Raw genomic sequence first — 230,686 nt, 5'->3', positions numbered from 1 at the left:
CAATACGAGCAGACTTCCCTGTCTTCACGCATCATCCTTCCCTCATCTATCTCGATTCAGCAGCAACATCACTAAAGCCGCGCATTGTCATAGAAAAAGAACGTGAGTATCTCGAGAAATATCCGGCAAATATATCACGCGGTTTGTACGAACTCTCCGAACGCGCAACGAGAGAATACGAAAAAACCCGCGATGCGGTTGCAGAGTGGATTGGCGCAGAAAGGAACGAAATTGTCTTCACAAAGGGAACAACCGAGGCTATCAATCTCCTCTCATACACTCTCGAAAATACCCTCTCAAAGAAAGACTCTGTCGTCGTCACCAGCATGGATCATCATGCGAATTTCCTTCCCTGGCAGGCTCTGGCATTTCGAACCGGCACACAATTCAAAGTCATGCCTGTTTCGGAATCGGGAGATATCAACCAAGAGATACTCAAATCCTTCGTCGATAAAGACACGAAAATATTCGCCTTTCCACTCATTTCAAATGTGCTCGGTTCTCTCGCTCCGGTCCGAGCCATCGCCAACACTGTCCGCGCACTCGCACCAGAGGCGCGCATCATCCTCGACGCCGCTCAAGCCGCTTCGCATATGACGCTCGATGTAGAAGCGCTTGGCGTTGATTTCCTCGCGCTCTCTGCACACAAATGTTTTGGCCCAACCGGTGTCGGTATTCTTTGGGGAAAATACGCGCTTCTCGATTCGCTTCCGCCCTTCCAATATGGCGGCGATATGGTAGAAAACGCTCGTATCGAAGGGTCGATATTCAAAAAACCGCCCTATCGATTTGAAGCCGGCACGCCAAACATTTCCGGCATCATCGCCTTCCGCGCCGCTATTGAGTATATACAGTCGATTGGCATGGAAGCAATCCAAGAACACGAACACGCTCTCGCACGATACGCGCTCGAAACACTCCACCAACATTTCCCAGATATCCACATACTTGGTCCGCATGATAAAGAAATGCAAAGGAGTCTCATCTCATTCTCACTGCCGAGTATTCATCCGCACGACCTCGCAGAAGCACTCGCGCGAGAAAATATCTGTATTCGCGCCGGAGCTCACTGCGCACATCCGCTCCACAGCGCTCTCAATATCCCCGCCTCCGCGCGAATGAGTTTTTCGATATACAATTCGAAAGAAGACATCAATCGTGCTATAGAAGTTATGAAAGAGACTTTTCTCATTTTCTCAAAAAAGAAATAGTATGGACTCTCAAGACATTATCCTCGATCACTATCACCATCCGCGACACGTGGGGCGACTGCAAGAAGTGACACACTCAAGCAAAACAGAGAATCTCTCCTGTGGCGATTCTCTCACCATGGACATCGTCATCAAGAACGGTATAATAGAGAACATCGGTTGGGTCGGGAGCGGGTGCGCCCTCTCGCAAGCCTCTGCTTCACTCCTCTCGGAGAAAGTCGCGGGAATTTCCCCTGAAGATGCACTAAAGATTTCTGGAAGTGACATCACCGAATTGCTTGGCATAGAAACACTCTCCCCTGCACGTGCCAAATGCGCATTTCTCTCGATTGAAACACTCCACCAAGCTCTGAATAATACTAATTCGTAAGAAATAATGTTATGACGAATGTAAAAGACGCCGCAAAACCACATGGACCAATTACTCTGAAAAATGGTTGGACAGTCGAAGTGGATGCCAATACCTGTATCGGTGCCGGGCCATGCGTCGGCGTCGCTCCAAATACCTTTGTCCTCGATGACGCCGCCAAGGCAACCATACTCGAAACCTGCGACCAAGACGATGCTGACACCATCATAAATGCTGCCCAGTCCTGCCCTGTCTCCGCCATCACCGTAAAGAACGAGAAGGGCGAAGTCGTTTTTCCAAATTAGAGAGCATCTTTTACTCCTCATGAAATAGAGAACAAAGAGACGGGTGTGCCGTCTTTTTGTTTGAAAACTACCATGACACCAAAGAAACCAAGCAAAGCTGCCATTACCAAAGCACTCAAGACGATTCTTGATCCAGAATTATTTGTTTCCATTGTCGACCTTGGTCTTGTTTACGATGTCAGTGAAAAAGAGGGTGCCATAAAAATCACCATGACGCTCACTACCATCGGATGCCCGCTCTTTCAGACCATTGAAAATGAAGTGAAAGAAAAGGTGTTGGCAATTCCCAATGTGAAGTCTGTCGAGGTCGAGCTCACTTTCGATCCTCCTTGGGATCCATCTCGTCTTTCCGAAAATGCCAAAGCCGAACTCGGGATGGAGTAATATCAAATTACATGAGATCCTGTTAAAAAAGTATCAAAAAGGCGTACTTCTCACACTGTTTTTCTGAAAAACAGACTTTCTTAACAGACTCTTACAGTCTTCTCTCGTCTACGTCGAGACTCCGAAAAGAAACTCTTCAAATATGAGTTCAGCATTCGCAAAGTATGTGAGAAAAATAATCTTTCGCAATCAGAGTAACCTCCAAAATAGGAGCTACGGGAGTAAATTTGGTATACTGTTCGTATAGAAACAAAAAATATATGGATCAAGACATTCGCGAAAAATTCGAGGAGCAGAACAAGAAGCTTGATACTATCTGGCACTCGGTCGAGAAAATACGAAAACAGCTTTTCTGGAGGTCTGTCGCAAATACCATCCTCTTTCTCCTTCCACTTATCGGCATCGCCATCAGCATCCCCTGGCTCATAGATTTCTTCAATCCACTGAGTCGCATCCAGTAGGACTTCTATTCAAAAAGAGCCTCTCGGCTCTTTTTTCTTTCATACTTTGCTTCGCACGAGTTCCTGAAACGTATCACTGTTCACCTGATGCCGATACAATGGTGCTCCATGATTCGCCAGTTGTTCCTCGAATATTTTTCGATCGGGATTCTCGTAAAAAATTCCCAGTGGAAGCAGATCTGTTTCAGTCGCGCGACGAAATGCTTCGACGCGATCATGCGTATCATGCGTATCCTCAAGTGCATACGTTTTCTCCTTGAACCACTGATAGGTATTCATCTTGTTGAACACCGTGCAGGGCTGGAAAATATCCACGAGCGAAAATCCTTTATGGAGGATAGCTTTTTTGATAATCTCTTTCGCTTGCGGCACATTGCCCACAAATGCGCGCGCCACAAATGAACAGTTGAGTGCAATCGCAGAAGCTATCGGATTGAATGGCTCGAGAATAACCCCTGCCACCTGTACCGGCGTCTTCATACCCACTTCCGACGTCGGCGACGCCTGCCCCTTCGTTAGTCCATAGACCATATTGTTGTGAATAAGCGCTGTGATATTTGGATTCCTCCGAATCGTATGCGTGAAGTGATTGCCTCCTTCTCCATACGCATCGCCATCGCCCGTTTCGACAATGACGGTGAGCTCTGGATTTGCTACCTTAATCGCTGTCGCCGGAGAGAATGCGCGTCCATGAAGCCCGTTGAAGACATTGCCCTTGAAATAGTGTGGTGCCTTGGCAGCCTGTCCGATACCGGAGACGGTGACGAGCTTTTCCGGTGCAATATCAAGCTCCGCAAGCGCCATCTTCATAATAGTGAGAAGCGGGAAATTCCCACACCCCGGGCACCAGGCAATATCCGTCTCCGCCGGCATGTCGAACGATTTTTGGGAAATTTTTGTTTCCATAGGGTTCTATTGTCCACTGCCAATGCTTGAAATTTTCTCTGTCAATTCTTCCACCCCAAATGGTTCGCCATCATATTTCACTACTCGCTCCGATACGGAGATGCCATGCTTTTCGAGGAGGCTTGCAAATTGCCCTGAGTAGTTATTCTCGATAACAAGGATGTTCTTCGAATTTTTGAAAAGTTCTTTCGCATTCACAGGAAGTGGGTAGATTTGTCTGAAGTGAAGATAGGCAATATCTGTTCGACCGGATTTCTCGAGTGCCTCGGCAATCGCGCCGTGCGTCGACCCCCAGCCAACAAGTATCGTCTCTGCACCTTCGGCACCGAGACGAACTGGCAGGAGGACATCAGCCGCGAGTCCAGCAAGCTTCTTCATACGTTTGTCCATCATAAGGACGCGCATATCGAGACGTTCGGTAAGGTGCCCATCCTCAGTATGTTCGTCGCTGTCGACTACTACCAATCCCTCACCCCAACCTGGAATTCCCCGTGGCGAAACTCCATTCTCCGTAAGCGTATATCGCTCATAGTCTTTGGATGTTTCGATAATGTCTCGCGTTTCTGAAGTCGCCACGAACACATCCTGAGGCACGGTCGATACGGTGTCGAGGAAATACTGGTCAGAGAGGAGGAAAACCGGCGACTGCCATTTCTCCGCCATGCGAAACGCCTGTTGCATCGTCTCAAAGGCCTCTTCATGCGTCCCGGGCGAAAATATCGCGCGCGGAAACTCGCCGTGTCCCGCGTAGAGCGTGAGCTCGAGATCGCCCTGCTCGGTCCGCGTCGGGAGCCCCGTTGCCGGTCCCGGGCGCTGTGCGATATGAATCACGATTGGCAATTCCATCATCCCCGCAAGGCTCACACTCTCACACATAAGCGCAAAGCCGCCGCCAGAGGTCGTCACCATGGCGCGCGCACCAGCATAGCTCGCACCAAGCCCCATATTAATCGCCGCAATCTCGTCTTCCGCCTGCTCAACGGCAATGCCGAAAGTCTCCGCCGATTTGGCAAGAAATTGCAGCACACCGGTTGACGGCGACATGGGATAGGACGCAATGAAACTGCACCCTCCTGCAATTGCTCCCATTGCAATTGCTTCCGTCCCATCTACCATCACCTCGTTTGATATACGAGCATCTTGTCTAATGCTCAAATCAAGATTCTCTGTATAGGCAAGGTGCTGCCCAATCTTGTAGCCCTGCTTTCCCGCTTCAATATTTCCCTCGACAACCTTGTCCCCCTTCGATGCAAAACGAGTCTGGAGATAGGCATCAAGCCCAGAAATATCCGCGCCGAGAATACCAAGAATCACGCCCGCCGCTACCGTGTTTTCGAACAATGGATTTCCCAGTTCTGTCGCAAGGGATGAAATCGGCACATGCACAATCGAATGATCCATCCCGCTTGCCACCAGTCGTTCATCTGCCAGAATAAGTGTCTCCGGCGTCATTCTCCGGCGCAAATGCTCAAATGCCGCCCTGTCAAAAGGAAAGCAAATATCCATCGATTGCCTATACGCACGCGGTTTATCTGCTCCAATGCGAATCTCGGTTGAGTTCGACCCGCCCCGCACCCGCGACATATATTCCTTGGACGCAAAAACCGGATATCCCTCACTCTTCAAAACCGAGAGGAGTATCCCTTCAACCGTCTGCACCCCCTTCCCCGCCGCACCAGCGAGGACGATGGAAATATCATTGTGCATATTCCTCATGCCATAGAAATCTTACTCCCTCCCGTTTCCACTATTATACAACGAGGAAACATCCGATGCAGAAAGAATTCCATTGTAAATACGAACATCATCTATCTGACCGTCGAATACAGCATAGCTTGAACCAAAATCCCCCCCTACCCTCACAGGCTCATCATTGTCTGCAGCATCATCTCCAGCGGAAAAAGTTCCTGAACTACCACAATGATGAGCAGCTGAACCAGGAGTCTGCAAAACCCCATTAACATATATCTTCATCGAACCATTATCTCGATCAATTACACCAACATAATGGTACCATGTATTCAGATTGATTACGCTATCAGCGGTATCTGTACACGCTTCTGTTCCAGAGCTATTCGACGATGTAAGATGTACGAAACCAAAACCATTGAGCCACACGGAATACGCGCGAGAAGACACTGTCCCCGACGAATCCATCTTCGAAACCAAAGAAGCCATAGAGCCAGCAGGAGGAAGAGTATCAGCTTTAAGCCATAAAGAAATGCTGATAGTTCGGCGCAAATCAAAATTTGACTCATTGTTAATTGTTACAACACCTGATCCGCTATTAATATACAAAGCGCGATTGGCAAAGGAAGGCGCATCAACAAAAGTTGGCAATGGAGAGCCTGAGAGAGAACCATCATTTGCGCCACTTGTCTCGTCGTCCGCATTGTTATTAAATTTCCACCAACCAATCGGCTTAATCGATTGAACGACCACCTGCACCGCTCGCGCCGTATCGCCATAGGTACCGACAGATTTTACAGAGGCAACATCAGATACATCTGCACCACAACCAAGCTGAACAGCTGGATCAGAAGCGTCAAAAAAAGTCACTCGGTACCTTCCCTCAAGAAACAGGTCTTTGTCGATACTCTTCGTACTATTATTACAAGAACCGCCATCGATATCACTCAATTTATCTCCATCCGCCGCAGCTTTCAATTCTTTAATAACTGCCTGCGATCCAGAGTCAGCTATCTGGAAGGCATTGATAGATTTATCGCTCAAAGAGACTGTTTTGAGATTCGTTACTGATGCTGACATCATGCCGATTGAGGCAGTCAGCACAATACCAAGCAAGATGAGTGAATAAGCAAGAATCGATCCACGAGAGAAGTTTTTCAATGCGCGCTTCATGTGTTTTTGTATTATTCGCATCAACAGACAAAAAAACAAAACTGCGTTTAGTATAGCATGATTTTCAAAAAGAGACGACCCTATCCCCCCTCAAGTTCAACATTCTCACGCAAAGCAAGCATCAATTTCATCCACAAATTTATATTCCTCACGGCGCGAGAAATGCTTGAATTCTATTTACTACATCACGATAGGTCGCCGTCCCTACGGAGTAAGCAAAAAGATGTCCGCCACTTGCATACCATTTTGCTTGCACCGTTGATGGATTCGAAGCAAGGAGAGCACTGTAAAACGGCTCTGCCTGCCCACCAAAAGAAACAAGTTCATCATCCTGTGTCTGCAAAAGAAGGAAGCGAGAGGAATTTCGATTACCCGCATACGTAATCGGACTCGCCTCAACTGCTGAAGCGCCATTCAGAAAATTATTCGCCATTGTGCGGACATCACCCGTGATTGTTGCGAGATTGGTTGGACCAGCAAGTGCCACAATGTTCTTGAGAGATGGTGAGGAAGCACTCCATGGACACGACGTGTCTTGATATGCGGATGGTCGAAGACCATAGAGCAACGCTATATGTGCACCGGAAGAATATCCACCAAGAGAAATCCTATTCACGTCGAAACCATACGCCGAGGCATTGGCAACAATCCATCGACGCGCGCAATCCGTATCCAGAAGCGGTGTCGGATAATACCCTGAAGGCACAAGCGTGTAGTTTGGAGCAATCACTGTTATGCCAAGCGCCGAAAGACTCGCTCCCAAACGAGCCGCATCATCCGTTTTGTCGCCCTTGTACCATCCGCCACTATGGAGAAAGAGAAGTACTGGCGCATTGGTATTTCCATTTGCAGCAGGATAGACGTCTAGCAAGAGTCCACCTTTGTATGAAACATCTCGCAATGATGGTGGAGTGGGAGTAGGCGTGGGAGTTGGAACAGGAGTGGGCGTTGGGGTAGGAATTGGATTCGGTGTAGGGGTCGGCATTGGAGACTGGACACTTCCATCATCTGCTCGTACCTGCCGTTGGACTACCATAGACATACCACGATAGAAACTTATGCTCCGCACCACTACCACCGAGGCAAGTTTGCTACCACATCCAAGTTTTTGGTCTCCACTCCCATAGAATGTCACTTCGTATTTCCCGATAGTAAAATAGTCTCCGCTAAATATACCGCCTGAGCACGTTCCAAGAGTTCCGAGAGAAGCACCCTGAGAAGCGCCTTGGTATTTCTCCAAATAGAGACGAAGACCAGCATCTGCCACCTCGAAAGAAATTGCTGAATCCGTGGAGAAAGCCGTGCTTTTCTTCACAGCAAATATCGCCGTGAGACTCAGAAAAAATACCAGAAACGCAGCAAAAAGAAACCTTCTTCGCACAGAAAGATGCCTTCCAAAAAATTCTCGGTTAAGCGACACCATATTTCTACGACAACACACTCTTCAATTCTCCTTCTACATCCACAAAAATCCCTCGAAGACACGCGGGGGGACATGCCATTTCAATACCTGAATTGCAAAAGAAATAGTTCTAGCAAATTTCCCTACCGTGTTCTGCTTGAAAATATACCATATCTCGCCACCAAAAACTATGAATTCCAAAAAATTCTCAGTCCATTTTTTTCTTTACTTCGTCGAATCGATTCTCTATCTCGCCGAGACGCTTCCGACTCGCCTCAAGAAGCACCGCTGCTTCTTCAATTCTTTTCAACCCCTCCTCAAGATTTGGTTCGCTTTGTGTTTCAAACCATACTGCTATCTGCTCAAGTTTCTTCAGTGTTTCATCTATAGACACTGCGTCTGTTTTTTTCATAGAGATACCTTTGAGTTGATTAAATACCCATCATCACTTCATTTTCCAAGCGTTATTTCTTGTTGCGTCGAATGTCTGTCACATTTGCCTCGATGCTTCCGTCAACAAGAAGCGCCTCGAACACCTCTCCAACAGCGACATCTGAGACATTTCTGACAACACGACCATTCTTCCGAAGCACGCTATATCCGCGCTCCAAGAAATGCTTCGGATTCCCCATTTCAATCCGCGAAGCGACAGCATCTAGTCGTTTCTGCATCGCCGACACAGTAGCGAACCGAAGAAGCGCACGTGAAATATGCAATTGCTCTGTGCGCGCCCTTTCACACCACGAGGAAAATGTCGACGAGAGACGAATACCAACACGATCAATCTCTCTGATTGGCGCCACCACGCGTTCACTCGCCCGACGCAGAGTATTCGAGTACTCTCGAATCCGCTCCGCAACATCAAATATTCCACCTTGAAAATTCTCAAGTATACTTCGCGCAAAGAGAGCAAGTTTCTCCCTCGCTTCTTCCTCAGACACACTCAGCGCTTTGGCAGTTGCTGTCGGCGTCGAAACCATGACATCCGCCGCAAGTGCTGCAAGCGATACGTCTTTTTCATGCCCGATACCGGCAAGCGTCGGAATAACTGACTCTGCAATAGCACGAACTACACGTTCACTATTGAAAGCCTCGAGGCTCTCGAGGCTCCCGCCGCCGCGAATAATAACGAGCACATCCCAGTCTTCCGGATGTTGATTGAAAAAAGCTATGCCTTCGAGTATATCGCCAACAGATCGCTTTCCCTCGACATGTGCATCAAACAAGGTAATCGAAAACCCATACCGCCCAAGATTGGCAGCGAAATCACCAATAGCCGCCCCTTCACGAGAAGTGATGAGCGCCACTCTTCGCGGGAACGGCGGAATCGCACGCTTCTTCTCGGGCAAAAATATGCCTTCACGCTCAAGTTTCAGCCGAAGTTCGTCATACGCTCGTTTGAGCGCGCCCATGCCGGCAAGTCGCATCACAGACACACGAAAAGACAGTCGCCCTCTCGGCTTCCAAATATTTGGCACGCCCTCAACGATTATTTCCTGCCCTTCTTCGAGAGTGACGCCATGAAGCAAGAAATCATTTCGAAATATGAGGCACGACAACATAGCTTCTCCATCAGCGTCCTTGAGAGAAAAGTAGATGACATTCCGTCGATCTTCAACACCAGACACCTCGCCTCGAAGAGAGAGGCGCATGCCGACAAAACTTTCGTTCAAGACATCGAGAAAAGCTCCGACAGCGAGTGGCTCATCTCTTCCTTCCTCATCAGTCACATCAAACGGCAGCATAAACACAGTAAGACTCTGCTAAAGAAGTGTCGACAAGGAAAACCTCCGCACTGTTTTTCAGAAAAATAGCCTTTCTCAATAGACGCCAAGAGACATTGATTTACCAGGCTCTACGCACCCAATGCGGTATCAATTGCCTTTTTGAATTCTGCGTACGGCATCGCGCCGGAGATAAGCTCGCCTTCGACCGAGCCATTACTGCCAATTTTCCCTATAACAAAGCCTGGTGTGCCAGATATACCCGAAGTTGTCCCTTCTTGCAAATCAGCATCAATCACGCTCTTAAATTTCCGGCTGTCCATACACGACGCAAGCGACTTCCCACCTGCTTTTGTCGCAAGATTCGCCAATGTTTCATCTGGCATACCCTTGCCATTCGTCCCTGTCGTCGTATAGACATCATTCACAAAGGAAAAGTATGCTTTGTCTCCAGCAGCTTCGCGTACGCAGAGTGCTGCATTCGCTTCTTTAATCGATGCATCGCCATGGAAATCCAAAGGATAATTCCGGACAACGAAAAGTATTTTTCCCGTATCCACATAGTCCTTCACAATAGAATCAAATGTTTGCTCATGGAACTGCTTGCAAAACGGGCATTCGAGGTCAGTCCATTCAACGATTGCCACTTTCGCCGTTTTCGGATTCCCGAGTACTGGAGATGTCCCCATTGAAGCAGTTGCTACCGTCTTCGCAGCTGGTGTTGGCGCTGGTGCTGGCGCATTTGCTGCCGGTTGAGATCCTTGATTTCCCGCAGTCGGCGCCGTCACCGTACCACTCTGCGCCGCATCAAGCGAGGTAAAAAGACTCGACTTGAGAATGGCAAATGTTATCGCGGTCGAACCCGCAACAATCGCAATCGAAACCAGTATCCCTGCGCCCCACATACTCGAGGCAACGAGTGACCCCTCTGACCGTCGACGCCGAATCGGCGTTTCCTGCTGTTCTTTTTCCATAAGAAAAATTTTAAGTATTTATTATTTTCTTTTCTTCCTGCCAAAATGGGAGCTTCGTTTTCAAATCCACACCGTGCAAGAAAGTATCACGATATTCATGCAGTATCTCACATATGCGATTTCTTTCCAACCTTAGCCAAGCCGACTGATGATGTCCGGACGAAACATAAGCAAATACCCGAGTACAAGCATCAGTACACCACCAATGAACGCCGACCACTGTGAATATTTCTCTGTCAGATGCATCTTCTCAAATCCCCAAATCGCCAGTCCAAACACCAACAAATCATCAATCATGTAAAAGAAGATATATATCGCCATGAGCGACTGTGTCTGCCAAAATCCCAAGTGATTGAGCTCGATGATTTTGGTAAACGCCTGGGGAATACCGATTGAGCAGGCGAATTCGATGATATTCACTGTGAAGGCAAGTCCGATGATACCAAGTGCTGCAAGAACGGTAAAGTCTCCCGTAATAAATGCCTTGATTTTCTGAACAATCTTTGAGCGATTCTCAGCATCAACAATCTGACACGCCATCTTCGTACCAAGCGATTTGTACCATTCATAGAGAAAAAATACGCCGCCACCCGTGGCGACAATACCCACAATCGGCGTCACGATACGATCGAGCCCGATGAAATTCCACGTCGTAAACCACACATTCAAAATGAGATAGTACATGACCGTCTCCGCCACAATGAAGAGTCCGGCAACCTGCAAGAGTTTCTTCCGCGATCCTGTCTGTGCAAGCAAGATGAGAAATGTCACAAGGACCCACATAGCGCACGGGTTGAATCCATCGACGAATCCGAGTACCACCGAGAGCGTGGGGAGAGAAAATTGCGAAATATCCACCGTCTTTCCGACAAATGGAATGGAAACGAGATACGACTCAGTATTGGGCAATGCGCAGGTCGTCCCATCCGCGCATGAACCTCCCACCACCTGCTCCGCTTTCGAAGCGCGATGATCTCTGTCTGCCACGAGGTATTGCTCAAAAGTGATTTGCTCTTTCCCCTTACTTGCATCAAGAAGCGCTTCGATACGACGCCCCGTTGTCTCAGCTGTGTCGAATCCCTGCAAGATTGTCCCACCGACAATAGTGACTGGCGTTGCCTTTGGAAGTCTCTCTAGAGCGGTAATTCGATTGAAGAGATCTTTCCCCTCGCCATCTATATCAAAGAGTTTCACCGAGAAATCATCTCGGTGCGCAGCGAGATTGGAGAGAAAATTCTTTTCTTCTTGACAATGCGCACAATCAGAGCGCTCAAGGACTTCGATAACTAAGGGGTCATCGGCATGTGCGATACTGACCGCCGAAAACATCCCAACGAGAGGCCATGCAATAAGGGAAACCGCGATAGCAAAGTGCCGAAATTTTATTCTCCATCTCATACATTTCAAAAATACAGCTCAACAGAACAACTCTCTCATCAAGTTCATCAGTATACCTGAAAAAAGAAAAAGGGCATACACCCTTTGCAAAATACCCCGCCAAATCTACCTGCTGCGCACAAAAAGCGCAATAAGAAGCGCTGAAAATATAGCAATAGCCGAAATGAGAAACAATTTCATACCATATTTCTCCGTAACACCCTCGAAACGAGACCGATCCCAAAATATCGGGTCAGCCCCCCAGGAATGATGCACGCTTCGATTCTTTGTAAGTGCCATAATCAAATCAATCACATTCTTCGGCGCCGAGAAACCGCGCACAAAAAATCCATCAACATTAAATTCAACCGCCTTGGCACGATCAATCTGGCGATCATTGTGACTATTTACGATGAAAAATGGCTGCGAGAGATCGCTCGCGCGAATATTTGTGATAAGCGAAAAACCATCCGATTCCGGAAGATCAATGCCAGTAAAGACTACCTGTGGAAGATGCTTCTTGAATTTCGCAAGCGCATCTTTCCCATTAGGAGATTCGATAATGGAAAACCCTGCGAGTTTCAAGAGGTCGCGATACACTTCTCGTGTCGATTGATCATCATCAACAATCAGGACACTGACATCTTTTCTTTTTATTCTCATACTCTCATCTCATTGCACAAAGAGCGCACGCAACAAAAACCCTCCAGCGACACTCTGCACACCTCTTTGAAAAATATTGTTTTCAGTATACCACGCGTGTGAAAAATCAAAGAATGGTATAATACACAAAGAGATGCCGTATTTGCAATTCGCGCCCTTTCTATGTCGGAACCAATCATTGCTATCAATCGCCTTCGCGTGATTTACAATCAGGGAAAATCAAACGAAGTCCGCGCACTCGAAGAAACCAACCTGGAAATTTATCCAGAGGAATACATCATTATCTACGGACCTTCCGGATGCGGAAAGTCAACGCTTTTGTATTCCATATCTGGACTGCAGAAGCCAACGTATGGCGACGTCATCGTCAAGCAAAAACCTCTTTCGAAAATGACCGTGCGCGAAGAACTCGAATTCCACCAAATGTGGATTGGGATGGTTTTTCAGGCATTCTACCTCATCCCCTCGCTCAATATTGTTGAAAATGTCTGTCTCCCAAAAACATTTCGCGGCGAAAATGTCGCAAGTCGTCGCAAAGACGGCATCAAACTTCTTCGGCGTTTCGGCATCGCCGAACAGATGGACAAGTTCCCAAGCCAACTTTCTGGTGGACAAAAACAACGCGTCGCCATTGCGAGATCTCTCGTCAATAATCCAGAGATTATCCTCGCGGACGAACCTGTCGGCAACCTCGATAGCGAGTCTGCACAAAATGTGCTCGAAATTCTCAAAGAACTCAATGATATCGACAAGAAAACCATCATCATGGTGACGCACAATGCCGAGCATCTCCCTTATGCCGACCGTGTCATCTACATGAAGGATGGACGCATTGAAAAGGAAGTCATACAAAAAGACAAACGAAAAATCGAAGTGAAAAAACCCGAACAAGAAGTGGTTGAGGATAATCTTCCACCAGAACTTAAGATGCTCATGGGATCATTCCGAAGCCTCTCTTCTCAGCAAATGAACGTGCTCCTCATCCCCTTCAAGGCAAAACAACTCCTCGCTCATGTTCTCTCCAACCTCACCGAAGAACAACTTGCATCAGCAGAAAGCTTCCTCAAAGAATACCTATTCAACAATATCGACCGGGAGCAATTTTCCAATAAGCTCGACCTGGATCCAGAGAAGGGTGGCGGTGGCTGGAACAAAAAACAAGCACGAAACTTCTCCGATCGAATTGAGACACTCGTCATGCAGTCGAAGTCCGTATCCGACAATCCCGACAGAGCACATACCGCGCTTGCTGAATATCTGAGCGAGCAATTCAAAATCAAGCTCTCTGGCGTCGCCCTCGACCGATTCCGCGCCGCACTCAAACTCCGCATCGACAATCGCATCAATCGTGCCGAGCTCGAAAAACGCCTCGACGCGCCGAAAACGCTCGGCGGCGTCGGACTCTACAGCAATACTGCCGATCGCGTTGTTCGAGAAGTCGAGATTATTATGCTCCTCAAATATTCCTAAGAGCTCGTTAAAGAAGTATCAAACAGGTATATTACCTGCGCTGTTTTTCAGAAAAAACAAACTTCACTAACAAGTTCTCAGAGCGCATTTATCACGAGATTCCGAAATTTGAAATTCTCTTTTCCTCCATATGCACTTCTCTGACATCCTCAAACTCTCACTCCGAATGTTCCGCGCACGCACGATGCGGACACTCCTTACTATTCTCGGTATGTCGATTGGTATTGCCGCGATTCTCTTCCTAGTGTCGCTCGGTTATGGTCTCCAAGAAACACTCCTCCAACGCATCACGACATCCGATGCCCTTGCAACACTCGACATCGCCGAGGACCAAGCAAAAGGCGCAATAATCAATCAAGAGTCCATAGATACTCTTCGCAATCTCCCTGGCGTCGCCGCAACCATTCCAGCTGTCCGAGTTCGTGGTCAGGGGAAGTTTGGCGATATCACCCTCGACCTCGATACCCTCGGCTCCTCAGCAACTTTTCTCCGTTTGGAAAATATCAAAACTCTTTCTGGAAGCCTCATTTCGACTGAACCAAAAGCTATCGTCATCACCTCCGGTATCGCCAAAACATTTGGGAAATCGCCAGAAGAAATGATTGGAAAGGATTTCACATTAACACTGTTCCTGCCACTTGAAGGAGAGGTTGGAAAAACGACCACAGCCGGTCCTGAAACATTCCACATTGTCGGTGTCGTCGAAAGCGAAGAAAATGTCGCCTATTTTTCTCTCGACGATTTTCCTGCCGCCAATACCGGACGATTCCAAGCGCTCAAAGTAAAGGCTGAGACTGCAGAGCAAACTACATCTATCCGAGACAAAATACTCGCACTCGGCTTTTCTGTTTCATCTATATCCGACACTATCAGTCAAGCGAACAAAGTATTTGGAGCCATTCAGATTATTTTGATGGCGTTTGGATTGGTCGCACTCTTCGTCTCGGCAATCGGCATGTTCAATACCATGACCATCGCACTCCTTGAGCGAACCGAGGAAATCGGTATCATGCGATCAATCGGCGCCTCAAAATCGAGTATCTCGCTCATGTTCATCGTTGAAGCGACCCTCATGGGTTTTCTCGGAAGTTTGGTCGGCGTTCTCCTTGGGTGGCTTGGCGGCAAAATCTGCAATTCTCTCCTCAATTTCGTCGCCACTCGTTTCGGTGGCACGAGTGTCAGTCTTTTCTCGACACCTCTGTGGTTTATCCTCGTCGTCATCGCTTTCGGCTCTGTCGTCGGACTCTTCACGGGAGTCTTTCCTGCCAGACAAGCAAGTCGCATCGATCCATTGGATGCTCTCCGATACAAATAAAGAGAGGTGCAAAGCACGCACTCTTGTTTCAATTTCAGCTTTAGTCCAACAAAAACTGTTCACTCTACATTATTACTCATTTCTCGCAGGATTTCTCCAATCACCCGCTTGTCATTCCAGGGAATGCGACGACTACCAATCGCCATTGTTTCTTCGGCACCTTTTCCAGTTACCGCAATGACATCACCAGGCATCGCGAGCTCAATCGCTTTCGCGATGGCTTTTTGTCTCTCCATTATGATAAAGAGATTTTCTTCAAGTGTCTTATTTGCAATGCCTGCTTGTATTTCATTAATAATCCGCTTGGGATCTTCCGTATAGGGATCTTCGTTGGTAAGGATAACAATATCAGCATATGATGAAACAATTTCACCCATAATAGGACGCTTCCCTCGATCACGATCACCACAAGCACCAAAAACCGCAATAATCCTTGTCGCCGATGACGATCTCATATTCGAAATGAGTCGATAGAGATTTTCCAGTGCATTTGGTGTCACAGCATAGTCGATGAGGAGCGTAATCCCACGCTCGTTGTCCACACGCTCCATGCGACCCGGCACACCCCGCACTCCAGACAATGCGCGAGCCGCAACATGATAAGGGATACCACAAGATACCGTTGCAGCAAGAGCTGCAAGTGCATTTTCGACATTAAACAAGCCTGGAAGCATGAGGTGAAAATCCATCTCACCAACACGAAATGTTGACCCCTCAAGTGTCGAGACTATATTCTCCGCCAGCACATCCGCAGAAGCATCCACACGACTATACGTCACGTGCTTCAGGGGCGGCGTTTCGAGAAATTCCGCCGAGTCGTCCATGTCCAGATTCACGACACCGATTTTTGCACGATTAAAAAGTCGCCGTTTTGCCCGGCGATATTCCTTCATCGTTCCATGATAATCAAGATGTTCCCGCGTTATATTGGTAATAACCGCCACTTCAAATGGGACACCACACACTCGTCCCTGATCAAGAGCGTGAGACGATACTTCGAGGACAGCATATTCGCATCCGGCAGATACCGCTTCACGCAAAAATTTCTGCACCTTCCAACCAGAAAGTGTGGTAAACTTAGACGAATTTACCCACTCACGCTCCCCGATACGGAAATTGATTGTCGACGCAAGTGCTACCTGTTTGCCAGACTCCCGCAAAATAGCTGCGATACATTGCACGGTTGTCGTCTTCCCATCCGTCCCCGTCACACCAATAATACGAAGCTTCCGCCCCGGAAACCCAAAAACAGCGCCCGCCAAGGTGGCAACAGAAAGATGATAGATATTCTTGACTGATTGCGGAACAATCCGCGTAAAAGATGCCAATACCATGGCTTGAGTATAGCACGAAGAAAATACTCGCCAAAAAAACAGCAATATGTCCAAAAAAATCCACAAAACCAACAAAGCTGTCCAGTTCTTGACAAAATATAAGAATGTGCTACCTTGGAAATGTAGGTACGGGTGTCTGCACACTGGTTCCCAACGAAGAATCGGAGCAGACATGTTCTTTAACCCTCCGAAGTCTCGTGCGCACGAGGCGAAAGGAGACTCTCCCATGAAGGAGAAAGGTCATGCCAGTTTAAACACCACCATGGGTTGCAGGCTCACACTTGCAACCCATCAACTTTTTCCACTTTTTCCAAGCGAAAAGACCGCCTCATATATTGTGACGGTCTTTTAAAATCTTTTCACGAGTCATGAGACCAGAATATTTTCCTCTATTCAACCTCAGGACTTTTCTCTATTAACCCATTTCCACGCCAGTTCAAATATGACACGAAAAGATTGAGCAATTTCCTTATCCTCTATCACCACTCCCATAAGCCTATCTTTAAAAGAAGCAATCCGAACCTTGTCTTCATAAAAAGCAATGTCACAACTCACGGGAAAATCTTTTGCCGGTAGCCTTACCATATTCGCATTCTCAACACCAGTAAGATCACCTTTCTCCCGAGAATAAATTGCTCTTGCGGAAATTTTATTTCCAAGCCGTTCCTTTCGAAAACGAGTTAATTCATCAGGAGTCATTACCTGTTCAATAATATCGCGAGAAAAAACCGTATAAAACACCTGATTTTTACTCAGTTTCATGTGATCCAATGTCATTGAAATCACCCCTTCCTTCCCCTCATAGTATTTCACCACTGGTTTGTCTTTGTTGCGATTATTGATTGATTGGAGTTCGGGAAGCAAACGCTTAAATTGCTCTTCGCGAAGTTCCAAATCTTTTCGTTCCTTGGCAATAAGATCGAGAATGCGTTCAGGCATTTCCGCCATGAACAACTGCTTCTTTCCTTGGTAATAGCTCGACATGAGTCCGCGTTCCATCAAGTTTTCAATGATAAAATACGTCGTCGGGCGTTTGATGCTCGCCTTCATAGAAATCTTCTGCACCGTCGCTTGTCCGAGTTCGAGTGAAGCGAGATATACCTTCGCTTCCTTCTCATTGAGACCGAGAGATTGAATATCTTTTTCAATCATAGACATAAAGTTAAAGCTGTCTGCCTCCATTCAGACGCGTAATTATCGCAAGAAATTATTATTTTGTCAAGTGTCTTTTCGCTTTTATGACAGCTGCCTTTGACATGCTTATACTCTTGTAGAGTACATATCGGCTTGGTATAAGCACTATATCATAACTCCCTGGATACTGAATAGCATTGACATTTTTTGCAAATCCCTGCTTGAATCGCGTGATGCCTGAGAGACTCGGCACTTCCCCAGTCGTATCAATTCCACCAAAATCATATCGAACACCATTGCGACGTCGCGCTGTTTCTATCGCATGTGACTGCAGGAGATAGGGTGCCATGAGACCGCGGTCATCGTCACTCGAGGCGCCATGCAAATAGGTCGCCGTATCGCCGAAGAATGCGACGAGTATCGCCGCAAGCGTCTGCCCGTCATATCGCGCCGTGAAAAGTTCGAGCGTCTCGTGTGGAAATGATTCGAGGAGATGTTGGTAATGCCGGTCGGGATGTGTTGAGATGTGATTCCGAACGGCTGTCTCTCGATTCATACGAAGAAATTCATTAAGCGTCCGCTCATTCCGATCGGAAGAGATTTCAACCCCGCGTTTCTCAGCGAGACGAATATTATACCGCGTCTTTGGTTTCATGTTTGCAAAAAATTTCTCCTCGCTTTCAGAAATATCTACAGCAAGAATTTCTCTCGGCTGCATATCATGTGGCGCCTTTTTGACAGCATACGCCCTCGACCATTCCTGAAGCATTGCGAGTTCCGCATTATTCCTTGGCTCTACCCGTATCCATGCCACTCCGCGCTCTTTTGCCTCCGCAAGAATATGTGCCCATTCTGGGCTCTGCGTCGCAGACGAAGTGCCTGCCAAAACCGGTCCACGTGGCATATACCAATATTTCCCCGCAAATGGAAGCGTGTGTTCTATTGCATTCCCCCACAGCCCACCGCCTTCAAAATGCTCCGTCGAGAAACCTTCTCGATTTTTGAATGCGCGCCACATTTCCGACTGAAGGAATCCTCCATCGGGACAATGCCTATTGAGCCACGAGATACACTCGAATTCATGCATACAACAATCTCAATATCAACTTCTTACTTCACGCAATAAATAATCATCACTTCTTTCCAAGAACCTTAAGAAGCGCTCCTATCTTTTCCTCGACACGAGTTGTTTCCGGAGCAATCATCTTCATCGCTTCACGCACCTCTCCCGGCGCATATCCCATAGAGCTCAATGCCTCAATCAACTCACTCTCCTCCGTCGCTCCCTTGAGACCCTCTTCGGTCAATGCACCTACCTTGTTCTCAAGGTCAAGCAGTATTCGTTCTGCAGTACGCTTCCCTACGCCGGAAATCCTCGTTAAGATAGAAATGTCTTTCCCGACAACCGCTGCCCGAATCGACGCCGGTTCTGCAACCGAGAGAATGCCAAGCGCCATCTTTGGTCCGACTCCGTTTACTGATATGAGCAACTCAAACATCACCAATTCCCCTTCATCCAAGAAACCATAGAGTGTAATTGCATCCTCCCGGACATTGGTAAATATATGAAAACGCGCAGACGATGACCCTGCAATTTTCCCTAGCGTATAGGGCGTAAGATGCACTTTATATCCCACGCCACCTGCCAACACAATGGCAGAATCATGACGTATAGCGGCAATTGGACCCTCAAGTAATGCAATCATAGTCATTCAAAAAGTGCCCTCACTCTACCACAAAATCCCGCCTCTTGCCAAAAAACAATCCGCATGGTACAAGAGAGAGACATCTCATGCGACATGAGAGGCTAATTTATTTTTGAAAGTGTATGCCGATCAAAGACTCCGCCAAGAAATACATGCGCGTCACTGCCAAGAAGACCGATCGAAACAAGATCGTAAAAGGTGTCTTCAAAAGCGCCATCAAGAAAACTCGTGAAGCAGTGATAGCAAAGGATGTAAAGACCGCACAGGCGGAACTTAAACTCGCTATCAAGAGCCTCGACAAAGCGGCTGAGAAAAATATTATCAAAAAAAACACCGCCGCCCGTAAGAAGTCGCGCCTCAACGCCCTCGTGAAGAAAGCGGTATTGGAGAAATAGTTCGAAGCACATTTCAAAAAAAGTCTCTCAGAAACCATCCTAAGGAGGACTTCCCATGACAGTTCATACTTGCCCATTTTGTAGCACAAATGCTACTCCTTGCATTTCCCGCAAGCAGTTCCCAACAGAAACAGGAAAGTTGCTTGAATTTCTCCGAGCAACTTGCAGAAAATGTTCTCGGTGGCTTGGAGACATCCCACTTACTCTGGATGGGAAACTCCTACAAAACGCGAGATAGTCCCCTCTAAAAAAATAATAGGGGTTGAATCTCACTCAGAACCCGCCGATGATTATCATTAGCGGGTTTATATATTGTTCCAAGACCCTGTTTACAATTCCTTCAACAACAGTCGTACAAAAAAATTCACGCGACCATGATTTGGTTGGACTAATTTCTTATTCTGCGAACTGATACTCACTCTCGCCAAAAAGCATCCGGTGGTACTGCAGCTAAAAATGTGAACAACAAGAAAAATCCCCAGCCAACTGGTCGGGGATTTTTATTTGAAGAGAAAAATAATATCCTATGTGCTAACGAGATATTTTCTCATGGTTACCACTGCAACCAGAACAATCGCCATCGCCACAATCGGGACATAAAAGAACTTCTCAATATCGGAGGCAACCAGAATCGCGATGCCAAAAACAATCATCCGCCCAAATACCGTCGGGATTTCCCGCAGGATAATAAACTCCGCATCCTGATCCCCTTTCACTTTACGATAAATCATCGCGAAATAAGACACCAAGAAAAGTGTCATGGTAAATGACGATACAACCGTAATAAGGTATGCGGGGAGCGGTGTAGCTATAAAGAACCGCGCGCACCATACAATTGCAAGGAGGGTAATACTCACAAAAAGGATAGAAAGTGTACTCTTCTGCTTGTTCACGTATCTTCCTACAAGAATCGTAAAGACAGCGCCCCCTAAAGATTCAAGAGAACCAACAATGCCGGGTGTCGCGAGCGAGCCGATGAGAAGAAAGACAATAATGCCCCATAACCATTCCGATTCTTCCACGATATTGTCGAACCCTTCGAGAAAGAAAAGGAGCTTTCGTCGCCGAAACATCGAGAATACTTCAGAAAAGCGAAGGTCTATTCGTTCGTCACTTTCAAGCGATTGAAGAGGGAGAGATGAAATAAGAAGCCCAAGGAATGCAACTGCAAATGTTGCCCCAAACCCTACTGAAACAACAAGGATTGCTCCCAAAATCGGTCCTACGAGACCAAAAATCGTCGGGAGTGCAAAAAACATTGAGAAATCTTTGGCTATCGTTTCTCGATCCGTGTGCTGCATGAAGAGCACATTAAGTGGTACATAGTACATCATATTGGCAATGCCACCAATTGCAGCTGCCGCCCATATGGAGAAATCTCTACCATTTCCCAAAAGCAAAATCCCAAGAAACAACATCTGAAGCGGGTAGTACCATCGAATAGTCGTCACCATTCCCCACTTTCGAAGCATTGGCACCACAAGCGCAAACACAGCAACAAGTCCGACACCATGAAACACAATGAAGAACAGAATCGTCCCGCGCAATGAATACCCGTGCGTCAACAGAAATGCCGGCACATACACGCTCACGAACGAAAGTGCTACTGATCGCAATACGTGCGCCGTCTGCACGCGGTATATCATTCGGCTATTCAAAACGGAAAAGAACTTTTGAATGGTTTCTTTCATCATAGTTATCTTTTTACAAGGGTAATGGAAAATTGTGAAAAATAAGGAGGAATATCATTGATATTTCGACGAGTTTTAAATGGTTTTCCGTCAAAATTTACAAAAAGTAAGGCAAAGATTATTTTTGAGATAGGCTCTACTGAAAATCTTACCAAAGAGCTGTCATGCCACACCGGGATTCGTAACGGTGAAAAAAAGGCTTATCACCCTCGTCCGACCACAAACCCTAGGAGTGCTCCCTCTGGATCGCGTTCGCCGGACTTTGCTTCGCGGTCGAGGCGAGTGAGGAGAGAGAAAGATTGCTCGAGTGAGTCAAAAGAAGATCGTGAAGCGATCTCGAAGCACTTTCCAGCGGCAAAGGGATGCATACCGAGAAGCTTTGCCGCTTCCATCGAACTTCGAATCTGTCCATCCATAAGCGCACCCTTCACGCGAATAATGTTTCTAAGTTGCCACGCACACATACCAAGAAGTCCGAGTGCCTCGCCTCCGTTCGCGAGATGCGCAAAGAGCAACGCCGCTTCTTTTCGTCTGCCAGAAAAGAGATTATCAAGCGCCTGGAAAACATTCTCCTCACTCGCAGGAATAGAAGAGAGCTGTCGAATATCTTCTTCGCGAATCGTCTCGCCGACACGATACGCGGCGAGTTTCTTCAGTTCTGCCTCAAGACGGAACATATCAACCTGTCTCTTTTCGCCTGCCCGCTTTGCTTCGCTCAGGCAGATTTCCGAAAGAAGTTTCTTCGCCGGAAGTTCCATATCGGTCGAACCAAACTTCTTCACCGATTCGTCTATCCACTTGAAAAGTGCCGCCCCACTGAGAGAAGTAAACTCCTGAGATTTTACCTCTTTTACAGAAACCGCCTTCCAGAGCTTCTCGTTTTTCTTCGGCTGTCCATTGTGAAAGAGAAGTAAAATTCTGTTTTCATCGGCAGAAAGTTCCTTTACGTTCTCTTCGAGGAATTCAGCGAGCGAGCGCCGCGTATCTATAGGCGCGTCAAAAACATTGCCAGCAATTACAAATTTTTTCACCGCAAAAAGCCCTGCCTGCGAAAGACATGCTGCAAGCGCCGCCGTATCCGTCCCGTCCGAAAAATCGAATTCGAAAAAACCCGTCGAACCCGGGTTTTTTTCAAAAAATGTCTGTTTCAGAGCAAGGCGTTTCTCCCTCAACCGAAACGCATCCTCACCAAAGAAGAAGAGAATCATACAGTACATCATTCCTGCGAAAACAGGAACTCGTTATCACAGAACCAAAAACCATCACGCTATAAACTCAATTTGTTGCATGTTTATCGGAAGCTCGTGAAGACCGGATTCCCGCCTTCCACGCCTACTGACAGACAGTCACGGGAATGACGAAACCAACCAAGTTCCTCTTCTACACTCCCGGTTCCCATTTAATTCCCTGTCCAGGTTCCATCACATCCACCCATATCTGCCCAGGAACAAAGAGTATCTCTTTGCCAGATTCATCGAGGAAAGTAAGTTTGCTCTCCAAACTTTTCTTGTCTTTTTTCCACGTACCTTTGTACTCTTTACCGTTGAAATAGTAGAACGCATCACCACTATCTTTCGTATCAAACCACGGATCACCCATGTTGATATTGTTGTATCGACCAACGCCGCCATAGTCCAATCCCGCTTGTTCATCTTTCGGAACCAAATCCCACGGATTCTGAACGCCGCGTGCGCTATAATCGGTCGCGAGTTTGATTTGCTCGGACTCAGCAATCAAGACCGCGATGTTTTTGGGAGCGATACGCGTGCCATTATTCTTGTCCGTATCTGGTGATTTATCCCACGTGCGAAGGTATGTGTTTGTCGAACGATCATAGTCGTAGGAAACGTCGTATGGATTGGGAAAGGCGAGGCGCAGATGCCCGCCTGTCGGACGACTGTCAAGAGGAGCATCTTCTTGATGCAGATAGCCTGAAAATGTTCCTGTCGTTCGATAGCCATATTTTTCAATTGCCTGCTCAATAGCGCTTCTGGTGATATGCCCCGTGTCTTCATATTTCATAATACCCGTCTGTGGCCAGCGCGGACAAAATGATGTCGTAAGACAATTAATATTGTCTATCACCTTCTGGGAAAGAAGCGTCTCTGCAAACTTGGAATATCCCCAGTGAACAAAAATTGCATCAAGGCTTTTCGCAAGGGGCAAATAGTCATGCCGAGCACTTCGCATAGAGCCGATATCATCCGGAATATCGCAAAGGTACACCCCCATAAGCCGTGTATTTGCTCCTGTGAAAACAGGCATTTCAAACACCATGTCTGCCGCAGAAAATCCTGCCGCAGGGCGTGCCGATACATCTGCTGGCTGCATCACCGCAACTGGTCGACGATCCCAGTGTTCGCAAGCAACACCGGTAATCGGACTCACCGGTCCGGTATTTTTCATCGGCTCCGGCGCCATAGACTTCCCCGTTTCATTATCAATCTCAATCGCCTGCCGAGGCTCTCGCGCAGTAAACGGCCAAAATTTAAAGAGATACGCAACACCAAGCACAATCACAACAACTGAAAGAAATATGCCGACTTTTTTTCCTGTAGACATAGGAAGTTATTCAAAAGAAATTACCTTTTCCCACTTTATCACAAAACAGGAGGAGAAAAAACTGAGAGTGCACGGGGAAGTGCATAGGGTAAATTTTCATCCATAGAGACGTAAAATTTATGTCTCTATGAAATTTCAAAAACCTTTCTCTTTGAAGAACTCCCTGAGCAAAGAATAATTCTCGACGGCGCAACATCAAAAGACTCCGCAAGCATTTTTATGATTCTCTCATTCGCCTTTCCCTTCTCCGGCACTACTTTCACACCGACACGAAAATGTGTATCCTCGAATTGCTCGATGTATTCTTTTTTCACATTCGTCTTTGCTTCCACAAAAATCTTCATACAAGAAACACTTCGTTCTCAATTTTTCCTAACACTATATCTCTCCCCAGTTTTTTCCCACCGACACGTCAGCAATAAGCGGAACGCTCAGTGCGTAGACAGACTCCATCACTTCTTTCACTTCGTGTGCAAACACCGGTGCAACAGATTCTTCGACTTCGAAAATGAGTTCGTCGTGAATCTGGAGAAGAAGTGTCGACTTCCCCCTGAATCGCTCTTGAATAAATTTATCAACCGCAATCATGGCAAGCTTCACAATGTCTGCCTCGAGTCCTTGCACAGGCATGTTAATCGCCATGCGCTCCGCCGAAGCAACAATCTGCCTATTATCACTCGCCATTTCTGGCAAGAATCGCCGTCGCCCGAGCTCGGTCTCAACATATCCTTTCTTCATCGCAAATTTCTTCATCGATTCCATAAAAGCACGAATGCCAGAAAAGTGTTCGAGATATTCCTCGATAAATTTTCCCGCTTCTTCCCGTGTCATCCCTGCCGACTGCGAAAGCCCATATGCTCCCATGCCATAGATAATGCCGAAATTGAAAGCCTTTGCCTTGCGTCGCATATCGTCCGTCACACTTTCGGGCGACACCCCATAGACCAGTGACGCTGTGCGCCGATGAATATCTTCGCCACGCCGAAATGCCGCGCACATTTCCGCATCATTTGAGAGGTGCGCTGCAACGCGAAGCTCAATCTGCGAATAGTCCGCGCCGACAAGCAGCCTTCCTGAAGAAGCGACAAAGGCACTCCGAATCCGCTGCCCCCATTCACTCCGAATCGGAATATTCTGAAGATTTGGTTCCGTCGATGAAAGCCGACCTGTTGCTGCAGTCGCTTGTCCGAATGTTGTATGCAAACGACTTTCGGAATCAACAAGTCGTGGCAAGACATCGAGATAAGTATTCTTCAATTTGGTCCGCTCGCGATATTGTTCAACAAGCGCCACAATCGGATACTCGTCTTTGAGTTTCTCAAGTTCGGACGAAGCCGTCGAAATATTCGTCTTGGTTCGCTTGAGATTTGTTGTCGGGATTTTGAGCTCAACGAAAAGCATCTCCGAGAGTTGCTTGGGTGATCCTACATTGAATTCCCGTCCAGCAAGCGTGAAGATCTCTTTCTGAATATTCCCAACTTCCTTTTCCATCTCTTTCGAGAGTGTCGTGAGAATAGAACCGTTCAATTGAATTCCGGCGCGTTCCATCTTGCGGAGAATCACAATAAGTGGCATTTCGACCTGCGAAAAAATATCGAGAATTGTTTTCCCCTTCTTTTGCTCTCTCGCTATTTCTTGGAGTTTTTCCAGGAGCTTCTCTCGGAGAGTCTGAACAAGCGCAGACGAGCCTTCATTCTCCGTTGATCCAGCATCTCCGGCATACTCAATCGCAAGTGCCGAGAGAGACACTGTTCCGCCGGCGTTCAAGAGATATCCTGCAAGGAGACAGTCGAAATCAACATTCCGAAGTTCGATGCCGACCGTCTCCAAAATTTTCATCGCCGCTTTCGCATCATACGTCGTCTTTGGAATGACGCTTTCAAAAAATCCTTTGAAAAATTTCCGGCTCTCCGCGTCGAAGACGACGCGCGCGCTTCCTCGCTCGCCTTTCTTTGCAAAAGTAATATCACACGCAAAGGCAGATGTCTGAAAAAGAGTCCCTTTCTCAGGAAGAATCAGGAACGTAATTCGGTCTGCCGAAGCGCATTGCTCAAAGAAGAGCTCACGTTCTTTTTGTTTTGTGAGAATTTTTCCAAAAGCGTTTTTTGTATCAACATCCTCTTCCGAAGAACCCGTTCCGTTTCCAGGAATTTTTTTGACAAGACTGAAAAATCCCAATTCCCGGAAAAATGTTTCGACCACCTTTCGATCAAAATCCCGCACCCGACACGCCTCGAGATCAAGTGTGACCGGCGCATTCGTATCAATGGTTCCCAACTCACGAGAGAGAAATGCTGACTCGCGACCTGATTCAAGCTTGGCTCGCACGGAAGGCGAGATCTCGTCGAGGTGTTCATAAATCACATCAAGTGTTCCATACTTTTTCAAAAGCTCCGTCGCGCCTTTTTCTCCGATACCTCGCACACCGGGAATATTGTCCGATGTGTCTCCACGAAGCCCTTTGAACTCGATGAGTGTCCTTGGTGAGAAGCCGTACTTCGCAACAACGCCCGCCTCATCATAGAGCACGGTATCCTTCACGCCCTTGCGAAGGGCAAAAACATTCACGCAATCGGAAACCAATTGCAATGCATCATTATCACCCGTCACAATGATAGTCCGAAGCGCAACATCTTGCTGTGTTGCCTGTTGCGCAAGTGTCCCTACGCAATCGTCTGCTTCGAAGCCTTCTTTTTCATATATCGGAATATTGAACGCACGCATTAACTCCTTCACGCGAGGAATTTGCGCATAGAGTTCATCCGGCGCTTTGACGCGCGTCGCTTTGTAGTCAGCGAATTTCTCATGCCGAAATGTCGGCCCAGCAAGATCGAATGACGCCGCAATATATTCCGGATGAAACTTCTCCAAAACGGAGAGTAATGTCAGTGCAACACCATAAACAGAATTTACCAATTCCCCCGACTTCGACGTGAGCGGCGGGAGTGCATGGTATGCGCGATGTATAAGCGCATTTCCATCGAGAATAACCAGTGTTGGTGTTGTCTCTTTCATACCGAAAGCATATCGCATAACCCCTTCATTGGGAAGCTCAGAAGACCAGAATAAAGCGTTTGGAGAAATCCACGTTTACAACCCTTGACAAAGTGCCTGAGAGGGGTATACTGTTCGCTTCAGAGGATACCTCGAGGAATTCCTCTGAGCAGCTTAATAATTAAGAGACACCTATGGTGCGAGTTTCTTTGCTTGCCGGACCCTATTCCGGACAGGTAGTGGAGGCGCCGTTTGGGCTCGTGACCCCGCAGGATATCCTGTGTGGAGTCGCTGGCTATCGCTACCCGTGGACGACGGATTATTCCGACGCAACGGATGACGAACGAAACCTCTGGGAGAGCCAAGAGCTTTCCATGAAACTTGTGCGGGCACTCGTGTCTGGCGCAACGGTAGCATTCCTCGGAAAGGAATACCGAAGCGACGGTATCGAAGGTGCCTTTGAGATAGCCTCTCGGATCGAGGAAGATATACTCGATGCCGGAAAGGTTGCATATCTCGAATCCGAGACCGATGACCGCGTCATCCTCGGCGCACGCTAGAGAAATAGCAGGACACCGCACACGCAACGTCGTCGCGCGACCCAGCTACTTTTTCTAGAAAAGGCTACCCCTCAAAGGTAGCCTTTTTTCAATGCTAAGTTTTTCCAAGAAAAACGCCCAAACACTTTTCAGTTTGGGCAATTGCAATGGCATTGAGAATTTTCTCTAATCTCCGTGATGAAAAACATCTCTCATTTCTTATTTAAGGACATCTTTTACCAAAAATTGTAAAAAACTGGCTGTCGGTTTAATGCTCGATAGAGTCCCACAGAAACATTCGGGTCGCCCTCACGGAGAATACTATCCACCGTTCTTGCATCTTTCTTTGTTTCACCATCTACAATCTCTCGTTTCTTTTGAGAACCTTTCGAGAGAATGTCACGTGCTACTGCACACGCATTTCGTCGCCTTTTTGCCATTCAATTCTCCTTCCTTCTTTCTCAACGGTAAATGAAATCCAAATTGCCTTTTCTGGCACAAGACCGGGCGCGCGTTCCGGCCATTCGAGAAGCACGACGCCCAGAGGATTATGTGCCCATTCGGCAAATCCTTGCGCACAAAGTTCTTCTTCACTGATTCGATAGGCATCCACATGATAGACACGCTCGATGCCACGCTTGGGCGTCGAAAGATCGTACTGCTTCATGATGACAAATGTCGGGCTTGTAAAAGGCTTCGTTGCTCCCATGCCCGCAAGGAACCCCTGCGCAAATGTCGTCTTCCCTGCACCAAGCTCTCCCGACAGCGCCACAATGCCCGGATGAACCTCTTGAGCAAACCTCGCCCCCAATTCCCGAAGTTCCTCTGCGGATTGTGAGTGAAATACCTGCATAGAGAAAAAAGCAACCCTCTCAAGTATGCGAGCTTGGGAGGGTTTTTGCAATATTATTATACTACCAAGGATCCGCCGGAAGATGCGGCCACCGTCTTACTTTAGACAGCTGCTGCATACCAGCTCGCCCCCTTGAATCCTTTGACGCGGCGTGTGAATAGCACTTGTCTGTAGGATTCCAACCTCCAAGGAGATTGTTGCATTCGCAACACCTGCGCCCTGGACTATACTTTCTTTTCATTTCTTTTGTTGCCACCTCATTCTCCCTCTCTGAGGGGTAGTAGAGAGCCCTCGTTATTCTCTTTGGCAAGTCCACCAAGACCTATGCCTTCGCAAGAAACAATACGAAGACCCTGAGCCAGACACATTGACGCTGTTGGCCAATCTGGAGACATAAAGCAGCCCAAAGGAACATCTCCTTCCCTATACCCCCATTCTTCAGGAAGAAACTCTTCACCCAGATTGTTCATCTTCTTCTCCTCATTTCCCCGAAAGATGCGGTTCAGGGATTGCCGCTGTTGAAACGACCATTTCCCTCTTTTGGACAAAAGCTCATGCGTATCGCCCTCAAAAAGAGAGAAATATCGTCCCAACATCACCGACTCGGCGAGGGTAGAAACTGTAACATCTTTCTATTTTTCTGTCGCTTTTCAAAGAACATTTGCACTGTATCATTCCAAATTCCGTTTGTCAAGAGTGACAGACATCGAATACCCTCGTGATATTTGACCGCTTTCGGCTTCTCTGCTAGGTTTGAGTATCTTAGAGTCTGTTAAAGAAATATCGAAAGGACGTACTTCTCGCACTGTTTTTCAGAAAAAAATGTTTTTTGCGGCTTTCGGAGCAAGCGGAGACAAGTAAAAAAACATTTTTTTTCTGAAAAACAGACTTTCTTAACAGGCTCTTAGAAGTTCGCGAGAGTGCAATAAAACACACATCTTACAATCTTCTCTGTACACACCCTATACTCTCCCTTTCATCTCCGAATATTCTGTCTATGTCCCTCCCTCCCGAACTCCAAGTCAAAGAACTCATCGAGAAGTCCACAAACATCCTCATCCTCGTCCCCGAACACGCAAGTGGCGATGCCTTCGGCGCAGCGTCTGGCATCGGCGCCTTTCTCGAAAACATTGGCAAAGAGGTCACCATCGCCGGCAGTGGCATAACTGCTATCGCAGAACCTTTCGGCTTTCTCAAGCCGCCCGAACACATACTTCCTTCCATTTCAGGCGTGCGCGAGTTCATCCTCTCCTTCAACACCGAACACAACGACATCGTCTCTGTCCGAACCGAGCGCGGCGAAAGCGAATACAACATCTTCATCACGCCAGAAAAAGGCTCGATTGATCCGCGAGACTTTTCATTCGTTCCAGCCAAGTTCTCCTTTGACCTCGCCATCACTGTCGGGGCACCAGACAAAGAATCACTCGGAAAGATATTCGAAACCAATCCAGACATCTTCTACGAAGTTCCCATAATCACCATCGATCATCATGCCGAAAACGATCGCTTCGGACAGGTCAACATCATCGATATCACCACATCATCAACAAGTGAAACAGCGACAACGCTCCTCGAAAAAATAGACGGGAAGCACCTCGATGCTCGCGTCGCAGGGCTCTTGCTTGCCGGTATCGTCCTCGGCACAGAGAGCTTTCAGAAGAAGAATCTCTCCCCAAGTGCGCTCGGTGCTGCATCACGCCTCATGGACAAGGGTGCTGATCAGCACGATATCATTTTCCGTCTCGTCAACACGCAACCGCTCTCCCTCCTCAAGCTCTGGGGACGCGTCATGGCAGGACTCAAATGGAATGAAGAGCGCCGGCTCATGTGGGCGCGCGTCACGCCAGACGACATCGTCCAGTCCCGGTCGCGTCTCGAAGATCTTCCCCTTATTCTCGAAAAAATTCGTCACCATTCTTCTGTTGGTTCACTTTTCATGATTCTGTCTGCCGAGTCGCCCACACAGACACGGGCCCTGCTCAAGTGTCACACCAACAATCTCCTCTCAGAGATAGCCGAGCATTTTCCAGAATCAAAACTTCGAAACGATACGCTCGATATTTCTCTTCCCACTGCGTCCCTCGAAGAAGCAGAGACGCTCATGCTTGAAAAATTGCAACCAGCACGATAGCAAGGAAAAATCCGTGGTATACTTGAGACATATTTCTCTTCTGTCTCACGTCTATGGTCAAAGTTCTTCCTCGCAATGCCTCACCCGCAGATTTCCGTGACGAACGCGAACAGCAAACCGCCAAAATTCTCACCACCCTCAAGCGTTCTTCGGAAGAAAGCGAAGCCGCTGCGCTCGCTCATGGAGCGCGGCTCCCCTACGTTGACTTGCATATTTTCCCCATCGACACAGAGCGTGCATCAATCATTCCCGAAGGAGACGCCACATCACTTGGCATCGCCCTTTTTCAAAAACGGGGTAAAGAAATTCGCGTCGCCATTCTCGACCCCGATAACCAAAAAGCACTCGACTATCTCCGAGCATTCGAAGAGCGTGAAGGACTTACTGCCAAGCTTTATGTTGCTTCACGTCCTTCACTCGAACACGCCTGGAATGTCTACAAAAAACCACTCTTCCTCGACTATCTCGATCATCTCAAAGTCAATCTCTCTGATAATGACCTAGAAAAATTCGAACAAGAATTTGGCAATCTTCTCGCCCTCAAAAATCGCATTCTCGAAATTCCCACAACGCAGGTACTCGAAACCGTCATGGTCGGCGCCATCAAACTCCGCGCAAGCGACATTCATCTCGAACCGGAAGAAAAAAATGAGATTCGACTTCGCTACCGAATCGACGGCGTCCTCCAAGACATTGGGCGCTTTCCCGGGAGTATCTATCCTCTCCTCCTCTCGCGCGTCAAGATGCTTGGAAAAATGAAACTCAATATCCGAGACAAATCCCAAGACGGGCATTTCTCGCTCAATCTCGATTCACGGAAAATAGACATCCGCGTCTCGAGTATACCGGGCAACTTCGGCGAGAGTCTCGTCATGCGACTCCTCGATCAAGAAACCGCCCTGCAAGATATCTCCATACTTGGGCTCCGCGGTCTCGCCTACGAACAAGTCGAGCGCGCCTTCCAAAAGCCAACTGGCATCGTCCTCAATACCGGCCCCACAGGAAGCGGCAAGACCACGACCCTCTACGCCATACTCCGCAAGCTCAACACTCCCGAAACAAAAATCATCACTATCGAAGACCCGATAGAATATGAAATTCCCAACATTACACAGACACAGGTATCAAGAAGTCGGAACTATACCTTCGCCATGGGACTTCGCTCCATCGTCCGTCAGGATCCGGATGTGATACTGGTCGGTGAAATCCGCGATGACGAAACTGCGAATATCGCCGTGAATGCCGGGCTCACCGGTCACCTCGTCCTCTCGACTCTCCACACCAACAACGCCGCTGGCAGTGTTGCGCGCCTCATCGAAATGGGTGTGCGTCCCAATACGATTCCCAATGCCGTAAACGCCTTCATCGCTCAGCGCCTTGTCCGCATCCTCTGTCCCGAATGCAAAGAATCCTACGAACCCGCCAAAGAAACATCGAATTCCCTCAAAGAGATACTTTCACTCATCTCCCCCAAAGCAAAGATAGACATTCCAAAGGAAATACAGAGTCTCTGGAGACCAAAGGGATGTCTTCATTGCAATGGTACTGGCTACAAAGGTCGTATTGGTATCTTCGAGGTCCTCACCATCTCCGATGCTATCACTGAAAAAATCGTCTCGCTCGCAAGCGAGAACGACATCATGAAAGAGGCTCTCGAGGATGGCATGGTCACCATGGCGCAAGACGGCATCTTGAAGGCGATTACCGGTGACACCTCGCTCGATGAAGTCTGGCGCGTCACCGGACAAACCGAATTCCTCGAAGACATGTACGACGAACTCATGTCACAAACACTTGCCCGCGCCTTCCCGATTGAAGACATGATTCTCAAGGAGACAGAGAAGAGCCTCGACTCGTTCGAACATTTCAGCGCGCTCGTCGAAGAAGCTGAGCAACGCGAAGCACTCAAATATATTTTCTCCGGCGCACTCATCACCAATGCCAATGACATTCATATCGAACCGCAGGAAAATTCCGTCGATGTTCGCTTCCGTATCGACGGCGTCCTCCAAACTGTCGCAACACTCCCCATGAATGAATATCCATCGATTCTCGGTGATATTAAACTGCTCTCCGGACTCCGTACCGAAGAGCGCGCCGGCATTCGAGATAGTCGATTCATGGTCAAGACCGAATCACCCCTTACCGGAACGAGCGAGCAGAAATTCGACATTCGCGTCTCTATCATTCTCGGCGGCTTCGGCGAAACCGTCGTGATGCGACTCTTAAATCGCGGCGCAGTCGCACTCGACATTCATACGATCGGCATCCGCGAGCAAACGCTCCACCACCTCTTGGACGGTGTCAAGAGACCAACCGGCATCATCTTAAACACCGGTCCTACCGGAAGCGGCAAGACAACAACCCTCTACAGCCTGATTGATTTTGTCAAAACGCCGGAGATAAAAATCATCACCGTCGAAGACCCGATAGAATATCAACTTTCCGGAATTCTGCAGACGCAGGTAAACGAAGAGGGCGGCTATACCTTCTCGTCCGCTCTCCGCTCACTCCTGCGCCAGAACCCCAACATCGTCATGATTGGCGAAATCCGCGACGACGAAACCGCCGAAATAGCCTTCCAGGCCGCGCTCACAGGACACCTCGTCATCGCCACCCTCCACACCAACAACGCCGCCGGAAGCATCCCACGCCTCATTTCCATGGGCGTGCGCCCCGACGACATCGTCAATGCCGGCGGCACCTACATGGCGCAGCGCCTCGTCCGCCGTCTCTGCGACTGCAAGAAGAAGGCACCTCTCGATGGGGAGATTCGTGAAACCGTCTCAAAAGTCCTCGGCATGTTCAATGAGAAATCTGCGATTGTCGTGCCGGAAATCCCTAGCGAGCACTGGGTCGCTGGGAGTTGTGAAAAGTGCAACGGCACCGGATACAAAAAACGCCTCGTCTTGAGCGAAGTGTTAGAACTCGACAAAGAGATTCAGCATCTCATCATGAGTGGTGCCCTCAATATCGAACTCGAAGAAAAAGCCATACAAAACGGCATGATCACCATGCTCATGGACGGCGTCCTCCAAGCCCTCGAAGGCGAAACCTCTCTCGACGAAGTGTTGCGCGTGGTGCATCCATGACAAATGGAGAACTTTGAGAAAGTTAGAAGCCGGCGCACTGCGTCGGCTTTTTGAATTTAAACAAGACTTGCACGTAGCGACCGACGTTTATCCATCAATAGCTACTTGCCGTTTCAACAATTACCTCTTTCGGCAGACTTCGAACCATACGATATATAGGCTGAAGCGATCGCTCTCGAAACATGAGAATAACCATACACTCATCACCTCTTGGAATCGCCAGAGCAAGTGTGTACATACTTTGATGCGTAAGCCTTCCGTTTTCATGACTTAATCTTCTCAATCCACTGAATCCAAAAAGGCGTGTATCAACTCCCTTGAAATTTAAAGGAGATGCACTTTGCTTACTCGTCGTCGCACTGTAGAGCATTTCATCATTATGAACAATCGGAAAATCCCTCTGCTCAAGGTCGCTACACCAACACCAAGACAACTCCTTAACCCGAGGACTCATTCCAAATGGGACAAAGCTTCCGTGAAACAGGAATATGTGAGCATGAGGCAAAAGCTTCTTGTTTGGTATACAAATCCAAAAATGTTGCGAGGATCCTATACCTTTTATCCAGCACTTCTCCCCGGAATACTCGATTTCACTTTCCTGTCTTCGCAGCTGATCCCCATGAAAAAGCGTCCACACCGGAACCCAATTTTTATTCATCACATCACCTCCGCCCAAAAGGGCAATAGTTCAGCTCCCATAGCGAGTTTTCAATCGCACTTCATGGGTCGATTGATCTTCCACCGACTTCTCTCGTGATACAGAGAAAATGCGATCAGCGACATCTTTCGGTGTATCCCAAGAAAACACCCAGATCTCTGCCCCGAAAAACCGCGCATAGACACCCCTATCCAATTTTTTCGCCTCCGCAATCTGTTCGACAGCCCATTCATGTCATGCAGACTTTTCATTTCAATATCCTCCAATACATTTTTAAGAAAGGCAAACATCCCCGCCAGCCTGTAGACAAATCCTCGAAAATAAATCCCCGAGGGAGTACCATCTATCGTTCCATACATCCGCTTTGTTAATGTACTCCCTACCAAGACCTCAAAGAACGACACTCCACAATAACGCGGAATTCGTATTCCGTCAAGAATGAATACCTTATATCTTGAAGAAGAAGCCTTCACTACTTGATAATCCTTCAATCAAGTGAAAGTTTTCACACACCATCGGATTCATACTCACTGCTTCCAAAACTTTTCTTTGATTTTCGCTCAGGATTGTTTCGGCCATAAAAGCAGAGTGAGGTAATTTTTTTGTTCGGATCCAAAGTCATTTTGCTCCAATACTTCCGAAATTCTTTTTAATCGATTCGTTCTCCGCCCAGACCAAAATTCACCAAATGCTCAAGACGCCACAGCGCGTATTGCTCCGGATCTTTTTTGAGTTCAGCGATATCGGTTGACCAGTTCTGCATAGCTTGATTGTAGCGCAATAAAGGGAAAACAGCAAAGAAAATTCCCTCGACGAAGTCCTCTGTGTCGTGCATCCGTAAAGATTTGGAAAGATTTTGAGAAAGAAAAAAGCAAATATTCTTATTTTGGATAGAATATTCGCTTTTAACAAGAAGTTAGAAATTGTTCAAAATTACGTAGAGATTAGTTGGTCAAACACCTTTTGGAGCAACTGATCATCCCTATTAAATGTTCGAACAAATGTCCCTTTTGTATCACCGTGATTAAACCGTATGACAGCTTTTTCTTCCGGAGTGAATTCTCCATGCTGAAGCGCATATGCGAGAGCTTGTGGCGAAAGTACACGATCTGGGTATTTGCCACGCTTATATTGCTCAAAACAGGAACGACCCAGTGCTTTTAATCGAATGTCCAGTTGCTCACGAACGTATCGTTCCTTAACGATATCATTTTTGAGTAAGCATTTCAGAATATTTGCGGAGTCGCTATCCCAACTCATCTGAAATATGCGATCACCACATAAATTGATCCTATTCACAGACGACAGTACTGCGCCACGAATAGCCTGCCTTATTTCACGAGCACTCATCTCACCACCTCCTTTCGTAAAACTTTGAAAGACGAGACACATCCCCGCCAGCCTGTAGACAAATCCTCGAAAATAAATCCCCGAGGGAAGGAACGGTGTCGAGGAATGGAAGAGCCGAAACCCTTCCACCCGATCTGGGCGAAAGCTCCCAAGATTGAGGACAAAAGATAGAAGCCCCCAATTGTCTACAGACGGGCGAGTCTGTTGTGCTGTGCTGGTACTACGCACATCGACATTGGAAAGTGCGCAGCGCCATATACAAGCGATTACTCCTACTATATTGTCAACGAGCAGAAACACAGCGGAACTGGCAATGTTAGCATGGCTTTTATTTTTTGTCAACAGGGGGTATACTGGCGTGAAATACGCATTTATGACTCTTACCTCTTCCACTGCCAAGGCCGACGATCCCGTGCTCGATACAACACTCCGCCCACAGGGCTTCAGCGAGTATATCGGGCAAGAAAAGATCAAACGAAACCTCGGCATATTTATCGAGGCAGCACGCAAACGCGGCGACCCTGTGGAGCACGTGCTCTTCTATGGTCCGGCTGGCCTGGGCAAGACAACACTCTCTCATATCATCGCCAAAGAAATGGGCGTCGGGATGAAAGTGACGAGCGGTCCCGCAATTGAGCGTGTCGGAGACCTCGGCTCAATCCTCACAAACCTCGAAAATGGCGACGTGCTCTTCATCGACGAAATTCACCGTCTCAACAAACTCATCGAAGAAGTTCTCTACCCGGCAATGGAAGACTACAAGCTCGATATCATCATCGGGAAGGGTCCCTCAGCGCGCACCATCCAGCTCGACTTGCCCAAGTTCACCCTGATCGGCGCAACCACTCGGCTCGGCTCCATTTCCAATCCGCTTCGCAATCGCTTCGGCTCCGTACATCGCCTCGAATTTTATACCGAGGAAGAGATAACTCGCATCCTCACGCGATCGAGTCGCATCCTTGATATTGGCATCGACCCCTCCGGCGCAGAGCGGATTGCCCAGGCAAGCCGACACACCCCTCGAGTTGCCAATCGTCTCCTCAAACGCGTCCGCGACTACGCGCAAACTCGAGATGTCGAAATCATCACTCGAGACGTCGCTATTGAGGCGCTCAGTCTTCTCGAGATAGACCATCTTGGACTCGAGCCGACCGACCGACACATTCTCTCTACATTGATTGACAAATTTTCCGGCGGTCCCGTCGGCGTCCAAACCATCGCCGCCGCAACGAGCGAAGAGCGCGAAACCATTGAGGACGTCTACGAACCCTTCCTCATCCAGCTCGGACTCCTCACCCGCACCCCCCGCGGCCGAGTCGCGACACCAGAAGCCTACACGCACCTTGGTAAAACTCCCCCCGAAGAACATGCAAAGAAACTCTTGTAGTCCCTTGAATAGCACCTTATATCTGAATCGCTTCTTTTTCTCTTTGTTTACGATTTACAAGAGTAAATTTGTGGGAGTGATTTCAAAAAGCGAGAGTGAGTTAAAAAAATTTAACGCCCCTTTTCCACTTCGTGATATAATACACTCATGAAACTTTTTGTCGGACCATTCTACGCGCTCTTCATGCTCGGCATACTCTTTGCGAGTTTTTTCATCGTGTTTCACTTGGCAAATTATTCCGTCAACCGTCGCGTCTCGAGAATCACTATTCTTGTCTTCTGTGTTGGCATGGCTATACTCCTTTTCGTCAATGTCGCTCTTTTTCTTTCCACTCCTTTCGATACCATCAGCTCCCTCATACCATCCCTTCCCAACACAACGGGGAGCTCATTCTAAGAACCTGTTAAAAATATCAAAAAGCCATTGCTTTTTCACTGTTTTTCAGAAAGATAGCCTTTCTTAACGGACTCTAGCTCTCTATACTTCCAGCGCATTCTCTTTCAAATTCCTTCTTCCCGCTTCTATGATGACACCCAACAAAGAACTCACACGCTCATGTTCCTTCGAGGGGCAGGATGCTGATGAAGAAATCCTCTACGTGATTCATCGTCACTGGTTCAACATCTTCGTGCAATTTATTCCCTTTATAATCGGGCTTTTCGTCGTTCTCAGTACCTTTGTATTCTTTTCCTTCATTTATCCCGATGCATTTGTCACCATCGACAGGAGACTCTTCGCCTTCGTCGAGAGCATGCTTCTCATTTTCCTCTGGCTCTTCGCGTTTCTTATCTGGATCGACTACTACCTCGACGTCTGGATTATCACCACCAAACGCATCGTGAACATCGAACAAAAAGGACTTTTCGTCCGATCCATGAGCGAGCTCTACCTCTTCCGCGTTCAAGACACCACAAGTGAAGTGAAAGGGTTCTTCCCTTCCATGCTCAACTACGGCGACGTCTTCATCCAATCCGCCGGGGAACAAGAACGCTTCCAGTTTCACAAAATTCCCGATCCTTACGGCGTCAAAGACACCATCATGGACATGGCGCGCGACACTCACCAGGAAGAAATCGAGTTCATGGAAGAAAACTTCCAGCACCAAGGTTCGCAGAAAAAATCCGTCGGAAAAAAAGAAATAGCCCCGACATCATAGTTCATTCCTCCTCACCCGCTTCTCATGCTATATTCCTCATGCTCATTCCCTCGTTCTTGAAAAAATAGAGGGAAGCGGGTACACTGCTCGCCAGTAGAAATTCCCTAACGAGCAACCTATGTCAGGACATTCACACTGGGCGGGCATCAAACATCGCAAAGGCGTAAACGACGCCAAGCGCGCCAAGGTATTCACCAAACTCGCCCGTCCCATCACGATTGCAGCACGCGAAGGTGGTGGCAATCCGACTACCAATTTCAAACTTCGCCTCGCCATCGACAAAGCGCGCGAGTACAACATGCCCAAAGAGAACATCGATCGTGCCATACAACGCGGTGCCGGAGGTGATAAGGATGGCGTACAGATAGACGAGCTCCTCTACGAAGCACTCCTGCCATGCCGGCAGGTAGGCGGCCCCGGCAATATCGCCCTCATCATCAAAGCATCGAGCGAGAATCGTAATCGCACCGTGAGCGAAATAAAGAGCATCCTTACCAAAAATAATGGGAAATTCGTCCCAACCGGATCCGTATCATTCCTCTTTCAGGAAGTTGGCGAAATCGCCATTGAAATCCCCGAAGAGAAACTTGAAGCCGCCGAGCTCGATGCCATAGAAGCTGGCGCACTCGATACCGAATATGATCAGCAAGAAGGCGTTCTCTTCATATACACCGCTATTTCAGACCTTCAGTCGACACAAGAATCCCTCGCGCAGGAAAAGTATACTATCGCTTCATCGGCAATTGTCCATCGCCCAACAGAAAGAATCACCCTCTCCGATGACGACCGCGCGAGTTATGAATCCCTCCTTGAGAAACTCAATGACCACGACGATGTGGATATTGTCTATGATAACGCGCAATAAAATTTCCCTAGAAATCCCCCCATTATGCGCATTCTCGGCATCGATCCTGGAACAGCAACGGTTGGATGGGGCGTTCTCGATGTGAGTGGAGGTGTCATAACCGCCATAGCCTACGGACATATCTCGACCAGTGCAACACTTCCACTCTCCGAACGTATCGCCGAAATCGCCAGCGACCTCCGAGAAATTTCGAAGAAATATTCCCCTGAAGAAGCCTCCGTCGAAAAGATATTTTTCTTCAAGAATCAGAAAACAGTCATCGATGTGAGTCAAGCCCGCGGAGCCATACTCTTGACGCTTGAGACCCTGGGCATTAGGCTATCTGAGTACACACCGCTCCAGGTCAAACAATCCCTCACAGGCTACGGACGCGCGGAGAAAAAACAAATGCAAATCATGATCAAGAGTATCTTGAAGCTCGCAAAGATTCCCAAGCCCGATGACGTCGCCGACGCCCTTGCCCTTGCCCTCTGTCATGCCAACAGCAGAACGTACCAAAATATGCTCAAAGAAAACAAGCAGAGTTAAAAACTCCCAGTCATGCCATCTTCACGCCTTCGCGGGAATGATGAAGCGTTTGAAATTTTTCATTTGAACCTATGTCTCTCCACCCTCTCTTTCTCAACTTCATCGACCAGGGAGTTCCCATCGATACAATTCGGTACATACTCATGTTCCCACTCATCGTCACACTCGTCGCCTTTTTCCGACAAGTCGTCGGTATCAAGGCATTTGGCATCTACACGCCATCAATTGTCACCTTTGCCTTTCTTGCATTTGATCCGGGCGGACTCAAATACGGCATCGCCATCTTTGTGAGCATCATCTTAATTGGCATGCTCTCGCGACTCCTCCTCCGAAGACTCCGCCTCCTCTATCTCCCGCGCGTCGCGATTACCCTCACTATCGTCGCCATCGTTATCCTTGGCATACTCGTTGCCGGCGGTTACCTCCATCGCACCGGACTCGCTTCCGTCTCTATCTTTCCGCTCCTCATCATGATTACCCTGGTCGAGAAATTTGTCGCCACGCAAATCGAAAAAGGTGACAAAACCGCACTCATTCTCGCCACCGAGACGCTCTTTATCTCTCTCATCGGGTATTTCCTCGCGCGCTCTCAGGTACTTGCAAGTATCCTCCTCCTCTCACCCTGGATTGTCCTCCTCACGATTCCGGTCAATATTTTCCTCGGTCGATGGAGAGGATTACGTCTTTCGGAATACCTGCGGTTTTCGAAATTGTTGAAATCATAGGAAATGTCTATGTTCCACTTTCTCGAAGCCTGGAAAAGAAGTCGGGATATTCTCGGCATGAATGCACGCAATCTCGACTATCTGCGCCCTTACAACAAGCGCCGAGCAAAGCGTCTCGCCGACGACAAAATGGCGTGCAAGCGACTCCTCACCAAGCATGAGCTCCCTGTTCCCGCCCTCCTTGCTCGTATCAAAGATGCACACGAGATCGAGAATTTCGACTGGTCATCCCTTCCTGGGAGCTTTGCCCTAAAGCCAAATCACGGCTTTGGCGGCGAAGGAATCATCGTCGTCTATGGGAAGAAAAAGGATACCGAGCACACCTGGATCAAGGCAGACGGATCCCTTGTTACAATTGAAGATTTGAAAACACATATCCGAAATATTCTCGATGGTTCCTTTTCACTCGCAAATATCCCCGACTCCGCATTCTTTGAAGAGCGACTGAAACTCCTCAAACTTTTCAAGCCATACACCTTCAAGGGCGTCCCTGATATTCGCATCGTCATCTACAACAAGGTGCCCGTCATGGCGATGCTCCGCCTCCCAACCAAAGAGTCCGGCGGACGCGCCAACCTCCAACAGGGCGCAATCGGCGTCGGCATAGACCTCGCCTCCGGGACAACAACAACCGCCGTCTGGGGCAAGAATCGCATCATCGAGAACATCCCCGGCACCCGACTTGTCCTCTCTGGTATCCGCATCCCCTATTGGAAAGATATCCTCAAAATGGCGATCGAAGCACAGCAAGTCTCCGGACTCGGATTCCTCGGCGCTGACGTCGCTATCGATCGCGATCGCGGCCCAGTCTTCCTCGAACTAAATGCTCGCCCGGGACTCTCGATACAAGTCGCCAACCTTGATGGACTAAAAGGTCGACTCGAGCGCGTCTCAGGACTCACCATCAAAACCGTCGAGAAGGGTTTACGTATGGGCATGGATCTCTTCGGTGGCGAGATTGAAGAAGAACTTGAGGAAATCTCCGGCAAGAAAATCATTGGCACCGTAGAAAAAGTGAAACTCATCGGCAAAAACGGCAAAGAAATAGAAGTTGAAGCAAAAATAGACACCGGCGCCGACTCCACCTCGATTGATACCGAGCTTGCACGAGAGTTGGGATTTGGGGAAACTGTGGATGGCTATCAGAGTGCGCAAAAAACATGGGGGAACCTCTCTGCACTCGACCGTGAAACACGATGGAAAATGTTCGAGGGAATTCCGAATGTTGTTTCATCTGTCCCAGTAAAGTCTTCGCATGGCACCACGTATCGAATTAAGATAGAAATACAAGTTGTCATAAATTCGTTTGTTATCCTCACAAAAGTTACCCTCATCGACCGTTCGGAATTAGACTATCCCGTTATTATTGGAAAAAAGAATCTACGGAAGTTTTTAGTGGACGTAACGAAATAAAAAATCATTCTATGTCTCCAAGGGAAGTCACGAAGTCTATTCAACAAAAAGTTCTGAAAACTTATTGCGATAACATGGAATCGCTTTCAAAAGCCAAGCAGTTCCACTTCAACTCGAGATTATTTCTATGGACACAAGAGTCCTGCTATGAGAAAAGATTAATTTCTTTAAAAGATTTTTTTCTTGAAAACATTGAAGAAATCCTAGAGAACGTAAAGAACCCTGTTGCAGAACACTCAAGAAGATTTCTACATCAAAGACAATTCGCGCTCGAAAAATATCCTTGGATTACCCAATACAATGCGCTACTTTTCAAGTGGTTATTTCTAAAGACCATTTTTAGAGTTGACATCCGAGAGAGAGTTCTTCTTGCGATACCTAAAGATATCCTTCAATTCTATGCAAAGACACTTCTCAATGATCCTCATTCACTCATAGCACTCTCTACACTCGGTATAAATTTCCTCTACCTTACCAGGGGAATCTTGCAAGATTCTACACTGTTTCACCCTGAAAATCTCCTTCATATCGCCGAGAAACACTATCCTGATACAAACGAATACGCCGAACTAAGTCTTTACTATTTCACACACTGCATTATTGGAGAGTCAGAATTCTACAACAAAAAACCCCTACAAGAAAACACCGATATATACCAATCCATAATTTACTTGTGTGAGGAAATTCTTGAGAAGCATTTCCCTATAATATCTTTAGACAACAAAGTAGAATTTCTTGTTGCAGCAAAGCTCTGTCAAACACAGTCAGCTCTCCTCAAAGCAATACAGGAAGAATGTGTTGAAAATTTCTCTAAAAAATTAGGATACATACGTGACTTGAGAAGGGCAACAAAAACAGAAAGCCTTTCCAGTGAAGAGCACCGAAATGTTCTTTACATAATGTCTAATTTGGAATTTACAGCACATTCTTCATAAAACTTCAGAGAAATTTTCTATGAGAAAAGTACTCCTCCTCTTCGGGAAAAGCAATTGGGAAAATAAAGTTCCGTTTAACGATAGGGGGCGCCAATATTCTTACGAACTATTCTATTCTCTCTGCAAGCAGGGAGGAATTCAGATGTACCGCGCATCCTACCAGTGGTATGATTACAAGAAAAATATATTCCGTCACGCATGGACATACGAAGATAATCAATGGAAACGTGTCCACGACATAATTCCGGATATTATCTACGACAAGACAAGAAGTCATGCAGAATCATCCTACAAAAAAGAATCTATCGGAATGCACTATTCCTTCATAAACGATTTGCACTTTACTCGAATAATTGATGATAAATTTCTTTCCAGTTTACTCTTCCAGGAATGGAGCAAGAAAAGCATACTCGTTAGAAATCCGACAGAGCTTCAAAAAAATATTTCCGAAATTACAACAGAAAAAGTTGTATTAAAACCGATAAACGAAAGCGGAGGAAAAGGGATTCAAATTTTTGAAAAAGAAAATGCAAAAGACATATCATTTTCAGGTGAACATATCATTCAAGATTTTATAGATTCCTCCCATGGCGTGCCGAACATATCATCAAAAATGCATGATTTCCGTATAATTCTCGTTAACGATGCCATAATATACGCCTATATACGTGAGCCAAAATCTGGGAGCTTTCTTGCTAATCTCGCTCAAGGAGGGAGTTTAAGGATTATTCACAACAAGGATATTCCTCAATCAGTCCGTCCGATTATTGATAGAGCACAATCAATCTTTTCATCATTTCAACCAAAGATTTATACAATCGACATCATGTTCGACAAAAACAGATTCCCATGGATTGTTGAACTCAACTCCATGCCTGGTCTCTATTTCACGCCCGAAGAAAGACCCAGTATGGAAAAAATGTATCACGCGCTTTTAGCAGTCTTTCAAGAGAAACTCTCCTCACTCTAACTCCTTGAATCTACCTTCTTTTCGCGCTACAATAGAGACATAAATGGCGAAGTGTTGCAATGCATTGAGCCATGAGTAAGCCGTTTTCCGGCGAACAATGGAACATTTGAAATCCATCCTCCGGGATGTGAAAGACGCGTGGCGACGTCTGCGAGAAAATCCAGACTCATTTCCTTCCCGACTCGCAGACTCATCTGTCGGGCGCTGGTGTGCGCGCATGACACATCGACAGGGCACATCAACACTTTCCCGAGGACCCCTTGGCACCATAAACCTTCCAACAGACGCCATGAAGAAATCCTCATTCTCTTCATCGCCGAAGAAAAAATCCGGATTCTGGAAATGGGCTCTCCGAATTTTCCTCGGGCTTTTCATTGTGGGCATACTGTCTGTTGTTGGTGTATTTGCATATTTCGCCAAAGATTTGCCTAGCCCCGGTAAGGTGAATACGCGTTTCATTGCCGAGTCGACCAAGATCTTCGACCGCACCGGCACACACCTCCTCTACGAAGTGCACGGTGAAGAGAAGCGCACTATCATACCTTTCTCCGAAATGCCGGCGGCTGTTCGAGCAGCAACCATCACCCTCGAAGATCAAGATTTCTATTCTCATCACGGCATCAAGTTCTCCTCCATCATGCGGGCAGTCTTCAAGGACTTTGTCGGGGGTGGCGCTCAGCAGGGTGGATCCACTATCACACAGCAATTCGTCAAGAATTCTCTCCTCACTCCCGAGAAAACATTCACACGCAAAATACGAGAGGCAATACTTTCCGTCGAAATGGAACAGAAATTCTCGAAAGACGAGATTCTCGCCATGTATCTCAATGAAATTCCCTATGGCTCAAATGCCTATGGACTCGAAGCAGCAGCACAAACATTTTTTGGGAAAAATGCGAAAGACCTCACACTCGACGAATCCGCCCTCATCGCCTCCCTCCCCAATGCGCCAACCTACTATTCCCCTTACGGCTCACATCTCGAGGAACTGAAGGCGCGACAAGCGAAAGCACTCACAACCATGGCAAGTCTTGGCTATATCACTGCCGATGAAGCTACTGAAGCAAAATCAATAGACACGCTTCAGAAACTCACTGCTCAGCGCGAACAAATTGCCGCGCCGCACTTCGTAATGTATGTAAAAGAATATCTCGCCAAACACTACGGCGATGACCAGATTGAACAAGGTGGACTCAAAGTGACAACGACACTCGACTGGGAAAAACAACAGGCAGCGGAGCAAGCGGTATCCGAAGGCGCCGAAAAGAACCTCCGCTATAATGCCGAAAATGCCTCCCTCGTCGCCATCGATCCCAAGACCGGGCAAATTCTTGCAATGGTCGGCTCGAAGAACTATTTCGACACCAAGATTGATGGGCAGGTAAATGTCGCCATCCGAGATCGCCAACCGGGATCGTCCTTCAAACCCTATGTCTATCTCGACGCTTTCACCAAAGGCTATGTCCCTGAAACCGTAATCTACGATGTACCAACAAATTTCTCTACCGAAGACGGCAAATCCTATGAACCGCAAAATTACGACGGAACATTTCACGGACCACTACCCCTCATGAAAGCGCTCGGCGGATCACTCAATGTCCCCGCTGTCAAAGTGCTCTACTTGGTCGGCGTCAAAGATGCTATTACGCTCGCAAAAAACCTCGGTATCACCACCCTCAATCAGCCCGAACGCTACGGACTCTCCCTTGTCTTGGGTGGTGGCGAAGTCAAACTCCTCGATCATGTGAATGCCTATGCCACTCTCGCAACCGGTGGCGTCAAGCACGAGAAAACCGCGATACTGAAGATTGAAAATTCCAAAGGCGAAGTGCAAGAAGAATACAAAGACTCACCCGGCGAACGTATTGTCGCAGAGAAATTCGTTGCCATGCTCGACTCCGTACTCTCGAAGAATGAAAACCGCGCGTGGGTTTTCGGTGAGAACAATCCGCTCCGCTCCGACAATCGTCCTATGGTAGCGAAGACCGGCACCACCAATGAATGGCGCGACGCCTGGACAATTGGCTATACTCCCTCACTCGCCGCCGGCGTCTGGGCGGGCAACAATGACAATTCCCCGATGAAGCCTGGCTCCGACGGCTCCTATGTCGCCTCTCCCATCTGGCGATCCTTCATGGATAAAGCACTCGAAAATACTGCTGTCGAAGAGTTTCCCAAATATAATCCCGATGACGAAATTGCCCCACGAGATAAAAATGGTGATCTCAAGGACACCTCAAAAGATGCACCTACTGTTCCAGATTCAACAGTCGTCGAAAATACCCCTCTTCCAACTCCAGACACTACCAATGAAACAACCAATGATCCACTCGATCCGCATTTCCCAAAGATTACCAAACCCCTCCTCGGCGGATGGATTGAGAAGAAAGAAGGTGTAAAGGTCTGCGAGATTCCAAAGAGCAGCAACCTCTGCCTCGCAAGCGATGCCTGCCCTGAGAAAGAGCAATTCAAACGAGACTTCATTAGTCCGCACGACATCCTCGCCTATGTAGACCGAAGCGACCCGCGCGGTCCCATCCCCGACAAGCCTGAACGCGACCCGCAATACAAAGCATGGGACAAGGCTGCCGAAGATTGGTATGGCAAGGACAAGAAAGTCATCTTCGAAAGCCCTCCGACAGAGAAATGTTCCGAGGAAGATTTCGTTTCGAAATTCGGTCCGGAAGTCTCGCTCTCAGTTCCAAGCGAAACATCCTCCGCATCACTCTCCATCTCAGCCAAAGGCGATGCACCATACGGCATTGATTTGCTCGAGATATATGTCGATGGCGACAAGGTTGACTCCGCCGGTGGCAATTCACTCTCCACCACCTACGCCATCCCTGATGGGAAACTCGGCAGCACTCTCTCCATCGAAGCCCGCCTCAAAGACAAACTTGGCAACGAAGTAAAAACCTCAAAAGATGTAAAAACCAGCGCCCTGCCAGCAACACCGTAGTTACCTGAAAAAACAACCCCCTTCGGAATTTCGAAGGGGGTTTTGGATTCAATCAAAGTCTCTTGGTCTCAGTCCGGCATCTTACTCCATCTTTTTGAACGTTCGTCGAATCATCTCCGCAAAATCTTCTGAGCCTGCATGCATACGCTCAAGCAATTCTTCATCTGTCGGCTCCTCACAATCTTGTATATCTCCTCTAGAGTCATGCATTCTTCTCTCGATATCTACCGCACACCAATCGTAAGATTTCCCAATGCTCTCGTGCGATGATTTGCCAGAAAAAAGCCATGGAACAAGATGCGAGAGATCATCACTAACATCCGAAGAAGAGAATTGATACATCAAGCCTTGTAAATCCCGTCGGACATCCTTGTAATCCATATTCAAAATGCCAGGATAAAGCGTCTCTAGTCCGAAGCATTGAGTCAGAACATTTGCAACCCGTTCTATCACCTCTTGCTCAATTAACTTCCTCGATTCTTCGGAGAGAGCGATAATACCCTCCTCGGAAGTCGCCTGTCGCAATGCAACGAGCAACAAAAGCAAAAGCTCTCCACAGGCTATCTGCCGATCAGGTTCTGAAATATCTTCCAGCGACTGTAGCAGTGCAACTTTTTCATTCAAGCTCATGGTCATGAAACACCTCCACTGACTGAAATCTTTCAAAAGAACTCCTGTACACCAATCCCTGCCCTCCAATCTTGCACACTATCGCTCTCGACGCAACTTCTCTATATCTTGGACCAAGGCTTGAAGTGCGCCTTCTATTTTCTCCAGCTTCTCATCGGTTGATCGTCGTTCTTGATCTTCTTCGGTCTCTTCTTTCTCGATATCCTCCGAGATTTCTTCAACATCATCGCCAATTTCTTCCACTTCTTTTTGAATGCCTTCGACATCCTCGCCGATTTCCTCAACATCTTCCTGAATATCTTCAATATCCTCTGAGATATCTTCCACATCTTCTTGAATGTCATCGATATCCTTCTGCACTTCGTCGATATCTTCCGCCTGCCGATTCACCGTCATCTGAATGAATATGGCAAGATAAATCGCCTCAAGCGAGACGACTGTCGTTAAAATAAGAAGAATTTGATCAAAGGTGAACCTGAAGAAAGAAAGTGAAAAAATCCCGACAAAAAATATCGAGTGAATTGTCAACGACGTCACCGACCCGATCGCCCGCGCCGATCGCTCCGCAAGCTCCTCTAGGGGACTTTCTCCCACTCCCAATTCTTTCACCTCATTCTTTGCACTCCCAAGAGATTTTTTTTCCATACCCAAAGTCTACACCGCTTCAGCACGAGAGGCAAAACATGTCACTCAAAAAGACACCTCTTTAAATGCCTTAAAAAAACAAAAAGAGGAGACACGTTGGTCTCCCCAAAAATCCATCCTATCCCTAAAACCATCGCATCCCGACCATGACGTAAGCGAGGAAATACCCCGCTACCCGACGCACCTCAAAAGTTGATTTTCGGTTTTTAGTTTGAACTTCCGGTGCCGAATTCTGGATTGTTCGACCATTTTCCACTATTCGGCTTTGGTTCACTCGACGCTTCCGGAATTTCCGTTTTCGGAGTTTCTTCCCCTGCTTTTCTTTCCTGATCAATCGCCTCGACATACAAGGCGACTGCGCTCTGCGCACCGTAATACGCGAGGGTAGAAAGACCAATAGAGGCAGGGACCACCAGAATCAAAACAAACACAAGTCCCGCGCCCCGATTGACACTACTCCCCCGACCCGAGAGGAGGCAACCGATACAGTGGGTCACCATATAAGACACAGCAATCGCCAGTAAAAACCCGCCGCCGACGCCCATCCACCAAAAATCAAAATCGAAAATAGACTCAAACATTTTCCTCTCCTCCCGGTTGAAAAAAATTTGTAAAAAACAAAATCCTCTCGGAGATTCTTTTGAGATTCCAAAAGAATCTCGATTGAGAGAAGAACGCTTCGCCCGTTTCCGAGCGAGACGGCAATTCCGAAGACTACTCCGGAACCGCCGTTCCGCCAAGAAAAAATTGTCTTTCCACACTAACGCTCGATTGTAGCAGAGAATTCATAATTTGTCAATATGCGTTGAACATAATGTTCTCTGCTGACCTCTTTTTAACTCAGAATAAACAAAAACAGGGTATTCCCCTGCTCTTTTTTGCGGATATTTAGCGCATTAAAACGTCGATTCCGCCACACCGAAACCATTAGTACATACCCTAATATACCTCGTTTTTAATCAACCATGGTTGACTAACTTGACAGAAACCAATATTTCTGCTACACTTCTCACTGTCAGTCGTCGCAGTCGCAATGTCGAACGCTGTCGAAATGACAAGTCCGCCGTCATGCGTGACGGCGTTTACAACTTTTTCTCCAAGCGGTGTGAAAGCATGTGCGCGGAGGAAGGAGGTATCATGAAACAGCAACTAAGAGGACCGGGCGGAGGAATCCGCCAACAAAATTCGGGACCAGGCGTCGGCTAGGTCCCGGAAGCGGAAGTACCCCCCCCACAATGAAAATTTCTCAAGGAATATGTTCCTTTAGGAAGAAAATTCATTGTTGGGGGTTTTAAATTTCTCCTCTGCTCGTTCAAACGCAAGACCAAAAAGAGAGCGAATTGTCATCGCAATAGCTTTATTTTCTATGACAATCCCCAGCATATCTTCATACGAGATAAACTGAATCGTGTCTTTATACACCGAGATATCTCCCGGGAAATTGCAAACTTCTTGAGGGACACGAAGGATAACGTCACCTTCCTCTGAAACAAGATTCTCCGACGCATTGCAGAGCGCATGCGCCTCCATGTGATTCTTTACCCGTTTCGCCCGAGCTTTCGCCGTCTCTTCCTTGGAAATATATTTGTCAAGCTCATCCTTTGAAAAAACGGTATACAGTTTTTCTCCCTTCGCGTACTTAAAACTCGAGTGAGCCATCCGGAGAATTCCTTCTTTTCCAAGATAATATTTCACAACCGGATTCTTGTTTTTGAGAGCGTTCCGCTCCGAGAGCTCAGAGACAAGTGCCGAGACGCGCTCTTTCTGCGCTTCGAACTCTATGCGCTTCTTTTCAAATATCGCTTCGAGCTGCGATGGGTCCTCGGGGAGAAAGTATTGCTTCGTTCCCTCATCAACCGCACTCGCAAGCCCCTTCTTCATGAGGTTCTCCATGACAAAATACGTCGTTGCTCGGTTCACATCCGCTTTCTTGGCAATGTCCTGCGCCGTCGCTCGCCCAAGCTCGAGCATGGCGATATACACTCTTGCCTCCTTTTCCTGCAGTCCTATTTCTTGCAATTCTTTTTCGAGATTCATGGAAGTTTCATTAAGAGATAACCGACGTTCCGCTATTTTTCGTATGCTATCACAAACCAGAGAAATAAAAAACGGATCGATTTCCCTACCGATCCGCTCAAAAATATCAGGGAGTTAGCCCGCCGCCAAATCATTTTTCTGATCCTCCACCTCTGGAAGACCAAATTCTCTCCGTTTCCGATTGGAGAATGCAATCAAGGCCTTTCGGTAATGAATATCGACGACACTTCTCAAAGGAGTCCCCCCTTGCACACGTCGCTCTTCAGAGTCCCAAGTTTGAAACTCCCTATACTCGAGACTTTCCAGGAACTCTTCGCGGAGCTGTTCGTGAAGAGGTTGGGAGACATCTTCCTCATTCGAAGGAAGAATCGGAGAAAACCCGATCGATTGAACCGCCGATTGAACATCACTCTTCATACTTATTTCCTTTCTTTGAAAAAACTGCATCGAGTATACCACGGAAAATAAACGCCGTCAACTGTCAAATCCGAACACTCGCAAGTACGCCCCAAGAATTCGTCTCTTTATCCCGCGAATAGATCACGGAATAAAAGTCAGTGTTCCCTTTATGAAGATACCCTCGAGAATTTTCATTCTGTCCTTGGTTCTTCGAAAGAAAATCGCGGAAAGCGTTTTTGAGAGCGCTCTTGCGATCTTCACCAAATCCTTTGCATTCTTGGTCAATAATGTCTTCCCATTCTTGCGATCGAAAAGTTCTCGCAAACCTCGTAATATCTTGTTTGCCTTTTCCCTTCAGCATATCGCCTTTTTTCCTTGTATCATTTCCTTTCGAAGAATCCTGAAAATCTTCGATCGTTTTTTGCGCAAACGATACAAGCCTATTGTACGTATTTGAAACATTCTCCTCATTCACTAACTCGCTTGCAATAAAGTCTTTCCACTTGGTTGAAAATGTTCCATCATTGAGATTATCCTCTATGAACGACGCCACCTCTTTGGAGAGAATTCCTTGAACGAATTCCTTGTGCGCTATCAGTATTTTTTCATATTCCAATTTGCTCGGAGGGCTGTTTTTACACTGAACCAAGTGTGCGATATACCGCCCATCAGATCCTTTTTCTATCTTTACAAGATCTATTTTTCGCTCCGAATCAAGCTCCGTATTTGTTCCAATTTCACAAGTTCGAGAGTTGTCCGACTGATCAATATAGTTCCGTTTGAAGCTACATTCCCTCACAATATATTGATATGGCGCCTCAATACCACTCATGTCTGGCGGTCGTTTTCCCAAAATCCCTTTCCAGTCATTATACAATGCAAGAATATATTTCCTTCGCAAGGCCTCCTTTTTTTCACGCCTTTCATCTGGAGAAATATGAGCCCCAATCAATGCATTCATTTCGGTTGCAAATCCCTTAATTTCACCAAGCTTTCCACTGAAAAACTTCGACGTCAATGCAAGTTCTTCTTGGAAGCTTCCCGGAACAAAAATGGAACTTACCCACCCGAAATTCCTTGTATTCGCTGGGAGAATACCCTGATCAATCGCTTGCATTAAAACATAGTTCAGTGCAGCATCTTGGATTCGAATACTCCCTGCATGTTTCGCAGGGTCAGCCATCTCCAGAAAATAAGCATCAGCAATATCCTGCATGAAATCCTTGAGGGATCTTTCATCTTTCTTCTGTGGAGATTCAAGAGAAATATCGTGCGAATTTCCCTCCTTTTCTCCGCGGATCTCAAAAACAAATTGTCTGTTTTCCATCCCCATAAAAAATCCTTGAAATAACAAATGGCTCACCTTCCGTATTCGTGCGACGCCTTGATATCAGTGACACTGTCCACTCCCTGCTCGGAGAGCCGCCGAAGCAAGTCCGCACGAAACGCAATCACTTCCTCGACCCAAAGACTGCTCTTGCAAGAAAGGAAAAGTTTCCTTCCATCAAAATATCGTGGCACTACCGAGGCGACACCTCGCTTACCATATTCTTCTTCGAGGATTTTCGCCACGAGAAAAAATATTGTCTTCTCGTCAATCACTCGCACCTTCCGCTTGCGAGGTGCCGAGTCCTGACGATACTTCGAAGCAAGAAATTTCGCGAGCGATTTCATATCCCTATTTCTGTATCGGCATCATGATATACGTAAAGCTGGCGCGAGGCACATCCTCATCAGTCATTGTGAGCGCGACTGGTGTCCCTGTAGTATTCCCGCGAAACGCAACAGACGGCGTCTCCATAAAGCCGACACCATCAAGGAGTGATTTGGGCGGAAATACCACGCGAAGCCGTCCGCTTCCAGAAAGAAACTTCGCCGGAACTTCTGCTTGTTGTTCCCCGACACCACTCGACACTGCCTCAACAAGCACTTTGCCATCATCGGAAGCAAGTTCGACAGCAATCTCTCCCGCCGCAAACACGGTCGCAATCTTGAGCGAACGCAAGAAAGCTTCTTTCTCAATCACAGCAGAAAAAGAAAATTCTTGCGGCATAATCTGTCTATAGTCGGGAAATTTCCCGAGAATAAGTCGCGAAATAACCTCGATGCCTTCCATTTCAAAGAAGACCTGATTCTCATCAAGCGTCATGGAAATGGTTTTCTGTGTCGGGCTGATGGCGCGAGATACTTCCATAAGAGTTGCTGCCGGAAGGATGAGCGATCCTGAGGCACTCACTTCGGCGAGCAAGTCTTCTTCGAGAAACTTTTCGAGCGGGAGAATTTCCTCCGCCAGACGAAAGCTATCTGTCGCTGCAAGCGCAAGTTCCTTTTCAGAAAAAAGGAAATTGACACCTGTCAATTCTAATCTCGTTTCTTGCGTTGCAACGCACGGCAAGAGTCTCGAGAGCGCCATCCGAAATGCCTGCGCCGGGAGCTCTATAGATTTAGTATTCTTCTTGGCGGGAATAATTGGAAAATCCGTGGCAGGGAGTCCTTTTATTTTCACCTTGTACCCGCCGCAGGAAATAGAAAGTGACTGCGCCACTTCCTCGAGCGTCGCCACCTCTGTCCCTGGGAGATTCCCCACAAACTGCGAGAGTACCTTAACTGGCACCGTAAGACTCCCCTCACTCTCCACCTTGGCGCCAACTCGCGCCACAATGCCAATTTCGAGATTGGTCGCCGAGAGCTTGAGTCGCCCCGACTCTGTCTCGATGAGCACATTTGCCAAGACCGGAAGTGCACTCTGCCTTCCCGCTGCCCGCTCCACTGCACTAATCGCTCGCTTCAGATTTTCTTGCGTACACATGAGTTTCATAGGCACTACATACAAATTACAAATGCTAAATTTCGAATGATATAAGAATTTTTTGAATACAAATGCCTCGGACTTTTCCCCTTATTCCCGATACAGTCGTTCTCGCAAGCTGACCATGTCTTCTTTGAAATGACCGTCTTTCTCCATATCTTTTTGAATACGATCAACCGCATGAAGCACTGTCGTATGATCGCGCCCGCCAAAGTGCTTACCGACACCAGAAAGTGAAACGTCGAGCTCAGTGCGCGCGAGATACATCGCCGTCTGGCGCGCGAGGGCAATCTCTTTCTTGCGCCCTTTTTTGTACAATTCTTCTTCGGGAACATTGTAGAACTCCGCGACAATCTTTGTAATACTCTCAAGCGTCACCGTCTGTTTGTGTGCGGTGATAATTTGTCCGAGCACCTTGGCGACATAGGCAGGCGTTGGGCGAACTTTCTGAAATTCCGCCGAGACGAGCACGCGATTGAGTGCGCCCTCAAGCTCACGGGCATTGTTAGTAATATTTTCCGCAATGAAACGAATACAATCCTCTTCGAGCGTTGTGCCCTTTTCGAGTAATTTGAGTCGCAGTATCGCCATGCGTGTCTCGAGATCAGGGCGACTCACATCGGCAATCATACCGCCTTCGAAGCGACTCTTCAGTCGATCTTCGATAGTCGGAATCGCTCGTGGCGTTCGATCGCTCGTAATCACCACCTGCTTATTGAGCTGATGGAGATTATTGAAAACATGAAAAAATTCTTGCTGCGTTTTCTCACGACCAGAGAGAAACTGCACATCATCAATGAGGAGTATATCAATCTCCCGGTATGATCGCTTGAAGTCCTCCATGGTCTGATTCTTGATATGATTGATGAGCTCATTGGTAAACTGCTCAGAGGTTGTATATCGCACAACCATGTCCGGATGATTGCGGCGCGCCTCATTGCCAATCGATTGCAATAAATGTGTTTTTCCAACACCAACAACGCCATAGATAAAGAGTGGGTTGTAGAGCGTCCCCGGACTCTGCGATACGGCAAACGACGCCGCGCGCGCCAACTCATTATTCTCTCCGATGATGAAATTCTCAAACGTATAGCGAGGATTAAGATTGGATGTCACTGGTCGATGCGAAACCATCGGAGCAGACACTGGAAGAGGGCTGTCCTGACCAACACCAACTATTGGGTGAACCGGCAACACTCCCAGAGACATCCTCGTTGAAGATGGCAATGCCTCCGGGGAAATTTCTCTCTTCATACCGTCATGAGAAACAATGTTATCTTCCCATGTTTTTTCTGTGTGATGCACATGAAGAGAAGGCGAATTTTCCGACGAATCCGGCGCCACTGATTGAGATACTTCCACAGTATGAGTAGAAGGAGCGGGAGAAATCTTCTGAGTCGAATCCGTTGATGTACGGATGAAGCAGGAAATCTCGCGAATAGACGAATCTTGTTTTTGAAGTGCTTGAAGAATAATGTGATTATACCGATTCTCCAGCCATTCCTTGGTAAAAGGACTTCCCACCGCAATGCGCGCAATGCTGTTTTCGATAGATACAAGCTCTGTATTCAAAAGCCATGTCTCAAAGTTTGCCTTCGAAACAGACAGTTCCAATTCCCCTAAGACTGCTTTCCAGAGTTCTTCATACTTCATAACACGGTTCGTTCCCCACTTTTCCACAGAAATTGTTGTTCACTTCTCCACACTACACCACTTCGATATCCCTTGTAAAAAGGGCTGTGCACAACCTGTGGATAATTCGACCGTTTGACTTTTTTCTCCCTTTTGGTACACTTCGAAATACTTTTTGCATCAGACAGTGTCCTATGAAACGAACGTATCAACCAAAGAAACTGAAGCGCAGTCGTCGACATGGCTTCCGCAAGCGGAGCGCAACCGTCGGTGGACGCAAGGTTCTTGTCGCACGAAGACGAAAAGGGCGAAAGAAACTCACGGTATAACCACGGTGTGCTATGATACCGAGAGCCTACCGATTATCCAATCATCAGGAGATACGTCGAGTGTTTCGTCTCGGAAAGAAGGCTTATGGAAGCCTTTTTTCATTCATATCTCTCCCCAATTCACTCGAAAAAAGCCGCTTTGCCGTCATCGTCAGTAAGAAGACCGCGCCTCGCGCCGTCGATCGCAACCGCATCAAGCGCTTCGTACGAGAGGCTCTGCGTCCCAACCTCCCCCATATCACCCCCGGATACGATAGCATTGTCGTCTTTCTCAAGAAAACTCCCGAAAACCCAGATTTGAAAGCAGTTTCTACCGATATAGACTTCCTTCTGCATCGCATCCGACTCTTGTCGTAAAAATCCACTCAAGGAAGTGTCAAGAAGATATACTACCCACGCTGTTCTTCAGAAAGATACCAAATATTTCAATAAAATTTCATCTTAAAACTCATTTTCTCGAATCATGTCTACACTCTTCCATTCCGGCGTCTACCAACCAATATACAACCTGCTCGTCTTTCTCTATGACACCATTCCCGGGGGAGATTTTGGTATCGCCATTATCGTTGCCACTATTCTTCTCAAGACAGCGCTCTTCCCCCTTTCTCAGAAACAAATCGAGTCTCAGAAGAAGATGCAGGATATTCAGCCAAAGATAAAAGAGCTTCAGAAAAAGCACAAGGGTGATCGCGAGAAACAAAGTCGCGCTATGATGGAGTTCTACAAAGAAAACAAAATTAACCCGCTTTCCGGTTGTCTCCCGCTCATACTCCAGCTCGTCGTCCTCATTGCCATTTACCGCGTCCTCTTTAATATTTCACATGCCGGTTTCGTTGTTTCAACCGAAGATCTCTACACATTCGTTTCCAATCCGGGAGATATCCATCGCTTCTTCATTGGAATACTCGATCTCTCAAAGCCGAGCATACTCCTCGCCGCGACTACTGCGCTCGCTCAGTACTACCAAATGAAGATGATTATGGACAAGAAGCAGAGTCCAGAAAAATCTCCCAAAAAGTCTCCTCCTACGAAAAATTCGGATGCGCCAGACGAATCTCCCGATTTCAGTCAAATCATGACCAAACAGATGCTCTATATCGGTCCCGGGCTCACGCTCTTCTTTGGTATTACATTCCCCTCAGGACTCGCACTCTACTGGCTTGTTTCCACCCTCTTCATGATTGCTCAACAGCAATATCTCTTTAAGAAAAGCTCCGATCCGAAGCGCCCAACGTTCATTCGCAAGTCGGCATAGGATGCATTCGCGCATTTTTGAATCCACTCGCTTTCTTTCAACCCTTTTCATCGTGGCTCAACAATGGTATCTTCTCTATCAGGAGGGAAGGGTCGCTTGCCGACTCATAACCACATGAGAAGTTTCTATGGATAACCAACGAGCAGAAACCGTCCGCACACTCGTGAGCGATATACTTACCAAAATGACACTTCCAGCAGAGGTGGACATTCAAGAGCCAGCATTTCCTCTACAAGGAGAATTTGTGTGTCACATCTCCACCAGTGAAGGCTCAAATCTCTTGATTGGTCAGCGCGGACTCAATCTGGAAGCACTGCAAACTATTGCTCGTGCATCCGCGCGCCGAAAGCTTGAAGGATGGGCGGATTTTTCAATAGACGTCAATTCCTACTGGAAAGAAAAAACCGAAGCTCTCTTTGCAGAAGCAAAAGAGGCAGAACTCAAATCAACGACAGAAAAAACTCCCGTACTCTTTCGCCCTATGACGCCCTTCGAGCGAAAATGCGTACACATGGCGCTTGCCGATTCTCCTACCGTCACCACTGAAAGCTCCGGCACCGGCGAACACCGCAAAGTCGTAGTAAAACCGAAAGAGGCTCTCTGAAAATTACATTCGTCACACCCGCGAAGGTGAGTGTCCAGGTTCCGTCAGTCCATGGAAAGCACACTGCGAACTTCGCCCTAAGAGCGACTGTGCTTAGCAAGTGGTGACTGTCCCCCTACCGCAAAACAGGACTAGCGAGATTCTTAACTCTGTTTACTTTGCAATAGAGTAAAGAGCATAAACATTACTCCATCTCATGCCACTCGCTCGACGCATCGCCTATAATGTCGTGTTCAATTCCGTTGCCAAAATCGCTTCGACGGTCTTGGCGCTCGTTGCGATTGGCTTTATAACGCGCTATCTCGGCACAGAAGGCTTCGGAAATTATGCGACCGTTCTCGCCTTTTTCGGACTCTTTGCTGCACTGGCAGATTTCGGACTCTCTCCACTCCTCGCGCGAGAAATATCCCGAAAGGACGCGCCCGAACAAATTATTGTCGGCAATGTCGTTACACTCCGCATCGTAAGCTCATCGATTATTCTCGGGCTCGCACTCATCGCTGTGCCTTTCCTGCCCTATGATCGAGAGCTTCGCCTCGGCATTATCATCGCAGCAATCGCCTTTGTCTTCGCTTCCTCTTCCGGCATACTCAATGGAATTTTCCAGAAGCGTCTCGCCATGTTCGAAGTGGCAAGCGTGGAATTTCTCGGCAAGTGTCTCCAACTCAGCATTATTATTGCTGCCGTTTCTTTCGATTGGGGGTTCGGCGCCATTATCTTGGCCCTCCTTGCCTACATGGTCTTCAATGCTGGCGCATTGTTCTTCTTGAGTCAAAGACTCCTTTCATTCAGACTTTCATTTGATATTTCATTTTGGAAAAGCTTTCTCCGCGAGTCCCTCCCTGTCGGCATGATTTCCATCGTTTCCTTCGCTTATTTCAAAATGGATACGATACTCCTCTCCGTACTCCAAGGAAGCGCCGATGTCGGCATCTACAATGCTGCTTACAAAATTATCGAGAACCTCACCTTCTTCCCTGCCATGATTGCCGGACTCGTTCTTCCACTCTTCTCCCGATACATCTTCCACGAGCCAGAGAAGTTCCGTCTCGTTGCTGATAAAACCTTCAAAGTATTCGTCGTCTTTGCTGCGCCACTCGCTATTGGCGGATTTTTCCTCGCTGAACCACTCGTACTCCTCATTGGCGGTCCCGATTTCCTTGCAGCTGCTCTCCCACTGCGCATACTCGTCTTCGCGCTCGCTGCCATATTCTTCGGAAATTTCTTCAACGCTATACTCATCGCCGGCAATCTTCAGAAGCGCCTCCTCGCTGTCCTTTCTGTAGTCGCCGCTTTCAATATTGTCGCCAATCTCTTCCTCATTCCCAAGTATTCTTTTGCTGGCGCCGCAAGCGTTTCACTCACGACCGAAGGTGCCGTCGCGCTGGCAACCGCCTTTCTCGCTTTTCGTTTTCTTGGATATCGTCCCGATACCCGCGGACTCTTTCGAATACTGCTTGCTTCCGGTATTCTGGGTATCTTTCTCTTCTTCTGCGCCTCTTTTCCCTTTCTTGTACGACTCCTTGGTGGCATATGTGTCTATCTCGTGTCTCTCTGGGCAACTGGAGGCATTGGCATGGATGAAATTGCACCGCTTCTTTTCCGCAAACATTCCGCACTCGAAAACAACGAAACAAAATCGCCCCTCATATGAACCGATCTCCACTCGTCTTTATCTTGATACTCAATTACAATGGGCGTGCCACACTCCCTAGTTGTTTGCGCTCCATTTTTCATCTTAACTATCCACTCTTCCGTGTCGTAGTCATCGACAATGCTTCCATAGACGGCTCCTTTGAACAAGCAAAGAAAGCTTATCCGAAAGCGCACTTCATCAGAAACTCTGAAAATGTTGGCTTCGCACGCGGTATGAATGTCGGTATCCGCTTCGCTCTCGACCAAAGAGCAGAGTATCTCTGGCTCATCAATCCAGACGCCGTTATCCCAAAGGATTCACTTTACCCTCTCGTCAGCGTCCTTGAACGTCATGGAGATGTCGGGATGGTATCCCCATTCATCACAGCGCCAGGAAACAAATCTCTCTGGTTTGGCGGCGGAAAAATATCCTGGCTCCGGATGCGCGCCATTCACACACCACCGCGCAGCCACACTATGCCCTTTGAAACCGGCTTCCTCTCCGGGTGCGCGCCACTTATCAAAGCTTCGGTTTTCCGAATCGTTGGACTCTTTGACGAACGATTTTTTCTCTACTACGAAGACGTTGATCTTTCCTATCGAGCCAAGAAATCCGGCTTCTCTGCTATTGTTCATCCAGGAGTCACCATCACTCACTCCGAAGAAAGCGCAAAAAATCCCGAGAAAACCTATTGGCTTGTCCGCTCAGGTCTCCTCTTCTTCCGAAAGAATATGCCACTCCTCGAGCAACCTTTCTTCTGGACCGCTCTTGCTCTGCGAAAATGCTGGAATATACTCCGCATTGCGCGGCACAAAAAAAACAAAGACGTCTCAGCGCTCTCCGTACGCGATGCCTTCAGAGACTTCTGGAAATATGGATACTAATACGAGACAGAAGACGCCGAAGTTTTCATTTATTATCGTAAACTACCACAGCGCAGCGCTCCTTCCGGCGTGTTTTTCATCGTTTCAAAATATCATTCTGCCCAAAGAATACGAATGTATTGTCGTCAATAATGACCCGAGCGAAGAATCAGTTCTTCTTTCCTTGAAAGAAAGGTTCTCCTTCACACTTGTCTCCCTCGCCAAAAATCACGGCTTCGGTTTTGCAGCAAATCGCGGCGCCGAATATGCAAAAGGCGACATACTTATATTCCTCAATCCCGATGCGCGTTTTCTTTCAGGAAACATGCAGGACATAGCAAGTATATTCAAACAGTATCCGTCTGTTGGCATAGTTGGCATGAAGCTCCTCATCGAGCCAGAAAAGCCTCAACCATGGAGTGCCGGCAAACACATCACACTCGTAAATATCTTCAGAAACCACCTCGGACTTTCGGCAAGCACCTCACTCTGGAATACAAAAAAGTCTCGATCTGTCACATGGGTAAGCGGTGCTGCACTCGTCATTCCTCGCGCGCTCTTTTTTCAAATCCATGGCTTTGACGAACGATTTTTTCTCTACTACGAAGACGTCGATCTCTGCACTCGCACAAAAAAGCTCCACAAGAAAATCGTCTTCACGCCACGCGTGAACATACTTCATCGAGGAGGCGGGAGCATGGAGCATTCCCGAGAGCAACAAAAGCGCGAGTACTACACCTCCCAAGACCAATACTTCGCCCTTCATCGCCCACGACACGAACGATTTCTCCTTGCCATTTTTCGAAAGATATTCTTCCTATGACTCGCTTTTTTTTCTTGTTCTTCTTTGCGACGCTTCCCTTTCAATTTGCCCTGAGTCCGATGCCGGGCATCGACCTTCACATCTCCAGACTCTTCGTCATCGGGCTCTCGGGACTATGGTTTATTCATTCACTCATACGCCGATCATTACCACTCCCCTCAAGATTAGAAGCATTTCTCTTGCTCTCTGTTTTCTTTCTCTTGGCATTTTCTCTCTTCTTTGTTGAGAATCTTTCATGGGGACTGCGCAAACTCAGCTTTCTCCTCTCGTTCTTTCCAATTTTCTTCGTCGCTTTTTCAGTGTTCCGTGAAGCAAAATCGCGAGAAATATTTGCACGAGTGCTTGTGTATGGTTCAGTGATTTCTGGTATTGTCGGCATCGCACAATTTTTTCTTCCGTTTATTATCGGCCTCGATCCAGCCATACTCTTCTGGCAGAGCACTATTCTTCCACTGTTTTCCGGACACACTTTCTCCGATGTTGTTTCGGAATATTCCAGCATGGTGGTCAATGTTGGTGGAACAAATTTCCTCCGAGCAAGCGCTTTTTTCCCCGACCCACATATCGCCTCATTCTTCTGGGGCATGACGATTCCACTTTCACTCATGCTCGCTTTCTGTACAACGCAGCCAAAAACACGCATAACCTTTTCAGTGGCATCTTTCATCATACTGCTCGCAGATATTCTCACTTTCTCTCGCGGCGGATACCTTGCTCTCCTCATCACAGCGCTTTTCGCTTTGGGTATACTCTTTTCAGAGCTCATTCACAAACACATTCTTGCCTTCAGCATATCGGGACTTCTCCTTGTACTCATAGCTGCCACACCAAATCCGCTCTCCAGTCGACTCATTTCAACCTTTGATCTCTCTGATCATTCGACAAGTGGTCGGATCGCCATCTGGAGCGAGGCAATACATATTATTGAGCAACACCCATTTGTCGGCGTCGGTCTCGGCAATTATTCCAATACCGTACTCCCCTCAGCAACCTATCGTGAACCGCGCTATGCTCACAATACCCTACTCGATATCGCCGCCGAAACCGGTATACTATCGGCAATACTCTTCTTCCTCCTCCTTTCAATTACTCTCACACGATCACTCACGAAATATCGAAATAACCCACTCATCTTTGCTGGAGGATGCGCACTCCTCATCTTCTCTCTTCATAGCCTCTTCGAAACACCGCTCTATTCGGTACATATTCTCCCACTCTTTCTTAGCCTCATTGCTTTCGTACTGTAAAATACTTCCAAAATTCACCCCTTACCATCTGAACCATTATCAGTCCATGCAAACATTCCTTCTCTTCAATATAATTGCTCTTTTTTTTCTCCTTCCCTTCGAAGGTGCGCGCTTTGTGTTCTTTGGCATACCAATATATTTCATTGAACTCGCCGTCACATTCTTTGCCACAAGCATTCTCCTTGCAAAAAACACCTCACTCTCACAGAAATCTCAAAAAAAGAGCGTATTTGTATTCCCACCATCCGCAATAAACACTGGTATTCTCCTGCTTCTTGGAGGCGTCATTACTTCGATTCTTGCCGCGCATTCAGAGAGTGCAATCTGTCCACTTTCATCCGAATCGTTTCTCCGATCACTCGGTATTTTCAAATCATGGTTTCTCTTTCCTCTCCTCTTTGGATACAGTATATATCTCGCTTCTCAACGGTATTTTTCGCGCGAGAATGTGATATTTCTTTTCGCGGTATCTTTTTTCCCTTTCGGAATATATTCTCTTCTCATGTGGCTTTTTGGAAGCGGAATGACCTATGACGGACGATTCGAAAGTATTTTCAATTCTCCAAACGCTTTCGCACTCTTTCTCACACCAGCGACTCTTCTCTCTTGGTACTTTTTCCGAACGCGAAAAACATTTCTCTGGCTTGCATACACTGCCATGTTTTTTATTCTTCTCTTCTCCGCCCATTCCTTTTCAGCGTGGATTGCCACTTTCATTGCCATACTCTCGCTTGAGGTTGTACAACATCGCATAACCTTCAAAAGACTCGCAAGTGTCCTCAGCATCGCCACAATTTTCATTTCAATGGTCGCATTCTCCCAAAGAAACACCCCGCGATTTGAACATTTCTTCAATCTGGACTCGCGATCATCATTCGCGTCGCGCGTTATGATTTGGAAGTCCGCCGAGAAAATGCTCATAGACTCGCCTATCTTTGGCGTCGGACCGGGAAATTTCCAAAGTTGCTACCTTGTCTATCAACAATACTTCCCACCCTATCTCGAATGGTCGGTGCCGGAGCCACACAACATTTTCCTCGCTTTTTGGCTCGGAAGCGGCGTTGTCGGACTTATTTCCTTTTGCATTCTCATTATCCTTTGGTTTCGAAACACCCTTCGAATATATACGAAAACAGAGAACCCTTCGGTTCTCTTGACGCTCATGGCAATCATGCTCGCACTCATTATCCATGGACTCTTCGACACGCCCTATTGGAGAATGAGTCTCGCCTATATATTCTGGATTATATTTTTTCTCGGCATTCTCCCCGAGAGAAAAGCCCTCTTTGATTGCACTGCGGAAAGGGGATGTTCGCTTCGCACGGTTTTTCAGAAGAAATTGTTTTTTTGCGGCTTTCGAAGCGAACATGCGAAGACAGGTAAAAAAACAATTTCTTCTGAAAAACAGCCCCCTCACAATCTCTAAAAATTCTTTCTCTCAACTAACGACCCCGCCAACACAAATGTGCTACAGATTGATTCGATAGATTTTCCCATCATGTCGGTTGTGGAAGAAGAGCATGGTTTCATCGGCATCGAGCACAAGGTTCTCGGCATCATAGCTCTGATCAATATCATTTGGATCCACTACGCGTGACTTCTCGCCGGTCTCGACATCCACTTTCCAAAATGTGTCCATTGTCAGAATCGGTTTGCGATAGTAGTCATTCGGAAGAATACTCCCCGCCGGTATCGACCCGGGAAGGGCGTAGTAGACAAACCGGCTATTCTTCGACCACACCGCCTTCCCCACAAGAGACGGGACAAAGAGATTGGTATATTCACCACCTTGGTCATTGAGAAGTGCGAGGGAAATGCTCGAGCTTCCTTTCTCAATCGAATTGGACACGAGAATACGCGTGCCATTCGGTGCAAAAAGGTAGTCCGCGCCATAGTTGGCAGAAAAAATCTCTCGCATATCCCCGCCCACAATCGGCAATGCTTTGAGCGATGTCCGTTCAAAAGCATTTCCTCGATTCCACACCGCCACCATCGAACTCTTCGGCACCGGGCGCATCTCAAGAAACTGAAACGGCGTCTCTCCAATCATCCCCCAATCGGAACCATCGGGATTGGCAATATTGAGTGTCCGCTTCTTTGTCGTCGCATCGAAATATTTGTAGACAATGCGATCGCCAAGACTCGTCCATGTCGGACTCTCTATCCCGGGCTTCAAGAGAGACACCATTGATTCGCCCGATCCGCCTTCATTTTGCCGGACAAAGAGCGCCCACTCGGTGTCATTCTTCTTTACCAATGCCTTCCCGCCATCTGGCGACCACACGATATCCTTTGGAATGAAAGGGAAATTGACCACCGTTTTCGGCAATCCCGTTGCGAGAAAAGTTTCTTTGAGCGCTTTCTCATCTGGTGCAAGATAGAACACTGCGCGATCTTTCGCATCAAAGAACGGCACAATTCCCTCGCCATCGGTAAGCGGCGCTATTTTCTGATCTTTCATCGCATCACTCTGCTTCGGAGGAGAAGCACTGGGTTCATTTGGAATCACCGCGACATTTGGCACCTTCCCATCAAGCGGATTATTTCTGAAAAGAAAATTATATATCAAGAAAAACAAGAGCAACACTCCAAACAAAACCGCCGTAATGATGAAAAATTTCTTCATACGCCTACTTATGTCCATCACAATCACAACCTGATACACTTATATGTACATGATTTCCCTCATCATTTATAAAAGGGGTACCACAACTACGAGCAGCAACCTTTATTTCTTCTTTCGACGCAGCTCCAGCATTACTCGTATATGAATTTGATATATCAGCAGCACATGATTTTGATGCTTTTGCTTTCCCACCATAGTGGCATGAGTTGGTAGTATGCTCACAAGGAGGTTGACTATAGCTATCTCTACATTGAGTAAACAGACTCTTTCCTCCAGAATCTTCGGAAATGCTCGATATTTGTATCTTCTTACTTCCAAGTTTGTCAACTATACATTTAAGTGCATCTGAAACAGCTTGCGACGCGTCTTCGCAATGTGCTCCGGATTGAGTCTCTGCACCACTGCAACCCGACCCAGACCCAGCTATTGGTGTTTCCCCAGAGCTAGAATTCGATCCGCTCGTTCCAATTGCGCCATTCAGTCCACTCAGTTTCAGATTCGTCAAATCGCCATTTATCGTATCGAGGAGGAGCCATGAGATAAGTGCAATCACGAGCCCGATAAGTGCGGAGTAGATATACTTCTTGGCAGTGCCGAGAAGCGAGGTATTCCCCGCACTTGAAAGATAGAGAAATCCTCCTACGACGAGCATAAAAAGTGCCGATATCCCCACAATCCACAGCGCCAATTTATAGAGATTCCCAAAATACGTCGCGAAATCCCCACTCTGCCCATCAAACCCCGGCAAATTTTCAAGCGGGGTATAGTTGAGAGAAGTGGAGCCAGATGTGTTCGCCGTAGGTGTTGTCGTAGGCGAACAATCTTTTGGAATGCAACACACAGATCCGCCCTGTTGATTCGATCCGCACGATCCATACTGCGTCAGATTACCACAACCCGGAGACGCCGGCATACATGTTCCAGAAATCCCATTGCCACATTGCAGCTTATTGCAAGTCACATCTGGATTTGAACTAGAACTTTTTAAAGAGCAGCATGTAAGATCAGGAAGATTTGGCGCTCCTTTCTGGCAGTCTTTTCCAACGCCAAGGTCATCCTCAGTCGAGGAACTACATCCATCTTTCTCTTTGCATAATCCTGTTCTTCCACTTGCTTCACAGTTTGATCCAACACTCCCGGAACGAATACAGCAGACTTTTCCTGTTCCGCAGGTACCATATTTGTGCAATACACCAACAGCGCAACTGTCGACACCAATGTCGTCTCTACATTCTCCAGCATTCGGTGTAACCGCTTTACATTCAGCTTCTGTTGTCGGTTCCGCACCAAAAACCATCTTTTCAGAAAATCCGAAAACAACCAAGACTCCAAGTAAAAAAATAGAAATCTTCCCAATTTGTTTCAGATACTTCATACGAGGTTCTTTATATCATCAGTCCTTCACGTAGATACGCAGACTTTTGTGTTTTTGTCTATTCCTTACGCCACCTCTATTGCCCTTCAGGGAAAGACGCAAAATCTTACGTCTCTACGCCCTATCTTCCTTTGTTTCCGGAGCGAATGAAAACACTACACCGATAATCAGAAGGATGAGCCCCATTGAAAGAATAAGTCGGACGGAAAAAAGTACAAATGGAGGTACTGCCGAGAGAATCGATGCAAAGAACGTATTTGATTTTGTCTTACCAAGATAGTTGTTCCCATCAATCAATTGAATCTGAATCTCTTTCGAAAATCGCACCGTTTCAGAGCTAAAGGGAGAAATACGCCAGATATCATAGAGCGCTTTGCGGAGCTCGCGAGGTTGATTATAGGCACCAGAGAGCGTCACGGTATAGATATCGCCGACATTCCCGTCGAGCGAAAGTGAGAGACCTGTGTCATTCCACTTGAAAGGGTTGCCATTAATAGACCAGATCATTTCATTTTGATCATCACCCGCTTTGACACCATTCAAGACAAATGTACCGAGCACTTCCGGACGGAATATTGCGGACAATTGCGCAACACCTCCCACGACTCCCTCAAAGGACGTCTTACTCATATCATCAGACTCCGAACCATCAAGATTGACATACTTACCGAGGTATTTCGGCCAGGCCGCCTCAGTATCAGTCGAAACAATGTCAAAATCTGGATCCACAATCTGAAAGCGTCGCGATACTGTGAATGACTTTCCCGTTTCAGCATTGTTGGCAACTACCGTCACGATATACATATCCCCCACATTTCCAGAAATAGGGAAAAAATTAACCGCTCCCTGCTTCGTATCATCACATTCGCCCGACACTCGGGATGTACACGTAAGCGCCTGACCATTGAGTGTCCACGCATAATCACGGATTTCTCCCTCACCCGTCGACAGGAACACGCCTACCACTTGATTGTTCAAAACAGGGCAAATGGTTTGCTGGAACGTATTGCTCTTACAGAGTTCTGTGCTATTCCGCTTGACGCTCACAAGTCCGGTTGTCGAGTCTTTCACTGTATCAACATCGTAGACATCGACAGACTTGTTCGCCACGATTTTGACAACAACCGAACTTGATCCACTCTGACTGACTGCACCGGCAAAATTCGTCGTTGCGCTCACCATAATACGGAAATATGCCACATCGTCAACAAAGTATTCACTAAAACCAGGGATAAGCGTGTTCGTTTTCGCATCAGTATAAACAGTACTATTTAAATTGAGGTTAATCGAAAGGGAAGAAACATTGTTACCACTTGGCACACTGATGTTTTTTGCTGTTTGGAGATCGCGCGTAATATCCGTCCACACATTCTCGTCACTGAAGCGAGTATTGAAGGTGCCGTCTTTACTCGCCTGAACGCGCCACGTGTAATTGGTAAGCGCCGTGCTTTGCTCCACATTTGAAGAAGCGGCATTGATCGTCAACATATCCCCTGTCTGAGCAATCAGCTTGGCATCGGTCGTATCATCCCCCCAAGGAATAAGCTTCGCAGAAGGCGCATCCGGCGCATACGAGAGAGAAACGTCGACATTTTCTGCTTGTGCGCCCTCTGTCGGATCGACAAGGTTATCTTCCAGACAGTCATTAATATCCGTCGTCGAGGTATTAATGGTCACCTGTGCTGTCGCATCACTCGAAAAGCCTTTTGTTGTAATTTGCTTCGTTCCTTTCCCAACAACCGCGCAGACATTCTTGGGCAATGCCCACATAATCATCATGCTCGAATCATCGTACTTCGTTGTATAAAGAGAAGCGCCCTCCACAACAACGCCAACTCTATCTTCGGGTTGATACGTCCACTTAAATGTCCCTTGTCCCAAACCAGCTATATTTGCTTCATCCTTATTGCCATTTTGCGCAGTGCTCGGGTCCTCTGGATCAGTACGCCAGAAATGCTCTTCATCTATAGAAAACGAATCGTCACTTTCTCCGATATTTCCGTCACGAAAGATACGTCCATTCCCATCTATCTTATAATTATTCGGAAAGAGATGCTCACACCCACTGGTCAATTCGTAATTCTCCCCATCCTGAAAATCATGAATATAACAATAGGAATTTTGTCCCGATTTCCCATCACCTCCATAAGTCGCGCGGTAGCCATCCGCATCGCGATCGTTCCCCTTGTTCCCCGTCGGATTCACCCGACTTGGCGCATCGGGATTGTACATATTCTCCGCACAGTTTGCACGCTCTTCATCAGTAAGACTGCCATTGAGCGAACATGTGGAGTCAAAGCTTTCCGCAACAATTGCCTGCATAGCTTCAATCTTCCAATCCTCAACAGATATGACCCGTTTATTTCCAAATCGGTCAACTCTCCAGTCATTGCTACTTGGACTCGAATCCCGATCGCAGAGTTTCAGGGTTTCTTCATTTGGAGAGTTATTCAAATCACAGCCTTTTCGACGAATATACCACGTGTAATACAGTGTATCCTTCTCATTCCCAAAAAACTCAGGGAAGGCACGTGCTTCCATCTCCGTTCCCGGCTTCGGATCAGAGGGGCTGAAATAGAGCAATACTTGTGGAGATTGTCCTTTTTGTGAGGAGACATTGAAGTTTTCCCCCTGATTCTGCAAGCTCTCCAGATTGAGATGATACCGACGCTCGAAATTTTCAACCGTACCGGAAAATGTCGGCATATTGGTGACAAACACATCCGTAATGTCAGCAGAAACCCCTTTTGGAAATACCAAAAAGGCAGCGAGAAAAATCGCAGCGAGAAATGTTTTTGAAAAAAGAATGCCTTTTTGTTTCATGATATCGAAATCGCAAGAACCGATATGAGTATAGCAGAAAACAACGAGAAAAAGAACGACACAAACACGGATTCTGTCACAAATGCAAGTATTGAGGCGATGACTGACCAGACAATGGTAAATAGAAACGTCACCCCACTCCCCGAATCAGCAAATATTTGAAGCTCTTTTGTAGAGACAGCTGCAATGAGGAGGAAATGCGCTACAAGACTCCATCTATACGCATATCGTTTCCAGAAAAGCAAGAAAAATCCACGAAAGAAAACTTCTTTCAAAAAAACAAACCACGCGAGAAATCCTAGGGACCCGAGAAACACCCAGAAATCGCTATGTAGTGCCGCATGAGCTCCTCGAGACACATTCAGAAATGCTTGCCCAAAAGATGTGCCCGCAAGCACTCCCCACACAAACATACCAAACACGCAAACGCTCAACACTATCAATGCGACATTCGAGAAGATACCTCTTTTCCCCCATGAAAAGCCAAATGTCGACAGTGGCTCTCGCAATACCAAACGGACAAATACTGCCGGAAGTAGAAAATATGTTGAAAATGCTAAAACAAATCGCTCTACTGTGCCCGAAATCGGAAAGAAAAGCGCAAGCACAATACTTGCCGCTATTATCGCATTCATCGCGAGAAATCGCCGATTCAAACATGACTGAATAAGCGGGTATTTTCTTTCAGAAGGTGCCATAAAATATACCCTTTAGTGCCTCTTTTACGCTCCAAGTGTAGCTTCATATTCTGGAGTATCCCAAGTAGACTGCATCCGTTCAGATACCCTGCTTTTATCAGAACTTTTCCGATTATCCGCTGCCTGTCGAATAACACCGGTAAGATTTGCGTTCATTTTCTTTCGATCAAAGCGCTTCGAATTTCGTGCAGCAACAAACTTCTTGTCGACGGTATAAATCATTCCAACAGCTGCCACCGTAAATGGGAGAAGATTAAATGGAAACGCAAGCCCTTCAAGAGGAATAAGTCCCATCAAGATGAATGCATCTATAATAATCAATCGAGCATTCGTTGTAAGTCGATACCGATGTTTTGGGAAGAAAAGGAGTAATAATATAAGTATATCGGCACACATACTTATCACAGTCGCTATTCCCGGGAGCGCCAGCACAACAGTAAAATCGAGAAAATCTTTGAAACAAGCAACGATGAACGGTGCTGAGTAGGAGAAAATACTTACTCGTTCTGCACGCCCCATTTCCACATGCTCCGATTCAAATTCCTCTTCTTCCGAAATGGTTGCCTCTTCTTGAATGATGTGCGCCTGTTGTTGTGCCTGTCGCAAGCGCTCTCGCTGCTCACGAAAAAGCATTCGCTCTTCTTTAGCAGCCTGCTCAAGAGCAAAATTATCACGACCATTCACCGCAACACGAGCAACTGCCATAGGTATATATACAAGCAAATGCCCACTTCTTTCATTTCACTTTGAAGTAGTAGACATCATTTCAACCACCTTGTTCGTCAAATTCGCGCTTCGCTGCCTCTATTTCTACGAGTTGTTCTGGATTCGAGGTAATAATCTGGTCTTCACTATACGATGCCACCACTTTGATTGCGACGTGTTTCGATCCGGCAAAGAAAATGCCCTCACCAACAGCGCTCTCCAAAAGCAAGAATTTCTCATGATCCGTCAGATAGAAGGTCTCTGTCACCACATCAATTGACGCTGGCGACTGACGGAGCAAAAGCTGAAGCGACGAGTTGGTCACGATTGGCTTTCCATACCTCGAACCCATGAAGTCGCTGATGTCCTGCGTGATGGTTGTAAGTCCGCAATAGTATTTTCGCGCGCGCTTCGCAATACCGAAGAGAAAGCTCGCTGCATCGTCGTTTTGCATCATAATCCATGCTTCATCCACGACAACAAGTCGCCGTTTCAACTCCGAGCGCATCTCATTCCAGATATAATGCAAGATGAGATACATGGCAATCGGGCGCAATTCTTCTTCCAAATCGCGAATATTGAACACCACGAACTGATTCTGCATGGTGATATTGCTTGAATGATTCAGAAATCCCGAGAAAATACCTTGTGTATACTTCTCCAGCCGAGCAGCCAGCGACTCTGTCCCCTCCATGTTCCGCAAAACTTCATAAAGGTCACTCATCGTTGGAAATGATGATGGGGTAAGCGTCGAGAGATCCGTTTTCCCAGTAATATCACGCACCGCGTACGTCTCGCGAAGCGCCTGATCGAGTATCGAGTCCTCCTCAGCAGTGACACTGCCGAGCATGAGATGGAGGAGTCCAATCAAGGTTGCGATATTGCTCCGCAAGAGCCCCTCGAAGTCCTCTTGATCATCGCGCTTCTTTGGCAAATCAAAAGGGTTAATATGAAAAGGGGAATTTAAGCTCATGTGAATAAACGAGCCATCTACCGTCTCGGCAAGGTGCTTGTATTCATTTTCCGGATCAATCACAATGACGCTCGTATCAAACATCATCGATCGCAAGATTTCCAGCTTCATAAAATAACTTTTCCCGGCGCCGGACTTCGCAAATATCACCATGTTCGCATTCTCAAGCTTAAACCGATCAAAGAGGATGAGGCTGTTATTGTGCCGATTGATGCCGTAAAGTATACCGTCATTCGAAGAAAGATCGGCGGACACAAAGGGGAAAGTCGTTGAAAGTGGCGCTGTATTGAGATTATTCGCGACATCGAGTGTATCCATGCCAACAGGGCGGGTCGAAGTAAAGCCCTGCTGCATACGCAAGACTGCTGGCTTGATATAGACCAATTGGGATTCAAGCATCGCCTCGATAGAGCGACTCATGCGATTGAGCTCTTCGATTGACTGCGCGTAGAGGGAAATATAGATACTGAAACGGAAAAATTTCTCTGTTCCTTGCTGAAGTCGATCGCGCAATTCCTCGATATCATGAAGTGCTGTCTCGAGCACGGGACTGCGAACTTTTCCCGCCTCCGATTCTATTTGAATGGATGACTCAACGCGTGTCGCCGACTTCAGGAGATTGCGCAATATATCTCGCGTGTCGATTGGATGCACAAACATCGCGGTATCCATAGGAAAGTCCAAATTCACAACCGGTGAAAACCAGTTAGTATTGAGATATCGTGGATAAGCAATAATGAAATGTGTCCGCACAAGCGTCTCACCGGATTGCAACGAATTCGCGCTTACCTTGATAGCGGACGGCGCGATAAGATCTCGAATACGCGCTATGCCACGCTGGTAGAGCGCTTCACTTTCCAATATTTCGTTCTGTTCTCCTCCCAAAGAGGAGAGAAAGGGGACTCGCATATATGTTTCATTCCAGATTCAACGACTCAAAAACTCCAGCTACCAAAAAATGTACGCATACAGATACTCAGGGAAAATTCGAAAAACGTACACCCTTGCTATACTTTTTCAACCGCCAAATCAATCGCCTCAATATTCTTTGTCAGCCGCGTTGTAAAAAGCGATGGATTGTAGGAGTTGTAAAGTAATTCAATCAATTCTTCAGTATTAAGTGGTGCCACTTTGAGCCCCGTCTGCGACAGGCTGAAGCTCACATGATCCACCCTCTGCCACAACTGATTCTTGTAGGTTTCAAAAAACTCTCGACGTTCGGTAATCGCTCCTGCCGGATTGAAAAGTGTCGTCAAACTATGAAATAGCCCTTTTTCCTTATCTTCAACAGGAGAAAACGGTATCACAATATAGAAAAATTTCGACATGATATTCGATACTTCCGAAAGACTTTTGATAAAATTCTGATACTCAGAGATCTGAAGTCGCAACAATTCATTCCTCTGGTGATTCTCTTTGTCTTTCAATACTTCAATGTAGGGACGAATATCAAATCGTCGCGAAGAAACAACTATCTGAACCGGGAAATCAAGAGAATTGAGAAAATTCTGATACTGCAAAATGATAGCATCTTGTTCCTCTGCGGACTTGAGATCAAAGTTGAGTGATGATACCAGAAGCACCGAGCGAAACGCTCCGTTCTTGAGCACAATCACCCCATCGCGCACCTCTTCAACCTCCACATAGCGTTGCGTGCTCGATGCTGAATCTTGCGCTGCTGGTTTTTTGGTATCACTCAGAGTTTCCATAGGTAGAGAGATTTTATCCATTTGTCATCCCCACAAAGGTGGGGTTTTAACTCCATTTATCCCAAGAAAATATCGCCCAAGTCATTCATCATTATTTCATCCGTAGTATCAAAATCCCTTTTTCACAAGAATAACTTCCTTTATCGACTCTTCCCACCATCAACCGCCTTCGCCAATGATTGTATCTCCTCGATTGACAGTGACTTCGGACCTATTATCACCTTCTCTTCTTTCGGCTTCACAATGTCATTCTTCACCACACCCGGGCGATCCCAGGTATATACCTTTGGTCGGAAGAAAAACATGACCGCATTCACAGAGAAAAAGAGGAGTGACTGATTGTAAGGACGATAGAAGGCAAAGAGTACAAAGAGAATAATAATCGGAAGAGACAACACAAAGAACGTCGTCGTATCAAAGAATGTCCACACAATAAACAATACGCCGCCCATCCCAACCATCCAGAGTATTTGCTTGGCAGTGAGTGGGCCTGCTACTTTATCTTCAACATCAATAAATTGTGGGACATTGAAGAGCATAGAGCGCATTCCAATGATATCTTTTCTACACGCAAACACTCTCACATTGAAAACATTTACCTTTTTCCCAAACAAACACATTACACTCGACCTCGCGCGTTTCTCCCTCCCGAACTCCGTAAGTTTACCACACGCGGAGCATCAGAGCTACCCTCTGGCAACGCTACTGTTTCTTTCTCAGCGCCTCCACGAAATCCAGAATGATTCCCGCGCGGCCGAATCACACTAATCGCTTCTGGCTCACGAGGACTCTCCGGAACACTCGAAGGAGGACTCTGCTGCACTGGCGCATCCTGCGACGGAGCACTTGCCTCCGCAATCGCTTTCTCATGCGGGAGCACATGACTCGAGCTAAAGCTCATATTTCCCTGCTGAGGAATGGGGGCTCCCGATGCTACAGGAGGAGAAGCAGGTGTATATACCGGCGCCGATACACCAACCGCTCGTGACTTTGCCGCTTCCGGAAAAGGCTGTTGCGCAATATTTCCAAAAGGCGCTGCCACTTCAGTTGTGGATGCCTTCTGTTGCGATACTTCCGAGCGCTTTTCAGGAAGAACATTTCCTCTCACCTCTTCTCTATTCCACTCAAGCGCCTTTCGAATTGGCGCTGCCTGCGCTGGAAACTTCTCGAGCGGTCGAAAAGAAGTCTCTAATGCTGGAACCACTCTCTCCGCTGTGGTCGCAGACGCAGCATTTCCTCTTTCCTCAAATGCTGGAAAGATTATTTCTTGCCGATCAGTATCGATTGATACTGGCGTATTCTCATCAAGTGACTTCAAAAGAAAAGAAACTCTTTCTCGCTCTATTGCAGAAAGCCGCTTGGTATTATCCCCCTGAAAAAGAAATTGTCCCCTCTCCATCGTAGAATGCTTCCGTATACCCACCACATCACGATAATGTCGCAACCAATTGCGAAGAGACCCGCGAACCGGCGAAGATTCCCCCTTCACCACAATACGATCCTCCGTCACCGTCTGCTCAGAGAGCCGCTGATACTTCGCAATCGCATCAAGAAGTGGAAGATTATCCACTTGTTCAGAAGCCTCTTTTGGAATAGGAGCCTCAATAATCCTCTTTATTATAGTATTAGCTACCCTATTCGCTTGCTCCAATGATATCTCCATTTCTTCCCCTAAAAATCTGGAAATATCCCCTTTTTTTATATCACCAAAATAGAAATTACGAAGTGCTCGTGAAATACTTGCTAACTTCAAAGGATCCATTCCAAACTCTTCCCCTATTTTCTTAATAACCTCAGGAGTATATTGGAACCCAAGTTTATACTTCGCTTCAAATGGGAGCTTCCGAAATCGTTCATGATTTTCAATAACTTGCTCTCTCGTTTCATCATCTGGATTCTTAGTAGCCCAAACAAGCACCGGCGTACTTGCCTTAGCTATTTTTTGATCGTCAGTAAGTTTTAGGTAAATCATAAAACACAATTCGCACCGAACTAAATGGGAAGCTTTTACACAAAAATCTTCAAATCCTGCCCTATTGTGAATTTCTCTCCAGTCATATCATCAATTGCTTTATCCTTATTTTTACCATGATATGAACCAAATGTGGTTCGAGCAGCTGCAACCTTCGCCCTCAAAATTTCCGCTCCTTCTGAGTGAATAACTGCACCCGTAACTTTATCTTTCACTTCAATCACACCAGTTGAATCATCAATGTCATAGTCGATTTCCTTTCCAGCAGCATCCTTAAGACTAAACCAATCCTTCAAACTCTGCTCCTTCCATTTACTTGGCGCTAATTTCTTGATTTCTTTTTCTGCTACCGACTCCCCAACACGAGCCAATGCCGCCTCCCTCGACATACCAGGAGATCTTTTCATTAATTCAGTAGCTTCCTGGTTAATCTTATAATTCATAACCAAATCAATCCGCTTCTCCTTTACTTTTCCTTCAAGAAGATCAACTAAGGCTTTATCCTTAGTATCATCAAGGTCAACTCGGACCTTTGCAAACTCCTCATCCGTCAACTTCCCTTGCTTCACAAGCACCATTGCAGCAGCAATATCACCATTTTTTCTAACAAGCTCCCTCAAATCTGCCTCAGTAGTATTTTCTTTTTCATGTTCAGCAACTTTCTTCTGAACCTCTTGAGTACTCGTTCCCTTGCGTTTCAATGAAGATGCCACATCATCAGAAACTTTCTTTCTTCGATTCTCAATATCACTCCCACCCCACCATGCAGACTGCCTATTCCTCCAAGCATCACGAATTCCAAGAGTAGTTCCGGAGATTCTATTTTGGGTAACATTATCAATCGCTTTCAATGGAGCCTTTGCAGCCCACTTCGTAGTTCCCCAAGCGCCCTTTCTTACCCATCCCCCAGCCTTTCTCCCTAGTTGCGACCCAAACTTCACACTCATACCTGACATATCATTGCTATATTTCTCTGCTGAGGTAATAGCGATCCAAAAAAGCACTATTGGGATAGTAAAGAAGGCAACAGCAGATATCATATTATCATTCACGGAATTTCCCGTGGATTGAAATACCCCTCCAGCACCCGCTGTTGGATATATTGAGTCTCCAGCAGACTTCATAACAATTACCGACACCAACACAAACATGACTGCTATTGGACCATAGAACGCCCACTTAAAGAGTTTATCCCACCATCCCTTCGCAAAACCTTGCAACGCCGGTGTAATCATCCCTACAAATCCAATTGGTGAAAACATCACCAAAATAGCAAGCGCTATCATACGAACCAACATCAACACTGACAAAACAAGGAAAGAAATACCAAATAAAAACATACAGATGGTCGCTGCAAGGAGATGGGTTGTACTAAAATCTACCAATGACTTATCATCATTAATTCCTGGTATAAGAATATTTTGCATCTTTGTCCCACTCAATACTCCAGAGGTAATCTCGTTAGGCCCATCCACTCCAAATATGTTTTGTGAAAAGAAATACATTGGCACATTTGCCAAATCAATCACAAAACGCGCAATAGGAAAACTAAAATTCACCAAAAGCGCCATAATAACCAACATGGGAATCGTTTTCTTGTATTCATATCTATCGAGTTGAAATATCGTAGCAAATGCCGAGAAAAGAAGTACGAGTATAAAGAATATATTCAGAAAATCTCGAACAATAAGCCACACCTCATAGATGGCCCCCGCATTCATGAGTTTTGTAAACGTTGTCGCATTGATAACCCAAACAAAAATCCCTGCAGCAAGATTTACAATCCATGAAAAAAACAAAAAGAAAGGATATATAAGCGCATTAATCCACGCGCTCGGCGTTGTTACTAAATCCAAAAAACTACCAGCCTGCACTACATGCATGTTTGGCGTCAACAAAAAACACCCTACAAGTACCACAAGGAGCAGAGCTGGATGACTTCTCACAAAAAGAGAAGCCCGAAACAAGAGAGTTTTTTTTGTTTTACTACTTTTGTTCACACAACAAAAAAACAAAAACAGTTTTCTAGTGGAAAGTATACCACGAAAACACCTGTCAAGGAATTCCAAAATATCCACGTGTCACTTCAACTACAACGCAGAGCACCTATCCCTTGATAAGAGAAATTTCCTTTACTTTTCTCCTAAATGAGTTCACAAAGTATCTCCCCTTGCATTAATCAGTAACTGTTTTTTTAATATTTTTTAATATTATTACTATTAGTTCGGTGGAGAAGTGGAGAAGTGGAGAATGTGCGGGTATTCTCACCTTTTTCAAATGAGGTGATATGTGGTGAGTCAGTGTGTATGAGATGATCTTGCTGTCTTGGTGGATGTAGTGGTTGGTTTGTGCACGTTTTGTGTGAGTAATGCACAGAGTTTTTCCAGACTTTTTCACAAGGAATACCCTAGTTGTACACAGGATATAAACAAACGTGTCTGTTTAGTAAGGAGAGATGCAAAGGTATAGGACTATGTGGATAATTTTCAAAAGCACTTCATCTTCTTTTATTGCTACGAGAGTGCGCGCCATCTGAGGTATTAGCGTGAATGGTCTACTCCGTTGACAGATCGGAATCTCAATTGAGGAGATAGAGGGGATGCTTCTTGAAAGGTTGGATTCCTCAATTTCTCTCAGAATGGTAGAACTTTTTGTTTGGCGACTTAAATGGGAGATTATTGTTATCTAGCGTAAAGGGCGAGTTATAAAAAGAACTTCCAGGAAGGGAGTTCTTTATGTGATGAATTGTAATAGGTGTTATGTGGCACTCGAATGACTCAGGAATTTTAATAAACATATCCCTTTATACTTCTATTTGACAAAGAAATGGTGCGTCGGTCAGTTTTCCCCCAGCCGACATAGTTCATTTCACTTACGATAATAGAATCATCAAGCACTTTCTCTACAAGGGCGACGTGTCCGTAATAGCGGTTTTCTGTGGTGACGACAATAGAGCCAACTCGTGGTGATTTCCCGGTTTTATACCCAAGCGCCTTGGCATTGTAGAGCCAGGTACCAGCGTTTCCTCCCCATGGTACATAGCGTTTTTGAGCGACATACCAGGTGCAATAGCCATAAGGGAAGGTGTGTCCTGTGCCGGCTTTGCCACTCAGGGTGCGCCAGCCGGAGATGTCTGTTGCTGCTCCGCCGCTCGATGTGGCATATTGGCGACGATCGAGGAGGCTGTCAGATGCAGGCTTTGGTGTGTCTTTGTAGCCGTCGGGGATAATAAGCTCTTGGTTAGTCTCTAGTCGACCATTGGCGGGGAGGTTGTTGAAGGCGATAATGCGCTCAGTGTCGCCATGGTATGTCTTGGCAATATCTTGTATGGTGTCGCCTTCTTTGACGATGTATTTGAGTCCAGCGATAGGGAGAATGAATATCTGGTCGCCAGGGCGAATCTCATCAATATTGCTAATGTCGTTTGCCCAAAGGATAGTATTGATTGTGATATTGTGATCCTGGGCAATTTTCCCAAGGGTATCACCTTCTTGGATGGTGTATATTTTGACTCCCTCGCCTTCCTCAGGGTCTTCTTGAATGACGGGAGCAAGGTCTGAGGAAGCAATAATAGTGTTGCTTGGCGCGTCTATTTCTGAAGGGTCTTCGAGTTTCGCTTCAGTGTCGACAGTGTTGGAGGCAAAGGCAAGTGGGGCTGATGAGAGGCTTTCGCGTTTCGCAGGGCTTTTCATGGGAAATTGCTGCGCGTCGGCGTTTTCGGTGTGAAAGTAGCCGGAAAGCATGCTTCCGGGTTGCTCATGTGTAGCGATATTGGTTCCGGTGACGAGAAAAGCACTCGACACGACGACGGTGAGCGCAGAGTATTGACGAAAAAGGTGGAGAATCCGAACGGTCTTGTGTTGTTTGAGATAAACAACACCTTTTCTTTGAAAGCGGTGAATATGAGTATTCCCTTTGTGCAAAAGCAATTGCCCTTGCCGGAGAACACGAAATAGCCCCCTGAAAATGCGCGTAGAGATACGCGAGTCCTTTCAATTGCTTCGAGTCCTAGGGGTGCCCGGTATAAAGAGGGCTCTCCATCGGAGGCGAAACCAAAGATTTTTACGCAAAGTTGAGTATAGTAAGGCAAAGGGATGCTGTCAATGTTTCCAGAGTGTTATTTTCATTTTTTTGGCTTAAAGTAAACAAAATTTCGGTATTTTGGGTGTGGTATACTGGGAGGGTACAATGAGACATCTTTTAGATATATGTGTATGGCAGGTATGCTGGCTCTGGTGACGAAATTTCTTGAGTATATGGAAATTGAGCGAGGACGATCACCCAAAACAGTGGAGAGTTATGATCGAGTGCTCAAGAGTTTTCTTACTTGGCGAGGTGCTCAGGATCCAAAGGATATTACTCTTGAGAGTATACGAAAATACCGACTCTTCTTGAATCGAAGGCAAAATGTCCATGGCGGAGAACTAAAGAAAACAACGCAAAATTACCATATTATTGTGTTGCGGGGATTTTTGCGCTATCTCGCCAAGGAGGGAATTGCCTCGGCGCCCCCGGAGCGAATCGAGACAGCAAAAACACCTGAGCGACAGGTGGATTTCTTGGAGTCGGATGAATTTGATAGGCTCTGTCAGGCAGCAGAGGGGGTAAGCGAAACAGCTCGTCGAGATCGGGCGCTCTTGGAATTCTTGTTTTCATCGGGTTTGCGTGTGTCTGAGCTTGTCGGGCTTGATCGCGAGTCGGTGAATCTTGAAGTGGGAGAGCTGAGTGTTCGCGGAAAGGGGAATAAGCTTCGTATGGTCTTTGTGTCGGATCGGGCGCGTTTAGCATTGCAGTCCTATCTCGATACGCGACATGATGTTGATCCAGCACTCTTTGTTTCGACGCGTCGCGGATTTGCCAAGAAATCTTCTGTTGAAGATTTGCGTATTACAGTGCGAACCGTTGAGCGCATCGTTGCGAGACTTGCCGCGAAAGCGGGACTCACAAAAAGTGTTCATCCTCATACATTGCGACACAGCTTCGCAACGGATCTTTTGCGAAATGGCGCCGATATTCGGAGTGTCCAGGCACTTCTCGGACATTCTTCTATTACTACCACGCAAATCTATACGCATGTCACTGATGAGGGACTTCGCGAAGTGCATGAGAAATTTCATGGGAAAGGACGGGAGAAATCGTGAGGCAACTCTTTTGTGGGGGAGTTTGAGTTGTTTATATTTTCTCAATCGGAGCAATGCCAAGGGCGAGTTTCTTTACTCCTTTGGTTCGAAAGGCTATGGTGGCGAGCGTTCCTTCTATTTTGATGACGATGCCATTTCCGAATGTGGGGTGGGATATGGCGTCTCCTGGACGCAGACTCTCCACTGTTGCTTGATTGTGTGGTGTGGGCGGTTTTGTGCTATGAGATGTATGTGTTTGCATTTGGTGTCTGTCGGCATATTCACTATTGTCTCTCCCTTTCTTTCGCTCTTCTGTTCTGACAAGGTGCTCAGGGATTTCACTAATGAATCGCGATGGAGCATTCATCTGTGTTGAGCCGAATATCATACGTGTTTCCGCTGATATGAGCCAGGCTTTTTCTTTGGCGCGTGTGAGCCCGACATACATAAGTCGGCGTTCTTCTTCGAGTTCGGCAGGAGACAGGGCGCTTCGTGAATGTGGAAAAATTCCTTCTTCAAGTCCAACAAGAAAGACGAAAGGAAATTCGAGTCCCTTGGCGCTATGGAGAGTCATGAGTTGTACGGCGTTTTCACTGCCGTCAATCGCATCTGTGTCGGACACAAGCGCAATCTCTTCCAAGAAAAATGTGATGGCGTTTTCCAGTGGTGTCCCGTCATATTTCTTTGCGACAGAGAAAAGTTCACGGACGTTTTCGAGGCGTGCAGAGCCTTCTTCTGTACCATCTTCGAGCGCTTTGATGTAGCCGACGCTTTCAAGGAGAGTGGCGAGAAATGTGGAAAGGGAGCCTTTTTCGAGAAGTTTTTGGGTGTTTTTGTGAAGGATGTTTGCGAGCTGTGCAGCAGACTTTTGTTTGGAAATGGCTATATTGAGCTGTTTTCCTTCATCTTCTCGAGCAAAGGTGATGGGGTCTGTTTTTGCACTCTTGGCTCCACTAAGCCATGATTCAAGAGTTTTCTTGCCGATTCCGCGTGGTGGTTCATTGGCAATTCTTGCAAGTGAGAGTGTGTCCCAGTGATTGGCGACGAGCCGCAGATAGGCAATGGCATCTTTGACTTCTTTACGTCCGTAGAATTTGAGTCCGCCGATGATGCGGTATGGAACGGAGTGATTGAGGCAGGCTTCTTCGAGTGCTCGGGATTGTGCGTTGGTTCTATAGAGAATGGCAAACTCCGAGAATGATCGAGTTTGTTTTGCGTCTATGTCTTTACTGGCATTTTTGGCAGTCTCCTGAATCTTTCGGATGACATAGTCTGCCTCGCCTCGTTCGTCTTCGGCTTCGAAAATAGTGAGCGGCGCTCCTCCCTCTTGCGATGTCCAGAGTTTTTTGTGTCGCTGGTTGGCGTTTTTGGCGATCACGCTTCCGGCGGCATCGAGGATTGTTTGCGTTGATCGGTAATTTTGATCGAGCGTGACAATAGTAGCTTCGGGATAATCTTTTTCGAAGTTGAGAATGTTTCGGATATCTGCCTGTCGCCAGCCGTATATAGACTGGTAGTCGTCGCCAATTGCAAAGAGATTGCGGTGTTTTTCAGCGAGAAGGTGAATGAGGGTATATTGTGCGTGATTGGTATCTTGATACTCATCCACCATGATGTAGTGGAAGAGATTTCGATAGTGATTGAGGGTTTCTGGATGTGTGTGAAAGATCTGTATGGTGAGCCGTAAGAGATCGTCAAAGTCGAGTGTGTGATTGCTGCGAAGCTCTTCCTGATATTTCCGATAGGCTTTGGCGACGAGTTCTTCGTAATAGCTTCCGGCTCGGGATTCGAAGACGAGCTCGTCGAGGAGCTGGTTTTTGGCTCTGGAGACGGCATCGAGAAGCGCACGAGGATGAATGTTTTTTGGGTCAATCTCGAGGGATTTCATGGTGCGCTTCATGAGGGCGAGCTGATCATCGCTGTCGAGTATGGTAAAGGTTGTCTTGTATCCGAGTACAGCGATATCTTTGCGGAGAATGCGTGAACAAATGCTGTGAAAAGTGCCAATGTGTGGCAGTCCGACAGGCTGTTTTCCAAAGAGAGGTGGTTTTTTCGTTGTTTGCGAGAGGAGTGATGCCACGCGCCCTCTCATTTCCTCGGCCGCTTTATTGGTAAAAGTGACGGCGAGTATGTGTTGTGCCGAAACGCCCTTTTCTTGCATGAGATGGACGACGCGATGGGTGAGGGTTTTTGTCTTGCCGCTTCCGGCGCCCGCAACAATGAGCACAGGACCCTCGGTTGTTTCAACGGCACGACGTTGTTCTGGATTGAGGTTTGAGGCGAGTGGAGTCATGGATACACTCTATCATGATTGCCGAAAGTTGTGCGAGTGGCTTTTGATTTGCTATGCTTCGTGTATGAAATTTCCGCGAGCGCTTATTCAAGCGATTGAGAAGTCTGAGACAAGTCTCGGACTGTGGCTCGGCGCCTTTTTTGGTCTTATTACTCTGCGGCTTTTGGTGGAGTCATGGCTTTTTGACTTCGGAAGTCTTTCAGTAGGATTTCTTTTCTTTGAATGGACGCACAACGTTTTGTTTTTTCTCTTGTCTTTCTTGCTGTTTCTTCCGATATTTCAGCATTTTACACGTGTTTCGTTGGCGGTTGCGTCGAATATGCTGTTGTTTGGTTTCCTTATTATTCTTTCACCTCCAATTATTGACTTCTTTGTTTCTGGCGGGACGGGACTCTGGAGTTTCTATATTTTTGATGGATTCTCTGGGCTCCTTGGGCGGTATCTCACCTTTTTTGGGGATCGACCGGATCTTGGTATTACCTATGGCGTTCGCGCGGAAGTGGCTCTGGTGACGATATGCTTTGGGCTCTATGTTTTCTGGAAGACGCGCCGAGTGCTCTGGTCTTGTTGGGCAGCTCTTTCGGCGTATACCCTCCTCTTTTTTCTGGGGACATTCCCTTCATGGGCGGCACTTCTTATTGATGGAGTCTCCAAAGGACAATGGACGCTTCGTTCTCCCGATGTGGCGGCAATTTTCTTGTCGCCACTTTCTCTCTTTTTGCACACAATTTCAGATCCTCGGTCAGTCTTGAATATCAAGATGAGTCTGACGTATGGTGCGATGCTCCCTTTTGTCGTGGGAATATGGCTCTTTTTTTCTCACAGGAAAATTTTTTACGCGCTGTTTCGAAATGCGCGCCTTCCGCAGGCGGTGTACCATGCCGGACTTTTTTTTGTTGGTATGGGGCTCTCATTTGTTGTGACAGATGCGACATTCTCTCTTTCAGCTCTCGGGCTCTTCGATATTTTTGCGCTTTTCCTTTTGCTAGTGGGGATAGTTTCAGCATGGCTTGCGTCGGTTGTGGCAAATGATTTTTTTGACAGAGCGATTGATTGTGAGACAAATACTTCTCGTCCACTCCCAATGGGGGATGTGTCCCCTGCGCTCTATGGAGCGATTGGGAGTGGTTTTTTTGTGGCGTCGATATTTCTTCCAGCAATTGTAAATATGAAGAGCGCTCTTCTCCTCTTAGTGTATCAGGCACTTGCGTGGGTATATTCTGCGCCACCCTTTCGACTTAAGCGATTTCCGGTGGTGGCGTCGTTTGCGAGTGCGGTTGCGAGTGTGCTGATTCTGTTCCTTGGTTTCATGCTTTTTGCCCCTCAGGGGACAATTGCTCATCTCCCCACGTCATTTATCAGCCTTTTCATTTTTGCCTACGCGGTTTCCATTCCGCTCAAAGACTTCAAAGATGTCTCGGGTGATGGGAAAAATTCTGTCTGGACGCTTCCGGTATTGCTCGGTGTCCGATGGGCGAAATTGGCCGTAGCCTCTGGCATTTTCCTCTCTTTTATAGCGAGTGTTTTCGTGTTTCACGCTTCTTCATTGTTTCTCCCGGCACTTCTTTTTGGTGGGGCGTCATTTTGGACCGTGCTTTCCATGAAAGAAAAAACCGGCAGGATAACCTACCGATCAGTGTTTTGGTGGATACTTGCGCTCGTTTCCGGCTATGGATTTTTGGCAGTAAGTGTATTGCTCTAGTTGATGTCTCTCAAAAATGCTGTGCAAACTGCTTCCATTCTTCTGCCGAGAGCTCTTCAGCGCGAGCGGAGGGAGTTTTCCCGATGCTCTCAAGGAAGTGTATGAGCAGTTCTCTTGAATAGGCATGGTGTGCCGAGAAATTATTGAGCAGTGTTTTCCGCTTGGAGGCAAAACCGATTTTGGCAAGGCGGAGGATGTGTTCGCGCTCTTCAAGTGGGAGGCAGTGTTTGTTTGGGGTGATGCGAATGACAGCGCTCTCTACTTGTGGCGCGGGAAAAAAAGCTTCTTTTTGGACAGCAAAAAGTATCTCAGCTTCTCCAAAGAGAGCAACTGAGAGGGAGAGGAGTGACTGACGATGGTTGTGTGCAACGATTCGTTCGGCGACTTCTTTTTGCATCATGAGCACGATGGAGTCGGGGATATCCGCAAGCGAAACAAGTATCCGGAGAATTTTTCCGGTAATCGCATAGGGGATATTGCCAAATACTGCCCAAGAATCACCCACTTCATATCCTTTCTGTTGGAGTATCTCTGGGATATTGGCGCGGAGAATATCCGCCTCTACAAGAGATACCGGTGAAGCGAGTGGAAAGCGTCTGAGGAGTCCAGGAATGAGGTCGCGGTCAAACTCGAGCGCAACGATGTGCGCTCCTTCTTGCGCAAGTGCTTCTGTAAGGACTCCTTCGCCCGCGCCAATTTCTACAATCCAGTCAAAAGTGTTTGCTTGCCCGAGTTGAACGATATTGCTCACCACTTTTTCATCGTGGAGGAAATTTTGGCTGAACGATTTTTTTGGGAACATAAGGGAAATTTCAGATTCAAAATTGAGCATTCTTAGTTGGTGATTTCCTCGACTTTTACCGGGATGATGCCGGCGCCGATTGAGGCGATTTTCTCAAAAGCGACGCGGTCGAGATCTATAATGCGATTTTTGCCGAAGGGACCGCGGTCATTGATGCGGACAATGACGGATTTGCCATTCTCGGTGTTGGTGACGCGGACATAGCTGCCGATTGGGAGCCATGGATTGGCGGCAGAGAGGGTTCCGGTGAAACTATACCATGATCCGAGCCCTGTGTGTTTCTTGCCGACTTCGACCTTGGTGCCTTGGGTGGCGATTTCCGGGAGAGGCTCTTTGGTTATTTTACTTTCTACGAGCGTTCTCTTTATTTCTTTTCCATCATGAGAAACGACTTCGTAGGTGAGCTCACGAATTCCCTTTTCGCCTTTTTGGGTAATGAGACGCTTCCTCCAAGAAAGTGTCGCATCTTCGGATTCTTGCACCGTGAAGGCAATGGGTTTACGTATCACTTCGCTTCGGATATCAACCTGAATGACGGAAATGTGAACATTGTCAGTGAGCGCTTTCTCGGTGTCTGGTGTGACGAGATCATTCTTCCCAAGTGATATTCCTTGCTCATTGAGGAGTTGTCCGACAGTGCGAAGCGTTGTTTTGCCTTCGCGCTTCCCATCCTTGGTGTCGATGGAATATTTCTTGGTAGACACAAGACTTACGAGCATATTCGTCGTCAATTGCGTTTCTTTGGATGGAATGAGATCATCCCCTTTTGTATAGGAAATACCGACACGTTTGAGGATTTCTCCGACAGTCTCGCCGGCATGTGCTTGTTCTGGTAGTGTCAGCTGATCAAGAATAAAAGTTATGGGAAATGTTTCTGGTTTTTTGGTTGTTTGTTTTGTGGAGGTGTCGCTGTGAAAAAAGAGGAATACAGCCCATCCGATGCCAATAGCACCGAAAAGGAGAATGACGCTTTTTGTATTGGAGGGTCGTTTCACCTCCGTATTGTGCCGGAGAGAAGTATGAACCGTCAATATAATGTGTGTATAATTAGCTGTTAGAAATCCCAGCGTTGATTACACGATTCGTCAAAGCTTCATCTTTGATGGTGTGTCTATTGCAGATGCATTTCTACATATGGTTTGAGGTGTCTGTGAAGAAAAGAAGAGGGTAAGGTCTCCCTAGAGAGGCGCATGTATTTGGGCATGATACTTTCTGTATCATGCCCGTTATTTTGAAAACAAAAAGTTTATCTTTTTACTCCGTCTTAAACCGATATTGTATGGCTTCGGCGAGGTGTTTGGGGAGGATGTGTTCGGCGGACTCGAGGTCGGCGATGGTGCGGGCGAGCTTAATGAGGCGGTAGTAGGCACGGGCGGAGAGATGCATGGAGGAAACGGCTTGACGTAAGAGGTCTTTGGAAGGCTGGTCGAGTGGGCAGACCTCGCGGATGAGAGCGGATCCCATTTCAGCATTGGTGAATATGCCCTTTCCAACAAATCGTTCGCGTTGTATGTCACGGGCTTTTTCAACTCGCTCCCGGATGGAGAGACTTGTCTCGGCGTTTTCTGGTGCTTCGAGTTTCTCAAAGGGAATGCGCGGGACTTCGATGTGGAGATCGATGCGATCCATAATGGGACCGGAAATGCGCGTCTTGTATCGCAGGGTTTCGCGGGGTGAGCACGAGCACAATCGATCGGGATCGCCCATATTGCCGCAGGGACAGGGATTCATTGCGGCGACCAAGATGAATCGCGCCGGGAAATGGAGTGATCCTTTGGCACGGGAGACGGTGATGTGTCCGTCTTCGAGCGGTTGGCGGAGGTTTTCTAGAACGTTTTTGGAAAATTCGCCGAACTCATCGAGGAAGAGGACGCCTCGGTGCGCGAGGCTGATCTCTCCGGGTTTAGGGAATGACCCGCCTCCCACAAGCGAAACGGCACTTGCGCTGTGGTGTGGCGAACGAAAGGGGCGCGTTGTCACGAGCGTATTGCTTCGCGTGAGGAATCCGGCAATGGAGAATATTTTGGTAATTTCGATGCTTTCCTCGAAGTTGAGTTTTGGAAGGATAGACGGAAGTGTCTTAGCGAGGACAGTCTTGCCGCTTCCTGGGGGACCGCTCATGAGGATATTGTGCCCGCCGGCAGCGGCAATTTCCAAGGCGCGCTTGGCATGCTCTTGTCCTCGTACGTCTTTCATATCGAGGAGAAAGGATTCTTCCCGAAACATTGCTTCCATATCAATATCGGGAGTGGGTGCGAGTGTCTTGGCGCCCGAGAGATGTTGTGCGGTTTCAAAAAGCGAAGTAATGGGAATGATTCGAATACCTTTTACCATCGCGGCCTCATCGGCATTTTTTTCTGGCACATAGAGCTCGGTCATGCCGAGCCTCTTGGCGAGGAGAGCGATAGGGAGGACGCCTCCTACAGGACGGACTTTGCCGTCGAGGGAGAGTTCTCCGATGAAGAGCTTGTCGCGAAAGTCGAACGAAAGCTGTTCGGTCGCAAGGAGAAATCCGAGTGCCATGGGAACATCGTAGACAGGGCTGTTCTTGGGCAAATCAGCGGGAGCAAGATTGACCGTGATGCGACCAAAGCGATGCGGAGGGAGAAAGCCGCTGTTTTTGAGGGCGGAGCTTACGCGGTCGCGGGATTCTTTGATGGTGGTATCGGGAAGTCCGACGACGGTGAAGTGATGCATGCCGGTATTGAAAGCATCAACTTCCACTTCGACGAGTTCACTTTCGAGTCCGAGTGTTGCAGCAGAGAATATCTTGGCAGGCATGACGGTAATGTGAAGGGCAAATTTCGAATGAATTTTAGAATTTTTTCACTGGATTATTTGTTTCTTTGTCTTTTTGAAACATTGGTATGAGGAGTAAAATAGCCCCCATACTTATTCCCATATCCGCCACATTGAACGTTGGAAAGAAGAATATATGAAAAAAGTCAGGAACACAACCCCGGAAGAGGCGATCGGTGATATTTGAAAATGCCCCGCCAAACACGAGACTTCCACCGAGTATGGCTAAATGCCCCAATGTTTTCCCTTGCAGCATTGCCTGGAGCGTACCCGCAATGAAGAAAAGGGAGATGATGATTGCCGGAATCAGCACGAATACGGGAATATTGATGCTGAAGCTGATACCGCTATTGCAGACAAGTGTCTTTGGCAAAAGAGCGAGTGTTGAGATTTGGCACACGACAAAAAAAACAAGGCTTGAGACACATATATGCCAAGCCTTGCTTCGGACAATCATAAGGCTATTTGTTGATGGTGGTGCGGGCAGCTGGATAGACGCGGAGTCGATCGAGGGAGATTTCTTTGCCGGTGTTTTCGCAAATGCCATAGGTTCCAGTTTCCATCTTTTCGAGCGCATCGAGGACGTCACGGAGCTCTTTCTCAAGATTGGACTCGACGGCAATATTGTCGACGTATCCTTCAACTTCGGTTGCATTGTCGTCCATGTCGGTGCCAATTGCCTCCATGCGCGTTTCATATTCGCCAGGGACATCGGTTTTGGTGGCAAACTTCGAGAGCGCCTCCTCGAGCCGAGTCTTTTCGGTGAGGAGTTTTTCTTTGAGTTCGGTGAGTGTTGTGGCATCGAGGGGCATAGGGATTGTTTTAATAGCTTGTACTTGGAGTATACGAGGGAATAGAGATGCTGTCTAGATGGAAGTTTATACGAAAATATGTTCGAAGTGGCGTATGACTGCAGTTTGCTTTTCGTCAAAGAGGACAGTAATCGCATCGAAGTGATAGGACTTGTCTTGGAGATGATGCGATTGAAGATAATGCGTGGCGATTTTCTCGAGTTTGTGGAGCTTACTTGGTGTCAGATTGTCTTCTGGGAAGACCTTATTTGTTTCTCCCTTTCGTGTTTTTACCTCTACAAAGACAAGTATCTCCTCTTTTTGCGCGATGATATCTATTTCACCAAGCTGCTTTCCTTTGGGATTTATATAGTTCATTTTGAGAATTTTAAACCCTTTTTTCTTGAGATACGTCGCTGCGATATTCTCACCCTTTTTCCCAATGGAGCCATGTTTGTCTTGAAAAATGGAGAAACTCGGTATTTTCATATGGGGCGGAGACGGCGATATGCTCGTTTGTTTACTGTGTAGTCGATATTTTAAGCTGAAACGCGAATTTCTTCAAATAAAAAACACCCTTTCGGGTTTTTCGGGACTTTCGAGAATGAGAAGTTGTGAGTGAAAAGTATAAAAGAGTTGGTTGCCGGGTGCTACGCGCACCCAAATATGAATAAGTTGGTGGGTAGCCCCCGGCCATGCGCCAACGCGTGTTCCGGTTACCTAGCACGGGTGAGGAGCATCAGTAATCCATTAAGAACTTCGCGTGATATGATCGCATGTAAGTTGTAACACTCTTCCGATTGAGTATCGCCCGTACCGTGTCCTTGGCATTTAGCCTGGTTTTTTGGAATCCTTTTTTTGATTCCTTTTTGAAAGAACTGTTTTTTTGTTTTTTCTTTTTATTTTTCTGTCTTTATTTTTGTTCGACAGGAAAATTTGTTTTTGTTTTTTGGTTTCTCCTTGTCGGATGAAGGAGAGCCTCGAAATTTTTCGAGGAGGAACAGTAGGGGGAGTCCAATCGCAAATAGGGGGAAATTGCGATTGGAACCCCGCTACCGTTCGATGAAGAGAGGACTTCGCCGGACGGGTCAACTAGTGAGTACTTTTGTTTTTTAATGAACTGCTCTTTCACTTGATAACAATCTCAGTATAACAGAAAAAAAGTGCTGGGTCAACGCGGGAGAAGTTTTTTTGGAGAATGTCTCTACAAAAGCATTCTTCGATTAATCCCATCAGCATTTTTTTTGAGGTATTTTCGAAAAATATTCGTTGGAAAAGAAAAGAAATTCTTTTTTTATCTTTCACTTGAGCCAAAATCTCTCAGAGAATCTTTTTGACTTACTTCTTTGAATCGAGTATTACATCGATGCTAGCGCGTTCTGCGTTCTTGCTTGTGCCAATGATGAGTGTGTTGTCGATAAATGTGTAATCAAACGAGAGAGGTGTCTCTATGGAGAGGTTGAAATAGCGTATTGTGGTACTCTTGTAGGAAGTGGTGGAAAAAGTTGCTGCTGGTACGGTTGGCGGAGTGTCTACAAGGAGAATATTCTTGAGACTGAGCGGAAGTGTCTTCTCGGACGCGGTAAGATATTTCTGGGCATCGGTGGGATTTTTTGTAGTGATGGTGAGCGTTGTTCGGGGCTCTCCATTGTCGAGGAAGAGTGAGAGGGTGAAGCTATTGTCGAGGCTATTGAGAAGATCGCCAGAAAGCCCGAGATTGAATATGGAAGCGAATATGAAGAAGGCAATTGGCGTGTTGGTTTTGTCGACGACGGAGAATGGCACGGGTCCGGTCATATTCGCCTGTCTCATTGTCTCCGCGTTTTTCATGAGTTGTTCTCGGAGTGTTGATACAGTCTCTGTTTCGACATCAACCAGGAATGGATTTGCATTGGTTGTTGAGAATGGAAAAGATGCGTCTGGTTTATTGCGGAGTTTATCAGTCGTATCATTGCTGGAAATATCGGGAATATTTGGGTGCGTGATTGCTAATGAGTCCATTCTCTCCTGGAAAAATCGCGTTTTCCAAAAATAGAACGCTCCACCACTGATAGTCCCGAGTATGACAACTATTAGGAGAAAATGCTTCCATCCCCAGCGCTCTTTCAAAATAATGTTGTCAGACATCACCTTCTTGTCTGTGGGTGTCTTCCGCAAAGAAATCTTTTTCGGTGTTGTTTTCTTGAGTGCTCCCTTTTTGGTTGAAGTCGTTTCTGCGGGCGCTTCGACTGGCCAATTGCCGCTGCGCAATGATTCCTGTGACGCGGAAGGTGATTTGAGACTTTCTGTTGGGGCAGGTTCTGGTTCAGGCGGCTTTTCGTACGCTGTCGATGAAGCTTGTTTTTCGATGTTGAGGTGCATGAACTCGCGAGGTGCGGGAACTTGCGCTCCTTGAAATGTCGGGAGATTAAGAGGTTCTGATGGACGTGCGGGCGGCACTGCTTGGACATCCTCCGGCAGGGATTCTTGTTGTGGTGCATCGGAAGGTGCTTGAGGTGTCTCAAGGGACAGTGCTGGTGTCTCCGGTGTAGTGGGAGGGTATATTGATTGAGAAAATGGACTGTCTACAGGGAGCGACTCCTCTTCTGGAGGTTTCGAAGAAACTGGCTTTTGTTGTGCGGACTTCTCTTGATGATCCGGTTCTATTTCGACATGACCGTTCTTGGCGATTTCATCCAAGTCATGTTGCATGACGTGGATTTTTGCGTCAACCATTTCGTGCGTATCGTTTTTATCTCCGGCGGATATTTTTTTTGAGAAGAAACCCATAGCATTTTTGTTTTTGAGCAAGAAAGAAGACGGAACTTCTTCCGTCTTCTATTCTATCACAAGTTGTTACTCTGGACGAGCTATCAAGAGTTGTGAGGCTTACTCAGTAATCGTTTTTCCCAAAGCGGCTTTTCTTGAGAGATTGATGCGACCTTGGTCGTCGATATTCTTCACAATGACAGGGATAATATCGCCCACTTGTACAATATCTTCGACGCGCTCGACTCGTTGCTCGGCGAGCTCGGAGATATGGACAAGCCCTTCTTGATTTGGGAGTACTTCAACAAAAGCCCCGAAATTCATGAGACGCGTGACTCGACCTTGGAAGAGTTCGCCCGGCTTTACTTCGCGCGTGAGATTGTTGATCCATTCAACAGCCTTTTTGGAGCTTATTTCATCTGGAGATGTGACGAAGACGGAGCCGTCGTCTTCGATATCGATTTCGACGCCGGTTTCATCGATGATGCGATTGATCATCTTGCCACCTGGCCCGATAACATCGCGGATTTTCTCTGGATTGATATGGAGTACGATGATGCGTGGTGCGTATGGTGAAAGGTTGGTGCGTGCCTGAGGGAGTGTCGCGAGCATTTTTCCGAGGATGTCGGCACGATTTCCCTTTGCTTGCATGAGTACAGCTTCAAGCATTTCGAGCGTGACGCCATCTACCTTTACATCCATTTGGATTGCTGTAAGTCCCTTGGTGGTTCCAGCGGCTTTGAAGTCCATGTCGCCGTAGTGATCTTCGAGTCCCTGGATATCGGTCAGTACTTTGTAGTTTTTCTCGTCGCCAACAATGATGCCCATAGCGATGCCGGAGACAGGTGCTGATATCGGCACGCCAGCGTCCATGAGGGCGAGTGTTGATCCGCAGGTTGATGCCATGGATGATGATCCATTAGAGGAGAGTATCTCAGAAACCAAAAGTATGGTATATGGGAAGTCTTCTTTGCTGGGAAGCACCGGAACAAGCGCCTTCTCAGCAAGGGCACCATGTCCCACTTCGCGCCGTCCAGGACCGCGCATCGGCTTTACTTCACCAACAGAATATGGGGGGAAATTGTAGTGGTGGATGTATCGCTTCTTCATGTCGACTTCCATAGTGTCGATGATTTGCTCATCGCCTGGGGAGCCGAGAGTGGCGACAGTGAGCGCTTGTGTCTCACCGCGGGTAAAGAGTCCCGTGCCGTGTGTGCGCGGAAGTATACCAACCTGGCACGAGATGGGTCGAATCTCGGTGAGTGCGCGTCCATCTGGGCGCTTCTCATTTTTTAAGACATTTTCATGCACGATTTCATCGGAGAGCTCTTCGAAGACCTGTTCAGTGACTTCGCGGATTTTTGGAATATTCGCGTAGGTTTCACCTATTTTTTCATCGACATACTCGCGAATCTCGCGAAGTTGATCGTAGGTCTCTTTCTTCCCTTTGAGATAGAGTGCTTGAGCGAGACCTTTCTCTTCAAACCATCGACGGATGTCGGTTTCGACTTCTTTTGGTGCTTCGAGGAGTGTTGGCACAAGCTTTTCTTTTCCAACCTCTTTCTGTATCGATTCGACAAAATCGGCGATTTTCTTGACAGCTTCGAAACCAAAGGCAAAGGCTTCTATCATGATAGATTCCGGCACTTCTTTGGCGGAAACTTCCATCATATTCACCTTCTCGTTTGTTCCAGCGATGAGAAGGTCAAGGTCACTCTCGGTTCGCTCGCCGTTTATGGGATTGAGAATGAAATTCTCATTTATTTTGCCGACGCGGACAGCACCAATTGGTCCATTCCAAGGAATATCTGAGAGGGCGAGTGCGGCGGAAGCGGCAATCATACCAATCGTATCGGGATCATTCTCACCGTCAAATGAGAGTGTTGTAACGATAACCTGTACGTCGTTTCTCATTCGCGCATTAAAGAGTGGGCGAATTGTGCGGTCGACGGCACGTCCGGTGAGGACGGCATCATCAGAGGGACGCCCCTCTCGCTTTACAAAACGAGACCCTTTTATTTTTCCGGCAGCGTAATAGCGCTCTTCGTAGTCGACGAGAAGTGGGAAATACCCCGAAATATTCGAGGGATTCTTGCCCATGACGGCGGTTGCGAGGACGACAGTGTCGCCATATTGAGCGCGAACAGCGCCATTTGCTTGTCCTGCGAGGAGTCCAGTCGAGAGCTCAAGGACGCGTCCTCCGATTTGGAGGGACCATTTCTGTTCTTGCATAGCTGTTTTGCCCGTCGGGAAGCCGCTAAACACGGGAGAGTCACCAAGAAATCATATTGAAAATCTTGGGTATTCTTCTGTGCCGAGGGCGATTCCTTTGGGCGTATATTAAGGAAAAACAAGCCGTATCTTCGAGCGAAGTATACGGCGTTTCAGATGATTCGTCAATTCAGAATCATATAAGCGGCGATTATGGCGCCGTAAAGAATGAGGGTGGTAATGTGAATGAGCCATTTCCAGACTTTGAACCTCTGCCACCGAATGCCAAGTGCCAAATCAACCGCCATAGAAAGACCGGCACCACTTGTGAGGAGGATGAAGAGAGTAAGAATTTCCTTGGAAGACATAGATATCTTTTATTGACTGGGCAGTGTAGGGGATTCTAAATAGGGTGTCAATATTTTTGGATATTTTTTTGCATTGTTTTTTTCTCACTTCTTTGCTACACCTCAAGGAGAATGCCGATGTTTTTAGATGCGCACTAATAAACATGTTTATGTGTGGAGTCGTGGGCTATATGGCAGCGTCTGGAGGAGATGCGGTCGAGGCGGGAGTGAATGCGTTGTTGAAGCTCGAGTATCGCGGATATGATAGCGCGGGCATTGCCGCACTCTCTGGCGGAGTGCTCCATATTGCCAAGAAGAAAGGTGGTATCAATGAAGGGCTCGTTCCGGAAATCAGCGAGCAACAATCGTCGGGAGACTTCCCTTCTGTTGCGCCGATTGCCATTCTTCATACGCGTTGGGCGACACATGGTGGAGCGACGGATGCCAACGCGCATCCGCATGCGGATTGTTCGGGGCGGATAGCGGTTGTTCACAATGGCATTGTCGAGAACTATCGTGAGCTCAAAGATGAACTTGTGGCTCTCGGCCACACCTTTCAGTCGGAAACCGATACGGAAGTCATTGCGCACCTCATAGAGGAATCACGGAAAACAACGCCTTCGCTCTTGGAGGCAATACGAACAGCGCTTGTGCGATTGCGGGGCACATACGGTCTCTTGGTACTCGGAGCAGATGAGCCAAAGAGTCTCTTTGTAGCGAAACAAGGGAGTCCTCTTCTTGTGGGCGTGGGAGAACACGAATATATTGTCGCGTCGGATCCATCGGCGATATTGTCACGGACACGTGACGTGTTCTTCCTCGAAGATGGCGAGCTCTGCCATATAACGGAAAATAACCATACGCTCTCGCGTCTTGATGGACGCTATGCAGCGACAAAAGCCATTGAGACGCTTGAATGGTCGCTCGAAGAAGCGGAGAAGGGTGGCTATCCGCACTTCATGCTCAAGGAAATCATGGAACAACCTCGCGTTATCGAAGATGCGCTTCGCGGGCGACTCACAGAAGGCGCGGCGACGGCTCGGCTCGGCGGGCTAACGAGTGTGGACAAAACTTTGGGGAAGATTCGCTCATTTCAGTTTGTTTCGTGTGGGACATCACTTCATGCGGGGATGGTGGGCGAATATCTTCTGGAAGATATTGCTGGGAAATCTGCCAAGGCGACACCTGCTTCGGAATTTCGCTACAAGAACCCGGTGCTCGACGCGGAAACGGCGCTTATTGCGCTTTCGCAGTCCGGCGAAACAGCCGATACACTTGCGGCAGTCGAAGAGGCGCAGCGGAAGGGTGCCTTGGCACTTGGCATTGTCAATGTTGTCGGCTCGACCATCGCCAGGAAGACCGATGCTGGTATATACACGCATGCCGGGCCGGAAATCTCTGTGGCGTCGACCAAAGCGTTCACGTCTCAGCTCGCGGTGCTTTCGTGCTTAGCACTCTCTCTCGGGCGTCGCGGAGCACTCTCGCTTGCGGCTGGCAAGGACTTTGCTCGACATCTCCGGCAGATTCCTGACAAGATACAACAGATTTTTACACAGACAGATGCGATACGGAGTGTCTCGGAGCACTTCTCGAGTTGCGATGACTTCTTTTATCTCGGGCGTCGGTACAGTGCGCCGGTTGCCTTTGAAGGCGCGCTCAAGATTAAAGAAATCGCCTATGTTCATGCCGAAGCCTATCCGGCAGGAGAGATGAAGCATGGGCCATTGGCACTTGTCGAAGACGGCTTCCCCTGCGTTTTCGTGGTTCCGCAGGACAGTGTGTATGAGAAAACCGTGAGCAATATGCAGGAAGTCAAAGCGCGAAAGGGGCGAATCATCGCCGTTACGACCCAAGGCAATACGGAGCTTCTCGACAAAGGGCTTGCAGACGAGTGTTTCTTCATTCCCGAGACAATCGAACCTCTTTCCCCTCTCCTTTCTATCATCCCGCTTCAACTCTTTGCCTACTTTGTCGCCGCGGCACGCGGTGAGGCAATCGATCGCCCGAGGAATCTCGCCAAAAGCGTGACCGTGGAATAATTCCGGATTTTTTGAGAAATATTGAGGAATCTTGTTCTGTGATTTCTCGCTTTTTCTGCCCGGTCTCTTTCTTGTAAATTTTACCGGATTGTGTCGGTAAAATAGCGAAAAAATCACGAGAAAAATGTTGAGTTTTTTCCTTTAAAAAGCCAATATATCAGAAATAGTTCCAAATGCACTTGACAAGATTTCAAGGGTATGCTAGCTTGTTCATTGTTGAGTCAGTTTGATAGCTTGTATCGACTCAACACAAGAGGCCGATGTCCAAGATTTCCTTGTGACTTTTGGTCAAACGAAAGGCAAACCTCAAAAGGAGGGTTGTGCTATGAAGAAGAAGTACATGAATAACGAGATCTTTTCGAAGGTGACCATCGGTGCCGGTGCCAAGTGTCGGCCCAAGCCCAGTGTGGCAATGAAGAATGTGGGTTCGATTATCTCCTCCGGCCTGGTCGGCCTCGGTTCGGCGGCGAGCTAGCAACTACCGCAATGCTAGGCATCTCCTAGCCGCTAGTCAGCAGCCAAATTGAGTTGCGCATTGTTCTCGCCGGCGCGGATATAACCTTCCGCACGAGACTTGGCGCAACTCTGCTTGCCGCTTCATTGGGGGAAAGTCCTCCATTGCGCGAAGCGGTGAGCATACGACCCGCAAGTTTTCTCCTCTATGGAAAGCCCACGGAAGGATTAAGGAAAGCTTAGCGGATGTTCAAAAACCGTACTCACCGTCTGCGATAGCGAGCGAAAAATGCTAGCTTTGCTCGCAGAAAGCGTGGGTCAACCCTCCTTCTTGAATCTCTTAACAAGAGCTCTTCGAGGAGGAGTTTTTTTATCTTCAATCCTTGATTCTCTGGGGGAATCGCGCTAGTCTGTGGGTATGAAATCGAAACTTTTTATTGTTTCCGGGCCGTCCGGCGCTGGGGAAGATTCTATTATTTCTCGATTGGAAATCAAGCTTTCCATTGAGCGTGTTATTACGACGACGGCGCGTGCTCCTCGAGCGGGTGAATCCGAGGGAAATCCCTACTATTTTCTTTCCGAAGACGCGTTTGAAGCGGGTATTCGGGAGCAGAGATTTCTCGAATACACGCGCCAATACAATGGCAATCTCTACGGCGTCACCTTTGACGAAATTGAACGCGTGCGGAATTCCGGCAAGATTGGTATTTGGAAGATAGAATGGAAAGGCGTCATCGCTGCCAAGAAGCTCTTTCCTGATATTGTCGCTATTTTTGTCACGGTGCCATCGCTCGATATTCTCGAGGCGCGTATTCGTCGCCGTGATCCACATGTGACCGATGCCTATATTGCCGAGCGCATGGACTATACGCGCGAGTGGCTCCGGCATACCGATATTTACGACTACACAGTCGTGAATGGAGAAGGACGACTCGATGATGCTGTCCAGCAAACCCTTGACATCATCCAGAAGCATGTTTGAAATGTCGTCTTTTTTGAAAAATATTCAGAATACAGCTCATCACTTCGCGCTCTGGAAACGCAGAGACGCTTTTGTGGTTGCTGTGTCTGGCGGTCCGGACAGTATGTGCTTGCTCGATTGCTTGGTTCTTCTCGGAAAGAAATACGAGTGGAGGCTTCATATTGCTCATGTGAATTATTCGCTTCGTGGTGAAGAATCCGATGCAGATGAAAAGCTTGTTCGAGAACGTGCTGATTTTTACGGCATCCCACTTACTGTGCTTCATCCAGAAGTTTCGAGCGATACGAGTAATCTTGAAGCACGTCTGCGAACGATTCGGTATGAATTTTTTGAAACACTTCGGATACAGCTTGGTTTTGACGCTATTGCCGTCGCGCACACGCAAGATGATCAAGCGGAGACGGTGCTCCTAAGGCTTCTTCGTGGTGCAGGGCTTCGTGGTCTGGGAGCGATGCGTTTTCGAGAAGGTGTTGTTATTCGGCCGTTTCTTTTTGTGACAAAATCAGATATTCTCCGCTATCTTGAAGAAAAGTCCCTTCCCTTTCGCATCGATCAAAGCAATACTGATTCGCGTTTCACTCGCAATCGTATTCGGCACGAACTTCTGCCTCTCCTTGAAACTTTCAATCCAAATATTCGATCGACACTTGCCCGATCAGCACTGTCACTTGCGGATGATGCGGATGTGCTCACAACGAGTCTCAATCAATCAGGAGTTCTTCAAAAGAATGATGAAAACAGAGCCTTTGTTCTCGATGCATCGGCTTTTGGAATGCTTTCCATTGCATCCCAAAGGGCGTTTCTGCGAGCATTTATCGAGGAAGTTAGTGGTGTATGTGAGTTTCCCCCTTCTTTTTCAGTGATTGAAGAAATTCGGAAATTCATCGCAAGTACGAAGAACAAAATGGCGGAAAAGTCCTTTCACGGCTTGAAATTCACTCGAAGAGGTGCTAAGGTGTCTGTACTTCTTGAGAAAAAGTAGGACAGGTGTGTGCAAAGTTTCTTTGCCAAATACCCCGTTGCTAAGGGTGTTTTCCTTGAGTGGCACGCAATTAAGTGTGTCCGAAATAATAATTCGTGCAATCTACGTTCATGAACAAGCTTTTCAAAAATATCGGTGCTATTGTTATTACTTTCCTTTTTGTTTCCGGCATTATTATTCTCTATCAGTCTCCCAAGGGGCGTCCCGCAGACATTTCCCTCAACGAGCTGGTATCCGAAATAAACGATGCAAAAGTATCTACGGTAGACGTGAGTGGGAATTCTCTTGCTATAGAGCTCAAAGGCGGCGATAAACAAAAGGCGACCAAAGAGACCGAAGGATCGCTCACGGAAACGCTTCGCAATTATGGCGTTGATACAGACAAATTGAAAGACGTGAAGATAACCGTTAAGGAGGATTCGGGTGCGACGCTGTGGCTTGGCGCCATCCTTCCTTTTCTTTTGCCATTTTTCCTGATCGCTGGTTTTATTTGGTTTATGATGAAGCAGGCACAGCGGGGCAATGCTCAAGCGCTTTCTTTTGGCATGAGCCGTGCGCGTATGCTCGATCCCAAGAACAAGAAAAAACGCGTCACCTTTGCTGATGTTGCTGGCGCGGTAGAGGCAAAGAATGAGCTTCAGGAAGTCGTTGAATTTTTGAAGCATCCTAAGAAATTTCTCGCAATTGGGGCACGTATTCCGAAAGGGGTGCTTCTTCTGGGTTCTCCCGGAACTGGGAAGACCTTGATGGCAAAAGCGGTTGCTGGCGAGGCAAAAGTTCCCTTCTTCAATATTAGCGGCTCGGAATTTGTGGAGATGTTTGTTGGTGTAGGAGCAAGTCGTGTCCGTGATCTTTTCAAACAGGCGAAGAAGAACGCGCCAGCCATCGTGTTTATCGATGAGATAGACGCGGTTGGTCGACATCGCGGTGCTGGTTTGGGTGGCGGACATGATGAGCGTGAGCAGACGCTCAATCAGATTCTCGTTGAGATGGATGGCTTTGAAACAGAAACAAATGTTATTGTCATTGCCTCAACCAATCGCCCGGATGTCCTTGATCCAGCGCTCCTTCGTCCAGGTCGCTTTGATCGTCGGGTTATGATGGACCTCCCGGACATTAATGAGCGTGAAGCGATACTCGATATTCACGTCAAAAACAAGCCAGTGGAAGAAAAAGTTCGCCTGCGTACTATCGCTGAGCGTACCCCCGGCTTTTCTGGTGCTGACCTCTCCAATCTTGTAAACGAAGCGGCTATTCTCTCCGCGAGGCGGGACAAGAAGGAAATCGGAGCTGTAGAGCTTGCCGAATCGATTGAAAAGGTAATTTTGGGACCTGAACGACGGAGTCGCGCCATCAATCCAAAGGAAAAAGAAATCATCGCGTATCATGAAGGCGGACATGCTTTGGTTGCGGCGAGCCTCCCTCACGCTGATCCTGTCCACAAAGTTTCCATTATTTCTCGCGGACATGCGGGTGGGTATACACTTGCTGTCCCGACCGAAGACAAGACGCTCCAGTCATTTAGTCACTTCAGAGATGAACTGGCGACATTTCTTGGTGGTTATGCAAGTGAAAAGCTGGTTTTTGGTGATGTGACGACTGGTCCATCAAGTGATCTTGAACGTGCAACGCAAATGGCGCGCAATATTGTGACGCGCTTCGGTATGAGCACCCTTGGTCCGCGCACATTTGGCAAGAAGGATGAGATGATATTTCTGGGTCGCGAAATGCATGAAGAACGCAATTATTCGGAGAAAACCGCCGAGGCGATTGATGCTGAAGTTTCTCGATTGGTTGGTGACGCCTTTGCACAGGCGACGAATATTCTGACCGAAAAGCGCGATACATTGAATCGTATTGCCAGGACACTCCTCGAAAAGGAAACTCTCGAGAAAGATGAATTCGCTGCCCTGGTTCGCGGAGAAGCGATAGTGTCGGCATCTCCTCAGGAAGAGGGAGTGAAGAAATAGAAAGACTTGGCTGACTGCTTTATAGCTGCGAGGTTTCGTTGATCGCCCGTGTTCTTGAAGGCTTGATTCTCGCAAGTTCTTTATTTCTGAAGGAAAATTCAGAGGAATATTTTTATCGTGTTATGAACAAGCGTATAGATATTCGTGTTCCACTCAAGAATGGCTTCCGAGCGGTATTTTCCAGTCCGGTATTTGCCGTCTTTGGCGCCGCTATTGCCATACCGAAAGGACTGATACAGTTTTTTGTATTGGGCGGTGCGGAGTTTGGAGATATGTTTTCGTGGCTGCAAAGCAAGGGAGGAGTTCTCTTTCCTTGGGGAGTGATACTTTTTCTGCTTCTTGCAGGCATAGCACTTATCGTAAGTTCATTCGGCATTGTTGCACTCGTATTTTTGATGAATCGGCATGAAAGCGGCGAAACCCCTTCCTTCTCTGCTCTTCGAAGAGTCGTGCGACATCAGACGAAGAATCTCGTGATACTTGAAATCCTTCTTATTGCATTTGTTGTGATTGTTGGGAGTATTCTTTCGGTACCGGCAGACATAGCGCTTTCCCGCGGACTCGCGAGTCTTTCGCGCGCATTGTCCTATTCGGCGCTTGGACTCCTTCTCTCTATCTCCCTTTTACTGTTCTTTCTTCGTCAATACGCTGCTCTCTATCTCTCTCTTTCGAAAATTTCTGTACGATCAGCTCTCGAAAACGCTTCCCGACTTTTTCGTCTTCATATGCGAGAGACATTTCTTTTGACTGTTGCGCTATTTTGTATAGAATTTCTTACCCTTTCATTTTTTTCAATGAGCTTTTCCCTTGTATGGAATTTCTTCGAAACAAATGTTTCTCCGGCAGTTCTTGTATATGGGACGATTGTCGAGTGGATAGGCATGCTCGGAGTACTTTCTTTACTCGAAGCGTGGACGTGGACATCATGGACCTCATTTTTTCGCATGATTGCCCTCCCAAAGGATCCAGAGCCTGTTTTGCAAAAATCAGAAACCATGCTACAACAAGAAAGTGCTGTGAGCCTGGATAAGGCGTAGATGCGAGGTATCTGTGGGGTCTGTAGCTCAGTTGGTTAGAGCGCTACATTGACATTGTAGAGGTCTCCAGTTCGAGTCTGGACAGACCCACAAAAGGAAATATCCCTTTTTTGTCCCAACAATATTCTATTGCTGGGATTTTTTCGTAGTAATATGGGCTCTTTTTATATCATCATGAGGGAGTTTGTCTCTGCGAAACAGAGAATTGGAAATAATTGCTTCCCCTGTGTCTCCACACGCATACACAGAGAGGATATTTTTAGGTTATTTATTCGTGAATAGGGTCAACCCTTTGTATATATGAAAAAACTTCCCTTACGTTAGGAAGTTTTTCGTTCGATAGAGTGGTTGTGGTACTAGTTTATCATACGGCAGTTTGTGCCGCAGTTGTTTTCGGATGATGCGGTTGCTGGTGAGCTCGTCGCTTGCTGACCGACATTGTTGGGTCCTACGATGTCTGTGCCTGAGCCATCCGTGTTAAACATGGCGCCAACGTTCTCTGAAATGAGAGCGTCGGACTCTCTTGAGAGTTCGCCTCCAAGATTTTGCGCAAAGCTTGCTCCAACGGGTCCGAGCCCTACTTTGCTCAGTGTTTGTTGAATGAGTGAATTTACGTATGTTTGAATGACTCCCGTTATAAGTTCCGAAGGGTTTTGAGCAATGGCAAGGGCTTTTGCTGGAAGGGTTTGAACAGCTGAGACGATATCTGAGATGGTTTGCGGCGGCGTGACGACAAGGCCTTGGGCATTTGTTTGCGGTTTGTAGCCTGTTATTCCTGCTTGTGTTTGTGCGACAGCTTGGTTTTTTGCATTTTCCTCGGCATATTTCTGTTCCGTGAGAAGTGGTATTCCGCGGGGATTGTTTTGTGGCTTCATAATCTCTGAAAAGCAGCGATAGTCTCCCTTAGCGAGTGATCCGGATGGATCTGGACAAACCTGGTCGAGCGTGTATTTTGTCGCGTCTGTTTGAAGATTTTTCAGGGTGTTTTTTCCGATGGTCGAGAGATATTCGGGATAGTTTTTAATCGTATTAACCGATGAAGAAAGATTCTTTACCGTATTTACCCCTTCGGAAGAGGCGACATAGTTTCCACCAGATCCCTTTCCGCTAAACATTTTTGGAAAAAAGTCATTCAATACGACATCGCTCGCCTTTTTTGAGGATTCAACATAGATAAATTGTCTCCAATCCGAAATAATGAGTGATCCTTGTCCGCCAGTGCCATTTACGAGTCGAAGCACCTGTTGGTTGATGGTTCGTATGGCAGCATTTTTAACGACACTCAAAGTGACGCCTTTTATCTTATCGGCGATTTGATCGAGATTGAAGAGCATCATATTCGCCGCCGTCGGCTCTCCCCAGTACCCAGCTCGAGCTGGCGTGGTTGAGAAAATTCCAAAGAAAAGAATCGCCACGACAAACAACCCCTTTTGGAGGTATTGGAAGTATGATGTTTTGTATTTTGTTTTGTTCACACGGAATGAATCATGACCAGAGCTGACTTGGAAATTTTCAAACAACGTCTCGTCACAGATTGACTGGAATCTCTTCGATCCCAATTTCTTTCAGGGTTGAATCAATATTGCTGACAAAACTCGAAAGAGAACTGAGCAAGCCTTGCATTTTGGAGAGGACAACAACATTCGCGAGCGGATCTGTTTCAAATGATGTTAGTTCATCCGGGAGTGATGACGCATACTGGAAGAGCTGTAGGGCTTTTTTGTGTGATTCGAGCATATTTTCTGGCACTTCAACATCTTGTAATTCAACAAGCGCTTTTTTGCCTTTCTCGCTCAAATCTTTCAGGTATGTTGCATTCCCACTTTCTATCGAAGTCATGGCGCTCGTCATTATCGTTGTTGCCATATTCTCCATGTCTTCGGGTTTTGTGATGATTTCTGGTGAGTTGCTTGCTAAGATATAGGACACCTTGGTGACGTATTCAAGCGTGTCTTGCTTAATCTTTGCTTTCCGATCCTCATCTGAGAGGTCTTTGTAATTTTGTTTCAGTATTTTTATTTCAGACTCATCGATTTCGGGAAGTTTAACGGTGTCAGTGCCGTGTTCGCTGAGGAGACTCTGGAGACTGTCTTGCATGTCTTGCACTGAGACTGCCTTTCCTGAGCTATCTTCGGACGAACTCTTGAGAATGTCTGCAATCTGCTGTGAAACCTGTGTTGTTAGGTTGTCTTCATTGGATCCTCCAACATCGGGTGTTTCCTGTGAGGGAGTCCCCGAGGTAGCTGTGTCTTTTTGTGGGGGAGTTTTCTGTGTTTCTGCCGGTTTTTTTGGGGGGAGTATTTTGTCTCCTGGTGACGGTTTGAGCGGGTCATATCCGCTTCGCACCTCTGCTCCATCACTGTAGCCGTCTCCATCAGTGTCTGCTTTTTGTGGGTCTGTACCGTATAGTTGTTCTTCTTCATTTGTCAGTCCGTCCTGGTCAGCATCTTGAAAAATGTTTTTTCCAGAAAAGTTTTCGGAAGCAAGAGAAAAGAATCCAAAGCTTGTAAAAATGAGTGCAAAAAATACAAAAGTAGGCAACTGAAGCCTCTTTGTGCGAATCAAAGAAGAAAAGAAACGCGACATAAAGTTTCGAAGCGAAATACTTTTAATAGTATAGCATACTTTTTTTAAAATAATTTTTTTTGCAACATATGCGAGTGCTTTTCCTGAACTTGAATTCAATGTTTGTAACGAGAATAACGATACCCTTTATAAATGACGCCATTTTCTTTTCTTCCACTTTTTGATTTTTTCTTTAAATAGAGGAAGGTATCTACAGCGAATATATTTTTCGATAGATTTTTGTTTGAAAGGAATATCAACAGCGATTATGGAACGCATGCTTCTCTTAATTAAGGTTTGTGCGTTTTCATAGTCTGTCTAAACAATGTTGAGGCTTTTTTGTAGGGCAAGCATTGTTTGGAAAATGTTGAAGTTGGAACGGAAATCTAAGGCATTTAGAGTTCGTCCGATAGCTTCATGCTTTGCTTTGATTTTCAAAATTTGCTTGCCTGTTTGCAGGCAAGATATGTGTATTTCGTCAGGATATCTTTTTTGGTTGTCTTTCCCGTCTGCAATGTTCCACGCAGCGATACAGGTAGACTCGTTTTTAGAATTTTTCTCAAAATTTGGAAATCTTGCAGCAAAAGATGCTTTTTGAAAGGTTTTCTCCTTGTTCTATGATATCTTTGAAGTTTTTCTGGAACACTTTACATTTTAGTGTAAAGTTCCACATGGAACATGCAGAGTCTTTAGATAAGGCTATTGAGTTTTTAAAGAAGAGTGGAATAAAAAATAGGTGAATCTTCTAGACGGACAGAGATTTTCTTTCAGTGCTGCACTTAGGATTTCGGTAGGATTCCGAGTTAGATGTCACAATATTGATATTTAGTCTCTCTAGAATTGTTTCACATGGAACAATGCTAGATATCTTATTTTGTTTCACAAAGAAAGCCCTTTTCATAGTAGATATACCAAAAGTAACGCGCTCATCCGAACGATTGTTGTGAGAATGATGTTCTTTGTGGAACATTCTACTTTCTAAAAAACATTTCTTAATGAATTTCTTGGAGTATCTGTTTCACGTAGAACAATCACTCCAATTTTAAGAAGAGATACCCTTTGTATAATTAGTGGTAATTTTGCTAAAAATATCGCTCGTTTGTTTGCTAGGAAAAATGAATCGATGAGTTGTTCCATGTGGAATAGTATTTTTTATGTTTCTCGGATTTTTTCTGAGTAGAGAAAAATTGCATATCCCCTACGTTTTCTCTGAGGACTCTCTTTATGAAGAGTATTCTTTATTGATGTTCTCATTCGATCTGTTTTTCGTATTGTTCCATGTGGAACTTTCTGTTTCTGTTATTTTTTGCATGATGTTCTCTGTGGAACATTTCACTTACCACAATTTCGTAATAGTATGGTATTTAGGGTATTGCGGGCATAGGAGGATATCTTCTGGATGAGTAGCGAGCGCCCCTAGAAGGTGATATTTACGGCTGAACAATTGTGGCTACTTGTATCAAAAACAGGTCTTTGCTGTTTACTAGTCGTTTCACGTGCAACAAGTTTATTTTCTTTAAATGATTGGAATTGTTCCACGTGAAACTCATATGTATTGAAAATATATTCCACGTGAAACAATCGTTTTCTTGTTGTTTTTGGTGAGGGCATCTCTTGATGAAAAGGGTTTCCTTTTCGTCATTCTTTATAGGTGTATCTCTATGCTTTCTTTATGAATCTTCTTCTTAGCTTTCATGTGGTTCTTTTTGGTCCAGTGTGGATTGGTGGTTCTTATGTTTCACATGGAACACATTTTTGTGTGAGTTGCCGCGTGTCTCGGAAGTAAGTTTCCATGTGGAACAATAATTTTCTATCGCAGGAATAATCAGTACTGAATGTGCCTTTGCAATCAGGGTCGGTATGAACATGAACTTGATAATATTTTCCACGTGGAACACACTTTTGTACGTCTAGGAATCATTATTTGATATTTGTTTCTTTCACGTGGAACATTGATTAGTCCAATAGCGGTGGAGAGTTGTTTTCCTCCTGATATGTTTTCCTTGTGAATATTCTTAGTTGTACATTTTTCGGAATCATTTTTAAGGGAATTGAGTGGTGTTTCATATGGAACATAGATTCCTTAGGCATCGGAGAATAACGATGTTGTTCCACGTGAAGCACATGTGTTATTTTCATAGCGATCGATATTGTGTTTCGTGTGGAACAATGTATAGGATTGAAGTAGCTTTATGGGAAGAAGTAGAGACAAATCTTATGTGTATCAGGGCTGCTAATGGTGGGGCATTTCTGATTTTTTTGTATGAGTTCTTGATATCTGTGAGAGCTGAAGAAGGAGTACTTGAAGAATCTATGTTTCTTGTGAAACATTTTTTTGTGCTGTAGTATTTTGTTTCATGGGGAGCATTCGATGCGTATTTTTCGTGAAAGCGCTAGGATATGATAGCCCATTTAAAATAGACATTTTGTTCGAGTGCTGTGGAACATGTGGAACAATATCTATGGAATTTTGTTTTTGCTTCACACTGTGGAATAAAGATCAATTGTGGATTGTGCGAGTATTATGGTATTTCTTGGGTATTTATTTGACGAAGCAGGGAAACATGATACGATATCTTACGATGTACCATGGGATTTCTGTGGAAAAGTTGTGGATATCCCCTGAAAAATGTTTGTTTGGGCCGTTAGCTCATTTGGTAGAGCGCTTCCATGGCATGGAAGAGGTAAGGAGTTCGATTCTCCTACGGTCCACGTGGTATAACGAGAGAATTTCGAAATATGAAGAATGCGATTTTAGTTCCAGGCAGACCAGATAAAGAGGAATATTACGACCCAAAGTGTCCAACGAATAGTAATAATCACTGGTTTCCTTGGTTATCAAAGCAACTTCAAATTAATGATGTGTTTGCAGTAGCAATTGAGCTGCCAGAACCTTGGAGGCCTCGTTATGATACTTGGAAGAAAGAGTTTGAAAGGTTTGATATCACGCCAGAGACAGTCTTAGTTGGCCATAGTTGCGGAGGTGGTTTTTTGATTCGTTGGTTGAGTGAGAATAGAGATAAAAAAGTTAGTAAGGTTGTTTTGGTTGCACCTTGGCTCAATCCTGAAAATAATCCTATTTATGACACGGCTGATTTCTTTGAGTTTGAGATAGACCGGGGACTAGTTGAACGTACGGAGGGTGTCACTCTATTCAATTCGGACAATGATGATATTACTATTCATAAATCAGTTCAAATTATTCGAGACAAGGTTAAGGGTATTGATTATAAAGAGTTTCACAGCTACGGACATTTCTGCCTCAAAGATATGAAAACAGGGGAGTTTTCGGAATTGGTCGAGGAGTGTCTAAGATAAATGGGATGTGTAACTGGTTTGCTCAATAGCTATTCCAAATTCCTGCCGAGATTGCAATTCCGCTATGATAGGGTTTCAATTGAGTAGTAGGTAGTCCACTGAAAATTTTCTTGACATATCTGCCTCCATAGTTCAACGGATAGAACGGTCCCGTCCTAAGGGAGCGATGTATGTTCGATTCATACTGGGGGCACTCATATGGGATAAATGTGCTTGTGTTGCAATGGTGAGGTGATTGGCAGTGCTGCTTTGAAAGGATATCCCTTGTTACTTGTACTCTTGATGAAATGGGAGGAAGCTGGTATACTGCAGTTTCTTTCGCTTTTTGGTTTGACATATGGCATCTTTGCGTCTTGAGAAGGTGAATGAACTTTTGCGAGAGGAATTGGGGAAGATTCTCTCAGCGGAAGTTTCCTTGAAAACAGGTGTTTTTGTGACGATTGCCAAGGTTCGTGTTACGCCAAATTTGAAACAGGCTCGAGTTTCAGTGAGCGCTTTTCCGGAAAACGAGACAGAATATGTGATGAAGTCGCTTGAATACGAGCTCTACAAAATTCAAGGGCTCCTTAATCGACGTCTTCATATGCGTCCGTTGCCGCGGATTATCTTTGAGAACGACGTGACAGAGCGAAGTGCGCAGGTTGTCGAAGAAATGCTCATTGAGCTGAAGAAAGAACAGGACGAGACCGTTTCACTATGAATACCTTCTCCTCGGAATTTCGGACACTTTCCTATATCATAAAGAAATCGCCGTCGTTTCTGCTTTTTGCGCACACTCGTCCGGATGCGGACACAGTTGGTGCGACGGTAGCATTCGCTGAATTCTTGAGGTGCCAAGGGAAAGAAGTTTCTCTTGCTTGTTTTGACCCCTTTCCGCCCCAGCTTACAGCATTGCTTTCTGAAACACCTGAAACCTTCCTCCATCCAGATCAGCTGGATATTTCCCGCTACGGAGCTATTATCGCCTGCGATTCCGTTGATCGCGGGTTTGATCGTGTACTCGCAAGGGTTGCTCGTCGACAGGTGACGGTTATCATGGATCATCATCCAGATATCGCCGTTCCGAGTGATCTCGAGATTGTTGACGCTCGTTATTCGTCAACGTGCGAGCTTCTCTATACGTATTTCGAAAAGATTGGCGCGGAATGCAACAAGAAGATTGCAACGGCGCTTCTTACGGGCATCATATTTGATACGGGCAATTTCCAGCATATTTGCACAACACCTCGCGTGATGGATATTGCCGGTGTGTTGATGAAGAGAGGCGCTCCCCTCGATAGAATCGTGAATGCAATCTTTACCAATAAGAGTATTCCAGCGTTGCGGCTCTGGGGAAAGGCATTTGAGCGATCTGTGCTCAATGAAAAGAATGGCATGTTGGTGACGGCTGTGACAAAGCAAGATGTTGAGGAATGTCAGGCATCTGTTGAGGATATTTATCACGTGACATCTATACTGAGCACTGTTCCGGAAGCGAAATTTGCAATGGTGCTTTCGGAACAAGACGATGAGACAGTTCGGGCGAGTTTGCGCTCTATGGAACAACACAATGTGGATGTTTCGGAGATTGCGCACCGATTTGGCGGTGGTGGCCATCGCTTGGCGAGCGGATTTGAGATCCCAGGGAAAATTATGAGAGCAGAAAATGGCTGGGCGGTGGTATAATGGGATTGAGGATGACGAAAAAGAAAACGCCTGAGAACTTCTTCACAGGTTGTCCACATTTTTGTTCGTTCTCTTGAGAGAGGGGGAAGAGAGAATTTTAGAGAAAAGATTTTGGATATATATGCGAAATGAAAAGAAAGAAGTGGCTCTTGCTACACTTAATCGTGATATGGCAGCAGCCTGCACCTGCGAGCTCAAGAACACCGCGCGCAATGTTGTGCCGGGTATTGGAAATGCGGATGCACGGCTTTTGTTTGTCGGAGAGGCGCCAGGGAAGAAGGAGGATGAAATAGGGGAGCCGTTTGTTGGGGCAGCAGGGAAGTTCTTGAATGAGATGCTTGCATCTATCAGGCTCAATCGGGATGATATTTATATCACTAATGTCGTTAAATATCGCCCGCCAAACAATCGCGACCCGCTTCCTGAGGAGGTGGCGGCTTGTTGGTCGTGGCTTCGGGCGCAGGTGGAGCTTATTGATCCGGAAATTATCATACTTCTTGGTCGGCACGCTCTTGAGCGGTTTGTGCCGGGAAAGCGCATTTCCGTCGAACATGGCAAAGCGTTTCGTTGTACGGTGCCAGAGCTTGGAACCTATGTCTTCTTCGCTCTCTATCACCCCGCCGCCGCCCTCTACAACGGTAGTATGCGCGAAACGCTCATGAAAGATTTCGCAAAGATACCGAAAGTATTGGAAATGTTGAAGAAAGGGAATTGAATGTGATTTCTTGAATGAGAAAATGGAAAAAACGGAAGACTTCTTGGTCTTCCGTTTTAAGAGGTAGTGAGTCATTTTTCTCTCTATTTTACGAGCAAAAGAATCCTTGCAAGTGTTCTTTTAATCTTGAGTTGGTGGGGCAGGATTGAATTGCTGTATGTACTTATAAGCTCGTTCCCAGGGAAGATGCGCGTATTGTCAGGGAAGTCGGTGGTTGTTAATTGCTATAAGAAAGGAACCCTAGGGTTCCTTGTTTGCGTAAACGATAGAAAGAGTTTAAAGGATATTTCCTTGTTACTTCCTCACCCTATGAAATGGGTGTATGTGATAGGTGTTTTCATCAATTCTTATGATGTTACCTCTTCCGGGTCCAAGAAGTGGATATTCTCTTTTAGCACCTATAGGTATATTTAGGAAAGAGTTGATGTAGCTCTCTACTATTTCCCGAACTTCTTCTATACTCTTTTCCTTTGCTTTGGCATACTCCGTTGTTGTATCTTGAATAAGCTTCGGGACATCAAGAAAATGCAGGGTTTTGGTACTCATGAGGTACTCCTTCTTGCCGTTGGATGGATTTTCAATGGAAGTGTAAAGAACCGATTTGACTTTGAAATCTTCAAGTAATATTTTTCTGTGGGCAAGGAGGGACTCGAACCCTCAAGTCCGGTGAGGGACAGCGAATTTTAAGTCCGCCGCGTCTACCAATTCCGCCACTCGCCCGATGGATTTTCCTCGTGCATATTTGGAGGTCGGAAGGAGAATCGAACTCCTGTGCAAGGTTTTGCAGACCTCTCCCTGACCACTCGGGCATCCGACCATGCTCGAAGCCTATCAAATACCAGATGAAGCGTCAACGAGAAGAATACAAAAGCACTCCCAAAGAGTGGGAGTGCTTTGCATCCGGAATATTTTATTGGATGATTTCGGCCGTGAGATTTTTTCGACCGAAGGCAAATGCTTGGGTTTTGGTTTCCATATAGATGTCGAAGTGATTGTTTTTGATTGCGCCACCACGGTCTTCACAGGTGTAGATGCCATAGCCTTCGATAGCAACTTTGGCACCAAAGGGATATGATGGTGGGCAAGCGAGGGTGCGATTCTCCTGCACCTTCACGCCGGAAGCGGTGATGCCGTCGGACTTCCCACATTCATCAGCGGCTGCCGTATAGGCAGAGGCATTGATAGTGAACTTTCCGTCCGGAAGCGCATTCCACAAATGTGCCTGTTTGGCTTTCCATGAAATGAGAGAATGATCTCTCGGGTCATTCGACGTGGCAGTTTCTTCTGCAATGGACTGCTCGAGAATAGCACTCCACGTGAATGTCTGGGATTTGGTGATATTTTCTTTGGTTTCAGGGGTTGTTTTCGTATTGGTATTGGTCTCGATTGCCGCTTGCGCCTCGCTCGTGATACCGAGAGAGAGAATCGCAAGGAAGGCAAGGGTACCAAAATACCGCATAAAGTTCCTTTACTAGTTAACCCGGATTCGTAATTTTCGAAGAACAATCCCTCACTAAAGCCATATATCCGGTGTCTCGCCCCTGTGGACTCGACTGCCTATATTAGCATATATTGTGATAGATGTCAATGGTTTTGAGCGGAATTTTGTTGGTGGCTAAAGCTTTCTTTCTCGCTATTTTTTCCACAAAGTGTGTTTCACTGCTGGATATTTTCGACAAAAATACCCATTGCAGCGAGGCAATGGGAGGATATCGCTCTTTGTGGATGTGAGACCTGCGAGTCTTAGCTGGTGAAGACTTCTCGTACGGCGCCGACAACCTTTTTGGGAGTCGTGAGGGATTTTATGAGGAAGAATCGTGTATTGAAGGTTCCAGCTTTTCTGAAGGCGTCTTCATTGTCGGTATTGCTCAGGATAATGACGGGGATTTTGGCGATATCTTTGTCTGTTGCGAGTGTTTTGAGTACGTCGAACCCGTCCATGAGGGGCATTTGCAGGTCGAGCAGAATGATATCTGGGTGTTCGGCGCGTATGAGATCGAGTCCTGTTTCGCCGTTTTCCGCTGACACAACGTCAAATCCCTCAGCAGTAAGGGCGACGGTGTATACCTCGCGAATAGCCTCCTCGTCATCAATAAGACAGACTTTTCGTCGCTCGGCCGACATTTCTGGCGCAGGATCGTTCATAGGAATATTTATAAAGTATTGCTATTGTATGCCTTTATTGTACCACAGCTTTTTTGTGGGAAAAATATCTCCCCATATGAAATTCTCAGAAAATATCTCGTCAATTGACTCGACTGTGCGACTCTGAATAGAATTGAGGGAGGAATCTTGTTTTTAGCTGAGCGGGAGCTGTATGTGCGGTTAAGGCTGGATTTGTAAATAGAGGCTTTGTTCCTTAGGGGTCTTTCAGTTCCAACTAAATTCCTGGATATTATAAAAGAGGCTTTAGTAAGTCTGGTTTTTCGGGAGCGGGCAACCATCCTTCGCTTACGCTTTGGACGAGCAAATGGGAGTCTTTGTCTCACTGCCAACCCAAGAAATAAAACAAGCGCCTGATTGGACGCTTGTTTTATTTTGGAGCTGGGTAGTGGCTACGGTAAGAACTGAATCTAAACGGAAAAATTTACATGTAACATAATTTATAGTACATATAACATATGTGACATATTGACTTATATATACACATATGTTAACATCATATACATGAGTATGAAAAACTATCAACATGACGACCTCCTCTCGACGACACAGGTAGCTGAAATTCTCGCTATCAGCCGTTTTGCTGTGTTTCAAAGAATTAAGAGGGGGACTATTCTTGCTAGAAAAATTGGTAGAAATTACCTTATCCGTTATGGTGATTTAATAGGAAACCTCAACGAAAAAGATAAACGAACAATCGAACAAGCCGTCAAGCAAGCTATTGAAGAATACGGTGAAACATTCAAGTTGCTTGGTAAGGAATAACTATGAAGTACCTCTCAGTTTCTGAAATCGAATATGTAGCCCATACACTTGCCAAAGAGTTAATGTCTTGGAACGAGCCTATCCCTGATTTTCAAAGCAGATATCCAAATAAGCTCGAGGCTTGTTTGGCCGCTCCTAGACAAACTTTTGATAAAAAGCAACTCTATCCAAGAGTTTATAGAAAAGGATCGATTTTGTTTTATCTTATAATCAAAGACCACCCCTTCCAAAATGGAAACAAACGTATAGCCATCATGGCGTTATTGTATTTTCTTCATAAAAATGGGAAGTGGTTAAAGATTGATAACCAGCAACTTTATAATTTTGCTAAATGGATAGCAGCAAGCGACCCCGCCGTTAGAGAACAAGTATTGGGAGCTATATATGAAATTTTAAGAAAATATTGCATTAATCAAAATCTTTCCAGCTAAAAAATTACTCCAGCCGGAGTGATTTTTTGTTTAGTGAGCGGGTAAGGGGAAGATCGAACTGCTCACCGCCAATTGGCGGTTCCGTTCCGCCCTCTAATCCTCGAAGACTCTGTTATTCCAGACTGGAAAACAAATGTTTCCCCGACCCCTTTCCAGTTCGACTCCTCTTTACCGCGAAAAAGCAAAACCGCCCCAAATGGGACGGCGTTACTTCTTGTGAGCGGGTAACGGGAGTCGAACCCGTATCTTAACCTTGGCAAGGTTACATAATAGCCGCTATACGATACCCGCGTGTTGTGAACTCTTCTGAGAGACTGGAATTCTTTGAATTGTTCAAATCGCCCTTATCTTATCGGAAATATCAGTTTTTTGCAATTCCTTCGAGGGCTAGAGGGGTGAAAATCAATTCTCTGTTGAGTAAAGCTTTCGAGATAGGATACTAACGTGGGACCGGCTGGATTCGAACCAGCGACCAAGAGATTATGAGTCCCCTGCTCTACCGCTGAGCTACGGTCCCTGGATGAAGTGAATGGTGCCGAGAGGGAGAATCCCTGCCTGCCGGTAGGCGGGGAACTCCCAACACGAAGATTTTCATTCTTCTGTTTTGATACCTCAAACTTCTACTGTGCCGAGGGGGAGAATCGAACTCCCGACACGAAGATTTTCAGTCTTCTGCTCTACCACTGAGCTACCTCGGCAAAAGGAACAACGGAAAACAGGGAATACTCTCCCTGACTTCCACACTGTAGCAGAGAAATTATCACCAATCAAATGTGGTGGACGATGCTGGACTCGAACCAGCGGCCTCCTCGGTGTAAACGAGGCGCTCTAACCAACTGAGCTAATCGTCCGCTTTCTGGGTAGAAGAATAGCAGAAATAAAGAAAAAGCCAAGGGGAAATCCCTCGGCTTTTCTGATTGGTGGGGATAGAGGGACTCGAACCCTCATGCCACAAGGGCCACGCCCCTCAAACGTGTGTGTATACCAATTCCACCATATCCCCGTTTTCTTTTCATTTTCCGTGTCATTTTTGATAACACGTTTCTATTGAGGGCTTTCTCTTGCTACTCTACTCTTTGGCTGAAATCTTTTCTTCTGCTGCGGTTTCTGCTGTTTTGGGAGCGGTCTTCTTTGCTTTGTTGGCGACTTTCTTGACAGGCTTCTCGATGATAATGTCTTTGGCGGGGATTTCTTTGAGTTTGCGACTCAATACCTTGGCAGACTTGTGGCGGACATAGTAAATCTTTGAACGACCGGCTTTGGTGCGCTTTACGAAGTCGATTTTCTCTACTTGCTGGGAATTGAGCGGGAAAATGATTTCCACTCCGATACCGAAAGAGACTTTGCGAACAGTGATGGTCTGTGAAGCACTCTGACCGCCTTTTTTGGCTATAATCATGCCTTCGAAGACCTGGAGGCGTTCTTTGGCGCCTTCTTTGATCTTGCGGGTGACGCGGACGACATCGCCGGTCCGGACTGGAGGGAGGTCGGTGCGACGCTGGGAGAGATTGAATGCAATGAGTTTCTGATCCATATCGGTAGAGTTATACCAAGAAAGAAAAACCACCCAATGAGAGGGGTTCGTATCCGTACTAGCCACTCTAAAAGATATTTCTCATTTCGTCAACAGCGACGTGAACGATGAGGGAGAATCCATCTCGACAAAGAGAAATTGCTATGATACCCTAAGAAAGCACCGAGAAAGAAGTTTCTCGAGAGTTTCTTTTGGCAGTCTCCTATGAATATTCAGTACTACGGTGATTTTTGCTTCAAAATAACCACAAAACCCGGTGGGCGGGCGACTGATGATGTCGTGGTCGTGATTGATTTGTGTGAGAAAGACTCAGGTCTTCGTGCACCACAAGGACAGGTAGATGTCACACTGAAGACACATATGAGCGAGAAGGATCGCGATAGTGCTGGCGACACGGTACTTCTGGATTCTCCGGGTGAATATGATGTGCGTGGGATATCGGTACTCGGGTTTCCGTCGTTTCGCGATGAGGAATCGGGCGCACTGCGTGGGAAGAACACAATATTCGTCTTGCAGAGCGAGGATATGACTCTGTGCCATTTGGGCGCCTTGGGTCATGAGCTTTCATCGAGTATTATAGAGAAGATTGGACATGTGGATATCTTGTTTGTTCCAGTAGGCAACAAGGACACTTTGGCGGTGCAGCGCATTGATGAATTGGTGCGGAAAATAGAGCCGGCGATAGTTGTTCCGACGCACTACCGTTTCCCGGGATTTGATACCGACAGCGATGATGAACAGGCATTTTGCAAGGAAATCGGGAATTGTCCGGAGGGAGCTGTTTCCAAACTGACACTCAAGAAAAAGGATCTCGATGGAAAGAGTATGGAGGTGGTACTGTTTGAGCGGGCGTGAGAGTGTTTCCATTGGGAGTTTCTGGGAGGGGCTTTTTCTTTGAGGCTTGTTTCGGGTATAAATGAGGGTGTCAGGCTTAGAGTTTGTCAAGAAAAACAGTGCGAAAAGTATGCCTTTTTGATACTTTTTTAACAGGCTCTTAGCAAATATACAAACGAGTATGATTTCTTTTGCTTCGGTTTTTGAACGCATACGGCAGAAGCCGGAAACGGTTCGTGTTCGATACTTGTTCTTCTCAGTTGGGATTTCCTTCGTGTTTGTTGTGGCACTCTGGGCATTTTCCTTGCAGGCATCTTTTGGCACTCTCCTCAAAAACGATGCAGGTGGTGCTGTGGATGCTGTTCGGGAAAATGCTCGGAATATCCAGGAATCTGCGCCGGTTTCCCTGGAAGACCTTTTGAAGGCAGGGAAAACGCTCAAAGAAGGTGTGGTGGAGCAATCTCCGAGTGAGGCGACGCGTCCTTCGTCTCCGGAGACATCGGATTTTCTTCCGGGGAGTGCGGCGGCAGTGACGAGCGGTGATGCTACTGACACAATAGACACCGCTGCTGGAAGCGCACCGGTAGATGTGTCGCCAACAAAGGGTAGTGACACCACACCTGTTGCGCCGACTGAGCACTCGGCGGTTGATGCAAATCAGTAGGTATGTGTCGCAGTGTTCTTGGAGTAAAAGCTTGGTGAGAAGGGCGTTTTTTGGGAAGAATTGTTTTTTGTTTGTCTTGCAATTGTGCCTATCTGCCTGTCGATAGATGGGAAAGTCGCAAAAAACAATTTTTCCCAAAAAACAGTGCAAGAAGTATACTTTTGTACTTCTTCAATTGGTATTGTTTTGGAAATCTCTGAAAATACGTTCTGACATTCTTTTATGAAAAAAAATGCTGTTGAAAGTTTGGTGACGCCGGAAGAGAATATTCATATTCAGCCAATTACGGATGAGGTGCGAAAGTCGTATCTTGATTATGCGATGAGTGTCATCGTGTCGCGTGCGCTTCCCGATGTGCGCGATGGTTTGAAACCGGTGCATCGTCGCATTCTCTACTCCATGTGGTCTACGGGACTCAAAGCGAGCGCGAAGTTTCGCAAGTCGGCAACGGTTGTTGGAGAAGTTCTGGGAAAATATCACCCGCATGGCGACACGGCGGTGTACGACACGATGGTGCGTATGGCGCAGGATTTTTCGCTTCGCTACCCGCTCGTGTGGGGGCAGGGGAACTTTGGCTCTATGGATGGAGACAGTGCTGCTGCCTATCGCTATACCGAAGCGAAGCTTTCTCCGATAGCTGAGGAGATGCTTTTTGATATCGAGAAAGATACGGTGGACTTTGTTCCGAACTTTGACGGCGTGCATAAGGAGCCAGTGCTCCTTCCGGCAAAATTGCCGCAACTCCTTGCCAATGGCACGGTCGGTATTGCTGTCGGCATGGCAACGAATATTCCCCCACACAATCTTTCAGAACTGATTGATGGTATTTCGCATCTTATCGAAAATCCTGAGGCGAGTACGGAAGACCTTTTGAAATTCATCAAGGGCCCGGACTTTCCGACGGGGGGCATTATTTACAATGCTAAGGATATTCGTGAGGCTTATGCGACTGGTCGCGGGAAGATTACGACACGCGCCAAGGCGGAAATCATCGAGACCAAGGCGGGCATGTTTCAGATTGTTGCGACGGAAATCACCTATTTGACCAACAAATCAACATTGATACAGAAAATTGCTGAACTGGTAAAGGATGGGAAGCTTCAGGGTATCAAAGATCTCCGTGATGAATCCGATAAGGATGGAGTGCGTATCGTGGTTGATCTCAAGAAAGAGGCGTTCCCACAGAAAGTGCTCAATAAGCTCTATTCGCTTACGGATTTCCAGAAGAACTTCAACATGAATATGTTGGCACTAGTGAACGGCATTGAGCCGCAGGTGTTGAACTTGAAATCAATTCTCGAGCAATTTGTCGCACATCGTGAGATTGTCGTGACACGTCGGACGCGATTTGAACTTGAAAAGGCGCGAGATCGCGCGCATATCCTCGAAGGGCTCAAAACCGCACTCGACCATATAGATGAAGTGATTGCGATTATCAAGAAATCTCCGGACAAAGAAACAGCAAAGACACGCCTCATGAAGAGCTTTCGCCTTTCTGATCGTCAGACGGATGCGATTCTCGAAATGCGTCTTCAGACGCTTGCTGGACTCGAGCGTAAGAAGATCGAAGATGAACTTGCTGAGAAGCGCAGGCTTATCGCTGAGCTCGAAGATCTGCTTGGGAGTCGGACGAAGCTTATGAAACTTGTGAAGACCGAGCTCCTCGATCTCAAGGCAAAGTATGGCGATGAGAGAAAAACCAAGGTGATTCGCTCTGGTATTGGCGAATTTCGGCAGGAAGATCTTATCCCAAACGAAGAAGCAATTATCACGCTTTCTCATGATGGCTATGTGAAGCGAATGAATCCAGATGTCTATCGCGTGCAAAAGCGTGGCGGCAAGGGTGTAATTGGCGCGACGACGCATGAGGGTGATGCGATTGCCAAGGTGCTTGGCATTATGACGCATGACAATCTCATGTTTTTTACTGATACGGGCAAGGTGTTTCAGACCAAGGCGTATGAAATCCCCGAATCTTCGCGTACGGCGAAGGGGCAGGCGATTGTAAATTTCCTCCAGATGTCGCCAGACGAACGCATTACTGCGCTCATTGCCTTCAATAAGGATGATGATTACAAATATCTCTTCATGGCGACAGAGCAGGGTACTATCAAGAAAACGAAGCTCGAAGACTATGAAACGGTGCGTCGGAGCGGACTTATCACGATCAACCTCGAAAAGGGCGATATGCTTGGCTGGGTTGCGCCGACAACTGGCTCTGATCATATCATCTTCACTACGAGTGAAGGGCAGGCGATTCGCTTCAAGGAAAGTGATGTGCGCCCGATGGGGCGAAGTGCCGGTGGCGTGCGCGGTATCAAGCTTGCTGCGTCCGACAAAGTCGTGGGTATGAATGTCGTCCGCGCCGAGGGGAAAGATCTTGAGCTTATCATCCTCTCGGGGAGTGGCTTCGGGAAACGCACCGACCTCAAACACTACAAACTCCAGCATCGTGGCGGAAGTGGCATGAAAACTGCCAAGGTGACACCAAAGATTGGCAAGATTGTCGGTGCGGAGGTGGTACACAAAGACGATATCTCCGAATGCGACCTGATGGCGACTTCGAGAAAGGGTACTATCATCCGCATTCCGCTCAAGAGTGTCCCGCTCCTCTCCCGTGTCACCCAAGGCGTCCGCGTCATGCGCCCGCAAACGAGCGACGGCGTTGCCTCATTTACAGTGCTGTAGGTTGCGCAGAAAAGCTTTCCATGATAGGCTTTTAGTATTAATTTATAGGGGACGAGCTCGGATTGGTTTTTTGTGAACGAGTCCGATGCCGTACGACAAAGCTATGTTGACGACGAAGCAGAAGGTGAAGGCGACGAAAGAGGTGAAGCGACATGAGAAGGATACCGGGTCGCCGGAGTATCAGATTGCGATGTTTACGGAGCGAATTAAGAAGCTGACCGATCACCTCAAGAAGAACAAGAAAGACTTTCATTCTCGTCGAGGACTCCTCAAAATGGTCTCGAAGCGGAAGCGCCTGATGGGATATCTCCAGAAAACAGATGAGAAGTCGGCGAAAGCCCTTGCAAAGAAGCTCAAACTCGCCTAGATTTTTCCTCCCGCACTTTGTATCCAAGGTGCGGGATTGGCTTTTCCTCTACGTCAATCAACTGCTCCCTTTGTGAGAATGTAGTTCCGAGTTAGTTGCTTTCAAAAGATTGACACTTTTTTCTGCAAGTTGGAAATTCGAACCTTTTAAGCTAAGAGGCTTTCTACACAATTAAACTGAAATCCCTCTATTTTGGTTGGGATGACAGAAAAGTTTTATTTACAAGTATTGATTTATGGCGAAATTTAAGGAACAGCGCGTCGGCATGTTGGTCGATGTGCAGAATATGTATTATAGCGCTCGCATTCTTTTCAGTAAGAAAGTGAGCTTTAAGAACGTGCTCCTTGCTGGCACAGCCGACCGGAAACTCATCCGTGCCATCGCCTACGGCATCAAAACCGTCGAGGGTATGGAAGAAAAGTTCTTTGAAGCGCTTGAGAAATCCGGATTTGAAGTGAAAACGAAAGATTTGCAGATTTTCCCCGATGGTTCCAAGAAGGGAGATTGGGATGTGGGCATTGCGATGGATGCGGTGAGAATGGCTCGCAATCTCGATGTGATTATCCTTGTTTCAGGTGACGGAGACTATATACCGCTCATTGAATATATTCAATCAACAACGGGGTGTCGCGTCGAAGGCATGGCATTCAAGGAATCGGCGAGTGCCAAGCTTATTGAACAACTCGACGATTTTATCAATCTTTCCGAGGACAAGAAATTGTTTCTGATCTGAGAGGGCGGAAAAGCGCTTCGAAGAGATGCGACATATTTGATTTTCACCTTACGCAGAACGAGACACTTCTTTGTCGGCTCGACCGAAACGACGAAGAAGTGAGGTGGAAGGACATTGGCTTACCGGATAGACAATGCTTCCAGAAAGTCTGAGATTCCTCGACTCTACTCGGAGCGACAGGGCTGAGTTTTGTTCAGTGTTTTAGATAAAAGCATTTTTATTATTTTGCGCATGGTGAGTTTCGTGGTTTAAAAAAACTCCACCCAAATATGGGCGGAGTTTTTCTTGCTTCCCTTAACTTTTGCTATTCCCCGAGCAGTATTCCTTGGGAACGCTATTCGGTGCGGGAGTGCTATTTCACTGGGAGGAGTCCCATGCGGTGACTCTTGGGTTCCATGGAGAGGATTTTCCAGGTGTAGCTTCCGCCAACTTGGAAGACCTCTTCCATTTTGCGACCGGGGTAGAGGTTTTGGAATTCGCTCACATAGGCGAGTCCGTGAATATCTTTGTCGAGATAGACGAAGGCGCCGAAGTGATTAATCTTGTCGACTTTCCCGCTCACCGTGTCCCCGACGGTGTATTTTTCGGCGACATTTGCCCAAGGATCGTCTTTGAGCGCCTTCATGGAGAGGGAGATTCGCGTGTCTTCGATACCGATTACCTTGACACTCACCTGATCGCCCGTGCGAACAACGGTTCGTGGATCATCAATAAGCTGCCAAGCGAGCTCGGAAATATGCACCAAACCTTCGACTCGCTCTTTCTCGTTTCCTGGGATAGGGAATTTGACGAAGGCGCCAAAGTCTACAACGCCGCTCACCTCACCGGAAACCGTATCGCCTACCTGAAGAGAAGAGATGGCAGCACGCTCCTTTTCACTTCGAGCTGCCTTTTCGCTCACGATAAGTTTCTCATTGATACGATCGGCATCCAAGATGCGGACATTGAGCTCTTGCCCGATAAGGCGTTTGAGGAGGTCGAGGATCTTGTTCTTGTCGCCATCTTCGACGCGTGGGTAGTGCTCGCTGCCAAGCTGGGAAACGGGGAGGAAACCAGGGACGCCATTTACTTCAATCATAAGCCCACCCTTATTGGCTTCGAGTATTTTGGTTGGGACGACTTCTTTGTTCTCAAGCTTCATCTGGATATCTTCCCATGACTTGTCATAGGAGGCCTCTCGGATGGAGAGTTCGATGACGCCGTCGTCATTCTCGAGGTCGATGAGCGTTGCGCTTACGGAGTCGCCTTTCTTGACTTTGACACCGCCAGCGAGACCGTCGCGCATTTCTTTGCCGAGAACGGTACCCGTCCCCAATGGACCAAGGTCGATCAATGCGAAATTGGAGCCAACCTCGATGATGGTTCCCTGGAGTACGTCGCCGATACTCGGTACTTCGAACGGGTGCTCTGCAATAAGTCGTCCCATTTCAGAATCGTCCACGACTTCTTCGGGGGCGGCTTTCGATGTCTTTTTCTCTCTCTTTACCCCATTTTTTTCCGAGGCCTCTCCTTCTTCTGATTTTTCTGGCGCTACTTTGCTTGTTTCAGATGCTTTCTTAGGTGGCTTTGTTGCTGCGGATTTTTTGGCAGATGCTTTCTTCTTTGGGGTAGCGTTCTCGGTTTTTTCTTCCGAGACGGGTGCTTCTTCTGAAACTTCTGGCTTCTTGTGAAGTGCGAGTGTTTCGTCGAGAAGTGAGCTTAACGTTTTCTTGAGTGGCATAAACATGGGTCGTGTGCGGCGAGCGCGATCGTCCGCAATAATAATTAAAAACGCGCGAGTACATGAAAAAAAGGACGGTCGTCCTCTCTTATCTCGGAATCTTACCGTATTATTGTTGCTTTGTAAAGAGCTCTTGCCAGTCAGAAAAGTCGCTTGGAAGGGGCGCTGTGAAGGAATATTCTTGTCCAAAGAGCTCAAAAGAGAGGTTTGCCGCATGAAGGAGCTGCCTTTTGGGGGAAGGTATAACCGCGCGCGAGGCTCGTGAAGCGTAGAGTGTGTCGCCGAGGACAGGGTGACCAATGGAGGCGAGGTGCACGCGTATCTGGTGTGTCCGACCAGTTTTGGGCTCTACTTCGATGAGTGCGGTATTGTTGAAGGTCTTAATGAGGCGATAGGCGGTTTCGGCAGGGCGGACAATGCCTTTGACGCGTCGCCCGGGAATGGCGGCGCTTTGGCGGTCGCCACGGGTTGATCGGGCAATTGGCGTGGCTATGACGCCTTCTTTTGCTTTCGGAATGCCGTATACAATCGCGAGATATTGCTTGTGCACCGCGCGTTCCTTGAAACGTTTTTTGAGCGCAGTGAAGGACTTCTTGGTGCGGGCGATGATGAGGAGTCCGCTGGTGTCGCGGTCAAGTCGGTGAACAATGCCGGGGCGGGCAGGATCGCCAATCGTCGCTATTTCCGGGTAGTGCGCTATACTCCAGTGCACAACCGTGCCGGATTCCTGAGCGCTTGATGGGTGAACTTGTATACCGGCGGGCTTATTGATAATGATGAAATTCGGCGTTTCTTTGATGACAATGATTGGGAGGTCTGGTTCGGGGGTGAGCGTTTCTTCTGCTTGCGTGAATTTGTCGGGGAGTATGATGAGTAGCGCATCTTTCGAGATTTTGGTATGGGGCTTTGCGGGCGAAGACCCGAGGAATGCTCCGCCATCTCGTATGCCGCGAGCGATATGTGTTCGACTGAGTTCTCTTCCAATAATATCCTTAAAATCTTTTGATTGAGCCAAAAAAGTATCAACACGATTCCCGAAATCTTTCGAAGTGGGGGTTATGGTATGTCGGTTTTCGAGTGAAACGTCCATGTGAATTTGGTATGAAAAGCGAAGAGTTGACAGTGAAAAAAGCGGCACGTACTATGAATAAACGACAGATGTTTTTCTTTCGAAAAAAGAGCGTTTTCTCGTATATTTATTTAACGAAATGCGTATGAACAAGGAATACGATGAAGAAAAAGACGGGTGTTGCGGCGGCGGATGTGGCTGCGACGATGCGGAGTCTATGAGTGAGTATGGATATGGTGTTGAAATCGGCGAAAAGGTTCCCGACTTCGATTTGACACTCTACCACAAAGACAAGATTGTGGAAAGGAAGCTCTCGGATTTCTTTGGGAAATGGACGGTACTGTTCTTCTATCCGGCGGATTTTACCTTTGTGTGTCCGACGGAGCTTGAGGATTTGGCGGATCACTACGAGGATTTTCAGAAGCTCGATACGGAAGTGTTTGGCGTGAGCACGGACACGGTGTATACACACAAGGCATGGCATGATCACTCCAAGGCGATTGAGAAGGTGCAATTTCCCATGATTGCTGATCGAACGGCTGAATTGACGATGGAGTTTGGCGTATACATTGAGGAAGAAGGAAATGCACGTCGCGGAACCTTTATCATTGATCCAGATGGAGTTTTGCAGTCATACGAAGTGAACTCGAATAATATCGGGCGATCTGCAGAAGAAATACTGCGCAAACTTCGTGCGGCGCAGTTTGTCCGCGAACATGGTGGCGAAGTATGCCCCGCCAACTGGAAACCCGGCGCGAAGACGTTGAAGCCAGGACTTGATTTGGTAGGGAAGATATAGCGCGAAGATTCGCCCTGTTTTTGCTGATGAAATAGAGGGAAGTGTATAGAAAATAAAAAGTAATACTGTCTACAACTATGAAGACGTCGTATCAACCACAAGATTTCAAGCGGCTTTTGGGAATGGAGGGGATGAGTGATGCGCTTCTGAGCAATCATTTCACACTCTACGAGGGGTATGTGAAGAATACAAATACGGTTGCGGAATTGCTCGCTGGTAAGGAGCCGGGCACGCCGGAATATGCGGAATTGAAACGACGATTTGGCTGGGAGTGGGATGGTATGCGGCTTCACGAGTTGTATTTCGGGAACTTGACCAAAGAAAGTAAGCCATTGATGCATGATGAAAGCGTTGTTTCGGGTTCTCTGGTGCAGTCATTTGGGAGTGTCGAGGCATGGGAGAAGGATTTCCGTGCTGTCGGAGCGATGCGAGGGATTGGCTGGGTGATTCTTGCCAAGGATGCGGAGAGTGGCAATCTCTTCAATGTCTGGATCAATGAGCATGACGCCGGACACTTGGCGGGTGCAACACCGCTTCTTGTGATGGATGTATTTGAACATGCGTTTATGCTGGACTACGGATTGAAGCGCGCGGATTATATTGAAACTTTTTTCAAAGCGATTGATTGGGAAGTAGTTGAGGGAAGGCTGTAGGAGTCTTGTCAGACGGGGGTTAACAGAAAATTAAATTCTCTTTTGAGGAGGGCGCGGATTGGGGCGGCCCGTGTCTTTCTTGCTCTTCAATATGACCGAAACAGCACAAAAAATAAAGAAACGGAACGGAGATATCGTTGATTTTGATGCGAGGAAAATAGAGCGTGCCCTGAAAGGTGCTTTTGTAGAGGTGAAGGGAAAGAGTGATGATGCTCGTATACACGCTATTTCCGGCGCGGTTGCCTCGAAACTTTTGCAGGCGTTTCCTCGTACGGTGCCGTCAGTCGAACATGTGCAGGATTTCGCAGAGAAAGAATTGATGCTTGAAGGGCTTTTTGATGTTGCAAAAGCCTATATTATTTATCGATACGAGCACGCAAAGATTCGCGAAGAGCGCAAGCAAGAAATTTCGCGGAAAATCGAGCAGCATGAACTCTCCGTCACCAAACGCTCGGGCAAGAAAGAAGTGTTTTCTCTAGACAAAATCCGCCGGACACTGGGCTATCACATGATAGGCATAGAGAAGGATATCGATCTTGAGGCGATACTTCGCCAGTGTCGTCTCGAGGTATATGATGGCATTTCGACGAAAGATGTGGCGCGCGTTCTCACGATGATTGTGCGCTCAATGATTGAGTATGACCCGGCGTATTCGAAACTGGCAACCAATTTGCTCTTGGATCGTTTGTATCGAGAGGTTTTGGGCGCCGACGTGACCAAAGAGACGCTCTTGGAGCGGCATAAGCAGATTTTCCAGCGCAATATTCTTTGGGGCGTGAAGAAGGGTATATTTGATGCTCGTATGTTGGGTTTCGATCTGGAAAAGCTTGCTAATCTTTTTGTGCTCGAGAATGACCAACTCTTTGAGTATATGGGACTCGAGATTCTTTCCTCCCGATATCTCTTGGAGGATCCTGAGACGAAATTGCCACTCGAGACGCCACAGATGTTTTGGATGCGTATTGCAATGGGGACAAGTCTCCCTGAACCGGAGTCGAAGCGCGATGATGTGGCAAAAGACTTTTATTGGGCGCTCTCGGAATTTCTCTATACCCCAGGCGGGCGAACGCTTTTCCAGGCGGGTATGGTGAAGGCGCAGCTTTCGAATTGTTTCCTCAATGTAGTGTCCGATTCGCTTGATCTTATTTTCAAAACGTACTCCGATAATGCGCAACTCCTCAAATGGAGCGGTGGAACGGGATCGTCGTGGACGCCTGTTCGCGCGACAGGCTCGTTTATCAAAGGTACGGGCGTCGGGAGTCAGGGTGTCGTGCCGTTTCTCAAGATTGCCAATGATGTGAATGTGTCTATCAATCGCAGTGGGAAGCGTCGTGGTGCGGGGTGTGTTTATTTGGAGACGTGGCACTACGATATCGAAGACTTTCTCGAACTTCGCAAGAATACCGGAGATGAGCGTCGGCGTACGCATGATATCGATACGGCGAACTGGATTCCAGATCTTTTTATGAAGCGAGTGCGAGAGAATGCCGAGTGGACACTCTTCTCGCCAGATGAGGCGCCGGATTTGCATGAACTCTACGGCAAAGAGTTCGAGAATCGCTATGTGGAATATGAACGTCGGGCTGATCGGGGTGAGATGAAGCTCTGGCGGCGAGTAGTCGCGAAGGATTTGTGGAAGAAGATGTTGATTATGTTGTTTGAGACGGGACACCCGTGGATTACTTGGAAGGATCCTTCCAATCTTCGTTCGCCACAAGATCATGTGGGCGTCGTGCACTCTTCAAACCTTTGCACGGAAATCACACTCAACACCTCGTCAGATGAGACAGCCGTGTGCAATCTTGGATCGCTCAACTTTGCCAAATTTGTCTCAAATGGGGTCTTTGATCGAGATCTTATCGAAAAGGTGACGCGCATTGCGGTTCGCATGCTCGACAATGTCATCGACGTCAACTACTATCCGATTCCTGAGGCGCGTCGTTCCAATATGCGGCATCGACCGCTCGGGCTCGGCATTCGTGGCTATCATGATGCGCTCTATCTCCTTGATATCAACTTTGATTCCAAAGAAGCAGTGGAGTTTGCGGATGAATCCATGGAGATGGTTTCGTACCATGCGCTTCTCGCGTCGTCTGAGCTCGCAAAGGAACGTGGAACGTATACGAGCTATAAGGGTTCGAAGTGGAGTCGAAATATTTTGCCGCAGGATACCATAGACATTCTTGAGGCGGAGCGTGGAGAGAAGATTCCTTTGGTGCGAACGGGGAAACTTGATTGGACACCGGTTCGCGAGCATATACGGAAGTTTGGTATGCGGAACTCAAATGTATTGGCGATTGCTCCGACAGCAAGTACGGCGAATCTTGTTGGATGTATCCCTTGCATGGAACCGATATACAAGAATATCTATGTGAAGTCGAACAAAGAAGGCGACTTCGTGGTGGTAAACAAGCATTTGGTGAATGATCTCAAGAAACTCGGACTTTGGAATCGTGATATGCTCAACCAGCTGAAGTATCAGGATGGAAGTATACAGGGAATACAAGGTATCCCAGCAGCGCTGAAGGGAAAATACAAGGAAGTGTTTGAAATTCATTCATCGTGGCTCGTGGAAGCGGCGGCGCGGCGCGGGAAGTGGATCGATCAATCTCAATCGCTCAATATCTTCTTCCGCAATGTATCTGGGCGCGAATTGTCAGATATTTACTTTCGCGCGTGGGAGCTTGGACTCAAGACGACGTATTATCTCCGAACACTGGGGGCATCGCAGGTAGAGAAGTCCACGGTGTCGACGACTGAATTTGGCTCAACTCACCTTCGGGAGAAGGGTGGAGCATCTCCTTTGGCAGCTTCTCTCGTGGAGCCGTCAGGAATAGCGCCCCAATCGGCTGCCGGTGTGCCGCCTTCGACACTTCCTGTTCAGGAGACAAGTTCGGTTTCACAGAGCGCCCCATCTTCTACTGGAGAGCCGAAGCTTTGCCTTATTGCTGACCCTGATTGTGAAGCGTGCCAGGGATAGCGTGGTCTTACTGAATGTGCAGAGAGATTGGGTTTTGTGATGAGGATTTTGTGTGAGAACCTGTTAAAAAAGTTTGTTTTTCCCGAAAAACAGTTCAAATAGTAAATCTGTTTGACATTTCTTTAGCGGGCTCTGAGAGATTGTTTTTCTTGTTCAGTGTTTAATATACTGCTATGCCAATACAAAAAGGAGCGCAACCGGTCGATATCAACAAGCGTCGCGTGATAAACGGCGGAGATGCGGATGTGATGCAGCTCTATCCGATGCGACACACGTTTGCCTGGGAAGCGTACAATGTCGGCAATGCCAATCACTGGCTTCCGACGGAGATATCCATGCAGAAGGATATCGAGCAATGGAAAGCGCGCGATGTGCTCTCAGAAGATGAGCGAAAGGCGCTCAAGACCGTGCTCGGATTCTTTACAACAGCCGACTCGATTGCTGCCAACAATGTCGTCTTGGCATTCTATCGGCACATCACGAGTCCGGAATGTCGCATGTATCTCCTCCGCCAGGCGTATGAAGAAGCGATTCACACGCATTCGTATCAGTATATTGTGGAGTCGCTCGGGCTTGATGAAAGCGAGATATTCAATATGTATCGCGAAGTGGAAGCAATCTACAACAAGGATGCATTTATTCTTTCTTTCAATGAAGGAATATTCGATACAAGTTTCCGAACGGGTACATTTGAAGCAGATCAGAAGTTTTTGGAGAATATGGTGGTGTTTTCACTTATTCTCGAGGGGATTTTCTTCTATAGCTCATTTGCTGTGATGTTTGGCTTCCAGCGGCAGAATAAGATGCCTGGGAGCGCTGAGCAGATACAATACATCATGCGCGATGAATCACAGCATCTCAATTTCGGCATCAATCTGATTAACTCCATTAAGGAGGAACAACCAGAGCTCTGGACGCCGGAGTTTCAACAGCATATTGTGGATCTCATCCGGAAGGCAGTGGTTTTGGAATATACTTTTGCGCAGGAAGTATTTCCGCGCGGTATATTTGGGATGAATGCCGAAGGGTTCAAACAGTATATCGAGCATGTCGCTGATCGACGGCTCGAGCGTGTGGGATTGCCGGTACAGTATCATGCGGAGAACCCCTTCCCATGGATGAGTGAGGCAGTCGACCTCTCCAAAGAAAAGAACTTCTTCGAGACACGCGTCACGGAGTACAAAGTTGGAGGGGCACTCGAGTGGTAGTACGCAAGAGATGAAACTTTTTTGGAATTGAAAGCGCCGAGTCTCCTGTGAGCTCGGCGCGGTTTGCTATTTTTGTGGCAGAGGTGGTACGTACATGTAGCGGTATATTTTTGAGCCAAAACTGAGCGAGTCTGCATTTTTATCAATCCGAGCGAGAGAGATTTCTTGGTGCCGGGGAGAGGACTTGAACCTCCATGATGTTGCCATCGCCAGCTCCTAAAGCTGGTGCGTCTGCCATTTCGCCACCCCGGCAGGTTCTTCTTTTACACTGGACTCATACTAGAATCGTCAGATACGGGGGTGAGGAAGGATTTGATGCGATTAGCCTCTTCTTTGAGAACTCCGGATTCTTCGTATTCGCCGTGATGACGGGTGTCTGTGCCGTAGGTTTCTTTCTTTTGATCGAGGTGAAAGCTGATATCGAGGTCTTCGTTCCGGAGCTTGGTGTACATATGGAAGCGCGGATAGCCAGCGGACGCAAGTGGGCGGATAAAGCTCATCTCACCGTTTTCTTGGCGCTGAAAGGTATAGCCGGCGCGTCGCAGGAGATTAACGGGATTGTCGGTAATGGAGGGAATTGTGAATTTCATACTTTTTTGTCGGAGCTACTCGAGAATCTCCTCCGGACCGGGGTTTCGTGGTGAATACGCATCACTCAACCCTTCGATTCCAAGTCGCACGCCAAGCAGTTGGCGTGCTTGCCCACTCCTTGCGCTTTACTTCTGTCGGGGCACTGGGAATCGAACCCAGTCTACATGAACCCGAATCATGCGTACTACCGGTATACTATGCCCCGAAATTCTCTGGAGTCTATCTCAAAAATAATCTTTGTCTTACTTTTTGTAAATTTTGACGGAAAATCATTCAAAACTTGTCGAAATATCCCGATATTCCTCCTTGTTTTTCACGACTTTCCATTCAAAAATTCCTAAAAAGTGTCGAAAGCTCTCTTTGAGATAGGCTCTAATAACTTGCAAGAATGTATCTGTAGAATCTGTTTTTCGGGAGAAATTGTTTTTTGCTTGTCTTCGCGTGCTCGCTCCGAAAGCCGCAAAAAACAATTCCTCCCGAAAAACTTTGTGTTCAATTCCGATTTCTTTACTGTACCCAGTGTTTCTGCTTAACGTGGTGGTCGTCTTGGTTGCGTTTTTCTTCGATGCGGTCTTTGGCGAGGTTGCGGAGGTGCTCTATGTCTTCTTTGTCGAGTAATTCGGCTCGTTGGAGGAGGGTTTCTCGAGTGTTTTTTGTCGGGTCTTCAATCACTTCGGCGAGGAGGACGTCGAGTATGGCGCCGATTTTTGGTCCCGGTGACAGATGGAGAGTTCCCATGAGATCTCGACCGTTCACGGCGAGCATTTTGACGGACACGGGGTCTTTGGAGACCTTCTCAATCATGTATTCCAAATGCCGGAGCTTGTAGGGCTTTCCTTTGGGTGTGCCGGATCCGAGGCGGTCGGCGATACGAATATCCATGAGGTCTCGCATGTTCTCAAGACCGACGCGTCGGATGAGGCGGCGGACTGAAGCGGCGGTCACTTCTCCTACATTATAGTAAAAAAGGTGGTTGTCAACGAGGAGTGTTGCTTTCTCGATGACCGTGCTGGGGAAGCGGAGTCGCTCCAAGAGCTTTTTGGTGATGCGGGCGCCCACATGGTCGTGATTGTAGAAGGTGGATCGATAGCCATTACCACGTTTGGTTTGTGGCTTGCCAACATCGTGGAGGAGGGCGGCGAGGCGGACATCGAGTTTTGACGAGGGGCAGGTGGCGAGAGCGCGGAGATTGTGCTCATAGACGGTGTAGATATGGTGGAGGTTTTGCCCGACGCCGACGCCTGCGGTCACTTCCGGCAGGATATATGTGAGGAGTCCGGTGATGCGCAAGAGGTCTATGCCTTCGGCGGGGTTCTTTGAAAGGATGATTTTGGAAAGTTCATCCGAAACGCGTTCGGCGGAAATTTGTTGGATATCGTTCGCATGCGCTTGGATAGCGGAGAATGTTTCCGGCTCTATTTTCCAGTCGGCGTTTTTGTGCAACAAGTTTGTGGACTCGTTGTCTTCTATGAGAGCGTCTTTGGGAATTGGCATCGGCGTGCGGAGTTCGGCAGAAAATCGGACGGCGCGAAGCATACGAAGAGCATCTTCGCCGAAGCGGTCGCCCGGATTCCCGACGGCTCGGATGGTTTTCGCAGTAATGTCAGATTGACCATTGAAGGGATCGACAAGTGTTCCGTTTGCCGAGAGAGCAATCGCATTCATGGTGAAGTCGCGGCGAGCGAGGTCTTCTTCGATAGTTTGCACGAAGAAGACTTTTGACGGGTGGCGTTTGTCGTCATAGCCGGATTCGGCGCGGTAGGTGGTGACTTCGATGATGTCGTGCTCTTTTTTATTTTTGATGGCTGGAGTTTCTTTTGTCTCGTGAGCTTCTTCCTTTCCTCTGCCTTGAGTGCGCGGCATCTTTCCTTGGGCAGGGGAGAATGAGCGGAATTTTTCCACCTTTACTCCCACGGTGCCAAAGACGTTTTCGTAAAAACTCTCGGGAAATATTTTTTGAATTTCTTCGGGAATGGCATTGGTGGTGATATCCCAATCTTTTGGCTCTCTCCCCAGGATTAGATCACGAACACTGCCGCCGACGACAAACGCTTCAAATCCGGCCGCTTCGAGAGTGGCGAGCGTTTCAGCGACAGGGATGGGGATTTTCTGTAATCCTTTTTGACTTGTCATCATAGTGCCATTATAACAACAAAACTCCAGAATGTATTGGAGTTTTATGTTTATTTTGTTTGGTTTTGGTTCGTAGTATATCTTTAGAGTGTGCGGCGCTTTTCTTCGATGGTGAAGGAAAGAATGGTGTCGCCGACTTGGATTTTGGTGGTGGTGTCGATGGTGAGCCCGCATTCGTTGCCACTTCCTACCTCATCAGTGTTCTTCTTGTTTTGCTGGAGGCTTGCGAGGCGACCGGTGCCGACGATTTCTCCTTCGCGCTTGATTTCGATTTGCGATCCCTTGAGGATTTTGCCATCACTCACGCGACCGCCGACAATCATGTCGTGTTTGCCGGTTTTGAAGACGGCGAGGACGGAGAGTGTGCCGAGATCGGTGCGAATGACTTCGGGGGGGAGGAGAGCGGAGAGCTTTTCTTTGACGAATTCGACGAGCTTGTAGATGATGCTGAAGCTCTTGATATCGATTTTGGCGGTTTCGGCGATGCGACTGGCAACTGGCGTGGGATTTACATTGAAGCCGACAATGAGTGCGTTGGCACTCGCTGCGATGCGGACGTCGCTCTCGGTGATGCTTCCGACGCCTTTGGCGACGATATCGATGACGATTTCATCTGATGGAATCGTTGAGAGGATTTGCTCGATTGCTTCGAGTGAGCCGTGGACATCGGTTTTTATAAGGAGGGGGAATTTCTTCACATCGTCATTCAGCACAACCTGAACGTCTTTCTTGGTGGCGCCACCGGTCATGCGTTCGCGAGACTTGAGTCGCGCGGCGACTTTGCTGCTCACGACTTGGATGACGTCATTGGTATTGGGCGCGGTGCTCAAACCATAGAGTCGGACGGGAGTTGACGGTAATGCGGAGAGAATGTTTTTTCCGACGAAGTCTTCGAGACGACGGATACGACCGTAGGCACTACCAACGGTGACATCTTGTCCAACCTTGAGTGTGCCAGTCTTGACGAGGGCAACGGCGACGGGTCCTTTTTGTGGGTCGAGGTGTGACTCGAGGACGAGGGCGAGTCCGTCGCGTTTTGCATCGCTTTGAAAATCATTGACCTCGGCGACGAGGATGATGTGTTCGAGGAGCTTGTCGATATTTTTCCCGTGCTTGGCGCTAATCTCGACTGCTGGATAGTTGCCACCCCATTCTTCGAGGAGGATGTCGTTGTCGGCGAGCTCTTGTTTGACGCGGGGGATATTCGCTTCGGGCTTGTCGACTTTGTTGATGGCGACGATGGTAGGGATATGGTGTTCGCGGATATAGGAGATGACTTCTTTGGTTTGCGGGCGGACACCGTCGTCTGCAGCGACAACCAAGATAGCGATATCGGCGAGTGCAACGCCACGTTCGCGCATAGCAGAGAAGGCTTCGTGTCCTGGTGTATCAATGAATGTGATGAGTTCGCCACGCTTCTTGACCTGGTAGGCGCTGATTGCTTGGGTGATGCCACCGGACTCTTTGCCTGCGACATTGGTGGTGCGGATGGTATCGAGGAGCGTCGTCTTGCCATGGTCGACGTGTCCCAAGATAGTGACGACTGCCGGGCGCGTGTCGAGGGTTTTTCCTGAGGCTTTTTCTTGGGCGCAAATTTCGAGGAGTCGCTCGAGAGTGAGGGTCTCACTTCCGCTGGTCTCGAGGTCTTCTTCGGTTTCAAATCCCATGTCTTGGGCGATGATACTCGCGGTTTCGAAGTCGATTTCCTCGTTGATGGTTGCGAGGATTTTGTTCTTCATGAGTTCCATGATGACCGTCGAGACCGGCGTACCAAAGATTTCCGCAAGGTGTTTGACACTGACGGATGACGGTATTTTGACTATTTTCTTCGGCTCGTCGGTTGTGATGGGTTCATCCATAGGAATGATACATTAGAAATTGATGCGAATGGGAATTGTGGGGTGCGAATGCGTTTGTATGTCTGAATTGTTTGAAGAAAATTCCTTTTTTGCTTGTCTTTGCGTGCTCGCTTCGAAATCCACAAAAAGAGAGTTTTCTTCAAACAAACGTGATACGGTTGGATTGTATCTACGTTAGAGAAAGTATTCAATCTGCCCTACTTTGAGACTTTGAGGGGGTTTCTGCTAGAGGTAGGGTAGTTTTCTTGGAATCTCTGGATGTTTGCGCGAGTTCGATGGCGTGTTTTTCTTCGGCGGTGAAGGGGAAGTCTTTTGCTTGTCCGTGTACAACGGGCTTTGCGTAGACGCGTGCCGATTCTCGGGAGAGGAGGGAAGAGATGACGATGCCTGTCGTATTTCCGTCGAGGAGGGCGATACTCCAGCTTTGGTTGCTTCCGGTATCTTGGAAGGGGTTAAAGCGGACGATGCCGACTTTGTGTATGCCGATGGTAGCGAGTGCTCGGATGTTTTCGGTGATAGCAAAGAGCTCCTGAATCTCGGTGTCGAGATTGCCGACTTCTTGGTCGTGTCGCAAGATGACGGCTTCGAGGTCGGCGCCACGCTTTCCTTTGAGAAACATCTTTTGTCGTTCCTCGAATTGACTCGCCTTGCGAAAAAGCTTCCTAATGAGGAAAAACTGTGCAATGCAGAGAATTCCCACAAATACGACTCCTCCGAGCAATATGTTGGGAGTCAACAGAAAGGCTGTGCTATCCATAGAAAGGGAAAAAAGACTTTGTGTTTCTGTCGTCTCCGGTTACTGTAGCATCTTTCCTGTGGCTCTGTAAAGGCGTTTTTGTGTATCGATATTTTCGTGTGGTATACTGTCATTCGCCTTCGATTCTTCTTTTTGCAAGAAGGTTTCATTATCTTGGCGTTGTTTCTTAGTGGGCTTTTAGGAAAAAAATCCCATATTATTTCTTTAGGTTTTTCTTATGAGTGAAGATACACAGAAAGAGGCTTCTTCGGAAGAAGGTTCGGAAGCGTCAATGTCATCGAATGGAAAAATGGTTTCGAACGGATCGAGATTGTTTGGCGGTATCGCAATGGTGGCGATTTTTGGCGGAGTGCTTGCCTGGTTCTTGGGGCGATCAAATGATAAGATGCTTCCGGACAGCTCTCAGAAAGAGCCTTCCGATGCAAAAAGTAGAATGATGAAGGCTGATGAGGGCGTATCGTATACCGATGGGACATATACCGCGCTCGGTGAGTATACGTCTCCCGCGGGACCGGAGCATATTACGGTGACGCTGACACTGAAGGGTGGAGTGGTCACCGAGGTTGCCTCGACAGAGGAATCCGAGAATCCGAAGAGCCAGTATATGCAAAAGCAGTTCGCTGAAGGGGTTTCGACTGCTGTGACAGGCAAATCAATAGATTCGCTCGATCTTGCCGTCGTGAATGGCTCGTCACTCACCCCGAAAGGCTTCATGGATGCGCTTGAGAAGATTAAGGTAGAGGCAAAGGGATAGAGTATTCGGAAACTTTTGGTATAAAGGCGGACACTGTTTTTGGCAGTGTCCGTTGTTGTTTTGGCTTATGTAATTGTATTTCTTTGATATCAGTATGTTGCTGCTTGGAAGTCTGGGGATTGGCGGAGGGTGAGGTCTGTGTCGAGTGTGGCGTATTCGAAGGGATAGACCTTTCGGAGGGCGTCTGGCTTGGCGAGGAAGAGGGCGGTTGCAAGGATATCGGCGAGCGCGGCATTTTCGGCGATGACCCAGGTAGCGAGGAATTGCTCGGGGGACTCGGTGGTGTCAGGGTCGATGATGTGGTGATGATTTCGCCAGCGGCGGCGATTGGTGCCACTTGCACACAGGGCGCCTCGGGTCATTTCGACTGATCCGACGACTTTGGTTGCGTCGCCCGGATGCTCGATCCCGACCTGTATCGGCATGCCAGTGCTTTCATAGACGATGTCGCCGCTTCCATTGACAAGGAATTGTTCGACGTGTTCCTCACGCAAGAAGTCCGCAATACGATCGCAGAAGTAGCCCTTGCCAATCGCGCCGAAGTCAAAGAGGACGGGGCACTTGAGAGAAATGCTCGTGTCGTCGAGGATGGTGACCGTTTCCAAGAGATCAGGGGAGAGCCGGATGATCTCTCTTGGCGTGAGTGAGTAGTCGGCATCGTAGCCGAGATCGGAGAGGGTGTGTCCGACGAGGGGCGTGATTTTCCCTGCTGTCGCCTCATAGAGGTGTATGTAGGGACGAAGCATTGCTGTGAAGTCAGCGGGCACTTCGAGAGCGCCTGTCTGCTTCTCGGTCGCGATGCGCGAGACGAGTGACGTCGGGATGAAACGAGAGAAATATTGTTCGAATTGATCTGATCTTCTAAGTATTTCTTGTGTCATCGTTCTGAAATCCTGTTCTGAAATCGCGTCCCACACCGTGATTTCCCAATGTGATCCAAAGGCGTCGTATTCGTGTTTGTAGGGGAGCATAACGGGATTTTTATGACCGACGCACGCGCGAAGCGGGGCTTCATAACGTTTGTGCATAAATGAAGATGACCAGCGGTAGAATATCCTGAGGGGAACTATGAGTCAATTTGAGCAAACGGAACGAGTTGTTTATATGCTGTTAGGCGATGTTTTGCCTCTACTCGCTTATTTCCATTGCTACGCTTTGAGGTCTGCCTGCTAAAAGTGGCATTGCTTTGCTGATGAGTTCTTTGGCTTCTTCTGAATTCAGAGATGAATCATGATCTTCCTTGGTTTCCCATACTTCGAATACGTGAAGAGTATTCGCGGCTTCCTTGTCGCTACCGATTGTGTATTGCTGACAGCTTTTGGTAACGCACATCTCTTTGGAAGCTTGCAGAAGAATGTTTCTCAGTTCCTCGACCTTTCCATCTGCAGTCTGGAAAGTTGTGAATTGTCCGTATTTCATAAACGTTTCTTAAATTTAAATGATGAATATATTCTACAAGCAGGGCAGAATTTTGTATAACGTATCGGCATATTTGATGTTTGCCGTGGTGTAGTGGAGGTAAATATAGGTGGAAGCTTTTATGTAAAAGCCGTAACTAGGTACGCCATGTTATATGATGTACATGTTTTCCTTTGATTTCTGAAAGAAATTATCCTTACAAAGGAAAAATCCGATTCTGTTTTCCGTTTTAGGCGAAGAGCAGAGGAGAATTAAATAGGTGAATGCCTGTAGCTCAAAACACCTATGTTAACTTCATTTCTGTACTTAATCTTATAGTTTCGGCTAAATCTAATCTTTTTTCTTTTATAAAATCATCAAAAGCTTTCTGTACAAATGGAGCAACGTAATACTGAGATTCTTCTGGAGGAGTTATACCAATATCTAAGCAGTCTGTGTAATCGCTAGACATCATGTAGTGCCCATTGAGATAAAATATATATGCTAAATGCAGAATGAAAAGTTGTTCGATATCGTTTAAAAAAACACTTAGTGCTTCTATGTTGTTTTCCAGGTATATCTCGTTGTCGTTAAGTAGGACATTCTGATAAAAATTGTAATGTGCATGATCATTACACCGATCTCGAATTTCTTTATATCGATCATCCCTGTATAGCACTTCATTTATCTTACGGAGTTTTTCTGACCCTTGGATATATTGAGACATGATTCTATATTCGGGCAGTTTTTCTTTTCCTTTCAACCAATTATCAATTTTTTCTACAACAAAATTTTCTAAGGTAAAATTATCGGCTAGATATAAATTGGAATAAACGTTAATAATTGATGAATCGTAGTATTTTCTAAGTAGAGCATAGGCATCGTTAATTCGGCCTTTTTTAAGTATGTATTTTATAGATTCTATTGTTCCTTGGACTGAGGAATAAAGGTATGAATCGATATTGAAATTGCAAGTCGCTCCAGCCCCTTGTTTTAAGAGGCCAAATACTGAAAATGATAGCATTTTATAGAAAATCAATATTTCATCCAATTTGGAGAAAACTGGGTGATTCTTGTATTCTTCTTCGTCGATTGGTTTATGAGGTTTAATCATTTCAAGATTTTTGGCTCAAAAATAAAACTTTCTCTTGTTGGAAAGGGATTGAGAGTAAATGCTTTGAAGCCCTCTTTTTGTTCTATATTTTTGCCAATTTTAATATTTTGCATAGTTTGCTGGCATCTTTACTGTAAGGTATACAAAGTATATGTGTTTGTATACATTGCGTCAGGAGATGTATACAAACTTTTCAATTTTATTTTTCAAAAATCTTACTTCGTTAATGATTTCTTAATCAGTGCTGCATCGCTGGAAAACGTATCAGGCAAAGCAACAAAAAAACACCCACCGCATTGATAGTGTTTGACCCCTTCTTCTTTTAGAGGCATCCATAAACTTAAATCTCGTGCTATCTGCTATTGGCGGAAGGGGTGGGACGAAGTGAGAACGTATGTGCTTCAATATCCAGTACTCCACCAAGTACCTATGATCGTACGGTAAATTTTTGAAAAAACATATGCATATGCTATCATTGACACGGATCTAAAATTATGTTCAAATGGATTGTCCTGTTGTCAGTATTCCCTTTGTATCGCTGATTGACTGCAGAGACACAGTAACTTCCAAATTTAGACGTCAGTTACAGAGGAGTTTGCAGATGCAACACCACAGTAGCGAACAGCCGCGTGTTGGTATCTCTGTTTTGTCCTTTTTCCCTCGTTTCCTCATCCCGGTTTTCGGCTATTGGAGTATTTTCCAAAGAATCAAACGGGCCGACATGGGCGTACAACTCACCCCCACTCGTTGTTTTTGGGTATCAATACTTTCGTGGATACTTCCAAAAAGCGTCGAGGTGATCTCTTTGGAAACAGCCTTTCCTCATGAAAAAGCGCAGGATGGCATGGGACCATGGTATCTCAATCCGAGACGGCTTCACTGGATATTCATGAAAATAGACGGTTACTGGCCTATCTTCGATTTGATTCTCTTCTCTGCAAGGAGAAAGCGAACATGGAAGGCGTTGCTGTATCTGTCTCGTCACTATCCTCGCGCGCTTCAAATCGATACTCGTGGAATTTTGGCGGACAGTGCCACATCGGCAGAGGAAACTTCGCCAAAGAATGCCGATTCACTTAACGATCTGATTGACCTTAAAATGCCGCTGATGTTAGATACTCATCACATCCGCAAATTCGAGGGCGTCACTACCGAAGAAATCCTGACATGGATTAGATGGAACAAGACACGGTTCATCGGAGTTCAACTCCAACCCGAGCGAAGAAACGATCGGGAAGAACTGGATGGTTTCTTAAAAGGCGATCCTGCAAACTTCCTTGTTCGTGTGGTTGAGATTATGGGAGAGACGAAATGCCCCTTCATTTTTGAATTCCATCCAAGGCTTTTCCTTCAAAATTGGGGACCAGCTACCCATGAGTTGATCCAACTACGCAGACAGGTAGAGCGCATCGTGATGAAAGAATAGTGCTCACGAGATTGTTTAACTTTCTGCTCTACACAGGGCAACATTAGGCTGATTCACCAAGATCAGCCTTTTTCTTTTGTCCTTTTGGACGCCGCCACTGTAAATGGCAATATGGCTTAGTACAAACTAAAACAGCCGTACCAGATACTTGAAAAAGCAGGGGGTGCGGCTGATATTTCACAGATGTGGTGATGTGTTAACCTTTGCGCGAACTCACTTTGCACGTGCGAAGTGGGTGACAGCTTTAAGACTAACTCGTACGCCTGACGTACGTACCTCGGCCACGCTCGTACCTCGCGTGAGCAAAACCAAAAATTTCCTTACCTATCCATTTTCGGCGAGGGATGTCTGGGGAGCCGCAAAAAATGGAAAGGAAATTTTTGTCTTACTTCGTTGCTTCATCCTCCAGAGTGAGTTATTCATAGTCTATCATTTGCATTTATATCTTGTCGCTCATTTCTCCGTCTTCGCGGCGACCGAGGTGGTTCCCATTCGAGTTTGGTGGTATTGAAAAAGGGCTCCGAGCAGAACATGTCTGTAGGGAGCTCTCTGGTAGTAAAAGTGCCGATTCGCTACGCGAGCAGTGCACAGCCGAACTTCGGAGCGCTCAACATCTCGCAGATTTCCGGCGGGAAGTTGTACGACCCTTTGCTTGTCATGCCGATCGAGGCTGAAACGCCGAAGCCGGCCATTAGGCCTCTTCCGTTGAGTATCAGACCTATCATTCCTTCCTGACTGTCGCGAGTCTGCGGATTGCTGTAGAAATCCATCGCGAGCGTCACGAGCATTTGGAAGAAGAAGCCGTACTCTTCCTTCGTGAGCTCGACGTTCGTTGCGTCGCGCTTCACTGTAATCTGGAAGAGTCGCCGAATTTCGCTCTCGTCCTTGGCGGGCTCCATGCTGCCGAGCTGTGCGATCGGAACTCCGAACACGAGCTCATAGTCGAGCTTAGTGCTAGCGATCTTCATGTAGCCATTGTAGTGGCTGCCATCACGAACCTGCTCGATGTGTAGTTCAACAGAAACTTTCGTTGTCATCTTTTCGATCCTCCTCGTTTGGGTTTGGGAATGTGCTGCGAGGACTATAGTGTTAAACACCCTCTATGTCAAGGTCGACCCTGGCTTGCGGTTTCGCGCACTCGCAAAACATCGCTCCGCCTTTCTCATCCCTAAGGAAGCCAAGTACTTGGCTTCCTTCCTCCCTTCTTCACCCACTTTGTTCGTTGCGGAGAGGGAGGGATTCGAACCCTCGATACCTTGCGGTATGCCCGCTTTCCAAGCGAGTGCACTCGGCCACTATGCGACCTCTCCGTGATTTGATTGTGGAACATCTCGCAATTGCTGTCTCAAGAGAGGTTGCTTCTCTTATCTTCGGGAAATACTCTTTTCTCTTCGTACAGAAGGATTCGTCCAATCATTCGACTGGACGCCCCGCGAATACTGGGGCAAATCCTTGATGCGGTATGCTCGCTTTCCAGCCCCGCCTCGGCGGGGACTTGCTCACTCTGCGACCTCTCCATTTCGAGTTGTTTGTTGACTCGGTGTTTCTGTTGTACAATGAGGCTATTCTTTTTGCAACTATTTAGATATGCGTGTTTGGCACATTTCTGCGTTAAACGCTCGTGTCTTCATTGAGGGATTCTTTTATGGGAACAACGCTGACGAATAACTTTGTGAAGCCGGAAGAGGTGATTGAACAGCTTGATGCGTTGGAAAATGCGTCGGTGGCGGATTTTGGGTGCGGGTCGGGATTCTTTTCTCTTGCGTTTGCGAGGGCAGTAGGGAAATCGGGCTGTGTATATGCACTTGATATTTTGCCGTCATCTTTGGAGGCGGTTGCGAGTCGCGCCAAGGCATTGGGTTTGTCCAATGTGACGGCAAAGCGGGTGAATTTGGAACGAGAGGGTGGATCGGGATTGCCGGATGATAGCCTTGACTGGGTGATTATGAAAGATGTGCTCTTTCAGAACAAGGGCAAGGAAACAATGCTGTGGGAGGCATATCGCGTACTGAAATCGGGCGGATTTTTGTTTATCATGGAGTGGAATAACACGGAAGCGTCGTTTGGACCGGAGCTATCACTTCGTATTTCGCGAGAGAAGCTTATCGAGATGCTTTCCGAACGAGGATTTTCGCCGGTCAAGGATGTATTGGTGGGGGACTATCACTATGCTCTCGTGTGTCAGAAGTGATAGGTGGGAATGGCGTTGAATTGTAGAGATGCAAAATTTTCGTCTCTACGGAAATGAAAAAGGGAATCAAAAATAAAAATGTCGGTATGAAGAAGATTCTTGCTAGAATTTTTTCAGGAGCGATTCTCGGTGCGATAGTGTTATTGCTTTCCGGATGCGGACTCCGACAGACGGATACAGCTTATAAGATGAACCTCGAGATATGGGGGATTTTTGATGATTCAGAAGCACTCCGTCAGGTTATTGGGCAATACAAGAATCTCAATCCGAATGTAGGCAATGTCACGTATCGGAAGCTCGCGGTTGATACGTATCGGCAGGATCTTCTTGATGCGCTTGCAGCGGGGAATGGTCCGGATATTTTCCTTATTCGAAATTCGTGGACGCCCGCTTTTGCCGACAAGATTGTCATGGCGCCCGATACACTCATAGATGAGCGAAGTTATCGGAATGCGTTTGTTGATACAGTGGGCGATGACTTCGTGACGGATGAGGGGAAGATTACTGGTGTGGCGCTCTCTTCGGATTCGCTCGCGCTCTACTATAACAAGGATCTTTTGGGGGCAGCGGGTATTACGGCGCCTCCTGCTACATGGGATCAGTTTCAGGATGATGTGCGACTCCTCACACGCATCAATTCGTTTGGTGAGATTACGCAATCAGGCGCGGCACTCGGGACAGCGGGGAACATTAATCGTTCGACGGATGTGCTTTCGGCACTCCTCTTACAAAATGGCGTCTTGGTTCCGCGCGGGAATGGACGCGATCTCCGCTTGAATGCGGCGGCAGGCGTGAATGCGCTTACCTTCTATACGCAGTTTGCCAATCCGACCTCGTCGCTCTACACGTGGAATCCGCGTATGCACTACTCAATAGACGCATTTTATGAGGGAACAGCGGCAATGATGATAAACTATTCATGGCACTATGACACCATCAAGCGCAAAAACTCGAAACTGAATTTTGCCGTAGCTCCCTTGCCACAGTCAACGGGGGCGCAGCCCTTTAATTTCCCAAACTACTGGGGATTTGTCGTTGCCAAGAACAAGACGGCTCCAGCGGGAACGAAAGATTTGGCGCTTTTTGACAAGATACGAACTTTTGAATCATGGCAGTTCTTGAAATATGCGGCGTTTCCGCCAACAGGCACGGTGCATTTGCAAAATGCGATTACCGGAAATGCCAAAGATTTTACAAGCACATTTGACCCGGCGGCGACCTATCTCGAGAAAACCGGTGCACCAGCAGCTCGCCGTGACTTGGTGGAAAAGCAAAAAACCGACCCAATTCTCGGACCGTTTGCTGATGGCAACCTCATCACACGCAACTGGAAGCAATCTGATCCGGAAAGTATCGAGAAAATCTTGGCCGATATGATTACGTCCATTAATCTCGGTGAAGCAACTATCAATCAATCGCTCTCGACTGCTGAAAGCCGGATTGGTCAGGTGGAAAGGAAATGATGATAAGTGTGATGGTGCCACTTGCAATGTGAGACATTTTGTTTTCTCTGTTATGGGAATTTTGAAGAAATACTTTTTTTTCTTGCTGGGGATTTTCGTATTCTCAGGGATTTTTGGATTCTCTTTCGAATCAAGGGCGGCATTTGATTGTGTGAGTGAATTGAGTGGTCATTGCGCAATCGGTATAAATCCTTGTAATACAGCGACGGAGACGTTTATACGAGGGTCAAACTGTCCGACATTTCAAACGTGCTGTGTTCCTCGTCCAACGAGTGGTGCCTGTACGCCGACAACTAATTGCCAAACTTCATGTTCAGGCGGGGTGGATATTACCAAGAGTTGTACTGATAATACAACGGCTTGTTGCAAGACGACGGCTCCGCCACCTTCTACTTCTTGTTCTGGCAAGGATGCAAGTGGCGCAACGCAGTCGGGGACGTGTTCGGCTAGTGCTACATGTTCGTCGGGAACGGCGCTCACGGGTGCGACGGGGTGTGCGGGTGGAGGGGCGTGTTGTTTTGTTGCTGGGACTACAACAGAGAAATGCGTTGAAGATCAGGGAGGTACCTGTGAAATGGTTACGTCTTGCGCGGGGACGCCACTTGGGCAATTTGACTGTTCTACGGGGCAAACGTGCTGTAAGACGCAGGTCGATCCATCAACTGCTCCGCGATGTTCTTCGGCAAATTCCGGCATTGTCCCATGTGGGCGATCTTGTGATGATCCAAGTACGGGAGACGTGGACGAGTCGGCGATTTGCACGCTGTGCCATCTTTTCTTGCTCATGAAAAATATCACGAGCTGGATTTTCATGGTGATGACATATATTGCCTTCGCCGTCTTGGTGGCGATGGGAATACTCTATATTGTCTCGGCGGGGAATACGCAGATGATTAGTCTTGCGAAGAGCGGCATCAAGGCGGCGCTTTATGGATTTGCTATCGTGCTTTTGGGATGGGTCGCTATCAATGTGATTCTCATGGTGCTCGCGGATGGTGCCTTGGGGACGGATACGGCAGCATTTTCCTTCAAGACGAATGGATCGTGGTTTACCTATAGCTGTGATGCAAAGTCAAAGTATGTGCGATCGGGGATTAGCGGTGCAACGAGTGGTGGTGGATCAACGCCGGGTGGTGGCGGAGGAACAGTGACCTGTGGAACTGGTGCTTGCGCAAATGACCCCGCTGTGAAGGCGGCTGTGCAGAATCAGACATTTATGCCGGCGAATGACTATATGGCAATTCTTCAGGCAGGAGAGCATTATGGACAAACGGGAACGTGTTCGAAAGCGTCTTCTCCGACGGGAGCATGTGGTGTTTCACAGACCATGCCAAGTAACTACAAAGCGTTATGCGGATTCTCTAGTTGCGATGCAATGAAGGCGGATGTTAATAAGGATATCGCTTGCGGTGCGAAGGTAGCTTCAGGATTCAAGAGTTCGCATAATGTTAAATGTGTAGATGATTCATCTAAGCGCATAGATTGTACAATCGATGGATTGAAAAGCTTGGCAGGATGCTATAATAGAGGGTATCATTGCAATATTTCTCCGAGAAATGTTGGCGGAAAATGGTATGATTGTGGGGAGATCCAGAGCGGAAAGTCCTATTGTGATCGAGTTTCCGAGTACGCAAGCTCCTGCAAGTAGTGAGTTTTTGACGTTCTGAAATTTGTTATGAGAAATATCTTTGTATTTTTTTTGGTGAGTGTGTTTCTTGGGCTTCTCCCATTATCTCGGGCAGATGCTTCTATTTATCAGATACACTTTCAGTATGACAAAGGGTCGAATCGACTGATATTTGATGAATCAAAAGGTATCCCTGTTCAAGTAAATCCTGACCAGAATTTGAATCCGTTAGAATTTTTTGATGAAGGTGCTGGCGGGGATTTCTCCCTCGTGTTTCTTTTTGAAAATGGAGAAGAAATAGCTCATAAGAATTTCAGTCCCGATACTGACGGTGCCTTTCTTTTTGATGCGCCGTATTTGAGCTTTGCTCGTTCGCTTGCGGTATATCGATCGGGCATAAGTGCTCCTATACTGTCTCAAGATCTTTCCCAATTTCTTACGTGCAATGAGAATAATATCTGTGAGTATGAGAATGGGGAGAATATGAATACCTGCATTCCTGATTGTGTCGGAACAGCTGTACATTTCAGTCCGGAAACGCAGAAACTACTGAAGCAAAACAATGATGTAATAAAAGATCCGAAGTCGGGAGAAGTGCTTTTACGCGGTGTTCAGGTGGCTCCTGTTGTGACGGCGGGTACGGTGGCGAGCACTTCTGGTGGGACGAATGTGGTTGTTTTGATTATTGGGATTGTTGTGCTGGTTTTGGTTGGCATTGGCGCATGGATAGTTGTGAAATTGTGGAGAAGGAATAAACAATACGGATTATAATTTTCCACGTACTTCTTATTATGATTCCTATTGTACAAGCTGCTGGAGTGATTGATGATGCGCCGACTTTGGCGACGGCGCTCTTTCGTATGCTTGACCTTTTGTTGTCGATATTTGGGTTTGTTGTTATAATTGCACTAGTGTTTTCGGGGATTTTGTACTTCACAGCAAGCGGGAGTCCGGCGCGACTCGATATGGCGAAGAAGTCGTTCTCATGGGCGATTGTCGGTGTCGCGATTGGGCTAGGAGCCTTGGTGTTGGTTCGAGCAATAGCGAAATTTTTTGCATAACATTTTCCCGTTATTCTCGCGAAGGCGGGAATGATGAATGGATAAATGCTCAATATTAAAACAGAAAGGAGGTGAGAGAAATATTATGAAGAAATCACTTATTTTGAAAAATATCGGGGCGTTCGCGCTTATCGTCACGTTTGTGACGGTTCCAATGGTAGCGTTTGGACAGTGGTCTGCCGGGGACAGTAATGCGCAGAGTGGTGGCACGCCGAATGCGAGCGTGTATGACATCATCCATACAACGATGAATTATCTCCTCGCGATTTTGGGTTTTATTGCGATTGTCGGTTTTGTAATCGCTGGTATCATGTACCTCACCGCTGCGGGAGACGAAAAGCGTATTGGGAATGCAAAGGGTGCTTTGATGGCGTCTATCATGGGCGTTATTGTCGCACTTATCGGTTATGTTATCGTGAGTGCTGTGGATTCGTGGCTCAATGCGAGTTCGAATTCGAGCATCTAAGAATTCTTCGAAGGTTTCTTTCTGGAGCGCTTCCGACACTTTTGTCGGGGGCGTTTTGGTTTGGCGAATTTGTGAGGAATGTTCATTGTTCCAGTTTCAAAAACGTTTGTTTGCATCTCCTCTTGCAAAAAAAAGCGCTGTTCTTGACAGGGGGATTCTTTTTTCTGTTTTCTGGTTTTGTGATATACTGCGACTATGAAATTGGTGACGACATTTTTTGGATTTGGACTTCTTTTTCTTTCGGGACTTTTTTTTGTTCCCGAAGTGCAGGCGCAGACATGTTCGGGCGGAAATTGCGTGTCCGATCCGGCAGCGTGTTCGGGATCGTGGAATATCGATGACAATTGTCCAAGCAGGTATTGTTGTCAAGGGAATACTACGCCGACGGGGAATGCAGGAGCTCTTTGTACAGCGTCGGACGATGGGAGTCAGGGAACATGTGCGGCACAACTTTCTTGTCCGACGGGTTCTTATGTACACCGAAGTGCAGATTGCACAGGATCGACACCGGACTGTTGTACCTCGAGCGGGGGTGGCGGTACGACCAATGCCTGTGTGGGCGCTGGGACGAATTACTTCTGCTCCGCGACGAGCAATTGTGGTGGTACGGGGTATGAACGATTGAGTAGTCGGGACGAGGCGTGTGGTACAGGACGATACTGCTGTAAACCGGTGAGTACGACGACGGGCGGTGGTACGGGAACGGATACGAGTGGCGGATGGACCACAGGGTTTCAGAGCGCTCGGGATCAGTCGGAGCTTCCGAATGCTACCATACGACAAATCGTATCGGGGTTCATGATGTGGCTTCTTGCGATTCTTGGGTTTATCGCGATTATTGCCTTCGTTGTTTCTGGGTTGCTCTACCTCACAGCTGCGGGGAATGACGGGCAAATAAAGACGGCGAAAGCGGCTATGACGTGGTCTATTGTTGGCGTTATCGTGGCACTTGTCGGATATGTGATTATTCTTGCAGCGGATTTCCTTTTGAGTGGCTCGTGATTTATCTTTATTCTTCAGGATTATGGGAGACAAACCCTATTTCGAGGGCGGTGATCAGTCGCTTCTGCCGGATGCGCCGATTTACGATATTATTGCTGGGACAATGGACTGGCTTCTCGCCATCCTTGGCTTTATCGCGATTATCGGTTTTGTGATTTCTGGCATTCTCTATCTTACAGCTGCAGGAAATGATGGGCAGGTGAAGACCGCCAAAGAAGCGATGAAATGGTCTATCATTGGCGTTATTACCGCACTTGTCGGCTATGTCGTCGTATTGGCAGTGGATACATGGCTCAATGCTGGGACGCAGTTTTGATGAAGCAAGTTTTTTTGAAGTGAGATATTTTCTCTTTCGTATGAAAAAAGTTTCTTTTTTTGGATTGGTTGCTTCTTTTCTGGTGATGAGTGGGATTTTGTTGTTTTCAGTAAACTTAACTTATGCTGCATGTCGTGAAGTGACATGTATGTCTTCATGTGGAACACAGTTGGAAGTTACCAATGCTTGTAAAACAGAATTGGGATGTACAGAGAAAGCTTGTGTGCCAAATTCTTTTGTTGCTAGTTGTCCAAATTTTAATACGCAGTGCGCGGTAAGCTGCACTGGAGAAGACGATCCAACATGTGCGCTCGTTGCCTGTCCTACTGGAACGAAATATTGTAAAGCTGCAGGAGGTGCAACGACAGCATGTACTTACAACGGGCAAAGTGGGAAATGTATTGGAGAAGGCGAGGTGTGCAATGGGACAGCAGGGAGGGGCGATTGCTCTAATGACAATACGACGTGTTGTATTTCCAATGCAGCGACAGCGTGTACTGGCGGAGGGTGCAAGGCAACGTGTGCGACAGGAGAGAGCGAGGATACGACGTGTACGCTGTCGCAATGCACTGGCTCGATGAAGTATTGCAAATCGAGCACGACAACACCCGGTGGTGGGACAGCGACCGCGGTAAAGTGTGATCCGGCGAAATTCAAGGAGTATGCGGGAGTGTGCTTCCCTCTCAATACGGGGCTCTCGGAGACATCGGTGGCGAGCATTATCATCAATCTCATGAAGTGGATGCTCTATCTCTTCGGATTTCTCGCCATTATCGCGTTTGTTATTTCCGGCATACAGTATCTCTCAGCGGCGGGGAATATGAATATGATAGAGACGGCGAAGCGGAATATGAACTACTCTATCATCGGGGTTATCGTTGCGCTCTCGGGGCTCGTGATTCTCATTGCGGTCGATTCGCTCTTGCGCGCGACAGGCTGGGGAGGGTGAGGATAAAATATTGTAGAGACGCAAGATTTTGTCTCTCTACAACAGTAGGCGGTATAAGGGGGGAGAGGAAAATACACGAATCAATTATGAGAAATTTTGCACAATTTGCAAGGATGGCGGTGATAGGGATGGTGTTGGGGATAGGGTTTTTTGCGATCTTGCCTGGAAGTGCGCAGGCGCAGACATGCAAGAGTGCTACTACGACAGATAGTGGCACTTGCTTTGATACTGCAACACAGACTTGTTCCGGCACGCAATCATCTGCGGCGACAGGGTGCTCTGGGTCGCTTCTTTGCTGTTATGGAACGGTGTCGAATACTTCATCCTCCACGTGCACAGGGGGTACTTGCAAGGCGAGTTGTGATGTTGCTACGGAGGATGAGAAGACGTCTTGTTCTGGAAAGCCACCAACAGGTGCTTGTGATAAAGATTCAACTCCAAAATATTGTGTTTTGAAAAGTTCCGGAGGGGGCGGAACTGGCGGAACAGCGGGACAGGTGGTGAATATTTCATTGGTCAATCCTCTGAAATACAACACTGTCCAGCAGGTATTGATGGCATTGCTCTATGCTTTGCAGGGAGTGATTGTGGTCTTGTCACTTGTCTTTATTGTGATCGGCGCGGTGCTTTATATCACTTCAGGGGGCAATCAGGGGCGAGTGACGATGGCAAAGACGGCGATTACGGCGGCGCTTATCGGGCTTGCTATCGGGATACTCGCGCCCACATTCCTCAAGGAAATCGCGACGGTTTTGGGATGGGGGGTTCCGGATGTCGTGAAGACTGCACCGAGTGCGGCGGATATACTCCTCTCGGTGTTGAATTTCCTCTTGGGTATCGTGGGGACGCTCTCGATTATCATGCTCGTGATTGGTGGAGGGATGTTTCTCACGGCAGCAGGGAGCCAGGATCGGATTACGACGGGGAAGAAGATTGTCACATATGCACTTCTTGGCGTTGTCGTGGCACTCGCCTCCTTGGTTATTGTTCGTCAGCTGGCAGCATTCTTTGCGGGAGCGTAGGAATAAAGGTATATTTTTGGAAATTTTAAAGCGGGCGAGAGGATTTCCTCTGCCCGCTTTGGTTTTTCAGCTCTTTATGAATTGAACTTCCATTTTCAATCCACCAGTTATGGCACATCCCTTAATAAGAGATCTTTTTTCTTGTGGGAAATTAAACGATACGATGACATTCCTATCATCTTGCACGAGAATAAGATTCCCTTCCGACGGTTGCGCATCGCTTGCTACCGTTTTGGATCCACGTAGAAGGATATTTCCATATGTCCTATCAGACGCAGTGACATTCTCGGCTGCTGGGATTGGATTTCCAAATCCCGACCCCCCATTTGCGCAGGAGAATGCGTACTGCTCCCTTTGAGGGTAGATTCGGAATCGGTAGTACCCCGGATCTATATTTGGAACCTTTAGGGTTGCCTCCTCTATTTTGCTGAGACTTGTTGAGTACACAACAGCCCCTTCCTTGATGCTGTTTGCCCCCCTTAGGATTTCCTTCCCCAGCTCTTTTCCTGGTACCGTGAAGGCAAACCAAATGATCCCGCCTATTATGAGGAGAAGGAAGAGTGTCCCAACTATATTCGTTACCCTCGGGTATTTCCTGAGTGCCCAGAAGATTATAAATATAGTGGCGATTGCGATAACCCACGATGATGGAGTCTGATGGTCCGGATCCGTGAAGAATCCTTCAATGACCCCCTTTCTGGTGAGATTCCGCCCTATCCACTCCATCTTTTTCACATCTTCCTCAATGAGGTGCACATTCTGTGGGTCATTCTCCAGCCTGAGTTTTTCGATATGACCCATGATTTCATCAATCTGCTTTTTGGCGACATCGTTTTGAATGTCGACAAGCGCTTGATTTGCCCGCTTTAGTGCTTGCTCGGCTTTTCCTGGGATAATCCCTGGAACTAGTGTTGCAACGAGTGCAACAGCGATAACTGCCACGGGATACCAGAGGGATATTTTTTTGAACCATGTTCCTTCTCGGTGCACAGCTGCCCAGCACGTGAGACTTGCCGCCGCCGCCAGTATTAGCTTGGCTGCTCCCGGATACAGACCAAAGTTCCATGTTCCAAAGAAAAGGAACATAAAGCTGTCGGCAAGTGCCACGTAGGCGAGTCCCCGAAAGACTTTGTCTAGAGCAATCTGGATCGAATCTCCTGGACGAAGACCGCCTGGAACCATCCCATTCAGAAACCCGATGATAGCGGTTAGTGCAAAAACTTCGGGTATGAAGAGAATGAGCGGAGTGGTTACTGCCAATGCGATTGACAGTGTGATGCAAACTGCGGCTTGCTGGTCGGTCCCTATGAAATGGGTACCGATCAAATATGCGACGATTTGGAGCCCGACGAATATCCCGACGGATGCGTACCACACTTTCTTCGATACAGTCCACATCAGTTTTTCCTCCAGAAGAACTTTCGAATAGCTGCAAGAGCTATTCCAAGAAGCACAATGACAGTTGCTATCACAACCTCACTCCCATTTTTGTTGGAAGGAAGGATGGTAATGAGAATTGCCCAGGAAAGAAGGGGAATGATTGCCCACCCTAGAAAAGAGGCAAGCTTATTTCCCGTTTTTCCAATTGAAGCGACCACGCGTGTGTCAGAAAGCTCGTATTTCTCGAGAAGCCTTTTTGCGTTCTCAAAGTGGTCTTTCCAAATATCGCCAGTCGTTCGGGTTGCTCCCATTGATTTCATGAAGTTTAGTGCCGCCACTTCATCGATGAGAGACATCTTACAGATGTTCACGGCCATTCTTTTTCCTCTGAAGTTCATGACTTCTTTATGGCTCTTCTTTTTCTTTACATCTTTCCCTTTGGCATCTTTCTCGGTGGTTTCTTCGACGAACTCGCGTTCCTGCTCGTCTATTCCGAAAGTTCTCTCAAGGCTGATGCATTCTTGTAAGGAGAGTTTGGCGATATTTCTGAGAAATGCCGCAGCCTCTTCTCGCGATACCAAGGCATTATCCATAAGGGCGTCGGCTATTGCGTCAAATGCGAGAGCCTCGTCTGTTTTTCCAATGCCGAGAACATTCGATTTGGCGCCTGTCTCAGCTTTTGGCGGTTGAGCTCCAATTGATGGTGCTCCTGCGCCTGCCCCGGGCCTAGTTCTCCAAAGAGCCCATACCCCAGGGATGTCAAAGAGTTCAAGAAGTTTCATCATGATGTCCTCTTCTTTTTCCGTTGTTAAGTTGCTTGTTTACCATCTCTTTTTCTCTTCTTTCCGTACCTGTTGGCAGGGAAAAGGAGTATTGAGGATGGCTCTCGAATATAGCATATTTTTTGTTAGGTGTCAATGTCTATAAACATGAATGGGATGAGGGCGGCACGATAATGATTTGACGGAATTTGACACCTGCAAAGGGTATCGCTTGTGCATAGATGTCTCGGAAACCTCCCGTAGAGATATGGTATCCTACGTCTTTACGAAGAAGGATGGGGGGTATGGGAAAAGTGGGATTGTGATTTCGAAAACACGTGGGTGCTGAGATGAAACGATGTAGAGAAAGTGGTCGCTATTTGACGTCTTTTCTCTTTGGTGCTATACTTCGATTAGTTTCCAGTTGGTATGGCTTTGGTTCGCGTGAGCGAGCCTTTTTTCTTGAGAGTTTTGCAAAGGACACGAAATTTTTGATTTATAATACCCATGAATATGGCGCGAAAGAAGAAAATGCTTGAGGTGGATATCGAGCAGGAAGAGGATGGTGAGGAGAAGATACCTGGGCAATCCGGGTCTATTCGTCTTGGAGAATTTGGAAGTGCTGTGCTCCAGCTTGCCGAAGAGAAGGGCATTTCCGAAGAGAAGGTAATCGAAGTGGTGGAGGCAGCGCTTGCTGCAGCGTACAAGAAAGACTATGGAAAGCGCGGGCAGGTGATTCGTGCTGAATTCGACAAGGTGACGAAATCGGCGAAATATTTCCTTGAAAAAGAAGTAGTTGACGAGACGATGCGAGAATTCGTCGGGGAAGAGCTGGAAGAAGCTGAAAAAACATCTCCTGAGAAGAAGGGCAAGAAATCGACGGCTGTGGAGGTGATGGAGTCGATTCCTGGCGACGAAGACGAGGAACACTTGCCGCGATTTAATGCGGAGCGTGATATGACGCTTGAGGAAGCGCGTGCTGTGAAATCAGATGCTACGCTTGGTGAGACGATTGATTTGCCACTTGAAGAACAGCAGGAATTTGGTCGGGTAGCGGCGCAGACGGCGAAGCAGGTGATTATACAGCGTATACGCGAGGCGGAGCGCGAGAGTATGTTTGCTGAATACAAGAGCAAGGAGGGCACTATTGTGAACGGGACTATCCAGCGTATTGACGGACGGATCGTCTTTGTTGACCTTGGCAAATCTGTGGGCGCGCTGTTCCCATCAGAGCAGATGGAAGGCGAGAACTATCGCATCGGACAGCGTATCAAAGTGTATATCCTCCGCGTTGAGGCGGATGCGAAGGGTCCTGGAATCACATTGTCTCGCGCGCATGCTGAGATGGTGCGGCATCTCTTTACACTCGAGGTGCCGGAAATCTTTGCAGGAACGGTTGAAATCAAGGGCGTTGCTCGTGAGGCGGGTTCGCGTACCAAGATCGCAGTTTTTACGGCAGAAGAAGGCGTTGATCCTATTGGCTCATGCGTCGGGCAGAAGGGAACGCGCGTGCAGGCGGTTATCGATGAACTTGGCGGTGAGAAAATCGATATCATCGAGTGGAATGAGGATATGCATAAGTTTATCAAAGCGGCGCTTAGTCCGGCAAAAGTGACCAAAGTTGACCTCAATGAAGAAGCGAAGACAGCCGTTGTACACGTGCCGGAAGATCAGCTCTCGCTCGCAATCGGTCGCAAGGGTCAGAATGTGCGATTGGCCTCGAAATTGACCGGACTTCGTATCGACATTGCCGGAAGTGGCACGAAGAAAAGCGCTGAAACCGAAACCGAATCTGAGATTGAAGGTGAAGATGCTACGGTATTGGACGCCGAGTCATCTGTAGAATCACCGGCGGAACTTTCATCATCAGTATCGGAGTCAGTGAATGATGAAGCAGTTGATAAACAAGAAGAGAAAAAGAATGACGAATAACTCATTTCTGAGAGCCTGTTAAGAAAGCCTGTTTTTCTGAAAAACAGTGCAAGAAGTACGCCTTTTTGATACTTTTTAGTGGGCTCTAAGTTTTCACATAAGCTCTTAACATTCCATCCTATGAATCTGTGGCAAGATATTTCGTATGGCGAGAAGGCGCCAGAAATCGTGAACGTGATTGTTGAATGCCCGAAGGGTTCGAAGAATAAGTACGAGATCGACAAGAAGACGGGGCTTATCAAGCTTGATCGTGCCATGAAGACCTCGCAGGACTACCCGTTTGACTACGGCTTTGTGCCACAGACGCTCTGGGAAGATGGCGATGCGCTCGATGTGGCGCTTCTCTCGACGTATCCTTTGGCACCAGGCATATTGGTAGATGCGCGCGTCATCGGCGTGATGCATATGGTGGATTGCGGCGAAAGCGACGACAAGATTCTCGCCGTGCCCGCCAAGGATCCTCGCTGGGATACCGTGAAAACGCTGAAGGATGTGAATCCGCATACCTTGAAAGAGATACGGCATTTCTTCGAGACATATAAGTCTATCGAGGATGGCAAGATGGTAGTTATCAAAGGCTTTGAGGGAAAGAAAGAAGCCTTTGCAGCTGTGAAGAAGGGTATTCGTTTGTATGAAGAGAAGTTTGGGAGGAAGTAGATTTTTATTCAGGTTAGTATTGACAAAATATCTATTTTGGTCTAAAATTCTGATAGTTATTTTATTCTCTTTTCGTTCGTTTCCAACTGTCCAACTGGAGAAATCAGATGTCCAGAAAGCAAGAGCTCCTTTTTAAGAGCAAAGAATATCGCTGCAACGAATTTTATGATTTGATTGAGGAGGGGCTTGCGAGATATTATGGGTTCGATGGGGACTACTTTGATGATTATCATGAGCCTTTTGATGAGAGTGATTCATCTTGGCTTTATGATGATTCTGAATCTGATGGATTTGACGATGATATCCCTTGGACGGCACAGGATGCTCGTGATTTTGTCAGAGATTTTGAGCTGGCAGTAGACATGTTTGAGTTCGCCCTTACTGAGAAGCGCATGGAAAACATGGGAGGAATAAAACTTCCAGATGCTAGCGAGGACGATGATTTTTTCGCGCGGTTTAAACGCGCGGGATATGAATCGGCAGAGAGGCTAGGGATTTAAAGGAGGCTTGTATGGTTTGACAAATGCCGGATCGGGAACGAGACGGCATTTAATTTTTCCCCTTGGCAATTTCAAAAATGTATGAGATGATATATCGTCAGTCTTTGGAATTAAACTATTTTGAGTATGCAGGTTGATATCAAAAAATTGCCGAAGTCGGAGGTGGAAATCTCGGTTTCGCTCGCGTGGGATGAATGGAAGGGTGCTTTTGCGCATGCAACAGAGGAAGTGGCGAAGAGTGTGAAGGTGCAGGGTTTCCGTGCGGGGAAGGCGCCACGGAATTTGATAGAGCAGAAGGTGGGAAAGGGCGCAATACTTGCTGAGGCGACAGAACATGCACTTCACGATTCGTATGAAAAAGTTTTGGGGGAGCATCACATTGACGCGATTGGGCGACCAAAGGCGGAGATAAAGAAAAGCGATGAGGGTGGAGACTTTGAATATGTCATTACAACGGCAGTCATGCCGGAACTCTCGCTTTCTGATTGGGAAAAGGGCGTGAAGAAAGCAAATGCGGACGCAGAAAAGAAAGAAGTGACGATTGATGAGAAAGATATCGATAAGGAATTGCGGACGGTTGCCGAGAGTCGGGCAAAATTTGTGACAGTGAATCGCGAGGCGCGGTCGGGTGATGGCGTGGAGATCGACTTTCGCGTGCTCCAAGACGGCGTGCCGATAGAGAATGGCGTTTCGCGGGGGCATCATATGATTCTTGGGAAAGGAACGTTTATCCCAGGCTTTGAAGAGGCGATACTTGGCATGCATGCTCTCGAGGAGAAATCGTTTGATCTGACCTTTCCGGCGGAATATCACGCGGCGCATCTGGCAGGGAAACCAGCACGCTTTGAGGTGACGATGAAGGCAGTCGAGGAGCGTGAGATTCCTCCGGTTGATGATGCTTTTGCCGTGTCTCTTGGGAAGTTTGAAAATCTTGAGGCACTGAAAAAGAATATTCGAGAGGGTATGCTTGAGGAGAAACGATCTGCGCTTCGCGAAGAGCGTCGCGGCAACATTATTGAGGCACTTGTAGAGGCATCAAAAGCGGAAATTCCGGATATTTTGCTCGCGGAGGAGCGCGGGAAAATGCTTGCCGAATTTGAGGCCCAGCTCTCGCAGATGAACACGAGTCTTGATGATTTCTTGGTAAAGTCGAAGAAAACGCGTGAGGAGCTGGAGAAAGATTGGACTCCTCAGGCGAATCGTCGCGTGCTTTCGGCACTTGCGCTCGAGAAAATCGCTCTGGATCGTGAGCTTGAGCCGTCTGCTGCTGATATCGAAGCGGAGATGAATCGTGTGCTCCAGTATTATCGTTCGACAAAGCAGGCAGAAAAAGATATTGATCTCGAACGGCTTCATCAGTATTCCCACGGACGACTTCGCAATGAAAAAGTGCTGGAATTTTTGGAGGGACTGAAATGATTCCAAGTCTGCTCTTATCCCTGTGACTTTGAGAATTGCCGAGACTCCAAAAAGAAATGCTCCTCACGTACTTCACAAATGCTGAATTCATGTTCGAAGAATTTCTTTTTGGAGTCTCGGCGTAAACGATAGAAGGCTTTAGTATAACTTGGTCCAATACTTATGGAAGCTCAGTATCTTATTCCAACGGTGATAGAGAAGACGCACTTTGGTGAGCGGGCGTATGATATTTATTCGCGCTTGTTGAAAGACCGCATTATCTTTGTTGGAACGCGGATTGAGGATGGTATGGCGAACGCTATTATTGCACAGCTTCTTTTTCTTGAGTCGGAGAATGCGAAGGAGGATATCAAGATGTATATCAATTCGCCCGGAGGGTCGGTGACGTCTGCGCTTGCTATTTACGATACGATGCAGTATGTGAAGCCCGATGTGCAGACGATTTGTGTTGGTATGGCGGCAAGTGCAGCGGCGATACTGCTCGCCTCTGGGAAGACCGGGAAGCGTCTGATACTTCCTAATGCTGAAGTGATGATTCATCAGGTGCTCGGCGGCGCCGAGGGACAGGCGACGGATGTTGATATTCATGCTCGGCATATTCTTGCGACGCGTGACCGATTGAATGCGATTCTCGCGAAACACACGAAGCAAAAGATTTCAAAAATTGCCCTTGATACGGAACGAGATCGCTTCATGAGTGCCGACGAAGCCCTTACTTATGGGATTGTGGACAAAGTGCTTGACAGGAAATAATCTTGGAATGGACTGCACATAAAAACCGCTTTCTTTTTGAAAGGCGGTTTTTGTTATGTGAAACCCGAGTTCTTGCTTCTGCAAAGAAGACAGAGAGTGGGAGATGAATATATCTCTAGAGTTATCAACTCTCTTGTGTGTGGCTATTTCTTCTGGAAAAGGCGCAAGAGACTTTGGCTGTGAATTTCTTCAGGCTTCTCTATTTCCATGAGATCGAGGATGGTGGGGGCGATGTCTGAGAGGAGTCCCTCGATTTGCGTTTCTTCGCGTACCATTTCTTCAGCGCTTTTTTCTCGGTGATTGTTGGCGGTGATAAACCAGAGAGGGACGGGGTTTTTGGAATGCTCGGTGTCTTTTTCGCCGGTTTTGAGATTGCGGACCTCTTCGACATTGCCATGATCAGCGGTGATGAGGAGTGCGCCACCAGCCTGGAGGACGGCGGGAATGAGCAGAGAGAGGCATTTATCGGTTGATTCGACAGCCTCGATAGAAGCTTGTTCATTGCCGGTATGTCCTACCATGTCGGGACTTGCGTAGTTGAGGAGGATGAAGTCGTATTTTCCTGATCGCACAGCTTCGATAGTTTTGCTGGTTGTTTCAGCAGAGCTCATCTCGGGGATTTCGTCGAAGTGAGCCACTGAGGGGGATGGGACAAGCATACGTTCTTCCCCTGGCCAGGCTTTCTCAGTGCCTCCATTGAAGAAGTATGTGACATGGGCGTATTTCTCGGTTTCTGCGATGCGGAGTTGGATTTTGCCGTGCTTACTGAGTACCTCTCCGAGCGTATTGGTGACTTTCTCGGGTGCGAAGGCGACATGGACAGGGAGATTACGCTCATACTCGGTCATGGTAACAAAGTCGACGTCGAGTTTCTTTGGTCTTGGAAAGTTGTCGAAATCGGGTACTGAGAAAGCTTTGGTCATTTCTCGCGCGCGATCTTCGCGATAGTTGAAGAAGATAATCGAATCCCCGTCTTGTATGATGCCTACGGGCTTCCCATTTTGGGAGAGTGCAACTGGTTCGATGTACTCATCAGTGATGCCCTTTTGGTAGGATGCTTCTGTATAGGCAATGAAATCTTCGGTTGTGGGAGCACCTTCGGTGAAAACTCGGTATGCCCTCTCAACACGCTCCCAGTTGTTGTTGCGATCCATGCCCCAGTTCCTGCCACCGATACTCGCGAGTGTGCCGACACCAAGCATGGTGGTACGGGAGATGACTTCTTTGAGCGTGTGTACGCCGGATGTTGGCGGAGAGTCGCGTCCATCAGTGAATGCGTGAATGAAAACCTTGGTAAGACCGTTTTGCGCGGCCATTTGGAGGAGCATATAAAGGTGGTCTTTGTTCGAATGGACGGAACCTTCGCCGACAAGTCCCATGATGTGCAGTGCGCCGCCATTTTCCTTGACGCGCGACATAGCACTTACAAATGCTTCATTTTTGAAAAACGAACCATCCTGTACAGCGAGAGATATTCGAGGGAGATTTTGATAGATAACGCGCCCGGAGCCGATAGTCATGTGTCCAACCTCGCTGTTTCCGGGAGTATTCCAAGGGAGTCCCACGGCAATGCCCGATGCCTGGAGTGCGGTCATGGGGTAGTATTTGTTGAGTTTGTCGATGGTGGGCAGTGTTGCTTCGCGAATTGGATTTCCTTGCGTGCTGCTGCTGAGTCCCCATCCGTCGAGGACGACGAGTACAAGCGGTCGATACATAGAATACGATGTAAATTTGGAAATTTCTGACAGGAGACTTTCGCGATGTTTGCGAGTTCTTTCTTTGCTTGGATTTGTTGATTTTATGTTTTGCAATCGCAAGTGTCTCCATCATCTTATCATTTTGGCGCTTCTTTGACAAAAGACTGGTCTCGTTTTATGATGGGGCGTAGCCTGTATTTAACTCGTTTAGTCTTCCGTTTCCAACAAGTCTTCTTTGTCTATGATACTTTTTGATTTTCTTTGTTTGTGTTCTCGAAATTTTGTGTAGAAAGTCGCGTGTAGAACAGGTATTTTCTGAGAGCACGCTCTTCATCAGTATTTTAGTCTTTGTGTCTTGTTGCGGACGGACGATAATCATATGTCCTCCGATCTTACGTTAGTGCTCTTGACCATGCTCACGCTTTCTGCGGGCTCGGTTTTGGGCTATCTTGCTCGACAGAGTATCGCAAAGCGCCAGCTCTCGACTGCAGAAGGAAAAGCCGAACAAATGACTGCTGACGCTTCAAAACGAGCAGAAGATATTTTGCTTGAAGCAAAGAAGAAATCAGTGCAGATTCTTGAGGAAACGAAGCAAAAAGAAAAGGAGCGGGAAGATCAGATCCTTCGTCTGGAGCGCCGCATCGAGTCGAGAGAAGAAGCGCTCGACGCTCGAAATGCTGAACTGGATCGTTCTCGGAAAGTTATCGAAAAAAAAGCAGAGGAAGTTCAAGCAATTCGTACGGAAACAGAGAAGGCTCGTGAAGAAGAGATGCTTCGCCTTCAAAAAATAGCTGGATTGAGCAAAGAAGAAGCGAAGGATATTCTTTTCCAACTCATGGAAGAGGAGAATCAAGACGTCATTGTGAAGCGCATGTCGAAGCTTCAAAAAGAGGGTGAGGAAGAAATGGAGCGAAAGGCGATGTCTGTTATGGCGCAGGTGATTCAGCGCTATTCCCGTTCACATGTATCGGAATTTACGACGACAACAGTGCAACTTCCTTCGGATGACGTGAAGGGGAAGATTATTGGAAAAGAAGGACGGAATATTCGGACACTCGAGAAGTTGACCGGCGTAGAGCTTATCGTTGACGATACACCAGAGACTGTGTTGATTTCGGGATTTGACCCGGTGCGACGTGAAACGGCGAAGATTGCTCTCGAAAAACTTATTGCCGATGGACGGATTCATCCGGCGCGTATTGAAGAAGTAGTAGAAGAAGCGAAGAAACAGGTAGATGAAAATATTCGCGAGGCAGGGGAGACAGCTGCCTATGATGCGGGTGTCCCCGGGCTTCACCCAAAGCTTCTCTATATTCTCGGGCGACTTCGTTTTCGTTATAGCTATAAGCAGAATGTGCTGACGCATTCGCTCGAGGTGTCGGCTATTGCGGGCGCACTTGCGTCTGAGCTTGGTGGCAATGTAGCGGTCGCGAAGAAGGCAGGACTTCTCCATGATATTGGCAAGGCAGTTGATCATGAGATTGAGGGTACGCATGTGAAGATTGGCATTCGGATTCTTGAGAAATTTGGTGTGGCGAAGGAAGTGGCAGAGGCAATGCGCTGCCATCATGACGAATTTCCTCACTCATCGCTTGAGTCGTATATTGTGACCGCGGCTGATGCTATCTCGGCGGCGCGTCCGGGTGCTCGGAAAGAGACGGCGGAGAAATACATCAAACGACTCGAAGAGCTTGAAGCGCTTATCAATACGTTTGATGAAGTCGAGCGTTCCTATGCGCTCTCGGCAGGGCGAGAAGTTCGTATTTTTGTTAGTCCGGAGAAGACGAATGATCTCGGCGCTATGAAGCTTGCCAAAGATATTTCAAAGCGTATTGAAGAGGAATTAAAATATCCGGGCGAGATCCGTGTTATCGTGTTTCGTGAAATGCGCGCGGTGGAATATGCGCGGTAAAGTGAGTCGTATTTTTTGAGCGCATTTGCTTTCTTTTTGGGGAGAGGCTAAAATGATGGGGCATAAAACGAAACCCTGGGCGGAAAGAGGACGAAAGAACTTTTTCTGTTTACGGACAATCTAGAAAGGTAGGTGGAGACTATGGCAAAGAACATTAACAAGGACATGCTGACGCATGCGATTGTCGAGAAGACAGATCTCTCAAAGAGAGATGTTAGCGCGGTAATTGAGGCGTTTGTGGATGTGGTGACGGCGGAATTGCGTGCTGGCAACAAGGTGACGGTGACTGGCTTTGGAACGTTCCGTGTTTCAAATCGTGCTGCTCGCGTGGGTATCAACCCGCAGACCAAGGCGAAGATTAATATCCCAGCAATGACCGTTCCTAAATTTACAGCTGGAAAGACGTTGAAAGATTCTGTAAAGTAGACAAAACAAAAGATAGAAGCATACAATCCCCCGGGAGGGGGATTTGTGCTTTTTCGAACTCACTGGTACTCTAGGGAAGTCATGGGTCAAGCCTGATGAGGAATGTTTCTTAGGATTCTGTTAAGATATACTTGTTTTTTCTGAAAAACAGTGCGCAAGGTGCACATTTTGACGCTTTTTTAAAAAAAGGCTCTTAGTCTGTGTGCAATTGCAAGAGGGATGATTGAGTATTCGGGCCGTCGTATACCGGTAGTACGCGTGCTTTGGGAGCATGTAGACTGGGTTCGATTCCCAGCGGCCCGACAAGGTGGAGAAGTGTTATTTGCTTGTCTTTACGAGTATGAAAACGTTCTCAACAAGAGTTCTGGAAATTTCTGAGGTAGCAGAGAATACTCTTGCGGTGAAGCTCGAGAAACCAGTAGATTTTTCTTTTGTAGCGGGACAATATAGTGTGCTCGCCGTTCCGAAGCTTGTTGAAGACGACTCCCGAGGAGTGAATCGCTGTATGTCAATTGCGTCGGCGCCCTATGAGGATCATTTACTTTTTGCGATGCGAATCTCGGAAAGTGGCTACAAGAAAACAATCGCAGCGCTTTCGCCAGGAGATGAGATGCTGGTTGGCGCACCGATTGGACAATTTACTCTCCTCTCGGGTGATCAGCGACCAATCGTGTTTCTTGTTGGCGGTATTGGGATTACGCCTGCTCGGAGTATTTTGCGACAGGCAAATCATGATAGCAATACACGAGAGTTCTTTCTTTTCTATTCGAATTATCGACCGGAAGATACACCATTTCTCGACGAGCTGAAAACGTTTCCAAATATTTCGTATCACCCGATATTTACTATGACGGAAACGGATCGATCGGTGTGCGTGTGGGATGCTGATCGCGGATTTATTTGTGATGAGATGATTGCGAAGCATCTTCCAAATGTGAAAGCACCAATTTACTATCTTGTGGGCACCCCGAGCTTTACAAAGGCGATGGAGGTGCTTCTTGCAGGGTATGGTATCGAGAAAGATGCTATTAAGCAGGATCCGTTTGTAGGACTGTAGTTTCTTGCGGGAGAGCTTTACAAAAATGCTTTCCGGACGGTATACTGGCGACATTGCTGTGGTCAGCGAGAGTAGTACAGTGGTAGTACGCTAGCCTTCCAAGCTAGATATGCGGGTTCGATTCCCGTCTCTCGCTCTTGGATATTTCAAAAGTCGAGGAGGATCTCGTTTTTTCTTGTGGACAGCGTGTGTCAAAAACAAAACATTCTCCATCAATGTCATTTTTTCAGCGCTCGGATTGGAGTCATATTTTTCTGGCAGGGTTTCTTTTTGTGGCACTTGGCGTGACGGTGTTTGTTTCGTCGTTTGGGAAATATGCAGCAGATGAGATTTCTGAGATGCGATTACCAAAGAGTTTCTTTGAACTCAAGTTGCAGGCGCTTGTCTTTGGACATCCGATGAGGAAGATGGTTCCAGCGCTCTTGGAGCAGGATCGCGATGTGGCGGTTTTCCTTGTTGCTATCGCCAAGAAGGAGAGCAATTGGGGATCGGTGGCGCCACAGAAGGACGGGCGTGATTGCTATAACTATTGGGGATATCGTGGTCCAGAAAACACGACAGCCTCTGGCTACAGTTGTTTTGCCTCACCTCAAGAAGCAGTTGTTGTTGTCGGGGCGAGATTGCGGACACTCATGATTGATCAGGGGCTTGATACGCCTCGAAAGCTGGTTGTGTGGAAACGAGGCTTCTTGGACGCGCCACTTGATTTATCGGAAGAGAAATGGGTTTCTGATGTTGCCTACTATGTGGGTAAGTTCTCGAAATAAAGAAGAGATTTGGTTTTGACGTGTATAAATTCTGCTCTTGCCGACAAAAATCTTTCCTTTGGAGAGGTTTTTTTGCTATAGTGAAGGCATATGAATCAGATACCTCGCTTTTCCGACGATCATCGGGAACCAAAAATTCGGGAGATTGACATGGTGACGCGGGAAATTCACAGCTGGTGGGGGCGCACCTATATTTCCATGAAGCGGACTCGCGTGAAGACGTGGAAGGGGGCGCTACTTCTTGCGTTTATTGCTGGTACGGTTATTAGTCTCGTGTGGATTGTTTCGCTTGACATCGAGACTGAGTCAAATGCAAGCATTGATCGTCCGGCAGATTTGCTTGAGGTTATGAAACGACGAGGATGTGTGGCAGATGGACTTCTCTCTGGATATGGCGGTGACACACGGGCGTCGGTCGACCTTATTAATCGCTCCGAATGTTTGTACTTGCACCGCGCGCTTGAATCGTGGCTTAACCCGCCTGATTTTGAGCTTGCCCGTCGGACACAACAGCTCATTACGAAGCCGGATGTAGTGTACGGAATGTTCATCTCAGAAGCGCTCAATACGAAAGCAGAATACTATTCTTCTGTTGAGAATCGTGTTTTGAAGTTTTCAGATATGTGCCAAGAGAAGAGTGAGGGGTTTTGGGGGGATAATACCTGCAAGGCGTCTTTTGCGAGTGATGACTATCGTGCGTATGTGCGAGATATTACGCGGAAGGCTATGGATATCGGGATTCGGAGTTTCCTTTTTGGTCAGATTGCTTTTCAAGATGCTGATCGAAGTGGCGCGTCGGGTATTCTCGAAGAAATGCGTCAATATGCTCGTTCGAAACGGATGAAAATCGCTATTGGAGCGCAGACGAATACGATTACGAGTAAGAAATATCTCGACCTTTTCGATTATATCGAGGGCGGTGTTGGTGTCACTAAGGACGGAGATGTCGAAGAGAAGCCTTGCGCTTCGCGATATGAATCGCAAGGTTGGTGTTGGGCGCTTTTGTGGAATAGTCGCTATCTCTCTCATGCTAATATGGTGCTTCTCCATTTGGATTGGAGTGGAATTGCCGGTGATGACATGAGTGTGTTTGCTGGCATGAATCGGGATGATCGAGCAAAGACGTTGAAGAAACTTTCTGAGAAATTTAACGATCCTAAAGAAAAAACCGGTTTCCTTTTTCCATTCCTCGCGACACTGTATGACAAGAACGGTGGTTGTTATGGTGCCAAGAAGAGTTTTTATTCCCCAGACAATCGATATTCGTGCAAGGATGAGGACACGATGAATGAACTTCTTCGGTCGATTCCAATTGAGGGTATCGACGTCGAGAAAGCGATATCGATTCAAGAGCCTGTGCGAATGAAGGGCATTTCTATTTCGGAAGGGGGGAAGAAAGAAGAACAGGATGATGCGGAGTTTGATGATCAAGATGTTCCAGATACCATGGTTGCTGGGCAAAAATACACAGTGTCAGTATCTCTGAAAAATGCTGGAACAACGACGTGGTCGGATGAATCCGGATACCGGCTCGGGTCGCAAAATCCGCAGGACAATGCGACGTGGGGTGGGAGAGTCTTCATTTTTCCGGGGAAGACCGTGGAACCGAAGAAGAAGATTACGTTTGGTTTCACAGTGACGGCACCAGAGAAGCCGGGAACCTATGATTTCCAGTGGCGTATGCTCCGCGAGGGACAGGCATGGTTTGGCGAGAAATCGAAAAATAAGACAATCGTAGTGACACCGCCAGTCGCGGCTTCGTTTGATGCATCGCTGTCTTCTCAATCGACACCGTAGACCATATTTTTTGGACGTGTATATTTCACTACAAAAAATCTCCTCTTTCGGGGAGATTTTTTGCAAGGGGAAAGTTCGGAGACGGTCGGCTATATTTTATATGAGGCCGACTTGTCCGAAGAAGGTGAGGACGACCAGTGGCATAAGGGCGAGGAGAAATGCGAGAGCAATTTCTTCTTTCCCTTCTTGTCCCTGTGGTGCAGATGTCTCATCTGTCGGGTCTTCACAATTGCAACCACCTTCATGGGTGCATGCGGTTCCCGATTCACCTTCCTGCATTTCTTCATCCATACGACATACGCTTAACGAATTAAGAAGGAAGACAAAAAAACGGGCGTGGTCTTTCGACCTCACCCGTTTCTACCTTCCAACAAGTCCAGTATACCTTAAAAAAACTTCTGTGTCAATATTCACACAAGTTTCGGAAATCCGTATACTGAAGTATTCGCATCGAAGGTGTTTTTTCCTGAAATGATCGTGTATGAAAGAATGGCTGCGGAAGACTGTCTCCGCTTTTTTTTCGCTTCTTCGAGAAATTCTCTATCTTGTGTTTCTCGTGGGCGTCGGAGGAATACTGGGACTTTCTGCTATTTACTTTTCCGATTCGACAGATGTGTCGCAATTGCTCGATCGCCCCCTTGCGGAGACGTCGGTTATTCTCGATAGGACGGGAACGGTGCCGCTCTATGAATTGCACGGTGAGGAAAATCGGACTGTTGTAGGACACGAAGCTATTCCTGATATCGTTCGTTTTGCGACAGTTGCCGCTGAGGACAGATCGTTCTACTGGAATTTCGGCGTCGATCCGTTTTCTATTCTTCGCGCCCTTCGTGCCAATATCAAATCGGGACATATCGAGCAGGGCGCCTCAACGATTACGCAACAGCTTGCACGAATTGTTTTTCTTTCGCGCGAGAAAACAGTGATACGAAAAATCCGAGAAGCGGTACTTGCTTTCAAAATAGAACGGACATTTACCAAAGATCAGATACTTGATCTCTATCTCAATACCGTTCCTTATGGTTCGAATGCCTATGGTATAGAGCGGGCAGCGGAATCGTTCTTTGGAAAACCGGCGAAGGACTTGACGCTCGACGAGGCGACATTTCTCGCAGCGCTCCCTCGGGCGACAACGCATTACTCGCCATATGGATTGCATCGCGATGAACTTCGTAGCCGACAAGAATCGATACTCAGGTATATGGAATCGGATGGATTTGTGAGTGCCTATGATGCTCAGCGAGCGCGCGATACGAATACGTTTGCCAAACTTCGTCCGATTGATGCGCCGATTCGCGCGCCCCACTTCGTGTTTGCTGTTATTGATGCGCTCGAGAAGCAGTACGGGCGAGAGTTTCTCGAGACAAGAGGGCTTCGGATTCGGACGACGCTGGATCTTAGTATGCAGGATGAAGCGGAACAGGCGATCACTACTGGTGTCCGGCGTAACGCTGTTTATAATGCTGAGAATGCGGCACTTGTTGCGATTGATGTGCCGACTGGAGATGTCGTTTCGATGGTGGGGAGTCGCAATTATTTCGATACCGACATTGATGGTGCGGTCAATGTGACGATGCGACCGCGCCAGCCGGGGTCAGCGTTCAAGCCGTTTGCGTATGCGCGTGCATTTGAAGAAGGATATCAACCGGAGACACTTGTGTATGATGTGCCGACAAATTTTGGACCGGATGGGTCCGGGCGAGATTATGTGCCGAAGGATTATGATGGGAAATATCGCGGTGCGCTACCAATGAAAGAATCGCTTCCGCAGTCGCTCAATATTCCAGCTGTTCAGACGCTCGCCGTTGCTGGGGTCTCGGATGTGATTGGACTCGCTCGACGGCTGGGTATCTCAACACTTGACGATGGACGTCCATATGGATTGGCATTGGTTTTGGGTGGAGCAGAAGTATTGCCCATAGATATGGCGAGTGCATTCGCAACGTTTGCTTCGGAGGGAATGCATCGTGAATATCGGCTCATACTTTCTGTAGACAGTCTGGACGGATCAATTCATGATGAATTTCCAGTGAAAGAGTCACGCGCTTTGAATCCGGAGATCGCCAGGCGCATCAACACGATTCTCTCTGATAATACGCTTCGCGCGCCTATTTTTGGCTCGCACAGCCCCCTTGCTTTCCCAAAGGGTATGGTTGCAGCGAAGACGGGGACGACACAGGATTTTCACGATGCCTGGACCGTTGGCTATACGCCCTCGCTCTCGGTTGCTGTGTGGGCAGGGAATAATGACAATACACCCCTGCGATATGGCGCTGATGGTGTTTTTGCTGCGGCACCACTTTGGCGGGATTTCCTCGATAGAGTGATTGATCGCTTCCCGAAAGCGTCATTTGCATCGTATGATTCCGTTCCGACGGATATTCATGCGCTTGCTGGGCGTTTTGGAAAGAGTCTCGCAAACGATCAGGGTGTTGACGCAAAAAAACATGACACAAAAAAGACGACAAAGAAAAAGAAAAAGTAAGACGAGTTTTTCTTAGAGCCTGTTAAAAATGTACCAAAAAGGCGTACTTCTCGCACTGTTTTTCAGAAAAACAGACTTTCTTAGTAGGCTTTTAGAGCTTTTCATTTGATTCTGATATACTGCGCGTATGGATATTACCTCACTTATTCTCATTGTACTCGGACTCTTTTTGTTTGAGGTGGTGTCGAGTATCGACAATGCCATTATCAATGCCCAGGTTTTGGGAACGATGGGAGAGAAGTCGAAGCGCTGGTTTTTGACATGGGGATTGTTTTTTGCCGTGTTTGTTGTTCGCGGGCTTTTGCCTTGGGCGATTATTTGGGCAGCTGCACCAGGGCTTGGACCGGTAGACGCTTTTCTTTCAACATTCTCCGGTGATGAAGTTGTTCAGACAGCTATCGAGTCTGCGGCACCGATACTCCTCATGGGTGGCGGTGTTTTCTTGGTCTTCCTTTTCTTCCATTGGCTCTTTATGGAGGAGAAACAGTTTGGGCTTATTGGAGAGAAATTTTTCTATTCGCAGGGAGTGTGGTTCTATGCAACCGTATCGATACTGCTCGCGACTATTGTGTGGTTTGCACTTCGGCAAGATCCGATCGTTGCTTTCGGTGCTGTCGTTGGTTCAACCGTATTCTTTATTACGCATGGATTTAAGCAACAGGCGGAGCAAAGCGAACAACGGATGTTGAGCTCAAAGGGAGGACTCTCGGACATTAGCAAGCTCCTCTATCTCGAGGCAATCGATATGACATTCTCGATCGACGGCGTCTTGGGAGCTTTTGCTTTTACTTTTTCTGTTCCACTCATTCTCATTGGGAATAGCTTGGGCGCGCTGGCTGTCCGACAGTTTACAATGGGCAATATAGAACGCATCAAACGCTACGCCTATCTCAAGAATGGTGCGATGTATTCCGTGCTCTCACTTGGCACGATTATGCTCCTCGAAGCCTTTGGCGCGCATGTACCACCCTATGTTGCGCCGGTTATCACCTTTGTTGTTGTTAGCTATTTTTTCTTGAAATCGAGACGAGAAATGGTGCCAGTGAAAGTGTAGAACGGGGATATTTCTGAAACAAAAAAACACCAAGTTTACTGGTGTTTTTTCGTATAGAATCTTTTGAATGACACTATGCTTCTTTCGCTTTTTCTCGCAAATTTCGGGCTTCTTCTTCAAGGATTCTTGCTATTTCATCGGTGTCATCAGCATCTGATGCGGAGCCTCTTATTTCTGCAAGGCGTTTTTTTAGTTCTTCAATTTGTTTTTTTTGCTCCTGTCTTCTTAAATTTTCTACTTCAGGAGTTGTCCCATCGTCCCCTCTTTGCAGGACTGATGATTCGTATTTCTCGTATCCCATAGAATTATTATTTTGTAGCCGGTTTATTTCTTTTACAAGGTCGACCATTCCTTGTGTTTTTTATTGTACAACATTGTTCTTGTTTGTCAGTAGCATTTTCATCGGAGTGTTTCTATTTCATCTGCTCTCGTTCCGCTGTGAGACGGTTGAGAATTTCCTTCATCGGAAGCGCACCGAGTTTGCCAGTGTCGCGGGATTCGATAGTGGCAGTTTTGGTTTCGACTTCCTGGTCGCCGACGACGAGTACATAGGGCGTCTTTTTGACTTTGGTTTCTCGGATGCGCTTGCCAAGGCTTTCATTGGAAAGTATCTCGACGCGGAAATCTTCATGGAGCAGTGTATTGGCGAGCTCTCTCGCATACGCTTCGTGTGCCTCTCCGATAGGGAGTATGGCAACTTGTACCGGAGCGATCCAGAGTGGGAAGGCACCGGAATAGTGTTCGATCATGATGCCCATGAAACGTTCGAGTGATCCAGAAATTGCACGGTGGATAACGACAGGACGTTCCTTTTCACCTTTTTCATTTATAAATGCGAGGTCAAATCGCTCAGGGAGATTGAAGTCGCACTGGATGGTGGCGAGTTGCCATTCGCGGTCGAGCGCATCTTTGAACATGAAATCGAGCTTGGGTCCGTAGAATGCTGCCTCTCCCTCGACGCGTACGTAGGGAAGGTCATTTTCTTTGGCAGATGTTTCGAGCGCGCTTTCGGCGGCAGTCCAAACCTCATCGGAGCCGAGGTATTTTCCATCGATTCCTCGGACGGAGAGTCGTACCCAGTAGCCATCTATCATGTTGAAGGTCGTGTAGAATTTCTTGATGACGGAAACGATGACGGAAACTTCTTCGCCTATTTGTGAAGTTCGACAAAAGAGGTGTCCGTCATCTTGTGTGATGGATCGAACACGGGTGAGTCCGGCAAGTTGACCGGATTTCTCGTCACGATAGACGGTGGCTGGTTCGAAATAGCGAACGGGCATGTCGCGATAGCTCCAGTCATTGTCCGCAAAAATCTGCATGTGATGGGGGCAGTTCATTGGCTTGAGGAAGAATTTTTCTTCTTTTCCTTGAACACGGAAAAGATCATCGCCAAATTTTTCTGCGTGCCCGGATGTTTTGTAGAGGGTTTCTTTGGCAATGTGCGGTGTCCATACGCGAGAATAGCCTTTGGTTTTGTGAAGATTCCAGAGGTAATTTTCGATTTCTTGGCGTATTACCATGCCATTTGGCTGAAGGAGCGGGAGACCTGGTCCAACTTGGTCGGAGAGAGTGAAGAGTTTGAGTTCTTTGCCAAGCTTGCGATGGTCGCGTTTCTTGGCTTCTTCTTGTTGCCATTCGTATTTTTCGAGCGCTTCTTTGTTTTCGAAGGCAATGCCGGTGATGCGTGTGAGTTGCGGGCGCGACTCGTCGCTTTTCCAATAGGCGCCGGCAATGCGTATGAGTTTGAAGGCATCGGCTTTTATTTCACCGGTGTTTGTGACGTGCGGACCTTCGCAGAGATCGGTAAAGTCGGCTGTCTTGTACACGGAAATAATTTCACCCCTTTGTGCTATTTCTTCGATAAGTTCGAGTTTGTACGACTGGCCTTTGAAAAGTTGTCGTGCTTTTTCGGTGGAAATTTCTTCGCGGGCGAAATCGAGTTTTTTGTTGATAAGCTTTCGCATGACTTTCTCGAGTGATTTGAAGTCGTTTTCGGAAAATATTTTCCCTTCGGAGAACTCAAAATCATAGAAGAAGCCGGTCTCAGTTGCGGGACCGGTTCCAAGCTTTGCCTCTGTGTCGAGCTCAAGGATACCCATTGCAAGGAGATGGGCGAGCGAGTGGCGGATAGTTTCGAGTGGTGGTATATTCATAAATATCTGTCAATGCGGGGTTATACCCTTCATTCTCGCATATATTTGAGTGAAAAAAAAGCCCTGAATTTTTCAGGTGCTTTTTTGCTTGTATTTTTAGGTAGAATGTATTTCCAATGGTATTATTGTTTCTTTTCCTCGATTTCTTGTATTTCGAGAACGAGATCTTTCTTGAGGTCGTAGTGAGCGACGAATTCGCCTTTGGATGTTTTGAGATTGACGGTGACGGGGATGGTACCGATACCTGACTGTTTCTGGATGAGGAGGCGGTAGTTATCTTCTTGTATGGTTGCGGGGAGTTCGTAGGAGATGCCAGTGGGGAGTGTTTGCCCGATGAGCGCGTCTACTTTGTATCCGAAGACGGTTTTTTTGAATGTTGTATCGTCTTGGGCGCCGACGCCACCGGTTTTCTGTCGGCTGTTTTCGATATAGGTCGAGCCGAGTGGAGCATAGACACGCGTATAGGTGTGGTAGTCGCTGGTGCGCCAGTCGCCGTGTGTTGCCGTGTGTGTGTAGGTGTAGAGGAGGGTTGCTTTGGGACGTTCACCCACAGTGAAGTCAACGGAGTATTCGAGGGATCGTTTCATGTAGGCATCGCTCTTGAGAGCGCCCATATTGGCATCGACCACCATGAGTGAATCACTGCCCCAGTCTTTAGTGACGGATCCATCCCAGTGGACGCTCTCGACAAGTGATTGAAGTGTCGTGTCGTGGAAGAAAATCATGATGTCTTTATTGCGAAGTTCTTCTTGGGCGAGTGTCGCGATTTTGGGAATATTATCGACGGTAGCGAGGCGACTCATGATTTCTGTGGCGATTTTCTTCATGATAGTTTTGCGGCCTTCTTTGGCGGTTGCGGAGACATTGTCGCCGAGATAATTTTTCTCAACGGCTTCTTCGAGCTGAAGCGCGCCACCATTTGACGAATAGGTTCCGGGATAGCCGGGAATCGATATGGGTCCGGTCAAGTTCAGAACATGATCAAAGACGACAGCATCGACGGCGATAACGGCATCAAACTTTTCTCGACCGCCACCCAGACGGTAGAAGTATTCTGCCTTCTGTGCGTTGGTAGGGAAGTCTGGGGAAAAGTTCGAATCGCGAAGCATCCACTTGCGAATCTGCATATAACGCGTGAGCGGCCAAGGGGGCGTCACGGCGATGCCGGCATTTTTTATGCGCTGATCGAGGAGGTTGGCGTCTTCGACAAAGGTAGAGACGAGTTCGCCGTTTTTAATTTTGACAATGGCATATTGTCCGAGGAATCCGCCGCCAGGGCGAAGCTCAAAGTTATTTTGGAGGAGTATGAAGAAGCTGCGCGTCTGGTTGTCGTGCGCGGTGAGGGTTTGGACCAGCTGGTTAGCGACAGACACTTCCTTTTTTGTGTCGGCTTCGAGCGGAAGGAGCTTGGATACTTTTTCAAAGACATCGAGAGTATGGAGTGCGATTTCAGTTTTGTGTGACGAGCTGTAGAGGAAAACAAAAAATCCCCCTCCGAGGAGCGCGATTGCGACGAGTATTCCAATAATTCGCTTTTTGTTAAGCCACGAGGGCAGGGGAATTGAAGAAAGATTCATAGGAATTTTTTAGGGTGATGCCTCTGCATATTATCATGAAGAGAGTGTGGAGGAAAACCCATTCCTCTTGAAAGGGCTGATAAGTGATGATACAGTGTTGGGAGTGACCATGAGAAAGAAGCGAGTGTAGTATAGTGGCAGTACATAACCTTCCCAAGGTTGGGGCACGGGTCCGATTCCCGTCACTCGCTCATGAAAGTGTGATACAATGACAGCATGAAGGAAATTTTCATGGCATTGTTGGTGTTTGCGGTTGTCGGAGGCGGTGTCGCTTTCGGGGTTCGATATCGCGAACAAGTGAATGAAGCGGCGGATACACGCCCGTCGATTGCTGATTTTTCATCAGTAAATATTCCAGGAGGAGAGACTGATGCAATGGCTTCGAGTGATGCGCTTGGTAGTGCATCGCCTAGTGATGTGACAAGTGAGGACGTGACACTTGCAAGACCGGATGCGCCAGAGAGTATTACAATGAAGGTGCTCAATGGAGGTGCGGCGGGCGGGAGTGCGGGCAAGATGACGACGTATCTCAAAGCAAATGGGTACACGAAGGCGGAGGCGGGAAATGCAAATGGATCGAATATTGGCATCGTTATTTATTATTCTTCCGAAATGGAGGATGAATCAAAAGCGCTTCAGCTACTTCTTCTCAAAGAATACAAAGGCGTTGTCTCGAAACCTGTCGAAGACGCAAAAATTCCCGAAGCAAAAACAGCGCCGATCGTGGTAGTGTTGGGGGCGTAGTGTGGTTGAGTGTAGTTCCAAATGTTCGGAGAAGATTCTGCTGGTGATGGAGTTCCGGTTTGTGCCGGAATTTTTTTGGTTTCTTGGGCGCACTTGCTTTGTTGGTATGAAAGGCGATAGGCTGGAAGTATATGAATACCGAAGTCGAAGATATTAAAGCGAGGCTCTCTGTGCGGGAGGTAATCGGGGGGTATGTGCCGCTCACGAAAGCCGGCGTGAGCTGGAAGGGGCTTTGTCCTTTCCACAATGAGAAAAGTCCTTCCTTCGTGGTGAACGAGGAGCGGGCGAGTTGGCATTGCTTTGGATGCAGCAAGGGTGGCGATATCTTCTCTTTCGTCATGGAAATGGATGGGCTGTCGTTTCCCGAGGCGCTCTCGCTTCTTGCAGAGCGAGCAGGCGTTGTTTTGGAACGGCGTGGGAGAAGATTTGATTATCAACAATCGGATAAGAGAGTCTCTCATGGGGAGATGGGGGCAAGTGATGAGAGACATAATGAGGGTGTCGCCAAGGAAGCCATATTGAAGATACTCGATCTTTCATCGAAGTTTTTTGAAAAGCAATTGTGGGATGGCGCAGGGAAAAAGGCGGCGCTTCCATACCTGCGCGATCGAGGACTGTCTGATGAATCCATACGAGCATTTCGGTTGGGATTTGCCCTTCCCGGATGGCGGACGCTGTCAGATTTCCTCATAAGCAAAGGCTATTCGGCTTCCGAAATGGAAGCAGCGGGAATGGTTATTCGGAAGCAATCACACGTTGAAAATAAAAATCAGGAGTCTTTAGGTGCGCAGGGAGTTTCTACGGATTTTGTTCGCAGTGACGATGTTTTGGAGTTTGCTGGTGACCGGATTCCCACTTCTGCGGGAATGACGGAAAGAGGGTACTATGATCGGTTTCGTGATCGGATTACGTTTCCGATTCTCGACACACTTGGTCGTGTCGTTGGATTCTCAGCACGGGTCGCGCCTGGTGGAGATGAATCACAAGCGAAGTATATCAATACGCCAGAGACGATGGTGTATCACAAATCGCGAGCGCTCTACGGAATATTTCAGGCGAAGCAGTCTCTTCGAGAAAAAAACTCCGCACTTCTTGTGGAGGGGAATATGGATGTGATCGCGATGCATCAGGCAGGGTGTACCAATACCATGGCGGTATCTGGGACAGCGCTTACAGAAGAGCAACTCCGGATAATCAAGCGCTACACTGATACACTTCGACTCTTCTTTGATATGGACTCGGCAGGGCAGAAGGCGGCACGGAAGAGTGCTGAGATGGCGCTTGCGCTGGGGTTCTCGGTCGCGATTGTTTCGATTTCTTCAGGGAAGGATGCGGCGGAAATGGCAAAGGAGAATGTTGATGCTTTGCTTGAGGCGGTGTCGAAACCGAAGCCGGCGCCGGAATATTTTCTCGAGACACTCCTCTCGACTCATGATGTGAAATCCGCGGAGGGGAAGCGGCGTATTGCTGAAGATTTCCTCGCACTTGTCCAGCTTATTCCGCAGCGTATAGAAGAGATGCACTGGGTGCATATACTTGCCAATCGAATCGGTGTCGCCGAGAAAACGCTCCTTGCATTTCTCAAGACGCTGAAGCCTTCTGTTGCACCTTTGGTTTCGCGAGACGCTGGAAATCCCGAATCTTCTGTGGCAAGCGCTTCTTTTGAAACACATTCGGAAAGGTTGGGGCGAGATATTGCAGCGCTTCTCTTGGCATGTCCGAAACTCCTACCGCTCCCGCTCGAAGGGGTGGCGGAACGGGTATTTTCGTTTGTTGCGAAGATGCCGCTTCTCGCGTTTCTCGCTGGCGAAACGGCGGGGGAGTTTTCATTTGCGAAGATTCCCGAAGAATTCAAAAAAGAAGCGGCGGAACTCGCTTTCCTTGGTGAGAAAATGCTCCGACTCCCCGAACAGGCTGAGGAAGCAGATATCGAAAAAGCGCGCGTGTTCTTTGATACCACCTGGAAACACCTCATTGAAACGCTCCGCAAGGAAGAAATGGAATCTCTCGAACGCGCCATGCGCGCCGCGCACGAACGGGGAGACACAGCAGAAGAACGCCGATTGGTTGGAGAGTTGGTGCGGGTTGGGGGAGAGAAGTAGAGTTGCCTTTTTTCTCTTTTTCTGTCATCCTGAAGAACGCTCTCGAGCGTTTTTCTTTCGTTCAACTTTTTTCGTATGGCGGACAATATTGTTCTTCGGTTTGAGAGTGTTTCATTTGAGTATAGTCACAAGAAGCCCGTACTTGATGAGGTGAGCTTTTCGGTGCGAGCGGGATTCAAAGCAGCGCTCATGGGGCAAAACGGCGCTGGGAAAAGCTCGCTCTTCAAACTTATTATGGGTGAACTCGTGCCGACTGGCGGGCGGATTTCGATTGAACCTGGAGCGAGTGTGGCAATTGCGCGGCAGGTGGTGTCGCGTGAGGAGCTCGAGCTTACCGTAGAGGAATTTTTCGCGAAGTGTTTCAGTGAAAAGAAATGGAATCTGCCAGCTTTGGTTCAGAAGGTGCTCGAGGTGGTGCATCTCTCGACCCCACCGCTTACCAAGAAGATCCGGGAATTTTCCGGTGGGCAACAGGCTCGGCTTTTGCTTGCGTCGGCGCTTATTCAGAATCCCGATATTCTCCTGCTCGATGAACCGACCAACAATCTTGATCCTTCCGGTATCGAGCATCTCACAAAATTTCTCGTCGAGTATCAGAAGACCTGCCTTGTCATCTCGCATGATGCAGACTTCTTGAATGCGTTTACGAATGGCGTGCTCTACCTCGATATCTTTACGCAAAAAGTAGAGCAATATGCGGGCGACTACTACGATGTGGTTGAAGAGATTGCTCGTCGCATCGAGAAAGCTGAGCGCGAAAACGCGCGTCGCGAACATACAATTAGTGAAAAGCGCGCGCAGGCGAATGTATTCGCACACAAAGGTGGGAAGCTTCGCAGTGTTGCGAAGCGTATGCGGACACTTGCCGATGATTTGGAAGAAAATAAAGCCGATATTCGTCGCGAAGATAAAACGCTTCCGACATTTGATATTCCATCTTCGGATATGACCGGTCCGATTGTTGAAATCAAATCAGCGTCGGTTGTCCGCGATGGCGAGTCGACACTTCGCCCGGTTAATGTGACACTCAAGCGCAAGACGCACCTTCTCGTCTCGGGTCCCAATGGTATCGGCAAGAGCACGTTTCTCGAAGCGCTTGCCTCTGGTGATGAGCGTATTGCAATGATTACGCCTAGCGCGAAAGTCGGCTATTATCGGCAGGATTTTTCGACGCTTGATTTCGGTCAGACGGTTGCAGAATCGCTCCGCGCGTCTATGAAGGGTGGTGGCATGGAGGATGTTTATCGGACAGCGACGAAGTTTCTCGTGCCGGCAGCTCTCATTCAGAACAAAATCGAGAGTCTCTCCGAGGGGCAGAAGGGACTTCTTATGTTCGCAAAACTTTTCCTCGAAGAGCCTGATCTTCTTATCCTTGACGAGCCGACCAATCACATAAACTTCCGTCATTTGCCAGTTATTGCGGAAGCGCTCGATCGATACGCTGGCGCGATGATTCTTGTGAGTCACGACTACAATTTCGTTGCACAGATTCGTATCGATGAAATGATTGATTTGGAATCACTGTGATTCTCTTATTTTTTTTGGAATATTCTCGACAAAATAGGGCGTGAGTATTTCCGGGATAGCTCCTTTTTGAGTGGGCTATCCCTTTTTGTTGTTTTTTAAATAAAAGAATGTTCTACACCTCTCTCGTTCTGGTGTTGCAAACTTTTTTGACACGATGCGTATTGTATTGGGTATGGAGGCTTTGTTGTATTTGCCAGCATTAAATTTATTTTTTATGGAAAAGAAACCTATTCTTCTTGGGGTTGCTGCAGTAATCGCTCTTGGCGCGGGGTTTTTTGGTGGGGTGGCGTATGAGAAACAATCGGTTGCGGCATCTTTATCGGGGCAGAGCACTTCAATGCGTAATGGCGCTGGTGATCGGGTATCTGGATTTGGCGGTACGGGCGCGCGGACAGGTGGCACGCGCGGTGTGGGTGCTCCAGGAGGCGACTTTGCGACCGGAGAAATCCTTTCCCATGATGATAAAAGTATTACCATACGAACTCCCGATGGTGGATCGAGGATTGTATATTTTTCAGACACTACTTTAATTTCGAAATCAGCTCCAACGGCATCGACCGACCTCTCAGTCGGGGAGCGTGTCCGCGTGAATGGGAAGAGTAGTCCTGATGGAACGGTTGCCGCGGAAAATATCGACATCCTTCCTCAAGGCGCTGCTCCAGATCGTCCCGCTACTAATTGATATTCTTACGTTGTATGAGTCGAATGAAAAAGGGAGTTATCATCGGTGCAATAGTTGTCATTGGCGGCGGATACTTTTGGTGGAACAAGAATAGTTCATCAAATAGTGCGGGGGCGACACAATATACTACGGCGGCGGTTGAGAAAGGAACGATTTCTGCATCGGTTTCCGGGAGCGGCAATGTGACGGTCGATCAGCAGGCAACTATTGATCCAACAATCTCCGGAACGGTGACGGGTCTTTCGGTGAGTGTTGGTGACGCGGTCAAGAAGGGGCAAGTTCTCTTTTCGATTGAGAATGATCAGCTTGATGTGAGTCTTGCTAATGCGTCAGCTTCGTTGAAACAAGCAGAAAATGCCGTCTTTGCCGCGAATATTTCCAAAGATCAGGCACGCGATGCCTACAAGACAAGAACGGGTACAGCTCTCAACAAAAATATCTTGACACAAAAAATTGAATCGGCGAGAGCGGGTATAGTTATTGCTGAACAAAATCTTGTTGCGGCAAAATTGAGTTATCAGAAGACGCGCGATGATGCATCGAAGCGACGTGTTGTGTCTCCGATAGACGGAACGGTGAACGAAATCAATATTAAAAATGGCGATGATCTCGGAAGTAATTCATCGAGTTCGTCCAAGGTGACGCCAATCATTGTGGGTGATCTTTCGACTGTGAAGGCATCGATAAGTGTGAATGAAGTTGATATTTCAAAAGTCGCTCTCGGACAGAAAGCGATGATGACATTTAGTGCACTTGATGGATTGGCGCTTTCGGGTACGGTTGAGAAGATGGATTCGCTTGGCACGATTGCCTCTGGCATTGTCACGTATACGGTGACTCTCGGGTTTGATGCGTCAGATGAACGAGTGAAGCCTGGCATGAGTGTGTCTGCTTCGATTATCTACGATGTGAAGTCAGATACATCTGTGGTGCCAAATAGCGCCGTGAAGACGGATGCTTCTGGAACATATGTCCAGATTTTGTCTGACAATGTTCCAGAGAGAAAGGCGGTTGAGGTTGGCTTGTCAAATAGTACGAGCACAGAAATTTTGAAGGGACTCGATGTGGGGGAGAGGGTTGTGACGAAGACGACTAATGCCAATGCAACAACGACGAATACATCTAGCGGTAGTAGTGGTGTGAGAATTCCTGGATTGGGTGGTCGATAGATGAAGGACTGCGTTTTTGGATACGAAACGATATGATGATTGAATGTCGAAATTTGAGGAAAGTGTATCGAAGCGGTGATTTGGATACCGTGGCGCTTGATAATGTCTCTTTTGGGATAGAACGCGGGGATTTTGTCTCGATTATCGGACCTTCGGGGTCAGGAAAGTCCACCCTGATGCACATTCTTGGCGCACTCGATGTACCAACATCGGGCACGTACTTCTTTGATGGGCGGGATGTTTCGAAATTGGGTGACGATGCTCTCTCGGAATTGCGTAAAGAGAAGATTGGATTTGTCTTTCAATCGTTCAATCTCCTTCCTCGCACGACCGTATTGCGAAACGTTATGCTTCCGCTTCTCTACACGGATACAACGCTCGAAGAACGCACACAACGTGCGCGTGAAGCACTGTTTGTCGCTGGTATGGAAGAAGGAAAGTTTCTCAATCTTTCCAATCAGCTCTCTGGTGGACAGATGCAGCGTGTTGCTATTGCTCGGGCGCTTATTAATCGCCCGTCGATTATTTTTGCGGATGAGCCAACAGGAAATCTCGATACGAAAACGGGACATATTGTCATGGAGGCATTCCAGCGATTGCATCGAGAGGGGCATACTATCGTGCTTATTACACATGAAATGGAAGTAGCAAATTTTGCAAGTCGTATTCTTTCTGTTCGAGACGGACGCATTGAATCAGACACACGAATATGATGCGCGATATTTTTTCTGAAGCATTTTGGTCATTGTCGACCAACAAAGTGAGATCGGGGCTCACTATTTTAGGTATTGTTATCGGTATTGCTTCGGTTATTACTATGGTGTCGATTGGGCAGGGCGCTCAGGCATCAATCGCATCAAGTATCGAATCAATTGGATCGAATCTCATCATCGTTATGCCAGGCGCACAACGCACGGGATTTGCGAGTGGCGGTCGTGGGAGTGCGCAGACACTGACATTGGATGATGCGATAGCTATCAAGAGTGGTGTGGACGGTGTGCGTGCGGTTGCGCCGGATGTGTCTCGGCGTTACCAGCTTACGGCAAAAGGAAACAATACAAATACTGAAGTTGTTGGTACGACTGCGGACTATCTTGTGGCGCGCAATGTCGCTGTTGATCAAGGGCGATTCTTTATTGATCAGGAAGAAAAGAGTTCTGCAAAGGTTGCTGTTTTGGGACCGACAGCGCTAGAAGACCTCTTTGGTGTGGGCGCGGATCCGATTGGTCAGTTTGTTCGTATCAAAAATGTTGATTTCGAAGTGATTGGCAGTACCACATTGAAGGGTGGCTCTGGTTTCAACAATCCCGATGATTTTGTGTACGTCCCGATTACGAGTGCTCAGCACTTTCTCTCGGGGGATGCATATGTGAACACTATTAGCATTGCCGCGGAAGACCAGGAGAGCATGGTAGCGGTGCAACAATCCATCTCTGACCTTCTTCTCTCTCGACACGCAATTAGCGATCCGGCACAGGCGGATTTTAGTTTGGTGAATCAAAACGATATTATCGCAACCGCCTCTTCTATTACGGGAACATTTACGATTTTACTTTCCTCGATTGCGGGTATTTCGCTTTTGGTTGGTGGTATCGGTATCATGAATATGATGCTTACAACTGTGACAGAGCGGACGCGCGAAATCGGGTTGCGCAAGGCAGTTGGTATACGGCGGCGCTCCATACGGCTGCAATTTCTCGTGGAATCAATTGTACTTACTCTCTTTGGGGGAATCATCGGTATTATTCTTGGTTGGGCGGCTTCTTTGCTCATTTCGCACTTTGCGGGGCTTTCGACGACTATCTCTCTGTCGGCAATTCTCCTGGCATTCGGTGTTTCCGCGGGAGTTGGTATTGTCTTTGGATACTACCCGGCGGAGCGTGCCGCTCGCCTGAGTCCGATTGAGGCATTGCGATACGAATAGTACATTGCGTGTTCTCTTGACAGCCCGGAAAAAAGTATTTTTTGGTTTGGTGCTATAATAAAAAAAATATATCTATCGAATCACTATGGAACGTTCTTTGGACCGTTTGGTTCTTGGGGTTTCGTCGGTTGGACAAACAGTGTATCTCTACGTGCGTGATGTAGAAGGGAAGGCAAATCGTCCTATTTTTGTTTTGAGTAGTTCGAATGGCGTTTCTTTCGACTCGACGCGAAAGGAGCTTGTTTTTACAAAACTTTTAGGGAGTCTTCGCTTGCATCCGGATATCTCGGATGTTTTTCGCATTTCATCACTAAATGCTTCTGGCGATTCATTTTTTATTTCATACAAGAAAAGAGCGCGCAGCGGAGGTGTTCAGATATTGTCCGGCACATCCCGTGACGGTGTCGAATGGGATAGTCTTTCTGTGAAGGATGGTTTTCGCGAAACAGGAATTGCTGTTGCTTTACAAGAAGGGAGTGAAGCTCATTACGGGCTTTTTTTTGGTGAGCGCAGTATCAAATTGGCGCTCTCGACCGACTTGAAACATTGGAATGTCAAACGGACGACACTTCTCAAACCGCGGGAGGGATATTTCGATGAAGGTCCGATGAATGTCGTTGCTGTAATCTCTGCTGGGAAGGGAATTCTTATCATGTATGCCTCGGAAAATAGAGATGGTCGATGGGTTATCGGTTCGGCATTGGTAGAGAAGAGCAATCCACAGACGGTACTTTGGCGATCAGAGGAGGCAATGTGGGAGTCTCCGGACTCATGGCAGAGCAAAGACATTCGATTTATCGGCGCTGTCCCGCGTGCGAAGAAGGTATTGTTGTATTGGAGCGTTGATGGGAAACTTTTTGTTGAAGAAATTGCACAATTTTGGAAAGTTTCTCGAAATGCTACGGTTTCGGTGATTCCGGATGGCGTAAAACTCGAACGCTATCCAGGGAATCCTATTCTTACCTCTCGAAAGGAACATAACTGGGAGTCAGGAGAAGTCTTCAATCCGGCGGCATTTCTTTCCGATGATGGCATGGTGCATATTCTTTATCGCGCTATTGGCACGAATGGTTTGTCGACGGTTGGGTATGCCAACAGTCGAGACGGGTTCTCGGTGCATGAACGGCTTGATGTTCCTATTTATATTTCTTCACCTACGCTCGATGACGTGCGCGTGACAAGGATTCAGGAACAGTGCTCGACCCCATATACTTCTGGCGGTGGGTGGGGTGGAAGTGAAGATCCGAAAGTGACACGTGTTGATGATATGCTCTACATGACGTACACGGCATTTGATGGATATAATTTTCCGCGCGTGGCGCTTACAAAAATTTCGGTTGACGACTTTCTCTCGCGGAAGTGGAACTGGTCGCGACCGGTGATGATTTCGCCACCCGGTGAGATACACAAGAACTGGACGATTTTCCCTGAGAAGATTCATGGGAAATTTGCTATTCTTCATAGTATTAGTCCCGAGGTACGCGTCGATTATTTTGACAATCTTGATTTTGACGGGAATACGTTTATTCGAAGTGATCATGTAAAAGTGCCACTCAAGGGACGCTGGGAACTGTTGGTTCGGGGTGTTGGGCCATCTCCTCTAAAAACGAAAGCGGGTTGGCTTGTGCTCTATCATGCGACGACACGGGATTGCGGGTACAAGCTTGGGGCAATGATTCTTGACAAGAAAGATCCAACCAAAGTGATTGCTCGATCAAAAGCGCCCATTCTCGAGCCGAAGGTTTGGTATGAGAACGAGGGCTCGAAACCGCAGATAGTCTATAGCTGCGGTGCAGTTGTGAAGGATGAGACACTTTTTGTATACTATGGAAGCGCAGATACGGTGACGTGCGTGGCGACGGTGCCTATTGCTCGCCTGCTCGAATCGCTCCTCCATGCCAACAAGGTGGTACCAACAAGGTATGTGAAGTTAGGAGATGAATAGAATGAGGATTGGTAGTTTTTTCGAATATTTCCATATTTGGCGCGCTGAAGAAAGAGTTGCGGGGCTTGGCAGGTAAGTTTCTCTGTTTCGAACAGCAAAAAGAAGCGAAAGAAACTTTCATTTTTAGGTTTTCATAACCGTGATAGCCTCCTCAAATATTTCTTTGTCTGTGTTCAATGTGGAGATTGTTTTTGTGGAATTGTTTTCATAACTGAAACGATATGATTCGAGTGGAACGATCAAATGAGAATCCGATTTTGGTAGGGGAAAGTGAAAATTTCTGGGAACGATCCGCGGCATTTAACGGCTGTCCGGTGCGAAGAGAGAAATGGACGGATCTGGTGTATCGAGCACAATCGTCACGCGTGTTGCATGAGGGCGAAACATACGAAGTGTCTTCAATTGGGCATGCGACGAGTGCTGATGGAATTCATTTCGAAAAGCACCGACGGCTTATCGTTCCTGAGGAATCGTGGGAGCGATTTGGTTGTGAGGATCCGCGCGTCACGGAAATAGACGGGACATACTTTATTTTCTACACGGCGCTGTCGACTTATCCTTTCTCGGCAGAGGGCATCAAGGTGGCTGTTGCGCTTTCGAAGAATTTGCGAAGAATAGATGAGAAACATCTTGTGACGCCTTTTAATGCGAAGGCGATGACGCTGTTTCCGGAGAAGGTGAAAGGGAAATTTGCAGCGATATTGACGGCGAATACCGATCGACCGCCATCAACTATCGGACTCGCCCTGTTTGATCGCGTGGAAGATATGTGGTCGGAAGCGCATTGGAATGCATGGTATTCAAGCCTTCAGACACATGAGATTCGTCTCCAGAGAGGGGATACTGATCATGTTGAAATCGGAGCGTCACCCGTCTTGACGTCGGATGGCTGGCTCTTAGTGTATTCACATATACGGAATTATTTTACTGAACGGAAAATTTTTGGTGTTGAGGCAGTGCTTCTTGACCGGGATGATCCTCGGAAAATTCTTGCACGAACAACGGCACCACTTCTTGTTCCTGAGGAAGAATATGAACTGTATGGGAAGGTTCCAAACATTGTGTTTCCGTCTGGTGCACTCATCCGGCGAGGGAAGCTGTTTCTTTACTACGGTGCGGCAGACTCGACGTGTTGCGTGGCGACGTGTGATGTGAAGAAATTACTTCGAGCGCTTACCTATCCAGACAAGAAAGTTTCTTTTGAGCGTGTGCCCAAAAACCCTGTTCTTTTGCCGATTCCGGAACATGCCTGGGAAGCGAAAGGAGTATTCAATCCGGGAGCGATTCGCGATGGTGGGAAGACACATATTTTGTATCGCGCGCTTTCGAATGGGGACGCGTCGGTTTTGGGATATGCATCGAGTCGTGATGGCATGACGATTGATGAACGGAGTTTGGAGCCGGCGTATGTGCCTCGAGAGTCGTTTGAAATGCGTGCTGGTGGCGGGTATTCCGGATGTGAAGATCCTCGACTCACTCGCATCGATGACACAATATATATGCTCTATACGGCGGTAGATGGGGTGAATGCTCCTCGTGTCGCACTGACTTCCATCGTGCGAAAGGACTTCCTTGCACGGCAGTGGAGTTGTTGGTCGCTGCCAAAACTCATATCTCCGCCAGGCATCGATGATAAGGATGCTTGTGTTTTTCCGGAAAAGATTCATGGGAAATATGTAGTGCTTCATCGGATACAGCCGTCGATAGATATCAATTTTTTTGATGATTTGGAATTTTCAGATGGAGCGATGCTGTCACAGAGCCCGTTTATTCTTCCTCGGCAGGGCATGTGGGATGACCAAAAAATCGGATTGAACACAGTGCCTATTCGGACGGATAGCGGATGGCTTCTCCTGTATCACGGTGTCTCAAGTGAGGGATCTGTCTATCGTTTGGGTGCGGCGCTTCTGGATATCGATCATCCGGAGCGTGTACTCGCGCGGAGTGATACGCCACTCTTTGAGCCGGAAATGGAGTATGAAAAAATCGGCATTGTGCCAAATGTGGTCTTCCCATGCGGAGCAACACTCCAAAATGGAAGAGTGTTTATCTATTATGGTGGGGCTGATCGTGTGGTAGGTGTAGCTTCTCTGCGGCTGAATACGCTTCTCAAGAGTCTCCTTGGAGAATAGGCAGAGTTGTTTCGAAGGAGCGTTGGGAGAAATGGTATAATGTATTTCATGAGCTCTCTCAGGCAATGCACGGTTCGCTCGCGGCGAATACGATTGATGATTCGAATACATGCATGGGCAACCACGGGCATCCTTTTTGTCTATGCATTTCTGGGGTTTCTCTGGGGGCCGACGTTTTCTTTTGCTGACTTTCGTGCAACGTGGAGCGCTTTTGCGGATGATGTGACGGTTTCAGCGACTGTGCCAGCGCCACCTATTGTGCCGGTGGTGACTGCTGATACAGCATGTCCATTAGGGACGCTTTCTGTGAGTCTTGATTGGGCGGACGATAGTGGCGCAACGTCGTTTGATGTGTACCGTGACAGCGCGCTTCTTGTATCAGGACTCACTGATTCGGAATATGCTGACACGAATGTGAGTGCTGCTGTAGATTATTCCTATGTCGTCGTTGCCTATGGCCCGATGGGAGCTGGCGTTGCTTCGTCTGACCCGGTTGTGGTTTCGACACCTTCGGATTGCATCGCTTCTCTTACTCCAACACTTACTATTGTGACGGTTGCCGGCACGGATGTGTCTCTTCGTTCGAGTGTCTCTGTTTCTGATAGAACACCGACGCTTACGGGGACAAGCAATATGCCAAATGCAAGTATCTCGGTTTCACTTGTCGGGAAATCATCAGTGTATGCTACCTTTTTAACCAATTCCAATGGATATTGGGAGTGGACGCCTACCTCATCGCTTCCGTCTGGAAGCTATGTGTTGACGGTGACTGTGACACATCCCCTGTACTCGCTTCAGACGGCAAGTGATACATTGACACTCACTATTACTTCTTCTTCGAGTTCGGATGGTGACGATGATCATGACAAAAAGAAGAAGAAAAAACCGGCCGTTGCTTTGGTATCTCTTCCGACATATCATGCGCCTCCCATGTCAAGTTCCGAGAGAACTTTGCCGGAGCGATTGCAGGGGACAATGCCGGGAATGCCTGTATCAATCTCTCTTGCGGTAGCAAATACGGGTGGCTGGGTATTTCAGTGGCGCACACTCGAAACCGTATTGACTATAAATCAATTGGACCCGTCGCTCGAAGGGAGTGTCGGCGAAGTTTCGTATGTTGTGCGCAATGCTCTCGACGAAGGAGTCTTTGAAAGTTCGCATTCGACAGTGGTGCATCGGGGAGGAGACTATCGTGAGGCGATTGCGATTCCGCGTGAGTGGATGTCGGGGGACTATCGTGTTTCGGCGCGACTTCATGTTGGCACTGTCGATGTTGAAGCAGAGGCTCCGTTTCGAGTGGTTGAACTCCCGCTCTTTGATATGGGCGGGGGAATAGTCGTCACATGGAATGATGCTGTGCGATTTTTTGGTTGGGCATCGCTCTGGTCAATTCTTCTTCTTTTGCTCCTTCTCCTTCTCTTCGTGCGGGAGTATTGGCTGTATGCTCACGCATCGCGCTTTGTTAGTGAAGAGGCGCTTCTTGAACGAGGTTTCTTTGGTGCGCGAAGAGGAAAGGAGGTGAATCGACTATGACTCTGTCGCTTACTACGCTTGTTGCTGACATGGCAACACTATTGTTTCTTTTCGTTGCACTTGTTTTTACGGCGGGTATTGTCTGGAGAGTAGAGAAAGAATTGGATGTGTCGTATAAGCTTTTCTTGGGAGCGCTCGTTGTGCTTCTTCTCTCGGAATCTCTCGGAAAATTCTTCTCGGAAACGATGTTCTTCGTGACCGTCGCTTCTCTCTTGAAGACTCTCTTTGCTATGCTCCTCCTTGCTGGTATTTGGACCATGCGTGATTTGATTCGCCGCCTTGATGGGGAGAAAGACAATGATATTCATAGAAGTGCCTAAATAATATTGACATGAACTATTTTTTGTGTTAAACTTTGCAGAAATTCGTTGTTTCTTAAAATCAACCAAAGAAAAAGGAGAATGTCATGCATTCAGCTTCTAGTCAAATTTTTCCTCTTGGTCAGGTTCCAGTTGTGTCGAATTTCGATAAGGATCCTGCTGTGGCAACATTAGCGGCGCTTGGGAAATTGCGTCGGCTCACGGATCAATTGCTGAGTTCTCTTGGGGATGTTTTTGATAACAGTGATCACTATGGATGCGTTGGCTGTGACACGCGGCTTACACGAAGAGAACTCGTTTTATTGGAGGGGCAGGCTAACGAGCTTGTGATACAGTGTGAGCGGGAAATATTTGCTAGTTACTTTATAGGCAAGGAGGCTGTTTTGGAGAGGATAAATCAGTGTGGCAAGGATGTTCATATTCTTATAACGAGAGCGGTGGCATCGTCTTGAAATTTCATTCATTCTCTTTGAGTGAAGCACCTAATCGGTTATCGGCTAGGTGTTTTTTTTGCGCTTTTTTTTGGTTCGTGTAGAGTAGGAGGATATGGATGGAGTGTTTCGATGTAGTCGGTATGCGTTTGGGCCGAATCGGTTGCATTACTGCGGACCCGATGCAAATAAGACAATGAAAGAATATCTGGATGCGGGTGAGAGTGATCCACGGCTTTCGGCTATCCTTGAGCGATTCCAAAATCTCTATCCGTACCTCTTGCACATTGCGGAAGGGAATGGTATTCGAGACCCGTTTGATGATGGAGTTGTTGAGGCATACTGGATTGGGAATCGTTTGCTTGATACGTTTTCGCCAAAGAAGTATCTGGGGCTTCTTGATGCGCTCGATGTGAAGAAGAAAACGGGGCGGGAGCGTTTTGATACTATCGGGCAGAAGGTGGTTCGAGGCGGCTTCCCGCACCATTCATTTCATGTGCTCAATGTGTGGCGCGAGACGCAACATGAGTTGCTTCACGATGATGATTGGACAGCGGTTGCCGAGTGTATCGTGAGTTGGGGGAAAGTGCTCACTGTTTCGGGACCGTTTATCGATGTGCTTATTGAGCCACTTAGCCGAGATGATCATGGCGTTTTCTCACTCGGTTTGCCGGTTTCTCGTCGGCTTGTGCGAGATCTCTCTGCCGATATCGATATCGATCTTCTTGCGCCCGGCGCATGGATATCCATTCATTGGGGTGTGCCATGTGAGACGCTTTCGGAACAAACAGTGACGCGACTTCGCGCGTATACACAGAAAAGTATCGCCTTTGCCAATGCCTATGAGCGAAAAAAATAGAGCGGCGTTTTCCGTATCGGTGTTTGGCAATCCGGATTTACTCTTGGATAACCTTCCGGTAATTCTCGTGCCACAATTGCGGGATCGATTTCCACATGCGCACTTTGTAATCGAAGACCCCAATGAAATAGACTTGCCGAAGCGGGGAAAATGGGCTATTCTCGATACGGTTCGAGGACTCGACGAAGTAGCGTGGCTTTCGATTGATGACATCGCCCGATCCCGCAATGCCGGCATGACGGCGCATGACTACGATCTCTCGACACTCTTGCTTCTCGCCAAGAAGCTCGACCCGTCCTTTGAACCGCAAATTCTCGGCGTGCCGGAAGGGATTGCCGAAAGTGTTGCTCTCACTGCTGTGTCTCGGGAGCTTTCGGAAGTTCTTTGTTAGCAAAAATTGGAGGCTGTTATGATTAATGTCGATATGTCTGGGAGTATTTTTTCCAGTCGGGTTTTCTTTGTAGCTGCTTTTTTGACAGTAGTCATCTCTGGGATTTTTGTGTTTTCTATCTTTCCTGGAGATCATACGAAGTATGCTCGTTTCGACTGGCTTATTTTCAGCATCCTCTCCTCTTCGACTCTTAGTTCTTTTCACCTTACTGTCAGTCGGAAGGGGAAGAAGCATTGGCTTCGGAATGATTCATTTCTATTTTTCTCTGGGATAGTCGTTCGAGAAGCTCTCTTATCGTTCGTGATTTTCGAAATTTTGACAGCGCTTTATTTTTTTGCTGAACCTGCTGATGAATCTAAATTCATAGCTTCCTTGGTGGTGTTTTCCCCTATGATTTGTGTGATTGCCTTTCTTTCGGGAAAGCGCGTGATTGCAATATCTGAGGGATGAAATGTGGTGGCTTCAGGCGAATAGTTTCTGAGCTTACAAAAAGTACTCTCTCATATGTTGTGGCATATGTGGAGAGTATTTTATTTTTGAGATGAGCTCCAGTAAGGTTTTCTTGGACGAATTTTCTATATCACTCGTGATGATGGCTGTGCTTTTTTGCTGAAGTTTTCTTTATGGGTTTTGAAAGAATTTTCTTCAGCGGTTTGCCATTTTTACTTACTTTGAGTTCGAGGAAGTGGGCGCCGCAGCTCATGCAGGGATCATAAGCGCGGATGATTTTTTCGCATTCGAGCTTCATCTGCGCTTCTTCCATGTCCATGTGCTCATTGATGAACTGGATAAGGTCGAGCTCGATCGCGATTTGATTCTGACCCGTCGGAACGACGACTTCGCCACGCTCAACGATGCCTTTGTCGTTTACTTCGAGTTTGTGATAGAGCGCGCCACGTGGCGCCTCGACCAATCCGACACCGATGCCGGCCTTTGGAATGATTTTCTGTGCCGGCTCGGAAACGAAAGTCTTTTGTTTCAAAAAGTCTATTGACTCGTCGACGGAGTGGAGGATTTCGATTGCTTGGGCGAGATTGTTGTGGAAGATATTGTCGGACGGGAAAAGAGCGAGCGCTTCCGCTGCATCGTGTTTGGTGCGCGGGTGGAGACCGGAGCTATTGATATTGAGTCGGGCAATCGCGCCAACACGATAGGTTTCACCATCGAAGGTATAGGCTGAGGCTTGGGAATAGGGGAGGACGACGTGTTCGAGATGATCACGGTAGCCTGCTTCATCAACAACGAAGCCTTTCATATCCCAGAGGTCGCCTTCGAGATAAGAAAATTTGCTATTTCTGAGTGCGGCGTAATTGCTTTTTCTTATGAGTGATGAGGGGTCATCGGTAAAGACCTTGATGAGACGAAGTACTGCTGGACGGATATTCTCGAGTTCTATGATGACTTCGGTGAGCGCTTTTGTATCCGGAATTTTTCCGAAGCCACCTGGCATAGGGAGTGGCGCATGGACACTTCGACCAGCGACAGCAATTGCGAGATGATTGCCGGCCGCTTTGACCGCAAAGGCATCGTGGAGGAGTTGGTGTTGAATGGGATCGTCATCGTCAAAGCCGAGGAGAGAATCTTTGCCAAAGAAATCAGGGAGACAGAAGAGGTAGAGGTGGAGTGCGTGATCGCGGATGATGAGTCCGTGATAGGTGAGGGTGCGCAGGAGCATGGTTTGCTCGCTCGGCACGATGCCGAGAGTTTTCTCGACAGCCTCGATACTTGCGACCAAATGCGCATTGGAACATGTGCCACAGATACGCGCGAGGAGCTGAGGAATCGCAGCAATAGGCTTTCCTTCCATGGCGTGCGTATAGAAACGCTTGAATTCCTTGATGGCGAATTCCACTTTTTTGACCGTGCCGTTTTCGATAAACACGTTCATGCCAGCCGCACCTTCGACTTTGGTGAGCTCTTCGATGCTGAATTGACTGAGTTCGGATATTTGATGCATAGGATGGAGAGGATAGGAGATGGGGAACGAAGAAGAATTTGGAGGAAGTTTACTGGATGCGCGCGCGGTCTTATTCGGGATTTTTTGCTTCTGCTTCTGCTGGAATAATTCCGAATTCGACGAGCATTTTGTTGACGACGGCGAGGAAGGAGGCTTCGATCATAGGGCATCCTTGGACTCGTTCGTCGACCGTGACGACTTCGTCAAGCTTTTTGACTTTTTCACCTTGGTTGAATCGGTCGAGGAGAAATTTAATTTTGTCTTTGAGTTCGGGTGGGAAGGCATTGCGCTGAGCGCTTGGCATGCCCGTACAGGCGCAGGCGCCAATCGCGACGAGTTTTGTAGATTTGGCGCGAATCTCTTTGAGTTTTTCTTCTTGCTCTTCGGAATTGATTGATCCTTCGATGAAGGCGACGTCGAGTTCGTCGAGCACATTTTTGGTTTGGAGGACGCGTGCGTGACGAATATCGAGCACTTTCCGCCATACTTCAAAATGGTCGTTCATGAGCTCGGTAAAAATCACGGTGCTGTCCTCGCAACAGGTGAATGTGAACCAGCCGATGCGGAGTTTTTTGGATGTTTGATTCATAGTACCAGTATGGTAGCATGAATCTAATAGCCTGTTAAGAAAGTTTGTTTTTCGGAAGGAATTATTTTTTTCTTGTCTTTTCGCGCTCATTTTCGAAAGTCGCAAAAAAATAATTCCTTCCGAAAAACAGTACGAGAAGCATGTCTCTTTGATACTTTTCTAGGAATTTCTACCAGACAGGACAACATATTATTGTTTTGTATGACTTTTTTTCTTCGTGCGATTCGGGCAGTACTTCTTTCGGTGGTAGTTTTGACGTCTTCGTTTGCAATTGTCTTTGCGATGAAAACGGGGAAGATGCCGACAGTGTCTTCTTCGCGTGCAGTATTGTCACGTGTCATTCCGGCACTGGATGATTCGTGTCGATTTCCTCTATCCTATCGCGCCGGTACTCTTGATCCGAGTTTTCATTTCTCGGAGACGGAGCTTTTGTCGGCGATTCATGAAGCGGAGGCGTTGTGGGAAACGGGGCTTGATCGTGACCTTTTTGTGGAGCGTGCTGATGCGGATGCGATTCCGTTTAACCTTGTTTTTGATGATCGTCAGGCACAGACGGATTCTTTAAAAGAAGCATCATCGGATATTGAAAGTCAGAAGTCCGCCTATGAAGCGTTGCGCGCTGACTATGAGTCGAGTCGGAAAGAGTTTGATCGGAAACAATCGGCATATGATACACGCGTCACTCGATATGAGCAGGAACTTCGTGAGTACGAACATCGGGTGGCGGAGTATAACGATCGTTTTCAGTCGTATGAGCAATTGGTTGCACAGTGGAATGCCCAAGGGGGTGCACCTCCCGATGAATATGACGAGCTTGAGGATGAACGGAAATCGCTCAAGAAAGAATCGTCCATGATTGGAGAGGAGAGAAATAGTTTGAATAACGAAAAAGCGTCGCTTGAGAAAGACTTCGGCGTGTTGAATGCACTCTCCGGTCAGGTGAATACGACTGCGGGGAGTCTCAATCGTATGGCAAGTGCGCTCAATCTGACCGTCGACAGTTACAATCAAGTCTACGGTATGCGAGAAGAATTCACGACGGGACTTTATACAAAGGACGCTTCCGGAGCGCGTATTGATGTATTTCAGTTTTATAATCATGCTGACCTTGTGCTTATTCTTGCTCATGAAATGGGACATGCGCTCGGTATCGGACATGCGACGGAAAGCGAATCCATTATGTATCCGTCTGTTGGTGAACAGAAGCCGGTGCTCACTGAGGAAGATCGGCGACTTTTCAATTCAGTCTGTCCAAAAAAATAATCTATGGTGTCACCACGCGCGAAAAAACTCCGTGATTTGTGGTATATCGTTTCGCGGAACGTGTTTCTCCTGACGAATGGCGTCATTTTGACTGTCGTAGGGTTGCTTTTTGTCTTTGGTGATCGGCAGGCAGGAGTGTTCTTGGGGCTCGTGACGGTGGTGAATATGGCGCTTGGTCTTGCACAGGATATCCGTGCATGGAGCGCGCTCGAAAAGCTCCAGCTTTTGACGGCGCCTCACGTGAAGCGCATACGAGACGGACAGGAGGAATCTGTGATGACGGAAGATATTCGCAAAGGAGACACGCTTCAGCTTGGCATAGGTGATCAGGTGCCCTGCGATGGCACGCTGGTATCATCGGAGTCTCTCGAATTGAATGAGGGTTTGATTACGGGCGAGTCGGCGTCTTTGCCGCGCGGCGCAGGGGAGCGCGTGCTTGCGGGGAGTATTATCACTTCCGGCTCTGGTTTGATGCGCGCGGAGACAGTCTTTGCTGAGAGCCGTATCGCGCGCATGACCGAGGGGATACAGCGTTCCGCAGTTGCCGAGAGTCCAATTCAGAAATCGGTGAGTACGGTTATTCGGTATTCCGGGTACGTGCTCGTCGTCGTCGTTCTCTTTGCGGTGGCGCGTGGAGTTTTGACACACGAGTCGAATGTGAGCATTGTGAAGCACGTGGGTGCGCTTGCGAGTGTTATCGTGGCACAGGGACTCGCATTTGGCATGACGCTTCTCTTCGCGTATGGAGCGGCACATTTGTTTCAGCGACATGTGCTCTTGCAAGAGGTGAATGCGACCGAGAAGCTTGGACGAATCAAAAATCTTTGCATGGATAAGACGGGGACACTGTGTGAGAACGGTCTTACAACGGAGCGATTTTTGTCGCCGGAGAGCGTATCGGAAGCGCGGGTTTTTGAACACATGATGGTGTATCTCGATGGGACGCATGATACGTCGCAAACGGCTCTCGCTGTACGGAAGTTTATCGCACCTCACGGGGATAGTGGAGGAGTGCTCGATGCACTCCCGTTTTCTTCGTGGCGTCGATTTGGCGCGGTCTCATTTAAGGAAGTTTCGGGAGAGGTGACGACACTCCTTGTTGGTGCGGCGGAGGTGGTTATGCCACAGCTTCTTTCTGTCACGGAACAGTCGTGGCTTCAGGATTTGCTCTTGCGCGAGGCACGTGACGGGAAGCGACTTCTCTGTCTTGCGACAGCTAAGGGTAACAACATTCCGAAAGATATCGCACAGACGAAACTCTCATTGCTCGGTGTCTTTGTGCTTTCGAGTGAGCTCCGTCCGGGTATCCGAGATGCTGTCGAATTTTTCCAAAAACGAGGCGTTCGTATTCGCATACTCTCGGGCGACAATGTGGACACCGTGCGCGCGATTGCTCGGTCGGCAGGTGTTGATCATGTCGAACTGGCGGTGACGGGCGCGGATATTGCGCAGTGGACAGAAGAGGAATTTAATGAGCGCGTGCAGGGCACAACGATTTTTGCGCGGATTTTTCCCGAGCAGAAAGAAAAAATCGTCGAAGCGTTGAAGACCGATGGGTTCACGGCGATGGTGGGGGACGGTGCCAATGATGCGCTCGCACTCAAGAAGTCAGACCTCGGTATCGCGATGTTTGAAGGGGCGCCCGCGACGCGGCAGGTTGCCTCGATTGTGCTGACGAACAATAGCTTCACGGCGCTTCCGGGGGGTGTAGAATTGGCAGACAGTATTATCAAGAATGCCGAGATTTTTGCGAGCATTTTCTTCAGCTTCTCGTTTACGGGATTTTTCTTCTTTATATGGGTGAGTGTCTTGGGCTATGCCTTTCCACTTACGCCGCTCAATATGACGCTGGTGAATTATTTCACCATTGGTTTCCCAAGCATTCTCATTTCCTATTGGACGATTCGTCCGGCAGGGAAGGCGGTTGCGGCACATGCAGGGAACTTTCTTCGGAAAATTCTGCCGTTTGTTGTTTCTTCGTCGTTTCTGCAGACTCTCGCACTCGCATTTATTTTTGCGATGAGCAGTGACCAGCTAAAATCCGCACCGTCGAATTTTTTGATTGTGCTCGCTTCGCTTATTCTCGGATTCATTTTCTTTTTGTTTGTTCCGCGAGTCTTTCGAGGGAAACTCGCGTCTTCGGAAGTGAGAAATCTTGGAATGTTGGTCGTGTTCGAAGTCGTGCTGCTTCCGGTAATGCTCCAAATTCCATTTGTCTTGCGTTTTTTTGAAATAGATATTCCGCCGGTATCCCCTCCCCTTTTCGTGCGCTTTTTCCTGGTTATGGTAGCATATGGAGGACTTCAATATGCCCTTGCTCGGTGGTTTTCTCGTGCAGAGCAAGCAACGTCTTCTTGATACGATTCCTATGAAAATAGCGATATTTTTGGATAACTTCTATCCGGAGATGAGCGGAATATCCGATTCCGTCATTACGCTGGCGAAGGGATTGGCAGCGAAGGGACATCGAGTATGTTTTTATGTGCCACGGTATTCTCGGCGAGATTTTGCTATTTCGAAATTGCCATTTCACGAGTTGGAACTCAATAAAAATATTGAAATCGTTCGATTGTTTTCGTTTCCTTTTCCGCAATCACCAACACGACAAAGTCGCGTCGTTTTTCCATGTCTCTTGAGCTATCGTTCTGTCAAAGAATTTGATCCGGATATCATATATACACAAGATGTTTTTGGTGCGGGGCTGGAGGCGCTTTTTGTTTCGAAACTCTTGAAAAAGCCGCTCATTGGCACCAATCACACGCCGATTACCGAGTTTTTGAAATATAGCCCACTTTCGTTTCGGTGGGTGAAAAGGCTAAGCCTTAAATATGTGAATTGGTATTATCGTCACTGCGTTTTTGTGAGTGCGCCGTCTCGTGCACTCCTCTCTGAGATGGAGACATTTGGCTTCCATGCGAAGTCACACGTACTCTCAAATCCTCTTGAATTGTCGGATTTTTCCCCAAGCTCTTCTTTTGAAGAAAAAAATCAACTGAAAAAGAAATTTGGATTGTCTCAGCATACACTTCTGTATACCGGGCGAATCGCGCAGGAAAAGGGGATTGACGTTGTGCTTCGCGCGATGGCAATTGCAAAGAAAACCATTCCGGATATTTCGTTTGCGATTACCGGGCATGGCAGTGCTGAAGCATCTCTTCGACAGGTGGCACGGGAACTTGACTTGGAACAAAATGTGCATTTTCTCGGTTATCTGAAACAAAAAGAGTTCGCTGAGATTTATCGGGCTTCCGATATTTTCGCAGTAATGAGCACGGCAGAGACGCAGTGCTTGAGTATGATGCACGCCTTTGCTTCGGGGCTACCAGTGATTGCTGCTGATGCCTATGGACTACCGGAATATGTGCCGAAGAATGCGGGGTTCGTCGTTCCACCGGGCGATGTGTCTGGTCTTGCGGAGAGGATACTCTTTCTTTTTTCTCATCCGGAAGAGGTGAAGCGGCTCGGGGAAAACGGAATGAGTTTTGTGCGCGAATTTTCCGTGTCTGCCGTCGTGGGTGAGTGGGAGAAAATATTCCAACGAGTTCTCGGAGAACCCTCAGAAGCGGGGAAGCCGGCGCTTAGCGTCGTCATCCCTGCGTACAATGAAGAGAAGTTTATTGGGAAGACGCTCCAGTCGATTGTAAAGAGAATAGAGGAGAGTGGTCGTGATATCGAAGTGATTGTTGTGAATAATGCGAGTACCGATCGGACGCGAGAAATTGCGCTCGGATTTCCTCATGTCATTGTGGTGGATGAACCTCAGAAGGGTTTGCCTCGGGCGCGTCAGGCAGGATTTCTTGCTTCGCATGGCGATCTCATTGCCAATATCGATGCGGATTCCCTTGTACCAAGAGGTTGGATCGACAGAGTTTTTCGGGAGTTTTCGAGGCGGAATGATTTAGTTGCCTTGAGCGGGCCGTATATTTACTACGATATTCCGGCATTTACGAATTTCTTTGTTCGGGTCTACTATTTATTCGGTTTTCTTTTTCATTTCTTCAATCAACATGTGCTTCGTTCGGGAGCTATGATTCAAGGGGGAAATTTTGTGTTGAAGCGGTCTGCACTCGAGAGTATCGGTGGATTTGATGTTGATATTGCTTTCTTTGGAGAAGATACGGACATTGCGCGACGCATCCAGAAAGAAGGATTCGTTCGTTTCACCTTCGCTTTGCCGATGCGTACATCCGGTCGCCGTCTGAAGCGCGAGGGCGTTTTCTCTGCTGCTTTTCTTTACGTTTCGAACCATCTCTGGATACTTTTTTTCAAAAAACCGTTTACAAAAAGTTTCCGCGATATCCGATAAAGTATCTATCTATGCGAAGTTTTTTGCAGAAGCATCGAGAATTGTGGACGAATTCGGCATTTGTGAGGAGTGTCCTCGAGGGGGTGTTTTTTCTTGCAACGAGTATTGTTGCGAATCATTTCGCGAGCGCGTATGCGGATATTTGGGCGAGCAATTCGGTGACGGATATTATCCTCGATAATATTCCCGTGCTCGATGTCGATGGTCTTCTTGGTGTAGGTGCGCTTTTCTTGGGGCTATTTCTCTTGGGAACGTGTCTTGCTTTGCCAAAGAGCATCCCGTTTGTTTTGAAAAGCGTCGCGTTGTTTATTCTTATTCGGTCGATGTTTATTGTTCTCACACACCTTGGTCCGTCGCCGGACAAGGTAGTGCTCGATGATGGGGTGCTTTTTGCTCGACTTCTTTCCGGCAACGACCTTTTCTTCTCGGGGCATACGGGGTTGCCTTTTCTGATCGCACTTCTTTTTTGGGACATCGTATTTGTGCGCGTCGTGTTTCTCTCGATGTCGATTGTCTTTGCGATTGGAGTGCTCGTGGGACATTTGCACTATTCTATCGATGTGTTCTCGGCATTTTTTATCACATATAGCATCTTTCGTATAGCGCAGAGTATCTTTCCTGAGGCATGGAAGTGGCAGCATGAAGATACAGGCATGATTAGATGAAGTTTTTTGTTGTTTTGTCAATATTGACACTTGTGGAGCCGAAAGTATATCATCAGATTTCATCCATATATTCGGGCACGCTGCGTCGCGTTTCATCTGGAAATACAGAAAAGACAAAAGCTGATGGTGATGTCTTTCGGGAATTTCTTTGTTGTTGAAACGGTTGTCCACGAGTGAAGTTCATGCTACGGGAGCGAATCTCGGTTTTGGTGCCGACATTGAACGAGGAGGGCAATGTGGCGGACTTGGTCCGCCGTGTTGACGTATCTTTTCGTGCGGCGGATATCGAATACGAGGTGATTTTTATCGATGATCATTCGACAGACGGGACACGGACAGAAGTTGAAAAACTTTCAAAGACGTATCCTGTTTTTTTTCATCTCAAAAAAGGCAATCGCGGAAAAGCATACTCGATACTTGAAGGATTCGATTATGCACACTTCGAGACGATTGCCATGATTGATGCTGATTTGCAGTATCCTCCTGAGGCGCTGCCGGATATGTGCGCAAAGTTGCATCACGGGTTTGATATTGTCGTTGCCAATCGAATTGAGCGCGAGACGAGTCTTCTCCGGAGAGTTTTGAGTCGCGGTTTTGCACTCGTTTTCTCTCGATTTTTGCACGGTCTCGATGTTGATGTGCAGTCGGGCATGAAGGTGTTTCGGGCGCGCGTTGCCCATGAGGTGAAGATTACTCCCGATCCGTGGACATTCGACTTGGAATTTCTGCTTACGGCGCGGAACTATGGCTATGAAATCGGCGGACAGACCATTGCCTTTGCTGAGCGGACGTCGGGGGAATCGAAAATTGTTTTCTGGAAGGCAATCCGCGAAATTGGATGGAATGCAGTAAAATTGCGCTTTCGCGAGAGAGCGCCACTTCGTATTCATCCGGAAACGGTTGGTGCTGGGAAGGTTCAAGGTATGCTCGGAGCGGGAGTTGCTCACAATCGAAAGCGATTCGTCACGCACTCGACGCTCGCGCATCATTCATCCGCACTCCATACGTTTGTATCGTGGCAGAAAATAGTTGTGATTAGCATTGCGCTTGCATTTGTAGTGGGCGTATTGCTTCGTCCGATATCAACGCTCATTGCGGTGACGGCGATACTGACGAGTATCTATTTCCTCGACGTGCTCTTCAACGCCTTCTTTGTGGTGCGCAGTCTCAAGAAGCCACCGGAAGTTTCTTTTTCGGACGAAGAGCTTGCCACGCTTCGTGATGAGCAGCTTCCTTTGTATTCCATACTGTGTCCGCTCTATCGGGAGGCGCATATTCTCCCGGGATTTCTCGATGCAATTGGGAAGATTGATTGGCCAAAGGAAAAACTCGAGGCGCTCCTCCTTCTCGAGGAAAACGACCAGGAAACTATAGATGCGGCAACGGAGATGAATCTCCCCTCATTTGTTCGCATAGTCGTGGTGCCGCATTCCGAGCCGAAGACGAAACCAAAAGCGTGCAATTACGGTCTCTCAATGACGCGCGGCGAGTATGTCGTGATCTATGATGCAGAGGATATTCCCGATCCGCTCCAACTCAAGAAAGCGTATCTCGGTTTCCAGACGCTCTCGCGTGATGTGTGGTGTTTGCAGGCAAAGCTCAACTATTTCAATGCCAATCAAAATATCTTGACGCGGCTCTTCACGGCGGAATATTCGCTGTGGTTTGATGTGACGCTCCCAGGACTACAATCCGTTGCAACGTCTATTCCTCTAGGCGGTACGAGCAATCACTTCCGCCGCGAAGATCTTCTCGCGCTCGAGGGGTGGGATCCATTCAATGTGACGGAAGATTGCGATTTGGGTGCGCGGATTTTTACGCGCGGACATCGGACCGCCATCATAGACTCGGTGACGCTCGAAGAAGCAAATAGCAAGGTGGGGAATTGGATTCGCCAGCGGTCGCGATGGATCAAGGGGTATATGCAGACATATCTGGTCCATATGCGCCAACCGGGGAAATTCTTCCGTGACAACGGCATACACGCACTCCTCTTTCAATTTGTCGTGGGAGGGAAGATTGCTTTCATGCTTATCAATCCACTCTTGTGGCTTCAGACGATTTTGTATTTTGCTTTTCGTCCGGTTGTCGGTCCAGCTATTGAGGCACTCTATCCGCCGGTGGTTTTTTACATGGCCGTTGTTTCGCTTATCTTCGGAAACTTCCTCGCGATGTACTACTACATGATCGGGTGTGCCAAGCGGGAGAAGTGGGAGCTTATGAAATGGGTATTTCTTATTCCATTCTACTGGCTTCTGGTATCAGTTGCGGCAGTGATGGCGGCATATCAGCTTCTCGTGAAACCGCACTATTGGGAGAAGACGACGCATGGACTTCATTTGTTGAAGCGAAAAAAGAAAACTCTTGATGGCGCTTCAGAGAAAAAAGTTGAGAAAGTATTGGGGCCATCGATACGGGTGTCGCCGGAGAATTTTTTTGCAACTTCTTTGCAAAGGGGTACTCGTGGAGTTTTGAGATATTTTTCCAATACATTTTCTTGGATTTCCGGACAATCTCGGTCTATTGGTGCCTTACTTCGGAAGTTTTCTTCTCGAGAATATACACGGCCAATTTTGGACTTTGCATTTTCTGCGGAAGGACTTTTCGTCATTGCGACATTTCTTTCCAATGTACTGAACTTTGCGTTTAATGCCTTTTTGGGAAGAATGTTGTCGTTCGAGACGCTTGGGATGATTGCACTTCTGAATACACTTTGGTATCTCGCCCTTGTTTTCATTAGTCCATTTTCAACAACAATCAATCGGGAAGTCTCGTATCTTTCTGCGAGAAATGGTGAGAAGGAAGCGCTTGTATTCTGGGCGTCTATTATGCGGATTGGGCTCATTGCGTCTGTTTTTGTGACAGCGCTTTGGCTCTTTGCTGTCCCGGCACTGTCGCGATTTTTCCATGTAGGCGATGTTCTTCTTCTGTTTTCGTTTGCGCCACTTCTGGCTGGTGGGCTCCTGGCATTTGGAAATTTCGGATATCTTCAGGGGGCGCTTCGATTTCGGGCGGCGGCAATTCTTTCTCTTGTTGAAGCAGGAAGTAAGCTGATTATTGCTCTAGGCTTCGTGTTTTCTGGTTTGCATGAGTATGTTTACCTGTCGATTCCTGTGAGTGTAATTCTTGCTGCATTTTCCTCGTTTTTTCTTATTCCCGGTGCAGGAAAATCTCTTCTGAATGCTCCTCAGTCCAGAACGTTTCCATTGGAATTTTTCTCCGCAGCTATTCTTGTGACGGTATCAACGGCGATGTTTACGACTGTGGATGTGCTATTGGCAAAGCACTTCATGTCTGAGCGTGGTGCTGGGGAGTACGCACTTCTTTCGTTGGTTGGGAAGGTAATTTTCTTCCTGGGCACCATGCCAAACATGTTCATGGTGACTTTTGTAGGGAGAAATAGAGGGCTTGGAAAGGGAACGAAAAATATATTTTGGATCATCTACGGACTTTCTGCTTGTGTTGTTGCTGGAAGTGTTGTTTTGCTTGGGTTTTTTGATGGAGCTTTATCGATGTTTCTTTTTGGTGGGAAAGTTTCTGCGGTTTTGCAGTTCCTTCCTATGTACACCATTGCCATTGCCTTCTTTACGCTTTCAACGATTATTGTCACCTACCATTTGGCTCGAAAGCAATACATTTTCGTTTTCGCAGCACTTCTCATGTCGGGAGCAGAAGCGATAGGCATTATTCTATTTCATTCATCGCTTGACCATATTGTAGACAGCGTCTTTCTTTCGAGTCTTTGCGGGTGGATCTTATTGAGCGCCCTTCATATTGCGGAGCCATCTTTTCGATTTTTTGAACGAGCCGTTCGAGATTTTCTTGATGCATTTCGAGGTCGTTTTCCGGAAGAGACTGCTCCTCTTCAGGGGAAGCGAGTCCTTATTTTCAATTGGCGAGATACAAAGCATGCTTATGGCGGAGGTGCCGAGGTCTATGTCGAGGAAATTGCGAAGCGTTGGGTGGCTGATGGAAATTCAGTGACAATGTTTTGTGGAAATGACGGGCATCAATCGCGTCATGAGACGCGACATGGTATTCGCATCGTGCGACGTGGTGGATTCTATCTGGTTTATGTGTGGGCAGTTATCTATTATTTTGCGCGGTTTCGCGGGAAATTTGATGTGATTATCGATTGTGAAAACGGCATTCCGTTTTTCACGCCGCTCTATGTAAAGGAGCCAGTAGTGTGTCTACTTCATCATGTGCATCAGGAAGTGTTTTTTCAATTCCTTCCAAAGCCGCTGGCGTTTCTCGCGAGCTTTCTAGAGAAGACGATGATGCCTCTCGTATATTCGAAAGCTCCTTTTGTCACTGTGTCGCAGTCGAGTCAACATGAGATGGAGCTTCTTGGTATTGGTAAGGCGGGAATCAGCGTTGTTCATCCTGGAGTGCATCTTGATGACTTCGTTCCAGTAGAACAGAAATCCGACCGACCAACGCTTCTTTACCTCGGGCGACTCAAAGCATATAAATCAGTTGGTGTACTTCTCCATGCGTTCAAGATGGTTGTTGCTGAGCGTCCGGAGTCAAAGCTTATTATTGCCGGGGATGGCGATGATGAAATGAATCTTAAACGATTGGCATTTGAAACACTTCGACTTGGGACAGATCATGTAGAATTTCTCGGGCGTGTTTCTGAAGAGGAGAAAAAGAAACTTCTGCAAGAATCATGGATGCTTGTAAATCCATCAATGATGGAGGGTTGGGGAATTGTTGCTATAGAGGCAAATGCCTGTGGTACACCAGTTATCGCTTCCAATGTTCCTGGTTTGCGTGATTCGGTGAAAAACCCTCATTCTGGATTCCTTGTTCCCTATGGAGATGCTGATGCCTTTGCAGAAAAGATACTACTGCTTATTCGGGATCGCGAGCTTCGATTGAATATGAATATTTCTGCAAGGGAATGGGCGGAAAGGTTTGACTGGAATCTATCGAGTGCACAACTGCTCGAGGTGGTTTCTGTACGAGATGAAAATCGACCACTATGAGGACATTTTCTGTCACTGTTGGGATAGCAGCATATAACGAAGAAGCAAATATTGCGTTCTTGCTTGAAGATGTCTTGAAGCAACGATGCGACTCGTTCGTTCTTGATAAAATTGTGGTGATTTCTGATGGGAGCTTGGATGAGACGGCAGTTATTGCCAAGCGATATGAATCCTCTGGAGTATGTGTGTTTGATGATGGTCAGCGCAAGGGGAAGTCGGAGCGTTTGAATGAAGTGTTCAATATGTCTCAAGATTCGGATGCGGTTATCTTGCTCGATGCTGATATTGTTCTCTTGGACGATTCGGTATTTGAGACAATGATTCGTTGTATTCGAGAGGGTGCTGATCTTGTCTCTCCGGAGCTTCGCGCGCTTCCACCGAGAAATGCCTTTGGATATGCCATTGTGGCTGGACATAAATTGAAGTGCGATATGTTCTCCGAATGGAACAGTGGGAACAATATTTACCAATGTCATGGAGCCGCTCGCGCGTTTTCTCGAAGATTTTTTGAGAAATTTCGTTTTCGAGAAAGTGTCGGGGAAGATGCTTACTCGTATCTCTTGGTGAAGAAATTTGGATTTCGATATACCTCGACTCGTGATGCAGCTATTGCTATACGCGTTCCTGAGTCACTGCGTGATCATGAGAATCAGAGTCGACGGTTTCTTTCTTCGCAGAGTCTGTTCCGAGATGAATACGGCGCTGATGCGGTTCTTGCGGAATATCGGTATCCAAAGACGCTCCTTGCGAAGCATCTCACGCTGTCTTTTCTAAAGCGTCCACTTGCTGTTTCTTGGTATGTCTGTATTATGGCGTATATTTCGCTTTTTTCGCCGAAATCAGATGTGAGTCAGACATGGACTGTTGCTTCGAGTTCGAAGAATGTCCGATAATATTTCTTATAGTATGATTTCCTCTCGTATCAATAATGTGCTTTGTCTCGTGCGTCGATTGGTATACGCGTGCCTTCGATGTGTTGATTTTTTTCTTCCTCGTCGAGCTCACAAGGTTGTTATATTTTCGTATCACAGTATCGCACGCGATAACTGGCGATTTAGTATTGATTTAGATGTGTTTCGAAAACAGATTGAATCTCTTCTTACACAATATCGTCCACTAACATTATCTGAGGCGTGGAAGTTCTTGCGAGGTCTTCGTTCGATTGAACAGCCTTCATTTGTTATCACGTTTGACGATGGATACCGGGATATTCTTGAGGTGAAAGACTTCCTTCTTGAGAAGGGTATTTCTCCAACACTTTTCGTGCTTTCTGATGCGGAACATGTTGATGGCGGAGAATTGGGGACGAGTCGGGAGTTTCTTTCGACCTCGGAAATCCAAGAGCTTTATGTGTCGGGATGGGAAATTGGTTGTCATAGTGCAACACATGGGGATTTCTGGGAAATGTCGGAAGCGCAAATACAGCAGGAAACGGCTGGGGCAAAAAGGGTTCTTGAGGAGAGATTTGGTTTTCCTGTTCGGTACTTTGCCTATCCAAGAGGGCGGTATACAAAGGTAGCGCGTCGATTGATTGGTGAGGCAGGATATGATCTCGCTCTTTCTATGGATGATGGGTTTCTTTCTCCGGAAACTGACCCGTTTGTTGTTCCGAGAGTTGGCGTTGATCGGACCCATTCGCACTACGAATTTTTTGCGATTCATACTGATGCGGCAATTCTTTTCAGAAAAATAGCAAAGAAGATTATCGGAAGATTTTTATGACGTATCGTAAAATATTATGAAGCATAAACAAAGTGTAACCGTGCGCGGTGAAGAAGAAGCGGTAGATTCGTATTATTCAAGGATTTTCCTTGAGAAAAATATCGGGGAATTTTCTGAATCGGCGCTTCGTATTGAAGCGCGCTCTACTATGAAAGCGTATACTGATGCGTCTGTTGACTGTGTTGTGCTAGAAATGTTGTTGAACCGGGTGTATGAGTATGAGCAGCTTCTTGAAGAGGCAAAGCGTATTTTGACTCGGGGAGGGATGCTTCTTTGTACGCTTTCGTCGATTGCACCAAAACTGCATCAAGAAGAACATCTCTGGGGCTTTACAGTTGCTTCCGCGCAGTACATTTTTGAGAAACATTTCGGTTCTACGAATGTCCAAATAGCGAGTTTTGGGAATGTTTTTTCTGGGCGAATGCTTCTGGAGGGTTTTCCTGCCGTGCAGCTTCGGCAGGAAGAGCTTGAGTATGTTGACCCTTTTTTCCCGGTTGTTATCGGTGTTAGTGTAAAAAAAGAATAAGACTCTAGAGCACATATGATCACGTTTCTCAAACAATTTATTAGTAGGCAATTTCTCTACCCAAAGGTCAGAATACCTTCTGGACGGAATCTTTGCGATCAGGTTGTCATTGTGACGGGTGCGGGACGCGGGATTGGTAAGGCGATTGCGGAGATGATTTATGCTGAGGGTGGGAGTGTAGTTGCTGTTTCACGTCGATTGCGTTCCCTCGAAGAAGCATTCCCTCATGTGGAGTCAAAGCGATTTGTTTTTGCAGAAGGTGATGTTTCTGACGAACAAACTGTGCGGTCGATTGTACTATCTGCGCGGAAGAAATTTGGGAAAGTAGATGTGCTTGTTAACAATGCAGGGATAAACATGGTAGAAAAACCACTCGAGGAAATTTCTGCTGAAGATTTTGATCGTATGGTTGCGACAAATATACGCGGAGCATTCCTTTTTTCAAAAGGGGTAATACCTCTTATGAAAAATGCTGCTTCTGGATTTATTATTACGATTGGATCGAAAATAAGTCACAACACGAATGTTGGTCCAAGTAAAACAGTGTATGCGATGACGAAGTATGCACTCGAAGGGTTCTCCTTTGCGCTGAATCGTGAGTTGAAATCGTATGGTATTCGTGTGTCGTGTCTGATGCCGGGAACAGTGAATACGTTTGCCTCCTTGAATTCGAAACAATTTCTTTCGCCGTATCAGGTTGCTGAAATAGTTTGTATGATGATCCGATACGAAGATATAGATTTTGAGAGCGTCGTTCTTAAATCAAAGAAGCAAAACATATGAGTTTCATGAGATTTCCATATTGGATGGATGGTGTTATGAAGGTGCTGAATGTGATTCGAGCTCATATAATGCGGGCATTTAGGAGTCGGGCATCGTATATGCGTGCACGATCACGGAAGCCTATCAGCACGCGGTACGGATTTGATCGCGGGAAGCCCGTTGATCGACTGTTTATAGAACAGTTTCTTGAGAAGAACAAACAGGCGATTTATGGAAAGTGTCTCGAGGTTGTAGATAATTCGTATACTGTCAGATTTGGTGGATCGCGAGTAACCACAAGCGATGTCATTGATATATTTCCAACGGCAAAGGCAAATATTTGTGGAGATCTTAGGAATCTTTCTGGTCATATTGCTGACAATGAATATGATTGCCTTATTGTGACTCAGACCTTCAATGTCATAGATGACTACCAGTCTGCTATAAGTGAATGTCGCAGGATTTTGAAGCCAGGCGGGACATTGCTTGTAACAATGCCAACGGTGAGTCCTGCGTGGAACCTTGCCATTAATCTGTGGCGATTTACGCCACGGTCGGCTCGATATGTTTTCGAAAAGTTTTTTGATGCAAATAGAATCGAAGTTTCTGCTCTTGGAAATAAAATAGTTACTGAGGCATTCTGGATGGGCATGGCAGCTGAGGATATGAATTCTGAGGAGCTTGCATTACAGGACGAGACTTTTCCGCTTATCGTTGGAATAAAAGCTGTTAAATAATCCTATGCGATCGAAACATGTCGATGTTGTAGAGAAATATTGCTATCCGGTTGCTGCTGGAATAGAGGTGAATACGGTAGAAACGTACAGTGTTTTTGTAAAGAATGATTGGAGTGTTACGATGCACGCTTCAAATGATACTCTCACAGAGAAACATGTTCTGCCTAATCGGGAGATTCATCGCGGGATGACTATTCAACGGTACCCTTTCACATTTGCAGGATATTTCCCGCGTATTAGATGGGCGCAGACAGATGCAGTTTGTTTGCATAATTTCAATGTTGTGCCGCATTTTTTTATTATGCTGTACACGTTGATTCGAAAGCTGTTAGGAAGAAAGCGATATGCGCTTTTGCTTACGCCGCATGGAGGGTTCAATCCGGAATGGTCAGTATTCCCGAGATGGCAAGTGCTCTTGAAGCGGACATATCACTATACTATTGGTGCTTGGCTTATTAATAGATCTGTTGACGGTGTTCGCGCGGTATCTGAATGGGAGCGACAAGAGATGATCAAGTGTGGTATTAGGCGTGAGATTATTTCTGTTATCTCAAATGGTCTTGAGGATGAGGCATTTGGCGATGTGGATATGGAGGTGAGCGATACTATGAAGCAAACCGTTCAGTCATGGGGGCGGTATATTATCCAGGTGGGACGAGTTTACGGGATTAAGAATTATGAGACGGTTATTCGCGCGTTGCCAAACATCCCTTCTGATGTGAAGTTTGTTATTGTTGGACCGGAAGCGGATGTTGCCTATCGGAAGAAGCTCGAGTCTCTCTCTGCAGAACTTGGTGTTTCGGGGCGCGTCATTTTTGCTGGAGTGATACGAGGATACGACAAATATTATTGTATAAAACATGCTGAGATGATGGTGCATATGGCGATTTGGGAGAGCTTCTGTAATGTGGTGCACGAGGGACTGAGTCAGGGGCTCGTGTGTATTGTGGCTGATAACACGGCGCTCCCCCTCCTTATTCGTAATGGAATTAATGGATTTGTTTTGCCGACGAAAGACAGTGTCTCCTTGGGGGAGAAGATAACTTTCGTTTTGCAGAACAAAAATGCTGATGAGATACGGAATATACGAGAATACAACGAAAAGCATGGACGGGATAATTCTTGGGAGAGTGTCGCTCAAAAAATGGAAACATGGTATGAAGAAAAAATTTCTCGTGTTCGCTCGGTCTAGTCGGGTGAAGTTAGAAAAGGTGTCCCGATTTTATTTCACTCGTCATTTCGGCGGAGTGTTGGTATTTGGCATCTTTCTTGTATTTGTACTCGCAATTTCCTTGCGAGGTCTGCCGGGGAATCCGACGGCGGATGTTTTGAATACTAATCAGTGGAAGCAAGAGGGACCGCTTGAGCTTTCTCCTGAGCGGGGGCGATTTGCATTGCTTTACTCGGTTATGGAGGATCATTCGTTTTTCTTTTCTCTTCCAGTTGCGCGCTTTGTGACGCCGGACTTGGGACTCACGTCCGATGGACGATATGCTTCGCTCTTTGCGCCGACAGTATCACTCTTGGTGGCCCCTGGGTATATTGCAGGGAGGTGGCTCGGTGCTTCGCAGGTGGGCGCGTTTTCGGTTATTGCGGTATTCGCTCTATTGAATGCGCTCCTCGTGCGTTCGATTGCCATTCGCTTGGGTGCGCGCCCCTCGGCGGCGTCTTTGGGGGCGATTGCTTTCCTCTTTGGGACGCCGGCATTTGCTTATGGGACGACGCTCTATCAGCATCATGTGTCCGTGTTTCTTTTCTTGATTTCGCTTTTCTTGCTTCTTCGGTCGAATGGGTGGTGGTCGCTTGCGGGTATATGGTTTTGCATAGCGCTCTCTGTGAGTGTAGACAATCCGAATTTTTTTCTGCTCGCGCCGCTTGGAATATTTGCTTTTTCTCGTATTGTGTCCGTATCTGCTGGTGAGAAGCTAAACTTTGTTGTCCGGCCGATCCTTATCCCGACGCTCCTTGTGCTCGCTGTGCCGATGGCGGGATTCTTGTGGTACAACGCGACGGTGAATGGGGGACCGACAAAGCTCTCGGGTACATTGCCGGCAGTGACGACGATCTCTTCTGATGGGCAAGCTATGTCTCGGGATTTGACGGATATATCGATTGATAGCGTGGATGATGGTGAGGCAAAGTCGGCTGTCGGATTTTTCCAAACGCGCGATCTCTTGCGGGGTTTCTCCTCACATTTGGTGAGTCCCGACCGCGGTGTGATATTCTATGCGCCGGTTATACTCTTTGGTATTTTTGGTCTTGTTTCTTTGGCTCGAAAGAAAGGGGAATATGGAGTGGCAAATGTTTTTGTGGCGACGGTGGCGGTGAATCTCTTGCTGTATTCGATGTGGGGGGATCCGTGGGGTGGGTGGGCATTTGGATCGCGTTATCTCATTCCGAGTTATGCGATTCTCGGCATTGGTGTTGGTATTGCGCTCACGGAGTGGCGGAAAAATTTCTTCTTTCTTGGACTGTTCTTTGCGTTTCTTGCGTATTCAATTTCTGTGAATGCGCTTGGGGCGATTACGTCGAGCGCTAATCCTCCGCAACACGAAGTGCTCGCGATTGAAGCGCTTTCGGGAAAGGTAGAGAAATATACTGCCGAACGAAATTGGGATTATTTGCATGAGAATGGATCGAAGTCATTTGTCTATCAGGTATGGGCAAACCGACATATGAGCGCCGATCAGTATTATTGGGGAATTGTTTCGGTGCTTCTTTTTGGGGCGGGAATATTCTTTGTTGGCATTGTGCGAGAGAGTCTTCTTGAGAAAAAGCGCTTATGAAATATCTTCTGAACAAAACATTTCTTCTTTTCTCTTTGTCTCGGGAACGACTGGAATCGTTTCGAGTGTTCTTCGATAGACACGGGACGGCGCTTGTGGTGAGTATTCTCTCGGCGGTTTCGGTGTGGGCATTTGCGCATTACTACTCCAATGGTTTGGGACTTGCCTACAATGATGCGCGCTCGCATCTTGATATCGGGCGTCGTGTTGTGGAGGGGCTTCGTCCAGGCTTTGCCCAGTTGGGAAGCGTGTGGTTGCCACTCACGCATCTCCTCATGGCGCTCACGATTTGGGATGACTTCATGTGGCACTCGGGACTTGCTGGTGCAATCTGGTCGATGATTTCCTATATTGCGATAGGCGTGATGCTCTTTCTTTTCTTGCGCGAGATGGGCATTGGGCTCCTGGGGCGGTATGTGGGGGTCATTGTCTTTGCGACGAATCTGAATATTCTCTATCTTCAGTCGACAGCTATGACGGAGCTTGCGCTTCTTGGGACCACGATGGCGGCATCATATTTTCTCCTCTTGTGGTATACGCGGAGCAGGCTTCCATTTCTCCTTCTCTCGGCGCTGTTTATCATGCTCTCGACACTTATTCGATATGACGGGTGGTTTCTCTTCTTCTTCGTGTCTGTCATGCTGTTTGTCTCTGCGTGGAAGTCTGGCGGGTACCGAAAGGCTGAGGGGACATTTGTGCTCTTTGCGACACTTGCCGGATTCGGGGTTTTCTTGTGGCTTTTGTGGAATTTGCTCATCTTCGGTGATCCGCTGTACTTCGCCTTTGGTCCCTATTCCGCGCATGCGCAGCAAGACGACTTGGCGGCGGCCGGAGTGCTTCTTACGAAGGGAGATTGGTTTCTCTCAGCAAAAATGTATTTCTATGCGCTTGCGTATAATACAAATACCTTCATACTTTTTCTTGGTGCGATTGGCGCTGGTATGCTTTTCTTTGATCGGCATATATCGTCGCGTGCTCGATTTGCCTCGCTTGCCCTTTTTGCTCCTCTTCTCTTTAATATTCTCGCTCTCTATTTGGGACATTCGGTACTTTTCATTCAGGGGCTCTCCGGGAATACCTGGTTCAATGTTCGTTATGGCATTCTCATGATGCCGTCGATTGCAATTTTTGTGGGATATCTTGTGCATCGGGGAGGAGTTATCCGTCCAGTACTAATTGGGACATTGCTCTTTGTGCTTTTTTTCCAATTCTCGAGTCAAGATGCTGTGACTATTGATGATGGACGCACGGGGGCGAGTCAGAAAAATGTGACGGAGGTGGCGAATTGGCTTCATGATAATGCCGGATCACAGAAGGGATATATTCTCATTTCCGCTGCTTCTCATGACTCGGTTATTTTTTCCTCAGGACTTCCCATGGGGCGATTTATTCACGAAGGTACGGGTCCGTATTATGAAAGCGCTATCAAAGATCCGGACAATTGGGTACGGTGGATTGTGATGCGCAGTAATTCAGACAGTGATTCGACCTGGCGACTTCTCAAAGATAATGTTGGATTCTTGGAAGGGTACCGATTGGTTGATCACTATCCTTTTGCCGATGTGTATGAATTGAAGCCGGAGTATCTTTCGGGCGTTATTGCGAACGAAGACTCTCGTTAGCGCTTTCTTTCTTCTCCGGCATCATGGTATGGTGAGTACATGAAGCGACTCTTTCTTCTCTTTCTTCTTCTCTTTCTGATTGTGGCGGGATTTTTCGCACTCGCTTTCTTTGCGTCGAGTGAACCTGTGGTGACAATCTATCCAAAGCCGGAGGCAAGATGGTGGACATTTCAGTCAGTTGACACTATGAAGCACTCGCGAGATTTGGCGCGAGAGAAGCTTCATGATGGTTCCTATGATATGGTTATCGACCGAGAGGTGCGCGATATTGCTGAGGTTGGCGCGACGCATGTAGCGATTGCGACGCCCTATGATGAGGAATTTGTTCCATACCTCAAACGATGGGTTCTCGCGGCGCGGAAGTATCATCTCGGCGTGTGGTTTCGTGGGAATTTCTCGGGATGGGAAGGCTGGTTTGGATACCAAGGAATATCTCGCGCAGAGCATATTTCGAAGACGCAGGCGTTTATTCGTCGACATCCCGAGCTCTTCCAAGATGGCGATGCTTTTTCTGCATGCCCCGAATGTGAGAATGGCGGTCCGGGTGACCCGCGATTGAATGGTGATATCGAGGGATATCGGAAGTTTCTCGTTGATGAATATGCGGCGACGCAAGCAAGTTTTGAAAAGCTCGGAAAAAATATCTCTTCGAATCTTTTTTCCATGAATGGCGATATCGCTCGACTCGTCATGGACAAGGATACAACAGCAATACTTGGCGGTATGGTGACGGTTGATCACTATGTGAAGACTCCTGAGGTTCTTGCAACGGATGCGCAAGACTTTATTTCGAGAAGTGGTGGACAGCTTCTTTTGGGAGAGTTTGGTGCGCCGATTCCAGATATAAATGGAGACATGACGGATGAAGAGCAGTCGGCGTGGCTTCGGGAAGTGATGCTTCGTTTTACGCGTGTTCCTCGGGTTTTTGGTATGAATTACTGGACGCAGACAGGGAGTTCGACGGCGCTCTGGAGTGAGAAGGGTGTTCCGCGCGCGGCAGTTGCGACACTTGCTGAATTTTTTGCACCGCGAGTATTCTATGGCGTTGTCCGAGATGAGCTTGGTGCTCCGATTGTTGGTGCGAGTGTTTCGGCGGGCGCGGACTTTTCGACGAAGACGAATAGTGAGGGGTATTTCGAACTCCGTGTACCGGCTGTTGATGGGAAATCGACCCAGCTTTCTGTGAGTGCTCAGAACTTTCTCTCACAAAATGCTGCTGGCGAGGCAACACAGATGGCTTTTGTTTTGCCACGAGAGAAAGAGACACTGTGGTTTCGCTTTGAGAAATGGATACGGAATTATCGGGGAATGTGATAATAATTCACGTGCTCTCATTTGCTCATTTGTTGCAGAGACAGTATGCTGAAAGCGTCTTTTTAATGTATGGAAGTTATGGACAAACAACGAATCTTCTCGGGCATTCAGCCGTCGGGGAATTTGCATATTGGGAATTATTTGGGGGCAATCAAGCAGTGGATCGAATTGCAAGAAACGCATGATGCAATTTTTTGCGTTGTCGACCTTCACGCAATTACCGTGCCACAGGATCCCAAAGAGCTCCGCAAGCGCACACTTGAGATAGCAAAGATTTATCTTGCTGCCGGTATCGACCCGAAGCAGTCAACGCTTTTTGTCCAGTCGCATGTGCGAGAACACTCGGAACTCGGATGGATTCTCAATACAATTGCGCGTATGGGAGAACTTGAACGGATGACGCAGTACAAAGATAAATCACAAAAAGGTGAGTCGACTGGATCGAGCGTTGGACTCTTTACGTACCCGGTTCTCATGGCAGCAGATATTTTGTTGTACGATACGGTGGCAGTGCCAGTAGGGAAAGATCAGATGCAGCATGTGGAGCTTGCACGAGATCTCGCGGATCGATTTAATAAGCAATTTGGCAAAACCTTTGTCGTTCCGCAGGGGAAACTTTCCAAAGAAGGGGCGCTTATCATGGGACTCGACAATCCGGCAAAGAAGATGTCGAAGTCAGCGAGTTCGGAATATAATTATATTGCGCTAAATGACGAACCGGACATGGCAAAGAAAAAAATCATGAAAGCAGTGACGGATTCGGGGGCAGAAATTCTTTATTCTGAGGAGAAGCCCGCGCTCAAAAATCTCATCAATATTTATTCGCTCCTTGGGAATCTCCCGACCGAAGAGGTGGTGGCGCGATATGTTGGGAAGGGCTATGCGGATTTCAAGCGAGATCTCGCTGAAGTGGTTGCTCTTTTTCTTGCGGATTTCCAAGAGAAGCTCCATGCGATTTCCGATGAGGATGCGCTTCGAATCCTTCGCGATGGCGCCGAGAAGGCACGTGAGGTTGCCGGTCGGAAAATGTTCGAGGTGAAAGAAAGAGTTGGTTTTGTGCGGGGGTAGTTTCCTACTGAATTTCCTGATACGAGAGGAAGACTATGGTTGTAATGGAAAAACAAAAGAAGCGCATGAAGCCGCGATTTCGGGCGGATATTCCGGTGGTATTTGCAGCAATGTCGAAGCGATCGTTCTGCTATCGGATGTTTATTACGCGATATATTTTGGAGGCGAAGCGGATACCACTCACCGTCTTCACTCTCTATGACTATTTCCTTCTCGACACCGTAGACCGGAAATTTATGATCGAGGCGAATAATGTGCTTGTGGCACGTTCCAATGAGCTGTGGATTTTTGGTCCGGTGTCGGAAGGAGTTGCCAAGGAGATCTGTGTTGCCGAATCACTTGGCAAACCGATTCGTTACTTTGCTATCAAAAAACCACATCGCATTGTGGAAATTTCTCAGACACAAGTGGAATATGAAAGCGGTGTGGAATAGAGATTTATCTCGATGAATCTTGAGAAAGAAAAAACCGCTTTGGAGCGGTTTTTGATAGATTGTTTGTGGAAAGGGAAAAGCCCTCAATGCGAGAGGAACGTCTGAATCCCAGAGTATGATATTGTCGGAAAAAAAATCGCTCTTTTTCCCTGGAAACCAAGGGGGATTCAATTTGTCGAACCTCTGTTCTGAAGGCCATCCAATTCCAGTGTAGAGGAAAAATAGCGCAATGTAAATATTGACATTCCTATCAAAATTTGACCTATTTCTTCGAAAGAATAGGGAGTATTTTTTGTTTTTTTGTGTGATGGTATTCCTCCAATTTTTAGGATTATTACTTTTTTCTTTCAGGTTTCCTTCATAATTTTTCGGAACGATGCCTTTTCTTGATTGCTGTGAGTTCTAGCGGTTCTGCGAATCGAGTAGTTTCATGTATAGTCGTAAATTCCTCAGTGATTGCACCGAAATTTTCGAAATACCGGGCGATTTCCTGGACCCTTGATTCAGGAGCGCTCGCGCCGGCGCTTACGCCAATCGTTGCGATACCTTCGAGCCATGTGGAATCAATGTCATTTGCACTGTCTATGAGGTAGGCGGGGATATTCTCGGCGCGTGCGGTTTCAGCGAGGCGGGTGGAGTTGGACGAATTTTTCGAGCCGACGATGAGCACGATATCGGAAACTTTTGCGAGTGCGCGAACGGCGGATTGTCGATTGGTGGTTGCGTAGCAGATATCCTTTCCGGGCGGCGCTGTGATGTTTGGATATTTTTCTGTGAGTGCGCGAATGATATCTTCCGTCTCCGTGACGCTCAGTGTTGTCTGCGTGAGGTATGCTATTTTTTCGTCCTTTCTAAAATTGAGCAACTTGATGTCGGTGACATTTTCGATAATGGGGACGACTTTGTGGTACGCGTGAAGCGATTCACCAGTGACACCGATTCCTTCGGGGGTGACCCTTGTGGCCGATATAGATGACAGAGAAACCATCTTTCAAGAAGCGGTGCATTTCGAGATGAACCTTGTTGACGAGGGGGCATGTCGCGTCAATCACGGTGCAATTTTTTGCGTGTGCGATTTCGTAGTCTTCGGGCGGAGAACCATGTGCGGAGAAGACGACTACGGAGTGTTCTGGTATCGATTCGGCGCTATCGACGGTAATTGCACCGCGATCTTCGAGATTCTTGACCACTGTTTTGTTGTGGACGATTTCGTGCTTGATATAGACGGGTGCCCCGAAAATATCGAGCGTATCCTCGACCGTCTTCACCGCGCGCGCGACACCAGCGCAAAACCCGCGTGGGGAAGCAAGGAGGACTTTTTGAATCATAGATCCTTCAGCTCTTTTTTAAATGCTTCCATACCGTCTTCGAAAACGAGCCTGTCTCTTGAAATTTCTGTAATATCTTGATCGTTTTCTATGGTGAAAAAACGAATGGGTTTTTTCATGTTCTGAACTTGTCGTATTTCTGCCATGACGCCGTTACTTATTGATCCGAATACCCAGAGTTCGTCTGCGAGTGCTACGAGATTATTGTTGGCGTTTCGGATTATGTTTCTCTCAACGGTATCTGCAAGATAGTAGTCGAATGACATGAATGGATTGATTGGTACACTTTCATTCTCCAAAACATATTTCACGATCAGCATTCTCATGTAGAAGTATTTTTTCGAGAGCGCTGTGAAGATAATCGGTTTCTTTTTCTGTAGATTCATAGCCGGATGGGAAAATGTCATAGACATGAAGATTATTTCTTTCGTATAATCCCCAGCACCTCGTCGCGTTTCTCAATCATGAGTGCTTCCGTGTCGGCTTCGAGGTTGAGGCGCAGGAGTGGCTCGGTGTTGGATGGGCGGACATTGAGCCACCAGTTAGGGAAATCTATCTTGACGCCGTCGAGATGCGAGATTTTCCCATCGGAATAGGTCTGCTCGAGTTTTTTAATTATCTCGTCTTTATTCTCGACCTCGCTGTTTATTTCTCCCGAGTGAAAGTAGCGTTTCAAATCGCGTTCGAGATTGGACGCCGATTGCCCGGTTTCACTCATCACGGAGAGGATCATGAGGGCTGCGAGTGAGCCGGCTTCGGCGTAGGAGTTTTCGAGGAAGTAGTAGTGACCGGAGAGTTCGCCAGCGAAAACTGCGGTGTCGTCACGCATCTGCTGTTTGATGTTGGCGTGCCCGACTTTGCATTCCTTGGCAATGCCACCTACTTCTTCAATCACCTCTCTCACAGCTCTCGAGGAGCGGAGGTCGTAGAGGATCGTCGCGCCTGGATGAGACTTGAGCACTTCTCGCGCAATAATGCCAGTCATGTGATCCATGGGAATAATGGCACCTGTTTCGTCTACGAAGCCAACGCGATCGGCATCACCGTCGAAGGCGATGCCGAGGTCGGCGTGTTCTGAAACGACGCGTGTGCGGAGTTCATTGAGTGTTTCGGTTTTCAGGGGATTGGCTTCGTGTGTTGAGAAGGGGTGCTCGAGGTCGTCATACATGGTGACGATCTCGATGTTCTTCGGAAACATTTTGAAAATGGGGAGTTCGAGCGCACCCATCGCGTTGGCGCAGTCGATGACAACTTTGAATTTCTTCTCGCCAAGTTTTGCAAATGAGGCGAAATGTTTGTAGTAGTCAGGTTTTATATCTTGTGTCGAGAGTGTTCCTGTTGTTTCACGATTTTCAAATGTTCCCGCTATCACGCGGTCGCGAATATCGAAAAGTCCGCTTTTCTCTCCGACAGGGAGAGCGTTCTTCTGGGCGATTTTCAGTCCGTTGTATTCCGGTGGATTGTGAGAGGCAGTGATAGAAACGGCAGCATCGACGTTGAGTTTCCATGAAGCGAAATACACCATGGGTGTTGTGAGGAGTCCGAGATCAATCACATTTGCGCCACTCTCTCTCGCACCTCTTGCAAATGATTCAAAGAGCACGGGGCTCGATACTCGCGCATCACGCCCGAGGGCGATGGTTTTGAACTTCAGTACTTCGACGGTTGCGCGACCGATTGCATAGGCGTCGGACTCGTCGAAATCTTTTCCGTATACGCCTCGTATATCATAGGCTTTGAAGATGCTTGCATTCATAGGGGGAAAATAAAGAATGAGAAATGAGCTGACTGTTTCTCTAAGATTGACAGCTTGAGGAAGAGCCGTCAAGATAGGTCTATATGTGGAAAAAACTCTCATCTCGGGAAGTGTTCGATCATCCACGGGTGACATTAATTGAAGACGAAGTCGAACTCCCAAGCGGCGTCCGGCTTACATATCTTTACTCAAAGCATATCGTTGATGGCGCAACGGTGATTTGTCGTCGCCCTGACGGGAGTGTCCTTGTTCAGAAGGAATATTCTTATCCGGCAAACGAGCATCTCTATCAGTTTCCGGGAGGACTCCTCCTTGCAGATGAAAGTGTTGATGTGGGAGCGAATCGCGAACTCATGGAAGAGGCTGGATATCGAGCGGAGAGACTCACGGCACTTGGGGATTACTACTATGATCATCGCAAGTCGAAGGGTCGGATGTATGTTTTCCTTGGTGAAGAATTGGAAGAAGCTTCGCTTCCGCCCGATCCAGAAGAAGAAGGCGCGATCGAGAGTTTTTGGTTTACGGAGGAAGAGATTGAAGCGATGATTAAAAAGGGCGAGATTGAGAACAGTCGATTTCTCTCGGCGTGGTGTTTGTATCGCGTGTCGAAATAACAATGCAGTTCTTTAGTAAGAGGAGTAGAGAAAATGCACGACGGCGTATATAGAAAAGCTGTAGGCGTGTTCGTGTGGTATGAAGATGATATCCTTGTTCTTTTGAGAGTAGCAGGTGGATACTGGGGTCTCCCTGGGGGAAAGGTAGACGCAGATGAAAGTATCCAGGAAGCAGCACGGCGAGAGCTTCGGGAGGAAACTGGTATAGTGGTGAATTTGAATATATTGCACCCGCTTGGATCGCATCGCCTTGATTATGGCGTTGATGGTTTGTGGGAATATGCTTCCTATGAAATTGCTCTGCCGACTCTGCCGAATGTTGTCTTGAATCCGGCGGAGCATAGCGAATACCAATGGGCGACGCCAGGGAATCTTCTCCGATGTAAAAGAAAAAAGGTTCCGATATTTCCCGGTCTGATTCAAGTGATGCTCGATTTTGGTTATCTGTCGCCCCAGTTCATTGGAGGTGTATATGGCATCAAGATTCAGCGAGTTTTGTAGACATTTTTTTGGGATTCCGCTAGCATTTAGCGAGTGGAATCCCTTTTCTTTCGTTTGATATTTGTCGCTACGCCTATGTCTCTCAAAGCTGGTATTGTTGGGTTGCCAAATGTGGGGAAGTCTACGTTGTTTAAGGCGCTTTCTGGGAAAGCAGTCGATATCAACAACTACCCTTTTTGTACCATCGAGCCCAATGTGGGAATTGTGCCGGTGCCGGACGCGCGACTTGGCAAACTCTCGGCACTGTCGAAGTCAGCGAAGACGATTCCGCCAGTAGTGGAATTTGTCGATATTGCAGGGCTCGTTGCGGGCGCGTCGAAGGGGGAAGGACTTGGCAATAAATTTCTTGCGAATATTCGCGAAGCGGATGCGATTATCGAAGTGGTTCGGCTTTTTGAAAACCCCGATATTATTCATGTGCACGATCGCGTCGCACCATTGGAGGATATCGACATCATTCATACGGAGCTTATCTTGGCGGACTTGGAAACGATTGAGAAACGGAAACTCAAGACAGTGAAAGATGCTCGTGCAGGGAAGAAGGAGGCGCTTGCCGAGATGCCGATGCTTGAGCAGATTGAAGCAGCTCTTCAGTCGGGGAAACTCGCGCGTGATGCGGGCGTCGCTGAGAGTGAAGATTCGAGGCGGGTGTTTCGCGAATTGCAACTCCTTACGGCGAAACCGTTTCTTTTTGTTTATAACATGTCTGATCCGGAAGCAGCGCTTCCGCCGGAGCTTGCGGCGCGTCCGCATGTGCGACTTGACGTGAAGATAGAAGAAGAACTCTTTTCTATGAGTGCGGACGAACAGGCAGAGCTCGGGCTTTCGTCAAAGATTGGCGAGCTTATCCGTGAGACATATTCGCTTCTCGGACTGATGACATTTTTTACAACAGGCGAGACGGAGACGCGCGGGTGGACGGTTGCTCAGGGTTCGACGGCGCCTCTCGCAGGCGCAGCGATTCACACGGATTTCAAAGACCGTTTTATCCGCGCCGAAGTGATTGGCTGGGAGACACTCCTCACTGCCGGATCCTGGAGCGCCGCACGCGAAGCGGGTACCTTGCGTCTCGAGGGAAAGGAGTATATTGTCCAAGACGGCGATGTGATGGTTTTCAAGGTGTGAGGCTTGACAAGATATGAGAGATGGTGTACTGTTCGTGGTCAGTTCTTTGAAAAAATGACTCGGGAGAGGGTTTATCGTAGCGCGGAGTTTCTAAGTTCGAGGGGGACACCTTGGTGTTTCCGCGCTATGACAATCCTGAATACGTCAGGAAGTCCACTGGCAAGCACGATTGAGATGCGTTTGGGATGGGGTTGTTGTGAAATGACCCCATGAGAAGCGTATCTCGGAGGGGTTGAAAATGAGCAAAAAGTCACAGCTGGTTTCAGGTATGCGTCTTGTGATGCATATGGTTGCTGAAATTGTCCGGTTAGCGGAAGAGATGGGTGTCTCCGAGGAGAGGCTGCATGTTCTCGGAACTTCCGAGGGCGAGCGGTATCTCAAGGAAATGGTAACCAATCTCTGTGAATCGCCACTGGAAACATCGGAGGTCTATCCGACGTATCCAGATTGGGTAGTGAAGCATCTCACACCGGGACTCGAAGCAAAAAGTTCAAGTGGGGTGAGGAATCCCGGACTTGGATTGCACGAGAAACAGAAAAAACGGAAGACTATTACCGGCGCTGAAATTTTTGCTTTTCTGTTGCCAGATCAAGAGATGTACCAAGCGCAGTGGCATGATCCAATCAATCACGGTATCAGCTTGGCGGATATCCAGTATTACGAGAAAAATAAGCATCGTATTCCTCTCGAATGGAAGGGGAATTGGGTGTATGCATGGAAATCGGTCGTACTGGACGAGTATGGCAATCGTGTCGTCCCGTATCTCGCTTGCCATGTCGACCGTCCGTATGTGAGTTGGTACAACCTTGACAGGGACTGGGACGACGGCGAGCCTGCCGGTCTCTCCGCAAGTTAGCGCTTGGGCATTGGTCATTTGCACTTTTTGAGTTTTTGATCTTTGTACCTTTGTTCTTTAACCCCGTACCCTACCGCGATGTAATTGAGTAAGGTGCGGGGTTTTTCATTTGGGACTTGTCTAGATCCTCACTTCATCTTCATGACTTTTTCTATCAATGAAGTCAAATCCGGATAGTTTCGATTATCGAAGCGAAAGGAAATCAAAAGGAAGTCGTCCAGTCGTATCTCGGGCTTTTGAAATATGGGAATGCATGGCGGTTGATGGAGAGGGTTGAAATGGGAGCAGGATTCCGTGAGATGCGAAGATGAGTTTTTCATTCGCGCCGAAGTCATCAATTGGGAGGCGCTCCTTACTGCCGGATCCTGGAGCGCCGCGCGTGACGCAGAAACCTTGCGTCTTGAAGGAAAAGAATATATCGTCCAAGATGGAGACGTAATGGTGTTTCGGGTGTAGAGTTCTTTTCGGTTATTTTGGAAAAGTCGGAGGGTACATGAGTTTGAACAAAAATGCTGATGTGCGGAATTTGAATTTACCAACGGATTCTCTCGAGGTTATTTCCCGACTCATTGCTGCTGGTGTGTACGTATTTCCTGTATTTCTTGTGGCGTACTTGACTGGTTTGTCGCGTTTGGTGAGAACTCGAGAAGAGTTAGTGGATGCGTTCATTAGTTTGCGCCTCCGTTCTCCTGCAGGACAGGTTGACGTGAGGAAATATGACAAATGAGTTGTGTATGCAAAGGAGGTGATTTGCTTTGGGCGAGGAAATATGTCCTCGCTCTTTTATATCGGAAGAAACAATCTTCTTGACAGGAGTGAGATGCTTTCTTACAATGCATTTAGCAGTCGAATACTTTGAGTGCTAAACGATAACTCTTAATACTCCTGATATGGCAAAGCAAATTGCGTACAGCGAAGATGTGCGGCGGAGAGTGAAGGCGGGCATTGATCACGTGGCGGATACAGTGAAGGTGACGCTTGGTCCCAAGGGGCGGAACGTCATTCTCGATAAAGGATTCGGTGCGCCAACGGTGACCAATGACGGTGTTTCCATTGCGAAGGAAATCGAGCTCAAAGACAAGTTTGAAAATCTCGGTGCTTCACTTGTAAAGCAAGTAGCAGACAAGACCAATGACGCGGCGGGTGACGGTACAACCACAGCGACACTCATCACGCAGTCCATTGTCCGTGAAGGGCTGAAGTTTGTAGAAACTGGTATCAATCCGATTGGCATTCGTCGCGGAATGGAGGCAGCGAAAGACGAAGTGGTTGCCATTCTTCGCAAGAATTCCAAGAAGATTTCTTCCAAGGAAGAGATGACGCAGGTAGCGACTATCTCTGCCGAATCGAGAGAAATGGGAGAAATGATTGCGGATGTTATGGACGAGGTTGGGAAGGATGGTGTCGTGACTATCGAGGAATCACAGAGTTTCGGTCTTTCGAAGGAAGTGGTTGAAGGAATGAGCTTTGATCGAGGATATGTGTCGCCGTATATGGTGACCAATGTTGAGTCACAGAGCGCTGAAATCAAAGACGCGTTTATCTTGCTTACCGATACCAAGATTTCCGCCATCAATGAAGTGCTGCCGCTCCTTGAGAAGGTAGCGCAGGGCGGAAAGAAAGAATTTGTCATCATTGCCGAAGAAGTTGAAGGTGAGGCGCTTGCTATGCTTGTAGTGAATAAACTTCGCGGGACGCTCAATGTTCTCGCGGTGAAGGCGCCGGAATTTGGCGATAGTCGGAAGGCGATGCTTGAGGATATTGCAATATTGACTGGCGGACAGGTGATTTCGAAAGACAAAGGCATGAAGCTCGAGAGTGTCGATATCTCTATGCTTGGACAGGCGCAGAAAGTAATCGCAACCAAAGATGATACGACAATTGTGGGTGGCAAGGGCACGAAGAAGAGTATTGAAGCTCGCATTGCTCAACTCAAGAGTCTGATTGAACAGACCGATAGCGAGTATGATCGCGAGAAGTTGAAGAAGCGCATGGCGAAACTTTCGGGAGGTGTTGCGGTGGTGAGAGTTGGTGCGGCGACGGAAACCGAGCTCACCTACATGAAGCACAAGATGGAAGATGCACTTGCGGCGACCAAGGCAGCCGTCGAAGAAGGAATTGTTTCTGGTGGAGGTACTGCATTTGCGAAGGCGGTTGCAACACTTTCTGATCAGATGAAGAAGCGAGACTTTGACAATCATGAATTCCGCGCAGGCTATGAGACCCTTCTCAAGGCACTCAATGAACCACTTCGCCAGATTGTAAGAAATGCTGGTGAGCAAGATGCTGCCGTTGTGCTTTCTGAGGTTGTGAGTGAGAAAGGTGCAAACTATGGCTACAACGCGGCGACGAATAGTTATGAGTCGGATATGATTAAAGCAGGGATTATTGACCCACTGAAAGTGACTCGTACAGCACTTGAGAATGCCGTGTCGGTTGCTGCGCTTCTCCTCACAACTGAAGCGGCTGTAGTCGATCTCCCCGAAGAAAAACCAGAAATGCCCGGCGGTGGCATGCCCGGCATGGGAGGTATGGGCGGAATGATGTAAGACTCATGAGGCTTTTGGCAATCAGTTGTCAGCCTTTGGAAAAAAGAAAACCGCCTCGAGATATCGAGGCGGTTTTTGCGAGGAAAGTGTGATTTTTTTGATGGGGCGAGAGGGGGAGAAATGTGGAAGAGATGAATTGAACGAAATCGAAACCCTTGTACGAGCGTGACACTTGTGCGGGGTTTTTCATCTTATTTTCTGTCATTCGTATTCCCAATAGGGAATTTCTCTAGAGCCCGCCTTCTTTGCGAAGTTGTTTTTGGATGTGGGCTTTGGCGATGGAGGTTTTGACGAAGCGGAGCCAGTCTTGATTGGGTTTCTTGCGACCTTTGTCGGTGATAATTTCAACGACCTCGCCGTTTTTGATGTGATGATCGAGGGGGGCTATTTTTCCGTCGACTTTGGCACTGGTCATGCTGTTGCCGATTTCGCTGTGTATAGCATAGGCGAAATCGACGGGCGTCGCTTCTTCGGGAAGTTCAATGATATCGCCATTTGGAGTGAAAGCGAAGATGTGGTTTTTGAAAAAGTCTATTTTGATACCCTCGAGAAATTCTCGGTTGTCCTGACCGATTTCTTTTTGCCATTCTTGAAGTTGCTTGACCCATGCGAGCTCTTTGGGTGGCGCGGTTTCGTGTCGGCGAAAGAAGAGTTTGCGCCAGCTAGTGCTCCGTTCTTTCTCGGCGTATGCCCAGTGGGCGGCGATGCCAAGTTCGGCTTCGTCGTGCATTTTCTGTGTGCGAATTTGGATTTCAATGATACGTCCTTCGGGTCCGAAGACAGTTGTGTGAAGAGATTGGTAGTTGTTTGGCTTTGGGAGGGAGATGTAGTCTTTGATACGCCCAACCATGGGGCGATAGCTTTTGTGGACGGCACCAAATGCTTCGTAGCAGTCGGAAACGCCGGGAACGATGATGCGAATTGCGACTAAATCGTAGACACGTTTGATATCCATATCGTGGCGGCGGAGCTTCTGATAGAGGCGGTAGAGTCGTTTGGATCGTCCTTCTATGTGTACGATACGAACGCCATCTTTGGTGAGGCTTTCGCGAATGCCAGTGACACATCGATCGAGATAGGAATCGCTTTCACGCATATATTCCTTGACGATAGAGAGTGTTTTCTCGTGTGCTTCTGGATCAAGGTATTTGAAAGCAAGATCTTCGAGTTCACCTTTGACTTCGCCGATGCCGAGTCGGTTCGCGATGGGGGCGTATATTTCCATGGTTTCGCGTGCAATGCGGAGTTGCTTTTCGGGAGGGAGATAGTCGAGTGTCCGCATATTGTGGAGGCGATCGGCGAGCTTTACGATGACGACGCGGATGTCTTCTGCCATGGCGAGGAACATTTTTCGGAGGTTCTCAAGATAGTATTCCTCGCGTGATCCGCGGAGGCGAATTTTTCCGAGCTTGGTGACGCCATCAACGAGTATAGCGACTTCATTTCCAAACTGGGTGCGTATGGTTTCGAGCGAAACGGTGGTGTCTTCGGGAACATCGTGCAAGAGTCCGGCGGCGATGGTTCGGGATTCCATGCCAATCTCTGCGAGAATTTTTCCGACAGCAAGCGAATGCTCGATATAGTTTTCTCCGGACTTTCGCTTTTGTCCGCGATGCGCTTCGTCTGCGAGGGCAAATGCGGACGTTATGAACCGACGTCCCTCGCTTGAGGGGGGAAATTTACAGGCTTTGAAGATATCTTCGAGTACGAGTGACATAGGTGTGTATTCTCTTCCAGTATAGCCCACTTGTGACAAAATACCATCCTCTGGCGACGGAAGTGGATTATTTTATGGGGGCGCATCCTCATTCAATATTAAAACACCCGCTTTTAGGACGGCGGGTGTTCTATGGGAGGAGCTTTCTCTGTTGCTATAGATACCTGTGATTTCTCAGATGTGTCAGGATATCTTTTTCTGAATATTGATTGTTGGATTGAGGATGTGTATACCGTTTGGGTATTTTTCGTGGAATTTTTTTGAGATATATAGTCCTATTGTGAGTCCGGCGGCAAATGTGGTTGCCATGACAATGAGATATGTCGATATTCTCCCTGTTTGTCCATTTGTCATGTCTGGAAAGAAATTCATACTTATGATAAGTGAAGCTATGAATATCATCATGACGAGGAGTACTTCTAGAAGACCGATGATAACGGTGCCAGCAATTTTTCGTGCTATAGGAATACTTCTTGTGTGGATGTCTGAGGATTTCTGACTTGTACGAGAGTGTTCAATATTTGCTTTCACTTGGCTTTCAGAGAGGGCGGTGCCACAACTTCGGCAAAACGCAATTTCAGTAGAGATATTCTCTCCGCAATTCTGGCAGTAAGCTGATAGATGAACAAACTTCATAGGTTCTTTGAGAACATACGTATACTTTTAGTATAGACTATAAACACGAAAATGTGCAGGGTGTATATCTGGAGACGGTGATTAGAGTCTATCTCAAAAATAGTCTTTGCCTTACTTTTTGTAAATTTTGACGGGAAATCATTCAAAATTTCCTAAAAAACGTCGAAAGCTCTTTTTAAGATAGGCTCTAGTGCGGCATTGACTCATGTCGAGGGAATGATAGATTAATGAGATGGCTTTATTTGGGAGAACTCTCTATGAGAAAGCGGATTCTTTTTGTGAATGGTATTGTTGTGATATTTGTTTTTGCTGGACTGCTCGGATTTTTTTGGTCAAGAATGTCGCCGGCGCAGCAGCTTGTCGAGAAAACGCCCCCTTTGCCTCTAGCTGCGGAAACTGAGACGAAGAGGGATACAGATGGAACAGCTCAATCTCCACCCACAATTCTTTTTGCGGGCGATATCATGTTTGACCGATATATTCGGACGCAGTCAGAAAAATTTGGCAAAGAGTCTATTTTTGCAGGTGTTCGCTCAAAGCTTTTGGCGGGAGATGGAGTAGTGGCAAATCTTGAGGGTCCGATTACATTGAATGCATCCAAGAGTGTCGGGTCGGCTCTGGGTGAATCAAGGAACTATATCTTTACCTTTGATCCCCTGTGGGCAAAGACACTTTTTGATGCAAATATTCGTATCGTGAATATCGGAAATAATCATATCCTCAATTTTGGCGAATCGGGACTTGTCGAGACGCGGCGGTTTCTCCGAGATGCTGGTGTGAAATTCTTTGGCGATCCGCTTGATGAAACACTCCGCACCTACGTTGCCGATATTAGGGGAAAGAAAGTGGGTTTCGTGAATTACAATCAATTTTCCTCTGATGCTGAGCATCGTGCTCTCACTGATATTGAGCGTCTTCGCTCGAGTGTTGATGTGCTTTTTGTTTACACGCATTGGGGAGTTGAATATGCGCCGGCAACATCTGAGGAGAAGCGCCTTGCTCATCTCTTTATCGATCGCGGTGTCGATGCGGTGATTGGTTCGCACCCACATGTTGTTCAGGAACACGAACTCTATCGTGGAAAGGCGATATATTATTCTCTTGGCAACTTTGTTTTCGACCAGTATTTCAGTTCAGAGACGACTCATGGTCTTATGGTTGAGGCTTTGATTGCTCCGGACAATACGATTTCGTTTCAAGAAATTCCGCTCAAGCTCTCTTTAGATGGAAAGACGAGTATTGCGCAATAGAATGCTATTTTTTCTTTTCGAGAAGGTGTGGATTGTGATTGGGGCAGGTGCGGTCGGAGCAGCGTTCGGGGATGGTTTTGGTTCCTTCCATCATGAGGGCGCCGCAGGGTTTGCCATCGCGGATGAATGAACAATGTTTGCCGGTCGGTCGCGCCTTGATAGCGTGTTTGCAATCGGGGTAGTTGGAGCAACTATAGAATGTGCCGAAGCGTCCGCGCTTCTCGACCATTTCGCCTTTTTTACAAATGGGACAGGCAATACTGGTTGTTTGTGCAGAGGAACCTTTGATGAATTTGCATTTCGGATAGGTACTACAGGCAACAAAGGGACCGAATTTCCCCATTTTTTCGACGAGTGCATTGCCACATTCGGGGCAGGGCTCGCCAACCTCTTTGTCTTCTGGGATGAGTGACCCATCTTTCATGCGAGCACCTTTGCAATCTGGGAAGCGCGCACAACTGTAGAAAGTCCCGTTTTTTCCGAGCTTCAAAACCATGGCACTTTTGCATTCGGGGCAGAGGAGGTCTTTGGGTGCGTCGCCGAGATTGGTAATTTTATCCACTTTGTCTTTCGATTTTACTTCTTTGGAAAAGGGCGTATAGAAATTCTTGAGTGTTTTCTCATAGTCGCGCTCGCCGTTTGAGATGTCGTCGAGTTTTTGTTCCATATCGGCTGTGAAAGTATCGCTCACAATTTCGGCAAAATGTTTTTCGAGGAAAGCGCTGACCGCTTCGCCTGTCTCGGTGGCATGGAGCGCGCGACCGTCTTTGGTGGCGTAATTTCGGTCGAGGAGCGTTTTGATAATAGAAGCATAGGTGCTCGGTCTCCCGATACCGCGCTTCTCGAGTTCTTTGACGAGTCCGGCTTCGGAATAGCGGCGCGGTGGCTCGGTTTGTTTCTTTTCGGAATCAACGCTATTGAGAATAAGAGCACTTCCGGGGGAGAGCTTTGGGACATTCATGTCGTCTTGCTTTGCAAAGGGGTCGACCTCGAGCCAACCTGGGAAAAGGAGCCGTGAGCCATTGGCTGTGAAATCAGGGATGGAGCGGTCGGCAATGTTCGCAACAATTTTGGTGCGGAGCATGCGAGCGTTTGCCATTTGTGATGCAATTGTTCGCCGGAATATGAGTGTGTAGAGTTTCTGCTGGTCAGGGCTTGCGCCGGCTTTTTCGCGCGACGGATCAGTGGGGCGGATGGCCTCATGCGCCTCTTGGGCGTTTTTGCTCTTAGTAGTGTATATGTGCGGTGCAGAAAATTTCTCGCCGAATTTTTTGATGATGTAGGTGGTCGCCGCGTTTCTTGCTTCTTCACTCATATTGAAGCTATCGGTGCGCATGTAGGTGATGAGCCCCGCTTCGTAGAGTTTCTGTGCGATGCGCATGGTGTTGGCGGGGGAGAAGCTGAGGCGGGAGCTTGCTGATTGCTGGAGCGTCGAGGTGGTAAAGGGCGGGGATGGCGCACGGGACACTTCGGATTCTTTGACGTCGAGAATAGACCATGATCCGGCACGCGCTTTTTTGAGGATGTCTTCGACTTCTTGTTCTTCGCGCGGTTCTTTGGAACAGGTGAGTGTAATTGGTGTCTTGTCCGGGCAATCGGCATGCGCAGTAATAACCCAGAAATCTTCGGGGATAAAGGCGGCGATTTCTCGCTCCTTCTCGACCAATATGCGAAGCGCGGGTGATTGGACTCGCCCGGCAGAGAGTCCGTAGCGGAGTTTCTTCCAGATGAGTCCTGAGAGATCATAGCCGACGAGGCGGTCGAGGACGCGTCGTGCTTCTTGGGCGCGACGAAGATTTTGGTCAATGAGTCGCGGGTGCTGTATTCCCTCGGTGACGGCATTTCGTGTGATTTCATGGAAGGCGACACGCTTCGGGCGCTTGAGTCCGCATGCTTCGGCGATATGCCAGGCGATTGCTTCGCCTTCGCGGTCGGGGTCAGTTGCAAGGTAAATCTCACTCGCTTTCTTGGTGAGGCGAGTGAGGGTTGAAACGATATTTTCTTTTCCGGGCGTCACCTCGTAGTGAGGTGTAAATCCTTCTTTGATATCAATCGCTTTCTTGTTGCTCTTTGGCAAATCGCGAATATGTCCCACGGAGGCGACGACCTTGTATTCCTTCCCGAGATACTTCTGAATAGTTTTTGCCTTCGATGGCGACTCAACAATGACAAGTTTCATAGAAACGAAGAATCTCAAAGGGTAAATCCCGAACTTATACTCGATACGTTCTTATATAATGCATGTTGCCGATATTTTTTACTAAACCTTTCATTTCGAGAAAGGCGAGCGCAGAAAGTGCATTCGATGTCTCCAGTGTAGAGTGTTTTACGATAGCGTCAATGTGCATGGTATCACTTCCTAAGATTTTGAGAAGGCGTTCTTCGTCGACGGAAAGATTTGGTTGCGGGAGAGAGGTTGTTTCAAAGAGTGTTCCGTGTTCTTCGTGTTCGCGCGAGAGGGGGAGCGCATCGAGAATGTCAGCAAGACTTGCGGTGAGGATGGCGCCCTTTTTGATGAGCGCGTGGGGACCGCGGGAATTTTCGGAGTAGATTGAACCTGGCACTGCAAAAACTTCTCGATTGAAATCGAGTGCAAGATTGGCAGTAATCAGCGTGCCACTTTTTCCGATGCTTCAATAACCACTGTGCCAAGGGACATGCCGGCCATGATACGATTCCTTGCGGGGAAGGTTCCTTCGGAGGCGCTGGTTCCTGGTGGATAGTCCGAGAGAAGTGCGCCATGAAGACTGATGGTGTGTGCCAAATCGAGGTGGGTCCGCGGCGCAATTGAAGCGTCATCGAGTCCGTTGCCGAGTACGGCGATGGTTTCGCCATTACCTTCGAGTGCGCCTTGATGTGCTGCCTTGTCGATGCCGAGTGCCATGCCGGAGACAACGGTTATGCCGCTTCTCGCAAGTTCGCTCGCAAATTCTCTGGCAATGCCCGCTCCGTATTCGGTCGGTTTCCTTGTGCCAACGACGGTGAGAAACGGGTGCCTATTGAGAAGTGCATTCCCTCGAAGATAGAGAAGTTGTGGCGGGTTTGGGATTTCTGCGAGAAGTGTCGGATAATCATCGCTTTCTCTGGAGATGAGACGGATAGAGTGTTTTTCGAGTATCTCGGATTCTTTCTCTGGGGAAAGATGCTTTCGCTCTTTTGCAATTGTTTCTGCGAGTTTGTGTGGAATTCCGGCACTGAGAAATTCTTCGAGTGGCGCATGCCATGCTGTTTCAAATGTGTCGAAAGCGATGGCTATCTTGCGGAGTTTTTCGGCGCCGACTCCGGGGATTTTTCCGAGGCAGTGGAGAAATATATCATCGTTCATAGAAAAGGAAGAGTGAAATTTCGTTGGGAGTATACGGGAGGGATTGCTTATTGGCAAGGAATAGGGAATTCTTTTTTTGGAAAAAATGGGGAGCTCTAATTTGGTAGATATCTCGTATTCACGAGAATCCACAAGTTTCTTTATTGACTTTTACTCTTTTTTACGGTATTATGATACACTAATATGCTGAAGGACTTGAAATGTACACATACGATGTTGTCGTAATTGGCGGAGGACCTGCGGGGATGATGGCGGCGGGGCGCGCGGCAGAGTGTGGTGCGCGCGTTATTCTTCTTGAGAAAAACACTTCTCTTGGGAAGAAACTTCTCATAACAGGTGGCGGACGATGTAATGTGACCAATGCGGAATTTGATACGAATGTGTTTCTTGCGAAATTCAAAGATGCAGCGAAATTTCTTTTTTCTCCATTCTCGCAATTGGATGTGCAGGGTACGCTGGAATTTTTCCATTCTCACGGCATGCCAACGAAAATGGAGGCAGAAAATCGCGTTTTCCCAGTGAGTGATAGTGCACAATCGGTGTGGGATGTGCTAGTTTCCTACATGCGCTCGGGCGGTGTCTTCGTGATGTCTGATGCAGAAGTGGTTGGCTTCGAAATAACCGAAGGGGAAATATCCGGTGTGCAATTGAGAAGCGGTCGTATGCTTCGTGCGAAGTCATATGTGCTCGCAACTGGAGGGAAGTCGCATCCGGAGACCGGGTCGACTGGCGATGGATTTCGATTTTTGCGCGAGATTGGACATACGATTGTCGAGCCTTGTTCCGCTTTGGTTCCGATACGCCTCGGCGATCCGTGGGTTCGCTCGCTTTCGGGAGTGAGTCTTGAAGGAGTAAAGGCGACCGTTTTTTTGAATGGAAAAAAAATCGAGACGCAAGAGGGAAAGCTTCTTTTTACGCATTTCGGCGTGAGCGGTCCCCTCGCGCTCAACATAAGTCAGACTGTGGGCAAATGTTTGCGTCGCGGCGAGGTGGTGCTTTCGATGGATCTTTTCCCGCACAGCAATTTCGACGAAATCGATCGGTGTATTCAGGATCTTTTTGAGAATCAAAAGAATAAACAAGTGAAGAATAGCTTGGATGGGTTTCTGGCACCACTTCTCATTCCAGTTATATTGCGACTTGCCGCGATATCTCCTGAGATGCCGGTACACAGTGTGAGTCGCGTGTCTCGACTTGCTCTGGTTCGTATCGTGAAAGACCTTCGTCTGATTGCGAATGGTCTTCTCGGCGAAGACAAAGCAGTTGTGACAAGTGGCGGCGTCGCGCTCGAAGAAGTGGATTTCAAAACCATGCGCTCGCGACTGTACCCAAATCTTCATCTTGTCGGAGATATTCTCAATATCGATCGCCCCTCCGGCGGTTATAGCCTCCAACTCTGCTGGACCACCGGCTTCGTCGCCGGAGGCGCCGCGGCAGGGAATTCGAAAGAATAGTGGTTACACTTTGGTGACACCTTGGAATATTTCGAGAATCTCGAGAGGGTGGTCAATGGTTGGTGTGGTGGTTTTCTGGAGAGCGTCCTTGCTGCTGAATCCCCAGGTGACGGCAAGCATATCGATGTTGCCCTTTTGACAGGCTTCTACGTCACGTATCTCGTCCCCGATATAGATCACTTCTGCTCTATCGAGGTGTCGTTTGGATGATATTGCATTTAGTGTTTTTGCTTTTCCGAATATAGAGCTAGTGGAAATGAACTCGACAGAAATGTCGAACTTTTTGAGGAGTGTCGATATGGTATCTGTCGCGTTGGAAGAAACAATGCCAATTGTGTAGCCTCTTTTTTGCAAAGAATGAATCATACTCTTTATATCAGGAAAGAGCTCTATTGTATCGGCGTAGGAACGATACTGATTTTTCACTTGACGTGTAAATGCCCAAAGTTTCCAAAAAGGGATTTTTGCATGCGAGTGTATGAGATCTTTAATATCCTTGTTTTTTAATCGAAGAGTTTCTTCTATGGAAATTGGTTGGTATTGATAACGCTTCGCGAGGTTGTTAAATACGCGAAAGAGTATTTTTGCCGTGTCGACCAGTGTTCCATCAAAATCAAAAATGATAACGCGCTTGTTATGGATAATCATAGAAGAAGCATCTTTCAATCAATAAAACTTTGATAGGGGTGAATGGGTGTATTTATGGGAATACTCTCTTCCTCAGTATTCTCTCAAAGCTGTTTGTTTGACAGAAAATCTTTATTGGATGCATGATAACCAGTTCTACTTCCGATAATGAAGTTGTTTTGCAAATCTTGCTAGCTTTGTGTTGATGCCATTATACTGCCCCCTTGAAATCCATGAGCATGTTTTCCAAAAGGTATGCCATATACTTTTCCCCAGAGATCGATGGACAAAATCATACCGTTCGAGAGTTTTATGTTGAGGTATTGATGCGGTGAGAAAAGCCAGATTTGTGTCCAGCAAGCTTCGATGTCAGTGGGGGAAAATTTCTTGCTGGTTACAAGCAGAGTGCGGAGCAAATAATTGAGATGATTACAATGCAGGAACCCTCTTATTTTCCAAAGAGTTGAGATATTGGTTATCAAAAAGCGATCCAAGCGAAAGAAGGTCAACATACGAAAGCCTCTGTACTTCTTGGAGAGAGTATCGTATGCATATCTTATCGCTGTCTGTTCGTCTTCTATTTGAGAAATCTCATTTGCAAGTGATTGCATTTCCTGAGGAAGGTTTTCAATATCTACAACAGGTGAATGTGGAAGAAATGAATCTATAATCCGAAAAGAATCTTTCATATTCTAGATAATTTATTTGGCTTATTGGATATGTTTGGAACCGTTGATTGGAAGGAAGTGGAGAAAAACTAAAATTCTTTGATACTATTTTCCTTCAAAATAGGCTTTTAGTTTAGTGATTGCCTCCTCAACATCCTTGAGATTTTCTGTGGTTTTCAGATTTTCCCGAGCATATTCCATAATCGGTCGAAGTGATGATACCTTCTTCCCAAATTTTTCTGACATCCATTTATAGCGAGGAAATATCCAAACATGAAAATGGTGTGAAGTGTCTTCTTCCTGAACGAGATAGATCACATCAATATCGAGGACTTTTCTCATTCCAGCTCTGACTGCAATAAGAATATCGATAAAATCTAATTTTTCTTCATCGGTGAACTCATCAACACTTTGCAAGTGTCGTCTTGAAGAAATGATGATGAATCCGGGGATAGGAATCTCAAAATCCTGATGAGCGTCGAAATGTTTAGCAGTGAGTACTGTGCCTATTCTTTCCATCTCACCATTTTCTCGAGCGCAACCAAAACAAGAAATCTGCGTCGGATTTCCTTTGTAATCAACGAGTTCTATTTTATCGCTCATGGAGTTTGCTAGCTGAGCTTGTTGGATGTGTTCGGAACTGTTAACTGGAAACGAGTACCTATATCTATATCAGTTTATATAGACCATGTGCTTTGAGGGTGTCGAGGTTGAATTCTTTGAAAACCATTCCTTGGCGCATGCGATTGAGAATGTTTGACAAGGGTTGACAAGGGTTACGTCGGGGCGTATACTGTAACCATTCAGACGAAAAGGGATCCGAACGGCTTACTGCCTAAGGAGCCCTTTTCTTTTTTTGCACCATGATTTTGCTGCGTACAGCAGGCGATTCTAAGTAGTCAAAGTATTCGGATCCAAGTTTCTTGTACAGTGAAGAAGCAAACTGTTTGTTTGGGAAAAGCACTTTTCCAAATCTTTCTTCTTCGATAAGGAAATCAACGAGCATTTTGTAATCTCCGTCTCCGGACACCAAAAATATTTTCTGAAAATCCTCTCGTTTGTACAGTTTTTTCATGATGGAAAAGATGATGTCGGCATCCACATCCCCCTTTTTCTTGCCAAGCATCGCCGTATTGTGTTCGCGAAACACGAGAACAAAACCAGCACCTTGAATTTCTTCGTACAGCTCTTGTCTTGCTTCCTGTACGTATCCCAAAAAATAATACGCTTTCGAGACGCCATACTTTTGTTCCAGGTACACACGAAAGCGTTTAAGGTCTATCCGCCATGGGCTGTGTTCGCGCTTCGCGGTGCCCATATAGAGATTTTGACCATCTATAAAGGCGAGGTTTTTTTGTGGTTTCATAATGCTTTTGATATGGCGTCGTTTGCTGGGCTTGTTGGATACGTTCGGAACTATTGATTGGGAAGAAATGAGGGAGAGTTTCAAGCTCCTTGACACCTATAGATTAATTCCCAATCGCTCCAAATCTTCTTTGAGCTTATCATTTCCCCGAAACAAAATTGGAGTATAGCCGATTTCTGCTGCCTTTTCTAGATTTTTAGGGGCATCGTCTATAAAAATCACTTCTTGAGGCAGAAC

207 protein-coding genes and 16 tRNA genes (2 of these 223 only partly in view) are annotated in these 230,686 nt (G+C 47.3%); 122 read left to right on the top strand and 101 right to left on the bottom strand.

Annotated features, from left to right (window positions below):
* From sufS to IPJ67_05030, 5 genes are all read left to right on the top strand, one after another.
* Positions 1 to 1,211, top strand: partial view of a SufS family cysteine desulfurase gene (gene sufS / locus IPJ67_05050; GenBank protein ID QQR77465.1) — the 3' portion only. It extends 16 nt beyond the left edge of the window; only the last 1,211 of its 1,227 coding nucleotides appear in the window; its start codon lies beyond the left edge, outside the window; the stop codon is at positions 1,209 to 1,211.
* 1 nt (position 1,212) lies between these two features.
* A complete protein-coding gene (locus IPJ67_05045; protein ID QQR77464.1) occupies positions 1,213 to 1,581 on the top strand; it encodes an iron-sulfur cluster assembly scaffold protein in 369 nt (122 codons plus the stop codon).
* A gap of 11 nt (positions 1,582 to 1,592) precedes the next feature.
* Positions 1,593 to 1,865, top strand: a complete 273-nt coding sequence (locus IPJ67_05040; protein ID QQR77463.1) for a ferredoxin — start codon at positions 1,593 to 1,595, stop codon at positions 1,863 to 1,865.
* Between the two features lie 72 nt (positions 1,866 to 1,937).
* Positions 1,938 to 2,249 carry a DUF59 domain-containing protein gene (locus IPJ67_05035; GenBank protein QQR77462.1) on the top strand — a complete coding sequence of 104 codons (312 nt, stop codon included), beginning with the start codon at positions 1,938 to 1,940 and terminating at the stop codon, positions 2,247 to 2,249.
* 260 nt (positions 2,250 to 2,509) lie between these two features.
* Positions 2,510 to 2,710, top strand: a complete 201-nt coding sequence (locus IPJ67_05030; protein ID QQR77461.1) for a hypothetical protein — start codon at positions 2,510 to 2,512, stop codon at positions 2,708 to 2,710.
* 39 nt (positions 2,711 to 2,749) lie between these two features.
* Here IPJ67_05030 and IPJ67_05025 read toward each other — a convergent pair whose 3' ends face one another.
* The 9 genes from IPJ67_05025 to IPJ67_04985 form a co-directional block, all read right to left on the bottom strand.
* The gene (locus tag IPJ67_05025; protein QQR77460.1) at positions 2,750 to 3,616 is read right to left on the bottom strand and encodes a 2-oxoacid ferredoxin oxidoreductase; all 867 of its coding nucleotides are present in this window, start codon (positions 3,614 to 3,616) and stop codon (positions 2,750 to 2,752) included.
* 6 nt (positions 3,617 to 3,622) lie between these two features.
* A complete protein-coding gene (locus tag IPJ67_05020; protein ID QQR77459.1) occupies positions 3,623 to 5,332 on the bottom strand; it encodes a 2-oxoacid:acceptor oxidoreductase subunit alpha in 1,710 nt (569 codons plus the stop codon).
* Between the two features lie 12 nt (positions 5,333 to 5,344).
* Entirely contained in the window at positions 5,345 to 6,478 is a 1,134-nt protein-coding gene (locus tag IPJ67_05015) for a LamG domain-containing protein (protein ID QQR77458.1), read from the bottom strand.
* A gap of 148 nt (positions 6,479 to 6,626) precedes the next feature.
* On the bottom strand, positions 6,627 to 7,859 hold the full coding sequence (locus IPJ67_05010) for an alpha/beta hydrolase (GenBank protein ID QQR77457.1): 1,233 nt from the start codon (positions 7,857 to 7,859) through the stop codon (positions 6,627 to 6,629).
* Between the two features lie 229 nt (positions 7,860 to 8,088).
* The gene (locus IPJ67_05005) at positions 8,089 to 8,292 is read right to left on the bottom strand and encodes an exodeoxyribonuclease VII small subunit (protein ID QQR77456.1); all 204 of its coding nucleotides are present in this window, start codon (positions 8,290 to 8,292) and stop codon (positions 8,089 to 8,091) included.
* Between the two features lie 52 nt (positions 8,293 to 8,344).
* Positions 8,345 to 9,631, bottom strand: coding sequence for an exodeoxyribonuclease VII large subunit (gene xseA / locus IPJ67_05000; protein ID QQR77455.1), 1,287 nt, complete (start codon positions 9,629 to 9,631; stop codon positions 8,345 to 8,347).
* A gap of 104 nt (positions 9,632 to 9,735) precedes the next feature.
* Positions 9,736 to 10,578: a DsbA family protein gene (locus tag IPJ67_04995; protein QQR77454.1), complete on the bottom strand. Its 843-nt coding sequence runs from the start codon at positions 10,576 to 10,578 to the stop codon at positions 9,736 to 9,738.
* A 132-nt stretch (positions 10,579 to 10,710) separates the two neighbouring features.
* On the bottom strand, positions 10,711 to 11,976 hold the full coding sequence (locus IPJ67_04990; protein QQR77453.1) for a glutaredoxin: 1,266 nt from the start codon (positions 11,974 to 11,976) through the stop codon (positions 10,711 to 10,713).
* A gap of 105 nt (positions 11,977 to 12,081) precedes the next feature.
* Positions 12,082 to 12,618 (bottom strand): response regulator, encoded by a 537-nt coding sequence (locus tag IPJ67_04985; protein ID QQR77452.1) that lies wholly within the window; start codon positions 12,616 to 12,618, stop codon positions 12,082 to 12,084.
* 162 nt (positions 12,619 to 12,780) lie between these two features.
* Here IPJ67_04985 and IPJ67_04980 point away from each other — a divergent pair, with 162 nt between their 5' ends.
* The gene (locus tag IPJ67_04980) at positions 12,781 to 14,088 is read left to right on the top strand and encodes an ABC transporter ATP-binding protein (protein QQR77451.1); all 1,308 of its coding nucleotides are present in this window, start codon (positions 12,781 to 12,783) and stop codon (positions 14,086 to 14,088) included.
* Between the two features lie 130 nt (positions 14,089 to 14,218).
* On the top strand, positions 14,219 to 15,403 hold the full coding sequence (locus tag IPJ67_04975) for an ABC transporter permease (protein QQR77450.1): 1,185 nt from the start codon (positions 14,219 to 14,221) through the stop codon (positions 15,401 to 15,403).
* Positions 15,404 to 15,462: 59 nt separating this feature from the next.
* Here IPJ67_04975 and IPJ67_04970 read toward each other — a convergent pair whose 3' ends face one another.
* From IPJ67_04970 to ruvA, 4 genes are all read right to left on the bottom strand, one after another.
* Complete coding sequence (locus IPJ67_04970) at positions 15,463 to 16,737, bottom strand: UDP-N-acetylmuramoyl-L-alanyl-D-glutamate--2,6-diaminopimelate ligase (GenBank protein QQR77449.1); 1,275 nt, start codon at positions 16,735 to 16,737, stop codon at positions 15,463 to 15,465.
* Positions 16,738 to 17,136: 399 nt separating this feature from the next.
* Positions 17,137 to 17,895, bottom strand: coding sequence for a hypothetical protein (locus IPJ67_04965; GenBank protein ID QQR77448.1), 759 nt, complete (start codon positions 17,893 to 17,895; stop codon positions 17,137 to 17,139).
* Positions 17,896 to 17,947: 52 nt separating this feature from the next.
* Positions 17,948 to 18,958, bottom strand: a complete 1,011-nt coding sequence (locus tag IPJ67_04960) for a peptidoglycan bridge formation glycyltransferase FemA/FemB family protein (GenBank protein QQR77447.1) — start codon at positions 18,956 to 18,958, stop codon at positions 17,948 to 17,950.
* Positions 18,959 to 19,004: 46 nt separating this feature from the next.
* A complete protein-coding gene (gene ruvA, locus IPJ67_04955; GenBank protein QQR77446.1) occupies positions 19,005 to 19,577 on the bottom strand; it encodes a Holliday junction branch migration protein RuvA in 573 nt (190 codons plus the stop codon).
* A gap of 122 nt (positions 19,578 to 19,699) precedes the next feature.
* Here ruvA and rpsT point away from each other — a divergent pair, with 122 nt between their 5' ends.
* Positions 19,700 to 19,972, top strand: coding sequence for a 30S ribosomal protein S20 (gene rpsT / locus IPJ67_04950; GenBank protein ID QQR77445.1), 273 nt, complete (start codon positions 19,700 to 19,702; stop codon positions 19,970 to 19,972).
* A gap of 524 nt (positions 19,973 to 20,496) precedes the next feature.
* Here the strand turns inward: rpsT and IPJ67_04945 are convergent.
* The 5 genes from IPJ67_04945 to polA all read right to left on the bottom strand — a co-directional run bounded on the left by IPJ67_04945 (position 20,497) and on the right by polA (position 27,258).
* The gene (locus IPJ67_04945; protein QQR77444.1) at positions 20,497 to 21,666 is read right to left on the bottom strand and encodes a DUF1622 domain-containing protein; all 1,170 of its coding nucleotides are present in this window, start codon (positions 21,664 to 21,666) and stop codon (positions 20,497 to 20,499) included.
* Positions 21,667 to 21,866: 200 nt separating this feature from the next.
* On the bottom strand, positions 21,867 to 22,871 hold the full coding sequence (gene holA, locus IPJ67_04940; protein ID QQR77443.1) for a DNA polymerase III subunit delta: 1,005 nt from the start codon (positions 22,869 to 22,871) through the stop codon (positions 21,867 to 21,869).
* Between the two features lie 172 nt (positions 22,872 to 23,043).
* Positions 23,044 to 24,225 (bottom strand): DUF3048 domain-containing protein, encoded by a 1,182-nt coding sequence (locus tag IPJ67_04935; protein QQR77442.1) that lies wholly within the window; start codon positions 24,223 to 24,225, stop codon positions 23,044 to 23,046.
* Positions 24,226 to 24,350: 125 nt separating this feature from the next.
* Positions 24,351 to 24,569 carry a DUF167 domain-containing protein gene (locus IPJ67_04930; GenBank protein QQR77441.1) on the bottom strand — a complete coding sequence of 73 codons (219 nt, stop codon included), beginning with the start codon at positions 24,567 to 24,569 and terminating at the stop codon, positions 24,351 to 24,353.
* Between the two features lie 34 nt (positions 24,570 to 24,603).
* Positions 24,604 to 27,258, bottom strand: coding sequence for a DNA polymerase I (gene polA / locus IPJ67_04925; GenBank protein ID QQR77440.1), 2,655 nt, complete (start codon positions 27,256 to 27,258; stop codon positions 24,604 to 24,606).
* Between the two features lie 155 nt (positions 27,259 to 27,413).
* Here polA and IPJ67_04920 point away from each other — a divergent pair, with 155 nt between their 5' ends.
* A complete protein-coding gene (locus IPJ67_04920) occupies positions 27,414 to 27,779 on the top strand; it encodes a hypothetical protein (protein QQR77439.1) in 366 nt (121 codons plus the stop codon).
* 385 nt (positions 27,780 to 28,164) lie between these two features.
* Here IPJ67_04920 and tsaE read toward each other — a convergent pair whose 3' ends face one another.
* On the bottom strand, positions 28,165 to 28,611 hold the full coding sequence (gene tsaE, locus IPJ67_04915) for a tRNA (adenosine(37)-N6)-threonylcarbamoyltransferase complex ATPase subunit type 1 TsaE (GenBank protein QQR77438.1): 447 nt from the start codon (positions 28,609 to 28,611) through the stop codon (positions 28,165 to 28,167).
* 997 nt (positions 28,612 to 29,608) lie between these two features.
* On the opposite strand from tsaE, the gene IPJ67_04910 reads away from it, so the two are divergent.
* Together IPJ67_04910 and IPJ67_04905 are read left to right on the top strand one after the other, a co-directional pair.
* Entirely contained in the window at positions 29,609 to 30,745 is a 1,137-nt protein-coding gene (locus IPJ67_04910; GenBank protein ID QQR77437.1) for a hypothetical protein, read from the top strand.
* 53 nt (positions 30,746 to 30,798) lie between these two features.
* Entirely contained in the window at positions 30,799 to 33,837 is a 3,039-nt protein-coding gene (locus IPJ67_04905) for a type II/IV secretion system protein (GenBank protein QQR77436.1), read from the top strand.
* 94 nt (positions 33,838 to 33,931) lie between these two features.
* Here the strand turns inward: IPJ67_04905 and IPJ67_04900 are convergent, their stop codons facing one another.
* From IPJ67_04900 to IPJ67_04890, 3 genes are all read right to left on the bottom strand, one after another.
* Positions 33,932 to 34,495, bottom strand: coding sequence for a hypothetical protein (locus IPJ67_04900; GenBank protein ID QQR77435.1), 564 nt, complete (start codon positions 34,493 to 34,495; stop codon positions 33,932 to 33,934).
* 649 nt (positions 34,496 to 35,144) lie between these two features.
* Complete coding sequence (locus IPJ67_04895) at positions 35,145 to 35,330, bottom strand: hypothetical protein (GenBank protein ID QQR77434.1); 186 nt, start codon at positions 35,328 to 35,330, stop codon at positions 35,145 to 35,147.
* Positions 35,331 to 35,428: 98 nt separating this feature from the next.
* Positions 35,429 to 36,145: a hypothetical protein gene (locus tag IPJ67_04890; GenBank protein QQR77433.1), complete on the bottom strand. Its 717-nt coding sequence runs from the start codon at positions 36,143 to 36,145 to the stop codon at positions 35,429 to 35,431.
* Between the two features lie 73 nt (positions 36,146 to 36,218).
* Between IPJ67_04890 and ruvB the strand changes: the two genes are divergently transcribed.
* From ruvB to IPJ67_04840, 10 genes are all read left to right on the top strand, one after another.
* Positions 36,219 to 37,232: a Holliday junction branch migration DNA helicase RuvB gene (ruvB, locus tag IPJ67_04885; GenBank protein ID QQR77432.1), complete on the top strand. Its 1,014-nt coding sequence runs from the start codon at positions 36,219 to 36,221 to the stop codon at positions 37,230 to 37,232.
* Between the two features lie 147 nt (positions 37,233 to 37,379).
* A complete protein-coding gene (locus IPJ67_04880; protein QQR77431.1) occupies positions 37,380 to 37,628 on the top strand; it encodes a hypothetical protein in 249 nt (82 codons plus the stop codon).
* A gap of 127 nt (positions 37,629 to 37,755) precedes the next feature.
* Complete coding sequence (locus IPJ67_04875; protein QQR77430.1) at positions 37,756 to 38,388, top strand: PH domain-containing protein; 633 nt, start codon at positions 37,756 to 37,758, stop codon at positions 38,386 to 38,388.
* A 118-nt stretch (positions 38,389 to 38,506) separates the two neighbouring features.
* Positions 38,507 to 39,253 carry a YebC/PmpR family DNA-binding transcriptional regulator gene (locus IPJ67_04870; protein QQR77429.1) on the top strand — a complete coding sequence of 249 codons (747 nt, stop codon included), beginning with the start codon at positions 38,507 to 38,509 and terminating at the stop codon, positions 39,251 to 39,253.
* A gap of 24 nt (positions 39,254 to 39,277) precedes the next feature.
* Positions 39,278 to 39,781, top strand: a complete 504-nt coding sequence (gene ruvC / locus IPJ67_04865; protein QQR77428.1) for a crossover junction endodeoxyribonuclease RuvC — start codon at positions 39,278 to 39,280, stop codon at positions 39,779 to 39,781.
* 71 nt (positions 39,782 to 39,852) lie between these two features.
* Positions 39,853 to 40,506, top strand: a complete 654-nt coding sequence (locus IPJ67_04860; protein QQR77427.1) for a hypothetical protein — start codon at positions 39,853 to 39,855, stop codon at positions 40,504 to 40,506.
* A gap of 9 nt (positions 40,507 to 40,515) precedes the next feature.
* Positions 40,516 to 41,919 carry an ATP-dependent zinc protease gene (locus IPJ67_04855; GenBank protein ID QQR77426.1) on the top strand — a complete coding sequence of 468 codons (1,404 nt, stop codon included), beginning with the start codon at positions 40,516 to 40,518 and terminating at the stop codon, positions 41,917 to 41,919.
* Between the two features lie 11 nt (positions 41,920 to 41,930).
* Complete coding sequence (locus tag IPJ67_04850; GenBank protein QQR77425.1) at positions 41,931 to 42,854, top strand: hypothetical protein; 924 nt, start codon at positions 41,931 to 41,933, stop codon at positions 42,852 to 42,854.
* 19 nt (positions 42,855 to 42,873) lie between these two features.
* On the top strand, positions 42,874 to 43,824 hold the full coding sequence (locus IPJ67_04845) for an ATP-grasp domain-containing protein (GenBank protein QQR77424.1): 951 nt from the start codon (positions 42,874 to 42,876) through the stop codon (positions 43,822 to 43,824).
* Positions 43,825 to 43,921: 97 nt separating this feature from the next.
* Positions 43,922 to 46,783: a PBP1A family penicillin-binding protein gene (locus tag IPJ67_04840; protein ID QQR77423.1), complete on the top strand. Its 2,862-nt coding sequence runs from the start codon at positions 43,922 to 43,924 to the stop codon at positions 46,781 to 46,783.
* Positions 46,784 to 46,864: 81 nt separating this feature from the next.
* Here IPJ67_04840 and IPJ67_04835 read toward each other — a convergent pair whose 3' ends face one another.
* The 9 genes from IPJ67_04835 to dnaA all read right to left on the bottom strand — a co-directional run bounded on the left by IPJ67_04835 (position 46,865) and on the right by dnaA (position 54,956).
* Complete coding sequence (locus IPJ67_04835) at positions 46,865 to 47,419, bottom strand: hypothetical protein (protein ID QQR77422.1); 555 nt, start codon at positions 47,417 to 47,419, stop codon at positions 46,865 to 46,867.
* 72 nt (positions 47,420 to 47,491) lie between these two features.
* Positions 47,492 to 48,058 carry a DUF1003 domain-containing protein gene (locus IPJ67_04830; protein ID QQR77421.1) on the bottom strand — a complete coding sequence of 189 codons (567 nt, stop codon included), beginning with the start codon at positions 48,056 to 48,058 and terminating at the stop codon, positions 47,492 to 47,494.
* Positions 48,059 to 48,264: 206 nt separating this feature from the next.
* Entirely contained in the window at positions 48,265 to 48,639 is a 375-nt protein-coding gene (locus tag IPJ67_04825; protein QQR77420.1) for a hypothetical protein, read from the bottom strand.
* A 682-nt stretch (positions 48,640 to 49,321) separates the two neighbouring features.
* A complete protein-coding gene (locus IPJ67_04820; GenBank protein ID QQR77419.1) occupies positions 49,322 to 50,095 on the bottom strand; it encodes a hypothetical protein in 774 nt (257 codons plus the stop codon).
* A gap of 114 nt (positions 50,096 to 50,209) precedes the next feature.
* Positions 50,210 to 50,512 carry a hypothetical protein gene (locus IPJ67_04815; protein QQR77418.1) on the bottom strand — a complete coding sequence of 101 codons (303 nt, stop codon included), beginning with the start codon at positions 50,510 to 50,512 and terminating at the stop codon, positions 50,210 to 50,212.
* Positions 50,513 to 50,576: 64 nt separating this feature from the next.
* Positions 50,577 to 51,821, bottom strand: a complete 1,245-nt coding sequence (locus IPJ67_04810; GenBank protein ID QQR77417.1) for a hypothetical protein — start codon at positions 51,819 to 51,821, stop codon at positions 50,577 to 50,579.
* A gap of 32 nt (positions 51,822 to 51,853) precedes the next feature.
* The gene (locus tag IPJ67_04805; GenBank protein QQR77416.1) at positions 51,854 to 52,168 is read right to left on the bottom strand and encodes a hypothetical protein; all 315 of its coding nucleotides are present in this window, start codon (positions 52,166 to 52,168) and stop codon (positions 51,854 to 51,856) included.
* Positions 52,169 to 52,172: 4 nt separating this feature from the next.
* Positions 52,173 to 53,312 (bottom strand): DNA polymerase III subunit beta, encoded by a 1,140-nt coding sequence (gene dnaN / locus IPJ67_04800; protein QQR77415.1) that lies wholly within the window; start codon positions 53,310 to 53,312, stop codon positions 52,173 to 52,175.
* Between the two features lie 81 nt (positions 53,313 to 53,393).
* Positions 53,394 to 54,956, bottom strand: a complete 1,563-nt coding sequence (gene dnaA, locus IPJ67_04795; GenBank protein QQR77414.1) for a chromosomal replication initiator protein DnaA — start codon at positions 54,954 to 54,956, stop codon at positions 53,394 to 53,396.
* A 173-nt stretch (positions 54,957 to 55,129) separates the two neighbouring features.
* Between dnaA and rpmH the strand changes: the two genes are divergently transcribed.
* The 9 genes from rpmH (at position 55,130) to IPJ67_04750 (ending at position 63,118) form a co-directional block, all read left to right on the top strand.
* A complete protein-coding gene (gene rpmH, locus IPJ67_04790) occupies positions 55,130 to 55,264 on the top strand; it encodes a 50S ribosomal protein L34 (protein ID QQR77413.1) in 135 nt (44 codons plus the stop codon).
* A gap of 12 nt (positions 55,265 to 55,276) precedes the next feature.
* Positions 55,277 to 55,621, top strand: a complete 345-nt coding sequence (gene rnpA, locus IPJ67_04785; protein ID QQR77412.1) for a ribonuclease P protein component — start codon at positions 55,277 to 55,279, stop codon at positions 55,619 to 55,621.
* 106 nt (positions 55,622 to 55,727) lie between these two features.
* Positions 55,728 to 56,519 carry a YidC/Oxa1 family membrane protein insertase gene (locus IPJ67_04780; protein ID QQR77411.1) on the top strand — a complete coding sequence of 264 codons (792 nt, stop codon included), beginning with the start codon at positions 55,728 to 55,730 and terminating at the stop codon, positions 56,517 to 56,519.
* Positions 56,520 to 56,646: 127 nt separating this feature from the next.
* Positions 56,647 to 57,123, top strand: a complete 477-nt coding sequence (locus IPJ67_04775; protein QQR77410.1) for a hypothetical protein — start codon at positions 56,647 to 56,649, stop codon at positions 57,121 to 57,123.
* Positions 57,124 to 57,319: 196 nt separating this feature from the next.
* Positions 57,320 to 58,777 (top strand): flippase, encoded by a 1,458-nt coding sequence (locus IPJ67_04770; protein ID QQR77409.1) that lies wholly within the window; start codon positions 57,320 to 57,322, stop codon positions 58,775 to 58,777.
* Entirely contained in the window at positions 58,774 to 59,643 is an 870-nt protein-coding gene (locus tag IPJ67_04765; GenBank protein QQR77408.1) for a glycosyltransferase family 2 protein, read from the top strand. Before IPJ67_04770 ends, IPJ67_04765 begins: the two co-directional genes overlap by 4 nt.
* Entirely contained in the window at positions 59,633 to 60,445 is an 813-nt protein-coding gene (locus IPJ67_04760) for a glycosyltransferase family 2 protein (GenBank protein QQR77407.1), read from the top strand. The genes IPJ67_04765 and IPJ67_04760 overlap by 11 nt, the downstream gene beginning before the upstream one ends.
* Positions 60,442 to 61,692 (top strand): O-antigen ligase family protein, encoded by a 1,251-nt coding sequence (locus tag IPJ67_04755; GenBank protein QQR77406.1) that lies wholly within the window; start codon positions 60,442 to 60,444, stop codon positions 61,690 to 61,692. Before IPJ67_04760 ends, IPJ67_04755 begins: the two co-directional genes overlap by 4 nt.
* Positions 61,693 to 61,738: 46 nt before the next feature.
* The gene (locus IPJ67_04750) at positions 61,739 to 63,118 is read left to right on the top strand and encodes an O-antigen ligase family protein (protein ID QQR77405.1); all 1,380 of its coding nucleotides are present in this window, start codon (positions 61,739 to 61,741) and stop codon (positions 63,116 to 63,118) included.
* Positions 63,119 to 63,160: 42 nt separating this feature from the next.
* Here IPJ67_04750 and IPJ67_04745 read toward each other — a convergent pair whose 3' ends face one another.
* The 11 genes from IPJ67_04745 to IPJ67_04695 form a co-directional block, all read right to left on the bottom strand.
* Positions 63,161 to 64,318, bottom strand: coding sequence for a hypothetical protein (locus IPJ67_04745; protein ID QQR77404.1), 1,158 nt, complete (start codon positions 64,316 to 64,318; stop codon positions 63,161 to 63,163).
* Positions 64,319 to 64,322: 4 nt separating this feature from the next.
* Positions 64,323 to 65,693 carry a hypothetical protein gene (locus tag IPJ67_04740; GenBank protein ID QQR77403.1) on the bottom strand — a complete coding sequence of 457 codons (1,371 nt, stop codon included), beginning with the start codon at positions 65,691 to 65,693 and terminating at the stop codon, positions 64,323 to 64,325.
* Between the two features lie 114 nt (positions 65,694 to 65,807).
* Positions 65,808 to 68,516, bottom strand: a complete 2,709-nt coding sequence (locus IPJ67_04735) for a hypothetical protein (GenBank protein ID QQR77402.1) — start codon at positions 68,514 to 68,516, stop codon at positions 65,808 to 65,810.
* Positions 68,513 to 69,214, bottom strand: coding sequence for a hypothetical protein (locus tag IPJ67_04730; protein QQR77401.1), 702 nt, complete (start codon positions 69,212 to 69,214; stop codon positions 68,513 to 68,515). Before IPJ67_04730 ends, IPJ67_04735 begins: the two co-directional genes overlap by 4 nt.
* Positions 69,215 to 69,238: 24 nt before the next feature.
* Positions 69,239 to 69,919 (bottom strand): hypothetical protein, encoded by a 681-nt coding sequence (locus IPJ67_04725; GenBank protein QQR77400.1) that lies wholly within the window; start codon positions 69,917 to 69,919, stop codon positions 69,239 to 69,241.
* Positions 69,920 to 69,980: 61 nt separating this feature from the next.
* Positions 69,981 to 71,801 (bottom strand): ATP-binding protein, encoded by a 1,821-nt coding sequence (locus IPJ67_04720; protein ID QQR77399.1) that lies wholly within the window; start codon positions 71,799 to 71,801, stop codon positions 69,981 to 69,983.
* A 98-nt stretch (positions 71,802 to 71,899) separates the two neighbouring features.
* Entirely contained in the window at positions 71,900 to 72,601 is a 702-nt protein-coding gene (locus IPJ67_04715) for a hypothetical protein (GenBank protein QQR77398.1), read from the bottom strand.
* A gap of 140 nt (positions 72,602 to 72,741) precedes the next feature.
* On the bottom strand, positions 72,742 to 73,149 hold the full coding sequence (locus IPJ67_04710; protein ID QQR77397.1) for a PrgI family protein: 408 nt from the start codon (positions 73,147 to 73,149) through the stop codon (positions 72,742 to 72,744).
* A 71-nt stretch (positions 73,150 to 73,220) separates the two neighbouring features.
* The gene (locus tag IPJ67_04705) at positions 73,221 to 74,573 is read right to left on the bottom strand and encodes a hypothetical protein (GenBank protein ID QQR77396.1); all 1,353 of its coding nucleotides are present in this window, start codon (positions 74,571 to 74,573) and stop codon (positions 73,221 to 73,223) included.
* Between the two features lie 35 nt (positions 74,574 to 74,608).
* Positions 74,609 to 76,651 (bottom strand): hypothetical protein, encoded by a 2,043-nt coding sequence (locus IPJ67_04700; GenBank protein ID QQR77395.1) that lies wholly within the window; start codon positions 76,649 to 76,651, stop codon positions 74,609 to 74,611.
* Between the two features lie 708 nt (positions 76,652 to 77,359).
* Positions 77,360 to 78,496: a LysM peptidoglycan-binding domain-containing protein gene (locus IPJ67_04695; protein ID QQR77394.1), complete on the bottom strand. Its 1,137-nt coding sequence runs from the start codon at positions 78,494 to 78,496 to the stop codon at positions 77,360 to 77,362.
* A gap of 291 nt (positions 78,497 to 78,787) precedes the next feature.
* Between IPJ67_04695 and IPJ67_04690 the strand changes: the two genes are divergently transcribed.
* On the top strand, positions 78,788 to 79,714 hold the full coding sequence (locus tag IPJ67_04690; protein QQR77393.1) for a tyrosine-type recombinase/integrase: 927 nt from the start codon (positions 78,788 to 78,790) through the stop codon (positions 79,712 to 79,714).
* Positions 79,715 to 79,745: 31 nt separating this feature from the next.
* Here IPJ67_04690 and IPJ67_04685 read toward each other — a convergent pair whose 3' ends face one another.
* Positions 79,746 to 81,986: a UvrD-helicase domain-containing protein gene (locus IPJ67_04685; protein QQR77392.1), complete on the bottom strand. Its 2,241-nt coding sequence runs from the start codon at positions 81,984 to 81,986 to the stop codon at positions 79,746 to 79,748.
* Between the two features lie 64 nt (positions 81,987 to 82,050).
* On the opposite strand from IPJ67_04685, the gene IPJ67_04680 reads away from it, so the two are divergent.
* Positions 82,051 to 83,688, top strand: a complete 1,638-nt coding sequence (locus IPJ67_04680; GenBank protein QQR77391.1) for a UbiA prenyltransferase family protein — start codon at positions 82,051 to 82,053, stop codon at positions 83,686 to 83,688.
* 10 nt (positions 83,689 to 83,698) lie between these two features.
* Here IPJ67_04680 and rsmA read toward each other — a convergent pair whose 3' ends face one another.
* The 9 genes from rsmA to IPJ67_04635 all read right to left on the bottom strand — a co-directional run bounded on the left by rsmA (position 83,699) and on the right by IPJ67_04635 (position 93,407).
* Complete coding sequence (rsmA, locus tag IPJ67_04675) at positions 83,699 to 84,490, bottom strand: ribosomal RNA small subunit methyltransferase A (protein QQR77390.1); 792 nt, start codon at positions 84,488 to 84,490, stop codon at positions 83,699 to 83,701.
* A gap of 32 nt (positions 84,491 to 84,522) precedes the next feature.
* Positions 84,523 to 85,485 (bottom strand): G5 domain-containing protein, encoded by a 963-nt coding sequence (locus IPJ67_04670; GenBank protein QQR77389.1) that lies wholly within the window; start codon positions 85,483 to 85,485, stop codon positions 84,523 to 84,525.
* 259 nt (positions 85,486 to 85,744) lie between these two features.
* Positions 85,745 to 87,271: a YifB family Mg chelatase-like AAA ATPase gene (locus tag IPJ67_04665; GenBank protein ID QQR77388.1), complete on the bottom strand. Its 1,527-nt coding sequence runs from the start codon at positions 87,269 to 87,271 to the stop codon at positions 85,745 to 85,747.
* A 34-nt stretch (positions 87,272 to 87,305) separates the two neighbouring features.
* The gene (locus IPJ67_04660; protein QQR77387.1) at positions 87,306 to 87,689 is read right to left on the bottom strand and encodes a signal peptidase II; all 384 of its coding nucleotides are present in this window, start codon (positions 87,687 to 87,689) and stop codon (positions 87,306 to 87,308) included.
* A 61-nt stretch (positions 87,690 to 87,750) separates the two neighbouring features.
* The gene (locus IPJ67_04655; protein QQR78043.1) at positions 87,751 to 87,975 is read right to left on the bottom strand and encodes a TraR/DksA C4-type zinc finger protein; all 225 of its coding nucleotides are present in this window, start codon (positions 87,973 to 87,975) and stop codon (positions 87,751 to 87,753) included.
* A gap of 192 nt (positions 87,976 to 88,167) precedes the next feature.
* Entirely contained in the window at positions 88,168 to 88,569 is a 402-nt protein-coding gene (locus IPJ67_04650) for a YraN family protein (protein ID QQR77386.1), read from the bottom strand.
* An 849-nt stretch (positions 88,570 to 89,418) separates the two neighbouring features.
* Positions 89,419 to 90,849 carry a hypothetical protein gene (locus IPJ67_04645; protein QQR77385.1) on the bottom strand — a complete coding sequence of 477 codons (1,431 nt, stop codon included), beginning with the start codon at positions 90,847 to 90,849 and terminating at the stop codon, positions 89,419 to 89,421.
* A gap of 99 nt (positions 90,850 to 90,948) precedes the next feature.
* Positions 90,949 to 93,060, bottom strand: coding sequence for a polyribonucleotide nucleotidyltransferase (gene pnp, locus IPJ67_04640; GenBank protein ID QQR77384.1), 2,112 nt, complete (start codon positions 93,058 to 93,060; stop codon positions 90,949 to 90,951).
* A 164-nt stretch (positions 93,061 to 93,224) separates the two neighbouring features.
* Complete coding sequence (locus IPJ67_04635) at positions 93,225 to 93,407, bottom strand: hypothetical protein (protein QQR77383.1); 183 nt, start codon at positions 93,405 to 93,407, stop codon at positions 93,225 to 93,227.
* A gap of 149 nt (positions 93,408 to 93,556) precedes the next feature.
* Between IPJ67_04635 and glmS the strand changes: the two genes are divergently transcribed.
* The 7 genes from glmS to IPJ67_04600 all read left to right on the top strand — a co-directional run bounded on the left by glmS (position 93,557) and on the right by IPJ67_04600 (position 100,939).
* Entirely contained in the window at positions 93,557 to 95,425 is a 1,869-nt protein-coding gene (glmS, locus tag IPJ67_04630; GenBank protein ID QQR77382.1) for a glutamine--fructose-6-phosphate transaminase (isomerizing), read from the top strand.
* A 325-nt stretch (positions 95,426 to 95,750) separates the two neighbouring features.
* Positions 95,751 to 95,900 (top strand): hypothetical protein, encoded by a 150-nt coding sequence (locus IPJ67_04625; protein QQR77381.1) that lies wholly within the window; start codon positions 95,751 to 95,753, stop codon positions 95,898 to 95,900.
* A 396-nt stretch (positions 95,901 to 96,296) separates the two neighbouring features.
* A complete protein-coding gene (locus IPJ67_04620) occupies positions 96,297 to 96,860 on the top strand; it encodes a guanylate kinase (protein ID QQR77380.1) in 564 nt (187 codons plus the stop codon).
* 1 nt (position 96,861) lies between these two features.
* Positions 96,862 to 97,842 (top strand): tRNA lysidine(34) synthetase TilS, encoded by a 981-nt coding sequence (gene tilS / locus IPJ67_04615; protein ID QQR77379.1) that lies wholly within the window; start codon positions 96,862 to 96,864, stop codon positions 97,840 to 97,842.
* Between the two features lie 110 nt (positions 97,843 to 97,952).
* On the top strand, positions 97,953 to 99,812 hold the full coding sequence (gene ftsH, locus IPJ67_04610) for an ATP-dependent zinc metalloprotease FtsH (protein ID QQR77378.1): 1,860 nt from the start codon (positions 97,953 to 97,955) through the stop codon (positions 99,810 to 99,812).
* Between the two features lie 122 nt (positions 99,813 to 99,934).
* Positions 99,935 to 100,849, top strand: coding sequence for a hypothetical protein (locus tag IPJ67_04605; protein ID QQR77377.1), 915 nt, complete (start codon positions 99,935 to 99,937; stop codon positions 100,847 to 100,849).
* A 16-nt stretch (positions 100,850 to 100,865) separates the two neighbouring features.
* Positions 100,866 to 100,939, top strand: a tRNA-Val gene (locus tag IPJ67_04600).
* A gap of 266 nt (positions 100,940 to 101,205) precedes the next feature.
* Here the strand turns inward: IPJ67_04600 and IPJ67_04595 are convergent.
* Positions 101,206 to 102,324, bottom strand: coding sequence for a hypothetical protein (locus IPJ67_04595; GenBank protein ID QQR77376.1), 1,119 nt, complete (start codon positions 102,322 to 102,324; stop codon positions 101,206 to 101,208).
* A gap of 52 nt (positions 102,325 to 102,376) precedes the next feature.
* A complete protein-coding gene (locus IPJ67_04590; protein QQR77375.1) occupies positions 102,377 to 103,390 on the bottom strand; it encodes a hypothetical protein in 1,014 nt (337 codons plus the stop codon).
* Positions 103,391 to 106,053: 2,663 nt separating this feature from the next.
* On the opposite strand from IPJ67_04590, the gene IPJ67_04585 reads away from it, so the two are divergent.
* The 6 genes from IPJ67_04585 (at position 106,054) to IPJ67_04560 (ending at position 109,112) form a co-directional block, all read left to right on the top strand.
* Positions 106,054 to 106,126, top strand: a tRNA-Ala gene (locus IPJ67_04585).
* 27 nt (positions 106,127 to 106,153) lie between these two features.
* Complete coding sequence (locus tag IPJ67_04580; GenBank protein ID QQR77374.1) at positions 106,154 to 106,732, top strand: alpha/beta hydrolase; 579 nt, start codon at positions 106,154 to 106,156, stop codon at positions 106,730 to 106,732.
* Positions 106,733 to 106,853: 121 nt separating this feature from the next.
* Positions 106,854 to 106,925: transfer RNA gene (locus tag IPJ67_04575), tRNA-Arg, on the top strand.
* A gap of 144 nt (positions 106,926 to 107,069) precedes the next feature.
* On the top strand, positions 107,070 to 107,432 hold the full coding sequence (locus IPJ67_04570) for a ribosome-binding factor A (protein QQR77373.1): 363 nt from the start codon (positions 107,070 to 107,072) through the stop codon (positions 107,430 to 107,432).
* A complete protein-coding gene (locus IPJ67_04565) occupies positions 107,429 to 108,397 on the top strand; it encodes a bifunctional oligoribonuclease/PAP phosphatase NrnA (GenBank protein ID QQR77372.1) in 969 nt (322 codons plus the stop codon). Before IPJ67_04570 ends, IPJ67_04565 begins: the two co-directional genes overlap by 4 nt.
* Positions 108,398 to 108,566: 169 nt before the next feature.
* On the top strand, positions 108,567 to 109,112 hold the full coding sequence (locus IPJ67_04560; GenBank protein ID QQR78042.1) for a uracil-DNA glycosylase: 546 nt from the start codon (positions 108,567 to 108,569) through the stop codon (positions 109,110 to 109,112).
* A 294-nt stretch (positions 109,113 to 109,406) separates the two neighbouring features.
* Here IPJ67_04560 and IPJ67_04555 read toward each other — a convergent pair whose 3' ends face one another.
* The 5 genes from IPJ67_04555 to IPJ67_04535 all read right to left on the bottom strand — a co-directional run bounded on the left by IPJ67_04555 (position 109,407) and on the right by IPJ67_04535 (position 111,257).
* Entirely contained in the window at positions 109,407 to 109,658 is a 252-nt protein-coding gene (locus IPJ67_04555; protein ID QQR77371.1) for a hypothetical protein, read from the bottom strand.
* 88 nt (positions 109,659 to 109,746) lie between these two features.
* Positions 109,747 to 109,832 (bottom strand) — tRNA-Leu (locus tag IPJ67_04550).
* Positions 109,833 to 109,855: 23 nt separating this feature from the next.
* Positions 109,856 to 109,929: transfer RNA gene (locus tag IPJ67_04545), tRNA-Cys, on the bottom strand.
* Between the two features lie 93 nt (positions 109,930 to 110,022).
* Complete coding sequence (locus tag IPJ67_04540) at positions 110,023 to 110,571, bottom strand: 3D domain-containing protein (GenBank protein QQR77370.1); 549 nt, start codon at positions 110,569 to 110,571, stop codon at positions 110,023 to 110,025.
* A gap of 284 nt (positions 110,572 to 110,855) precedes the next feature.
* Positions 110,856 to 111,257, bottom strand: a complete 402-nt coding sequence (locus IPJ67_04535; protein QQR77369.1) for a response regulator — start codon at positions 111,255 to 111,257, stop codon at positions 110,856 to 110,858.
* Positions 111,258 to 111,785: 528 nt separating this feature from the next.
* On the opposite strand from IPJ67_04535, the gene IPJ67_04530 reads away from it, so the two are divergent.
* Positions 111,786 to 112,040 carry a helix-turn-helix domain-containing protein gene (locus tag IPJ67_04530; protein QQR77368.1) on the top strand — a complete coding sequence of 85 codons (255 nt, stop codon included), beginning with the start codon at positions 111,786 to 111,788 and terminating at the stop codon, positions 112,038 to 112,040.
* Positions 112,041 to 112,042: 2 nt separating this feature from the next.
* Positions 112,043 to 112,471 carry a type II toxin-antitoxin system death-on-curing family toxin gene (locus IPJ67_04525; protein ID QQR77367.1) on the top strand — a complete coding sequence of 143 codons (429 nt, stop codon included), beginning with the start codon at positions 112,043 to 112,045 and terminating at the stop codon, positions 112,469 to 112,471.
* A gap of 219 nt (positions 112,472 to 112,690) precedes the next feature.
* Here the strand turns inward: IPJ67_04525 and IPJ67_04520 are convergent.
* From IPJ67_04520 to rplS, 6 genes are all read right to left on the bottom strand, one after another.
* Positions 112,691 to 112,762, bottom strand: a tRNA-Gly gene (locus IPJ67_04520).
* A 154-nt stretch (positions 112,763 to 112,916) separates the two neighbouring features.
* Positions 112,917 to 112,988: transfer RNA gene (locus tag IPJ67_04515), tRNA-Ile, on the bottom strand.
* Positions 112,989 to 113,097: 109 nt separating this feature from the next.
* Positions 113,098 to 113,169: transfer RNA gene (locus IPJ67_04510), tRNA-Phe, on the bottom strand.
* Positions 113,170 to 113,245: 76 nt separating this feature from the next.
* A tRNA-Val gene (locus IPJ67_04505) sits at positions 113,246 to 113,322 on the bottom strand.
* 67 nt (positions 113,323 to 113,389) lie between these two features.
* Positions 113,390 to 113,474 (bottom strand) — tRNA-Leu (locus tag IPJ67_04500).
* A gap of 66 nt (positions 113,475 to 113,540) precedes the next feature.
* Positions 113,541 to 114,005 (bottom strand): 50S ribosomal protein L19, encoded by a 465-nt coding sequence (gene rplS, locus IPJ67_04495; protein QQR77366.1) that lies wholly within the window; start codon positions 114,003 to 114,005, stop codon positions 113,541 to 113,543.
* 204 nt (positions 114,006 to 114,209) lie between these two features.
* Here rplS and IPJ67_04490 point away from each other — a divergent pair, with 204 nt between their 5' ends.
* The 5 genes from IPJ67_04490 to IPJ67_04470 all read left to right on the top strand — a co-directional run bounded on the left by IPJ67_04490 (position 114,210) and on the right by IPJ67_04470 (position 119,291).
* Complete coding sequence (locus tag IPJ67_04490; protein ID QQR77365.1) at positions 114,210 to 114,860, top strand: MBL fold metallo-hydrolase; 651 nt, start codon at positions 114,210 to 114,212, stop codon at positions 114,858 to 114,860.
* A 160-nt stretch (positions 114,861 to 115,020) separates the two neighbouring features.
* Positions 115,021 to 115,503, top strand: a complete 483-nt coding sequence (locus tag IPJ67_04485) for a hypothetical protein (GenBank protein QQR77364.1) — start codon at positions 115,021 to 115,023, stop codon at positions 115,501 to 115,503.
* A gap of 222 nt (positions 115,504 to 115,725) precedes the next feature.
* Positions 115,726 to 118,191, top strand: a complete 2,466-nt coding sequence (gene gyrA / locus IPJ67_04480) for a DNA gyrase subunit A (GenBank protein ID QQR77363.1) — start codon at positions 115,726 to 115,728, stop codon at positions 118,189 to 118,191.
* Between the two features lie 103 nt (positions 118,192 to 118,294).
* Entirely contained in the window at positions 118,295 to 118,558 is a 264-nt protein-coding gene (gene rpsO / locus IPJ67_04475; GenBank protein QQR78041.1) for a 30S ribosomal protein S15, read from the top strand.
* Positions 118,559 to 118,793: 235 nt separating this feature from the next.
* Complete coding sequence (locus IPJ67_04470) at positions 118,794 to 119,291, top strand: NYN domain-containing protein (GenBank protein QQR77362.1); 498 nt, start codon at positions 118,794 to 118,796, stop codon at positions 119,289 to 119,291.
* Between the two features lie 352 nt (positions 119,292 to 119,643).
* Here IPJ67_04470 and IPJ67_04465 read toward each other — a convergent pair whose 3' ends face one another.
* The gene (locus IPJ67_04465) at positions 119,644 to 121,011 is read right to left on the bottom strand and encodes a S1 RNA-binding domain-containing protein (GenBank protein ID QQR77361.1); all 1,368 of its coding nucleotides are present in this window, start codon (positions 121,009 to 121,011) and stop codon (positions 119,644 to 119,646) included.
* A 109-nt stretch (positions 121,012 to 121,120) separates the two neighbouring features.
* Entirely contained in the window at positions 121,121 to 122,101 is a 981-nt protein-coding gene (locus IPJ67_04460; protein QQR77360.1) for an RluA family pseudouridine synthase, read from the bottom strand.
* Between the two features lie 196 nt (positions 122,102 to 122,297).
* Here IPJ67_04460 and ahpC point away from each other — a divergent pair, with 196 nt between their 5' ends.
* The 4 genes from ahpC to IPJ67_04440 all read left to right on the top strand — a co-directional run bounded on the left by ahpC (position 122,298) and on the right by IPJ67_04440 (position 127,720).
* The gene (ahpC, locus tag IPJ67_04455; protein QQR78040.1) at positions 122,298 to 122,879 is read left to right on the top strand and encodes a peroxiredoxin; all 582 of its coding nucleotides are present in this window, start codon (positions 122,298 to 122,300) and stop codon (positions 122,877 to 122,879) included.
* 77 nt (positions 122,880 to 122,956) lie between these two features.
* Entirely contained in the window at positions 122,957 to 123,532 is a 576-nt protein-coding gene (locus IPJ67_04450; GenBank protein QQR77359.1) for a Fe-Mn family superoxide dismutase, read from the top strand.
* 91 nt (positions 123,533 to 123,623) lie between these two features.
* Positions 123,624 to 126,512 (top strand): ribonucleoside-diphosphate reductase subunit alpha, encoded by a 2,889-nt coding sequence (locus IPJ67_04445; protein QQR77358.1) that lies wholly within the window; start codon positions 123,624 to 123,626, stop codon positions 126,510 to 126,512.
* Positions 126,513 to 126,685: 173 nt separating this feature from the next.
* Positions 126,686 to 127,720, top strand: coding sequence for a ribonucleotide-diphosphate reductase subunit beta (locus IPJ67_04440; GenBank protein QQR77357.1), 1,035 nt, complete (start codon positions 126,686 to 126,688; stop codon positions 127,718 to 127,720).
* A 166-nt stretch (positions 127,721 to 127,886) separates the two neighbouring features.
* Here IPJ67_04440 and IPJ67_04435 read toward each other — a convergent pair.
* The 6 genes from IPJ67_04435 to IPJ67_04410 form a co-directional block, all read right to left on the bottom strand.
* Positions 127,887 to 127,972, bottom strand: a tRNA-Leu gene (locus tag IPJ67_04435).
* Positions 127,973 to 127,983: 11 nt separating this feature from the next.
* A complete protein-coding gene (locus IPJ67_04430) occupies positions 127,984 to 128,310 on the bottom strand; it encodes a hypothetical protein (protein QQR77356.1) in 327 nt (108 codons plus the stop codon).
* A 135-nt stretch (positions 128,311 to 128,445) separates the two neighbouring features.
* A tRNA-Pro gene (locus tag IPJ67_04425) sits at positions 128,446 to 128,516 on the bottom strand.
* A 302-nt stretch (positions 128,517 to 128,818) separates the two neighbouring features.
* A complete protein-coding gene (locus IPJ67_04420) occupies positions 128,819 to 130,447 on the bottom strand; it encodes an HD domain-containing protein (protein QQR77355.1) in 1,629 nt (542 codons plus the stop codon).
* 80 nt (positions 130,448 to 130,527) lie between these two features.
* Positions 130,528 to 132,303: a translation initiation factor IF-2 gene (locus IPJ67_04415; GenBank protein QQR77354.1), complete on the bottom strand. Its 1,776-nt coding sequence runs from the start codon at positions 132,301 to 132,303 to the stop codon at positions 130,528 to 130,530.
* A gap of 187 nt (positions 132,304 to 132,490) precedes the next feature.
* Positions 132,491 to 133,003, bottom strand: coding sequence for a DUF4446 family protein (locus IPJ67_04410; GenBank protein QQR77353.1), 513 nt, complete (start codon positions 133,001 to 133,003; stop codon positions 132,491 to 132,493).
* A gap of 274 nt (positions 133,004 to 133,277) precedes the next feature.
* On the opposite strand from IPJ67_04410, the gene IPJ67_04405 reads away from it, so the two are divergent.
* Positions 133,278 to 133,814, top strand: a complete 537-nt coding sequence (locus IPJ67_04405; protein QQR77352.1) for a hypothetical protein — start codon at positions 133,278 to 133,280, stop codon at positions 133,812 to 133,814.
* A gap of 89 nt (positions 133,815 to 133,903) precedes the next feature.
* Here the strand turns inward: IPJ67_04405 and IPJ67_04400 are convergent, their stop codons facing one another.
* From IPJ67_04400 to IPJ67_04390, 3 genes are all read right to left on the bottom strand, one after another.
* A complete protein-coding gene (locus IPJ67_04400; GenBank protein ID QQR77351.1) occupies positions 133,904 to 134,785 on the bottom strand; it encodes an FAD:protein FMN transferase in 882 nt (293 codons plus the stop codon).
* A 157-nt stretch (positions 134,786 to 134,942) separates the two neighbouring features.
* Positions 134,943 to 135,233, bottom strand: coding sequence for an antibiotic biosynthesis monooxygenase (locus IPJ67_04395; protein QQR77350.1), 291 nt, complete (start codon positions 135,231 to 135,233; stop codon positions 134,943 to 134,945).
* Positions 135,234 to 135,516: 283 nt separating this feature from the next.
* On the bottom strand, positions 135,517 to 136,326 hold the full coding sequence (locus IPJ67_04390; GenBank protein ID QQR77349.1) for a hypothetical protein: 810 nt from the start codon (positions 136,324 to 136,326) through the stop codon (positions 135,517 to 135,519).
* Positions 136,327 to 136,927: 601 nt separating this feature from the next.
* Here IPJ67_04390 and IPJ67_04385 point away from each other — a divergent pair.
* Positions 136,928 to 137,752, top strand: a complete 825-nt coding sequence (locus IPJ67_04385) for a hypothetical protein (protein QQR77348.1) — start codon at positions 136,928 to 136,930, stop codon at positions 137,750 to 137,752.
* Positions 137,753 to 138,324: 572 nt separating this feature from the next.
* Here IPJ67_04385 and IPJ67_04380 read toward each other — a convergent pair.
* Positions 138,325 to 138,789: a hypothetical protein gene (locus IPJ67_04380; GenBank protein QQR77347.1), complete on the bottom strand. Its 465-nt coding sequence runs from the start codon at positions 138,787 to 138,789 to the stop codon at positions 138,325 to 138,327.
* A 188-nt stretch (positions 138,790 to 138,977) separates the two neighbouring features.
* Positions 138,978 to 139,062: transfer RNA gene (locus tag IPJ67_04375), tRNA-Ser, on the bottom strand.
* Between the two features lie 335 nt (positions 139,063 to 139,397).
* On the opposite strand from IPJ67_04375, the gene IPJ67_04370 reads away from it, so the two are divergent.
* The 10 genes from IPJ67_04370 (at position 139,398) to IPJ67_04325 (ending at position 147,849) form a co-directional block, all read left to right on the top strand.
* Positions 139,398 to 139,943 (top strand): class I SAM-dependent methyltransferase, encoded by a 546-nt coding sequence (locus IPJ67_04370; protein QQR77346.1) that lies wholly within the window; start codon positions 139,398 to 139,400, stop codon positions 139,941 to 139,943.
* Positions 139,944 to 140,029: 86 nt separating this feature from the next.
* Positions 140,030 to 141,406, top strand: coding sequence for an extracellular solute-binding protein (locus IPJ67_04365; GenBank protein ID QQR77345.1), 1,377 nt, complete (start codon positions 140,030 to 140,032; stop codon positions 141,404 to 141,406).
* 52 nt (positions 141,407 to 141,458) lie between these two features.
* Entirely contained in the window at positions 141,459 to 143,054 is a 1,596-nt protein-coding gene (locus IPJ67_04360) for a hypothetical protein (GenBank protein QQR77344.1), read from the top strand.
* Between the two features lie 27 nt (positions 143,055 to 143,081).
* The gene (locus IPJ67_04355; protein ID QQR77343.1) at positions 143,082 to 143,804 is read left to right on the top strand and encodes a hypothetical protein; all 723 of its coding nucleotides are present in this window, start codon (positions 143,082 to 143,084) and stop codon (positions 143,802 to 143,804) included.
* A 20-nt stretch (positions 143,805 to 143,824) separates the two neighbouring features.
* Entirely contained in the window at positions 143,825 to 144,094 is a 270-nt protein-coding gene (locus tag IPJ67_04350; protein ID QQR77342.1) for a hypothetical protein, read from the top strand.
* A gap of 85 nt (positions 144,095 to 144,179) precedes the next feature.
* A complete protein-coding gene (locus IPJ67_04345) occupies positions 144,180 to 144,560 on the top strand; it encodes a hypothetical protein (GenBank protein QQR77341.1) in 381 nt (126 codons plus the stop codon).
* 195 nt (positions 144,561 to 144,755) lie between these two features.
* Complete coding sequence (locus IPJ67_04340; GenBank protein QQR77340.1) at positions 144,756 to 145,562, top strand: hypothetical protein; 807 nt, start codon at positions 144,756 to 144,758, stop codon at positions 145,560 to 145,562.
* 22 nt (positions 145,563 to 145,584) lie between these two features.
* The gene (locus tag IPJ67_04335) at positions 145,585 to 145,878 is read left to right on the top strand and encodes a hypothetical protein (GenBank protein QQR77339.1); all 294 of its coding nucleotides are present in this window, start codon (positions 145,585 to 145,587) and stop codon (positions 145,876 to 145,878) included.
* A gap of 223 nt (positions 145,879 to 146,101) precedes the next feature.
* On the top strand, positions 146,102 to 146,827 hold the full coding sequence (locus IPJ67_04330; protein QQR77338.1) for a hypothetical protein: 726 nt from the start codon (positions 146,102 to 146,104) through the stop codon (positions 146,825 to 146,827).
* Positions 146,828 to 146,913: 86 nt separating this feature from the next.
* Entirely contained in the window at positions 146,914 to 147,849 is a 936-nt protein-coding gene (locus IPJ67_04325) for a hypothetical protein (GenBank protein QQR77337.1), read from the top strand.
* Between the two features lie 66 nt (positions 147,850 to 147,915).
* On the opposite strand, the gene IPJ67_04320 is transcribed toward IPJ67_04325, so the two are convergent.
* Both IPJ67_04320 and IPJ67_04315 read right to left on the bottom strand, forming a co-directional pair.
* Positions 147,916 to 149,247 carry a hypothetical protein gene (locus tag IPJ67_04320; GenBank protein QQR77336.1) on the bottom strand — a complete coding sequence of 444 codons (1,332 nt, stop codon included), beginning with the start codon at positions 149,245 to 149,247 and terminating at the stop codon, positions 147,916 to 147,918.
* Positions 149,247 to 150,014: a hypothetical protein gene (locus IPJ67_04315; GenBank protein ID QQR77335.1), complete on the bottom strand. Its 768-nt coding sequence runs from the start codon at positions 150,012 to 150,014 to the stop codon at positions 149,247 to 149,249. The genes IPJ67_04320 and IPJ67_04315 overlap by 1 nt, the downstream gene beginning before the upstream one ends.
* Positions 150,015 to 150,503: 489 nt before the next feature.
* On the opposite strand from IPJ67_04315, the gene nusA reads away from it, so the two are divergent.
* From nusA to IPJ67_04290, 5 genes are all read left to right on the top strand, one after another.
* A complete protein-coding gene (nusA, locus tag IPJ67_04310; protein QQR77334.1) occupies positions 150,504 to 151,922 on the top strand; it encodes a transcription termination/antitermination protein NusA in 1,419 nt (472 codons plus the stop codon).
* 120 nt (positions 151,923 to 152,042) lie between these two features.
* Positions 152,043 to 152,579, top strand: a complete 537-nt coding sequence (locus tag IPJ67_04305; GenBank protein QQR77333.1) for an inorganic diphosphatase — start codon at positions 152,043 to 152,045, stop codon at positions 152,577 to 152,579.
* Positions 152,580 to 152,686: 107 nt separating this feature from the next.
* The gene (locus tag IPJ67_04300; protein QQR77332.1) at positions 152,687 to 153,079 is read left to right on the top strand and encodes a hypothetical protein; all 393 of its coding nucleotides are present in this window, start codon (positions 152,687 to 152,689) and stop codon (positions 153,077 to 153,079) included.
* A 126-nt stretch (positions 153,080 to 153,205) separates the two neighbouring features.
* The gene (gene tig, locus IPJ67_04295) at positions 153,206 to 154,498 is read left to right on the top strand and encodes a trigger factor (protein QQR77331.1); all 1,293 of its coding nucleotides are present in this window, start codon (positions 153,206 to 153,208) and stop codon (positions 154,496 to 154,498) included.
* A gap of 162 nt (positions 154,499 to 154,660) precedes the next feature.
* Entirely contained in the window at positions 154,661 to 155,251 is a 591-nt protein-coding gene (locus IPJ67_04290; protein ID QQR77330.1) for an ATP-dependent Clp protease proteolytic subunit, read from the top strand.
* A gap of 143 nt (positions 155,252 to 155,394) precedes the next feature.
* Here the strand turns inward: IPJ67_04290 and IPJ67_04285 are convergent, their stop codons facing one another.
* Positions 155,395 to 156,966, bottom strand: coding sequence for a 2,3-bisphosphoglycerate-independent phosphoglycerate mutase (locus IPJ67_04285; protein ID QQR77329.1), 1,572 nt, complete (start codon positions 156,964 to 156,966; stop codon positions 155,395 to 155,397).
* Positions 156,967 to 157,327: 361 nt separating this feature from the next.
* Between IPJ67_04285 and rny the strand changes: the two genes are divergently transcribed.
* The 7 genes from rny to IPJ67_04250 all read left to right on the top strand — a co-directional run bounded on the left by rny (position 157,328) and on the right by IPJ67_04250 (position 162,907).
* Positions 157,328 to 158,860, top strand: a complete 1,533-nt coding sequence (gene rny / locus IPJ67_04280; protein QQR77328.1) for a ribonuclease Y — start codon at positions 157,328 to 157,330, stop codon at positions 158,858 to 158,860.
* A 153-nt stretch (positions 158,861 to 159,013) separates the two neighbouring features.
* Positions 159,014 to 159,286 carry an HU family DNA-binding protein gene (locus tag IPJ67_04275; protein QQR78039.1) on the top strand — a complete coding sequence of 91 codons (273 nt, stop codon included), beginning with the start codon at positions 159,014 to 159,016 and terminating at the stop codon, positions 159,284 to 159,286.
* A 232-nt stretch (positions 159,287 to 159,518) separates the two neighbouring features.
* A tRNA-Pro gene (locus tag IPJ67_04270) sits at positions 159,519 to 159,589 on the top strand.
* 37 nt (positions 159,590 to 159,626) lie between these two features.
* Positions 159,627 to 160,343, top strand: a complete 717-nt coding sequence (locus IPJ67_04265; protein QQR77327.1) for an FAD-dependent oxidoreductase — start codon at positions 159,627 to 159,629, stop codon at positions 160,341 to 160,343.
* Between the two features lie 65 nt (positions 160,344 to 160,408).
* Positions 160,409 to 160,479, top strand: a tRNA-Gly gene (locus tag IPJ67_04260).
* Between the two features lie 52 nt (positions 160,480 to 160,531).
* Positions 160,532 to 161,110: a glucosaminidase domain-containing protein gene (locus tag IPJ67_04255; protein ID QQR77326.1), complete on the top strand. Its 579-nt coding sequence runs from the start codon at positions 160,532 to 160,534 to the stop codon at positions 161,108 to 161,110.
* Between the two features lie 90 nt (positions 161,111 to 161,200).
* Entirely contained in the window at positions 161,201 to 162,907 is a 1,707-nt protein-coding gene (locus IPJ67_04250) for a hypothetical protein (protein ID QQR77325.1), read from the top strand.
* Between the two features lie 96 nt (positions 162,908 to 163,003).
* On the opposite strand, the gene IPJ67_04245 is transcribed toward IPJ67_04250, so the two are convergent.
* Positions 163,004 to 163,198, bottom strand: a complete 195-nt coding sequence (locus IPJ67_04245) for a hypothetical protein (GenBank protein QQR77324.1) — start codon at positions 163,196 to 163,198, stop codon at positions 163,004 to 163,006.
* Between the two features lie 190 nt (positions 163,199 to 163,388).
* Here IPJ67_04245 and IPJ67_04240 point away from each other — a divergent pair, with 190 nt between their 5' ends.
* Together IPJ67_04240 and IPJ67_04235 are read left to right on the top strand one after the other, a co-directional pair.
* Positions 163,389 to 165,392 (top strand): transglycosylase domain-containing protein, encoded by a 2,004-nt coding sequence (locus IPJ67_04240; protein ID QQR77323.1) that lies wholly within the window; start codon positions 163,389 to 163,391, stop codon positions 165,390 to 165,392.
* 127 nt (positions 165,393 to 165,519) lie between these two features.
* Entirely contained in the window at positions 165,520 to 166,446 is a 927-nt protein-coding gene (locus tag IPJ67_04235; protein ID QQR77322.1) for a DUF475 domain-containing protein, read from the top strand.
* Positions 166,447 to 166,519: 73 nt separating this feature from the next.
* On the opposite strand, the gene IPJ67_04230 is transcribed toward IPJ67_04235, so the two are convergent.
* From IPJ67_04230 to IPJ67_04220, 3 genes are all read right to left on the bottom strand, one after another.
* A complete protein-coding gene (locus IPJ67_04230) occupies positions 166,520 to 166,795 on the bottom strand; it encodes a hypothetical protein (GenBank protein QQR77321.1) in 276 nt (91 codons plus the stop codon).
* 64 nt (positions 166,796 to 166,859) lie between these two features.
* Positions 166,860 to 168,599 (bottom strand): threonine--tRNA ligase, encoded by a 1,740-nt coding sequence (locus IPJ67_04225; GenBank protein QQR77320.1) that lies wholly within the window; start codon positions 168,597 to 168,599, stop codon positions 166,860 to 166,862.
* Between the two features lie 122 nt (positions 168,600 to 168,721).
* Positions 168,722 to 170,176, bottom strand: a complete 1,455-nt coding sequence (locus IPJ67_04220) for a DUF4012 domain-containing protein (GenBank protein QQR77319.1) — start codon at positions 170,174 to 170,176, stop codon at positions 168,722 to 168,724.
* Between the two features lie 120 nt (positions 170,177 to 170,296).
* Here IPJ67_04220 and IPJ67_04215 point away from each other — a divergent pair.
* The 16 genes from IPJ67_04215 to IPJ67_04140 all read left to right on the top strand — a co-directional run bounded on the left by IPJ67_04215 (position 170,297) and on the right by IPJ67_04140 (position 186,385).
* Positions 170,297 to 170,367 (top strand) — tRNA-Gly (locus IPJ67_04215).
* A gap of 25 nt (positions 170,368 to 170,392) precedes the next feature.
* Positions 170,393 to 170,920: a LytR C-terminal domain-containing protein gene (locus tag IPJ67_04210; protein QQR77318.1), complete on the top strand. Its 528-nt coding sequence runs from the start codon at positions 170,393 to 170,395 to the stop codon at positions 170,918 to 170,920.
* Between the two features lie 131 nt (positions 170,921 to 171,051).
* The gene (locus tag IPJ67_04205; protein ID QQR77317.1) at positions 171,052 to 173,022 is read left to right on the top strand and encodes a toprim domain-containing protein; all 1,971 of its coding nucleotides are present in this window, start codon (positions 171,052 to 171,054) and stop codon (positions 173,020 to 173,022) included.
* 75 nt (positions 173,023 to 173,097) lie between these two features.
* Complete coding sequence (locus IPJ67_04200; GenBank protein QQR77316.1) at positions 173,098 to 174,549, top strand: ABC-F family ATP-binding cassette domain-containing protein; 1,452 nt, start codon at positions 173,098 to 173,100, stop codon at positions 174,547 to 174,549.
* 214 nt (positions 174,550 to 174,763) lie between these two features.
* Positions 174,764 to 175,231 carry a hypothetical protein gene (locus IPJ67_04195; GenBank protein QQR77315.1) on the top strand — a complete coding sequence of 156 codons (468 nt, stop codon included), beginning with the start codon at positions 174,764 to 174,766 and terminating at the stop codon, positions 175,229 to 175,231.
* 14 nt (positions 175,232 to 175,245) lie between these two features.
* On the top strand, positions 175,246 to 176,400 hold the full coding sequence (locus IPJ67_04190) for an efflux RND transporter periplasmic adaptor subunit (GenBank protein ID QQR77314.1): 1,155 nt from the start codon (positions 175,246 to 175,248) through the stop codon (positions 176,398 to 176,400).
* Between the two features lie 35 nt (positions 176,401 to 176,435).
* The gene (locus IPJ67_04185) at positions 176,436 to 177,113 is read left to right on the top strand and encodes an ABC transporter ATP-binding protein (protein ID QQR78038.1); all 678 of its coding nucleotides are present in this window, start codon (positions 176,436 to 176,438) and stop codon (positions 177,111 to 177,113) included.
* Positions 177,110 to 178,324, top strand: a complete 1,215-nt coding sequence (locus tag IPJ67_04180) for an ABC transporter permease (protein QQR77313.1) — start codon at positions 177,110 to 177,112, stop codon at positions 178,322 to 178,324. Before IPJ67_04185 ends, IPJ67_04180 begins: the two co-directional genes overlap by 4 nt.
* A gap of 85 nt (positions 178,325 to 178,409) precedes the next feature.
* Complete coding sequence (locus IPJ67_04175; GenBank protein ID QQR77312.1) at positions 178,410 to 180,269, top strand: hypothetical protein; 1,860 nt, start codon at positions 178,410 to 178,412, stop codon at positions 180,267 to 180,269.
* Positions 180,270 to 180,490: 221 nt separating this feature from the next.
* Positions 180,491 to 182,401 (top strand): hypothetical protein, encoded by a 1,911-nt coding sequence (locus tag IPJ67_04170; protein QQR77311.1) that lies wholly within the window; start codon positions 180,491 to 180,493, stop codon positions 182,399 to 182,401.
* A 96-nt stretch (positions 182,402 to 182,497) separates the two neighbouring features.
* Positions 182,498 to 183,934, top strand: a complete 1,437-nt coding sequence (locus IPJ67_04165) for a hypothetical protein (protein ID QQR77310.1) — start codon at positions 182,498 to 182,500, stop codon at positions 183,932 to 183,934.
* Positions 183,931 to 184,254: a hypothetical protein gene (locus tag IPJ67_04160; protein QQR77309.1), complete on the top strand. Its 324-nt coding sequence runs from the start codon at positions 183,931 to 183,933 to the stop codon at positions 184,252 to 184,254. The genes IPJ67_04165 and IPJ67_04160 overlap by 4 nt, the downstream gene beginning before the upstream one ends.
* An 86-nt stretch (positions 184,255 to 184,340) precedes the next feature.
* Entirely contained in the window at positions 184,341 to 184,706 is a 366-nt protein-coding gene (locus tag IPJ67_04155) for a hypothetical protein (GenBank protein QQR77308.1), read from the top strand.
* A 94-nt stretch (positions 184,707 to 184,800) separates the two neighbouring features.
* Entirely contained in the window at positions 184,801 to 185,544 is a 744-nt protein-coding gene (locus IPJ67_04150) for a hypothetical protein (GenBank protein QQR77307.1), read from the top strand.
* Positions 185,528 to 185,935: a hypothetical protein gene (locus tag IPJ67_04145; GenBank protein QQR77306.1), complete on the top strand. Its 408-nt coding sequence runs from the start codon at positions 185,528 to 185,530 to the stop codon at positions 185,933 to 185,935. Before IPJ67_04150 ends, IPJ67_04145 begins: the two co-directional genes overlap by 17 nt.
* Positions 185,936 to 185,953: 18 nt before the next feature.
* Positions 185,954 to 186,385: a hypothetical protein gene (locus IPJ67_04140; protein QQR77305.1), complete on the top strand. Its 432-nt coding sequence runs from the start codon at positions 185,954 to 185,956 to the stop codon at positions 186,383 to 186,385.
* Positions 186,386 to 186,515: 130 nt separating this feature from the next.
* On the opposite strand, the gene IPJ67_04135 is transcribed toward IPJ67_04140, so the two are convergent.
* Together IPJ67_04135 and IPJ67_04130 are read right to left on the bottom strand one after the other, a co-directional pair.
* Positions 186,516 to 187,892 (bottom strand): nickel-dependent hydrogenase large subunit, encoded by a 1,377-nt coding sequence (locus tag IPJ67_04135; protein ID QQR77304.1) that lies wholly within the window; start codon positions 187,890 to 187,892, stop codon positions 186,516 to 186,518.
* 70 nt (positions 187,893 to 187,962) lie between these two features.
* Positions 187,963 to 188,481 carry a hypothetical protein gene (locus IPJ67_04130; GenBank protein QQR77303.1) on the bottom strand — a complete coding sequence of 173 codons (519 nt, stop codon included), beginning with the start codon at positions 188,479 to 188,481 and terminating at the stop codon, positions 187,963 to 187,965.
* Between the two features lie 201 nt (positions 188,482 to 188,682).
* Here IPJ67_04130 and IPJ67_04125 point away from each other — a divergent pair, with 201 nt between their 5' ends.
* The 16 genes from IPJ67_04125 to IPJ67_04050 all read left to right on the top strand — a co-directional run bounded on the left by IPJ67_04125 (position 188,683) and on the right by IPJ67_04050 (position 210,677).
* Positions 188,683 to 189,744 carry a matrixin family metalloprotease gene (locus IPJ67_04125; GenBank protein QQR77302.1) on the top strand — a complete coding sequence of 354 codons (1,062 nt, stop codon included), beginning with the start codon at positions 188,683 to 188,685 and terminating at the stop codon, positions 189,742 to 189,744.
* 3 nt (positions 189,745 to 189,747) lie between these two features.
* Complete coding sequence (locus IPJ67_04120; protein ID QQR77301.1) at positions 189,748 to 192,102, top strand: HAD-IC family P-type ATPase; 2,355 nt, start codon at positions 189,748 to 189,750, stop codon at positions 192,100 to 192,102.
* Positions 192,053 to 194,050, top strand: a complete 1,998-nt coding sequence (locus IPJ67_04115) for a glycosyltransferase (protein ID QQR77300.1) — start codon at positions 192,053 to 192,055, stop codon at positions 194,048 to 194,050. Before IPJ67_04120 ends, IPJ67_04115 begins: the two co-directional genes overlap by 50 nt.
* An 11-nt stretch (positions 194,051 to 194,061) precedes the next feature.
* Positions 194,062 to 194,715 (top strand): hypothetical protein, encoded by a 654-nt coding sequence (locus IPJ67_04110; protein ID QQR77299.1) that lies wholly within the window; start codon positions 194,062 to 194,064, stop codon positions 194,713 to 194,715.
* Positions 194,716 to 194,897: 182 nt separating this feature from the next.
* The gene (locus tag IPJ67_04105) at positions 194,898 to 199,706 is read left to right on the top strand and encodes a glycosyltransferase (protein QQR77298.1); all 4,809 of its coding nucleotides are present in this window, start codon (positions 194,898 to 194,900) and stop codon (positions 199,704 to 199,706) included.
* A complete protein-coding gene (locus tag IPJ67_04100) occupies positions 199,703 to 200,599 on the top strand; it encodes a glycosyltransferase family 2 protein (protein QQR77297.1) in 897 nt (298 codons plus the stop codon). Before IPJ67_04105 ends, IPJ67_04100 begins: the two co-directional genes overlap by 4 nt.
* A gap of 13 nt (positions 200,600 to 200,612) precedes the next feature.
* The gene (locus tag IPJ67_04095) at positions 200,613 to 201,428 is read left to right on the top strand and encodes a polysaccharide deacetylase family protein (protein ID QQR77296.1); all 816 of its coding nucleotides are present in this window, start codon (positions 200,613 to 200,615) and stop codon (positions 201,426 to 201,428) included.
* Positions 201,429 to 201,444: 16 nt separating this feature from the next.
* Positions 201,445 to 201,954, top strand: a complete 510-nt coding sequence (locus IPJ67_04090) for a methyltransferase domain-containing protein (GenBank protein QQR77295.1) — start codon at positions 201,445 to 201,447, stop codon at positions 201,952 to 201,954.
* Between the two features lie 15 nt (positions 201,955 to 201,969).
* A complete protein-coding gene (locus tag IPJ67_04085; protein ID QQR77294.1) occupies positions 201,970 to 202,737 on the top strand; it encodes an SDR family oxidoreductase in 768 nt (255 codons plus the stop codon).
* A 98-nt stretch (positions 202,738 to 202,835) separates the two neighbouring features.
* Positions 202,836 to 203,453: a methyltransferase domain-containing protein gene (locus IPJ67_04080; protein QQR77293.1), complete on the top strand. Its 618-nt coding sequence runs from the start codon at positions 202,836 to 202,838 to the stop codon at positions 203,451 to 203,453.
* Positions 203,454 to 203,457: 4 nt separating this feature from the next.
* Complete coding sequence (locus tag IPJ67_04075) at positions 203,458 to 204,645, top strand: glycosyltransferase (protein ID QQR77292.1); 1,188 nt, start codon at positions 203,458 to 203,460, stop codon at positions 204,643 to 204,645.
* The gene (locus IPJ67_04070; protein QQR77291.1) at positions 204,611 to 206,239 is read left to right on the top strand and encodes a hypothetical protein; all 1,629 of its coding nucleotides are present in this window, start codon (positions 204,611 to 204,613) and stop codon (positions 206,237 to 206,239) included. The genes IPJ67_04075 and IPJ67_04070 overlap by 35 nt, the downstream gene beginning before the upstream one ends.
* Positions 206,236 to 207,861, top strand: coding sequence for a hypothetical protein (locus tag IPJ67_04065; GenBank protein ID QQR77290.1), 1,626 nt, complete (start codon positions 206,236 to 206,238; stop codon positions 207,859 to 207,861). Before IPJ67_04070 ends, IPJ67_04065 begins: the two co-directional genes overlap by 4 nt.
* Before the next feature lie 39 nt (positions 207,862 to 207,900).
* Entirely contained in the window at positions 207,901 to 209,175 is a 1,275-nt protein-coding gene (locus tag IPJ67_04060) for a carboxypeptidase regulatory-like domain-containing protein (GenBank protein ID QQR77289.1), read from the top strand.
* Positions 209,176 to 209,253: 78 nt separating this feature from the next.
* On the top strand, positions 209,254 to 210,243 hold the full coding sequence (gene trpS / locus IPJ67_04055; protein ID QQR77288.1) for a tryptophan--tRNA ligase: 990 nt from the start codon (positions 209,254 to 209,256) through the stop codon (positions 210,241 to 210,243).
* A gap of 35 nt (positions 210,244 to 210,278) precedes the next feature.
* Positions 210,279 to 210,677 (top strand): hypothetical protein, encoded by a 399-nt coding sequence (locus tag IPJ67_04050; GenBank protein QQR77287.1) that lies wholly within the window; start codon positions 210,279 to 210,281, stop codon positions 210,675 to 210,677.
* A gap of 358 nt (positions 210,678 to 211,035) precedes the next feature.
* Here the strand turns inward: IPJ67_04050 and IPJ67_04045 are convergent, their stop codons facing one another.
* The 4 genes from IPJ67_04045 to IPJ67_04030 all read right to left on the bottom strand — a co-directional run bounded on the left by IPJ67_04045 (position 211,036) and on the right by IPJ67_04030 (position 213,761).
* Positions 211,036 to 211,665, bottom strand: coding sequence for a hypothetical protein (locus IPJ67_04045; protein ID QQR77286.1), 630 nt, complete (start codon positions 211,663 to 211,665; stop codon positions 211,036 to 211,038).
* Complete coding sequence (locus IPJ67_04040) at positions 211,601 to 212,005, bottom strand: hypothetical protein (GenBank protein ID QQR77285.1); 405 nt, start codon at positions 212,003 to 212,005, stop codon at positions 211,601 to 211,603. The genes IPJ67_04045 and IPJ67_04040 overlap by 65 nt, the downstream gene beginning before the upstream one ends.
* On the bottom strand, positions 212,002 to 212,331 hold the full coding sequence (locus IPJ67_04035) for a hypothetical protein (protein ID QQR77284.1): 330 nt from the start codon (positions 212,329 to 212,331) through the stop codon (positions 212,002 to 212,004). Before IPJ67_04035 ends, IPJ67_04040 begins: the two co-directional genes overlap by 4 nt.
* A gap of 92 nt (positions 212,332 to 212,423) precedes the next feature.
* Entirely contained in the window at positions 212,424 to 213,761 is a 1,338-nt protein-coding gene (locus IPJ67_04030) for a phosphomannomutase/phosphoglucomutase (protein ID QQR77283.1), read from the bottom strand.
* 83 nt (positions 213,762 to 213,844) lie between these two features.
* Between IPJ67_04030 and IPJ67_04025 the strand changes: the two genes are divergently transcribed.
* From IPJ67_04025 to groL, 6 genes are all read left to right on the top strand, one after another.
* Positions 213,845 to 214,375 carry an NUDIX hydrolase gene (locus IPJ67_04025; protein ID QQR77282.1) on the top strand — a complete coding sequence of 177 codons (531 nt, stop codon included), beginning with the start codon at positions 213,845 to 213,847 and terminating at the stop codon, positions 214,373 to 214,375.
* Positions 214,376 to 214,408: 33 nt separating this feature from the next.
* A complete protein-coding gene (locus tag IPJ67_04020) occupies positions 214,409 to 214,876 on the top strand; it encodes an NUDIX hydrolase (GenBank protein ID QQR77281.1) in 468 nt (155 codons plus the stop codon).
* Positions 214,877 to 214,951: 75 nt separating this feature from the next.
* A complete protein-coding gene (gene ychF / locus IPJ67_04015) occupies positions 214,952 to 216,001 on the top strand; it encodes a redox-regulated ATPase YchF (protein ID QQR77280.1) in 1,050 nt (349 codons plus the stop codon).
* A gap of 238 nt (positions 216,002 to 216,239) precedes the next feature.
* A complete protein-coding gene (locus IPJ67_04010; protein QQR77279.1) occupies positions 216,240 to 216,857 on the top strand; it encodes a hypothetical protein in 618 nt (205 codons plus the stop codon).
* A 273-nt stretch (positions 216,858 to 217,130) separates the two neighbouring features.
* Positions 217,131 to 217,313 (top strand): DUF933 domain-containing protein, encoded by a 183-nt coding sequence (locus IPJ67_04005; GenBank protein ID QQR77278.1) that lies wholly within the window; start codon positions 217,131 to 217,133, stop codon positions 217,311 to 217,313.
* Positions 217,314 to 217,747: 434 nt separating this feature from the next.
* A complete protein-coding gene (groL, locus tag IPJ67_04000) occupies positions 217,748 to 219,406 on the top strand; it encodes a chaperonin GroEL (GenBank protein QQR77277.1) in 1,659 nt (552 codons plus the stop codon).
* Between the two features lie 229 nt (positions 219,407 to 219,635).
* On the opposite strand, the gene IPJ67_03995 is transcribed toward groL, so the two are convergent.
* Positions 219,636 to 221,123 carry a bifunctional (p)ppGpp synthetase/guanosine-3',5'-bis(diphosphate) 3'-pyrophosphohydrolase gene (locus IPJ67_03995; protein QQR77276.1) on the bottom strand — a complete coding sequence of 496 codons (1,488 nt, stop codon included), beginning with the start codon at positions 221,121 to 221,123 and terminating at the stop codon, positions 219,636 to 219,638.
* Between the two features lie 183 nt (positions 221,124 to 221,306).
* Complete coding sequence (locus IPJ67_03990; protein QQR77275.1) at positions 221,307 to 221,759, bottom strand: zinc ribbon domain-containing protein; 453 nt, start codon at positions 221,757 to 221,759, stop codon at positions 221,307 to 221,309.
* Between the two features lie 257 nt (positions 221,760 to 222,016).
* On the opposite strand from IPJ67_03990, the gene IPJ67_03985 reads away from it, so the two are divergent.
* Entirely contained in the window at positions 222,017 to 223,009 is a 993-nt protein-coding gene (locus tag IPJ67_03985; GenBank protein ID QQR77274.1) for a CapA family protein, read from the top strand.
* 4 nt (positions 223,010 to 223,013) lie between these two features.
* On the opposite strand, the gene topA is transcribed toward IPJ67_03985, so the two are convergent.
* Genes topA through IPJ67_03970 form a run of 3 tightly spaced genes read right to left on the bottom strand, consistent with a single transcriptional unit; the run spans position 223,014 to position 226,334 of the window.
* Positions 223,014 to 225,188: a type I DNA topoisomerase gene (gene topA, locus IPJ67_03980; GenBank protein ID QQR77273.1), complete on the bottom strand. Its 2,175-nt coding sequence runs from the start codon at positions 225,186 to 225,188 to the stop codon at positions 223,014 to 223,016.
* A gap of 34 nt (positions 225,189 to 225,222) precedes the next feature.
* Positions 225,223 to 225,573, bottom strand: coding sequence for a hypothetical protein (locus tag IPJ67_03975; protein QQR77272.1), 351 nt, complete (start codon positions 225,571 to 225,573; stop codon positions 225,223 to 225,225).
* A gap of 44 nt (positions 225,574 to 225,617) precedes the next feature.
* Positions 225,618 to 226,334: a DNA-protecting protein DprA gene (locus tag IPJ67_03970; GenBank protein ID QQR77271.1), complete on the bottom strand. Its 717-nt coding sequence runs from the start codon at positions 226,332 to 226,334 to the stop codon at positions 225,618 to 225,620.
* Positions 226,335 to 226,534: 200 nt separating this feature from the next.
* On the opposite strand from IPJ67_03970, the gene IPJ67_03965 reads away from it, so the two are divergent.
* Entirely contained in the window at positions 226,535 to 227,788 is a 1,254-nt protein-coding gene (locus IPJ67_03965) for an aminoacetone oxidase family FAD-binding enzyme (GenBank protein ID QQR77270.1), read from the top strand.
* Positions 227,789 to 227,791: 3 nt separating this feature from the next.
* Here IPJ67_03965 and IPJ67_03960 read toward each other — a convergent pair whose 3' ends face one another.
* From IPJ67_03960 to IPJ67_03940, 5 genes are all read right to left on the bottom strand, one after another.
* Positions 227,792 to 228,436: an HAD-IA family hydrolase gene (locus IPJ67_03960; protein ID QQR77269.1), complete on the bottom strand. Its 645-nt coding sequence runs from the start codon at positions 228,434 to 228,436 to the stop codon at positions 227,792 to 227,794.
* Between the two features lie 170 nt (positions 228,437 to 228,606).
* Entirely contained in the window at positions 228,607 to 229,104 is a 498-nt protein-coding gene (locus tag IPJ67_03955) for a hypothetical protein (GenBank protein ID QQR77268.1), read from the bottom strand.
* 84 nt (positions 229,105 to 229,188) lie between these two features.
* Positions 229,189 to 229,686, bottom strand: coding sequence for a diadenosine tetraphosphate hydrolase (locus tag IPJ67_03950; protein QQR77267.1), 498 nt, complete (start codon positions 229,684 to 229,686; stop codon positions 229,189 to 229,191).
* A 232-nt stretch (positions 229,687 to 229,918) separates the two neighbouring features.
* Positions 229,919 to 230,449 (bottom strand): NYN domain-containing protein, encoded by a 531-nt coding sequence (locus tag IPJ67_03945; GenBank protein QQR77266.1) that lies wholly within the window; start codon positions 230,447 to 230,449, stop codon positions 229,919 to 229,921.
* Positions 230,450 to 230,545: 96 nt separating this feature from the next.
* On the bottom strand, positions 230,546 to 230,686 hold the 3' portion of the coding sequence (locus tag IPJ67_03940; GenBank protein ID QQR77265.1) for an HAD-IA family hydrolase. Its footprint extends 486 nt past the window's final position; only the last 141 of its 627 coding nucleotides appear in the window; the start codon falls outside the window, past its right edge; it ends in the stop codon at positions 230,546 to 230,548.

The sequence above is a fragment of the Candidatus Moraniibacteriota bacterium genome (assembly GCA_016699385.1).
Taxonomy (GTDB): Bacteria; Patescibacteriota; Minisyncoccia; order Moranbacterales; family UBA1568.
Note: the sequence above shows the minus strand (reverse complement) of the source record. Positions and strands in the feature narration are given on the sequence as shown.

Coding starts and splice junctions, on each gene's coding strand:
- IPJ67_04935 (QQR77442.1), bottom strand. CDS start 24,225: ATGTCTACAGGAAAAAAAGTCGGCATATTTCTTTCAGTTGTTGTGATT.
- IPJ67_04760 (QQR77407.1), top strand. CDS start 59,633: ATGGATACTAATACGAGACAGAAGACGCCGAAGTTTTCATTTATTATC.
- IPJ67_04145 (QQR77306.1), top strand. CDS start 185,528: ATGAGCGAAAAAAATAGAGCGGCGTTTTCCGTATCGGTGTTTGGCAAT.
- IPJ67_04150 (QQR77307.1), top strand. CDS start 184,801: ATGGATGGAGTGTTTCGATGTAGTCGGTATGCGTTTGGGCCGAATCGG.
- IPJ67_03955 (QQR77268.1), bottom strand. CDS start 229,104: ATGAAAGATTCTTTTCGGATTATAGATTCATTTCTTCCACATTCACCT.
- IPJ67_04030 (QQR77283.1), bottom strand. CDS start 213,761: ATGAATGCAAGCATCTTCAAAGCCTATGATATACGAGGCGTATACGGA.
- IPJ67_04155 (QQR77308.1), top strand. CDS start 184,341: ATGCATTCAGCTTCTAGTCAAATTTTTCCTCTTGGTCAGGTTCCAGTT.
- IPJ67_03985 (QQR77274.1), top strand. CDS start 222,017: ATGAGAAAGCGGATTCTTTTTGTGAATGGTATTGTTGTGATATTTGTT.
- IPJ67_04565 (QQR77372.1), top strand. CDS start 107,429: ATGAATACCTTCTCCTCGGAATTTCGGACACTTTCCTATATCATAAAG.
- IPJ67_04385 (QQR77348.1), top strand. CDS start 136,928: ATGCAACACCACAGTAGCGAACAGCCGCGTGTTGGTATCTCTGTTTTG.
- IPJ67_04655 (QQR78043.1), bottom strand. CDS start 87,975: ATGGAGGCAATTGGCACCGACATGGACGACAATGCAACCGAAGTTGAA.
- IPJ67_04870 (QQR77429.1), top strand. CDS start 38,507: ATGTCAGGACATTCACACTGGGCGGGCATCAAACATCGCAAAGGCGTA.
- IPJ67_04090 (QQR77295.1), top strand. CDS start 201,445: ATGAAGCATAAACAAAGTGTAACCGTGCGCGGTGAAGAAGAAGCGGTA.
- IPJ67_04715 (QQR77398.1), bottom strand. CDS start 72,601: ATGGAAACTCTGAGTGATACCAAAAAACCAGCAGCGCAAGATTCAGCA.
- IPJ67_04570 (QQR77373.1), top strand. CDS start 107,070: ATGGCATCTTTGCGTCTTGAGAAGGTGAATGAACTTTTGCGAGAGGAA.
- IPJ67_04230 (QQR77321.1), bottom strand. CDS start 166,795: ATGGTCGACCTTGTAAAAGAAATAAACCGGCTACAAAATAATAATTCT.
- IPJ67_04010 (QQR77279.1), top strand. CDS start 216,240: ATGAGCAAAAAGTCACAGCTGGTTTCAGGTATGCGTCTTGTGATGCAT.
- IPJ67_04745 (QQR77404.1), bottom strand. CDS start 64,318: ATGAAGAAATTTTTCATCATTACGGCGGTTTTGTTTGGAGTGTTGCTC.
- IPJ67_04820 (QQR77419.1), bottom strand. CDS start 50,095: ATGAATCTCGAAAAAGAATTGCAAGAAATAGGACTGCAGGAAAAGGAG.
- IPJ67_04340 (QQR77340.1), top strand. CDS start 144,756: ATGAAATTGGTGACGACATTTTTTGGATTTGGACTTCTTTTTCTTTCG.
- polA (QQR77440.1), bottom strand. CDS start 27,258: ATGCGATATGCTTTCGGTATGAAAGAGACAACACCAACACTGGTTATT.
- IPJ67_04685 (QQR77392.1), bottom strand. CDS start 81,986: ATGACTCCACTCGCCTCAAACCTCAATCCAGAACAACGTCGTGCCGTT.
- IPJ67_04920 (QQR77439.1), top strand. CDS start 27,414: ATGGTGCGAGTTTCTTTGCTTGCCGGACCCTATTCCGGACAGGTAGTG.
- rplS (QQR77366.1), bottom strand. CDS start 114,005: ATGGATCAGAAACTCATTGCATTCAATCTCTCCCAGCGTCGCACCGAC.
- pnp (QQR77384.1), bottom strand. CDS start 93,060: ATGCAAGAACAGAAATGGTCCCTCCAAATCGGAGGACGCGTCCTTGAG.
- IPJ67_04205 (QQR77317.1), top strand. CDS start 171,052: ATGAATACCGAAGTCGAAGATATTAAAGCGAGGCTCTCTGTGCGGGAG.
- IPJ67_04805 (QQR77416.1), bottom strand. CDS start 52,168: ATGAAATCGCTCGCGAAATTTCTTGCTTCGAAGTATCGTCAGGACTCG.
- IPJ67_04995 (QQR77454.1), bottom strand. CDS start 10,578: ATGGAAAAAGAACAGCAGGAAACGCCGATTCGGCGTCGACGGTCAGAG.
- IPJ67_04750 (QQR77405.1), top strand. CDS start 61,739: ATGCAAACATTCCTTCTCTTCAATATAATTGCTCTTTTTTTTCTCCTT.
- IPJ67_04115 (QQR77300.1), top strand. CDS start 192,053: ATGCCCTTGCTCGGTGGTTTTCTCGTGCAGAGCAAGCAACGTCTTCTT.
- IPJ67_04095 (QQR77296.1), top strand. CDS start 200,613: ATGATTTCCTCTCGTATCAATAATGTGCTTTGTCTCGTGCGTCGATTG.
- IPJ67_04460 (QQR77360.1), bottom strand. CDS start 122,101: ATGGACGTTTCACTCGAAAACCGACATACCATAACCCCCACTTCGAAA.
- IPJ67_04165 (QQR77310.1), top strand. CDS start 182,498: ATGATTCGAATACATGCATGGGCAACCACGGGCATCCTTTTTGTCTAT.
- trpS (QQR77288.1), top strand. CDS start 209,254: ATGGACAAACAACGAATCTTCTCGGGCATTCAGCCGTCGGGGAATTTG.
- IPJ67_04100 (QQR77297.1), top strand. CDS start 199,703: ATGAGGACATTTTCTGTCACTGTTGGGATAGCAGCATATAACGAAGAA.
- IPJ67_04530 (QQR77368.1), top strand. CDS start 111,786: ATGAAAAACTATCAACATGACGACCTCCTCTCGACGACACAGGTAGCT.
- ruvA (QQR77446.1), bottom strand. CDS start 19,577: ATGATTGCATTACTTGAGGGTCCAATTGCCGCTATACGTCATGATTCT.
- IPJ67_04620 (QQR77380.1), top strand. CDS start 96,297: ATGAAATCGAAACTTTTTATTGTTTCCGGGCCGTCCGGCGCTGGGGAA.
- tig (QQR77331.1), top strand. CDS start 153,206: ATGCAGGTTGATATCAAAAAATTGCCGAAGTCGGAGGTGGAAATCTCG.
- IPJ67_04405 (QQR77352.1), top strand. CDS start 133,278: ATGAGTGAAGATACACAGAAAGAGGCTTCTTCGGAAGAAGGTTCGGAA.
- IPJ67_04285 (QQR77329.1), bottom strand. CDS start 156,966: ATGTATCGACCGCTTGTACTCGTCGTCCTCGACGGATGGGGACTCAGC.
- tsaE (QQR77438.1), bottom strand. CDS start 28,611: ATGCAGGTATTTCACTCACAATCCGCAGAGGAACTTCGGGAATTGGGG.
- topA (QQR77273.1), bottom strand. CDS start 225,188: ATGAAACTTGTCATTGTTGAGTCGCCATCGAAGGCAAAAACTATTCAG.
- IPJ67_05015 (QQR77458.1), bottom strand. CDS start 6,478: ATGAAGCGCGCATTGAAAAACTTCTCTCGTGGATCGATTCTTGCTTAT.
- IPJ67_04770 (QQR77409.1), top strand. CDS start 57,320: ATGCCACTCGCTCGACGCATCGCCTATAATGTCGTGTTCAATTCCGTT.
- IPJ67_04365 (QQR77345.1), top strand. CDS start 140,030: ATGAAGAAGATTCTTGCTAGAATTTTTTCAGGAGCGATTCTCGGTGCG.
- IPJ67_04120 (QQR77301.1), top strand. CDS start 189,748: ATGGTGTCACCACGCGCGAAAAAACTCCGTGATTTGTGGTATATCGTT.
- IPJ67_04035 (QQR77284.1), bottom strand. CDS start 212,331: ATGAGAATGCTGATCGTGAAATATGTTTTGGAGAATGAAAGTGTACCA.
- IPJ67_04040 (QQR77285.1), bottom strand. CDS start 212,005: ATGATTCAAAAAGTCCTCCTTGCTTCCCCACGCGGGTTTTGCGCTGGT.
- IPJ67_04485 (QQR77364.1), top strand. CDS start 115,021: ATGATTTCTTTTGCTTCGGTTTTTGAACGCATACGGCAGAAGCCGGAA.
- IPJ67_04125 (QQR77302.1), top strand. CDS start 188,683: ATGACTTTTTTTCTTCGTGCGATTCGGGCAGTACTTCTTTCGGTGGTA.
- IPJ67_04305 (QQR77333.1), top strand. CDS start 152,043: ATGAATCTGTGGCAAGATATTTCGTATGGCGAGAAGGCGCCAGAAATC.
- IPJ67_04845 (QQR77424.1), top strand. CDS start 42,874: ATGAGAAAAGTACTCCTCCTCTTCGGGAAAAGCAATTGGGAAAATAAA.
- gyrA (QQR77363.1), top strand. CDS start 115,726: ATGAAAAAAAATGCTGTTGAAAGTTTGGTGACGCCGGAAGAGAATATT.
- IPJ67_04705 (QQR77396.1), bottom strand. CDS start 74,573: ATGATTTACCTAAAACTTACTGACGATCAAAAAATAGCTAAGGCAAGT.
- IPJ67_04860 (QQR77427.1), top strand. CDS start 39,853: ATGTCTCTCCACCCTCTCTTTCTCAACTTCATCGACCAGGGAGTTCCC.
- IPJ67_04710 (QQR77397.1), bottom strand. CDS start 73,149: ATGCGCTCTATGCTCTTCAATGTCCCACAATTTATTGATGTTGAAGAT.
- IPJ67_04905 (QQR77436.1), top strand. CDS start 30,799: ATGGTCAAAGTTCTTCCTCGCAATGCCTCACCCGCAGATTTCCGTGAC.
- groL (QQR77277.1), top strand. CDS start 217,748: ATGGCAAAGCAAATTGCGTACAGCGAAGATGTGCGGCGGAGAGTGAAG.
- IPJ67_04080 (QQR77293.1), top strand. CDS start 202,836: ATGCGTGCACGATCACGGAAGCCTATCAGCACGCGGTACGGATTTGAT.
- IPJ67_04235 (QQR77322.1), top strand. CDS start 165,520: ATGGATATTACCTCACTTATTCTCATTGTACTCGGACTCTTTTTGTTT.
- IPJ67_04430 (QQR77356.1), bottom strand. CDS start 128,310: ATGAAATTCACAATTCCCTCCATTACCGACAATCCCGTTAATCTCCTG.
- IPJ67_04195 (QQR77315.1), top strand. CDS start 174,764: ATGGAAAAGAAACCTATTCTTCTTGGGGTTGCTGCAGTAATCGCTCTT.
- IPJ67_04175 (QQR77312.1), top strand. CDS start 178,410: ATGGAACGTTCTTTGGACCGTTTGGTTCTTGGGGTTTCGTCGGTTGGA.
- IPJ67_04045 (QQR77286.1), bottom strand. CDS start 211,665: ATGGTTTCTCTGTCATCTATATCGGCCACAAGGGTCACCCCCGAAGGA.
- IPJ67_04625 (QQR77381.1), top strand. CDS start 95,751: ATGAAGAAGAAGTACATGAATAACGAGATCTTTTCGAAGGTGACCATC.
- IPJ67_04240 (QQR77323.1), top strand. CDS start 163,389: ATGAAAGAATGGCTGCGGAAGACTGTCTCCGCTTTTTTTTCGCTTCTT.
- IPJ67_05020 (QQR77459.1), bottom strand. CDS start 5,332: ATGAGGAATATGCACAATGATATTTCCATCGTCCTCGCTGGTGCGGCG.
- IPJ67_04105 (QQR77298.1), top strand. CDS start 194,898: ATGCTACGGGAGCGAATCTCGGTTTTGGTGCCGACATTGAACGAGGAG.
- IPJ67_04110 (QQR77299.1), top strand. CDS start 194,062: ATGCGAAGTTTTTTGCAGAAGCATCGAGAATTGTGGACGAATTCGGCA.
- IPJ67_04780 (QQR77411.1), top strand. CDS start 55,728: ATGTCTACACTCTTCCATTCCGGCGTCTACCAACCAATATACAACCTG.
- IPJ67_04970 (QQR77449.1), bottom strand. CDS start 16,737: ATGGTATTGGCATCTTTTACGCGGATTGTTCCGCAATCAGTCAAGAAT.
- IPJ67_04490 (QQR77365.1), top strand. CDS start 114,210: ATGAATATTCAGTACTACGGTGATTTTTGCTTCAAAATAACCACAAAA.
- IPJ67_04680 (QQR77391.1), top strand. CDS start 82,051: ATGAAATTTCCGCGAGCGCTTATTCAAGCGATTGAGAAGTCTGAGACA.
- IPJ67_03945 (QQR77266.1), bottom strand. CDS start 230,449: ATGAAACCACAAAAAAACCTCGCCTTTATAGATGGTCAAAATCTCTAT.
- IPJ67_05040 (QQR77463.1), top strand. CDS start 1,593: ATGACGAATGTAAAAGACGCCGCAAAACCACATGGACCAATTACTCTG.
- IPJ67_04265 (QQR77327.1), top strand. CDS start 159,627: ATGAAAACGTTCTCAACAAGAGTTCTGGAAATTTCTGAGGTAGCAGAG.
- IPJ67_04335 (QQR77339.1), top strand. CDS start 145,585: ATGGGAGACAAACCCTATTTCGAGGGCGGTGATCAGTCGCTTCTGCCG.
- IPJ67_04730 (QQR77401.1), bottom strand. CDS start 69,214: ATGGCACCTTCTGAAAGAAAATACCCGCTTATTCAGTCATGTTTGAAT.
- IPJ67_03950 (QQR77267.1), bottom strand. CDS start 229,686: ATGAGCGATAAAATAGAACTCGTTGATTACAAAGGAAATCCGACGCAG.
- IPJ67_04895 (QQR77434.1), bottom strand. CDS start 35,330: ATGCACGACACAGAGGACTTCGTCGAGGGAATTTTCTTTGCTGTTTTC.
- ychF (QQR77280.1), top strand. CDS start 214,952: ATGTCTCTCAAAGCTGGTATTGTTGGGTTGCCAAATGTGGGGAAGTCT.
- IPJ67_05030 (QQR77461.1), top strand. CDS start 2,510: ATGGATCAAGACATTCGCGAAAAATTCGAGGAGCAGAACAAGAAGCTT.
- IPJ67_04555 (QQR77371.1), bottom strand. CDS start 109,658: ATGAGTACCAAAACCCTGCATTTTCTTGATGTCCCGAAGCTTATTCAA.
- IPJ67_04400 (QQR77351.1), bottom strand. CDS start 134,785: ATGCTCCCCTACAAACACGAATACGACGCCTTTGGATCACATTGGGAA.
- IPJ67_04360 (QQR77344.1), top strand. CDS start 141,459: ATGGGAATTTTGAAGAAATACTTTTTTTTCTTGCTGGGGATTTTCGTA.
- IPJ67_04065 (QQR77290.1), top strand. CDS start 206,236: ATGAAATATCTTCTGAACAAAACATTTCTTCTTTTCTCTTTGTCTCGG.
- IPJ67_04050 (QQR77287.1), top strand. CDS start 210,279: ATGGTTGTAATGGAAAAACAAAAGAAGCGCATGAAGCCGCGATTTCGG.
- IPJ67_04880 (QQR77431.1), top strand. CDS start 37,380: ATGAAACTTTTTGTCGGACCATTCTACGCGCTCTTCATGCTCGGCATA.
- IPJ67_04420 (QQR77355.1), bottom strand. CDS start 130,447: ATGATGACAAGTCAAAAAGGATTACAGAAAATCCCCATCCCTGTCGCT.
- IPJ67_04635 (QQR77383.1), bottom strand. CDS start 93,407: ATGTCTTCCAAGGAAATTCTTACTCTCTTCATCCTCCTCACAAGTGGT.
- IPJ67_04445 (QQR77358.1), top strand. CDS start 123,624: ATGACCGAAACAGCACAAAAAATAAAGAAACGGAACGGAGATATCGTT.
- glmS (QQR77382.1), top strand. CDS start 93,557: ATGTGTGGAGTCGTGGGCTATATGGCAGCGTCTGGAGGAGATGCGGTC.
- IPJ67_04855 (QQR77426.1), top strand. CDS start 40,516: ATGTTCCACTTTCTCGAAGCCTGGAAAAGAAGTCGGGATATTCTCGGC.
- ruvC (QQR77428.1), top strand. CDS start 39,278: ATGCGCATTCTCGGCATCGATCCTGGAACAGCAACGGTTGGATGGGGC.
- IPJ67_04450 (QQR77359.1), top strand. CDS start 122,957: ATGAAGACGTCGTATCAACCACAAGATTTCAAGCGGCTTTTGGGAATG.
- IPJ67_05025 (QQR77460.1), bottom strand. CDS start 3,616: ATGGAAACAAAAATTTCCCAAAAATCGTTCGACATGCCGGCGGAGACG.
- IPJ67_04605 (QQR77377.1), top strand. CDS start 99,935: ATGAACAAGCGTATAGATATTCGTGTTCCACTCAAGAATGGCTTCCGA.
- IPJ67_04960 (QQR77447.1), bottom strand. CDS start 18,958: ATGCATGAATTCGAGTGTATCTCGTGGCTCAATAGGCATTGTCCCGAT.
- IPJ67_04325 (QQR77337.1), top strand. CDS start 146,914: ATGAGAAATTTTGCACAATTTGCAAGGATGGCGGTGATAGGGATGGTG.
- IPJ67_04220 (QQR77319.1), bottom strand. CDS start 170,176: ATGAATCTTTCTTCAATTCCCCTGCCCTCGTGGCTTAACAAAAAGCGA.
- IPJ67_04225 (QQR77320.1), bottom strand. CDS start 168,599: ATGAATATACCACCACTCGAAACTATCCGCCACTCGCTCGCCCATCTC.
- IPJ67_04980 (QQR77451.1), top strand. CDS start 12,781: ATGTCGGAACCAATCATTGCTATCAATCGCCTTCGCGTGATTTACAAT.
- rny (QQR77328.1), top strand. CDS start 157,328: ATGTCCTCCGATCTTACGTTAGTGCTCTTGACCATGCTCACGCTTTCT.
- IPJ67_04815 (QQR77418.1), bottom strand. CDS start 50,512: ATGAAGAGTGATGTTCAATCGGCGGTTCAATCGATCGGGTTTTCTCCG.
- IPJ67_03970 (QQR77271.1), bottom strand. CDS start 226,334: ATGAACGATGATATATTTCTCCACTGCCTCGGAAAAATCCCCGGAGTC.
- IPJ67_04200 (QQR77316.1), top strand. CDS start 173,098: ATGGCGGACAATATTGTTCTTCGGTTTGAGAGTGTTTCATTTGAGTAT.
- IPJ67_04645 (QQR77385.1), bottom strand. CDS start 90,849: ATGGGTTTCTTCTCAAAAAAAATATCCGCCGGAGATAAAAACGATACG.
- holA (QQR77443.1), bottom strand. CDS start 22,871: ATGATTCTCTTCTTCTTTGGTGAGGATGCGTTTCGGTTGAGGGAGAAA.
- IPJ67_04320 (QQR77336.1), bottom strand. CDS start 149,247: ATGTGGACTGTATCGAAGAAAGTGTGGTACGCATCCGTCGGGATATTC.
- IPJ67_04755 (QQR77406.1), top strand. CDS start 60,442: ATGACTCGCTTTTTTTTCTTGTTCTTCTTTGCGACGCTTCCCTTTCAA.
- IPJ67_04725 (QQR77400.1), bottom strand. CDS start 69,919: ATGGCAGTTGCTCGTGTTGCGGTGAATGGTCGTGATAATTTTGCTCTT.
- IPJ67_04370 (QQR77346.1), top strand. CDS start 139,398: ATGGGAACAACGCTGACGAATAACTTTGTGAAGCCGGAAGAGGTGATT.
- IPJ67_04900 (QQR77435.1), bottom strand. CDS start 34,495: ATGAATAAAAATTGGGTTCCGGTGTGGACGCTTTTTCATGGGGATCAG.
- IPJ67_03995 (QQR77276.1), bottom strand. CDS start 221,123: ATGTCACTCGTACTCGAAGATATCTTCAAAGCCTGTAAATTTCCCCCC.
- IPJ67_04170 (QQR77311.1), top strand. CDS start 180,491: ATGATTCGAGTGGAACGATCAAATGAGAATCCGATTTTGGTAGGGGAA.
- IPJ67_04735 (QQR77402.1), bottom strand. CDS start 68,516: ATGAAACAAAAAGGCATTCTTTTTTCAAAAACATTTCTCGCTGCGATT.
- rpmH (QQR77413.1), top strand. CDS start 55,130: ATGAAACGAACGTATCAACCAAAGAAACTGAAGCGCAGTCGTCGACAT.
- IPJ67_04975 (QQR77450.1), top strand. CDS start 14,219: ATGCACTTCTCTGACATCCTCAAACTCTCACTCCGAATGTTCCGCGCA.
- IPJ67_04020 (QQR77281.1), top strand. CDS start 214,409: ATGCACGACGGCGTATATAGAAAAGCTGTAGGCGTGTTCGTGTGGTAT.
- IPJ67_04245 (QQR77324.1), bottom strand. CDS start 163,198: ATGGATGAAGAAATGCAGGAAGGTGAATCGGGAACCGCATGCACCCAT.
- IPJ67_04690 (QQR77393.1), top strand. CDS start 78,788: ATGGCAGGTATGCTGGCTCTGGTGACGAAATTTCTTGAGTATATGGAA.
- IPJ67_04160 (QQR77309.1), top strand. CDS start 183,931: ATGACTCTGTCGCTTACTACGCTTGTTGCTGACATGGCAACACTATTG.
- IPJ67_04415 (QQR77354.1), bottom strand. CDS start 132,303: ATGGATGAACCCATCACAACCGACGAGCCGAAGAAAATAGTCAAAATA.
- IPJ67_04025 (QQR77282.1), top strand. CDS start 213,845: ATGTGGAAAAAACTCTCATCTCGGGAAGTGTTCGATCATCCACGGGTG.
- IPJ67_04740 (QQR77403.1), bottom strand. CDS start 65,693: ATGAAGTATCTGAAACAAATTGGGAAGATTTCTATTTTTTTACTTGGA.
- IPJ67_04060 (QQR77289.1), top strand. CDS start 207,901: ATGAAGCGACTCTTTCTTCTCTTTCTTCTTCTCTTTCTGATTGTGGCG.
- IPJ67_04190 (QQR77314.1), top strand. CDS start 175,246: ATGAGTCGAATGAAAAAGGGAGTTATCATCGGTGCAATAGTTGTCATT.
- IPJ67_04250 (QQR77325.1), top strand. CDS start 161,201: ATGAATCAGATACCTCGCTTTTCCGACGATCATCGGGAACCAAAAATT.
- IPJ67_04210 (QQR77318.1), top strand. CDS start 170,393: ATGAAGGAAATTTTCATGGCATTGTTGGTGTTTGCGGTTGTCGGAGGC.
- IPJ67_04965 (QQR77448.1), bottom strand. CDS start 17,895: ATGTCTATGATTGAAAAAGATATTCAATCTCTCGGTCTCAATGAGAAG.
- IPJ67_04185 (QQR78038.1), top strand. CDS start 176,436: ATGATTGAATGTCGAAATTTGAGGAAAGTGTATCGAAGCGGTGATTTG.
- IPJ67_04945 (QQR77444.1), bottom strand. CDS start 21,666: ATGATGAAAGAAACCATTCAAAAGTTCTTTTCCGTTTTGAATAGCCGA.
- IPJ67_04315 (QQR77335.1), bottom strand. CDS start 150,014: ATGATGAAACTTCTTGAACTCTTTGACATCCCTGGGGTATGGGCTCTT.
- IPJ67_04580 (QQR77374.1), top strand. CDS start 106,154: ATGAAGAATGCGATTTTAGTTCCAGGCAGACCAGATAAAGAGGAATAT.
- dnaN (QQR77415.1), bottom strand. CDS start 53,312: ATGAAACTCATGTGTACGCAAGAAAATCTGAAGCGAGCGATTAGTGCA.
- rpsO (QQR78041.1), top strand. CDS start 118,295: ATGTTGACGACGAAGCAGAAGGTGAAGGCGACGAAAGAGGTGAAGCGA.
- IPJ67_04850 (QQR77425.1), top strand. CDS start 41,931: ATGTCTCCAAGGGAAGTCACGAAGTCTATTCAACAAAAAGTTCTGAAA.
- IPJ67_04560 (QQR78042.1), top strand. CDS start 108,567: ATGGCAGCAGCCTGCACCTGCGAGCTCAAGAACACCGCGCGCAATGTT.
- IPJ67_04875 (QQR77430.1), top strand. CDS start 37,756: ATGATGACACCCAACAAAGAACTCACACGCTCATGTTCCTTCGAGGGG.
- IPJ67_04650 (QQR77386.1), bottom strand. CDS start 88,569: ATGAAAATACCGAGTTTCTCCATTTTTCAAGACAAACATGGCTCCATT.
- ruvB (QQR77432.1), top strand. CDS start 36,219: ATGACTCTTACCTCTTCCACTGCCAAGGCCGACGATCCCGTGCTCGAT.
- IPJ67_04910 (QQR77437.1), top strand. CDS start 29,609: ATGTCCCTCCCTCCCGAACTCCAAGTCAAAGAACTCATCGAGAAGTCC.
- IPJ67_04135 (QQR77304.1), bottom strand. CDS start 187,892: ATGCATCAAATATCCGAACTCAGTCAATTCAGCATCGAAGAGCTCACC.
- IPJ67_04470 (QQR77362.1), top strand. CDS start 118,794: ATGGCGAAATTTAAGGAACAGCGCGTCGGCATGTTGGTCGATGTGCAG.
- IPJ67_05035 (QQR77462.1), top strand. CDS start 1,938: ATGACACCAAAGAAACCAAGCAAAGCTGCCATTACCAAAGCACTCAAG.
- ftsH (QQR77378.1), top strand. CDS start 97,953: ATGAACAAGCTTTTCAAAAATATCGGTGCTATTGTTATTACTTTCCTT.
- IPJ67_04085 (QQR77294.1), top strand. CDS start 201,970: ATGATCACGTTTCTCAAACAATTTATTAGTAGGCAATTTCTCTACCCA.
- IPJ67_04835 (QQR77422.1), bottom strand. CDS start 47,419: ATGACCATGAGCTTGAATGAAAAAGTTGCACTGCTACAGTCGCTGGAA.
- IPJ67_04180 (QQR77313.1), top strand. CDS start 177,110: ATGATGCGCGATATTTTTTCTGAAGCATTTTGGTCATTGTCGACCAAC.
- IPJ67_04290 (QQR77330.1), top strand. CDS start 154,661: ATGGAAGCTCAGTATCTTATTCCAACGGTGATAGAGAAGACGCACTTT.
- IPJ67_04930 (QQR77441.1), bottom strand. CDS start 24,569: ATGAAGATTTTTGTGGAAGCAAAGACGAATGTGAAAAAAGAATACATC.
- IPJ67_04075 (QQR77292.1), top strand. CDS start 203,458: ATGCGATCGAAACATGTCGATGTTGTAGAGAAATATTGCTATCCGGTT.
- tilS (QQR77379.1), top strand. CDS start 96,862: ATGTCGTCTTTTTTGAAAAATATTCAGAATACAGCTCATCACTTCGCG.
- IPJ67_04665 (QQR77388.1), bottom strand. CDS start 87,271: ATGCCTGCCAAGATATTCTCTGCTGCAACACTCGGACTCGAAAGTGAA.
- IPJ67_04535 (QQR77369.1), bottom strand. CDS start 111,257: ATGAACGATCCTGCGCCAGAAATGTCGGCCGAGCGACGAAAAGTCTGT.
- IPJ67_04830 (QQR77421.1), bottom strand. CDS start 48,058: ATGGAAAAAAAATCTCTTGGGAGTGCAAAGAATGAGGTGAAAGAATTG.
- IPJ67_04840 (QQR77423.1), top strand. CDS start 43,922: ATGGAACATTTGAAATCCATCCTCCGGGATGTGAAAGACGCGTGGCGA.
- IPJ67_04390 (QQR77349.1), bottom strand. CDS start 136,326: ATGATTAAACCTCATAAACCAATCGACGAAGAAGAATACAAGAATCAC.
- IPJ67_04350 (QQR77342.1), top strand. CDS start 143,825: ATGATTCCTATTGTACAAGCTGCTGGAGTGATTGATGATGCGCCGACT.
- IPJ67_04440 (QQR77357.1), top strand. CDS start 126,686: ATGCCAATACAAAAAGGAGCGCAACCGGTCGATATCAACAAGCGTCGC.
- ahpC (QQR78040.1), top strand. CDS start 122,298: ATGAGTGAGTATGGATATGGTGTTGAAATCGGCGAAAAGGTTCCCGAC.
- IPJ67_04540 (QQR77370.1), bottom strand. CDS start 110,571: ATGCGGTATTTTGGTACCCTTGCCTTCCTTGCGATTCTCTCTCTCGGT.
- nusA (QQR77334.1), top strand. CDS start 150,504: ATGGCGCGAAAGAAGAAAATGCTTGAGGTGGATATCGAGCAGGAAGAG.
- IPJ67_04300 (QQR77332.1), top strand. CDS start 152,687: ATGTCCAGAAAGCAAGAGCTCCTTTTTAAGAGCAAAGAATATCGCTGC.
- IPJ67_04130 (QQR77303.1), bottom strand. CDS start 188,481: ATGAATCAAACATCCAAAAAACTCCGCATCGGCTGGTTCACATTCACC.
- IPJ67_04775 (QQR77410.1), top strand. CDS start 56,647: ATGGATAACCAACGAGCAGAAACCGTCCGCACACTCGTGAGCGATATA.
- dnaA (QQR77414.1), bottom strand. CDS start 54,956: ATGAAGTATGAAGAACTCTGGAAAGCAGTCTTAGGGGAATTGGAACTG.
- IPJ67_03990 (QQR77275.1), bottom strand. CDS start 221,759: ATGAAGTTTGTTCATCTATCAGCTTACTGCCAGAATTGCGGAGAGAAT.
- IPJ67_04720 (QQR77399.1), bottom strand. CDS start 71,801: ATGCGAGTCCCCTTTCTCTCCTCTTTGGGAGGAGAACAGAACGAAATA.
- IPJ67_04380 (QQR77347.1), bottom strand. CDS start 138,789: ATGACAACGAAAGTTTCTGTTGAACTACACATCGAGCAGGTTCGTGAT.
- IPJ67_04990 (QQR77453.1), bottom strand. CDS start 11,976: ATGAGATGGAGAATAAAATTTCGGCACTTTGCTATCGCGGTTTCCCTT.
- IPJ67_04140 (QQR77305.1), top strand. CDS start 185,954: ATGATTAATGTCGATATGTCTGGGAGTATTTTTTCCAGTCGGGTTTTC.
- IPJ67_03960 (QQR77269.1), bottom strand. CDS start 228,436: ATGATTATCCATAACAAGCGCGTTATCATTTTTGATTTTGATGGAACA.
- IPJ67_04070 (QQR77291.1), top strand. CDS start 204,611: ATGAAGAAAAAATTTCTCGTGTTCGCTCGGTCTAGTCGGGTGAAGTTA.
- IPJ67_05045 (QQR77464.1), top strand. CDS start 1,213: ATGGACTCTCAAGACATTATCCTCGATCACTATCACCATCCGCGACAC.
- IPJ67_04765 (QQR77408.1), top strand. CDS start 58,774: ATGAACCGATCTCCACTCGTCTTTATCTTGATACTCAATTACAATGGG.
- IPJ67_04525 (QQR77367.1), top strand. CDS start 112,043: ATGAAGTACCTCTCAGTTTCTGAAATCGAATATGTAGCCCATACACTT.
- IPJ67_04465 (QQR77361.1), bottom strand. CDS start 121,011: ATGCCACTCAAGAAAACGTTAAGCTCACTTCTCGACGAAACACTCGCA.
- IPJ67_04395 (QQR77350.1), bottom strand. CDS start 135,233: ATGAAATACGGACAATTCACAACTTTCCAGACTGCAGATGGAAAGGTC.
- IPJ67_04825 (QQR77420.1), bottom strand. CDS start 48,639: ATGTTTGAGTCTATTTTCGATTTTGATTTTTGGTGGATGGGCGTCGGC.
- IPJ67_04985 (QQR77452.1), bottom strand. CDS start 12,618: ATGAGAATAAAAAGAAAAGATGTCAGTGTCCTGATTGTTGATGATGAT.
- IPJ67_03965 (QQR77270.1), top strand. CDS start 226,535: ATGTACACATACGATGTTGTCGTAATTGGCGGAGGACCTGCGGGGATG.
- rsmA (QQR77390.1), bottom strand. CDS start 84,490: ATGTTCCCAAAAAAATCGTTCAGCCAAAATTTCCTCCACGATGAAAAA.
- rpsT (QQR77445.1), top strand. CDS start 19,700: ATGCCGATCAAAGACTCCGCCAAGAAATACATGCGCGTCACTGCCAAG.
- IPJ67_04345 (QQR77341.1), top strand. CDS start 144,180: ATGAAGAAATCACTTATTTTGAAAAATATCGGGGCGTTCGCGCTTATC.
- IPJ67_05005 (QQR77456.1), bottom strand. CDS start 8,292: ATGAAAAAAACAGACGCAGTGTCTATAGATGAAACACTGAAGAAACTT.
- IPJ67_04355 (QQR77343.1), top strand. CDS start 143,082: ATGAGAAATATCTTTGTATTTTTTTTGGTGAGTGTGTTTCTTGGGCTT.
- IPJ67_04810 (QQR77417.1), bottom strand. CDS start 51,821: ATGGAAAACAGACAATTTGTTTTTGAGATCCGCGGAGAAAAGGAGGGA.
- rnpA (QQR77412.1), top strand. CDS start 55,277: ATGATACCGAGAGCCTACCGATTATCCAATCATCAGGAGATACGTCGA.